Origin of the sequence: Mycobacterium sp. ITM-2016-00316 (assembly GCF_002968335.2) — a bacterium.
In the GTDB taxonomy this organism is placed as follows: domain Bacteria; phylum Actinomycetota; class Actinomycetes; order Mycobacteriales; family Mycobacteriaceae; genus Mycobacterium.
Genome location: NZ_CP134398.1, coordinates 288,358 through 515,573, shown reverse-complemented (window position 1 = coordinate 515,573; position 227,216 = coordinate 288,358). Strand labels below are relative to the sequence as shown.

The following is a 227,216-nucleotide window of genomic DNA, read 5'->3' as shown; positions in this document are numbered from 1 at the left end:
GCGGCTGCAGGGGGTGCAGCACATCGGGTTTGGTGCGGTCGATGACCCACTGCAGCGGTTTGGGCAGGTTCGATCCGAGTTCCAGGACGCGGAAGTCCTCGGAGCGCAGCACGTCACTGCAGATCTTGTGGTCGACGCTCATGTAGACGACGCGGGCCTTGACGAGGGGGCCTTGGGCGCGCAGTTCTTCGGTGAACGGGACCGGGTCCTCCCGCACCGAGAGATCGGCGATCAGCCGGCCCTGGGGATCGCCGCGGCGGGCGAACCGCTTGGAGACGCCACGGATGACGCCGTGCATGGCCAGCCAGTGGAGGCGTTGTTTGATCGGGCCCTGCGTCATGACACTCCCCTGTGTCGATTCCCCGGGTCGATACGTCCCACCCGCCGGAACCGAATCGTGGTTCGGTACTGTGATGGCAGCCTACCGAATTACAATTCGGTATGGCAAGGATCCGGATCCCGGCGGCACAGCGGCGTGCCCGCATCCTCGATGCGGCCGTCGAAGCCTTCGCCGAACACGGGTTCGCCGAGGCAAAGATGCAGGACATCGCCAAGCTCGCCGGGGTGGTGCCCTCGGTGCTCTACGACCATTTCGGTTCCAAACGCGAGCTGCACATCGCCGTCCTGGAGCTGCACGCCGAGCAGCTGCGGGAACGTTCGCTGCGCCGGGTCGAGGGCGCCACCGCCGAGGAACTGGTGCGTGCGAGCATCTCCAACTACTTCGAGTTCGTCGAGGCCGATCCGTTCATGTGGAGGTTCCTGCACCGCGATCCGCCGGCCGACCCGCAGACCGCGGCGGTGGTTCAGGAGATCGCCGACCGCGGCACCGCGGCGATCGCCGATCTGATCCGCTTCGGCGCCGGTGACACCACCTCGGTGCGGGGTATCAGCCTCGACGATTCGGCGTGGATCCTGGCGCGCGCCACCCAGTCGGCCTGCCACGGGGTGGCCACCTGGTGGTACGAGAACCGTGAGGCGCCCCGGGAACGGGTCGTGGAACTGGTGACGATGCTGCTGTGGCAGGGCTTCGACGGGCTGCTCAAACAGGCATCGCGTTAGGTGTTGCGGCCGCCGTTGACGCCGAGCAGCTGGCCGGTGATGTAACCGGCCTCCTCGGAGATCAGGAACGAGCACGCCGCGGCGATGTCCTCGGGTTTTCCCATCCGCCGCACCGGTGTCGCGGCGATGGTGTCGTTGATATCGCCCAGCAGTCCACGAGTTTCGGCGCCGCGCAGCATCGGGGTGTCGATGAAGCCCGGCGGCACCGCGTTGACGGTGATGCCGAACTGGCCGTACTCCAGCGCCAACGATTTCGTCAGGCCGTTCACCGCGGACTTGGCCGAGACGTAGTGGCTCATGAACGGCACACCCGAATGCGTGCTGGAGGAGGAGATGTTCACGATCCGGCCCCAGCCCGCCTCGATCATGTCGGGCAGCACGGCTTGCACGGTGTGGAAGACACCGTGCAGGTTCACGTTGATCACCCGCTGCCACTCCTCGAAGGTGATGTCGGTGAACTGCTTGAAGCCGTCGAGGCCGGCCGAGTTCACCAGAATAGCTATGGGGCCCAGCTGTTCGCGGATCTGATCCAAAGCGGCGTCGACCTGTGCGCGGTCGGTCACGTCGGCGGCGAAAGAGAAGTCGTCGGCGGAGGCAGTCAGATCGAGGGTGGCCACGCGGTAGCCGTCCGCCCCGAGCCGTTGCGCGATGGCCCGCCCGATGCCGGATCCGCCGCCGGTGACCACTGCAGTCCTCATTTGGTTCCCTTCGTGAAATCGGTTGTAGGCGAACGCCGTGGAGCACGCAGCCCCAGCGTCCGTCGCCCGGTCTCGACCAGATGGCCGAGCAGGTCGTCGTCATCGATGGTGATCCAGGCGGGCCCGACGGCGCCGGCGATACCGCCGACCACGACGGCCGCCTTCACCAGCCCGCCGGGTCCGGGTTCGACGTCGGCGAGCAGGGTCATCTGCCGTTCGATGAGCTCGGCCCAGCCGGGTTGGGTGCTGAGCTGGCGGATGACACTGGGGTCGCCGCCGAGGACGGAGACGAGGGCACGGTGACGCACCGCGATCTCGGCGTAGCCGCACAGCATGGCGTCCGCCCGGGCCGACACGCCGCGTAAGGTCTCCGCGGCGTCGACGACGGTCTCCAGCTGCCGGAAGATCGGCTCGACGACGGCGGTGAGCAGCTGTTCGCGTGTCCGGAAGTGGTAGTAGATGGCCGCTTTGGTGAACCCGAGTTCGTCGGCGATCATCTGCAGCGAGGTGCCTGCGAAGCTGTGCCGGCCGAAGAGTTCGATCGCGGCATCGATGAGCCGCGTGCGGGTGCCCGCTGCGTCCATGGCACTCTCCCCACTCCCGGCGTACTTGCCGATCGTAAAGCAGACTACTTGCCGATCGTAAAGCGGGGGATGTCAAAGATCGGGCCGCGCCCGAAAACGCGGCCCGATCGGTGAGGAAAGGTCAGTTGCAGAAGATCAGGAAGCAATTGCCACCCTGGCCACCGCCGCCCTGACCACCCTGGTCGCCGCCGCGGCCACCGGACTCGCCACGGCCGTAGTCGCCACGCGAACCGGAGTCACCCCGGGAACCCTCGGAATTGCCTCCACCCGAACCGTTTCCACCGTTGCCGCCGGTCGGCCAGGGCCACTGCGGCTGCTGCGGTTGTTGCGACGTGGGCTGCTGCGGCTGCGGCTGTTGAGGCTGCGGCTGCTGCGGGTAACTCGGGTAGTCGTCGTCGTCATAGTCCGGATAGTCGGGCTGCTGCGTCTGGCGCGGCTTCTGCTCCCACGGCGGACGCCAGACCGGCCACTGCGGGCGCGGCAGCACGATCACCGGAGGTGGCAGCACCACGGGCGGTGTCCATACCGGCGGCACCACGGGCGGCGCGACCGGAGCGGGAGCCGGCGGCGGGGCCACCGGGGCGGGGGCCGGGGCCGGCGCCTGCGGTACGGGGGCCTGCTCGACGTACACCTGCCGGGGCGCCTGTTGCGGAGCCTGCTGCACAACAGGGATGGGCGCCTTGATGGTCTCGGCGGGCGCCGGGGGCGGAGCCGGGGCCGGTTGCACCGGCAGCGCTTCGGGTACCGGCTTCGGAGCGGGGGCCTGCACGCTCGGCGCGACCGCGGCGCGCGCCGGCGCGGGGCGCTCATCGGCGGTCGGACGGATGCTGACGGCCAGCGAGATCGCGAGCGCGACGACGCCGATCACGAAGATCGACGCCATGCTGCCGACCAGCAGGAAGGGCTTGTGGCCCTCCGGCACGGGTTCGGCGTCCAGGTCGGCGGGATCGTCGGGGACGTCGACGTAGTTCGGGACCGACGAGGGCGCCAGCTGGGTGTCGGCGGCGGCGGCCAGTACGGATCCCGCAGTGGGACCGTCGGGGTCCAGTGAGTAGGCCAGGCCGACGGTGGAGGCCTCGAACATGGGGGCGCTCGCCGAGGCCAGGGCCGCGCCGCGCGCCAGCGCAAGCCCGGATTCCTCCGGAGCGCTGACCGGGATGTCGACGAGATCGCTCAGATGCTCTTTCACCGACGCCACGTCGACACCGGAGCCGACGACGAACATGCCCTCCGGCGCGGTGTCCTGCCCGGCGACCGCGGCGGCCATATCGGCCAGGACGGCCATCGCGTCGGTGCTGTGCAGGCTGCGGCTGAGCACCTTGACCACCGAGCCGTCGTCACCGCGCACCACCGACAGGGTGGCGGTGTCGCGGTTGAGGAACAACAAGGCCGTGGAGCCGTAGCCGACGGCCCTACCGGCCGCCTGGGCCAGCGCGCCGGCGGCGTGCAGTTCGGATACCAACATGACGTCGTTGATGCCGTGAGCATCGAGCGCGTCGCGCAGCGCGGAGGCGTCGGCGTGATCGGTCCAGGTGACCCCGATCGATTTCAGATGGTGCCCGCCGGCCTGCGCACTCTCCTGGGTTCCGAGCACCGCCTGCACGACCTGATCTGCCGCACTGAGCGTTGCTGAGTCACCCGATGCCGAGACCTCGAAGACATCGTGGTCGACGGTTGCGCCGTCGCCCTTCTCGCCCTCCACCAGCACCATGCGCACCGTGGTAGGTGTCATCGATACACCTAATACGATGTCCACTTGCCCCTCCAAAGTGTTTGCTACGTGACTCGTTTCGTCGACGCCGTGCAGGCGACAGAAACCGGCAACTAGATAGTTCATCGCCGTGAGCAGCGCCGTCGTTACAGTCGGCGGCGTTAGCTAGAGCACGAAATAAACCCTACGCGGGTTCAGGGTTTGACGAAGTTCAGATACGACTTCGACGGGGTGGGCCCACGCTGCCCCTGGTACTTGGAACCGGCCGCCGAGGAGCCGTACGGATGCTCGGCCGGGCTGGTCAGCCGCAGCAGACACAGCTGCCCGATCTTCATCCCCGGCCACAGCGTGATCGGCAGGTTGGCGACGTTGGACAGCTCCAGGGTGATGTGCCCGGTGAAGCCCGGATCGATGAATCCGGCCGTCGAGTGCGTCAGCAGCCCGAGCCGTCCCAGCGACGACTTGCCCTCCAGCCGGCCGGCCAGATCGTCGGGCAGCGCACAGCGCTCCAGCGTGGAGCCGAGCACGAACTCGCCGGGGTGCAGCACGAACGGCTCACCCTCCTTGGGCTCGACCAGCGTGGTCAGGTCGTCCTGGCGCAGCGCCGGGTCGATGTGGGTGTAGCGGGTGTTGTTGAAGACCCGGAACAGGCTGTCCAGGCGCACGTCGATGCTCGACGGTTGAACGAGGGAGTCATCGTGCGGGTCCAGCGCCAGCCGGCCCGCGGCGATCTCGGCGCGGATATCGCGATCGGAGAGCAGCACGCGACGAGCGTAACCGGCTCAGGTCATGGACATGCCGGTGGCGCGTCGGCGCGCACCGGTGCATCGGCGGGCAACGTGTAGGTGACCACCGCGTTGGCGTCGTGCGGGCTGTCGTTGCGCACGATGTGCGGCACCCCGGCCGGAATGAAGATGGCCTGCCCGGCCAGATACGGCGTCGACGCGCACTGCTGCGCGGTCTGGATGGACACCGTGCCACCGGTGATGACGGTGTGTTCCGGGCCGGGGTGGGTGTGCCAGCCGCTGCTCGACGGCGGGTGCAGCAGCAGTTCCTGGACGTAGAACGTGGTCGGGCCCGAGGTGTCGATCTGCACGGGCTCGGAGCTGGTGCCTTCGGCGAGGTCGGTGCGTTCGACGTCGCCCTCGGCGGGTGTGGCAGCGGCGGTGGGTGCCGAGATGACGGCCAAGGTCGCCAGGACGGCGGCGAGACGTTTCATCAATCCCCCATCTCATGAACTGGTAAGGCCTGGATGCTAGCCTTCCTGATCGAGCATGCCGATGTAGTTCAATGGCAGAACATCAGCTTCCCAAGCTGAATACGCGGGTTCGATTCCCGTCATCGGCTCCACGTTGACCAGCAGTAATACTGTTGGAATCTGTTCGAATGAACCCCTCAGGGGTCACATCTCCGATGGAGCTTTTGTTCCGACGATCCAGCAAGTCATTCGGCGAGCATCGAGACGTCGTCGTGCGAATGAGCACAGATCCGCAGTGTCAGGGATCCGATCTGAGTGCCGACTTCATGCAGCGAAGACACCACCGGTACCCGTCAAGGTGCAACCGAGTGGCCGCGGACCCCTACCGCCAGTAGCCAGTTTGGAGACTTGATCGAGGTCGCGATCCCGGACCGGAACTCGGTTGGGGGTCGCATATCTCCAGTAGGCCGAGTGGGCCCATGTCGACGGGCGCTCTTGTAGAGTCGGCGAGACGGACGCCGACGATTGGCAGGCGTTGCAGCGGACTGGGGACGTAATTGGCCAACACTGTAGTCGCTCTCGACGGCATCACCGTTGTCGTTCGAGGGCATTTCAATGCCGCGATTTTTTCGCCACTGTGGCTGCTCCAACAAAATCTCATCGGCCCTTCGGACTTCGCAGATGCGAAGATCGAGGTGATTACGAGTGAATTTGCTTCATTCAGTACTGGATGGCTCGATTGCCAAATAGTTCCGGATACACTTCAACTTGCCACCGCAGATCCCGCAGATTTTGAGCGTGTACGAGATGTTGCTATGGGGATACTGAATACATTGCCTCATACGCCCATTGCTGCGGTCGGCATTAACCGTGCATTGCACTTCCAAGCACGGACTCCTGACCAATACCATGCTATCGGCGATCGTTTAGCTCCAAAGGACTTCTGGGAGCCTCTCGTCGAGTTCCCGGGAACACGAGATGTAACTATCTGGGGTTCACGGCCCGATTCCCACGGCGGACGAATTCAAATACAAGTTGAACCGTCATTCCGGTTCGCTGGGCACATCTTCGTATCGCACAACGAGCACTTCAACCTGCGAACTGTCGAACACCGGGCGACCTCGCGGGACGAAGCGTGGTCGATGGAGTCCACGAACGCACCAAGTGAACCGTCCGCGGCCAACATACCGATCGCCAGCGAAATACTCTCGACGGTTTGGGCGTCATGTATAAAGCGGTCAGATGACGTAGTAGAGGCTCTAGTGAGGATTCAGTGACACTTGCCCCGGAAATGGCGAACTCCGCTCGTAGCTATGTATCGTCTGAGACCATCCGCGGCTGGAGCAAATACCGGCGCGAATGGCTCCGCGAACAGTACGGCTCAGCGCCTGCCACGGTGTCAGCTGAAACTAGTATCGGCGCGTTGAAGCAACCCGCTGTGGATGCGGATGTAGTGCGAGAGCAAGCGTTTCGCGAACTGCGCAAAAAGCAGTTGGCAGCGGTAAAGGCGGCATTCGACCGAGTCGACGACCAAGCCAGTGAGCAATGGACTACCCCTTCGGTCAAAGTTACCGGGATGGAAAAGTGGGAGGGCCGAGTCCTCGAGGTCGATGATGATCTGTTCTCGGTGGAATTGACGCACTTCGGTGAGGGGCCTGAGGTGATCGCCGACTTCGCAAGGGACAAACTCGCTGAGGGCGACGAAGTGCAACCCGGCGATGTTGTGTATGTCACGGTGCGAACGGTGCGAGCGCCAGGAGGACCCACGACGACCTCAGCGATTCGCCTTCGTCGACTGGGCAGATGGACCGAAGACGAGGTCGCCGATCAAAAGCGAAGGGCGCGCGACCAACTGGCTGAACTAGTCAATTACATTGACTAGTTTGCACGGTGACCCGCCACGTCATGACGAGATCGAGGTATCCATCTTCGGCCCCGGCAAAGGCGAGTCAATTGCCGTCCACATAGGTGGCGGTGAGTGGATAATAGTGGATTCATGTGTTGATAAAAAATCTGGCGAAATTCCAGTTCTCCAGTATTTACATCGCATCGGCGTGACCGCTTCAAAAGCTGTAAAGCTCGTCGTTGGTACCCACGCACATGACGATCACATCGCAGGACTTTCCCGCGTGTACGATGCTTGCGAATCGGCCTCATTTATTTGCTCGGCGGCACTAACCACCGAGGAGTTCTTGCACGACGTTAACGCAGATGCGGATATCGAGGCGCAACTTCGCAAAACCATTCGCAGCGAGTACCGCCAGATCTTCGAGACGGTAAAAACACGGCCTGTCGGGCGCAGACTAAAGCACGCGCAACAGGAGCTACCCTTGTTCTCCCGCCAAGGCACTCAAGATACTCCTGCTGCGGCTGTGACAGCGATGTCGCCGTCAAGCGAAGCCTTTGAGCGAGCGAGGGCTGAAATCGCCGCTGGCCTGAGTACCGCTGATCAACGAAAACGTCTACGCTCCACTGATCCGAACGACCTCGCGGTAGCACTCCTCATTACGGTAGGAAGCACCAACGTCATACTGGGAGCAGACCTACTTCGGGGTCCGTCTGGGTGTGGATGGAATGGAGTTCTGGCTGCGTTTCGGCCGGAACCCCTTGCCAGTCTGTTCAAAGTTCCTCATCATGGGGCACCCAACGCTCACCATGAAGACGTGTGGACGCAGCTTTTAACCGATGACGTCGTCGCGGTGTTGGCGCCGTTCAGAGCTGGAGTCACGCCGCGCCCTCAGCCCGAAGACGTTCGGCGGCTGAAGGATCGCGCGTCGGCAGTGTATTCCTCGGCAAACCCGAAGCGTCCCGCGCCGGCTAGGGCCGTGCGTCGCACTCAGTCGATGTTAAGCGGTATTGCACAGAACGTCCGGACGGAAGGTCTGAGCGGCCAGATTAGGGCCCGTAGACCGGCGCACGGCGCCTCCAATTGGGACGTGACGCCATTTTCGCCGGGTATGAAGCTATAGCGGTCTCGGACTTGCCGCCTGCTCGAACTGGACAACGAACCATAGTTACCCTGGGACGCTGGCTCAGTACTCGTTTGGGGGATATCGGTGAGTTGGGCGGGCAGCGGTTCTGCGATGCCAAGACCGGCGTACTAGGTGTCGGGCCGCGCGATCCGGCGCGGAGCGTGATACGCGCCCCACCGAAGGTCCTTGATTCCGCTGTGCGCCAGCTGAATTGCAGTGGTGGCGTGCCGGTTTTCGCCACACCCGCCCCGGGATGGGATCGAGGTAGAGGACCCGCACGAGGAGCCGATCATCTGAGCTGGGGAAGCACGTCCTTCTCCCAGGCGGCGAAGAAGCCCTCTTTGTCGGGTCCGATCTGCTGGACGTAGACCTCGTCGATGTCGGCGTCCAGGTACGAACGCGCCTGCGCGACATGTTTGTCCACATCCGGCCCGCAGGTGATGCTCTCGGTCATGGATTCCCGTGGGACCAGCGACATCGCGTCCTCGAAATCCTGTGGTCGCGGCAAGGTCTGCGCGAGTTGGCCGGGCAACATGTCGTTGGCCCACAGGCGGTGCGCGGCGTCGATGCCGGCGTCGGTGTCACGATCCCAACTCACCTTCATGCCGCCCTGCACCGGCTTGTCGCCGCCGCCCGCGGCGCGGAAGGTCTTCACCAGGTCGGCATCGGCCATCGTCAGGCAGTAGCCGTCGCCGATGCGTCCGGCGAGTTCTGCGGACTGGGGGCCGAATCCGGACACGTAGATCGGCACGGGCTGCTCGGGCAGGGTGTAGATCCGGGCCTCCTGGACCTCGTAATGCAGACCATGGTGGCTGATCACCTTCCCGGTATGCAGGAGACGGATGAGCTCCACCGCCTCCTCGAGCATCTCCAGTCGCACGCCCGGAGACGGCCACGGGTCACCGAGAATGTGCTCGTTCAGCGCCTCCCCGCTGCCGACACCGAAGACGAACCGCCCGTCGAGTTGAACCGCCGCGGTGGCGGCCGCCTGCGCGAGGATCGCCGGGTGGATCCGGATGGTCGGGCAGGTCACGGCGGTGGACACCGGCAGCGATGTCACCTCGGACAGCGCACCGATGACACCCCAGACGAACGCGCTCTCGCCCTGCTCGTCGTTCCACGGGTGGAAGTGATCGGATATCCACAGCCGGTCGAAGCCGGCGGCCTCGGCGCGTCGCGCCTGATCGACCAACTCTTTGGGGTTGTACTGCTCGGCCGACAGGAAGTATCCGATGCTCGTCATGGCCCACGGTTACCCGCTGGCGCAGCGATGAACCAGGCGTGGCCCTACTCAGGATCACCCATCAATGTCGCCACGTAATCGTCGACATAGGTCGACAGCTCCCGCGGCGGCCGCTGGTAGCTCTCGCTGGGCGCCGCGCGCTTGGGCAGAGTGACCTTCGGCTTCTTCACGGCGTGGTAGTCGATGGTCGACAGCAGATGGTTCATCATGTTCAGTCGCGCATGCTTCTTGATATCGGACTCCACCACGTACCACGGGCTCAGCGGGGTGTCGGTGTGCACCATCATCTGGTCCTTGGCGCGCGAGTAGTCCTCCCAGCGGTACACCGATTCCATGTCCATCGGCGACAACTTCCATTGCCGCACAGGGTCTTTCAGTCGCGATTTGAACCGGCGGAGCTGCTCGTCATCGGACACCGAGAACCAATACTTGCGCAACAGGATCCCGTCCTCGATCAACATCTGCTCGAAAACCGGTGTATGACGCAGAAACAGCTCGTGCTCGGCGGGAGTGCAGAAACCCATCACGAACTCGACTCCCGCGCGGTTGTACCAGGACCTGTCGAACAGCACGATCTCACCCTTGGCGGGCAACTGCGAGATGTAGCGCTGGTAGTACCACTGGCCGCGCTCACGATCGCTGGGCGCGGGCAGTGCCTCGATCCGGGCGATGCGCGGGCTCAGATATTCGGTGATCCGCTTGATCGTGCCGCCCTTGCCGGCCGCGTCGCGGCCTTCGAAGACCACGACGACGCGCGCGCCGGTGTGCTTCACCCACTCCTGCAGCTTCACGAATTCGGTCTGGAGGCGAAACAACTCGGCCTCATAGACGTCGTTGGCGATCTTGGGCGGGCGGCGCTTCTTCAGCGCCTTCGCCGGTTTACCTTGTGCCGATTCGTTCATCTTCGAAGGGTAGTGCGATCAGGCGATTCCGGCCCCGTGAGTGGCCGCCTCCACGTTGCGCGGGTGATGACAGGCCGCCAGGTGCGCCCGCTCCCGCTCCACCATGTCCGGTTCCTCGTCCGAACAGACGTCGGTGGCCCAGCGGCAACGGGTGTGGAAACGGCACCCCGACGGTGGGTCGATCGGGCTGGGCACGTCACCTTCCAGAATGACCCGCTCGCGGGCGGCGTTGCGCCGCGGATCGGGGATCGGGACCGCCGACAGCAGCGCATTCGAATACGGATGGAACGGCTTGTCGTACAGCTCGTTCGCCGCGGCCGTCTCGACGATCTTGCCCAGGTACATGACCGCCACCCGGTCCGACACATGCCGGACCACACCGAGGTCGTGGGCGACGAACAGGTACGACAGCCCGAACTCCTGCTGCAGATCTTCGAACAGGTTGATGATCTGGGCCTGCACCGAGACGTCCAGCGCCGATACCGGCTCGTCGGCGATGATCAGCTTGGGCCGCAGCGCCAGCGCCCGGGCGATCCCGATCCGTTGCCGCTGTCCGCCGGAGAACTCGTGCGGGAAGCGGTTGTAGTGCTCGGCCTGCAGGCCCACCCGGTCCAGCAGGTCCTGCACCTGGCGCTTCACCTCACCGCCACTGGCCAGCCCGTGCAGCTCGATCGGGTCACCGACGATCTGCCCGATCCGCTTGCGCGGGTTGAGCGACGCGTAGGGATCCTGGAACACCATCTGGATGTCGCGGCGGATCGGGCGCAGGTCCCGGCGGGATCGGCCCACCAACTCCTGGCCCTGAAAGCGCACCGATCCGGACGTGGGCGTCATCAACTGCAGGATCAGCCGGCACAGCGTCGACTTGCCGCAGCCGGACTCACCGACCAGGCCCAGCGTCTCGCCTTCGTGCAGCGTCAGGCTCACCCCGTCCACCGCGCGCACCCGGGCCACCTCGCGCTCGATGACCGCGCCCGCCTTGATCGGGAAATGCTTGACCAGGTCGGTAACCTCCAGCAGCGGCTCGCCGGCGCTCATGAGCTCACCGGCTTACGCAGGCCGATCCGGCCGTCCACGTCACGCAGCGTCGACTTCTGCACCGGGTCCAGCCAACACCGGTCCAGATGACCGACCGCAGCCTTGGTCTCCAAAGGTGGCATCTGCGTGCAGTTCTCGAACGCATGTGGACAACGCGGCGCGAAACGGCACCCCGGTGGCAGGGCCAGCAGTGACGGCGGAGCGCCACCGATCTGCGGCAACCGCGAGTGCTGCGGCGCGTCCAGCGGTGTCAGCGACCCGAAAAGACCCCAGGTGTAGGGGTGTTGTGGATCGTAGAAAATGTCGTCGACGCCGGCGTCTTCGACCACCTGCCCGGCGTACATGACCAGCACCCGGTCGGCGACCTCGGCGACCACGCCGAGGTCGTGGGTGATCAGCACCACCGCGAGACCGCGTTGCTCGTTGAGATCGGCCAACAGTCGCAGGATCTGCGCCTGGATCGTCACGTCGAGAGCGGTGGTGGGCTCGTCGGCGATCAGCACCTCGGGTTCCAGGGACAGTGCAATGGCGATCATCACCCGCTGCCGCATACCGCCGGAGAACTCGTGCGGATAGTCGCGCACCCGGCGTTCGGGATTGGGAATGCCCACGGTGCGCAGCAGTTCGACGGCGCGGTCGCGGGCCTCGGCGCGGGAGACATCCCGATGGGCGCGGATCATCTCGGTGATCTGATCGCCCACCCGGTACACCGGATTCAGCGACGTCATCGGATCCTGGAACACCATGGCGATGTGTTCGCCTCGGATACTTTGTAATTCGCGGTCATTGAGCTGGGTCAGATCCTTGCCGCCGAACCGCACCGCGCCGCCGATGGTCGCATTCGGGGCGCGGGTCAGACCGATCACGGTCTGCGCGGTCACACTCTTGCCGGACCCCGACTCGCCGACGATGGCCAGCACCTCCCCGGCGGCCAGGTCGAACGACACGCCGTCGACGGCGCCCACCACCCCGTCCTGGGTGGTGAAACTGACGCGCAGATTGTCGACTTCGAGAATGGGGCTCATACCGGTGCTGCCTCTCCGAGCCGGATCCGTGGATCCAGGAATGCGTACGCCACGTCGACCAGGGTGTTGAACAGCACGATGAAGAACGCGCCGAACATCGTCACCCCGATCAACGGCGGCAGGTCCAGCGAACCGATCGCCTGTCCCGCATACAGACCCACACCGTTGAGGTTGAACACCGTCTCGGTCAGGATCGCCCCGCCGCCGACGACGGCCCCGAAGTCGAGTCCGAACAGGGTGACGATCGGGATCATCGAGTTGCGCAGCACATGTTTGATGCGCACCTGCCGTTCACTGATGCCCTTGGCCCGTGCGGTCCGCACGTGGTCGTCGTTCATCACGTCGAGCATGTTGGACCGCAGTACCCGACTGTAGAAACCGACGTAGAGCACCGCCAACGTCAGCCACGGCAGGATCAGGTGATACGCCCAGTCCAGCGGATCCTTGGTGAGCGGCACGTAACTACTGGTGGGAAACAGCTCGGCCTTGAAACTCAAGTAGTACAACAGGATTGCGGCCAACCAGAACACCGGCATCGAAATTCCCACCAAGGACAGGATGGTCAGCGCACGGTCGGTGAACTTGCCGGCATGCACGGCGCTGAGATATCCGAACCAGATGGCCAGCGCCATCCACAGCACGGCGGCGCCGATGCAGAGCGACAGGGTGGCGGGCAGGCCCTTCCAGATCTGCTCGACGACGTTCTGTGAGCTGGCATAGGACGTCAGTTGACCGGTGAAGATCTGCTTCATCATCGTCAGGTACTGCACATACAGCGGCTGATCGAGCCCCAGATCGGCACTGACCCTGGCGATCAGCTCCGGGTCGGCATTCTTACCCGCGATGCGCGCCGCCGGGTCGGAGTTGGGAATCACGTTGAAGATCAGGAACACCAGCACCGAAATGGCGAACAGCACACCGACCATTCCGGCGAGGCGTCGGATCACGAAACGCAGCATGTCAGTGCTCCAACCGGATCTTGGCGCGCGGATCCAGCGCATCTCGCAGGCCGTCCCCGAATACGTTGAGCGACAACACCGTCAGCACGATCATCAGTCCGGGCACGATGGTCAGGTGGGGGGCGGTGTAGATGGTCTGGTAGCCGTCGGCGATCATGGTGCCCCACGAGGCGTTCGGGGCCCGTACGCCCGCACCCAGGAACGACAGCGCCGATTCCAGCAGCATGTTGTTGGCGATGTTGAGGGTGAAGAACACGATGATGGTCGACATCACGTTGGGTAGCAGCTCGCTGACCACGATCCGCACCGGGCCCTTGCCCTGCGCCACCGCCGCCTCCACGAATTCCTTCTCCCGCAGCGCCAGGATCTCGCCACGGATGGGACGGGCCATATAGGGCACGTAGACCAGCCCGATGATCATGATCGGAATCCACAGCGAGTCGCCGGCCACCTCCAGCGCGCCGATCTTCAACCCGCCCAGGGCAAGCGCAGTGCCCAGCGCGATGCCGAGCAGCAGTACCGGAAATGCCCACACCACGTCCATCACCCGCGACAGCGTGGCGTCGATCCACCCGCGGTAGAAGCCGCACAGCAGCCCGACCACAACGGCCAGCACCGTGGTGATGGCCGCGGCCGCCACGCCGATGTAGATGGACGTCCGCCCGCCGTACATGAGGCGCACCATCACATCTCGGCCGTTCTGGTCCGCACCCAGCAGATACCGTCCGTGCAGGCCCGGCCCGATCGGGGTGCCGTCGGGTGAGACGATGTCGACCTGCTGTCCGTCGATCATCATCGTGTCGGTGATGTGGTTCTCGTTGGGCCCGGTGTGCGCCACCTGGTCGGCCCACAGCGGGGCCGCCAGGCAGAACAGCACGATCAGGATGAACAGGCCGCCGAAGGCGAGGCTGACTTTGTTGCGCCGCAGCCGAAGCCACGCCAGATACCAGGGGCTTCGGCCCCGGATCTGCGCCGCGGGGGCCCCTGCCGGAAGTACGGGGTCCCCGGGCGCTTCGACGGCGTCGGTAGGGGTGGCCATCCCTACTTCAGGGCCAGCGCCGACCAGTCCTGGTTGAACAGGAGATGGTGGTAGGCCTTGTCGAAGTCGATCCGGTCGGAGACGAACGTGGTGAACTGCTCGTTCCCGTAGGGCGCCCAGGCCGCCTGCTCCATATAGGCCTTGTCCAGCGCCGCGTACTGCGCCTCGGTGTCGCCCTCGGTGAGCTGCCTGGTCAACAGCTCATCCATCTTGACGTCCAGCTCCGGGTAGGACGCCCGGGAGAAGTTGTTGCCGTTGGTGGGCAGGATCGCGTCGCTGTTGAGCAGCGGTCGGAAGAAGTCGTCGGGGTGCGGGAAGTCCTGGAACCAGTTTCCGAAACCGGTGTCCAGATCCGGTGTGGACTGGTTGCCGATCGTGGTGAAGTAGACGTCACCGGCGATCACCTTCAGCGTCGCGTTGAAGCCCAACTGGTTGAGCACATCGTGGTAGTACTCGCCGATACGTTTGCGGTCGGGCTCGTCGTTGGTCCACACCGTGATATCCCGATCGGCCGGATTGGCCTCGGCCAGAAGTGCTTTTGCCTTGTCCATATCGGGTCCCGGATAGAGTTTGTACTCCTCGTAGCCCGGCATGCCCGGCGGCAGGATCTGCTGCGTCGGATGCATGCGCCCGCCGAACACCCGGTTGAGCGCCTCCGGGTCGATGGCGTAGTTGACCGCCTGACGTACCCGCACATCGTTGAACGGTGCGGTCTGGTTGTTCATCCAGAAGTAGTAGGTGTTGATCGACTCCTCCATCCGGAAACGGTCGCCGAAGCGGGTTTTCACCTCCTGCAGGCGGTCCGCATCCGGTGGGTCGACCATGAAGTCGATGGTGTTCTGTTCGACACCGGTGACCTGGGCGGTGTTGCTCTTGTTCTGAGTCACGATGATCTTGTCGACGTTCGCGTCGGCGACCTCGGTGGCGCCGGCATCCAGGACGGTCTGGAAGTTCGGGTTGCGCTCCATCGTCAGGGTCTGCGGCGCTTCGACACTCGTGATCATGAACGGGCCGCTGGATGCGGGCGGATTGTTGGTCGCGTCATCGGACAACGGGGTGCTCGGTGGTACGGGCGCCGCGAACGGCAGTCCCAAGACGTTCTCGAAGGTGCCGTTCGGGCCGTCCAGCGTGATGGTGATGTCACCGGTGGCGTCGTCGGTGACGATGCCGGAGATGCTGTCGGCTGTCCCCTCTGCGTATTCGGGCGCCCCGACGATGCCGCTGTAGAACACCGAGCCACCGGAGTCGGCCTTGAACAGTCGCTGGATGGCGTAGGTGAAGTCCGACGCCTTGATGGGGCTGCCGTCGGAGTACTTCATCCCCTGCCGCAGCTTGAGCTTGTAGGTTTTCCCGTCGGGCGAGATCTCGGGCATCCCCTCGGCCAGCCCCGGCACCACCGCGGTGCCCTCTTCGCCCTTCGCATGCTTGTAGGTCAGCAGCGGCGTGTAGGTGTTGTAGAGCGCCTCCCACCCTTCGAGAGTGTAGGACAGCTGCGGGTCGATGTAGTCGGGGAACGACGTCATCGTGATGTTGATTTCGCCCCCGCCCGATGCGTCGGATGCTTCGTCGCCGCCACATGCGGCGACGCCGAACACGGCGACGGCGCAGATACCGGACATGACAATCGTCTTGCGCAGGGCTGTGCGCAGCTTGCTCATCTGGCTCCCTAGGTTCGCGGCTCGGGCGAGTCCCGTCCGCGTCGACGCTTCAAAAGCGATTCGGGTAGCCATCTTGGACGGAAACTTGGGAGAACGCAGCCCAAACTCCGTAAATTTTCTGGTCTCTCAGACAATTGACAGGAAACATTCCTGTAATTAACGCCCACGTCGCCAAATCGGCGGGTCAGGGGTTGATCAGAATTCCGTCGTCCGATGCGGCTTTCAGCAACTGCTGGATGGTCAACTCGCCGTACCCGATGTGCACCGTGCCCCGCCGCGTCCCCAGCCACGGCACCACGCCCGGGTCGGGATCGACGTCGAGGTGATACGCCTGCACCCCCATCAGGTGGTACTGGAAGAAGTTGCCGAGGAAGTCGACCGCGAAGACCAGGCTGCCGATCAGGCTCTTACCCCACATCGCCGCGGCGTTGACCATCGGATTCATCGCCTCACGGTCGCCGATCAACACGATCGGACCGTAGTGCGGTTTGGCACCGCCGCCGGGCACATACGCGGGGAAGAACGGTTGCAGCCCAGGCAGATCCGTGGCCATGAACGCCGCCGGGCTGCCGTACTGGGCGACGTTGACGAAATTGGAGTCGGCACCGTTGCCCGCGACCTTGGTGTTCAGTCCGGGTGATTCGAAGCCGATCCCGGCCAGGCCGGTTCGCTGCGCGACGAACTGCGCCTCCCAGCCGCCCAGCGAGTGACCGGTGACGAACACATCGTCGGCCGCGTAGCCCTGCAGAGCCGCCTCCTCCTGCACCCGCCGCGCGAAGCGAAGCGCGTCGTAGAAGGCCAAGGGGGTTGTGCCGGTGAGGATGACCTGCATATCGGCGGCCACTTGGGCCAACGTGATCAGCGGGTTGACCAACAGGTTCGTCCCGCCACTGGTGCCCTGGTAGGCGATGATGACCTGCCCCTCCGGGGTCACCCAGGCCTTGCCCGACATGCCGGAGAACATGTTGGTCGACTGCATCTGGAATCCGTTGGCGGTCAACGGCACCAGCCCGCCGGGCGCGGTCCCCCAGCCGTACGCGGCCGTCGATGCGTTGAGGAACTGCGCCACCGTCGGGGTCGGTCGGTCGGTCGGTCCGGTGTAGGTCATGGTGGGCAGCACTGGCTGCACGGCCGGCGTGCGGTGCAACCCGACCAGTCGCTCCACTTCGCGGAACGCAGCGAACAACAGATCGTTGATCGGCGCGATGTTGAACGGGCTACGGGGGCCGCTCGCGCTCGCGGTGAAGTCGAGGAACTGCAGCACGGCGTTGATGACGCGACCGGGCAGCTCAGCGCCCTGGCGATCGGGGACAGCGGCTTCGGCGGCGTGGGTGTGGTCACCTCGACAGCGGAGGCGAGAGCACCGACCACCGTCGGTGCCGCGGTCTGTGCGGTCAGCGCGGGCTGCAGCGCCGGGGCTTCGATGGTCAGCACGGCAGTGGTCGCGCCGCTGCTCACGGCCCGCGGGGTGCGGACCGACCGTTCGACCCGGCGGGTGGTGAGCGGCCGGTCACGGTCCAGCTTGGCCCCGGAGCCCGCGCGCTTGGGCGCTGTCCTCGGTTCGGTGAGCGATATGCCCGGCTTGTCGGCTCCGGTTTCGGGTGTGTCGGTATCCGGCGTGTCCGGCTCGGAGCGATCCTTGGGCTCGTCGGACGGATCCGGTTTCCCGGCAGCATCCGGGCCGGCGGAGGTCGAGGACGTCGACCCGGTGTCATCGGCCCACGCCACCCCATGCACGGGTGCGACGACAAGTCCCGCGCTCATCAGCACCGCCGCCACGACGTACCGCAACGATCTGACGTTCTTGCGCTCTGCAGCCTGCAACGCCGACCCCCTACGCCCTGACAACACGCGATGTCATGTGGAGGCTAAGCGACCGCGCGCCACGGCAGGGCCGTTTTCAGCAACTGACGCTGCGCCGGGGCAGCGCATCGACCGTCCGGCGAGGCACCTAGAGCATCCGGTCCAGCAGCGTGCGTGCGACGGCGGTGACCAGGGAGCGGTTGTAGGTGATGGTGAACTCGAAACGCCGGTCCCGGTCGGGCCCGCCTTGGAGATCCGGCCCCTCGCGGGCAATGAGCGCGACGGCGGTTTGGGCTCCCAGTGCCACCACGGTCCATTCACTGCACAGCGGATCTGACTCGCTGAGGGCAACGCCGCGGATCCCGGAGCCCAGGTCCGTTGGAAGCTCTTGACCGAAAATTGCCACCAGCGGCGATCTTTGCGCCAGCCGCAGGTAGCGTCGCGTGGTCCCCGCGGTCAGGTATCGAGCGTCTTGCAGGGTGCTCAGCACTATCGGCGGGTCCGCAGTGTGGATTGCCTGGTCCTCGATGTGCCGCGACAGGGCCGTCAGAATTTCTTTGCGAGCAGTACGCAGCGGTGCGTCGCTGGCGAGCAGGTCGAAAGGCGACTTCGGCAACAGCTGGGGCGGCGGAGCCTTTTCAGGTGGTGACCATCGGTGAACAACGTCACCGGATCCGGTAGTCCAGTACTTGTATCCCTGGCCCAGGGTGGCGCCCAGGGCCAGGGCCTGCTCCAGGTGATCGTCGTTTTCGATCCCTTCGGCGAGGATGGTTGCGCCTGTTCGTTCGTGATGCGCCAGGACGGCGGCGATTGTTCGTATTTGATCGCGCCGGGGTTGGGACTGCACCAGGCGCAGGTCCAACTTGATCACGTCGGGCATCAAAATATCGAGCATGCTCAACGAATCGGGATGCGCACCAACATCATCGAGCGCAATCATGAATCCGTCTCGGCGCAACGCAGCCACCTTCGCCAGCAGCGCGTGCGGGTGGTGGAGCAGGCTGCGTTCCGTGAGTTCGAACATCAATGTCAGCTCATCGCGTCCGCGGGCCAGCAGATCGTTGCCGGCAGGTCCGCAATAGGGGCTTGCCGGCTCGCAGTTGACCGCCAGCAAGGTGCCGCGTGGCAGCCGCCGAGCCAGTGCCGTATCGATCGCGGCATCCACGCACAGCCGGTCCAAGTCGTCCAACTGTCCAACCTCGGAGGCGAAGGTGAATACATCGGTAGGACACGGGATGTTCAGTGACGGCCAGCGGGCCAGCGCCTCGAACCCGATGACGTCTCCGGTGGGCAGCACAACGATCGGTTGGAGAACCGGTGCCAAGCCAACTCCGCGCACCGCAGCCACAATTTCATCGCTCGCACCGATTCCGATGTCATCCACGCACTGAGCGCTCGAACGCCCGACGAATGTCACGCGGGTCCGGACAGCCTTGCCGGGCCGACGATTCCGGAATGCGCGCTCTCCCCCAGCCGGGCGTCGCGCGGGCCCAGCGCTGCCAGCCGGACATCTCCGCCATAGTGTGCGAGTACCCGGGGATCCATCACGCGACGCCACAACGGCGGAACCAAAGCCAGGACAACCATGGTGCCGTAGCCCGCCGGCAACTGCGGTGCCTCGTCGGACGGGCGCAAGGTTTGATAGCGACGACGAGGGTTGGCGTGGTGGTCGGAATGTCGTTGCAGGTGGAACAGGAACACGTTGGCGACAAGTGTGTCGCTGTTCCAGCTGTGCACCGGACGGACGGGCTCATACCGACCGTCCGCGGTCCGTTGGCGCCGAAGTCCGTAATGCTCAAGGTAGTTCACCGATTCGAGCAGGCAGAAGCCGATGATCGCTTGCCCGGCCAGCCAGGGCAGTACACCGGGCCCGAAGCATACCGCCAAGCCCAGGTACAACCCCGCGCTGATCAGCCATCCGCTGACGACGTCATTGCGCAGGCTCCACGGCGACCGGCCGAGCCTGGCGAGTCGGCGACGCTCCAACCCCCAGGCCGACCGGACCCCTCCGGTGACCGACCGGAACACAAACCGGTAGACGTTTTCACCGAACCGAGAACTCGCCGGGTCCTCCACAGTGGCCACCCGCAGATGATGCCCCCGATTGTGCTCGACGAAGAAGTGGCCGTAACAGGTTTGTGCGAGTGCCAGTTTGGCGAGCCGTCGCTCGGCTTTCGCACGCTGATGCCCGAGCTCATGCGCGGCGTTGATGGCAACTCCGCCGATGATTCCCACCGTGAACATCAGCGCGATCTTGCCGCCGGACGTCATCTGCAGCCAACCACCGCCCGCCCACAACCAACACGCAAAGACCAACGACAGGTACTGCGCCGGCAGGTACAGGTCGGTCGCCCAGCGATAGAAGGGGTCGGTGTTCATGGATTCCAGCTCGTTCTCACTGGATTCGTTCAACGACTTACCCACCAGGTAGTCCATGACCGGGACGAGCACGAAGGTGAGGAACGGACCCAACCACCAGAACAGATGTACTCCCGTGGCCTGCACCGCGAGCCACGACGCGAATGCCGCGCCGGGCACGATGGTTCCGAGCAACCAGAGGTACTTCTTGTAGACGCGCCGCGGCGGCAAACCGCGAGGAGCGCTCACCACGGGACCGGGGCCCAGATGCTGCTCGATGTTCGTTGTCTCATCGTGCTTTTCAGTGAGGTAGTGCGAGGTGGCGCCGACGACGGTAACGCCGCCTGCGATGTCATTCTGGGGCGTCATTCGGCGCTCCTCTCTTTTGCGACATGAAAGGGAAATGGCAATGGGGGCGCCGGGATTGCCGACGCCCCCACTGTCTGTCTGAGCTGTGCCCCGAGGGGCCTAGCCGCTACTTATGACGACGCGCCGTCAGCTCCATCTGCGCCGTCGTTGCCGCCGGCACCGCTGCCGCCTGCAGAGCCGGAGCCACCCGTCGCGCCGGTTCCACCGGTCGCGCCGGTGGCACCGGTCGCGCCGGTGCTGCCGCCGGTCCCGTTCAGTCCGCCGGATCCACTTGATCCGCCGGGGCCGAAGATCCCACCGCTGCCTGCACTACCGGCTGCGCCACCGCTGCCGGCCGCACCACCGGAGCCACCTGCGGCACCCGTTCCACCGGTGCCACCGGCACCACCTGCGCCGCCCGTGCCCGCTGCGCCGCCGGAGCCACCGGTTGCGCCCGATCCACCGATGCCACCCGTGCCGCCGACACCGGTGCCACCGGCTCCTGTGCCCGCGCCACCGGCCCCGCCGGCGCCGCCGTTACCGCCTGCGGCTCCGGTACCACCGTCGCCACCTGCGGCACCGGTTCCACCGGTGCCACCGTCGCCGCCGGCCTGGCCTGCGCCGCCGGTACCGCCACTACCACCGGTTCCACCGTTGCCCGCGGCTCCGCCGCCACCGAATAGTCCTCCGGTGCCGCCGTTTCCGCCGGCTCCGGCGTTGCCACCCGCGGTGCCTGCGGTGCCGGTGGTGACGCCATTGGCGCCTGCTCCACCGGTGCCACCCGCGCTACCGGTGCCGCCGGCCTCGCCCGGGGCGCCGATCCCGCCGTTGCCGCCGTTGGCGCCGTTGCCGCCAGTTCCCACTCCGTTGGTGCTCGTGCCCGCGCCACCCGCACCACCCGCGCCACCGTCGGTGGCTCCGGCTCCGCCGTTACCGCCGGCCGCGCCATTGCCGCCGGTGGCTGTTCCCCCGGCCGCGGTGGTGTCGGCTGCGCCGCCGGCTCCACCGGCACCGCCGTTGGCGCCTTCAGAACCGCTCGCCCCGGCCGCGCCGTTGCCACCCGTCGCGACGGGAGCATCGCCGGCTGCCGCGCCGCCCGCGCCACCGGCTCCACCGGGGTTGCCCGTGGTGCCGGGCAGGCCGTCACCACCGGTGGCGACGCCCGCCGCGCCGGCAGCACCTTCGACACCCGCGGGGCCACCGGGGGTGAGGTTGACCCCGTCGGCACCGTCGCCGCCCGGTGTCGTTCCTGGCGTCCCGGTCCCACCTGCCGCGCCAGTACCCGTGGCGTCGGTCCCGTCAACACCCGAAGTGCCGGCACCGCCGACCCCGCCGCGGCCGCCCTGACCCAAGATCGCCAGCAACCCGGCGTTGCCGCCGTTACCACCGTTGGCTCCGACTCCGCCGGCCCCGCCGGCGCCACCGCTACTGAAGTGCGCCAACAGACCGGAACTGCCGCCGTTACCGCCGACCGCGCCGTCGCCGCCTACACCACCGGCGCCGCCGCTGGCAAAGTGCGCCAGCAGACCCGAATTGCCTCCGTTACCACCGGCGGCAGCGGACCCACCGATCCCGCCTGCGCCACCATTGCCGATGAACAGGCCGGCGTTACCGCCCCGTCCGCCGACGACGCCATCCGCGCCGGAGCCCCCGACGCCACCGAACCCGATCAACAGGCCGGCATTGCCGCCGTTGGCTCCGGAGCCCGCCGCGCCGTCGACACCGTTGGCGATGAAGAAGTTGACAATCGGGATCTGTCCCGCGACCCCGATGAGGTTGTACAGCGGCGAATGGGCGCTGATCGCCGCGAAGGCAGCAAGTGCGTTCGGCGTCGGGGCGATCTGGCTGATCACGAAGTCCGCGCCCGAGAAGTTGTTCGACGGACAACCGTCAGCGACGACCAAGCAGTTGACGCCCCCCGCCGGCTGCACCGACGGGTTCGTCAACGGTGCGGCCTGAGCCGTGCCGGGAGCAAGGGCGAACAACGCCCCGGCGCCGGCGATCGCGATTCCGGTGGCATAGGGATACATGGATTTCTTCATTGAGTAGCTCCTCGTTCGGGCCCGACAGGGGCCGCAAAGCGGATTTGCCTGATGGCAATCCGCCCACACCCATGACTGCCGCTGGCGATAGCGCGAGCATGTCCCATTATGGTCACAGTCCTGCATGTATGCTCGTAACCATACAGTATTGCGCATATGCATGTCACTGTTTAGGGCAAATCTCGGGGCGATCTCGCGGTTTGCTGCAACGGAGGCTTGAATATCGTCGAAACGAGCACGGAAACCGGCGCCGGGAATTCCGGGCGCGCATCGGATGGACCCACACCCGGCGATGTGCCATACCCTGTCCCGGTGGCACAGGCGACGTGGTGGCGATATGTCGTGACGGTGACGGGGAATGCAACCCAGAAAGACATCGCCGCCGCTACCGGCATCGATCAATCCAGCATCTCCAGGTGGCAAAGCGGCACCAACACACCGCGAGCCGAGGCGGTCGTGACCTTCGCGCGGACGTATCGCCGGTCGCCGGTCGAAGCCCTCGTCGCCGCGGACTACCTGTCGAGCGAAGATGCCGGCGTTGTCGAGATGACGACCCTCACCGGCGACCTGACCCGGGTGTCGATCGATTCGCTACTGGGCGAGATCCGACGTCGGGTGTTGGCCGCAGACCCCGAGGCCGGGCCGCATTGGCCGGCCGGCTGGTCCGCCGATAACCCGGCAGTGGGCCGGCGTGAGGATGGCGAGTAGCGCCGCGATTTCGTTGGCCGAAAGATCTTCTGGCCGAACTCGTGACATCACCTGCTGCAACTCCCACCGCAGATGCGGCAGCAACACGGGCCGCCCCACCTTGGCGTAGCCGCGCGCCGCGTTGATGCGGTCACCAACCTCCGACAGTTTCATCCGGTCAACCTGACTGCTGACGAGTGCCGCGCACTGGAGCGAACGGTGACTCTTCGACAAACGCCAGTATTACACTGCGTAGGAGTTGCTCGCAAGCAAACTTGCGTCGCCGAAGATTTAAACCTCTTTAGCCTACAAAAATTTACGACATTGCTGTTCAGCACTATGCGGCCCTCCGCGACGCTCGCCAAGCTTTGATATCCAGCAAACGCCATTTCAGACCAGAAACGAACCGAGACACGCACTCACACTTACGTCGCGCAAACGCAGCACAGCTACTCGGCCGCGTATCACGTCAAGCCAGCTGAGCTCGGACGTCTCGGGCTTGTTCCGTTGTAGCGAATACCAGCCCGTTCCGCGGCAACTGACCCGCAGACCCGTCACCCGTTCAAAGCGCGATCCAGATTGATGGCCGCACTGATGAGAGCAAGGTGGGTGAACGCCTGCGGGAAGTTGCCGACCTGGTCGCCGGTCGCACTGACCTGCTCGGCGTAGAGCCCGACGTGATTGGCGTAGGTGAACATCTTCTCCAGTGCCAGCTGGGCGTCGGCGAGCCGACCCGCCCGGGTGAGCGCTTCGACATACCAGAACGAGCAGATCGAGAAGGTGCCCTCCTTGCCGTCGAGGCCGTCGGTGCCCGGCTCATACCGGAACACCAGACTGTCGGTGACCAGATGCTGTTCGACGGCACGCAACGTCGAGAGGAACCGCGGATCGGCCGGCGACAGGAACTTCATCATGGGCATCAGCAGCAGCCCCGCTTCGAGGTCGGTACCACCCTCGACCCGGGTGAACGCCTCCAGGTCCGAGTTCCACGATTTGGTCATGATCCGGTCATAGATTTCGTCGCGGGCCCTGCCCCAGGCCACCAGGTCCCCGGGCAGCCCGCGCGCCCGGGCGATCCGGATGGCGCGCTCGATGGCCACCCAGCACATCAATCGCGAGGTCGTGTACGGCATCGCCTCGTCGCGGACCTCCCACATGCCCGCGTCGGACCGATCCCAGTTCTCGGCGACCCAGTCGACGATGTCGCAGACATCCATCCACGCGTCGTGGCTGATCCCCGGACCGTACTTGTTGAACAGGTAGACCGAGTCGATGATCTCCCCGTAGATGTCGAGCTGCAGCTGCGTGGCCGCCGCATTGCCCACCCGAACCGGCCGCGAGCCACGGTGTCCCGACAGGTGGTCGAGTTCTTGCTCCTCGGGCAGATTGCCGTCGATGTCGTAGAGCACCCGAAGCGGCCCCAGCCGCTTGTCGTCACCATCGCGCTGCCCCATCCGCTCGGACAGCCATCGCGTGAATTCCCTTGCCTCGTTCAGAAATCCGAGCCGCAGCAGCGCGTACATGCTGAAGCCTGCGTCACGAATCCACACGTAGCGGTAGTCCCAGTTGCGACTGCCGCCGATCGGGGCGGGCAGGCTGGTGGTCGGCGCGGCGATGATCGCGCCGCTGGGCTCATGGGTGAGCAGTTTGAGCGTGATGGCCGAGCGGTGCACCGTCTCACGCCAACGTCCGGTGTAGGTCGAGCTCGCGATCCATTCGCGCCAGAACTTCGTGGTCGCGTCGAGTAACGCATCCGTGCGGCCCATCGAACCGGCAGTGACCTCGTCACCGTCATCGAGCATCTCCAACACGAACAACGCGGTGTCACCGGTGCCGAGCTCGAAATCTGCTGTCACGATGCTGTTCTCGCCGCTGTCATCGATCGTCATTTCCGTGGAGGCAGACAGCCCCAGCCGTACACCGTCACCGGTGACCAGCACGCCGTCCCCGGAACGTTGCGCGGTACAGAATTGACGCGCGTAGTCGGGCCGCGCGTCCAGTCGCATCTGCAGCGTCAGGCACCCGCGCACCCCGCTGATCCGCCGCACCAGCCGCTGCCGGTGTTCAGGTTCGTCGGGCGAGATCACCGGCATGAAGTCATGCACCTCGGCGACGCCGTCATCGGTCAGGAATCGGGTGATCAGCACGGCGGTGTCGGGGTAGTAGAACTGCTGGGTCCGGGTGACAGCAGTGGTGGGCGTCAATTGCCAACTGCCACCACGGTCTTGATCCAGAATCGACCCGAAGACACTGGGCGAGTCGAATCTCGGCGCACAGAACCAATCGATGGTTCCGTCGGTGCCGACCAGCGCGCAGGTGCGCAGATCGCCGATGAGGCCATGCTGGGAGATCGCGAGAGGACGCTCACTCATCGGGCAGCCACCAGTCGGTCAGCGCCAGCGCTTCCTCCGGACCCCACGATCCTTTCCCATAGGTCTGTGCCGCCGGCGGTGCATCGAGCACCGGCTGGCACACCTGCCACAGCCGATCCACCTCGTCGGAACGGGTGAACAGCGTCTGGTCGCCGCGGATGACGTCGAGCAGCAACCGCTCATAGGCCTCCAGCGGAACCTCATCGGACACCGTGTCACCGAGATCGAAGCTCACACCGACCGGCATCAACTCCAGGTCCGGACCGGGGCGTTTGGCAAGCAGCCGCGCACCGATCGCCGGTTCGTCCGTCAATTCCAGGACAAGCCGGTTCGGGCCGTGCCCGTCGCCACGGAACGGACCCGCGCTCGGTGCCCGGAACGTCAGCGTGACGGTGCGTCGGGTGTCACCCAACGTCTTGCCGGTCCGTAGATAGAACGGCACGTCCTGCCAGCGCGGGGTGTCGACGAAGGCCTCCAAGGCCACGAACGTCTCCACCGCCGAATCGTCGGCGACATCGTCCTCGTCGCGGTAGCCGTCGTACTGCCCGAACACCACACGGTCGGGATCGAAGGGGCGCAGCGCCTCGAACACCGCGGCTTTCGCATCGCGCAGCGACACCGCGTCGGCACGTGGCGGCGGCTCCATCGCGACGAAACCGAGCACCTGACACAGGTGGGTGGTGATCATGTCGCGAAAGCAGCCCGTCGATTCATAGAAACTGCCGCGGCCCTCGACGCTGAGTTCCTCGGGGACATCGATCTGCACCGACTCCAGATGTTCACGGTTCCAGGCGGACTCGATCAGACCGTTGGCGAAGCGAAGCGCCAGGATGTTCTGCACCGCTTCCTTTCCCAGGAAGTGGTCGATCCGGTACACCCGGTCCTCGTCGGCAATCTGCTTGAGCGCCGCGTCGAGATCACGCGAGGACGCAAGGTCGGTGCCGAAGGGCTTCTCGACCACGATGCGCGCATCCTCGGCCAACCCCTGATGGCCGAGCATGTCGATCATGGACTGCATGGCCTCAGGCGGAACCGACAGATAGATCACCACCCGCGCATCGTTGCCGAGCTTTTCCCGCGCTTCGCGTACCGCCGCAGCCAGGTCGGCGCCGTCAGCGGCGTCAGATGTCTGAAAACATATACGGGACAACAAATCCGAGAGGACAACTTCGTCCAGGGCGTCGGCCGACCCGCGCAGGGCGGTGCCGATGTCGTCGCGGAACTCGTCATCGCTGCCCGGTGAATGACGGCCCGATCCGATCACGGTGTAGTCGGTGGGCAGCCGCTGCGTCGCCGCAAGCCGGTACAGACCGGGAAACAGCTTTCGCCGGGCCAGATCGCCGGTGGCGCCGAACACCACGAAGACATGTGGGCTCAGTTCGGGGCGGGGCACCGGGGGTTAATGCCCGGTACACGCCCTCGGCTAAACACCTGGGCCAGGATCACCGCATACTCGGCAACAACGATCGATCAGGTCAATGTGGCGCCGGCCGGCTTCCACAACAACGCGCCGATCACCAGGCCCACGAACGGCACCGCAGCCAGGACCGTGCTGAGCGTGGCACTGCCACCGGTGACGAGGGTGAAATTGGACAGCACCAGCCACAGGCTGGCCAGCAGACCCAGCACGGCCAGCACCGGAGCGATCCTGGTGTGCCACACCCCGCCGCCGAGATCGCGGTTCTTGAGGAAGAAGACCAACACCGCCACCGACGTGGTCAGCATCAGCAGCACCATACCGACGGTTGCGACACCCGCCATGGAGCCGAAAACACCGACCAGTGGGTCGATTCCGAGCAGGGCCAGGATGCCGACGATGACGGCCGCCGTCACAGTCTGCACCACCGATGAGAACGCCGGCGACTCATGGCTGTCGTGCACCGCCCCGAGGCGTGCCGGCAGCAAGCCCTTGCGCGACAGCACGAACTGGTAGCGAGCGATCACGTTGTGGAAGGACAGCACACAGGCGAAAAGGCTGGTCAGCAGCAGGATGTTGACGATGTCGCGGCCGACGCGGCCGAGCGCGGCATCGGTGGTGTCGAGCAGCATGTTGCCCTCCCCGTCGAGGGTCTGCTGCGCGGTGGCCGCGACCAGGTCGGGTCCGATCGCCACCACGAAGGCCCACACGGTCAGCGTGTAGAAGGCGCCGATGAGGATGACCGCGGCGTAGGTGGCGCGCGGGATCGTCCGTTCGGGTTCCCGGGCCTCGTCCCGGAAGACCGCGGTCGCCTCGAATCCGATGAACCCGGTGAGCGCGAAAAGGATGGCGATGCCGATGGCGCCCTGGCCGAACACATCCGGGGTGAACGAGACGAAGGTGATGCCGGCCGGGCCGGGGTCGGCGACGATGGCCAGATCCAGGATCACCACGATGCCGATCTCCAGGGCCAGCGCCACGCCGAGCACCTTGGCGCTCAGTCCGATGTGCCGGTAACCCAGCACCGCGACGACCGCAAGAATGGCGAACGAGTAGACCGGCCAGGGGATGACCGGACCGTCGTAGAACGCGACCGTGTCGCTGATGGCCCAGCCGATGTAGCCGTAGATGCCGACCTGGATCGCGGTGTAGGCGATCAGCGCCACCACCGCGATCCCCTTGCCCATCCGCTCACCGAGACCGACCGTGACATAGGAGAAAAAGGCGCCGGCCTCCGGAACGTGCGGCGTCATGGTCACGAACCCGACGCTGAAGACCAGCAGCACCAGCGAGGCGGTCAGAAAGCCGACCGGGGCACCCGCACCGTTGCCCAGGCCCATCGCCAGCGGCATGTTCCCGCCGATGACGGTCAGCGGGGCCGCCGCCGCGACGACCATGAAGACGATTCCGACGGGGCCGAGATGCCCGGACAGGCGCTTACTTTCGGTGGTGGTCATGAGTTCTCCTGAAGAGCCGAGGTGAGCAGGTCGTGGTCGAGGGCGTGCACGGTGTATCCCCGGTAGCCGGTGACCGTTTCGGCGGCCACCATGGCGTTGACGATGGCCTCTTCGGTGGCCTCGATGGTGAGGTCGAACAGCAGGTCCATCAGAAGTGGACCCACCATGCGCAGCGGGATCTCCGCCGGGATCCCGGTGACATCCCCGTTCGCCCCGTAGGACGGGATGCCGCGGTTGCCGGTGGTGAACGCGAGCATCAGGTCACCGCTGTACTGTTCGCCGGTGCCACCGAGTCGGCCGACGCCCAGCGCCGCGCGCTGGGCCAGTCGCCGGCACTGGTGCGGCAGCAGCGGCGCATCGGTGGCGACGATGACGATGATCGACCCCGAGCCCGGCGCATACCCGGGCGGGTAGGCGGGCAGCGGCACGCTCGGCTGTGTGACCGATCTTCCGTTGATCCGAAGCCGTTCGCGGCGGCCGTGATTGGCCTGCACCAGCACACCGACGGTGTAATCGTGCACCCGCGAGGCGGTCCCGATACCGCCCTTGAACTGGTGGCAGATCATCCCGGTGCCGCCACCGACATTGCCCTCGGCGACGGGTCCGTCGGCGGCAGAGGCCAGTGCCGCGCGGACGTGTTCGGGGCGGACGTGAAAACCGTTGATGTCGTTGAGAAATCCGTCGTAGGTCTCCCCCACCACCGGCAGCGACCAGTACACCCCGTCACCGCGCACGCGCACCTGCTCGGCCACTAGGCTGTCGCGTACCACGCCGACACTGTGGGTGTTGGTGAGTCCGATCGCGGTGGTGAGCTCTCCGGATTCGCGGATCCACTCCAGCCCGGTCAGCTCACCACTGCCGTTGAGGACATGCGACCCGGCGAAAAGGGGCTCGGTCCAGATGTCGTCGTGCGGGACGACGACGGTCACGCCGGTGTTGACGCCGTCACCCTGCAGCGTGGTGTGACCGACTCGCACACCTGGCACGTCGGTGATGGCGTTGTGGGGTCCGGTGGGGTGTTCCCCGATGACCACGCCGAGATCTCTGGCACGCATTGGTTTCATTTCGTTCAGGAGTTATTTTCCTATTTGGAAAAGAACTATGCGCCCGCGTACGCCTCCGCGCAACAGAAACGGCAAAATAGGGACGATGGCGCGACCGAACCGGCAAGAAGAGCGACGTGGCGAGATCCTGGATGCCGCCATCGCCGTCATCGAGCGCCACGACCTGGCCTCCCTCAAGCTCGCCGACGTGGCCGCCGAGCTCGGCCTGACCACCAATGCGCTGCGGTACTACTTCAAGGACATGACCGAGCTGCTGTCCGAACTGGCCCTGCGATCCGATGTCCGCTTCTACGACGAACGCCTGCAGATCGGCGCCCGGACCGACGATCCGGCCACCCAGCTGGCATTGACCATCGCGGCCGGCCTCCCGTCCGGTCCCGAGGACGCCGAATGGCGCGCGATCTGGCGCGCGGTGCTTGCGGCCGGATTCGAACTCGATCAGCGCCGCGACGTGCAGGCCATCTATCACCGCCAGGTCGACCTCTACAGCGACCTGCTCACCACCGGTGCGGAGAGCGGCGCATTCCGGCTGAACTCTCCCGCTCGCGATATCGCCATGACGTTGATGTCGATGGAGGACTATCTCGGCTATCGCATCGTCGCCCGCGACCCGGCATTGGATCGCCGGACGGCGTTGCGCCTGATGCGTGAGTACGCCCGGCTGGCCACCGGGGCCACCCTCCCCGTCACGCCGTGATCACACCCCGATGGTGACGGCGGGGTAGTTCTCCACATAGGTTTCACCGGAGCTGCCGTGGTAGGTGCAGGTTCGGGCATCCAGATCGACCACCCAACGCACCACACCGGCCTCCCACGCCGACGAGATGAACTGCTCGAAGGGCGCCCGCCCCTCCTGGTCGGCCCGCAACGCGCGAATCAGCGCGCCGGAGTCGAACGACGGGATCTCGGCGAGTCCGTGCAGCAGCGGGGTGCCCTGCTCGACCACCGCTCCCGCATCGGTGTGATAGATCCGCTGCAATGACGGCAGCAGCCATTCGTTGCGGCGAACCCCTGCGCGACGCAAAGTCTCGGCCAGGTAAGGGAATCCCCCGATCTCCGGGCGCACGTCCGTCGCCGCCTGGAACGCGCGCCGCAGGTTCTCGAGTGCCATCGTCATGGCGCCCATCCTAGGCTACTATGACAACATGTTGTCAAGTGGCGACGAGTTCGCGCTCCTGGTGGCCGATGTCTACGAACTGGCCGGCGCGTTGCGGCAGTCCGGAGAGTCCTTGGCCGCCAAGGAAGGGCAAACACAGGCGCGGTGGCAACTGCTGAACGCGGTGTCCGGGGACGGTCTCCCCGTGCCTGCCGCCGCACGCCGACTGGGCGTCACCCGCCAGGCGGTGCAACGGGTGGCCAACGATCTGGTCTCCGAAGGGCTGGCCGATTTCACCGCCAACCCCGGGCACCGGACGTCACCGGTCCTCGGTCTGACCAGCAAGGGGCGCGTGGCCTTGGCGGCGATGAACCGGCGCGCCGGCGCCGCCAACCAGCGCGCCGCCGATCGGGTGGGTGCCGACACCGTCACCGCCATGCGGGCCGGAATCCAGGAAATCCTCGCCGCTTTGGGCTGAAAGGTCACGACGCATCCACCCGGCGGTCGACGCTCAGTCGAACCGGCTTCCCCGTCGGATCTCTGCCGATCAACCCGAGCGACTCAAATGCCTGCAGCCATCCCTCCATCGGCCACCATCCCCATTTCTGTTCGAACACTGCAGCATTGCGCAGAATGTCATCGAGGTGTTCGACCGGGGGATCGGACACCGGGTGGTACTGATGGAAGGCGTCCGCGCCACCGACCCACTTCAGGAAGACGTCCTGAGCTGCCGCGCGTTGGGCGAAATCGGTGTCCTCGCCGCCATAACCGCGGTAATCCTCCGAGAAACCGCCGATCCGGCACCAGGTGGGCGACGTCACGGCGAAGGACAGCGACCAGAACAGCCGATAATCGGCGCCGGCCACGATTCGGTGGCCGGGCGGTGCCGGGCGGGCCGGATGCGGACTGGCCAGTTCATGCAGTCGATCCATCGGATAGCCGTCCGGCCCCGCTGGGGGCAGATAGGTCACCGGACCGCACAACAGCGCCTCCGCATGCTCGGGTTGTTGCGCGGCCTCGTAGTAGCACGACACGAGTTCGCGTCCGGGTATGCAATCGACATCGAGGAAGACGAGCAGGCCCGACCCTTCCTTCAGCGCGGTGGCCGCGCCGAGGTTGCGCGCACGGGACACGGGCAGCGCTGGGTCCCCGGCCGAACAGTCGACCAGAACGGTAGGCACATCGGCCTCGCCGATCACGTTCGAGACGTCCGGGTCATCAATGGCGACAACCACATGCAGGTCGCAGAGTCGCGTGTTGCGGCCAAGTCCGATGCGCAGGTTGCGCAGGTGCGCGGGCCTGCCGTGCACGGTGGTGATGACGGCGGTTTTCATCGGGCGAACCTTCCCCGGCACCGAAGAGCCGTGTCCTCTATTGCCTTCGCCGCTCGACTCGCGGCACCTTCGGTCTCCCACAACTTCCAGCGCTCGCTGTCGATCGATTTCGCCCGATCCAACAGTGCGGGCCAGGCGTGTCGTTGTGGCCAACGGGATGCGACGACCGCGAGCTGGTTGCGGTGCAGCACTTCCGCAGTCGTTCGTTGTTCGTCGAACGGTCGGGGCTGCGGGATCACGATCGTCGGCCGGGACGCAGCAGCGACATCGGCGATGCTGTTCTGCCCTGCGTGCGTCACCACCACATCAGCCGCGCTCAGTTGCGGCCACGGATCCGCGGCCCAGTCACCGGGATTCGCGCCCAGCGACATCCAGGTGACGGAATCACGACCTTCGCTGCGGTTCATGTCGCCTTCCCGAACGCACATTCCTTCGGCGCCGGAAAGCACGACGACCTTCGTGCCGGAATGCTCGTCTTCGCATCGCGGCCGGCCATCGAATCGGCTGATCCCGCCCACGAACGCCGTCTTGTTCTCATACGGCCGCAGCCACGAGGGCACCCGTAGGTCCTTCGGCCAGGCCGCGATGATCTGGTCAGCCATCCTGTGCACCAGTCGATGTGGCGCATCGATGCGGTTTCCGGGCAGAGCGGTCACCACCACCGGCACACCGAGCAGCCGCACGAACACCGCCACCTCGACGGACACGTCGACGACGAACACCTCGGGTTGGGCGTCCTTGACCCACTGCACGATGGCAGCCATCCGGTCGCCGTATCCGGTGTCGGATTGGGGCGCCCAGTGCAGGGCGCCATTCGCGGTCGGGTTCAGCGCACGCCCGGCGGCGTGGTCGTCACGCGGAAGCTCGACAACCGAGGTGAACGGGTGCGGTTCCGGCACCGGCCGACTGGTCAGCACGGTGACCGGACGGCTCAGCCGCGCGCCGATACTCATCGCTCGCGCGAGGTGCCCGAACCCGTGATGGTGCACGTAGTAGCCGATCATCGTCCTCGCCCCCGGATTCTGTGATCATCTGCTGATACAGGGTCAGATACTGGTTCAACATCGCGTCCGCCGAACAGCGGTTTTTGGCGTGCCTGCGGACCGCATACCTGTCCAGCGCAAGGACTTCCGGTACCGCAGCTGCCATGGCATCCACATCCCCGGGGGTCACCAGCCTCCCGGCACACGGGTCGAGCAGTTCGGGTATACCGCCCCGGGCAAAAGCCACCACCGGTGTCCCGCAGGACAATGCCTCGGCCACCACCAATCCATACGGTTCATCCCAGGCCGGGGTGACAAGCGCCGCCGACGATGAACCAACGAGCTGCACCAGTTCGTCGTGGGTGAGGTGCCCGGCATAGCGGATCTGGTCATCGAGCATCGGTTCGACGAACTGGGCGTAGTACGTCGGGTCGGAGACAGGTCCGGCCAATACCAGGGGCATTCGGGCGCGACGCGCAGCCGCGGCGGCCAGGTGAGTCCCTTTCTCCGGCGTGATCCGGCCGAACCACACGAGCCGGTCTCCTCCGGGACCGAAGGCCCATTGCGCAGTGTCTATTCCGTTCGGAACCACCTGGATACCGGGGGTGATGTGTGCCCACGAAGTTGCGGTGTGCCGGCTCACCGCCGCCAGCCGGGTGCCCTCTCCCGACGCCGCCGCCAGCGCAGACTCCAGCCATGGCGTCGGCGGGGTGTGCACCGTGGTCAGCATCGGTACATCCAGCATCGGGGCCATCGCCACCGGCAGGTGGTGCAAGCTGTGGTTGTGCACGACGTCGAAGGAGTCGGTGTTGGCCAATTCGAGCATGACGCTCAGATACGCGTGGTGGTCGGCCATGAACGCCTCGGCGGGCATGGACGTGTCGCGCTTTGCGTTGTCGGACAGTGCAAGGCGGCGAACCGTCAGCGCTTCCCATCCCGGCGCGGCGTCCGATCCGGCACCGGCGAACAGTGAGACGCGGTGCCCGCAAGCGGCCAGTGCCCGCGCCAGGTGCCAGACGTGCGATTCCAGTCCGCCCGCGAAGGGCTGCCGGATCGGGAAGCGGTTGGAGGCGATCAGCGCGATCCGCAACGGGGCGGTCATGACGCCGCTTCCTGATAGAGCCGGGCATGCTCAGCGGACAGCGCGACACGCTCCCGGTAGCGGTCCGGCCAACGTGCGCGCGGCGCGGACACTCCGGCACTCCACCGTCTGTGCGTCGCGCTCACCGCACGGTGTAGCGAGTTCTCGTCGAATGTTCCCTCGGTCAACTCGAATACCTCGCACGGGCGTTGCTCCCCGTAGAAGCCGCAACTGGGAGCGACCACTTCGGTACCGAGGTCGTAGCAGGCCTCCAGCCATCCCGAGTGCGAGCCGAAACGGTAGGGCAACACCGATACGTTGAGCGACGCGAGGTAGTCCCAGAGCTGAGTATCTGTGAAGTACGGATGAACCTTGACCCGCACCCGTTGGTGCCGTGCGTAATTCATCAAAGTGCGACCCACGTCGGGAGCGAACCAATGGTTGTCCGGATCGAAGATCTCGTCGTGGACGTCGATCTGTAGGACGGCACCCGGTAGCGCTGCCACCGATTCGACAAGGGTGTCCAGAATCGCCAGCGGATCCATGTTCGCCCGCAGACTCTTCACGTGGACGCCCACGACGAATTCCGCGCTGCGCGCGCGGGGGCGCTCGATCCAGTGGTTTCCGAGTACATGCGGGTGCGGTAGTACGTGGGGTTTGCGGCCCCACCGTTCATCCACTGCGCGGGCGGCGCCCTCCGTCAGGGTTATCAAGGCGTGCGCAGCGGAGACCAGGACTTCCTGTTGATCTTCGTGCGCCGAGGGATCGGGATGATGGGGATTGCGCAGATCGTGCACCGTGTAAATCAGCGGCTTTTCATACTTCTTGAGCTGCGCTACGGCACCGACGAGATCTTTAGTGGTCACCGCATCGAATCCGAAGTGGATATGGAATGCGTCGAAGTCCTCGTGATGCCGGGCGATCCAGTCCGGCTCCAACATCATCGGCGGCCACCAGCCCCCTGGCACCTTGCGCCCGTCGGCGGGCACGGGATCCTCCAAGCGAACAACCGATTCCAGTTCTCCGGGATGGGACAGATGCTGCACATATACGTGCGACGCAGGGACAGAGGCAATGCGCAAGGCAGACTCCTCACGGAAAGGACCGCGGTCGATAGCACAGTTGACCCGGGTAACCACGGGCCGGCGTACCCACCTGTTCTGGAGGTCGCTGCGAGCACGGAGTACCCGCGCCGAACCGAAAGAAACGCGACGTGCCGGAGGTTTAACGGCAGGTTCCGCCGGTAATGCACTGTGCGAAGGGCGGTGTTCCGCCACGTCTCCAGCGATGGGATTCTCGTATGACGAACGTCGAGACGAAGCCTGCCGACCAGGCTTCGATACCCGAATTGATAGACCGCCTGACCACTCAGACCTCACGTCTGGTGCGCGACGAGATTCAGTTGGCACAGAAGGATTTTCAGCTGGCCACCAAACGCGCGGGGGTGGGTGCCGGCCTGTTCAGCACCGCAGGCCTACTCGCCTTTGTCGGCCTGCTGGCCGCAGTGACCGCTGCGATCGCGGCACTGGCCCTGGTCTTGCCCGTCTGGGCCGCGGCGGTGATCGTCGCAGCGGTGTTGCTGGCCGCCGCCGGTATAGCCGCCGTCGTCGGGAAGAAACAGGTCGAGCAGGCTCCCGCGGCGGCAAAGGAAGTGGTCTCCAGCGTGACCGAGGACATCAACACCGTGAAGGAGGCACGTCATGGCCGGGGCTGATGATCGGCCGGATCCGGCGCACGGCGCGAGTGTCGAAGAGATCGCCGAGGACATCGAACGCACCCGACACGAGGTGGGCGAGACGGTGTCGGCTCTGACCGACAAACTCGATGTGAAGGGGCGAGCGCAGGACAAGGTCGCCGACACCAAAGAGCGCGTCGCCGAAGCCGCCGAGACCGCGCGCCACGACGTCGTCGACGCCGTCACCGACGACGCCGGGGCCATCAAGCCGGGTCTGCCTGCCGCCGCCACCGTGGTGGCGACCGCGGCCGTTCTGCTGGGCGTCATCCTCTGGCGCCGCCGTCGACAGGGAGGCAAGCCATGACCACCTACAAGTCGAGCATGACCGCGAAGTTGATGTATCGCCCCGTCGGGCTTGCCAGTTCGCTGGCCGGCGGACTGGTCGCCGGCGCGATCTTCAAGCAGATCTGGAAGCGTGCCTCCGACGGCGAACATTCCGACCCGCCGTCGCCGCTGGCCCGCGACTATTCCTTCAAGGAAGTAGTGCTTGCCGCCGCGCTTCAGGGACTGATCTTCTCCGTCGTCAAGACCGTGATCGACCGGCAGGGTGCAAAGGCATTCGCTCGTTGGACGGGCGAATGGCCCGGCGAATGAACGTTTCCGCTCGGTTGGTGCGGGTATACGACACCGCGTGACTCTTGCCTCTATCAGCGTCGAACCCAGATTGCCCGACCCACGTGGCCCGCTGTCCCTGGCGGTGACCGAGCTTCTCGCCGAGCGCGCGCCCGTGAACCGGCTCACCCAGGTCGAGGCATCCATCAGCGACGCCGATCCATTCGGGTTGGATCTACAACTGGCGCTGTATATTTGCTACGAGCTGCACTACCGGGGTTTCGAAAAGGTGGACCCGGGCTGGGAGTGGAATGCCGGTCTGCTGCACCTGCGCGGACGACTGGAAACCTCGTTCCTCGACGAAGTCCGCGACCGGGTCGGCGAAATCGGCGCCGACGACACCGCGGCCGCCGAGATGCGGCGGCTTTCGATCGAACCGGCCGACGGTGAGGGGCTGTCGTATCACCTGCGCGACTTCGGCACCTGGTCGCAGATGCGGGAGTACTTCGTGCACCGCTCGCTGTATCACCTCAAGGAGGGTGATCCACACGCGTGGGCGATCCCGCGGCTGATCGGGCAGGCCAAGGCTGCGTTCGTCGCGGTCGAATTCGACGAGTTCGGCGCCGGTCGCGGCGCACGCCTGCACCAGCAACTGTTCGCCGATCTGCTGGACGCCGCCGACCTGGACTCGCGCTACCTCGGCTACATCGATCACGTCACCGCCGAGGCGCTGGCGGCGGTGAACCTGATGTCGCTGTTCGGGCTGCACCGCAGGCTGCGTGGAGCCGCAGTCGGACACTTCGCCTCCACGGAGATCACCTCACCTCCCGGCTCCCAGCGACTGGTGGACGCGCTGCGCCGGATGAACGCCCCGCTGCCCTGCATCGCTTTCTACGCCGAGCACGTCGAGGCCGACGCGGTGCACGAGCAGGTGGTGCGCACCGACGTCGTGGGCGATATGGTCGCCCGCGAACCGCATCTCGATCGAGATGTGGTGTTCGGTATCCGGGCGCACGCGCTCGTCGAGGACCTGCTCGCCGACCACATGATGCGGTGCTGGGCCGAGGGCGCATCCTCGTTGCGCCGCCCAGTTGACTGATCCCGACACTTCGTTGCCTGGATACGCTTGCGTCGTTTGACCTTCCAGTGCCACCGGTAGCGCCGCACGCCCCGACCACCGCTAGTATTCGGTCAATTATCGGGTCGGGCGAGCATGGATATCGGAGGTGACGATGGCGGGCGAACCAGAATCGGTCGTCGGTAACCCCAAGGTGGCTACCGGCTGCACCATCGAGGACCGCACGATCGGCCAAGTCACCGTATTGGCAGTTTCCGGCACACTCGATGTGCTTTCCGCCCCGGACCTCGAAACCCGGATCAAGGCTACGGCCGCAACATCCCCCGCTGCCGTGGTCGTCGACCTCGGCGATGTGGACTTCTTGGGCTCGTCCGGGATGGGGGTGCTGGTCACGGCGCATTCGAATCTGACGCCGGCTGCACGGTTTGTTCTGGTGGCCGACGGGCCCGCCACGAGCCGGCCGCTCAAACTGATCGGGATTGCCGACATCATCGACATCTTCCCCACCCTCGACGAGGCGCTTTCCGCCCTGTCTGGCGACTGACGCTCATCGAGAGCCCCTTGCGCGACAAGGGGCGCACAATACCGGCGCTAGGGACGGTCGGGGCCGGCCGAGACGATCCTTTCGGCCACCTCGATCAGTTTGACGTTCATGTCCTGAGACAGATGCCGCAGCGCGTCGAACGCTGCGACGCCGTCGATATTGAACCGTTCCATCAGCATCCCTTTGGCCTGCCCGATCAGGTCACGGCTGCCCAGGGCTGTCTGGAACTGCCTTTCCCGATGCAACGAGTTCCACGCCAGGGTCGTATGAGCCGCAAAAACCCGGGCCAGCTCGGCTGCGTCCTCGTCGAACGATCCGGCGGCCTCTGCTTGGAAGTTCAGCGCGGCGATCCCAGAAGAAGGCGTGTCGAGCTGCACCGACAACACCGACCGAACCGGGGTTCGTTTGGTGACCTCCCTGCAGTACGACGGCCAGCGCTGCTCGGCTTCCAGGTCGTTGATCAGCATGGTGTGGTTCTCCCATGCGGCCGACAGGCATGGCCCCTCACGAAGCTCGCCCTGCAGGTCGTCGAGCAACTTTGCGAAGTCGTGCGTCGCGCCCACCGAAGTGACCTGGCCGTGCTCGTCGACGAGCGTGATACCGGCGTATCGGGCACCGGGGATCGAGGCCACTGTCGCTTCGTTCAGCTCGCGTAGGACTTGTTCGACGTCGGTCTCACCCCGCTGCTGGAAAACTACGGCGCGTTGCATGGCATCGTAGAAACGTCGCCGTTCGCCCGTGGGATCACCGTCAACCAGAGTCACAATTCATCATTGTGGGCAGCGCGCACAGCTTCAGCAACTAAGACCACCCTTACGAGGTCACTATCCGGAAACCGAACCGCTCAGCGGGAACACCGGACGGCTCTTCAGTGGATATCGGTCGGCCCGAAACCGAGCCCCTGCACGGCTCTTTGTACGGATGTTCGAGAAAAGAGGAGAATGCCGTCATGACGTTCTTGGAGAAGCGGGATCTGGCCGCGAGGATGGCCGAGCTGGCTCGCACCCTCGCCGGCCCACGCAACCTCGACGAAGTGCTTTCTGGGGTTGCCTCCGCGGCCTTGGAACTCATTCCTGGGGTAGATGCTGCGGGGGTTCTGCTCATCGGCAAGGAAAACACCTTCGAGACGGTGCCGAAAGACGCGAGTTTGACCAATGAACTGCACCGCCTTCAGATGCAGTTCGACGAGGGGCCCTGTGTGCAGGCGGCGCTGGGCGACCTGATCGTGCGCACCGATGATTTCCGCGAAGAGACGCGTTGGCCCCAGTATGCGCCGGCATGCGTGCAGATCGGCGTCCTCAGCGGCTTGTCATTCAAGCTCTATACCTCGGACCGCACCGCGGGCGCGCTGAACCTGTTCGGATTCCAGCCGAACATCTGGCGCGGAGAGGCCGAGACCATCGGTGCCATTCTCGCGGCGCACGCGGCCGCGGCAATCCTTGCCAGCCAGGAAGGTCAGCAACTTGAAGCCGCGCTGTCCACCCGCGACCGCATCGGGCAGGCCAAAGGAATCGTCATGGAGCGCTACAAGGTAGACGATGTGCAGGCCTTCGAGATGCTCCGCCAGATATCGCAGGACAGCAACACCAAGCTGGTCGACGTCGCTCAACGGGTGATCGACACCCGCGACTGAGCCGGCTTTGCTACGCCGATTGCGGCGTGACGCGATCCGCGTTCTTGGCGCGGGACTGGCGTCGATGGCTGGTATCGCACAACGGGAAGTTTTTGCTGCGCCCGCACGCACAGATCGCCACCATGAAGCGATCGGACTCCACGCAGGTGCCGTCAGGCATCTCGATGCTGACCGGCCCCTCCACCATCACCGGGCCTCGACGTACCGCGCGCACCGTCCGGCGGTCCTGGCCGTTCACGGTTTGTCAGCTCGGATGACCAGGAGTTCCTCCTCGCGGCGACCCGCCTGCAGCAGTCCGATGTCCTCCAGCCACTGCGCGCGCGAGCGCAGTACGGGGCCGAACGGGATCCATTCCCAAGCAACGATATCGGCGTCCAGGCCGCCCGCCGACAGCGATTCCAGGGTCTTGCGCGGGTTGGCGAATTCCGATTGCACCAACAGCAAGCTGCCGCCGGCGGCCAACAGGCCGGGCGCTGCTTCGCACAGCGGGTCGAGGATCGATCGTCCGTCGGACCCGGCATCCCAGGCACGCGCGGGGCCCAGGGTCGGCGGCAACGATGCGGCGTCGGGATCGTGTGGAACGTACGGGGGGTTGCACACGACCAGGTCATGCGGTCCGAACTCGGCCGCGCGGGCCCATGAACCGAGGTGAACCTCGACGGGGGCCTCGTGAATCTGGGCGTTGGCCCGAGCGCAGCGAACGGCCTTCGGGCAGATATCGAAGGCCTCGACCCGAGCCGCGCCCTGAGCGGCGGCATTGATGGCGACCACACCACTGCCGGTGCACAGGTCGGCAACCTTGGCGCCGAGCGCTAGCGCAGTTTTGTCCATGACGTCGATGAGCAGCTTCGAATCCTCGCGCGGCGCGTAGACGCCGTCCGCGACGGCGCCGAGCAGAAGGGAATCGGGTTCATATGGGTACGTGGTGGTCACATCTGCCTCTCAAGGAGTTTCACCGGGCCAGCAACTGTTCAACGGGCCACCATTGCCGCGCTTGGATGCCCCGGATCAGCGATGACCAAACAACGGCACCGCGTGGACCTCGCAAGATGGACAGTGTGCGCCGGTCGGCTCGCGGTCGCGTAAATCCCTTGCGGCCCGGTCTTGGCGTGCGGTGCCATAGATCCATGAGCGCGATCTAACCGCTGCCCCGGCTGGCGGATGTTGCCCGCTAAGTGATTGCGATCGAAAGCAGGCTGGAGGTGATCGGCCTTCGGCGAGGAACCTCAGGTGGCCGCAAACCACTCCGGGTGGCCCGGTGCCACGCCATCTACCGGGTGCCAAGTTTTAGCTGTTTGACCACGTCATTGCCTATTTTCCGACAGCCGGGTGGACTAATGTCTGAATTGGCTGAGCTGCCGCCGGCCGATGTCGCGACCGTCGGGAGTCGTCATGGGCAGACCAGCTCTTCGGAGCATCCCGCAGCGGGCGATTGTCACCGTCTCCTCGGCACTCGTGCTTGCCACGGTGTGCGCAACCACCGAACAGCGGCCGCCGATCGACCTGCGTGCGTCGTCCCATGCCATCGATATGGTCGCCGCCATCGAAGAGTCGCCCACCACCATCGGCCTCGCCGATTCGAACCTCGTCCGCCTCGACAACGAGGACCTCATCGACCAGCAGCTCGACATGATGCAAGCCCTGGGAGTACAGAACGTCCGCATCGGCATCTCCTGGATTTCCACCCAGTTCAGCGAAGACGGCAGTTTCTTCTGGGGCGCCACCGATTACGTGATCAACGAAGCCCATCGGCGCGGGATGGGCGTACTGGGCGTCCTCCACGAGACGCCGGCCTGGGCCGGCAGTCCGCCGCTGTCGGGGGTACCGAACCTGGATGCATTCGGCAGGTTCGCCGGCGCGGTCGCCGAACGATATGAGGGCAAGATCTCCGCACTCGAGGTCTGGAACGAACCGAACGGCCGGTTCTTCCTCAACCCGGTCGACCCCGCCGCCTATACGGGCATGGTGAAGGCCGCTTACGCCGCCATCAAAGCCCACGACGATCCACGCGATCCGGACGATGACATCACCGTTGTTGCCGGCGTGCTCGGCTCGGGCCGCACCCTCGGCGACAACTTCACGATGAACCCGATCGATTTCCTGCAGGGCATGTACGACGCCGACGCACACGGCTATTTCGACGCGTTCTCCTTCCATCCGTACCACTACGACATCCCGTTCTCCGAGGGTGCGACGCAGTCGGACTCCCCGATTCTGCAGCTCCGCGCGATCAGGGAGTTGATGGAGCAGTACGGCGACGGAGACCTGAAGGTGTGGGCCAGCGAATATGGTCTTCCCACAACACCATTCGATCCGTTGCACCCGTTGCTGTACAACTCCCCGGAGAAGCAGGCCGAGTTCCTCGCGGACTTCCTGGCGAGCTGGCAGCGCGAGAACGGCACGGGCCCGATCTTCATCTATTCGACCAGAGACATAAACTCCGGCAGCGCGAGCGATCAGGACAACTTCGGCATCTGGTACACCGACTGGACCGAAAAGCCGGCGGTCCAGGTGATCCGGGACTTCCTCGAAGATCTTCGAGCCCGACAACCCGATCCTCGATGCGATCAGGAACGTCATCAACAGAGTCGTCGAGATCACCGGCGAGGTCATCAACGATGTGGTCGATTTCGTCGTCTGGGGCGTGGAGGCGTTCATCGACGTGACGGTGTGGGCGGTCAAGACCATCGCCGAAGTGACGGTCAACGTCGTCGAGGGCCTCGTCGATCTGACGTCCCGGGTCGTGCACGGTATCGCCGACGCCATCGTCAACTCGGTGAACTGGGTGGTCGAGAAGGTCAGGAGTTGCCTGGGTGTCGAGCCCACCGCGCCGGAGTTGAACCGGATGATGTCCACTGCAACGGTATTGGCGGTCGATGACGACGCCGCGGAGGTAGACGGGCCGTCGGCGTCGAGCGATCCGGTAGCACCGGAGGTCGTCGAACTCACCGCCGGTGGGCCCGAAGTGGTTGAGCCCGACATCGTTCAGGCTGACGTCGTCGAAGTCGGGGACGTCGAAACCGCGGTCACCGAGACCGTCGAACTTGACGTCGTCGCACCCGAAGTGACCGACGCCGTGGTCACCGAGCCAGAGGTCACCGTGCCGGAGGTCGCTGAGACCGAGGCCCTTGACTCAGAAGAAGCCGAGCAGGCACCCGCCGAGGAGGCCGAGCAGGCACCCGTCACCCCGCGTGTGAGTCGAACCACCACCACGCGGACCGTCAAGACGACAAAGGGCCCGAGGACCGCAGCGTCCAGCGGGGCGAGGTGACGCCGGTCAGAACACCCGGATCCAGTCGACCAGCATCTCGGCCGGGTAGTTGCCGCCGGCGGGCTCGCGCCCGCCGGATCCACCGATGGCGATATTGAACACCGGGGCCATGGTGAAGCCGGGATCGTTGAACGGCCAGTCCGGCAGTGAGTTCGACGCCACCGTGTAGAACGGTTCCATCCCCGGCTGGTAGTCCTGCCAGAAGTACATGCCTTCGGGCTTCCACGTCATCCGCCAGGTGTGCCATGCACCGTCCACCGGATGCTTGAAAGTCTGGAACTGGCTGCCGTCCAACTTTGCGTGCACGGTCGTGCCAGAGGGCCAATCCCGGTTGCCGTACCACTCGAAGAGGTCGACCTCACCGCCGCGCACGGGGTTGTCGTTGATCAACCAGAAGGCAGGCCAGGCACCATCGGTCAGGCAGTTGAGTTTGACGCGGGCCTCCCAGGTCGTCCCGACCCCGCCGCGCCAGTTACCGATGATCTTCGCGCTGGCGTACTTCTCCTGGATGTTCGCGCCCTCGCCGCGGGTGGCGCGGATGACGAGGTTGCCGTTGCCGTCCTGGAAGACATGCTCCTGGTCGGTGACGTAACGACCCATGTTGAACGGCTTGTCCCATTCGACCGGGTTCCGGATGGTCTCCCGCTGCGGAACGATGAACCACGCCCCGGGGTTCGGTGGCGAACCGGCCGGGCCGTTGAACTCGTCCTGGAAAAGGAACACCGGGGCCGCCGCTTCGGGGACCGGAGCCCCGGCCCCGGGAACCGGTCCTGGCGGGAAGTCACCGGGAACGGGCTCGGCATGGGCTGCCGGAGAGGGCAGCGCGGCAGCAGCCGCACCCAGTCCCAACATGAACAAGGCGCTGCGTCGATCAAAATCAGGCACAGCCGAACCATAAACGAGGTCGCACAGGTTTCGCTCGCAACCACGCGAACAGCGACCGCACAGGGGGCCAAAAGGGAGCCCACATTTTCGCCGCGGGCTCGGCTAGCGTTTGCGACGGCAAACTATCGCATTCGACGCAGGAGTCACTAAAGGTATGGCCAACAAGGTGTTTCGACAGACCCTCACCACGGGCGTTGTTCTTGCCAGCGCCGGCGCCATCGCGCTGACCCCCGTGACCGTGACACCGGAGATTCGTGCCATCGCCGACACGCCGCGCGTCGTCAGCACCGATGTGATGCCGGCCGGGCTGTTCCAGGACCTGCAGCTCATCGGCAACGGCGCCCGCGCCGCGGTCGAACAGAGCATCGACGGCCTGGTGCGAAAGGTTCCCGACATCTGGTGGACCGTCGAGGAGCAGTGGCCCGACGCCGACCTGACCCACTGGAACTACGCCATGGTCGCCAACATGGTCTTTGCGCCGATCACGCCGCTGCTCATCGGGCCGCTCAATGATGCGGTCGCCGAGGCTGTGGCCCGCAACTTCCCGGTGCTCGGCGACCAGATTCGCCAGATCCCCGACCTCGTCGAATACGCCTTCATCCGCCTCGTCGGGCCGCTGCTGAGCGCCATCGGGGGCGCCGGCCAGGCCCACTCCGAGATCTTCTACTCGATGACCACCTGGCGTATCGAGCCGTTCATCGAGGCGATCGTGAAGGCGCCATTCCACGTGATCGACGGCCTGCTCTTCGGTGGCTACGGGGACCTCGGCCCGATCCTGCCCGGCAGGGAAGGGCAGTACATCCCGGCGCCGGGCCTGCTCACCCCGTGGGGCCAGCCGCCGCGGGTCCGCGACATCAAGACGCCGAACGATATCGTCACCACCACGGTCCCCGACACCAACGCGAGCTTGATCAGCCTGTCCACCGGCCGCGACGAGAGTGCCATCGGAACCGATACCGCGGTCACCGAAACCACCACCGACACCGCAGACGAAGACCCCCTGGACACCGCCGTCGAGCCGGTCGTCGAGACCGTCACGCCCGACACCGAGACGGTCGTCGAGACGCCGGAGCCGACCGAGGCCGTCACCCCTGCCGCCGACGCCGAAGTCACTGACACCGAGGCTGATGCCATCAGCGACCAGACAGAGACCACCAAGCCGGCCAAGCCCGCGAAGAAGGACCCGGCCGCCGGAATCCGGCAGGGCATTAAGGACTTCCGCGACAACGTCGGCCGTACTGTCAAGAAACTCACCGGTGGCGGGACGTCGTCGCGCTCTGACTCACAGTCGGGTGGCGACAAGAGCGGATCCACCACGTCGGAGTCCAGCGCCGCCAAGGACTCGGAGTAGCTCGGCACTCACTGTCTGCTGGACCTGGATCGCTACCTCGGCCTCCAGGCCGATGAGCGGTGAGTGCGGTCGCGGTCCACGCTCCTCGGCGGTGAGCAGTGTTTCGGAGTTTCGCGCCCGTGGCGCCGCCCAAGATTCAGGTCCGGCGAGGCGTTTCAGCCATGGGACATCCGGCGCAGCGACAGCGCGGATGGTTCTGCGGGACATTGCGCTTGACCATGATCAGCGTCACCACCAAGCCCCTTCAATCTGTCACCGATGTCCTCAAAATGTCCCTTGCGCGGGGCCTTGATTCGGCGTAGCATCGAACACAAGTTCGAATGCGACGTTGCTCCCATCACCATCCGGTGAGCACAGACCGCGACTCCGGTCGCCGCGAGGTTCGATGGCCCCTTTCGGGCTGTGCGGACCGTTGTGACTGATCGTGCCCCGTTGGGCACCTTCTGTGAAAGTCGGTATCCCTATGGACGCCACTGATCTCGACACCTTTGTTGATGCGTTGATTGATGACCTCACTCCGGTGCCTGCACCCGAGGACGACGCTGATCGCCGGTTGTGTCATCTGCTCGACAGTCCGCGCCGGATCGTTGATGAACAGCCCTTGCTCGCGGTGCTGGCGGCCGCGGTCACCTTGCGCAATCTGGTCGATCATGTGATCGCCCAAGCGGTTGCGGCCGCGGAGCGGGCCGGGATCCCGCCACGCACGCACCTGCGCACGGGCGCTGATCTGCTCACCAGTCTGGGTGTGGCGCCGGGCGCGGCGCACCGGGCCGCGCGGGTCGGGCGGGCGGCACACACGCTGCCGGCGTTGACGCAGTTGCAGCGCCTCGGTGGGATCGGTATCGAGTTCGCCGACGCCATCGGTAAAGGAGTCGCTCACGTCAGCAGCCGGGTCGCCCTGTCCGAGCAGGACCGGGCGGGCGTGGTGACGACGCTGATGATCCAGACCACCCCCTCGGGTGTCGATAAGAAGGCCCGCGAGATCGCCATCGACAGAACCGCCGCCGCTCCGCTCGACGACGGGGCGGTGCCGGTCGCCGAAAACACCGACCTCAACGACATGACCGTGGTGCAGACCGAGGACGGGCGGGTCGCGGCCAGCTTGGATCTCGACGCGCTCACGGCAGAGGAACTGTTGGCCGCGCTGGATCCGCTGTGCCGGCCCATCCCGCTGCCCGACGGATCACCGGACCCACGCCCGACCGGGCGCCGCCGCGCCGACGCGTTCGGGCAGATCATACGAACCTACCTGTCGGGCGCGCAGCGCCCGATGAGCGGTGGTGTGCTGCCGCATGTCACCGTGATCCGCCCCGCCGCAACACCAGGCGTGGACTTTCTCGGCTTCGGTGGTCCCGTCAGCACCCGCACCGCGGACCTCATCACCTGTGACAGCACCCTGACCTCGGTGATCGTCGACGCCGCCGGCGCCCCGCTGGACGTCGGGCGCGCCGAGCGGCTGTTCACACCCGCCATCCGGAAAGGATTGGCCGTCCGCGACCGTGGATGCGCGCACCCCGGCTGCGGAAGACCGGTGTCGTGGTGCGACGCCCACCACATCACACCCTGGAGCAGCGGAGGCTACACCAGCATCGACAACGGCGTCCTGCTGTGCCGACTGCACCACACCGCGATCCACCACGGCGGCTGGCAGGTCTACCTCGGCGCCGACCGCCACCCCTGGTTCATCCCGCCGCACCGCCCGGATGAACCCGAACCGGCGCACCTGCGATCCCATGCCCGACGCACCATGACCGATCTACCCACCGCCGCATAACCAAACTCGCACGGCACCTTGACAACTACACAGTGAACACCGCCCACGCAGGCGGGTCCGGCGGGGAGCAACACGCCGCCAGACCCGCCACCACGAACCGCACTTGTGGTCGCGGAGTTCGAGCGAATCACGAAAGTCACTGACGACAAACGTGATTCGTGAGAACACCAGGCCATGATCGATTCGAACGGGTAACTTCGAACCGTGACCACATCGCTGCGGGCCGTCGTGGTCGGCTCCGGGATCAGCGGGCTGACCACGGCCATCTCGCTGCTGGAGGCCGGCCACGAGGTACGGATGGTGACCGCCGAAGGCGCCATGTCCACGACCTCGGCAGTGGCGGCGGCGGTGTGGTTCCCGACCCATGTCGCACCGTGGGAGCGCGTATCGAGTTGGGGCGCGCATACTTTCGATGTGCTGGCCGAGCAGGCCGCGGCGCTCGTCCCGGGGGTGGTCATGCGCGAGTCGCTCAGCCTCTATCGGGAGCCGCCGGGCGAGCCCGCGTGGACGGCCGCCGTCGGCAAGGTCCGGCCCGCCGATACACACGAGCTCCCGCCGGGTTACCCGTACGGGTTGCGCTACACGGTGCCGTTGGCGGAGATGCCCCGTTACCTGCCATGGCTGGGCGCCCGGTTCCGCGACCTCGGTGGGCAGGTGGCCCAGCGGCTGCTGCGGTCACTGGACGAGGTGGGCGACGACGCCGATGTCGTGATCAATTGTGCCGGCCTCGGCGCGGGCGAACTGGTCGACGATCCCTCGGTGTACCCGGTGCGGGGTCAGATCCTGCGGGTCAGCAATCCCGGCCTGACGATGTCGGTCCGCGACGAGGGGCATCCGGGCGGCCGCGCCTACGTGCATCCACGGAGCGAGGACTGCATTGTGGGCGGCACCCTGGACGAGGGGCAATGGGACACCACGGTCGACCCGGCCGTCGGCGCGGCGATCCTGGCGCGGTGTGCCGACCTGGTGCCCGCGTTACGCGACGCTCGAGTGCTCGGGCAGGTCGTCGGACTGCGACCCGGGCGTCCGACCGTCCGGCTCGAGGAGAGTGGGAGGTTGAGATCCGGCGCACGAGTGGTGCACAACTACGGACACGGCGGTTCGGGGATCACATTGTGCTGGGGCTGCGCCCGCGAGGTCACCGCGCTCATCGGCTGACCCGGCCGGACCTGATCAGCGGAAGTACTGCTCGCCACCGGACGGGTAGCCGCCACCGGTGGTGGTGACGTGCACGTGGTCGTAATGGCCGTAACCGCCGGAACCCGCCGCGCCGCTCGGGGTGTAGTACGTGCCGCGCCAGATGGCGTCCTGCATGCCGAATCGGGCAGCGTTCTTCATGACGTACGCGACGATCTGATTACCCAGCGCGACACCTTGTGCGGTACCGGGGTTCGGGATCATCACGTCGAGCGCCAGGCCGTTGGGATGCCAGCGCAGCGCGTCCGGGCGCACGCCGCCGATGCTGCGGATCTCCGGGAACACCGCGCTGATGGCGCGGGCGGCCAAAATGGTCTTGACCTGCAGACCGTGTTCGGGGGCCACGCCCTTGGGCAGCAGCAGCGATCGGGTGTCCGCGCGCCACCTCGACGCCGAGACGAGCTGCGCGGAGGCGACCTCGGGGGCGGCGGCCACCACGGCCGTCGGGTTCCAGCCGAAGGATGCCGGGGCGGCAATGACCTCGACGCCCAGCGGGGTGGCCTCGGCGGCGGCCACCACGGCGGGAGCAGCGACCCTGACCCCCTGCTCAGGGGCAGTACCTGACTGGATATCGCCACCGATAGAGAAGAGCACGGCGGCCGGCGCCACGATCGCGGCGAGCGCGGCAGCCGACCGCAGTCGGCCGTGAGCCATTCCTTGACGCCGCATTCACCACACCTTCGAGCTCGCCGAGCTGACGTTCAGCAACCGCCGAGACCCGGCCGTTTGCTGGTCGTTACCTATCCGTGACTTAACCCGGGTGACTATAACCCGGCGTGTCGCAGCAGCTCAACTCTTTGTGAGATTGGTATGTGCAGGCCGAACGACGGCTGTCCGGCTATGGAGCGGCCGGCGCCGCCGGGTTGGGCACCTGGACGGGGATCGGGGGCAGCAAAGGAATGTTGATGTACGTCGTCGTCATCGCCGGTGCCTGAGAGACCGTGGTGACCTCCGCGGTGCTGGTCGGCAACGTGCTCGGCGGCGTCGTCGTGGTGGTCGTCCGCGGCGTCGTTGTGGTCGTGGTCGTCGTGGTGGACGGCGTCGTTGTCGTCGTCGTTGTGGTCGTGGTGGTCGTCGTTGTTGTCGTCGTGGTCGTGGTGGTGGACGGCGTCGTGGTTGTTGTGGTCGTCGGCGCCACCGGCTGCGGAGCAACGGGCTCGGGCGCCGGAGGCGGTGCCGGCGGCGCCTCGGTGACGGTGACGATGCCCGGCGGCGGTTCGGCCGGCGGCGCCTCCGCAGGCGGCGGGGTGTACACCCCGGAGACCGGGGCCGTCGACGGCGTGGGGGTGTCGGTCTCGGAGACGCCGGTCAGCGCGATGGCCACCCCACCGAGCGCGACAACGGCCAGAATGCCCGCGGCCGCGAACACCGCCATCGGCAACCGGGGCATGCCGCGGGGCTCGTCATCGTATTGGGCCGGGACATGTTGGGAGACAATGCGGGTGGATTCATCACCGAGGTACGGGTTCGCCGCACTGACCTCGGGGTAGTCGTCAGGGCCGGTGTAGCGCACCGGTTCGCCACCGCCGTCGTCATCCTGCGACCACGCCAGCGCCCGGAACGTCGAGGAACCGGACTGGTCCGGAATGACGATCGGCGGTGCCAGGCTGGTCGGGGCGTCCGCGCCCAGCGCCGGCGCCATCCCGGTCTGCGCCCCGGCCTCGGCCGCATTGGCCGCGAACAGTGCCGCTCCGACGGCCGCGTCCAGTGCGGGCTGCGGGGTGCTCACCACCGGTCTCTGGGTGTGCGCGGACAACTGCCGGGTGACCAGCGGAATGCTGGCGCCGCCGCCTGCGGTGGCGATCACCGATACGTCGTCCCAGCTGATCCTGTTGCGCTGCAACAGATTATCCAGCTCGCCGAGAACCTGCTGCAGCGGCTCGGCCAGCAGCGACTCCAACTCGGCGCGGGTCACCCGCACCACCGACCGGTACCCGGGCAGTGCCACCGGGATCTCGGTGGCCGTGACCGCCGACAACCGCTCCTTGGCCTGCCGGCACTCTTCACGCAGCGCTCCGAGCAGACCGACCGCGGCGGTGGCTCCCGGGTCGGCGTCCTCGATACCGGACAACACGTGGGTCAGTAACGCCTGGTCAATCAGGTCGCCGGAGAACTCGGCCACCCTGGTCGTCTCGTCGAGCGGTTCGAAGGCCGCGCCGGAATCCGCGAGCGTGACGCTGGTCCCGCCGCCGCCCAGGTCCACCAGCACCACCGGACCACCGATGCTCAACCCCGGGTTGGTGTGCAGCGAGGTGAGCGCCGCGACGGCATCGGACACCAGCCTCGGCGGTGTCCCGTTCGGGGAGAGCACCGGGTTCGATCGCAGCGTCGCGCGCAATGCCCGCAGCGTCGCAGCGTTCCAGTGCGCGGGAACCGCCACCGCGGCCTGCCCCGGTACGGCGCCGCCCACGACACCGACCATCGCCTCCAGCGCCTCGACCAACAGGTCATCAGCGGGATAGGACGATCCGTCCGAGGCCACCAATGGCACCGGATCCCCCACCCGGTCGACGAATCCGGTCAGCACCTGCCCCGGCAGACCGGACGGCACGCCGACTTCCGGCGCGCCCTGCACCGGAAGTGTCAGCACGGCGCGCCGCACCACGGGAAGGTCGCCGACACGTGCCGCGACCAGATTGGTCGTCCCAATGGACAACCCCAACGGGCCGGTCATTGGGCCCACCATAACGGTCGGCGAACCGTTCCGGCGAACGGACACTCCGCGAACGCGTCGTCGGCTCGAATCATGTTCGGCCAACGTCTTTTTGGATCAACTGTCGGCTCCGCTCAACCTTCGCATGACCGCGGAGCCCACCCCGCCCATGACGATCAGGACGATCCCCACCACCGTGGACAGCGATTCCGATACCAAGCCCGAAATGCCGGTCACCAGTACGAACACCGGCAACCAGTCCACAACGCCGAGCGCCGACGGCGGCGTCTCGCCCGCCTCGGGGGCGAACTTCGCGGTCGCGTAATCGGGATAGAACTCGGTGAACGACACCGCGAAGATGATCGCCCCGATCGGCACGATCCAGGCCGTCCAGAAGTTGTCGGCGTCGTGCAGCACCGCTCCACCGATCGCACCCGAGATCGCCGACACCGTGAACGCCAGCGCCCACACCGCGGAGATCACGTAGTTGATCCGGGTGAACAGTGGTGAATCCCAATGTTCGGCCGGTGTGCTGTCCTTGGCGTAGGCCAGCGTGAACGGCCGCCTGATCAGCAATGTGCCCACCGCGAAGACGGCCAGGGCGACATTGCTCAGCTCCCCGGCCCACCGCTGGAGCCAATCGAGAGTGCTGTCCGGAGCAAACAGACCGATGGCCGCGAGGATTCCGAAGAACACCGCGGCGAAGGCTTCCAGCAGATGCACCTTCACCCCTCGGCGCCAGCCCACCCACATCGTCAGCAACGTCAGCCCGAGCGCAGCGGACGCGGCCTCCTCGAATCTGCCGGGACCGGCGACCAACGCAAACAGAATCCACGGCGCGATCCCGGCGAACGGAGATTTGACGAAGCCATCCAGAAAGCGCATGGCTGGACCCTAAGACACCGGCGGCGACCCTGTGTTCTGATGTCGGGCATGGTTGACAACCTCGCTGATATCGAAGCAATCAAACAGGTCAAGTACCGCTACATGCGCGCGCTGGACACCAAGCACTGGGACGATTTCGCCGACACCCTCACCGAGGACGTCATCGGCGACTACGGCGAGTCCCTCGGCGAGGAGCATCACTTCACCGATCGCGCGACCCTCGTCGAGTTCATGCGCACCTCGATGCCGGCCGGCATCATCACCGAGCACAAGGTGACACATCCGGAGATCACGATCGACGGTGACGAGGCCACCGGGATCTGGTACCTGCAGGACAAGGTGATCGCCCCCGAGTTCCACTTCATGCTCCTCGGTGCCGGCTTCTATCACGACACCTACCGGCGCACCCCCAATGGCTGGAAGATCAGCAAGACCGGCTACGACCGGACCTACGATGCCTCGCTGTCCACCGAAACCCTCGGCTTCAAGGTGAAAGCCGGTCGCGCCGTCAATATCTGACTACTTGGACACGGCGATCAGGGCACCGGGGCGCAGCCACCGGATGATCTTCACCAGCGCGGCGTCATCGATGGCGACGCATCCCGCGGTCGCGCCGCCGTCGGTGCTGTGCAGGAAGAACGCACTGCCGGCACCGGGTACCCGGGCCTTGTTCACCCCCATCACCACCGCGTGCGCGTACTGCGGGATCTGCAGATTCTCGGTGCCGCTGCCCTCCGTGGAGAACGGACACTGCGCCTTCTCACACACCTGCATGGTGTTGTAGGTCGGGCTGTTCACATCGCCGTCCCACCAGTGGTCGGGCCCGACCTGCACGTAGGGCAGACCACCACCGGGGTTGGTCTCGGTGCCGAACGCGAAGTCCAGGGTGAACACCCCCATCGGCGTCTTCATCGAACCCTCGCGGATCTCCTGGGCCATACCGCTGGAACCAATGTGCGCGGGTATGCCCACCCCGATCGGGTTCCAGCCCGCGGCGGTGCGCTCCCACACATCGATCTTCGCTGTCGTGGGACCCACGCCCACAACGGAAATGACCTGAGTGGCGTTGCCGACGGAGTTGACGAACCAGGGTGTCTCGGCGGCATCGGCGACCGGTGCCGACGCGAACGTCAGCCAGAGCGCGCTCAACACCGCGAGTAGTCGGCGCATCCGCCCATCGTCGGCACCACAGGTGGCCCAGGTCAAGTCAAGGTTTGGACACGGTGCTTTGTGCGTACTTTGTAGCCATGGGACTTGGAACGGTCGACCGGCGGGTTTTCCTGGCCGTTGCAGAATCCGACAGCAAGGTGCTCGACACCGTGATGCCGCGCCTCACCGCGGCCGCCGACCACTCCAAGCTGTGGTTCGCGATCGGTGCCGGGCTGCTCGCGGCGGGCAGCCCGTCGATGCGGCGCGGCGCGGCGCGCGGGCTGCTCACGCTGTCGGTGACCAGCCTGGTGACCAACCAGGGCGCCAAGCGCATCTGGAAGAGGGACCGGCCGGACTTCGCGACGGTGCCCTTCGTGCGGCGGTCGCGGCGGATGCCGACGTCCAATTCGCTGCCGTCGGGGCATTCGGCCAGCGCGGCCGCCTTCGCCGTCGGCGTCGGCCTGGAGAACCGCACCCTGGGTGTCGGCCTCGGTGCGCTGGCCGGACTGGTCGGCCTGTCCCGGGTCGCCACCGGCGCGCACTATCCCGGCGATGTGCTGGCCGGATTCGGAATCGGCGCGGCCATCGCGCTGGCCGGGGCCGGCGTCGTACCCACCATCGTCGATCCCCCGATCACCTCCGGCGAACCGCACCGCCACGACACCAAGCCCCGACCCGAGGGCGAGGGCGTGATCCTCGTGGTCAATCCGAACTCCGGCAGCGGCACCGGCGGCCGCATCATCGACGAGGTCCGCGAGGCACTGCCCCGGGTCGAGATCATCGAGGTCGGCGATGACGAGGACATCGAAGAGAAACTGCGGGAGGCCGCCGATCGGGCCGAGGTGCTGGCCGTCGGCGGCGGTGACGGCACCGTGTCCTGCGCGGCCGGTATCGCGCTGGAGGCCGGGGTTCCGCTGGCGGTGTTCCCCGGCGGCACGTTCAACCACTTCGCCAAGGACATCGGCTGCGACACCGTGGCCGCCACCGTGGAGGCGCTGCGCAGCGGATCTGCCGCCTACGCCGACACCATCCAGTTCAACGACACCGACACCGTGGTCAACACCGCGAGCATCGGCGCCTACCCGAAGTTCGTCCGCATCCGGGAAAAGCTCGAACACAAGATGGGCAAACCCCTGGCCGGCGCTTACGCGCTGTACCGCACCCTGAGCAGCGATGCCACGGTACGCATCCGGTACGACAACAAGACCGTGCAGACATCGCTGTTCTTCCTGGGTAATTCGCTGTACTCGCCATCGGGTTTCGCCCCGTCGCGCCGGGTCCGGATGGATGACGGCCTGATCGACGTCCGGATCCTGGAGACGGGCCGCAAATTCGCCACGGTGCGTATCCTCACCGCGCTGGCGACGGGCAGACTCGTGCACAGTCCGCTCTACCACGAACTGCGGGTACCCGAGTTCAGCTTCACCGCGGTGGACGGGCCCACCCCGATCGCCCACGACGGCGAGGTGGAAATCGTCTGCCAGGAAGCGACTTTCAAGAACCGGTATCGGTCGCTGCCGGTGTTTCGTCCGCTGCCCTGAGCCGCCGGTTGGTGAGTACCGGCAGGCACACCAGCGCCCACAGGTAGCCCAGCGCCCAGCCGGCCAGGACATCGGAGGGGTGATGCACATTGAGCACCACCCGTCCGGCGCCGACCGCGAGGACGATCGCCACACCGATCACGATGGATACGGTGCGCCATCGGCCGCGCAGCCACGGTGACGCGGCGAACAGCATCGCCGTCACCGCCACCGCAGTGCCGAGGGCGTGGCCTGACGGAAAGGCCAAGGAATGCTCGGCCACCAGCGCGGTGGCCGGGCGTTCCCGTGACACAACGGCTTTCGTGAACATCACGACCAGCGCAGAGAACTCGACCGTCGACGCCAGGTACAGCACCACCTGGTATCTGTCCGGGCGACGTCCCATCAGCAGGTACACGATCCAGATCAGGGCGACGAGCCGGAAGACCGTCGGGTGGAACACCGTGCACAGCACGTCCCACGCGGTCACCCACCCCGGATGCGCGACACCGAAGCGGTACAGCGGATCCAGCACCGCCCAGTCGGCGTTCTCCATCCACTGCCACCGCGCGAGCACCCCGACCAGGGCGAACAGGAATACCGCGGCGGCCGTTATGGCACTGGCCAGCAGGGCCGGGTGACGCAGCGAAATTCTGGATGGCAACGGTGCTCCCTACGACGGTGAACGGCCTGCGGCCGAGCATAGGTGTCCCACCGGCCCGCACGGTTGCCGGTATCGTGCGGAACATGGCGGTGTTCCTGCGCAAACTGCTGCGCATCGGCAAACTACCCAGCGAGCTGCGCGCGGCCGTCGAGGCCGAGGGTGTCATCCACTTCGCCGAGTACGTGCCGGTCACCAGGCGCTTCACCGGCAAGGTGCCCGGAAAGCGCTCCGTCGGCAGCGTCACCAGCTTCTCCGGATCGCTGGTGTTCACCTCCCAGCGTGTTCTCGGCACGCTGTCCACCGTGCCCAAGCTCGCCGGACGCGCCATCGACCTGCGATGGGACGCACCGCAATCGGGTCCGGTGATCGCCGACATCTCCTCGGCCGGCCTGGTCATCAACCTCGATGTCGCCCAGGTCGACCCGCGGTGCTCGGGCCAGCTTTCCCTGCACTACAAAGACCCGTTGAGCGACGATGTGCTGGCCCGCCTGCCGCGCCGGTCGCTGGCCTACGACGTGCCGCCGGAGTTCATCTTCCGCGCCGTCGGGGTGCCGTACCACCCGTGACCATCAGCTACGACGAACGCCTGCGGGAAAGGATCCGGGCCAACCTCACCGGACATGACCGCCGCACGTTCACCGACACCACCAAGCGGCGCGCCGCCGTCGCGGTGACACTGGTGGACTCCCACCTCGGCGAGGACCGGGTGGATCCGGCGCCGGTCGAGGACTGGATCGCCGGGCGGCCCATGCCCGACGCCCTGGACGGCCGGATGGTCGACGTCTCCGGTGGCGCAGCTTTCCTGTTGTGCCGCAGGGCATCCCGGCTGAACTCGCACGCCGCACAGTGGGCGCTGCCGGGCGGGCGTCTCGATCCCGGCGAGTCCTCCGTCGATGCCGCGCTGCGCGAACTGCACGAAGAGGTCGGCATCGATCTGCCGGGCAGCTCGGTGCTGGGCCTGCTCGACGACTACCCCACCCGCTCCGGCTACGTCATCACACCGGTGGTGCTGTGGGGCGGCGGCCGCCTGGACCTGCAGCCATCCCCCGATGAGGTGGTCGCCGTCTATCGGGTCGGGCTGCACCAGTTGCAGCGCGAGGATTCCCCGCGCTTCATCACCATCCCGGAGAGCCCGCGGCCGGTGGTGCAGATCCCGTTGGGAAATGACCTCATCCACGCGCCGACGGGCGCGGTGTTGCTGCAGTTGCGCTGGCTCGGGCTGGAGGGCAACGGCGAGCCCGTCGACGAACTCGAGCAGCCGGTGTTCGCCTGGAAGTGACGTGTCACCGAACCCGGGCGACCACGAAGATGCGCCGAAACGGGAAGAAGGTGCGCCCGTCGGCACGCACCGGGTAGGCCTGCGCAAGTTCCGGGATGATCGCCTGCCGGTACTGCTGCCAGGCCTGCTCGGTCAGCCGTTCCTTCACCTGGGTCAGTGCGGTGCCGGTGATCCAGTCCAGAACCGGCGTCTCGCCCTGCAACTCGTGCACATAGGTGGTTTCCCAGGCATCCACGGCGCAGCCGGCATCGGTCAACAATCCGGCGTACTCCGAAGGAGTGCCGACCACATCGGCGTCCCGCCACGGCATCTCGCGCAGCGCTTGAGCGAACGGTTCACGGCGGGCCACCGCGCGCACCGCGACGTGCGAGGGCGCGTCGAAGTTTCCCGGCACCTGGAACGCGATCCATGAGCCGGGCGCCAATTGCCCGGCCCAGCGCACCACCAGCTCACGGTGTTCGGGCACCCACTGCAGCGCCGCGTTGGAGATGACGACGTCGGTATCGGGCTCCGGTGACCACTCGGCGATCCCACCGAGGCGCACATCCAGACCGCGCCCGGTGGCCGCGGCGACCATCTCCGGAGAGGAATCCCAGCCCTGCACCACGGCGCCGGGCCAACGCCCGCTCAGCGTCTCGGTCAGGTTGCCGGGTCCGCAGCCCAGATCGGCCACCCGGCGGGGCTGCCTGGCCGCCACCCGGTTCACCAGATCGAAGAACGGGCGGCCCCGGTGGTCGGCGAAGGCCAGGTAGGTGTCGGGATTCCACATACTGTCATCATCGACGGTGATGGATGAGGCAACAACGGTTCGGCGCATCTGGGAGTCCCTGGGGTTATCCGGGATCATCGACGTACACACCCACTTCATGCCGAAGAACGTGATGGACAAGGTCTGGCTGTATTTCGACAGCGCCGGGCCACTGGTGGGTCGGGAATGGCCGATCACCTATCGCGCCGACGAAAACGATCGGCTGCGCACCCTGCGGGCGTTCGGTGTGCAGGCGTTCACGTCGCTGGTGTATCCACACAAACCGCAGATGGCGGTCTGGCTCAACCAGTGGGCGGCGCAGTTCGCCGCTGCGACCCCGGATTGTCTGTCGACGGCGACCTTCTATCCCGAACCCGGCGCCGCCCGCTATGTCGCCGAGGCCGTCGAGTCAGGTGCACGGGTCTTCAAGGCCCATATCCAGGTCGGCGCCTATGACCCGACCGACCCCCTGCTCGACGACGTGTGGGGCCTGCTCGCCGACACCGGCACACCGGTCGTCATCCACTGCGGCTCGGGCCCCGCACCCGGCACGTTCACCGGTCCCGGCCCGATCGAGGCCGTGCTGGCCCGCCATCCGCGGCTCCGGCTGATCGTCGCGCACATGGGCATGCCGGAGTACGAACCTTTCCTGGACATCTGCGAGCGCCACGCCGGCGTCCATCTGGACACCACGATGGCCTTCACCGACTTCGCCGAGGAGACCATGCCGTTCCCGGCCGGCGCCTACCCGAGGCTGCGTGGGCTGGGCGACCGCATCCTGTTCGGCAGCGATTTCCCGAACATCCCGTACCGCTACACCCACGCGATGACGGTGCTCACCGAGCTGCCGGGAGTCGACGACGACTGGCTGCGCGGGGTGTTCCACCGTAATGCGGCCACACTGTTCGGTTTACAGATAGCTGACTGACTGACACGTGTCGATCAGCCGGGCTACCATCGGCGGGCCGTAGTGAGAAGGGTTACCGCGTGACCGAAACCGATTCTGCACCCGTCGATCCCCCGATCCCGGTTCCCGACGTTCCCGGCGCCGACGCCACCGCGCGGGGCCTGCCGCGACGCCGCGATCTCACGGTGGCACAGCGGATGGTGGTGGACGCCTCGGCCGTCGCCGATCTGGGCCTGCGCACCGCCGTCGCCAGTATCGTCGGCGCGGCGATGCTGCCGCGGCTCGCCGGTGCCGCACTGCGCCCGAACCGGGTGCACGATGCGGACGCCGCACTCGATTTCTACATCGACGTTGCCGCTCAGCATGATCCGTTGCTGTCGTTCCCCGCACCGACCGCCCCGCCACGGGTCTCGACACGGCCCGCCAACGCGGTGGCGTCCTGGATCGCGCACGGATCGGTGTACAACATCGAGTTCGCCAGCAGCTTCCAGGCCGTCAATCCCGCGCTGCGCGCACAACGCGGCGCCTACGCCCGCAACAACGTCGTGCACGCCCAGCACTGGGTGCACGGGGACGGTCCGCGTCCGACGCTGTGCCTGATCCACGGTTTCATGGGGTCGGCGTACCTATTCAACGGGTTGTTCTTCTCGCTGCCGTGGTTCTTCAAGTCCGGCTACGACGTGCTGCTCTACACCCTGCCGTTCCACGGCAGGCGTGCCGAGGCGAACTCGCCGTACAGCGGGTACGGCTACTTCGCCGATGGGATGACCGGGTTCGCCGAGGCGATGGCCCAGGCGGTGCACGACTTCCGTTCGGTGGTCGACTATCTTGAGTCCACCGGGGTGGATCGCATCGCGCTGACCGGGATGTCGCTGGGCGGCTACACCGCCGCGCTGATCGCCGGGGTCGACGACCGGATCCAGGCCGTCATCCCGAACGTGCCGGTGGTGACGCCGGAAGCGGCGTTCGACGACTGGTTCCCGGCCAATATGCTGGTGCGGCTGGGGAATCGGCTGACCGGCGTCGACAAGGCCAAGTCCGACGCGGCGACACTGTTCCACTCACCGCTGAACTACCCGGCGCTGGTGCCCAAGGACCGTCGGCTGATCATCGCCGGGCTCGGTGACAAGCTGGCGCCGCCGCAGCAGGCCGAGATCCTGTGGCGGCATTGGGATCGGTGCGCGTTCCACTGGTTCCCGGGCAACCATGTGCTGCACGTCAGCCAGCCGGACTATCTGCGGCGGATGACGCGCTTCCTGCGGCCGTTCATGTTCTGACGCCCGCGCCCATCGGCCAGCGGAGTTCCTCGGCCAGCGCGGGGCCGGCGGGCTGATGGTCGCCGATGCGCCGTGCCGACAGCGGGTTCAGCGCGTCGAGCACCGCGCGCTGGCGGCCGCCGAGGGTGCCCAGCCCGGGAATCGGCGCGCCAGATCCCGGTCGCTCGGCGGTGCGCACCGCGCAGACCGCGGCCACCGTGCCGGGACCGAATTCCACTGCGGTCCAGATCTCCTCAGAAGGATGCGCCCAGACCGCGGCCAGCGCCTCCGGCAACGAGGCCGTCGGCATCCGGTAGGCGGTCAGGAATCCGGTGCCGTCGGTGATGGTACGCCAGGTCTCCTTGGCCTCGCCGGAGACCGGACGCGGGGCGACCTCCAGGACCGAAACCGTCCAGCCGTTCTCACGGAGGTGGTCGGCCAGTCGCCGGCCGACCACGTCGGCGGTGTCCTGCAGCGGGATCCGCGCCGAACGGGCCTGCAGCGCGGACAGATTCTGCGCGGCATCGAGGGTGAGGGTGATCCAGGTCCGACGCTCCCCGGCCCGGTCGCGGCTGGTGATCCGCACCTTGTCACAGCGCAACCCGTACCGATCGGTGTAGCCGGCGATCAGCGCCACCGGAAGCTCGTCGGATGCCGGTTCGTCGAGACGTAGCAGCACCGTGGCGGTGCCTGCATCGTCGCCGCTACCACCCTCGGAATGGTTACCACGCCAGATGGACCACCGCCGCGCCAGCTTGGTGGTCGCGAAATCTCCACGCCACCAAGCGAACAGCAGGATCACCACGGTGACCGCGACACCGAGAATCCAGCGCTGGGTCAGCGTCTCGTACGGGTATGCCAGCGCGGCGGGCACGATGAACAGCAGCGCCAGGGCGAGTCGGGCCGTCATGCGGCTTTGTCCTTCCGTCGGTGTACGGCGATCGCGGCGGTCACGATGGCGGCCAATGCAAGCACCCCGGTGCCGATGTACGCGACGGTCCGTGGTGTGGAGTCCTCTTGTGCCGGTTCCGGCGGCGCCGCAACGGGTCTGGTGGGCTCGGCCGGGCTGCCCGGCCCGGGCACATCCCAGGTCAGCGCGGCGACCGGGTCGATGGTGCCCGCGCCCACCAGCGAGGACGGTGAGCGGTCCGCGCCGCGCGCGGTGCTGGTGAGCCTGCGTACCACCTGTTCGGCGCTCAGTTCGGGAAAACGACTGCGCACCAGGGCCGCAACGCCGGACACATAGGCCGCCGCATAGCTGGTGCCGCTGACCGGCGCCAGCTCACCCTTCTCGTTGGGCTGTCCGTTGGCCGGTCCGCCGTCGGGGTTGTTGCTCACCGAGGTGATGTTCTCCCCGGGCGCTGCCAGGCCGAGCCACGGCCCGGACATGCTGAACGGCGCGGGCTGGCCGCCCGGGTTCAGTGCCCCGACCGACAGCACGTAGGGCTGCCACCACGACGGCGTCGACACCGAGGTGACCCCGGCCCAGTTGCGCGGATCATCGGGCCGGGCCGGATCGGTCAACGGGTTGGCCGCACAAGCAGTTCCGCCGGCGATACCGCCACCGGTGTTGCCGGCCGCGGCAATGATCACCACGTCCTTCTCGACGGCGGCATAGCGCAGTGCGGCACCGAGCGCGCTCTGATCGATCGAGGTATTCGCCGGGACGCACGCCACCGACGAGATGTTGATGATGCGGGCCCCGAGATCGGCGGCGCGTACCACGGCCCGCGCCAGCGTGGCGATATCGTTGCTGGCCTCCACGATCACCGGGTCCTGGCCCGGCTGATTCGGCGAGAACTTCTCCGAGGTCTGCCGGATGGCCAGCAGCTGCGCTCCCGGCGCGACACCGGAGAAGCCGTCCGCACCAGGCTGACCGGCGATGAGTCCGGCGACCATGGTCCCATGTCCGTCGCAGTCGGTCAGTCCGTCGGTGCCGGCAACGAAATCGCCGCCGGGCTCGACGTTGGGCAGCCGCGGCCCCGGTTGCACACCCGTGTCGATCACGGCGACGGTCTGGCCGTCACCGCGACTGTGCCGCCAGGCCTCCGTGAGGTCCAGCGTCAGCTGGTTCGGGCTGACGGCACCGGGATCGGTGCCCGGGATGACCCCGGTGACCGTGCAGGCCCCGCGCTGCGTCATGGTCTGCACAGGTCCGGCGGCACCGGACGGGGGCGCGGTGTCGGCGTCCACCTCGGGCGGGGTGATCGCGCCCGCGGCCGGGCAGCCCACGGCTGCGACCGCCAGAACCGCTGCCAGCGTGGCGGTTCCCCGGCGCAGCAGCTGTGCTGTCACCTGTTCAGCACCCACTCGAAGAGGCCGACCAGATAGGCGGCCACCGGGATCACCGAGGCGTCGACCGCGGAACTGGCGAAGCCGAACAGCCGGCGCGCGGGCAGCGAGTAGGTGTCCGGGGAGGCGATCCGCGGGTTCAGCGCGGCCACGATCCAGACGACGGTCACAGCCACCAGGGCCGCCAGCGCCCACCAGGCCGCCGCGTAACGCTCGGTGAGGGCGAACGTCACCAGCAGCGCGGCGGGCAGCAGGAAGGACTGGCTCAACAGCCACGCCTTGCACGCGGTCGAATCCCACACCCGGGCGCGCAGAGTGGTGCCCAGCGCAGCGGCGATCACCAGCACCCAGGCCCACGGGGAGGCACCCGCGGAGCCGACGAGGATCAGCGAGCCGGCCACCGACAGCAGGACACCGGCGGCGAGGAATCCGGTCTGGTGCGCGTCAGTGACGCGGATGCGGCGCGGCAGATCTTCGAGGACCCGCAGCGGCTGCGCCGACGGGGTCGGATCGCCCGGGGCCGGAATGGTCGGGACGGGCAACCGCGCCCACAGCGCCGACAGCCGTGCGGCCTGCACGGTCACCAGCAGGGCGAAGACGATGAGACCGGATCCGGTGCGGATATCGGTCATGTCCCAGATGGTGGCCAGTGCGGCGAACAGCAGCACGCCGAGTCCGAGCACCGTCGACGCGGTGAAGGTGGCGATGGCGCGTTCGAAGACGACGATGCTGATCACCGACCACGCGGCCACACCGGCGGCGGCCAAGAGCACCTGCGCGGCACCGAAATCGCCGGGGACGGCGAGTGCGAAGGCCGCGGCGACCGGGGCCAGGGCGGTGACCGCCAGCGCAGTGCCCAGGCCCGGGAACCGGGCTCGGGTGGCGAACGAGGCGATCACGGTCACCGCGGCGATACCGGCCACGGCGAACAGTCCGGCCGAGTGCCCGGTGACGACCCGGGCGGCCGTCGCGAGCGCGGTGCCCAGCAGGATCATGGCCAGCACGGCGACGGCGGCGGCGCGCTGGATCTGCGCCGGGCCCCAAGGCCGTTCGCGTGCGGCGGAGAAGATGACGGCGGCATCGGCGATGTCCTCGATGATGCGCGGGGCGGCCGGGCCGTTCGGGATGGCCTGCAGCGCAAGCAGATCACCGTCGACGACGCCGACGGTATCCAATGTCGCGTCCAGGCTGAACGGTGCGCCGCCGATCGGGGCGAGGCTCAGCCGCGCCGGTGCGCCCTCGGGAGCGTCTGCGGTCGGCAGCACGGTGCGCTGCACAGCCGGGATGATCTCGCGCAGCGGCAGTTCGGCGGGCAGCGCCATCTCGGTGAGCCGCCCGGCGCCGTCGGCGCCGTCCCCGGCGGCCAGCACGGCCACCCGCACGATCGGCATCACAGTGTTGTCGGGCATCGGTCTTCCGTTCTCTGGTCGAAATCTCGGTTCTGAAGCGCGCCGGGAAACCACGATCCGTGCGGCAGTGTTGCGATAAGTCTGTCGACCGCGGCGGCGATGGCCGCCGCGGTTCCGGGTGCGAACGTGGACACCCATTCGCCGTCGAAGGCTTTCGAGGGGCTCACCAGGATGCGGCCGGCCTCGGAGTCGACGACGCTGACGCCGACCTCGGTGCTCACCCGGTGACCGTCGCGGTGTTCGCCCGCGACGATCTCCACGTAGCTCCGTCTGCCGGTGAACACCGCCTCCACCACCGGCCGCGCCGAGGCCGGAATGGCCAGATATTCAAGCACTTCGGTCAGATCTGCCCCGTCGCGCAGCTTCTCGTCGGCACGGGCCCCGGCGCGGACGGGTACGGTGAAATCGTCGAAGGACGCCGCGCGCCGCCCGGCCAGGCCGGCCACGAGCACCGGCACCAGGTCGTTCGGGTGTAGCAGTTCCATCGCGGTGAAGGTCACCAGCCCGCCGCTGCGCAGCACGACCACCGAGGTCTCGTCGTGTCGCGCGACCAGACCACGCAGCATATCGCCGCGGGTCCCCACGATTCTCAACTCGAGCCACTGCCGCGCCCGGCAGGTCCGCTGAATCCACTGGGCGACAGCCGGGTTGATGACGCCGCTGCCGGACATCACTCCCAACCCGGTCAGCTCGGCGGCACGGTCGGCCGCGAACTGCCCGGCGGCCGCCGGCTCGCTGTAGGGCGGCGTGATCGCCAGCACCCACGGGAACGAGCCGCAGCCCAACTCTTCTGCAATGAACCACGCCTGCTCGACGGTCAGCTCGACCGCATTAGCAGCCATCTATCCCCATTTGGCGCCCTCTGCCCGGTCCCGGGCGTTCATCGACATGGTGTTGGTCTCATGGGTGCTCGCCATCGCCTGGTACGCACGCACCAGCTCGGTCATGCTGGCGTTCCACTGGGCCTGCCAGGCCTGGTAGGTCATACCGGTGTCGCCCTGCCAGGCGCCCGACAGCGCGGCCTGCTCGGCGGCGATATCCGCACCGACGGCGTTCAGCGCGCCTGCGAAACCGTTCATCTCGGCCGACAGCGCGAGCATGGCCGGGTAGTTGTACATGATCTGCGACATGTGGATTCTCCTGGTCGGCTTGCGTTATCAGATGGAGGTGTAGGTGCTGGCGGCCGCCGCGTCCTGCGCGACGTAGGTGCCCGCGGCATCGGCCAGGTTGGCCTGGGCGATATCGAGCAGGGCGTTCACCCGGGCCGAGACCTCGATGAAGCGGGCGTGCGCGGCCTGGAACGCGGCCGAGGACTCGCCCATGTGGAAGGCCTGTGAGGCCTGGGCGGCCTGCTCGGCCTGGGCGATGGTGCTGCGCATCAGCGCGGCCTTGGCGCCGAACGCCGACTCGGAGGCGACCAGCTGGGGGATGTGCGCGTCGAGCATGCTCATGGCATTTCCTTTCGGGTGAATCTGCGGGTAATCGTTGGAATCTGGGGTGTCCGGGGTGTGCTCAGTTGTGCTGTCCCCCTCCCGGCGCCGAAGGATCATCGGGACTCCAGGAGCCGGGCAACATGGGGTTGGTCGGCCCGTTGCCGAACGAATCCCCGGTCAGCTCCGTCATTCCGGCGGCGCCGTCGGTGCCGTCCCTGGTGAGGGTCCCGGTGAAGCCGATCGGTCCGGCACTCTTCTCGGAGGCCGTCACCCGAGGCTCCGGGCGTGGTTCGCGCGGTGCCGGATCCTGGTCGTAGTCCATGTATTCGTCGGCATAGGCGCGGTCCTTGATCTCGCCGCCCTTCTTGCGACGGCGTTTCCGGCGCTCGGCCGCCGACAGTGCCGCAGCCGAGGCGACGGCCGCCGACGATCCCGACGCGGGTGCCTTGGCGGACGTGCTGTCACGCACGGTCGGGCTGAAACCGCCGCCCGGGTGCCCGCCGTAGACGGCGTAGGCCATCGCCGGCGCGGCGGCCGCAGGTGCGGCGGCCGGTGCGGTCGCGGGTGCCGATGCGGGGGTGCCTGCCGCGGGCGCCGCCGCGGTCGGGGTACCCGCCGGGGCAACACTGGCCAGCGGCAGCGTGGCGTCGGGGCGTTGGGCGGCCGGAGCCTCACCGAGATCCAAAGGCGGCAGGTCGTCGAACTTCGGCAACAGTGTCAGCAGGCCGAGCATCGCCAACGCGATACCGCCGAGGATCGGGATCAGCAACGGCGAGAGGAACACACCGATCCAGGTGCCCCAACCGACCGGCTGCAGGATGGCCTGATAGGCGAGCGCGAACAGCATCGGACCCCAGGTGACCAGTGCCGCCGAGGGATTCGTCGCGAAGTCGATCAGCATCTGGCGCAGGATGCCGAGTGGGTTCTGGAAGAACTCCAGGATGAGGTCACCACCGGGCAGCGACTTGATGTACTGCTCCAGAAACTGCACGATGAAGTTCGAATCATTGAGCGCAGCAGCGGAGTTGACGGCCTGCGCCTGCGCAAGCAGCTGTGTGGACGCCGCACCGGCGCTGCCCGCCTCACCGACGCCCGGGGTCAGCAGCATGGGCGCGGGCTCCAGCACCGGCGTCGCGGCGACGGTGGCCGCGGACACCGCCTGATACGTGCTCATCGTGGTGGCGGCCTGGATCCACATCCGGATGTAGTCGGCTTCGGTGACCGCAATCGGGATTGTGTTGATACCGAAGAAGTTCGTCGCCAGCAGCGCACCGTGCAGGGCATGGTTGGCGGCGAGCTCGGCGAGTGTCGGCATGGTGACCAGGGCGGTGGTGTACGCGGCTGCCGCCGTCTCGTGCTGGGCCGCGGCGACCGCGCTCTTGGCGCTGGCCTGCGCCAGCCAGAGCAGGTAGGGCTGATGGGCGGCGACGTACTGCTCGGAGCTCGGGCCCTCCCAGGCGCCGGCGGCCACACCTCCCAGGGTGGCGACCAGTTCGGCTGCCGCGGAGGCATACTCGGTGCTCAGCGACTGCCAGGCTCCCGCGGCGGCCAGCAGCGACCCGGGTCCCGGACCGCTGCTGAGCAGCGCCGAATGAACCTCGGGTGGCAGTGCCATCCAGACAGGAGCGGTCATCTCAGCCGCCGCGCGCGATCAGGTACGTCGAAGCGGCCTGCGCGTCACCGGTGGCGTAGCTGGTGCCGGACTGCGCGACACCCATCCCGGCGCGGCCCAGCTCCTCCACGGCCAGCGCGGCGACCGCGCTGTGCTCGTTACCGGCGGCACTGAACCCGGCGGCCGTCTGCAAGGACACCGGATCGGCGGCCGGCGGCACCACGACGTTCACCAGCGGCGCCGCGGCGGCGTGCGCGGCGGCCAGCCGCGCGGTCAGCGCTTCCACCGCCGAACCGGCGGCGGCCAATCCCTCGGGGACCACACGCAGAGTCATCAGCTGTATTCCTTTCCGTTCGCGCTGGCAGGTGAAACTCCCTCGGGCACGAGCGGATTCACCAGTTGGACGTAGGTCGCCTCTTCGCTGTCGCCGAGCAGCATCGCCCGGCCCGCCGGCAGCCTGCTGAAACGCATGCCGCGGAGTTTGCCTCCGTCGGCCGGACTGCCCGACAACATCACGGTAGTCGCCTGCAGGTCGTTGAGGCGGCGCAACAACGGCGCGGTCATCACCGCGTGCGCCGATCCACTGGCCCTGGCGGTGACGATGACGCGCAGACCGAGGTCCCCGGCCTCGGCCAGCAGCCCCAGCAACGGGCTCCACGGCCGCTGTCCGGCATACGGTCCGCTGACCGCGGGACCATCCGGGATCTGGTCGACGTCGTCGATGATCAGATAGTGGGTCTGACCCTCGAAGCTCCAGTGACGCAGGTCTTCCGAGGACAGTCCGGCCGGCGGGCGGCGCTTCTCGATGAGCCCGGACAAGCCCAGCATCGCCGGGGTGATCCGGTCGATGTTCGGCGTGTATTCGTTGTCGGGGAACAGCGGCTCCTCCACCAGGTGCAGCCGCCGGTCGATGACCGTGAACGCGACCTGATCCGCGGTCGAGTTGTCCCGGATGCTGCGGATCAGATGCCGCAGCAGGGTGGTCTTGCCCGACCTGCTGTCGCCGAACACCATCATCAGCGGGTTGCGCGCGAAATCGATCGCGACCGGACGCAGGTCTTCCTCACGCTGACCGATGACCACCTGCTCGGGCCCCACGTAGACCCTGCCGACGGCGACCGGGCTGAGCTGGGTGGGCAGCAACCGGATCGCCGGGGCGCGCTCGCCGGGATGTCGGGCGTTGATGACCGCGATATCGCGCAGGTCCGGCGCGGCGAACAGGAAGTGTTCGGCGGCCATCGTCAGGCCGCGTCCCGGTTGATCGGCGGGCACACTGTCGGCCGGCCGGGTCAGCGCGCCGACCACCCGGACATTGCTGTCATGGGAGTCGTTGAGCTTGAGCTCAAGTCGCAGCCCGAGGCCGTCACGCATGGCCAGCGGCACCTCGAGCCAGTTCGGGGTGGTGATCACGACGTGGATGCCATAGGACAGCCCGGCGTTGACCAGCTCGGTGACCCGGGCCAGCAGCGGGTTGCGGGTGTTGAAGGTGTCGATGTTGTCGCGGCTGAACGCATACAGGTTGTCGATCAGCAGGAAGACTTCGCCGTAGCCGTCCTGGTAGCCGCCCGAGCCCGATCGTGCACCGGTCTCCTGACGGGTGCGCAGCAGCTGCTCCAGTTCGGCGAAGGTACGCCGAATCAGTTCGGGTTCCAGCGGTGTCGCGACGGCGCCCACATGGGCCAGGTCGGCGACCGCGCGCAGCTGGCCGCCGCCGTAGTCCAGGCAGTAGAAGCTGACCTCTCCGGGTGCGTGCAGCGCCGCGGCCGACAGCATGAACGTCTGCAGAGCAGTCGACTTGCCCGATTTCGGCCCGCCGTGGATCAGCAGGTTGCCCGCCGCGGTGCCGGCGTCGAACACCAGCGCATCGCGGCGCATCTCGAAGGGCTTGTCGATCTCGCCGAGCGGCCAGCGCCATTGCCGTTCACCGATCTCGGTGCGCGCCAGCAGGTCGACGAGGGGGATGGCCTCCTCCAGCGGGGGCAGCCACAGCTGTGGGGCGCGCGGACCGTAGTTGGCCAGCTGGTCTCCGATGGTGGCGATCAGCTTGCGCGGCGGCGGGACGTCCTCGACCTCACCGGAGCGGATGACGGTGTCCGGTGCCGGCTCCACCCAGCCCGCGGTGAACAGCTGCGGCTCGGGCACCGAATGCACGACCACGGAGTGTCCGGTGCGCGGCGGGTCGTAGATCCCGTCGACGTAGGTGCTGCGGAACTTGATCGGGTTCGCGCCGGGCGCCGGCACCAGGAATCCCTCACCCTTGTGCTCGCGGCCCGACTCGATCTGGAAGGCATCCTCGGTGCCGATGATCTGACGGCTGATCGACGGACTGGCCACCTTGAGGCCGATCCGGTACGAGGTGTTCTTGTCGATGTCCTTGATACGGCCCACATCCAGCGTCTGTGACGCGAACAAGATGTGGATGCGGAACGAGCGGCCCTTGCGGGCGACGTAGTCGAACAGCTCCGCGTACTCGGGGTGCTCGGCCAGCATCAGCGTGAACTCGTCGGCCACCACGAACAGCGTCGGGATCGGCGCCAGGTCGTGGCCGGCGGCGATCGCGGCTTCGTACTCGGTGACCGAGTTGAAGGCGCTGCCCTGCACGGTGCGGCCCGCCTCCTTGAGCAGCTGCTCACGCCGGGCCACCTCACCGCGCAGGGTGTCCGCGAAACGATCTGCCAACGACCGCTTTTCGGCCATGTTCGAGATGACCGCCACGACCTGCGGGAAGTGCCGGAAGATATCGGCGCCGGCCTCACCCTTGAAGTCGGCGTAGATGACGATGAGCCGCTCCGCGGAGTGCGTGGTGAGCAGCGACAACAGGATCGACATCAGGGTCTGGGACTTGCCGGAGCCGGTCATACCGATCATCAGGCCGTGCGGGCCCATCCCGCCCTCGGCCTCATCCTTGAGATCGAAGATCAGCGGTTCGCCGGTCGCGGTGACCCCGATGGGCACCCGCAGTTCCTCGTCGCGGTGCCGCGGGGCCCACAGTGCGGCCACGTCGAGCGCGGAGGCGTCCGGGATGCCGAACAGCGTGGTGAAGGTCGTGGCGCCGGTGGCTGCCGTACGGGCCTGCTCCGGGTTGGTGTCCCAGCGGGCCAGTCGGCGGGCCAGATGCGCGGCCTGCGCGCCGGAGAACGCGTCCGCGGTGTCGACGTAGGGCTGCCAGCCCCCGGTCTGCCAGCGCTCGATCCTGCCGTCGGCGATCTTCAGGATGGGCCGCTCCGGGTCCGAGTACTGCTCGCGGTGCGGCTCTTTGGCCGACCGGTGGATCAGGGTGACACCCGCTGCGCCGGTGCGTCCGACGACGGCGTCGGGATCGGCGTCGGGATCGTCGAGCAACACCAGCAGGTGCTTGCCCGAGGCCAGTGCGGCGCCGCTGAACGCGTCGCGCTCGTCGAGCACCGGGGCCAGCAGGCCGTGCAGGGCGTCTGCGGTGGTGGCCAGGTAGCGGGCCGGGCCGACTCCGTCGGCCTTGCCGGGGACATCGGTGTGCGGCAGCCACTTCAACCAGGACCAGTCCGGTGCCTCCAGGTCCGGGGTGCCCAGCGCCACGCCGAGCACGGCCGGGTCATGCCAGGTGACGGCCTGGGCGACCCAGGCGCGCAGGGCGTCGCGGACCTCGTCGGGCTCACCGAGCACGGTGATGCGGGAAACCTTGGCCAGATCGATCCCGGTCGGCGCGTTGCGCACCGTGCGGTGCACATCGAGCAGTCCGCGCAGGGTGGTGTGCGCCACCGGTTCCAGGTCGATCTCGTCGGCGGCGTCCTTGACCCGTAGCGCCGTGTTCAACGGCACGTCGGTCAGACCGGTCCGCACCACCAGGAAATCGGCGTCGCGGGGGTCGCGCTCCCACTGCCTGCGGGTGCCGGGCACCGCGGCGAGCAGATCCGGCTCGGGGTGCGACCACTCCAGCGCGGCCCGCTGATCGGCGGCCTGCGCGCGGACGTTGTCGCGGACCACCGACAGGTAGCGCAGGTAGTCGGCGCGTTCGGCGTCGACCTCCTCGGTGCGTAGCTTGTTGTCGGATCCGCGGTAGAGCGCGGTCGCGGCGAGCAGCAGCACGAACGGGAAGAACAGCATCGTCGGTGAGATCATCCGCATGCCGGTCGCGAACAGCGCCACGATCATGCCCACGATCAGGATGACGATCAGGTAGGGCAGCACCCGGCGCAGCAGCGACGGCGGCACCAGCCGGGGCAGCGACGGCGGCGCCTCGATGGTGATGGTGCCCTTGCGCGCCTCCGGGGCGGGCAGGCGGCGGCGAGCCTCGAAGATCAAGCGACTCATCAGTTTTCTCCCTCGCGGCCGGACGCGACCGCGGACGACACGGCATCGTGCGCGACGAGCGCATCAGCCCTGGAAAGGGTGGGACCGGCCGCGAACTGCGCGAGCACCGACCACGGCACCGCCAAGGGGGGCGGCGTCAGGCCCAGCGCGGCAACCGTTTTGGCGTCACCGGAGGTGTCCACGCCGTACCGCACGCCGGTATCGCTGACCCAGAAGGCCGATCCGGCCGATGGTGCGCCGGCGTCGGAGCCGGTCGCCTGCACGAAATAGCCGCTGCCGGGCGTCAGCGCCACCCGGTTGGCGGTCGATCCACCACCGGCACCGACCAGGTCCACGGTCCGCAACCCGTCGGGCAGCGGCAGCGCGGCACCGGAGAGCAGGCTCAGCGAGCTCTCGGTCGCATCGGCGGGCTTGGACCAGTAGGCGCAGGTGACCGGGGCCGGACCGGACTCGACCAGGCTGACCTCGTCTACCGGGTAGGCGTTGGTGTCGATACCCCCGACGACGGGCAGCTTCGCCACGTCGTCGGCACCCAGACGCGGCGGTTGCTGCAGCCCATAGGAATTGGAGTTGCGCAGGATCGCGGCCAGCACCGGTGACACCTGCTGCAGTCCGTCGGCGTGCACCGCGAAGTAGCGGATGGTGTTGTCGGCTTCGTAGGCGGCGACGACCGCGCCGACCGGGGCCGGGACGGGCAGCGCGAAGCGCGGCGGCTCACCGGCGCCCGGCAGCGCCGGGGCGACCAGCGGTGCGGACTCCGGGATGGCGTTGAACAGCCCGGGCGCGATCACCCGCGGCGTGGGGATGTCGGCGCCGAGCCCGAGGGCGTCGGTGACGGCACGGTTGCCGAGGTCGATCGGGCTGCGCTTGCCGTTCCACAGCAGCCAGGTGCCCGCATGCACGCCGCCGACGTTCTGCACGAGGACCGCGCGGTCGCCGGGCAGCGTGGCGGCCCGCTCCCCCTGCTGATCCGGCGTGCCGGCGATCAGGGTGACCCCGGTGGCGCTGCCGGAGACGGCATCGCACACCGTCCAGTTGGCGTCACGGGAGGTGTTCTGCACCATGCGTTCCGGGGCGCCGGGGATACCGATCAGGTTGCCGCGGGAGAATTTGTCGATCTCGCTGCTCTTGACCGTGGTGGGGTTGTCGGCCTGACCGGCGATCAGCCGGGCCGAGGTGAGGTTGAGCGCAGGGTGCACCACGTCACCGATGCGCACATACAGCGCGGAGGTGTCGCGGTCGGCCAGGATGGTCGAGCTTCCCGCGTCACCGCCGGGACGGATCAGGGAGAACACGAAGCAGCCTGCGACGACGGTGACCGAGACCAGGGCGCCGACGAGCACTGCGCGGTTCTGGGTGCGCAGCGGGTCGACGAGCATCCGGGTGTCGTGCAGCGCGACGCCGGACGCGATGCGGCGCATGACGAATCGCCAACCCGACACCTGGTGGCGGGTGACGAAGCCGCGCCGGTGCACGATGCGTTCGGGGTTCTCGTTGACCGGTGTGCGCGAGGTGAATTCGCGGCGGTCCTCTGGGCTATCACTCATTTCTGCGGCACCGACAGTCCGAGACCACGCAGCAACGGGGCCGCCGAGCGGCTCACGTCCTCAGCGGTGATCGCCATCAGTTCTTCGTCGGTGAAGTCGTCGGAATCTGAGTGGTCCAATCGGTATTCGCGTTCCTCTTCGGAACGCTCGACGAGGTTTCGGACGAATCGGCCGTTACCGGCGATGTCGAGGCTGCGCCGCGCGGTGCCGGTGGCATCCGGAGTGGTGCTGGCGGCCAGATGGGCGAACAGCGTCTCCATCTCGTCGTGGGCAACCTGTTCGAAGACGCTGTCCCGCTTCTCGGCCATCCGGGTCGCCATCTCGACGAGTTCCGGTGCGCTGTAGGACGGGAAGTCGATGCTGCGGGTGAAGCGGGACCGCAAGCCTTCGTTGGTGTCCAGGAAGCGATCGAGGTCGGCGCGGTAGCCGGCGACGATGACGACCAACCGATCGCGGTCGTTCTCCATCCTGGCCAGCAAGGTGTCGATGGCGACGAGGCCGAAATCGTTCTTGGCGCCGGTGGACACCAGGGCATACGCCTCATCGAGGAACAGCACCCCGTCCAGTGCGCTGTCGATGATGGCGTTCGTCTTGGCTTCGGTCTCGCCGATGTGCTGGCCGATCAGGTCGGCGCGGTGCACCTCGCGCACCGTCTCCTTCTTCAGCAGGCCGAGCCCGCAGTAGATCTTGGCGACCACCCGGGCAATGGTGGTCTTACCGGTTCCCGGCGGGCCGGCGAAGACCAGATGGTTGGTGCGCTGGGCCACGGCCAGCCCGCGTTCCTGACGCCGGATCGACATCGCCACAGAGCTTTTCAGACGCGCCACCTGATACTTGACCTCTTCGAGACCGATGAACTCGGCCAGTTCGGCCTCGGCTTCGATCAGCAGGTGCGCCTTGCGTTCCTTGGCACCCGGGTCGACGAAATCTGACTCGCCCGGTTCGGTCGCGGGATCCCACGGATTGCTGCGTGCCTCGATCCGCGCGGCGGTGGTGGTGTCCAGCCCGAATGACTTGTCCGACAACGCCTCTTGGACCCCGACGTGTTCCGGGTTGGCGGCGTACAGTTCGGCCAGCACGTCGGCGGCCTCGTCGTCCTCACCTTGCGCCCGCAGGCACAACCCCTTCACCAGACCACCGTCGACGGCGGCGACAGCGACCGGACCTTCCGGATTCTCCAGGTGCGACAGCGCGGGAGCGAACATTGCGAGGTGTGCCAGCGCGATGGCAAGGGTCACCCTGGCCGCGTGGGCGTAGTGCTCGTCGAGTTTGGGATCGTTGACGATCGGAGTGAGGGTGCGCACCACATCCGACCAGCGCCGGCTGCGGTGATAGAGCGCGACCCGGACCCAGCGCGCCTGCAGCCAGGCGGGACGGCGTGAGATCAGTTCCTCGACAAGCTGGTCGGCCTCGGCGAACTCGCCGGCCTCGCCGAGGGTGGCCGCATACGCCAGCGCGATATCGTCGCGGCTGGTCGCCCGGAACTGCAGGTACAGGCCGGTGTCGTAGGTGAACCCGAGATCCTCGGCGCCCAGCTCGATTTCGCGGGTGAGCGCGCCGATGGTGCCCAGGGTGCGCCAGATGGTGGCGATGACACGTGCGGAGTTGTCGCCGGCACCGGCGGCCGCCAGGCCGATCCAGGCATCGCACTGTTCGCGGGCGATTCGGGTCAGCTCGGTGAATCCCGAGCGCGCGGCGGCCAGGTCCGCGGGCCGCTGCCGGTCGTTGACCGACAGGCCCAGCGATCGACAACAGGTCGCAAACCTGTTCACCACGTCGCGATCGACGCGTGTTCCCCCTACGCTCGAGGTGAGCGTGTCACTGACCGTATCCATATGTCATTCGCAAAGAAGCGCACGCCCCCCTGCCGTCTCCTTAAGTATGCCTAGGCTAACTCCGCAGAAGTTAGCATTGCATTAACTAACCTGTCGAGACGTTCGGGCACCACCGGGCGCGTGACGGCCGTCACCGGATGGCACCCATCCATCAGCGACGATGGGTTACCGGTGCCCGGCGGGATTGACCTCGATCAACGAGGTTTTCAGCAAATTCGCCCCGGAAAGGGTCAGACCAGTGGGCGACCGGTTCGGATACGCCAGTTCAGATCCATGAGCAACACGTTGAACGGGAACTGCCGGAGCGCGCCGGGGATCACGTTGTTGACCACCCGCAGCGCGCCCATCAGCCGGTCGAAGCGACGCTGACGCTGCGGATCCCAGGGCAGCCGCATCTCGTCGCGGAACCGTTGGGGCAGGAAGCCGGTGGTGATGAGTCCGGCGGTGTCCTCGTGCAGTCGTTGCAGGGGGCCGGGCAACCGAAGCCCGCGCAGCCGGCCCACCGCGATCGGATACAGAGATTCGCGGATGGTGTCGTCGATGTGCACTTTGTCCAGCTGTTCGGTCCAATACGCGTCGAAGGCGGCGCGGTCGGCCGGCCACATCTCGGCGGGCACCTGCAGCGTGGTGCCCAGCGTCATCCCGTTCACGTAGTGGCGGTCCGCCGTGTCCTGGTCCATTTCCCCGACGAACATCCGCTGGATGTCGACCGAACCCTTGTACAGGCAGGCGGCCACCCACATCTGCAGGTCCTTGTCGAAAGCGTTGTATTGCACCGGGCTCCCCGGCGTGGACCGCACCTGTGCATGGGCCGTGTTCACCGCTCGCCGGAACGCGGCCTTCTGCTGGTCGGTACCCCGGCCCGCGACGGCCAGGTAGGTGAAGGTGGTGCGAGCGCGCTTGACGGGATGCCGGTCGACGCGGCCGCTCTCGACCGTGCTCTCCTGCACGCCGTAGCCGACACCGGGGCGGGCGAGCTGCATGACCACGTTCGCCGGCCCGGCCAGCAGCGCCACACCCATCAGCCCGTCGTCGACGGTGGCGCCCCAGCGTCGCCGGCGGGCCGGCACGCGGACGGTCTGGCTGATGGGACGTTCGGTGATCGTCATTGACACCTCTGCGAATGAAAGTGAGAACGAATGTTTCCTGATATTGCCCAACGCAGTGGACGGGTGTCAAGATGGATCTCGTGACCCAGGTCCGGCCCTACCGCGGCGTTGCAGCGCCGCAGCGATTGGCCGAGCGGCGCCGTCGCTTCCTGGAGGCCGGGCTGGACCTGCTCGGCGAGACATACGACGAGCTCACGGTGCGTGCCATCTGCCGACGGTCAGGTATCGCGACACGGCACTTCTATGAGGCGTTCGCCGACAAGGACGAGTTCGTCGCGGCGGTTTTCGATTCGGTGATCGGCGAGATCGCCGGCACCACTCAGGCGGCGGTCGCGGCCGTCCCGCCACCAGAACAGAACCGGGCGGGCATCACCAATCTGGTGCGGATCATCGGCGATGACGCGCGGATCGGACGGCTGCTGTTCGACCCGCAACTGTCCAACGCCATCCTGGTCCGCAAACGCGCCGAGTTGGGTGGGTTCTTCGCCGTGCTGGCCGGCCAGCATGCACAGACCGTGCTGGGCCGGGAGGACAGCGACGAGATCACGGCGATCGCGCACTTCATCGTCGGCGGTGTCAACCAGACCATCCACGGGTGGCTCACGGGCGCCATCGCGCTGACCCGCGACGAGTTGATCGAGCTGCTGACCGCCTTGCTGAATACCTTTCCCGACCCTCGGCGGGCAGGAGCGTAGCGACCCGGGGAATCGGTCGGCGGGCTGGGGGTACCTCCCGCTAGCGGGGGAGAGCGTAGCGACCCGGGGAATCGGTCGGCGGGCAGGAGCGTAGCGACCCGGGGAATCGGTCGGCGGCGTTAGACGACGGCGCGGGGACGGCGGTCGGCGGCGGTCTTGGGCACGGTGGTGGTATCAGACTCCGTGAATTCCTTGATCCAGCAGGCAAACTCCAGGGTGATGCCATCCGGATCCTGGAAATAGAAGGAACGGACGTACACACCCGGATGCAGGGTCCGCGAGGCCTGCCATTCGCTCTCGTCGTGGTTGAGCACCGGCCCGACGCGCACGCCTTTGGCCTTCAGCTTCTCCCGGTACTCGTCGAACTTCTCGGCGGGCACATGGAAGGCGAGGTGGTTCATGGTGGTCACCGCGCTGGTGATCTCCCCGAGGCCGGGCAGCGCGACCGGCGCGGAGATGCCGGGAACGCCGTCCGGGGCGTCGGTGAACCAGAAGAAGGCCACGCAGTCGCCGTTGCCGGCGTCGAAAAAGAAATGCTGCCCCATCCCACCCGGGAGATCGAGCGATTTGATCAGCGGCATACCGAGCACGCCGGAGTAGAAGTCGACAGTCCGCTGCATGTCCGAGCACACCAGTGCGACGTGGTTGATGCCTCCGAGGGCGAACTCGGAGTTGGGGTTGTCGGGTTTGATCATGATGATTCCCACCTCTGGCGCAGATCCGAATCTGAATCTAACATCAGATTCAGATTCGATCAACGAACTCCGGGGAAAGGGTTCCGTGACCGCACGGGTAGAGCTGCCCACCGCACGCGGGCGACAAACACAGGCCGCCATCGATGCGGCGGCGCGCACTGTGATCGCGCGCAAGGGAATCCTGGCCACCACCATTGCCGATATCGCCGCCGAGGCGGGCCGATCCACCGCGTCGTACTACAACTACTACGACTCCAAGGAGGCGATGGTCCGCGAGTGGGCCGTCCGTTTCCGCGACGAGGCGCGCGAACGCGCCATGGCCGCCGCCGAACCCGGCCTGACCGACGCCGAGCGTGCGCATGCCGCCGCCGCCGCCCATTGGAACACCTACCGGCACCGCCTCGCCGAGATCATCGCGGTCTCGCAACTGGCCACGGTCAGCGACGATTTCGCGCAGTACTGGGCCGATATCTGCGCCCTGCCGATCGCCCTGATCACCAAGATGGTCCAGCAGGCCCAGCGCAACGGCTGCTGCGCCGGCGATGACGCGCACCTGATCGCCGTCGCCCTGGTGTCCATGCTGAACCAGTTCTGCTACACCCAACTCTCGGGCACCGGAGCACAGACCGCCGACGACGACGCCTGCATCGCCACCCTGGCCGCGATCTTTCACCGCACGATCTACCACAAGGAGACAGCGCAGCCATGACGCCGAAGGGCCCGACGCCGGGGGTGACCCGGGAATTCGTCGGAGTGGACTCCCCGACCGCCCGCCGTGCCGGCGCCGGCGGACACCCATGCCAGGGTCTCTACCATCGCGGGGTCGGCCGCAAACCCAAGGTCGCGGTGATCGCGACGCACTATCAGATCGATTTCTCCGAGCACTATCTCGCCGATTACCTGGCGACCCGCGGGATCGGTTTCCTGGGCTGGAATACCCGATTCCGGGGTTTCGAGAGCACCTTCCTGCTGGACCATGCACTCGTCGACATCGGTGTCGGGGTCCGTTGGTTGCGCGAGGTCCAGGGCATCGAAACCGTGGTGCTGCTGGGTAATTCCGGGGGCGGCTCGCTGATGGCGGCGTATCAGGCCCAGGCCGTGCACCACCACGTCACCCCGCTCGACGGGATGCGCCCGGCCACGGGTCTGACCGACCTGCTCCCGGCCGACGGCTACGTCGCCAGCGCCGCTCACCCCGGCAGGCCAGATGTCCTCACCGCGTGGATGGACGCCTCGGTCACCGATGAGAACGACGCGCTGGCCACCGATCCGGACCTCGACCTTTTCAGTGAGCGCAACGGCCCGCCCTACGCTGCCGACTTCATCGCCCGCTACCGCGCCGCGCAGATCGCCCGCAACGAGGCCATCACCGACTGGGCGGAGGCCGAACTCAGACGCGTGAAAGCCGCCGGGTTCTCGGACCGCCCGTTCACCGTGCTGCGCACCTGGGCGGATCCGCGAATGGTCGATCCCACCCTGGAACCGACCAAACGCCAGCCCAACCTGTGTTACGCAGGACCGCCGGTCAAGGCCAACCGGTCGGCCTACGGCATCGCGGCCGCGTGCACGTTGCGCAACTGGATCGGCATGTGGAGCCTGCGCCACGCCCAGACCCGTGCCGAACCGCATCTGGCACTCATCGACTGTCCGGCGCTGGTCATCAACGCCGATCAGGACACCGGCGTCTACCCCTCGGACGCCCGGCGCATCCATGACGCGCTGGGCAGTGCGGACAAGTCGCGGTTGTCGATCGACACCGACCACTACTTCACCACTCCGGGCGCCCGCAGCGAGCAGGCCGATACCATCGCCAAGTGGATCGCGAAACGGTGGCGCTGAGAGTCCTCGCACATTTCACCCCGGGCCGGCGGGTCCTCGATTTCGTTGCCGCAGAATCGGATTGGCTGGACGTGCGGTGGTGCGCAGAGGACGATGACGCCACCCTGCGCCGCGAGTTGCCCGGTGTCGACGTGATCTGGCATGTGCTGCGGCCATTGTCGGCCGCCGATCTGGAACTCGCCGCGAAGTGCCGGCTGGTGCACAAGCTGGGCGCCGGGGTGAACACCATCGATGTCGACGCGGCGACACGCTGCGGCATCGCGGTCGCGAACATGCCCGGCGCGAATGCGCCGTCGGTCACCGAGGGCACCCTGCTGCTGATGCTCGCGGCGCTGCGCCGGTTGCCGGTCCTGGATCGCGCCACCCGCGAGGGCCGGGGCTGGCCGTCGGATCCGGGCCTCGGTGAGACGGTCCGCGATATCGGCGGGTGCACCGTCGGGTTGGTCGGCTACGGCAACATCGCCAAACAGGTCGAGAAGGTGCTGGCGACGCTGGGCGCGCGGGTGCTGCACACCAGCACCCGCGACGACGGCCACCCGGACTGGCGGCCGTTGCCGGCCCTGCTCTCCGAGAGCGACATCGTCTCGCTGCATCTGCCGTTGACAGCCGCGACCCGGCATCTCATCGACGAGGATGCACTGGGCCTGATGAAACCCGATGCTGTGCTGGTCAACACCGCCCGCGGGCCGATCGTGGACGAAGAAGCCCTGGCCGCCGCACTGCGGGAAGGCCGACTGGCCGCCGCCGGGCTGGACGTCTTCGCCGCCGAACCCGTCGAGCCCGGTAATCCGCTGCTCGACCTGGACAACGTGGTGCTGACGCCGCACGTCACCTGGTACACGGTCGACACCATGCGCCGCTATCTGGAGGTCGCGGTGGACAACTGCCGCCGGCTACGGGACGGCCGGGAGTTGGCCAACGTGGTGAACCAAGTCAGCTAGGCCACTGGTGTGGCCCCTGTCACCGCGGGGTACCCTCGATACCCAACCGACCGGTTAATAGGGAAGTTGCCCCATGGAGGTTAAGCGTGCCCATCGCGATCAACTCTGAACACAATGACCTGGCCGATTCGGTCCGGTCGCTGGTAGCCAAAGTCGCCCCGTCAGATGTCCTGCACGAGGCACTGGAGACGCCGATCTCCAATCCCCCGCCGTACTGGAAGGCCGCCGCCGAGCAGGGCCTGCAGGGCGTGCACCTGTCCGAGACCGTCGGCGGGCAGGGTTTCGGCATTCTGGAACTGGCCATCACGCTGGCCGAGTTCGGCTACGGCGCGGTGCCGGGACCCTTCGTCCCGTCGGCGATCGCCAGTGCGCTGATCGCCGCGCACGACGCCGAATCGCCGCTGCTGGGCGGCCTCGCGTCCGGTGACACCATCGCCGCGTACGCGATCGATTCCGGCCTGACCGCGACCCGCCAGGGCGACAAACTGGTCATCCGCGGCGAGGTGCGGGCCGTACCGTCCGCGGCGCAGGCGTCGCTACTGGTCCTGCCGGTGTCGATCGAGAGCAGCGAGGAGTGGGTGGCGCTGGACGCCGACACGCTCGAGATCGAAGACGTCAAGAGTCTCGACCCGCTGCGCCCGCTCGCGCATGTGCGGGCCAACGCGATCGAGGTCGCCGCCGACCGGGTGCTGTCCAACCTGAGCCGCGACCACGCCAAGGCGCTCATCAGCACGCTGCTGTCGGCCGAATGCGTCGGCGTCGCCCGCTGGGCCACCGACACCGCGACCGAGTACGCCAAGATCCGCGAGCAGTTCGGCCGACCCATCGGGCAGTTCCAGGCCATCAAGCACAAGTGCGCCGGCATGATCGCCGAGACCGAGCGGGCCACCGCCGCGGTCTGGGATGCCAGCCGCGCGATCGACGAATTCCACTCTGGTTCGGCTGGCGGCAATCAGGATTCCAAGTACGCATTCGCCGCCGCGGTGGCCGGCACGCTGGCCCCGGTTGCCGCTCAGCACACCGCCCAGGAATGCATCCAGGTACACGGCGGTATCGGCTTCACCTGGGAGCACGACACGAACGTCTACTACCGGCGGGCCCTGGTGCTGGCCGCCTCGTTCGGGCGGGCCGCCGATTACCCGCAGCGAGTCGTCGACACCTCGACCGCCAACGGTCTGCGCAAGCTGGACATCGACCTGGACCCCGACACCGAGAAGGTCCGCGAAGAGATCCGCGCCGAGGTGGCCGGTCTGAAAGCGATTGCGCGCGAAGAGCGCAACGCGGCCATCGCCGAGGGCGGCTGGGTGCAGCCGCACCTGCCCAAGCCGTGGGGCCGCAATGCCGCACCGATCGAGCAGATCATCATCTCGCAGGAGTTCTCCAGCGGGCGGGTGGCCCGGCCACAGATGGGTATCGCGGCCTGGATCATCCCGTCCATCGTCGCCTACGGCACCGAAGAGCAGCAGCAGCAGTTCCTGCCGCCGACCTTCCGCGGTGAGATGATCTGGTGCCAGCTGTTTTCCGAGCCCGGCGCCGGCTCCGACCTGGCCAGCCTGACCACCAAGGCCACCAAGGTCGACGGCGGATGGCGCATCACCGGCCAGAAGATCTGGACCACCGGCGCGCAGTTCTCCCAGTGGGGTGCGCTGCTGGCCCGCACCGACCCGTCCGCACCGAAACACAATGGCATCACCTATTTTCTGATCGACATGAAATCGCCCGGAGTCGAGGTGAAGCCGCTGCGTGAGCTCACCGGTGACGCCATGTTCAACACGGTGTTCATCGACGATGTCTTCGTGCCGGACTCGATGGTGCTCGGCGAGGTGGACCGTGGCTGGGAGGTCAGCCGCAACACCCTGACCAACGAGCGGGTGTCGATCGGCAGCGCCGAGCCGCCGTTCCTGGCCAGCCTGGAGCAGTTCGTGGAGTTCGTGCGCGACGGTCAGTTCGATCAGATCGAGCAGAACCATGCGGGCAAGCTGATCGCCGAGGGGTACGCGGCCAAGGTGCTCAACCTGCGCTCGACGCTGCTCACGCTGGCCGGCGGCGATCCGATGCCTGCCGCGGCGATCTCCAAGCTGCTGTCCATGAAGACCGGCCAGGGCTACGCCGAGTTCGGGGTGTCCTCGTTCGGCACCGACGGCGCGATCGGCGACAAGGAGCAGGATCCGGGCAAGTGGGCGGAGCGGCTGCTGTTCAGCCGGGCCACCACGATCTACGGCGGCACCACCGAGGTGCAGCTCAACATCATCGCCGAGCGTCTGTTGGGCCTGCCCCGCGACCCGTAAGCCGTGTACCGCACATGGCCGCCACATCGCATGATGTGGCGGCCATCTGCGTATCGGAGCGGTCAGGGCAGGATTGCGTCCACGTACCCGCCGTCGACGCGCAGCGCCCCGCCGGTGGTCGCCGAGGCCAGCGGCGACGCCAGATAGGTGACCATGTTGGCGATCTCCTCCGGTTCGATCAGCCGCTGGATCAGCGACTGGGGCCGGTGCTTGATCATGAACTCGCGCTGGGCCTGCTCCCACGGCAGATCCTTGTCCACCAACTGATAGACGAAGTCCTCCACACCAGCGGTGTGGGTGGGCCCGGCGATCACCGAGTTGACCGTCACGCCGGTACCGGCGGCATCCTTGGCGAACCCGCGCGTCACCGCGAGCAGTGCGGTCTTGGACACGCCGTAGTGGATCATCTCGGCCGGGGTGACAATCGCCGAATCGCTGGCGATCTGAATGGCTCTGCCCCAACCTTTTTCGGTCATCGAAGGCAGGTAGGCGCGAATCAACCGGACCGCCGAGAGCACGTTGACGTCGAAGTAGCGCCGCCACTGCTCGTCGCTGACCTCGCGGGCCGGGACCGCCTCGAAGATGCCGAGATTGTTCACCAGCACATCGACGTCCGGGAACTCCTCGACGACGGCGTCCGCGCCGGCGGCGTCGGCCACGTCAGCGGCAATCCCGACGGCACCGCCACCGATGGTGGCCACCGCCTCATCGACCCGCGCCTGGGTGCGGCCGTTGACGATGACCCGCGCGCCGGCCGACGCCAGCCCGTGTGCGATGGCCAGGCCGATGCCCTGGGTGGAGCCGGTGACGAGTGCGGTCTTGCCAGAGAGATCGATGTTCACGCCGAAGTACTACCCCCGTGACGGGCGCAGTATTCCGGAAGCCGGGCTAATCGACGTCGATCTCGCGCAACTCGCGCTTGAGGATCTTGCCGGTCGGGTTGCGCGGCAGCTCATCGAGGAAGATCACTTCCCGCGGCACCTTGTAACGGGCCAGGTTGTCCTTCACGTAGGCCTTGATGACGTCCTCGTCGACACTGGCGCCCTCCACCTTGACGACGAAGGCACGCAGCCGGTGACCCCACTCCTTGTCCTCGACCCCCAGGGCGGTGGCCTCGATGACCTCCGGATGGCCGCTGATGAGATCCTCGACCTCGGCGGGGAAGACGTTCTCGCCACCGCACACGATCATCTCGTCATCGCGGCCGGAGACGTAGAGCAACCCGTGCTCGTCGAAGTAGCCCACGTCGCCGGAGGACAGCATCCCGTCGATGATCTGCTTACCGCCGCCGCCGGTGTAGCCCTGGAAGGGGAACGTGTTGCGCACGAAGATGCGCCCGACGTCACCTTGGGCGACTTCGCCGCCGTTGTCGTCGAGGATTTTCACCGTGATGCCCTTGACCGGCGGGCCGACGGTCGCCGGGTTGATGGAAAGATCCTTGGGCCGGGCAATGGTCGCGAACGCGATCTCGGTGGAGCCGTACAGGTTGTAGATGATCGGCCCCAGCTCGCGCAGGGCCCGGCCGGCGAGTTCGGCGCCGAGCTGCGACCCGGAGACGAAGACGATCCGCAGGCTCGACAGGTTCGGCTTGGGCGCCATCTTGTCGAGCTCGTCGAGCATGCGCGACAGCATCACCGGGACAACCACGATGGCGGTCACCTTGTGCTTCTCGATATCGGCGAACACGGTGGCCGGTTTGAAACGTCGGCGCAGGACCAGAGTGGTCCCCAGCATCATCGCGATGGTGGCGTGCAGAAACCCCAGTGCATGGAACATCGGTGCGGGCAGGGAGGTGACCTCACCGCCCTTGAACGGGACGTGGGACAGTACGCCGCCGATGGGCGCGAGCGACGGTGGCGTGCTGCGGTTGGCGCCCTTGGGTGTGCCGGTGGTGCCGCTGGTCAGGATGATGACCGACGAATGCTTGGTCACCTTCGGGGCGGGCTGCTTGCTGCTGCGCGCGATCAGGTCGGCCAGCGTGTCGTCGGTGGAACCCGAGGGCTCTTCGGAGTCCGGGTTGGTCGCCAGGGCCCGGAATTTGCCCAGCGCCGGCTCGGCCTGCGACACCGCGGCGGTGTATTCGTCGTCGTAGATGATGACCTGCGCGCCCTCGCGCTCGGAGACCTCTTTGATCTGCGGTCCGGAGAACTCGCTGTTGAGCAGGATGATGCGGGCGCCCACCCGGGCGGCGCCGTACACGCCGACCAGGAACCAGCGGTGGTTGCGGATCAGCAGAGCGACACCGTCGCCACCCTTGACGCCCTTGGCGCGCAGCCCATTGGCCACCGCGTGCGCCGCGCGGTCCAGTTCCCCGAATGTCATCTCGCCGTCGTCGTCGATGATGGCGACGCGGTCGGGATGGCGGCGGGCGTTGAGCGCCGGGATCATCCCGAACTCGCCCCAGCGGCGGATATCGGCGAGCATGGCGGCCATCGCCTGCGGCGACTCGAGCCGCAGGGCTCCCGCCTCGAACATCTTGCGCGCGTAATGCAACTCTGCGGCGCCGCGGCTGAAGTATTGCTGGGCCTTGGCCGCCGCCTGAGCGGGCAGGTCTGTGAGACTGGGCATGAACGCCACAATATGTGACGCGTGTCGAGTCGCGGCAGATAACTACCATGGCCGTATGGGCGCTTCGGCCGGCAGTCGCAGGACGCTGGAGGTCGGTGGGCGCGAGGTCTCCGTCAGCAATCCCGGCAAGGTGATCTTTCCCGGCGCCGGCGGGCGGGCCGCCATCACCAAGAGCGACCTCGTCGACTACTACCTGGCCGTTGCCGACGGCGCGCTGCGCGGGGTGCACAACCGGCCGATGATCCTGAAACGTTTCGTCAAGGGCATCGACGAAGAGGCGATCTTCCAGAAGCGGGCGCCCGAGAAGCGCCCGGACTACATCGACGTGGCCGAGTTGAGGTACGCGTCCGGGACATCGGCCAAGGAAGCGGTGATCACCGAGGCCGCCGGCCTGGTCTGGGCGGTCGGTCTCGGCTGCATCGACTTCAACCCGCACCCGGTGCAGGCAGAGGATTTGGAACATCCGGACGAGTTGAGGGTCGACCTGGACCCGATGCCCGGGGTCGAGTGGGCGCAGATCCTGGCGGTCGCCGCCGTGGCACGCGATGTGCTGCAGGAGCACGGCCTGACCCCGTGGCCCAAGACCTCCGGCTCCCGCGGGTTCCACATCTATGCGCGCATCCATCCGAACTGGCCGTTCAAGCAGGTCCGCCTGGCCGCCGAGACGGTGGCCCGCGAGGTCGAACGGCGGGCCCCCGAGCTGGCCACGGCCAGGTGGTGGAAGGAAGAACGCGGCGCGCGGGTGTTCGTCGACTTCAACCAGAACGCCAAGGACCGCACCGTGGCCTCGGCCTATTCGGTCCGCGCCAAGGCCGACGCCCGGGTGTCCACGCCGCTGTATTGGGACGAGGTCGCCGATTGCCGGCCCGAGGTGTTCACCGTGGCCACCGTGCCGGCCCGCTTCGCCGAGATCGGCGATCCCTGGGCGGAGATGGATGCTCACCCGGGGGATCTGTCCGAACTGCTGGAACTCGCCGATCGGCTGGGGCCCGCGGAGAAACCGCCGGGCAAGAAGGGTGCGGACGGGCGCCGGGTCTCGCAGATGCCCCTGATCGAGGTCGCCCGGACCAAGACCCACGATGAGGCGATGGCGGCACTGGAGGTGTGGCGGGGCCGCCACACCGAGGCGGCCGCGCGGCTGGAGCCGGTCGACGTTCTCGTCGACGGGATGCGGGGTCCGAGTTCGATCTGGTACCGCGTGCGGATCAATTTGCAGCACGTGCCGGAGGGGATCCGGCCACCCCAGGAGCCGTTGATCGCGGACTATTCACCATGGGACGGATATTCGGGGAAACAGTCCACACGCTGACCCCGAAATTTAGGCTACCCGGCAGTAAGGACTACCCAACATTTTGGGTAATCAAAATCGCCAGCGAAACATGTTGCAGCACAACAGCTTACATTTCGCTCAGCGAACCCTTACCCGGCTCTCAGACTATCTTCTTAGCAAAGTCTCAATCACTACTCCCCGGTACCTTAAATTCCGCCGATAACTTCGGAGATATCGAGAACGACAGGTCAGAACCAGAAGGGAGGCAGAACATGACGATCGCATTCCGTTACGGGAACCCGGCAGTCAAGTGTGACGGCGCCGAAATGCGAGCGCAGTGCCGCCACCTCGCGATGGTGGTGACCGTCTCAGGTGTCATCGATGACGACAACGTCGATCGACTCACCCACAAGGTCCGCCGACTGGTCCTCGCAGAAAAGCCGTTCGCACTCGACCTGAGTGACGTGACGTTCCTTTCCGCGCGCGGTGTGTCTCTCCTCTACGCCCTCGATGATGAGTGCGACCTCGCCGGAGTCGAGTGGGCGCTCATCGCGAGCCCCGCCGTTCTGGACGTCCTGCGGATGCTCGACGACGCATTCCCCATCACGGTCTCCGTCCCGGAGGCGCTGCACCACTTCGCCGAGGGCACGCTCGCTCGGCGCCGGTTGCTCCCACTCCTGCACAAGACCGCATAACCAGAAAGGCGGAACACACGTGTTGATCGATGTTCGCTGGCTGACCGCTCTGATGGGCCGTCACCGCAAGCCTGCCCGCTAGGTCCCTACTTCTCCAGATGTGCCCTCCCACCGCCAGGTGGGAGGGCACATCTCGTTCAGGACTGCGCCGGGTTTTCTAGGCTGCGGCCGAACTGCAGGACGACACCCTGGTTCCCGGTGCCGGCGCAACCCTGTTCGGAATCCGGTTCGAGGACTGGCTACTGCAGTCCAGCGCTCATCCCTTGAAGTAGACGATCTGGTGGCTGGTGGCCAGCAGCCTGCCACCGGTCCCCCAGATCTGGGCGGCCTGGTCGAAATGACCGGACGAATACTGTTGTGCACGTGCGGTTGCCAGCACATGGTCATCGCCCTGGGCGGCCAAGGTGTCGTTGTCGGCGTGGAAGTACACCGTGATCGACACGGTGCCCGCGGGCAGCAGACGTCCGAGCCGCAGGTAGATACGTGGGTAGAAGATGTCGCAGACGGCGGTCAGTGCGGCGAAATCCCATGGCCGGGGCGGGTTGTCGCGAACCCACAGGGTGGTCTCCGAGGAGCCGGATTCACCATCGGCGGCGTCCGGGATGGCGCCGGTGACGTACCGCATGTCGTAGTTGCGCATCCAGGTCGGCCCCTTGTCCGGCCCGACGGGTACCTCTTCGGGTGCCGGCACGGCCGGCCTGGCCGGTTCGGTGTCACTCCAGGTGTCCCGCCGGATTCCGAAAACCGCGGTGGCGGTGGTCTTCACCTCACCGCCCTGGCTGAGCTCGACGAGCCAGTGCTGATTGGACCGGTTGGTGCGCACCGCACGGGCACTGATCTCGAAGTCGCCGTCGACGATCGGGGCCAGGTAATTCACCGTCAGGGCCACCGGATGGCCATGCACATCGGGTTGAAGTTCGATGGCCCGCAGCAGCGCCGCAGCGGTGACGCCACCGAACGGGCCGACCATGTTCGCCCATTCCGGCACGGTGCGACCGCGCAGTAGCCCGTCACCGGCGGGGCGCAGGGCGATGCCATTGTCGAACGCCGTCATCGGGTTTCCTTCACTGTCGTTCGGCTCTGCTGGTCGATGGCGCCGTCGACGAGCGTGCGGAGCACGTCGTCGGGACTGACGTCGCTGAGCCACATGGCTGGGACGCCGGTGCGGTTGAGCATCGCCACACCGTGCAAGGCGGTGGACAACGCCGCGGCAATGCGGATCGCCTCCGGGTGCGGTCCCGGCCGCTGCTGGCACGAAGCGAGGGCGTGGGTGAGAACTCCCAGCGCCTCCTTGGCCGCCGGAGACGGACCCGCAGTTCGGGTCATCAGCTCATAGCGCATCGGGTACCGCTGCGCGTACGCCACATAGACCTGGCACCCCAGAAAGAGGCGGTCGCGTGGCTCTGTCAGCGAGTCGGCCGCAGCACGGATGTCGGCGACCACCTGTTGCCAACTCTGTTCCACGATGGCAGCCAGAATGGCGTCCCGATGGCGGAAGTGCGAATAGATCGCGGGTGCGGAAATACCTGCGGCAGCAGCGATCTTGCGCAGGGTGAGGTCAGCTTCATGTTCGGCGTCGTCCAGTAGTCGGCGAGCCGCAGCCAGGATCTCGTCGCGCAACAACGCGCCGGAACCCCGGGCGTTGCGTTTGCGGACCTGCGTCGACACCCGTCGCACTTTACGCACGTAAATAAACGAATGTAAAGTTACACGACGGGCTCACCCGTCGATGGTGGTTCGAATCCGCGCTACGTGAACCGTCCGGCGAAACCGCGCAAGGGCAGATCCGCGCTGGTGAGCAGGCCGGGGGCCGCCGCGACCACCGACCCGATGGCATTGAGCGCGGGCAGTCCGGTCACGGTCATCCCGATCGACGCGAAGCTGGTCGGGTCGGAGAGGTCGACGCCCGGCTTGGGGAAGATCATGTGCTTGTTGTAGACACAGGGATCGCCCATGATCTGAGTGATGTAGCAGCCCTTGATATCCCAGCTCGGATCGGTGTGCGGGGTCATCTGCCATTCCAGATGGGTCTCGATCTTCGGCACGCCGCCGACCAGGCCCTGATACTTGATGTAGTTGCCACCCAGCGATCCCTTCGGCAACTGGTACCAGCCCAGATCGACATCCTTGGTACAGGCTCCGAGCTCGTAGCTGAACTTCACCTCGTCGAGTTGCACGTCGAAGCAGTCGGCCATCAGCAGCACGCTGTCGGCGAAGACACGGGTGTACTTCTCCAGCATGCCGGGCAGTCGCGGATCGTCGACCGGAAGTCCGTAGCCGACCTCTTTCCAGGTATCGGCCGAATGGTGGCACGAGACATCCACGGATTCGATGGTGGTCACGTTCTCGATCTCGGCGACATCGGCCGAACACACCACACCCAGAATCTGATTGAGACCGGGATTCATCCCGGTGCCGTAGAACGTCGCGCCGCCCTTGGCGGCGGCCGCGGCCAGCATCTCACTGACCGGGCGCCCGGACGGATGCGGATGGTTGGTGTCCCGGTGCCATCCGGTGATCCAGTCGGCGGTGGTCACGATGTTGATCCCGGCTTCGAGCACCTGCACATACAGGTCTTCGTCGGGAAACACCCCGTGGAAGGTCACCACATCGGGTTTGGCGGCGATGATCTCCTCGACCGAGCCGGTGGCAATCACGCCGTTGGGCGCCAGGCCGGCGATCTCACCGGCGTCGCGACCGACCTTCTCCGGTGTGTAGCAGTGCAGACCGATGAGCAACAGATCGGGATGCGCGGCAATCCGTTTGATCATCTCGGTACCCACATTGCCGGTGGCGACCTGGAAGACGCGGATCTGCTCGGTCATAGTGTGTCTACTTTCCGTACGCGAGCGAGGTCTGCGGCAGATCCGCCGAGACCGTCTGGATAGAACTGCATGGCCCACTTGCGAATTGCGGTGAAACCCTCGTACTCGGCGGTGGCCAGCGCGGGCGGATCCGAATAGCGCTGGTGCGACCAGATGTGGATGTCCTGGGTGAACTGGCGGATGACTTCCTCGCCGAAGGCTCGGGCCTTGTCCTCGGCGCGTTGGTCGTCGCGCCCCGGCGTGCGCCCGATGTAGACCATGAAACGGACATCGGAGGTGCGCTCATCGACCGGGGTGACCGCCGAGATGGTCCGGTTGTCGACCATCCCCCAGCTCTTGGTGACGGCGATACCGAGCCCACCGTTGATGGCCTCGACTCCGCTGTTGACGTCCTCGATCTGCTGTCCGTCGTCACCTTCGAAAGTGATGGTGAAATCGACGTAGGACACCGGCTCGGCGAAGTCGTGGCGGGTGAACACCGGCACGATGGGCGTCTGGTGCACGTACTTGAAGTGGGCGAAGTCCACCCCGTTCTCCAGGACGTACTGCGGGTGCAGTTCCAGGCCCTGCCGGAACAGCCGCTGCTGCGGGTAGTAGTCAGCCTCGGTGCGATCGCCGAAGTCGGCAAAGATGTCCGGCGCATCGAAGAACGGTTCCCGGCCCTCGACGTCATGCCAGATGTAGACCGACGCATTGCGCTCGACCACCGGATAGGTCCGTATCCGTCTGCCCCGGTTGGGCCGCTCCTGGTAGGGGATGCAGACGTTACGGCCCTCGTCGTTCCACTGCCAGCCATGGAAAGGGCATTGCAGCACTTTGCCTTTCACCTGCCCGCCGTAGCCGAGGTGGGCGCCGAGGTGTTCGCAGTAGGCGTGCATCACCGTCAGCCGGCCGGACTCCGCGCGCCAGGCGATCATCTCCTGGTCGAAGTAGGTCATCCGGTGTACGTCACCGATGCCGATCTCGTCCGACCAAGCCACCTGGAACCAACCCGTCGGCTTCATCGACAGTGGTGGTTTTGCCATGCGGCCAAGAATCACAGAGGGTTCTATTAAAGTCAAGAGTCGCGTAGCATCCATCCGGTGACCGAAGCCGCCGAGCGCCGCACCAACCGGCGGGGGCAGGCCAGTCGCGAGAGCATGCTCGATGCCGCGCTGGAGGCGCTGGCCTCCGGGGCTCCCGGCTCGGTGTCGGGAAATCGCATCGCCAAGGACGCCGGCGCCACCTGGGGCACGGTCAAGTACCAATTCGGCGATATCGACGGGCTCTGGGCCGCGGTGCTGCGCCACACCGCCGAACGCCGCGGCACCATCCCGGCGCACGCGGCGCCGCACGGTTCGCTGGCCCAGCGCGTCACCGGCATCCTGGACATCCTCTACGACGGGCTCAGCGCCACCGATTCCCGGGCCATCGAGAACCTGCGCGCCGCGCTCCCGCGCGATCGGGCCGAGCTGGAACACCACTATCCGCAGACCGCGGCCGAGCTGGCCTCGTGGCAGAAGACCTGGATCACCGACTGCCAGCACGCTTTCTCCGATCTGGATGTGGATCCGGCACGGGTGCGCGAGGTCGCGCTGTTCATCCCCGGAGCGATGCGTGGCATCACCTCCGAGCGTCAACTCGGTTCCTATATCGATCTCGACGAGGCACGGCGCGGCCTGTCCAAGGCGATCGTCGCCTACCTCAAGGGTTAGGGACTTCCGGCCCTACCCGCGGGCACCGCAGCGCCGCAGACTTGTTCCATGGCAACGACATCGCCGCCGCTCGGCACTGTGAAAATCATCGAGGACGCCGTCCACCTCGCGTGCCGCGCGCCCTCCTATCACAACAGCCAGCCCTGGCAATGGGTCATCTCGGCCGAGGGCGTGCAGCTGTTCGTCGACACCGACCGGTTGGTGGCCACCGATAGCAGCGGCCGGCAGGCCGTGATCAGTTGTGGTGCAGCGCTTGACCACTTCCGGGTCGCGACGGCTGCGGCCGGATTGGACGCCCGGGTGGAGCGCTACCCCAATCCGAACGATCACCATCACCTGGCCACCATCACCTTCGGCAAGCTGCCCACCGTCACCGATGGTCATCGCCGCCGCGCCGATGCCATCCTGCGGCGGCGCACCGACCGCCTGCCCATGGCGGCACCCACCGATTGGGAGTCCTTCGAGCTGCTGTTGCGCGAGTCCGCCGGTCCCGAGGTGGCCTTGGACGTCATTGCACCCGCCGATCGGCCCGCCGTCGCGGACGCCTCGCAACTCACCGACGCACTGCGCCTCTACGATTCGGCATATCACCACGAGATCGACTGGTGGACATCACCCTTCGAGGTGAACGACGGGATCCCGCACAGCTCGCTGGTGTCGGCCGCCGAGGCCGATCGCGTCGATGTCGGGCGATCCTTTCCTGTCACGCACAACAGCGAACGCCGCCAGAACGTCGCCGAGGACACCGCTCAACTGGTGGTGATCTCCGCGCTCGACGACACCCGAGCCGACCTGCTGCGCTGCGGTGAGGCGCTGTCCGCTCTGCTGCTCGACGCCACCATGGCGGGGCTCGCTTCGTGCACCCTGAGTCATCTGACCGAGGTGCCCATCAGCCGCGACATCCTCAGCGCACTGGTCGGTCGGCCATACCCGCAAGTGGTGGTGCGACTCGGACGAATTCCCGAACTCGACGAGGTGCCGCCGCCCACGCCGAGGCGACCGCTTCAGGACGTGCTGCGGGTCAAGATCTGAGCGCGGCCAGCATCGCGTGCAACCGGCGGCCGACCGCGGCCAGCGGGTCGGTGCTGCGTTCGGCGCGGCTCATGGCCACCGCCCCCTCGACGGCGGCCACGATCAGGGTCGCCGTATCGGCGGCCTCCGGGTGGGTCACACCCGTGTTGCGCAGTGACCTGACCAAGATGGTCGTCCAATTGCTGAACGCGAATACCGCCGCATCCCGCGGGGCGGCGTCATCGTCATCAGTCGAGTTCTGCACCGCAACCGCGAGCACGGTGCAACCACGCTGAAAGTCGCTCTCCACCAGAGACTCCCGCCATGATTGCAGCAACGCATCCAGCATCGCGGCCGGACCTGCTGCTGCGGCGCGTTGCAGTTCGGCCATCGTGTGCGCATCGGCCCAGCGGACCGCCTCGGCGGCCAGCTGGGCCTTGCCGCCGGGAAAATAGTGATAGGTCGACCCCAGCGGTGCGCCGGCATGCCTGGCCAGTTCCCGCACGGTCATCGCGCCCAGACCGCGCCGCCCCAGCATGTCGGCGGCACCGGTCACCATCCGGTTGCGCGCATCGTGCTCGGATCCCATCATGACGACCACCCTGTCTATAACAGACGTCATATTACACCTGGAACAGCGATTATTACGCCCGACATAGAAGGAATGGGGACTTTCGCGGGGACGGGAAGGAGACCTGGGCCACATACCCCGGGCTTTCCGTGTCAAGCGCCGAGGGTCCGGGTAGCCCCCATGCACAGGGCGCATCCGCGCCGCACGGCCGACAAGGCCGATGACCACCAACTCTTTTCAGGGGGCCCGTCATGACAGACACCACCACTCTCATCACCAACTTGCGCACCGTGCTGGAACTGACCAGCACCGAGATTCAGATCGCCGAGTTCCGCACCAGCCAGGCGCGCACCGATGCGGTGCACCAGGAACTGACGAAGAACGCCGAGAACGCCCGTACCCGCGCCGCACTGATCGAGGCGACCATCCGCGAACTCGGCGGTTCGCCCACCTTCTTCGGCCCCTTCCTCGGACGCGCCGCCGCTATGGTGAAGGCATTGACCGAGCAGGCCGAACCGTTCGCCGAGGCCCTGCTGGGCGATCTCGCCCTGGAGCACCTCCTCGTGGACCGCGCGCGCTACCTCAAGTCGCTCGCCGTCGCGGCCGGTAACACGCAGGTTCAGGAACTCGCCGATTCGCTCATCGAGGCGCACAGCGCAACCGTCATCTGGCTCAGCACCGTGCTCGCCGAGGACGCCCTCGGCGGCCCTGCGGCGCTGCGTCGCACCCCGATTCAGGCCGCGGCCGGTGCTGCGGTCAAACTGGCCAACCTGCCGGGACAGCTGGCCACCCGCGCCTTCGACCGGGTTCTGACCACGGTCCGTTCCACCCGCCCGGCCGTCGACGAGGTACTGGCCCGCGGCAGCCAGGCCGGCGACATCGCGGCCAAGACGCTGTCCGCATCTCGTGACGCCGCCCTGTCGGCGGCGGAGAAGGTGAGCCGGCGTGAGGGCGCCGACGAGGTCGCCGATGCGCTGCACACCCTGCGCGGCAACACCGGCGTCCTGGAGGCGGCCGAACTTCCCATCGCCGGCTATGACGAGCTCAACGTCAACGATGCCGTCGCAGCGGTCAAGGAACTGGACGAGCCGGCCGACATCCGCGTGGTCATCGCCTACGAGGAGTTCCACAAGAACCGCCAGCGGGTGGTGTCGGCAGCCCAGTCACGACTGAGCGCCATCGCCCAGGAGATTGTCGGCATCAGCTAGCAGAACCGGATCGTGTGATCCATTTCGCTCCGCGATGACCTACGGTACCGTAAGTTACGGTACCGTAGGTTTCGTTGTGTGGAGGGAACGGAGTCGGCCATGACGGATCAGACCAGCGTCTTGCACGAGTTGGAACCGATCGTCGAGCAGAACCTCAGCGCCACCTCAGCACGGTCAAGCCGTGGGACCCGCACGACTACGTCCCGTGGAGTCGGGGACGCGATTTCGCCTTTCTCGGCGGCGAGGACTGGGCTCCCGAGGACTCCCCGCTGGACCCGGTGGCCAAGGCGGCGCTGACGGTCAACCTGCTGACCGAGGACAACCTGCCCTCATATCACCGGGAGATCGCCACCCGGTTCGGGCGCGACGGCGCCTGGGGGACCTGGGTCGGTCAGTGGACCGCCGAGGAGGGACGCCACAGCATCGCGCTGCGCGACTATCTGGTGGTGACCCGCGGCGTGGACCCCGCCAAACTCGAGGCACTCCGCATGGAGCACACCATCGCCGGGTACGACTCGGGCGACAAGACACCGCTGGCGGCGCTGGCCTACGTGTCATTCCAGGAACTCGCCACCCGCGTGTCACACCGCAACACGGGGCGGGCCTCGGGCTGCCCGATCGCCGATCAGCTGCTCGCCCGGATCGCGGCCGACGAGAACCTGCACATGGTCTTTTACCGGAACCTGATGGCGGCCGCCCTCGACATCGCACCGGACGCCGCCATGGCAGCCATCCGCGATGAGGTCGTCGGGTTCACGATGCCCGGTGCCGGCATGACCGACTTCCACGAGAATTCGATCCTCATCGCCAAGGCCGGCATCTACGACCTGCGCATCCACCACGACGAGGTGCTGCAACCAGTGTTGCGCTTCTGGCGAGTCTTCGAGCGCAGCGATTTCGGCCCGGCCGGCGAACAGGCCCGCACCGAACTCGCCCAGTTCCTGGACGCCGTCGATGAACGGGCCCGCTATTACGAGGAGAAGGCCGCCCGCCGCACGGTCGGCGCGCCGGCCTAACCCGCACGCTGCCGCAGCGCAGCGGCGGCGCTCAGCACGGCAGCGCCGACGGTGCCGACCAGCACGCTGTCCATCTTCCAGCTCTGCCAGTACAGCGGCACGTCCAGGTGCACGTCGGCGATCTGGACGAAGTCGGTGTTGACGAGCTGCTCGGGGTACATGCCCCAACCCAGTCCGGCCCGCACCGCCTCCCCGAAACCCTCGGCGGTCGGCACGAGGTGCACCGGGCGGCCGATGGGTTTGTGGAAGACCTTGCGAATCAGATTATCCTGCAGAGCATCATCTCGATTCCACGCGAGTGACGGAGCCGCGGCAGCCGCGGCGGCGGTGAATCCACCGGGCAGGTACTCACGGACATACTCCTCGACAGCCACCGGTACGTAGCGCATCACACCGAGCGACTGCACGCGGCACCCCGGCACCGCAGTGCGTTCGGTGGTCACCGCGCCCATCACCGCGCCCTCCCGCAGCAGCTTCGCCGAATGGTCCTGATCCTCGATCCGGATATCGAACAGCACGCCGGGCAGCCGGGCGAACACCGCGCTGAACCAGGTAGCCATGGAATCGGCGTTGACCGCGAGCGCGATCCGGGTACGTTCGGTCGAGCCACCCGCGGTCTCGGCCAGCGCCTCGGCCTCCAGGATCGCGGTCTGCGCGGCCAGCCGCAGCAGTGGGACCCCGGCTGCGGTTGCCCGACAGGGTTTTTCGCGGACCACCAGAACCTGGCCGACCCGCTGCTCGAGCCCCTTGATCCGCTGACTGACGGCGGACGGGGTGACATGCAGCCGCTTGGCGGCGGCATCGAAGCTGCCGAGCTCGATCACCGCGGCGAACGCGGCCAGCTGCTGACCGTCCAGCTTCATGTAATCAGGCTAATCGAATCGGAAAATCTTCACCGATTTTCAGCACCGAACCCTCAGTTAGATAGCCTCCTAATTATTAGTGTAGTATCTAAATTGCCGCCGGCGCAGCGGCAGCTGCAGGACCTCGGCGATTTCCGCCCGGGTCCTAATTTTGTTTCTGCACAACACTATTCAATGTTTCACGGGCGTTTCCGGTGTGAGCCGCACGCAACGCAGACGTATTCCATCCCTAACCACCCGGCAATGGGCAGCGCCTGTAATGGAACCAGCCGACCTCCCCGGCATCCGGCACCGTCGCCGACCGACAGACACGTGAAACACGGAGACCCCCATGTCTTTTGATTCCTCCATCGCCGAGAACATCGCCACCTCGCTGGCCGAGATCCCGCACCCGTCCCTGCCCAAGGGATCCAACATCTACGGCAGCACCAAGATCTTCCCCGACTACCAGGCCGAGGCGGGGGAGAGCTACTTCACGCTGGTGCACGGCATCGCCCACGAATCCTCCGTCGCCTTCGTCGCGGTGCTGCAGGCCACCAGGGCGCTGCGTAAGGGCTTCGAGTCGGCGCTGTACTTCTACGGACCCGGGGCCATCAACTGCCTGGCCACCCGCGGTTTCCCGAAGACGGGCGACTCCGGTTTCCCCGGCGAACAGAACATCAACGATGCCCTGGGCACCTTCATCAAGGAGGGCGGCACCGTGTTCTGCTGCCGATTCGGTCTGGGACTGCACGGTGGGCGCGAAGAGGACCTCATCGAGGGAGTCATCCCGGCGCACCCCCTCGACGTGCAGGACGCGCTGATCTACTACGCCCGCAAGGGCGCGATCATCAACTCCACCTACATGGTTTAGGCCCGACGGCCATGACCACACTCGCCGCCGTCTCGGCCAACTTCACCCGAGATCTGGAGCAGAACTACGCGCTCATCGCCGCGCTGACCGCGCAGGCCCGCGAACGGGGCGTCGACTTCATGGTGCTGCCGGAGGCGGCGGTGGGCGGCTACCTGTCCTCGCTCGGCAATCACGGTGACACCGTCAAGACAACCAAACGCTCACTGCCCCCGGCCATCCGGCTCGACGGGCCCGAAATCGCGCGGATTCAGCAGATCATCGGGGACCTCGTCATCGCGATCGGGTTCTGCGAACTCGCCGAGGACGGACAGACCCGCTACAACACCGCGGCCGTCCTGGACGGCGATCGGATCTACGGCACCTACCGGAAGGTGCACCAACCCCTCGGGGAGGGCATGTCCTACTCGGCGGGCTCCGGCTACGGCGTATTCGATACACCGATCGGCCGTGTCGGATTGCAGATCTGCTACGACAAAGCCTTTCCGGAGGCGGCCCGCATGATGGCGCTCGACGGCGCACAGATCATCGCCAGCCTGTCGGCATGGCCGGCGGCCCGCACCGCGACCGCGGAGAATCTGCAGGACGACCGCTGGACCTACCGGTTCAACCTGTTCGATATGGCACGCGCCCTGGACAACCAGGTGTTCTGGATCGCGTCGAATCAGAGCGGCACCTTCGGGTCGCTGCGCTACGTGGGCAACGCCAAGGTCGTCGACCCCGGAGGAAACGTCCTCGCCACAACGCTTCTGGACAGCGGTATGGCGGTCGCAGAAGTCGACCTCGACACCACGTTCCGCACGATGCGCGCCGGCATGTTCCACCTGCGCGACCGCAGGCCCGATGTGTACGGCCCGCTGACCGCGACCGACGCCACGCACACCGCGAAGTGGCAGGAACTCGCCCATGCCTGAGATGACCTTCGAGGTCCGCTGGCCGGACGGCAGCACCCAGCGCTGCTACTCCCCCAGCCTCGTCATCCACGACTACCTGAACACCGGCGGGCGCTACACCGTGGGCGAGTTCGTCGACCTGTCCGGACGGGCACTGACCGAGGCCAGTGACCGGGTCCGCGCCAAGTTCGGCTTCGCCTGCACCTCGGCGGCAGAGACCAACCACCGGATCACCAGTGCGGCAGCCGGATTCCCGACCGACGCGCTCATCGAGATCACCGCGATGCACCCTCCACTGGAGCAATCATGACCACCATGCACGTCCCCGTCGTCGTCATCGGCGCCGGACAGGCCGGACTGTCGGTCAGCTGGTATCTGGGCCGGGCCGGGATCGAGCACGTCGTGCTGGAGGCCTCCACCCCGGTACATGCCTGGGCCGATACCCGCTGGGACAACTTCACTCTGGTCACCCCCAACTGGCACTGCCGACTGCCCGGATACCACTACGACGGGCCCGACCCGGACGGCTTCATGACCCGCGACCAGGTCGTCACCTGGCTCTCTGGGTGGCTGGACACATTCGACCCGCCGGTGCGCACGCACACCCGGGTGACCAGACTGGCCAACGCTGCCGCCGGTGGATTCGAACTGACGATCCGTTCCGGGAGTGGTGAGGAGACCATCACCTGCGACCACGCCGTCATCGCGACGGGTGGATACCCACTGCCGGTCATCCCGTCGTACGCGGACTCGCTGAAAGACTCGGTGATGCAGCTACATTCGGAGCAGTACCGCAATGCCGGGCAGCTGCCCGAGGGCGCGGTGCTGGTGGTCGGCACCGGACAATCCGGTGCCCAGATCGCCGAGGACCTGCACCTGGCCGGGCGGCAGGTACACCTCGCGGTGGGCAGCGCACCGCGGGTGGCCCGGACCTACCGCGGACGCGACTGCATGACGTGGCTGTCGGATATGGGACTCTATGACAGGCCCGCCGCCCAGTATCCCGGCGGGAAGGCTGCCATCGAGAAGACCAACCATTACGTCACCGGCCGCGATGGCGGCCGCGATGTGGACCTGCGACAGTTCGCCACCGAGGGCATGAAGCTCTACGGCGCGCTGGCCGACGGCGCCGGCGCCATCCTGCGCTTCGACCCGACGCTGTCTGCAGCCCTCGACCATGCCGATGCGGTCTACAACTCGATCTGCGCCGATATCGACCGCCACATCGACACTCACGGCATCGACGCACCCCCGGCCACCCGGTATGAGCCGGTCTGGGTCCCCGAAACCGAAACCACCACCTTGGATCTCGGCACCGAGAACGTGGCGGCCATCATCTGGGCCATCGGCTACCGGCCCGACTACCGGTGGATCGAGGCCAGCGCGTTCGACGGTGGTGGCCGCCCCATGCAGACCCGCGGCGTCACCGGCGTACCCGGGTTGAGCTTCGTGGGCCTGCCGTGGATGCACACCTGGGGATCGGGCCGCTTTCTCGGCATCGACCGCGACGCCCAGCACATCGCCGCCACCATCATCAGCACCTACCACGAGTCGGTGCTGCGGCTCGCGGTCGGGCACTGAGGCCGGCCACCGATGCAGGGACGACAGTCGTTCGGCCGGGTCATCGCGGCACGCGCGGCCTCCGACCCCGATCAGGTCGTGGTGATCAGTGACCATGAGGGGCGCAGCGTCACCGCGGCCGAGCTCGATGCGGCGAGCAACCGGTTGGCCCGAGAGTATCTGGCCCACGGCGTGGCCCGCGACGACCTGGTCACCGTGGCCATGCCGAACAGCATCGAGTTCATCGTGGTGTGTGTCGCGATCTGGAAGGCCGGCGCCACCCCGAGCCCATGGGCGCCGGCAGTGGAGGCAGACGAACGCCGTCACCTGGAGGGGCTGGCCCGACCGGCACTCGCAGTGGGTTCGCCGCCGGAAGATCCCTCCATCCCCTGGCTGCCGGGCGATCATCGCAGCGCTCACGCAGCCGGGCCGCTACCGGACACCTGGGCCTCCAGCTGGAAGGCGCCCGCGTCCTCCGGAAGCACCGGTCGGCCGAAGCTCGTCCTGGCGGCCGCGCCGGCGCTGATCGATCCGGATCGCGAGGTGGCGCCGTTCCTGCCGCGCGCGTCCACTCAGCTGGTGAGCGCTCCGCTGTGGCACTCCGCCCAGTTCACCTACGCGTTCCGCGGCCTGTTGACCGGGCATCGGCTGGTCCTCACCGACACGTTCGACGAGCACCGGTTCTGCACGCTGATCGACCGGCACGACATCAGCTGGACACTGCTCTCCCCCCACGATATCCACCAGCTGGTGCGCCTGCGTCCCTCGGCGGATCTGCCGTCATTGGCATCGGTGCTGCACCTCGGCGCACCGTGCGCACCCGCGGACAAGCACGCCCTCATCGACTGGCTCGGCGCAGACCGCGTCATCGAGGTCTACGCGGGCAGCGAATCCAACGGGCTCACCATGATCTCCGGCACCGAATGGCTGCAGCGGCCGGGGAGCGTCGGAAAACCCATCGGCGGCACCGAAGTTCGTATCTCGACCGCCGACGGTAGGCCCGTCCCCACCGGTGGGGTCGGCCATATCTGGATGCGCCGGGGAGCCGAACCCACCTACCGGTACCTGGGCGGGCAGTCCCGACGCACCCCCGACGGCTGGGACAGCCTCGGTGATCTGGGCTGCCTGGACGCCGACGGCTACCTGACCGTCGCCGAACGCGCTTCCGACGTCATCGACGCCGGTGGCACCCCGGTGTACCCGACCCGTGTCGAACACGCGCTCACCCAGCATCCTGCGGTCCGGGAGGCGGTGGTGACCGGGGATGCCGCGACCGGGCTCACCGCGACCGTCGACATCGGCGCCGCAGAGGTCGAGTCCTCGGCACTCATCGAGTTCAGCCGGAGCCGGCTCTCCGCGCCCGAGATTCCCGCCGTCGTCCACATCAGGCGCAGTCGACTGCGCAATCAGGCAGGCAAGGTGTGCCGGAGCGCCTTCCAATCCACCGCAGCACCCGTCACCCAGGAGTCACCTATGTCGGTTTCCACCAGAGTCGACCTGGCCCTGCTCGGCTTCCGTGGCCGACCACCCGTCAGCCGCTCCGCCGGTGCCGGCCCGAGCGCCGACGGACACCTCGTCATCGACGGTCTCAATGCCGCGATCCCCCGCAATGCGGACAGCCCGTTCGTGTTCGACGGCACCCGGGTGCTGCTGGACGGTCAGGACACCGGACTCGACGTCGAGGTCATCGAACGACCCAGGTTCTATGACCTACGCACCGCCGACGGTGTGCCGTACGAGAAGCTGGCCCGCCTGCACGGTCGAAACGTGCTCGCCACCACGGTGGTTCAGACCTGCATCCGGTACACCGAGGATCAGCGCTGCCGGTTCTGCACCATCGAGGAGTCGTTGCGCGCGGGCGCCACCACAGCGGTCAAGCGGCCGGCCGAACTCGCCGAGGTCGCCGAGGCCGCGGTGCGTCTGGACGGCATCACACAGATGGTGATGACCACCGGGACCTCGGCCGGCACCGACCGCGGCGCCCGTCATCTGGCCCGGTGTGTGCGGGCGGTGAAGGCTGCGGTGCCTGCGCTGCCAATCCAGGTGCAGTGCGAGCCTCCCGCCGACCTCGCCGTCCTCACCGAACTGCGGGACGCGGGCGCCGACGCCATCGGCATCCACATCGAATCCCTCGACGAGGAGGTCCGCAGGCGCTGGATGCCGGGCAAGGCGACGGTGCCGGTCCAGCAGTATCACCTGGCCTGGCGCGAGGCGGTGCGGGTGTTCGGACGCAATCAGGTCTCGACCTATCTGCTGGTCGGTCTCGGCGAGGATCCCGACGAACTCATCGACGGTGCAGCCGAACTCATCGAGATGGGCGTGTACCCGTTCGTGGTGCCGTTCCGTCCCCAGCCGGGTTCGCTGGCCGTCGATATCGACCGGGCCGGCGCACCCGACGCCGCCGTCGTCGAAAAGGTGTCCCGCGAGGTCGCCGCGCTGCTCACCCTTGCCGGGATGGCGGGCGCCGACCAGCGCGCCGGGTGTGCGTCCTGCGGGGCCTGCTCGGTGCTGCAGGGGCTGGGGGCCTGATGATCAAGTTCGACAGCAGTGCCCATGGATTCCCGGCAGACCTGTCCATCCTGGCCGGATCACGGCGGCCCGCAGCGTTTCTCATCCGGCGCGCCGAGAGCGTGACCGACCTGGACGGCTACCGAAGGCTGCGCAAGGAGGAGTTCGTCGACGAACAGGGGTTGTTCACCGGCAGCGACCGCGATGACACCGACGACGATCCCCGCACCGTGGTGCTGGTGGCCACCGACACCGAGGGCACGGTGGTGGGCGGGGTGCGGCTGGCACCGGTCGGTTCGGTCGATCTGGGCTGGTGGACCGGCAGCCGGTTGGTCACCGCCGCCGAGATCCGTTCGGCCGGGGTGGGACCCGCACTGATCAGGGCCGCGTGCGCCTACGTCGAGTCGGCCGGAGTGTTGCGGTTCGAGGCCACCGTGCAACGCCGGTACCGGTCCCGATTCACCGCCCTGGGCTGGGCGAGTCTGGGCCAGACCGTGGTCGCCGGGCAGCCCCATGAGCGGATGCGTTGGCCGCTCAATCCCTTTCACGGCCTGGCCCAGGCCACGAAATCGTTTCTCGGTGCCACGCTGGCCCCGCTGCGGGCCGTGCGCGGCGGACTCGGCCCGGCCGGGTTCGTCGGCGACGACGGTGCGCCGGTTCCCGGGACCGACCTCGTCGCCGCCTGCGATGCCATCATTCCGTCGATGGTGGAACGCGACCCGGAGTGGGCCGGCTGGTGCGCGGTCCTGGTGAACATCAACGACCTGTCGGCGATGGGTGCCCGCCCGACCGGTCTGCTCGACGCCGTCGGTGCGCCGACCCGTTCGGTACTGGACCGGGTGATTCGCGGTATCACCGCGGCGTCGGTGGCCTGGCAGGTTCCGGTGCTCGGCGGGCACACCCAACTCGGGGTACCCGCGGCGCTGGCGGTGACGGCGCTGGGACGCACGACCGATCCGGTCCCGGCCGGCGGTGCGACCGCCGGTGACCGGATCCGACTCACCGCCGACCTGAACGGCGGATGGCGGCCGGGTTACACCGGCAAACAATGGGATTCGACCAGCGCGCGCAGCTCCGCCGACCTGGCCGCAATGGCCGGTCTGGTGGCGGCGACGCGGCCCCGCGCCGCCAAGGACGTGAGCATGGCCGGCGTCGTCGGCACGCTGGGCATGCTGGCCGAGGCCGGGGGCACCGGCGCCGAGCTCGACATGTCCGCGGTGCCGCGTCCGCCCGCCGCGAACATGGGCCCCTGGCTGACCTGCTTTCCGGGTTTCGCCATGCTGACCGCGGGTGAGCACCGCAGCCCGGCCGAACTGCCCGACGGTGTGGTGGCCGCGGACTGCGGGTCGCTGACTGCAGCGCCAGGTGTACGCCTACGCTGGCCGGACGGGGTGACGACGACCGCTTTGGCGTCGCCGGTCACCGGCATCGGCCCGGCCTGAGGGGAGCGCATGGCACCGGTGACCCTGGGCGCGGTGGCGGCGCATTTCGGCCGCGACGTGGACCGTGGCGTGTCCAAGGTGGTCGGCATCGTGGAATCCGCGGCCCGTGAGGGCGTCGACTTCCTGGTGCTGCCCGACGCCAGCCTGGGCGGGTACATCGGGGACTTCCGGGCCCCCGACCCCAACGATCCGCCGCCCGCGCTCGACCCGGACGGCCCCGAGATCAGCGCGGTCATCGCCGCGGCGGGGTCGATGACGGTATGTGTCGGGTACGCGGAGGCCGCCGCCGGTGGCAGCCGGTACAACGCCGCGATCTGTGTGTCCGGCGACGGTGTTCTCGGTAGTTACCGCAAGGTGCATCAGCCGGCCGGCGAGGCGTTGACGTATCTGGCCGGTGACCGGTTCAGCACGTTCGACACCCCGGTCGGGCCGGTCGGCATGCTGATCGATTACGACAAGACCTTCCCCGAGTCCGCCCGTGCGCTGGCCCTGGACGGTGCGCACATCATCGCGGCGTTGTCCGCCTGGCCCGCGAGCATCACCGACCGCGCATCCCGGCTGCCCGCGGACCGCCAGTCGCGGCTGTTCGATCTGTACGACTGTGCGCGCGCCGCCGAGAACCAGGTGGTGCTGGTGTCGTCGAACCAGACCGGCGTGATGGGGAACCTGCGGTTCCTCGGCCAGGCGAAGATCGTCGGGCCCGGTGGGGACGTCCTGGCCAACACCCGCTCCAAGGGTGGGCTGGCCAAGGCCGAGATCGACGTGGAGGCCGAAATCAGCCGGGCCCGAAGGGTGTTGAATCACCTTTCCGAGCTGCGCCCGGACATCTATCACGCCGGATCGCAGGGCTGAGATGCGGATCGCGCTGCTGACCTATTCGACCAAGCCCCGCGGCGGTGTGGTGCACACCGTGAACCTGGCCGAGGCGCTGGCCCGCCGGGGTGCCGATGTCACCGTGTGGTCGCTGGCCAGGGCCGGCGATCGGGGCTTCTTCCGGGCCGTGGACCCCGCGGTCGGCATCCGGCTGGTCGAGTTCGCCGACCTGCCCGGGGACACCGTAACCGACCGGATCGTGCGCTCGATCGAGGTGCTGGCCAGGGCCTTCACCCCGGACGACTATGACATCGTGCACGCGCAGGACTGCATCAGCGCCAACGCCGTCGGCGACTGCATCCGCACCATCCACCATCTCGACGAGTTCACCACCCCGATTCTGGCCGAGTGCCACGAAAAGGCGATCGTGCAACCATATGCCCGCATCTGCGTGTCGGCCGCGGTGGCGGCCGAGGTGCGGTCCGGGTGGGGCCTCGATCCCACGGTGATTCCCAATGGTGTTGATGCACAACGATTCATCGATGCCGCCTCGGATACGCAGGGCCTTCGGCGCTGGCGCCACGAGCTGGGACGCTATGTGCTGACCGTCGGCGGTATCGAGCCCCGCAAGGGCACCGTGCATCTCGTCGAGGCCTTTCACCTGCTCCGCCGGGATCACCCGGATCTGCAGCTGGTCATCGCCGGCGGCGAGACGCTCTTCGACTACCGCGACTACCGCGCCGAATTCGATTCTCGCTGTGCGGCCCTGGACATCACTCCGGTGATCCTCGGTGCCATCGCCGACGATGCGCTGCCCAGCCTGGTCGCGGCCTGCGAGGTGTTCGCGTTCCCGTCGACGAAGGAGGGCTTCGGCCTGGCCGCGCTGGAGGCACTGGCGGCGGGCCGCCCGGTGGTCGCCCGGAATCTTCCGGTGCTACGTGAGGTGTTCGGCGACACCGTGCGGTACGCGGATGACCCCGCGGGGTTCGCCGCCGCGATGGGGCAACTGCTCACCTATCCAGGCGATACCGACCCGGGGCGCACCCTCGCCAGCGCTCTGACCTGGGACGACGCCGCCAGTGCACACCTCGACTTCTACCGCGAACAGTTATCGTTGTTACAACGGTAACTGTGTTTGTAATATCGCCGGTATGACCAGCACCACGGCGACGCCGTTTCTCACCCCGCGTGGCGACGAGTTGGTGCCCAACCCGATCGCCCACGGCGGCTGGGGACCCACCCTGGGCGGCCAGGTCGTCGGCGGGTTGCTCGCCCGCGCCATCGAGGCCCAGGTCGATGACCCCGACCTGCACCCCGCCCGGTTGACGGTCGAGATCCTGCGCCGGGTAGCCACCGAACCGGTCCGGGTCAGTGCCACCGTCGTGCGTGCCGGCGGCCGGATGCGTGCCGTGGACGCCGCGATGATCCAGGACGGCCACCTCGTCGCCCGCGCCTCGGCGCTCTACCTGCGTCGTGGCACCCAGCCCGCCGGCGAGTTCTGGAGCACGGCGCTCACCCTGCCGCCGATACCGGCCGAACCCACCGATATCGGGGACAACGTACCGATGTTCATCAGGGCCTACGGGCCGACAGCAGACTCCAACAGCCTGGAATTCCCTTGGCAGCAGGCGGGACCGCGTTATGCCTGGGTCCGCGAGTTCCGCGATCTGGTGGCCGGCGAAGCACCGACACCGTTCATCCGGGCGGCGATGGCGGTCGATGTCACCAGTTCGATGACCAACTTCAGCACCGCGGGCCTGGCCTTCATCAACGCCGACTACACCCTGGCGCTCAGCCGTCTACCCGATGGCCCGTACATCGGCCTGGCCGCACTGAGCCACACCAGCGCCGACGGGATCGCCACCGGATCGACCGGACTGTTCGACCACCTCGGACCGATCGGTACCGGGTTATCCACCGCGATAAGCAATTCCGGTTTCGACCCGAAGGGCAAGTACCGCCGGCCGGACTAGCGTGGCGGCGGGAAGCCCCCGGTGGCCACCGGGCCCCAGCGCCGAGGTGTGATGCGCAGCAGGCACTTTCCCTGATCGACCATGGCCTGGCGATACTCGTCCCAGTCCGAGTGCTCCCCGGCGACCGCACGGAAGTAGTCCACCAGCGGCTCCACCGCCTCCGGCAGGTCCACTCGTTCGGCGTCACCGTCGATCTGGACGTAGGGGCCGTGGAACTCCTCGGACAGCACGGTCACGCTGGCCCGCGGGGTGCGCCCGATGTTCACCGATTTGGCGCGCTGCGGATAGCTGGCGACGACGATGCGTCCCTGCTCATCCAGCCCGCCGGTGACCGGGGAACTCTGCAGCGAGCCGTCGGCGCGGAACGTGGTCAGCACCATCGCGTGACGGGGACGGACGAACGCCAGCAGTTCCTCGAGTGAGACCTGGTCAGCGGTTGCGTAGTTGCGGGCCATAACCGGCAGTCTAGGCCGCGGCTCGTCGGTGATACCGCCGCCGCGCGAACAGCTCCCGGTACGGTATCTGCCATGTCGACCCCCCGGATCGCGCCGCTGGAGTACGCGCTGGCGTACCTGGCTCAGCAGGCCGCTCCGCTGGTGTTCCGGCCACCCAACATCCCCCGGCCGGCGCACCGTCTCGACCCGCCCGCCGTGGTGCGGGTGCCCACCCGGCACGGGCCGGTCCGCTGCTTCGTCTACCGGCCGCATCCGGCGTCGCCGCTGAGCGGCACCGCCACCCGCCGTCCGCCACTGCACATCGACATCCACGGTGGCGGCTTCGTGCTGCGCAACACCCATGAGGACGCCCATATCTGCCGCTTCCTGGCCTCCGATATCGGCTGTGTGGTGCTGGCGATCGACTACCACGCCGCACCGCAGGTGACTTTCCCTGTGGCAGAGGAGGAATGCATCGATGTACTGCAATGGGCACTCGACCATGCCGACCAGCAGGGCTGGGACGCCGAACGGGTCAGCGTCGGCGGGGCCAGCGCCGGCGCCAAGCTCAGCATGAACCTCGCACAGTACGCACACGACACCGCGATCGCGCTGCGGGCGGCGGTGCTGTCTTATGCCGTCGCCGACTGCACGCGCACCGACCGCACCTCACCCAAGGCCAACGCGGCGATTTCGCCGACGCTGCAGAAGCTTTCGGCCCGACTCTATTTCGTGGATCCGGCCAGTCACGACAGCCCGGTCGCATCGCCGTATCACGACACCGAGCTGCCGAAGAAGATGCCGCCCACCCTCATCCAGACGGGTGATCTCGACACGCTGGGGCCCGAGATGGTGGAGATCGCCGACCGCCTGCGAGAGGGCGGCGTCGATGTCACCCACACCGCGTATCCGGTCGATCACGCCTTCAACACCCAGGGAAATCGCGAGATCATGGACACCTCGATCCGGGAGATCGGTACCTTCCTGCTGGAGCGGCTGACATGAAACCAGCCGAGGTGCAGGACGGCCCGGCCGTCGAACATGTGGTCGCCGCTTTGCGGGAGCGGATGTACGGCGCCATCTCGTGTCTGGCCACCCTCGCGGCGCTGGCCCGCTATACGAGCGTGGACACGAACGCGTGGTTCCGGGTGGTCGACGTGGCGGTCGCCGCGGGCGGCCTCTGGGCGGCGGCGCTGCTGGCCGAGTTCATCGCCCGGCTCAGTGTGGAAGGAAAGGCCCCACGCGGCCGTGCGGCCTGGGCGATGCTCGCATCCTCCGGCCAGATTCTGCAGGCCGCGGCGGCGCCCGCGTTGATCTTGGCGCTGGCCGGTTTTGGCGTGCTGGACACTCCCACCGCGGTGTGGATCGCCATGTGGTTCCTGGTCGCGGAGATGGGCCTGATCGCGTTCGCCGCGGTGCACCGGGCCGGGCTGGTGTGGTGGCAGCAGGTATTGGCGGTGCTACTACTGGCCGGCGCCGGCGCCGGCGTCGTGGCGGTCAAGATGATTGCCCATCACTGATCACCGGTCTGAACCGGCCGCTCCTGCGCACTCCACTGCGACCACGACCCGGGGAACAGCGCCGCGTCCACGCCGACGGCCGACAACGCGGCCACCAGCACCGCGGCGGTGACACCCGACCCGCAGTACACGCCGACCTGCTCGGAACCGCCGAACGACCAGGCCAACGCCGACAGCTCGTCCTCGGACAGCAGGGTCCCGTCGGCGGTCAGCACCGAGGTGCTGGGCAGGTTCTTGGCGCCGGGGATGTGGCCGGCCACCGGATCGACGGGCTCGAGCTCGCCGCGGAACCGTTCGGGGGCACGGGCATCGAGCAGGTTCGGGTGTTCGGCGGCTTCCTCAGCGGTCAGTGTCGGCAGCGCGCCGGCATAGAGATCGTGCTGTTGGACGACGATGTCGCCGGGAGGTGGTGTCACCGCTCCGGTCTGTATCGCGCCTCCGGCGGCCCGCCACGCGGCCAGCCCGCCGTCGAGGATGCGCACATCGGTGATGCCCGCGGCGCGCAGCACCCACCAGGCGCGGGCGGACCCGGCTCGGTTCCAGTCGTCGTAGACCACCACCGGAACGCCGCGGCGCACACCCCAGCCCCGGGCGGCCTCCTGCAGATGCGTGCCGGATGGCAGCGGATGCCTGCCACGATCGGGCACACCGTGGTCGCTGAGCTCATCCTCCAGCGCGACGTACACCGCCCCGGGCAGGTGCCCGACTTCGTGCGCGTCACGCCCGTCGGGCGCACCCAGCTGCCACCGGACATCGAGGATGGTCGTCGGGTCGCCGGCATCGAGGCGCTGGGCGAGCTCGGTCACCGATATGAAGACATCACCGCGTGCAGTCACCCGGCGAGGGTCTCAGATCCGGTCAAGATGCGGAATAGCCGGCGCCGACCGTGCTGTTATTGGCCCTATGACTGACAACCCCGAGCTGAGCCCCACCGACTGGGTACGCGAGCAGACCAAACGCATCATCGAGAACGGCACCACCGACGGGGTCGAGGTCCTGGACCGCCCGATCGTGCTGTTCACCACCACCGGCGCCAAGTCCGGGAAGAAGCGTTATGTGCCGCTGATGCGCGTCGAGGAAAACGGCAAGTACGCCATGGTCGCCTCCAAGGGTGGCGATCCGCAGCACCCGTCCTGGTACCACAACGTCAAGGCCCATCCGCAGGTCACCGCGCAGGACGGCGACAAGGTCGTCGAGTTGACCGCCCGCGAGATCGAGGGCGCCGAGCGCGAACACTGGTGGAAGCTCGCTGTTGAGGCCTACCCGCCGTACGCGGAGTACCAGACCAAGACCGACCGGCTGATCCCGGTTTTCGTGCTGGAGTAGCCGGCGTCTAGTTCGTCGTGGTCGGTGGTGGTGTGTAGGGGGTGTACCACCACCATTGGGCGCGTTCGCCTTGTGGCCCGGGACAGGCCGGCACGTCCGGCGGGGGTGTCGTCGGCGGGCGGGCCAGCGACGCGTCGGTGAGGGTGTCACCGTCTTCGTCGGTGACTTTCAGTTGTTCGGCGGGCCCGGTCAGGGTGATGACACCCTTGTGGTGCAGGCGGTGGTGGAACGGGCAGACGAGCACCAGGTTTGACAGTTCGGTGGGGCCGCCGTTCTCCCAGTGCACCAGATGATGGGCATGCAAGCCGCGGGTGGCGCCGCAGCCCGGCACCACACACGTCTGGTCGCGGTGCTCCAGGGCGCGGCGGAGCCGGCGGCCGATGGTGCGGGTGGCCCGGCCCACTCCGATGGGGCGGCCGTGGCGTTCGAACCACACCTCACACGTCGCATCGCAGAGTAGGTAGCGGCGGTCGTCGTCGGACAGGGCGGTGCCCAGATGCAGGGCGGCGACTCGTTTCTCGATATCGAGGTGCATGACGACGGTGGTGTGCTGGCCGTGCGGGCGCCGCGCCACGTCGGCGTCCCAGCCGGCCTCGATCAAACTCATGAACGCATCCACGCCGTCCGGGAACGGCGGTGCCTGCTCAGAAATCGTGGATTCCTGGTCCCAGACGCGGGCGCTGCCGTCCTCGGGATCGATGCTGTCCTGGGCATCGTGGTCGCGTTTCCAGTCCGCGACCAGCTTGTCGCGGTGGGATTGCAGGCCGGCTTCGAATTTCGCGGCCTCCACCTTGGGCAGGGTGATCCGCCACGTGGTGGAATCGTCGTTCTCGATCTTGGTGATCCTGCGCTTGGGTTCGGGCTTGGACTCGGGCTCAGGGCGGGGTTCCTGCTTGACCGCGGTGCGCAACTGGCTCACGGTGGCGACCGCCACCAACTCCGCGTAGTGCTCATCGCAGCCCTGGCCACCCTGTTCGGCGATCACCCCGATCTGATCGAGTGACACCCGGCCCTCCCGCAAGCCTTGGGTGCAGCGGGGAAGTTCGTCGATGCGATGGGCGACGGCGACCATAGTTTCGGCGTTGCGAGGAGAGATACCGGCCTTCCAGGCCACCAACGCCTCGATCGATCGGCATCCGGTCGCACCCCACAACGAGTTCCCGTCATCAGTGCCTCTGCCGTCGATCTCGGCGACGATCTCCACCAACCGGCCATCGATCGCATTACGCTGCCCGGTCAACTCCGCCATCTCCTCGAACAACACCTCCAACCGCGACACCCGAGGTGCGTGTGCGGCGAAAGGTGTTGTCGGCGGCGGCATACCACGATTATCGCAGAGGGGTACGACAACAAAATCCGCTCAGATCCGGGCGCCGTCGACGTCCGCCGCGGCTACCCCAGTGCGACGCCGAGCTCCTCGGCGAAGACCTTGATCATGTGCTGCACCGCAATCTCGTTGCGGCCGATGATCATGTGATCGTGCTGGCCGTGCCGGACGCCCTGTCCGCACTGCGGCAGCATCGCGAAATCCTCATCACGGACCGCGGCGTGCACCCCTTCGTAGACGGTGTCGTAGAGCGCGCGCATATCGTCATCGGTCGCCGGGATGCGTCCCATCCAGCTGTGCCGGACGGTGCAGCGGGTGGGGTCCCCATCGGGCAGCATGTCGATGATCTCCACGCCGACCGGGCTGTTCGCAAGGATGAGGTTGGGATACACCCAATAGATGACGCCCATGTTGGCCGACGGATCGAGCGATGCGGCCGGGTCAGGCACTGTATTCCCCGTCGCTCCGCTTGCCCCGGTGGCGAGGTTCTTGATCCAGCTGAACGGAAATCCGATGCGGTGGTGCTTGCCGAACTCGTCGTAGACACCCGTATTGGGCAGGGTGTTCTGCCCGATGAGACTCTCGCCGTGCACGAACGGGAAGTGGTAACCCTCGGCGAACGCCTCAAGCGCCCCCTTCCAGGACACCTCCGAGGAGAATTCCCGCTCGGTGTGATAGCCATAGGAGCGGTAGTCCCACAGTGCGAGTTCATCTTTCAGTGGTCCCAGGTGCGCGTCCAGATCGATGGCGGCGTCCGCGGTGAGCACCGCCCAGATGAATCCGTAGCGTTCCTCAGACGGCAGTTCGACCAGGCCGTAGTCCTTGACATCCATCGAGTCGAAGCCGGACTTGCCCGGCACCATGAACAGCTCGCCGGTGTTCTTGTACGTCCACGCGTGGTACGGACAGACGAATCTGGCGGCATTGCCGGCGCCACAGGCCGGCATGGCACCCCGGTGGCGGCAGTAGTTCAGCAGGACGTGACTCTTGCCGGTCCGGTCCCGGGTGACCAGGAGTGAATCGCCGAGGACCGTGCGGACCACGTAATCGTTGCGCTCCGGGATCTGCGCGGACGGCACGATGGCCAGCGGCACCCTGCGCAGGATCTGGGATTCCTCGATCTCGGTGATCTTCGGATCACGGTAGTAGTGCAGCGGCACCTTGAGTTCGCGGTCGGCCATATCCGTGGTGCCGTCCAGGGCGTGGCGCAGCGCGCGGCGGGTCAACTCTTCGTCGGTGCTCTTCACTGGGCTGGTGATCACAGTCAGACCATACATTCACTATCAATTGTATTGTCAAGACTTCGACGGAGATCGTGCGACGATCGACCCATGCGCAGGCACGGCTGGTCGGGCGATATCCCGATCGACGACGACGAAGCGGTGAACCGCATCATCGCCACGAGCCGCGGCGCCATCGACGCCCGCGGAACGGTGAGCGTGTCCGAGGTGGCCCAGACTCTCGGTGTCACCCGGCAGACCGTCTACCGCTACTTCCCCACCCAGGAGACCCTGCTCGCCGCCACGGCGGTCTCCTCGGTGGCGACCTTCCTCGACCGGCTGGCCGATCGGCTGGGCTCGATCGCCGACCCGACCGAGGCCGTTGTCGAAGGACTGGCCTACACGTTCGAACAGCTTCCGCACGACAAGTACCTGAGCCTGGTGCTGCAACCCGGGAAGGCGAGCGCGTTCACCGCGGGGGTCACCTCGGATCTGGCGATCGGCTTCGGCCGGTCGATCCTGGAGCGCTTCGACGTCGATTGGGCCGCAGCGGGTTTCATCGATGACACACTCGACGAACTGGTCGAGTTCATGCTGCGGACCCTGCAGTCCTTCATCCTCGATCCGGGCCGCCCGGCGCGCACCGGCCGCGATCTACGGGCCTTCCTGAACTCCTGGATCGCCCCCGCGGTCCGTGCCCACGCGAGCGAGCGCACATGGTGAGCATCCGAGAGGTCGCCGCGGCGGCGGCGGTGTCGGTCGGCACGGTCTCCAACGTGCTCAATTCACCGGACAAGGTGTCCCCGGCCACCGTCGCGCGGGTGCAGGCCGCCATCGACGAACTCGGGTTCGTCCGCAACGACGCCGCCCGCCAGCTCAAGGCCGGCCGGTCCCGCTGCGTCGGTCTGGTCGTCCTGGACGTCGGCAACCCGTTCTTCACCGATATCGCCCGCGGCGCCGGGGCCCGGGCCACCGAACACAATCTGACCCTGCTGTTGGGCACCTCCGATGACGACCCGCAGCGGGAGCGCTCCTACATCGACGCATTCGACGAGCAGCGGGTGTTCGGGTTGCTGGTGTCCCCCGTCGGTGACGACTTCGATCGCCTCGACGCGCTGCGCCGGCGCGGCACTCCCGTCGTCCTCGTCGACCGTGACGGGTCGGGCACCGATTTCGACTCGGTCGCGGTCGACGATATTGCCGGAGGCACGCTGGCCGCGGAGCATCTGGCCGGGATAGGGCGGCGGCGGATCGCCTTCGTCGGCGGGCCACCCGAGCTGCGCCAGGTCCGCGACCGCCTGCAGGGCGCCCGAAACGCCTTACAGCAGGTGCCGGATGCCGAACTGGAGGTCATCTCGACACCGGCGCTGACGGTGCTGGCCGGCCGCGCGGTGGGTGAGCAGATCCGCGACAGACCGGCATCGAGCCGGCCCGACGGCATCTTCTGCGCCAACGACCTGGTGGCCATCGGCGTGCTCCAGGCACTCGCCCTGATGGGCGATGTCACGGTGCCCGGACACATCGCGCTGGTGGGTTACGACGATATCGAGTTCGCCCGCTCCGCCGTGGTGCCGTTGACCTCGGTGCGCCAGCCGAGTATCGAAATCGGCAGCACTGCAATCGATCTGCTGATCAAGGCGACCGACAACGCCGGACGTCATCCTCGTCATGTCCTGTTCCAGCCCGAGCTGGTGACCCGGCTCTCGACACGGGCGTGAACCAGGCACAACGGGGCGCTTGACGCTTCGGCGGTGACGTCCTATTGTTGCCCCCATCACAAATTGAAACGTTTCAATCAGGGAGTGGCGAATGGACGACATCCAACGCGTGTGCTTTGTGATGCACCTGAAGTCCGACCGCGTCGACGACTACCTCGAGGCGCACACCGAGGTCTGGCCCGAAATGCTCGACGCACTGCGTACCGCCGGTTGGCGCAACTACTCGTTGTTCCTGCGCCCGGACGAGGGCATGGTGGTGGGCTATCTGGAGACCGACGATTTCGCCCAGGCCACCGCCGAGATGAGCAGGACCGCAGTCAACGGCAAGTGGCAGGAGCAGATGGCTCAGTACTTCCGCGCCGAGACCCACCCCGACAGCAGCCTCGAGCTGCTCACCGAGTACTTCCATCTGGCTTGATCACCCCACCTCTGCACACGACTAGGACACCCATGAAAATCGGAGCGCGCTCCACCACCGGCTGGCGTGCGACCATCTCGGTCGCCATGTCGAACTACATCGAGGCCGGATCGATCATCGCGATCGCCACCAGCCTCGGGTTCTGGCAGGCCGAGTTCGGCATCAGCAACTTCGCCGTCGGACTGCTGGCGGCCCTGAGCGCCAACGCTTTCGGCGCCGCCATCGGTGCCGCGATCGGCGGGCCGCTCTGCGATCGCTTCGGCCGAAAGGCCATCTACACCTACGACCTGCTGGTGTACATGGCGGGCGTGCTGCTGGCCGCGTTCGCGATGAACTTCACCATGCTGCTGGCGGCGTTCATCATCACCGGTATCGCCGTCGGCGCCGGAGTGCCCGCCTCCTGGACCTATATCGCCGAGCAGGCGCCGTCGGGCGAGCGGGCCAAACACGTGGGCACCGCCCAGCTGGCCTGGTCGGTCGGGCCGTTCATCGGCTTCGCGCTCGCCGCCGCGTTGGCCCCGCTGGAGCTGCTCGGGTCACGCATCATCTTCGTGCACCTGTTCGTGGTCGCCGCGATCGTCTGGTGGATCCGGCAGGGCCTGGCCGAATCACAGATCTGGAAAGAGGAAGCCGTCGACGAGAGCCGCGAGCTGCAGTCCTCGGTGGGCGCACGCGGTGTGCGCGGCCTGTTCTCCCGGAAGGTCAACATCACCGCTCTGTTGTTCCTCGGCGGCATCTACCTGTTCTGGAACACCGTGGCGGGCCAGGCCGGCATCTTCATGCCGCGCGTCTATGACACCGCCGGTCTGCACAGCCCCGTGCAGCAGAACCTGCTGCAGGTGCTGGTGTGGGGCTGCACCGTGGCCGCCACCTACTTCGGCTTCATGCGCTACGCCGACCGGGTCTCCCAGCGCGCCCTCTACATCTTCGGTGCCGCACTCGGGATCGTCGGCTGGATCGTGCTGGTCGCCTTCACCGACAGCGGCATCTCCACCATGCTGATCTTCGCTGTGCTGTGGGGCGTCTCGGCAGGCATCGGCTGCCAGGCCTTCTACAGCCTGTGGGCCAGCGAGCTGTTCGCCACCCCGTACCGGGCCAGCGCCCAGGGCATCATGTTCTTCGTGGTGCGCACCGCCACCGGCCTGCTCAGCTACTTCTTCCCGACCATGCTCGCCGCGACCGGCCTGACCACCGTCGGCATCCTGTTGGTCGGACTGCTCACCGTCGCCCTGATCATCGGTGCCGTCTGGGCGCCCAAGACCCAGGGGAAGTCGTTGCAGCAGATCGAGTCCGAGCGCTACGGGGCACCGGTCAGCGCGCCGGCACAAGCTCCCTACACCGCAGTCTGAGGAACCCGCAGATGACCACCGCACTGGACAATCTCGCCATCGAACTGCCCTCCTGGGCATTCGGGAACTCCGGCACCCGCTTCAAGGTGTTCGGCACCCCCGGCACCCCGCGCACCATCGAGGAGAAGCTCGCCGACGCGGCCACCGTGCACCGGCTGACCGGGTTGGCACCGGCTGTGGCCCTGCACATTCCGTGGGACGCCGTCGATGACTACGCCGCACTCGGCCGCTACGCGGGCGACCTCGGGGTCCGGCTGGGCACCATCAACTCCAACACCTTCCAGGACGACGACTACAAGTTCGGCAGCCTCACCCACACCGACAAGGCGGTGCGGCAGAAAGCCATCGACCATCACCTGGCCTGCATCGAGGTGATGAACGAAACCGGGTCCCGCGATCTGAAGATCTGGCTGGCCGATGGCACCAACTACCCCGGCCAGGGCGACATTCGCGGCCGCCAGGACCGGCTGGCCGAATCGCTGGCCGCCATCTACCAGCACATCGGCGAGAACCAGCGCCTCGTACTGGAGTACAAGTTCTTCGAACCCGCCATGTACTCCACCGATATCCCGGACTGGGGCACCTCCTACGCGCATGTCACGGCGCTCGGCGAACGGGCCAAGGTCTGCCTGGACACCGGACACCACGCGCCAGGCACCAATATCGAGTTCATCGTCGCCCAGCTGCTGCGATTGGGACGGCTCGGCTCCTTCGACTTCAACTCGCGGTTCTACGCCGACGATGACCTGATCGTCGGGGCGGCCGATCCGTTCCAGCTGTTCCGGATCATGTTCGAGGTGATCCGCGGTGGTGGGCTCGATGACGACTCGACGGTGGCGCTGATGCTCGATCAGTGCCACAACGTCGAAGAGAAGATCCCCGGCCAGATCCGCTCGGTGCTCAACGTCCAGGAGATGACGGCGCGCGCCGGGCTGGTGGACACCGAGGCACTGACCGCCGCCCAGGAAAACGGAGATGTACTGGGCGCCAACGAGATCTTCATGAACGCGTTCTACACCGACGTCCGTCCCATGCTCGCCGAACGCCGCGCCGCCCAAGGCCTCCCAGCGGACCCGATGGCCGCCTTCCGCGACAGCGGATACCAGGACACCATCAACGCCGAGCGGGTCGGCGGAACTCAATCCTCATGGGGAGCATAGGTATGGCCAACAACACCACCGTCGCCGAACTGATCGCACGCTCCAATGCGCTCGGTTCGGACCCGAAGAACACCAACTACGCGGGCGGCAACACCTCGGCCAAGGGCACCGATACCGACCCGGTGACCGGTGAGAGCGTCGACCTGTTGTGGGTCAAGGGGTCCGGTGGCGACCTGGGCACCCTCACCGAGAACGGACTGGCCGTGCTGCGGCTGGACCGCATGCGCGCCCTCGTCGACGTCTACCCCGGCGTGGACCGTGAGGACGAGATGGTCGCGGCGTTCGACTACTGCCTGCACGGTAAGGGCGGCGCCGCACCGTCGATCGACACCGCCATGCACGGGCTGGTCGATGCCGCACACGTCGACCACCTGCACCCCGACTCCGGTATCGCCATCGCCACCGCAGCCGACGGAGAAGCGCTGACGAGCAAGATCTTCGGTGATCGGGTGGCGTGGGTGCCGTGGCGGCGTCCCGGTTTCCAGCTGGGCCTGGACATCTCCGAGATCAAGAAGGCCAACCCGCAGGCAATAGGCTGCATCCTCGGCGGGCACGGCATCACCGCGTGGGGCGAGACCTCGGACGAGGCCAAGGCCAACTCGCTGGAGATCATCCGCGCCGCCGAGGAGTACATCCGCGCCAACGGTGCGGAGCAGCCCTTCGGCGCGCCGCTGGACGGGTACGCCGCACTGCCGGAGCCGCAGCGTCGCGCGAAGGCCGCCGCACTGGCCCCGTTCATCCGTGGTCTGGCCTCCGCGGACCGCCCCCAGGTCGGGCATTTCACCGATGTCGGTCCGGTACTCGAATTCCTCGGCGCCACCGAGCATCCCCGACTGGCCGGGCTCGGCACCAGCTGCCCCGACCACTTCCTGCGCACCAAGGTCAAGCCGCTGGTGCTCGACCTGCCCGCCGACGCCGGCATCGAGGAAAGCAAAGCACGGCTGACCGAACTGCACGAGCAGTACCGCGCCGACTACCAGGCCTACTATGAGCGCTACGCCACCGCCGACAGTCCCGCGATGCGCGGCGCCGATCCGGCGATCGTGCTGATCCCCGGCGTCGGAATGTTCAGCTACGGCAAGGACAAGCAGACCGCGCGGGTCGCCGGCGAGTTCTACCTCAACGCCATCAATGTGATGCGCGGCGCCGAGGCGATCTCCAGCTACGCCCCCATCGACGAGTCGGAGAAATTCCGCATCGAGTACTGGGCACTCGAAGAGGCAAAGCTGGCCCGCATGCCCAAGCCGAAGCCCCTGGCCACCCGCATCGCACTGGTGACCGGTGCCGCGTCGGGGATCGGCAAGGCCATCGCCACCCGACTCGCGGCCGAGGGCGCCTGCGTGGTGATCGCAGACCTCGACGCCGAGAAAGCTGCCGAGGCCGCGGCCGAGATCGGCAACGCCGATATCGCCATCGGCATCGCCGCGGACGTCACCGACGAGGACGCGGTGCAGGCCGCCATCGACGTCAGTGCACTGGCCTTCGGCGGGATCGACATCGTGGTCAACAACGCCGGGCTGTCGCTGTCGAAGTCGTTGCTGGACACCACCGCAGCGGACTGGGATCTACAGCACAACGTGATGGCCCGCGGCTCGTTCCTGGTCTCCAAGGCCGCCGCCCGCGCCCTGATCGACCAGAAGCTGGGCGGTGACATCATCTACATCTCCTCGAAGAACTCGGTGTTCGCCGGACCGAACAACATCGCCTACTCGGCCACCAAGGCCGACCAGGCCCATCAGGTCCGGCTGCTCGCCGCCGAACTCGGCGAGCACGGGGTGAAGGTCAACGGCATCAACCCCGACGGCGTGGTGCGCGGCTCGGGGATCTTCGCCGGCGGCTGGGGCGCCAAACGCGCCGCGGTGTACGGGGTGCCCGAGGAAGAACTCGGTGCCTACTACGCCCAGCGCACGCTGCTCAAACGGGAAGTGCTGCCGGAGAACATCGCCAACGCCGCATTCGCGTTGTGCACCAGCGACTTCTCGCACACCACAGGGCTGCACGTACCGGTCGACGCCGGCGTCGCCGCAGCGTTCCTCAGGTGATGAAGTCCGGTCAGGTCGCCGCCATCGACCTGGGCGCGACCAGCGGCCGGGTGATGGTCGCCGACATCGGACCGGGCCGGCTGGAGCTGGAACAGGTCGCCCGCTTCGCGAATGATCCGGTGCAGCTGTGGAACGGCCATCGCGCCGCGCTGCACTGGGATGTCCCCGGGCTGTTCCGGGAAGCCTGCGCAGGACTGGCCGAGGCGGGTAGACGGTCGGACAACCTGGTCACCGTCGGCATCGACTCGTGGGCCGTCGACTACGGCCTGCTGCGGGGCGGGGCGCTGGCCTCGTTGCCCTACCACTACCGCGATGCCCGCTCCGACGGCGGCGTACGTGCAGTGCACCGCACGATCGACCCCGCGGAGCTCTACGCCCGCAACGGCCTGCAGTTCCTCCCGTTCACCACCATCTATCAGCTGGCGGCCGAAAAGGCCGGCGGTCAGCTCGATCTCGCGGATCGGGCACTGCTGATACCCGATCTGATCGGATACTGGCTCACCGGCCGCCAGGTCACCGAACGCACGAACGCCTCGACGACCGGTCTGCTACGCACCACCGGTGAATGGGACGACGACCTCGCCGCCCGGCTAGGGCTGCGTCCGGATCTGTTCCCCGCTCTCGTCGAACCCGGGCACGAACTGGGCTCGCTGCTCGGCGAGGTGGCCGAGCCCCTCGGCCTGACACCGACCACCACGGTCACCACCGTCGCCTCGCACGACACCGCCTCGGCTGTCGTCGCCGTCCCGATGGATTCCGGCGGTGCTGCCTATATCTCTTGCGGCACATGGGGATTGGTCGGGGTAGAAGTCGTCTCTCCGGTGGTCACCGAGGCCGGCCGGGAAGCGAACTTCACCAACGAGGTCGGCGCCGACGGCCGGATCCGCTACCTGCACAACGTGATGGGACTCTGGCTGCTCAGCGAGACCATCCGGCAGTACCAGCGCGAGGGCTACCGCGCCGACCTGTCCGAGCTGCTGACTCGGGCCGGTGAGGTACGCGCCACCTTCGACGACTTCGATACCGCAGACCCGCGGTTCCTCGCCCCCGGCGATATGCCCGGCCGGATCCGCGACTGGTACGACGAGCGGGGTCTGCAGGTCCCGATGACCCGACCCGAAGTGGTCCGGGCGATCGTGGAAAGTCTGGCCGCGGCGTTCGCCGACGGGGTCCACCGTGCCGCCGAGCTGTCCGGTACACCGGTGCGCACGGTGCACATCGTGGGCGGCGGATCCCAGAACAGGCTGTTGTGCCAGCTGACCGCCGATCGGGCCGGACTGCCCGTGCTGGCCGGCCCGGTAGAGGCCACCGCGCTGGGCAATGTGCTGATCAGCGCGCGCGCCCACCACCTGGTCGATGGCGATCTCGAGGCGCTGCGCCATATCGTTGCCAGCAGGTTCCCACCCCAGCAGTACACACCGCGCACCCGGCGCACCCGCATCGCGCGTACGGTCGGGCCAGGAAAGCGCATCGGCGTGAAAGAGGTCCTGTCATGAAACGTCGCATCCCCAAGGTCGCCGATCTGGCTCCACTGATGCAGTTCAAGAAGCCCGAGCTCAATGCCCGCACCCGCCGGCTTGCCGCGGCGCTGACCGTGGAGGATCTGCGCGCGATCGCCAAGCGCCGCACCCCCAGGGCCGCGTTCGACTACACCGACGGCTCCGCGGAGGCCGAGCTGTCGCTGGCGCGGGCCCGGCAGGCGTTCCAGGACATCGAGTTCCATCCGGCGATCCTGCGGGACGTGTCCAAGGTCGACACCAGTTGCACCATTCTGGGCGGCCGTTCGGAGTTGCCGTTCGGGATCGCGCCCACCGGGTTCACTCGGATGATGCAGACGGAGGGCGAATACGCGGGCGCGCACGCCGCTGCCCGCGCCGGTATCCCGTTCTCGCTGTCCACCATGGGCACGGCATCCATCGAAGATGTGAAGGCCGCCAACCCGCACGGGCGCAACTGGTTCCAGCTCTACATGTGGAAGGACCGGGACCGGTCGATGGCCCTGGTCGAGCGCGCGGCCGCGGCCGGGTACGACACCCTGCTGGTCACCGTCGATGTCCCGGTGGCCGGGGCGCGGCTGCGCGACAAACGCAATGGTATGTCGATCCCGCCCGCCCTCACCGCGAAGACGGTGCTCAACGCGATCCCCCGTCCGCAGTGGTGGATCGACTTCCTGACCACCGAGCCGCTGGCGTTCGCCTCGCTGGACCGCTGGTCGGGCACCGTCGCCGAACTACTCGACACCATGTTCGATCCGACCGTGACCTTCGAGGATCTGGCCTGGATCAAATCACAATGGCCGGGCAAGCTGGTCGTCAAGGGCATCCAGACCGTGGCCGATGCACGGGCCGTCGCTGATCTCGGCGTGGACGGTATCGTGCTGTCCAATCATGGTGGACGCCAGCTTGATCGGGCCCCGATCCCGTTCCACCTGCTTCCCCAGGTCGCACCGGCGGTGGGTGATCGCACCGAGGTCATCCTCGACACCGGCATCATGTCCGGCGCCGACATCGTCGCCTCCATCGCCCTGGGCGCGCGCTTCACCCTCGTCGGACGCGCCTATCTGTACGGCCTGATGGCCGGCGGTGAAGCCGGTGTAGACCGGATGATCGAGATACTGTCCGACCAGATCTCACGCACCATGCGACTGCTCGGCGTCACGTCACTCGATGAGCTGGTGCCCGAGCACGTGACGCAGTTGCAGCGCCTGGTGCCGCGGCAGACCTGATTCACGCTGGCGGGTTGAGGTGGCGACGCCGGCGCGTTGAGACGAGGATGACGTGATGGACCACGTCACCTTCGTCCCGTCACCCGAGCAGTTCGCGTTCACCTTCGGGGGCGCCGATCCGGTCATGCGGATCACGGCGCCGACGGTGCTCACACTGTGGACCGAGGACGCCTACGGTGGCCGGATCACCAGTGCGGACGATGTGGCCAGCAGCGCGCTGGACACCGAGGACCTCAATCCGCAGACCGGACCGTTCTGGATCGAAGGCGCCGAACCCGGGGACACACTGGCCGTGCATCTGGTGGATCTAACGCCGGCGCGCAGCTGGGGTGCCTCGACACTGATCCCGTTCTTCGGCGGGCTCACCAGCGTGCCGGTGAGCCCGACACTGCAGGAACCACTGCCCGAGCGCACCTGGATCTACGAATACGACTCGGCGACAAAGACTGTCGGCTTTTCGGCGAAGGGTAGCAATTTCGAGGTGGCGCTGCCCGCCAACCCGATGCTCGGCACCGTCGGGGTTGCCCCGGCTCGCCGCGAGGTGCGCACCTCGCTGGTGCCCGATGTATTCGGCGGCAACATGGACACCCCCGAGATGACGGTGGGCGCCACCTGCTATCTGCGGGTGAATGTGCCCGGCGCGCTGTTCTCCCTCGGCGACGGGCACTACCGCCAGGGCGAGGGCGAGTCGTGCGGCACCGCCGTGGAGGGCGCGATGAACGTGACCGCGATCGTCGAACTCATCAAGGGCGGCGGGCCCGCCTGGCCACGGCTGGAGACCGACACCCACCTGATGTGCATCGGGTCCGGCCGCCCGCTGGAGGAGGCCTGGCGGGCCGGACAGGTCGAGATGATCACGTGGCTGGGCGAGTTGTACGGGCTGGACCGACTCGACGCCTACCAGTTGCTCACCCAGATCTCGTTGGCGCCGATCGCCAACGTGGTGGACACCAATTACAGCGCGGTGACCAAGATCGACAAGCGGCTACTGCCCAGCGCTGCCGCCTACGGCGGCGTGCATAGCGAACTGCGCGCCGCGGCACGGTCATTCGGAACCATCACGTACTAGGGAAGGCTCATCATGGATCTCCGACTCACCGGCAAACGCTTCGCGGTCACCGGCGGTACCCGCGGCATCGGACGGGCGGTGGTAGAAGGGTTGATCGCCGAGGGCGCCAAGGTCGCCTTCTGCGCGCGAACCTCCGAGGATGTGGCGCAGGCACAGCAGGAACTCGGCGGCGACGCCCTCGGCTCGGCGGTTGACGTCGGCGCCACCGCGACGCTGGCGGCGTGGGTGAATGCCACCGCCGACGCGTTCGGCGGTCTGGACGGCGTGGTGGCCAACGTCAGCGCGCTCGCCATCCCGGAGTCGGCGGAGAACTGGCGCACCACCTTCGAAGTCGACCTGATGGGCACCGTCGGCCTCGTGGACGCCGCACTGCCGTATCTGGAGGCCTCCGGCGCCGGGTCGATCGTGACCATCTCCAGTGTCTCCGGCCGGGAGGTGGACTTCGCGGCGGGCCCGTACGGGACGATGAAGGCCGCCATCATCCACTACACGCAGGGGCTGGCCTATCAACTCGCCGGAAAGGGTGTGCGCGCCAACAGCGTCAGCCCGGGGAACACCTACTTTCCCGGTGGGGTGTGGCCGTCCATCGAACAGAACAACCCGGAACTGTTCGCCGCCGCCCTGGCGCTCAACCCGACCGGCCGGATGGCCACCCCACAGGAGGTCGCCAACGCGGTGGTGTTCCTGTCCAGTGGAGCGGCGAGCTTCATCACCGGGACGAACCTGCTCGTCGACGGAGCCCTGACCCGCGGCGTTCAGTTCTGAGCAGGCCCCAGCAACAACGGCAGCCGCGGCAGGCTGCAGGTCGGGGACGGCCAGGTGATTTCCGGGATGTAGCCGGGCGGCAGACGGAAGTCCGGAATGCGGGCCAGCCACTCGGTGACGACCAGCTTGAGTTCCATCCGAGCCAGGTGCGACCCGAGGCAACGGTGCGGTCCGCCGCCGAAACCCCAGTGCTTGTGCAGCTTTCCGTCCAGCACGAAGTCGTCGACCGAACAGCCGTCGCTGCCATCGCGGTTGATCGCCGCGATACACAACCGGACGTCGGCGCCAGCCGGAATGGTCACACCCGCGACGGTCACCGGCCGGGTCGTCACCCGCCCCAGCACGGGTGCCGCCGGTTCCAGCCGGACCATCTCCTCCACGAACACCGCCACCTCGTCGGGGTTTTCCCGGAGCGAGCGTCGAAGCGCAGGCCGACGCGCCAGTTCGACCATGGTGGCGCCGATGGTGGCGGTGACCGTGTCCAACCCGGCGAGCACAAACACCATGGACAGCCCGACCGCCTCGTTGTCGGTGAGCGGCTCGTCCGCATGTAGCAGGTCCGACAGAATCCCCGCGCATGGTTGATCCCGTTGCTGGGCCACGGATTCGGCCAGGTACGTGTACAGCTCGACCGCCGGGGTGAGATCGACGCTGGACGGGTCGGTGGTGAGGCTGAGCGCGATGATCGCGTCCTTCCACCCGACCAGCCTCGCCCGGTCCTGTAGCGGGAGTCCGAACAGCGTAAGGAATACCTGTGACGGGTATGGGGTCGCCAGATCGGCCATCACCTCGCATTCATCCCGCTCGGCGATCTGCTCGATGATCTCGATGGCCTGGGCCTGCAGGGACGGCAGGAGTGGGCCGAGGGTCTGTGGACTGAAGTACTCGTGCAGGATGCGCCGGTATCGGGTGTGCTCCGGGGGATCGAAACCGAGCGGCACCAAAGGGACCGGGCTGATCATGTCGTCATAGGCGATGCCGGACGAGAAGACCTCCGGACTGCGCAAGGCGCCGAGCACATCCTCGCGCCGGGTCAGGTAATACCAACCATCACCGCGCACGACGGGGCCGAGGCCGCGCAGCGCCGACCACCCCACCCCGCGATCGCGCGTCATCGGGAGATCTTCATACCGGATGTGTGGAAGCTCCAGGTACTCCTGCGTATCGGTCACGGCCGGACCAGTCCACGCGGCCGCACCAGTCCCAGATCCAGATGGGTGACCCAGCCGGGTGCGGCATCGCACACCGCGGGGATGGTGTTGATGGCACCCATCGCGGTCCAGTCATAGCCGGGATGGCTCATCGTCCCGTCCGGCCTGCTGACGCCCTTGAGGGTCAGTTCGGTCGGCGGATCCCCGTCGATGACGATCTCGTAGCGGGTCTCGCCCCAGTCCCACGGCGGATCCAGTTTGTCCGGCCCCGCGGTGACATAGATGGCGTGGAAGACGATGAGTGGCCGGCCGTTCACCCACGCCGTCCATTCGTGTCGCTGCGCGGCCACCGTGCCGACCGCGATCGCGCCCTCGTCGTGCGCAATGGGTTCCCGTGCCGTCGCCACGTCGATCTCGGCGGCGGTCACCTCGTCGATGGTGACACCGAGACCGTCGGCGATCATGTACATCGATTGCGCGAAGAACGGCAGTCCGAGCCCGAGAATCGTCGGCTCGGTGAGGAACGTGTCCTTGTCCTTGCCGAACCCCATCCAGTCGATATGGTCCAGCGGCGCATCCTTGAGGACGTCGACGACCTCGTAGACCTGGATGCTGTCGATCCGGCTCATCACCCGGGCCAGGGTGAGCGGAAGGACATCTCCGGCATACCCGGGGTGGATGCCGCCGCCGTGAAACGAAGTGCCGCCATCGGTGCACGCGGCGCGAATCTGTTCGCCGGGATCCGCGAAATCCGGTGACGGATAGAAGAACCCGCTGGTGGTGACCAGGTTCTTACCGGAGCGCAGAATTCGGCAGACGGTGGCGACGTCCATGATGATCGGGGTGTAGAACACGCAGTCGGCGTCGAGGGCCAGGACGGCGTCGACATCATCGGTGGCGATCACTCCGGTGGGCTCGATGCCGACGATCTCGCCGGCGTCCATACCCACCTTCTCCGGGGAATGCACCAGCACCCCAACGAGATCGAACACCGGATTGTCGGCGAGATGCCGCACACCGACCTGTCCGACATCGCCGGTCATCCACTGGATCACCCGATAGCTCATCGCCTCAAGCCTTTCGACAGCACACCGCGGCCCACGATGGTGGGCAGGTCCAGGAAGGTGCGGATCCCCGGCGCGGCGGCGCAGACCGGAGCGATCGCGTGGACGGCATGCATCGCGGTGCCCAGGCACCCCTGATCGGTGTCATCCTCGTCGTGGATGGCGATCCGGGATTCCAGCACCATCGACGGCGCCCCCTCGACGGTCACCTTCCAGCCTCGCCCGTTCGGCCAGTCCGGCGCCTGCTCGGCGCCGAGTCGGGTGATGTGTTCGACGGTCAGTGCCCGCCTGCCCTCGATCACCGCGGTATAGGAAAAGCGCTGCGCAGAAACGGTTCCCGCCTCGATGCGGCCGGCCTTGACATCGATCGGTGTGTCGGTGACCGCCACCTCGCGCTCCCAGATGTAGTCGTCGATGGTGGCGCCCAGGCCCTCCGCCAGCAGCATGAGCGGCGCTTTGAAGGACAGTCCGCCGATCGCAGCCTCGTCCATCGGCACCCGCTCATCGGGTGGTTTGCCGAAGCCCATCACCTCGAACAATACGAACGGCACGTTGTAGGTGGAGTAGTCCATCAGCTCCTGCACCAGCAGCGAGTCGATGTGCCGGAACAGTCCGGACATCGTCAGCGGGAGCACCTCCGCAGCCCAGCCCGGTTGAATTCCGGTGGCGTGGAAAGAACTCCGGCCCTCCTGGCAGGCTGTCTCCAGGCGCTGCGCCACGTCGTCGCCGGCGCTCTGCGGGTAGATCCACGCGGTGACGGCGGTGGACACCACGTTCTTCCCCGAGGCCAGCAGCCGGCAGATATCGTCCAGCGCGACGGGTGGATTCCACTCGCCCTCGGCCATGTACAGCACGCAGTCGGCGTCGAGCGCGAGGATCTCGTCGACATCGGTGGTGGCCAGGACGCCGGTCTCGCCGATTCCGGCGACATCGCCGATATCGCGGCCTGCCTTCGCCTCGTTGTACACCCGGGCGCCGACGAGTTCGAGGTCGGGATGGTCGTGCACGGCGGCCAACGCGTGGGTGCCGACGTTGCCGGTGGCCCACTGGATCACCCGCAGCTTTGAACCCATCTCAGCCGCCTTGTTCGGCGAGCCGGGCCTGGCGTGCCTCATAGCGGTCGACCAATTCCCGGAATCCGAGCCGGTCGTACTGCGGGATGGGCTGTATTCCCCAGACATCCCGGGCGGTGTCCTTGCCCTCGGCGCCTTCCGGCGGTCCCAGCGGCGGGTAGGGGAACTTGCACTCCAGGGCGTCATCGGAGTAGCGCACCTTGAGAAGTTCACTGCAGATCTGGGTGAGGCTCAGCGTCGGGTAGCCGTAGTAGACCGCCATGAACGGCAGCGTGAAGGCCCCCTCGATGACCAGCGCGATCAGACAGACCAGCACGGCACGCTTGATGTACCTGTGCATCCGCGCGTAATAGGGCGTGGTGCCCGGCGGCAAATCCTCGGCGGTTGTTTCGGGTTGCGGTGTTGTCACGGTGTCACTCCTTCAGTCCGTGAAGATCTCGCGATTCACCGTGTGCAGGTACGGGATCGCGAGGAACGGGGTGATGTAGAAGATGTCGTAGAGCCACCAACCGATGACCGGGAAGATGACGCCCGCGAACCGGACGTCGGCGAACATCGTCATGTTGAAGACGTAGACGGTCCAGATCACCACGCCCATCCAGCAGGTGACGATCATCCACTGGTGGCCCCAGCGCTTCATCTGCAGGAATCCGATGGCCGCGGCGCACCGCATGGCGAAGACCGTGATGATCATGCCGGCCACCATGGCCTTCTCGCCGGGTCCCGCGGCGCCGCCGATCCAGAGTTCGTTGTAGTGCCAGAAGTATCCGGCGTCGAACATGTGGCCCCAGCCGACCATCAGAACCCGGTTGATCAGGGTGTGATTGGCGACCAGGTCCAGCGCCCAGCCCAGGCTGTTGAGCATTCCGTCGATCAGCACCAGGTAGCCGATCAGGGTGACGATCATCGGGCGCACCGACAGTCCGGCGCGCGCCGCCTGCCGTTGCAGCCACACGCCACGCATGAAGATCGGGAAGCCGATCAACCCCGGTACCCACATGCCCATGAGCGCGGCACCGACGATCATCCATTTGTCGGCTCGTCGCTGGGCGAGCCGGGACTCCTCGCCGTGGTCCTCCAGGCTGACGGAACCGCCGACAGCCAGGCTCACAGATACCACCAGCCGCGTTCGAAGGACATGTAGAGCTGGATGAGGAACATCGTGAGCAGGTAGCCGTAGATGGCGATCTGGAACACGATGAGCGCCCGCTTACGCTTCTTCTCTTTCTGATCGACCATGGTGAAATCCCCTCTCAGAGTGTGTCGGTGGCCAGTAGCCCGGCCGCCGCGATCTCCCGGAGCCCCTCATTGATGGCTCCGTCGCTGCTCAGTGGTGCGAGGATGCACGCTTCGGCGGCTTCCAATTCGCCGGCACCGGCGGCGATCAGTTGGGCTGCGGTGACGAGCACCCGCGTCGACGGCGGCTCGAAGTGGAAGGCCTCATCGGCGGTGCGGATGGCGTTGGCGCAGTTGACGAGCCGCCGGGCTGCCGCCACGTCGATACCGGCCTCGGACACGACGGCTTCGGCCTCCCGTTCCGGCGGTAGATAGTTCATCGGCAGGGTGGCGAAACGCTGCCGGAAGGACGGCTTGAGCTGCTTCAGTGAGCTGCGGTAGGCGGGGTTGTAGGAGCACACCAGCATGAATTCCTCCGGCGCCGTGACGACTTCATCCGCGCGATCCAGATACAGGGTGCGGCGGTGGTCGGTCAATGAGTGCAGGATGGCCAGCGAGTCGTGGCGTGCCTCGACGACCTCGTCGAGGTAGCAGATGGCCCCGGTCTTGACGGCTCTGGTGAGTGGCCCGTCGGTCCAGATCACGTCGCCGCCGGTGACCATGAAGCGGCCAACGAGATCGGAGCTGGTCAGGTCATCGTGGCAGCTGATGGTGACGACGGGTCGGCCGAGCAGGGATCCCATGTGTTCGACGAATCGGGTCTTGCCGCACCCGGTCGGCCCGGTGAGCATGACCGGGATCTTGCGGGTGAATGCCTGCTCGAAGAGCTGCACCACGTTGCCGCTGGAATAGTATGTCTCGCTGCTCATCTGACTCCTGATGTCATGCGCTGACGAGCTCCCGGTGTACGTGTGCGAGCACGCGGGGCAGCTCTTCGATTCGCCGGATGCGTTGTGAACGTTTGGGTCCGAACACCTCGGGCAGCGGGTCGACCCGGGCCGGCCCCACACCGACGTAGTAGACGCTCACGCCCGCCTCGTTGGCCTCCTCGACCGCATGCGCGGCGTCCGACCATGCGTAGCGGCCCTCGTAGCCCTCATCGGAGATCATCCCGTCCCCGACGATGATGAGCAGCCGCCGTTCCGAGGGTTGCGCGAGCAGCCGGGCGGTCAGGTGACGGATGGGTGCACCGAGGCGGGTGTAGCCGCCGGTGGACAGTCCCAGTCCGCTGGGCGGGACGAACCGCGCCTCCGGGAAGTCCTTGAGGCAGCGCACTTCCACGCGATGGCGGGTGTTGCCGGTGAACACGAAGATGCCGTGACGTTCCCGGGCCTGGGTCATCGCCCGCGACAACGCATCCGCGCAGGCCAGCTCCAGCCGGAACACCCTGCCACCGTGCACCCCCAGCGACGAGCTGCCGTCCAGCAGCAGCGCGGTGCTGACATCGCGGTTGCTGGGCAGCAGTTCCCGGAACAGGCGCGGCTCGGCCGCTTCACCGGTGCGCAGATCGATGAAATGGCGCACGTATTGGTCGATATCGAGGTCCGAGCCGTCCTCCAGGCGAGCGGTCATGGCGCGGTGGGTGTTCTTCTGGAACCATGCGCGTAGATCGACCGAGTCCGTTTTCGCGGGGTCGACACGGCGGTCGCGGGCCAGTTCCAGAACCGCTACATGATCGGGCAGGAAGCGTTTCGTCCAGGCGTTCCACTCCGGGTACGGGATCCCGGGCCGGTGCTCGGGGGTGACATCCATGTCGTTGTCCTGTGGCCGGCTCGGTGGCGGCAGGTTGGGATTGCGTACACCGCCGTCACCGCCCACCGGCACCGAGTAGGGCCGCGGCATCCGTTGCTGCGTGGTGGTCCACGGCATCCTGCCGAACTGCCGCCGTAGCTTGTCGACCAGGCCTGTCGGTGTCGTGTAGATCGCGGGCAGCCGCCCCAGCAGCGGGTGGACGGTGAGCCCGTCGGCGCTGCGGGCGAGTTCGATCGCGCGGCTGATCATCGTGTGGGCATCCAATTGGAGGTCGGCCGGCTCCAGTTCGGGCAGCAGCCGGCGGCATTCAGGCATCAGCCCGGGCCAGCGCGAAGCGATCCAGCCCAGCGCGACAGCCGCCTCGACGAGGGCCAGCGCGCGTAGCTCGCGGGCAGACAATTCGTCGATCCGGTATTCGCCGACCCGGTCCTTCGATGACGAACATTGCAGGGCGATACCGCATGTCAGGGAGCGCCGGGTCCAGTCGGCTCCGAGCTGCGGGTAGGGGACGTGGATGAAGGTGCGCGACGAGTTCAGGCCGAAACCGCGGTGCGCTCCGGTGACCAGGCGGACACCCGCGCGCTGCTCGCCGCTCAGTGCGACCGCGGTGAGCGAGCAGCTGCGTTCCAGCGCCATCGCCGAGGTGTCGTCGAGGTCAGCCATGGACGGTTCCCGGAGGACCCACGTGCGCTCGGTTCAGAAGGTGCCGATGTTGGAGAACATCCAGTACCAGAACCAGATGACCAGGCCGGTGCCGCCCCAGGCTGCGACGTAGCGCAAGACCTCCCACAGATAGTCCACGGTCGAACCTCCTCGTTGGCGGTTTCATCGGATCTGCACACCGCGTGCCGCGGAGGAAACCCGCCTGTCGAGCACGGCGTTTCGGGGATCCGCCGGCGTCGGTGGCGGTGCGCCCCGGCGCCGGAAACCTGTGCACGTGACGCAGCGGCGGCTGCACCTTTGGCGACATGATGTTCCTTTTCTACTTCACTGACTGACTTAGGTCAATAGAGATCCATGACCGCCGCTGAATGAACTGCTCGAAGCCGATCTTGCGGACGGCCTGGTGACATCAGTCAGTGAATATTTCGCGGTTCACGGTATGCAGATACGGGATCGCGAGAAACGGGGTGATGTAGAAGATGTCGTAGAGCCACCAGCCCACGACGGGGAAGATGGTTCCCGCGAACCGCACGTCGGCGAACATCGTCATGTTGAACACGTAGAGCACCCAGATGACCACGCCCATCCAGCACGTGACGATCATCCACTGCTGACCCCAACGCTTCATCTGCAGGAACCCGATCGCGGCCGCGATCCGCATGGTGAACACCGTGAGGATCATCCCGACTTCCATCGCCTTCTCGCCCGGCCCGGACGCCCCACCGACCCAGAGTTCGTTGAAATGCCAGAAGTATCCGGCGTCGAACATGTGGCCCCAACCGTTCAACAACACCCTCGCCAGCAGCGTGTGGCTACCGATCAGGTCGAGCGCCCATCCGACGGTGTTGATCGCCGCGTCGATGATGACCAGGTACCCGAGCAGGGTGACCATCATCGGCCGCACCGACAATCCGTTGTGCTGCGCCCGGCGCAGCAGCCACACACCCCGGAGAAACAACGGCAGACCGAAGATGCCCAACGCGGCAGTGCCGATCAGGATGCTGCCGCTGATCAACCACCGGTCCGCCTGGCGCTGAGCCAGTCGCGACTCCTCCATCTGCTCGTCCAGAGACAGGGTCGCCGAAGCGGCTGACGATCGCATGTTGACTGACTCTAGTCATGCAAATGCTCGCCGGACAAGCATCAGCCCCCGGGGATGGCGCCGGCTCATCCCGCGGCGGCGACGCTCCGCATGGTGCGTTTGACCAGATCGTCGAGCAGGTCCTGGCGCATCGGGTCATTGGTGGTGATCGCCAGCGCGTAGAGGCACAGCAGGAAGAACACCGCACTGTTGATCGACTGGACCTCGGGATCCACCTGCCCCTCGGACCGGGCCCGCTCGATGCGCTGGGCCAGCAGCAGAACCAGCGAGTGGTCACCGCCGTCCTCGGAATCCGGGCGCGTCTGCGAGAAGTGCAACGCCAGGAAATCCTTGAACAGGACGTCGCCGAGGCGGCGCTCCAGCCCCAGCACCAACCGCACCGCTTCGGACAGCGCCGATTCCAGGTCGTGGCCCTTTTCGAGGTATCGGCCGAACTGCTTGGCCATCCGGTCTTCTTCGCGCTTCTCCAGTTCCAGGAGAACGTGCTCCTTGGTGGGGAAATGGAAGAAGAAGGTGCCATGGGCCACCCCGGCAGCCGCCACGATGGCGGCGACATCGGCCTCGGCCATCCCGGACCGCTTGAACTCGGCGACTGCGGCGCCCATCAGGCGCTCGCGGGTCTGCAGACGCTTCGCCTCGCGCGCCGAAGGGCCGTTCACCACAGCCATGTTCGCTCCGTCCCTGTCCGCGGTCTGGGGCGCCGAGTGGTCCGGAGCCGCCGACACCGACAATATCGCCTGGCCCGCCCGCCGCGGCCGACTCGACGATGCCGGTGTGTGAAATGACTTGAGTCAGCTGCAACCACGTGGTGCAGGTGGGCCATGTTTGGCTGCGCACATCGCCGGGCAGCCCTTTTCCATGACTGATACGTCCACAGCCCTGCAGGGCATGAAATTCGCCATTTTGGCCACCGACGGTGTTGAGCGCCGTGAGCTCGCCGAACCGCGCGATGCCATCGTCAACGCCGGTGGCGCGATCGAGTTGCTGTCCCTACAGGACGGCGAAATCGAGGCACGTGACCACGATCTGGAGCCCGCCGGCACGTTCCGGGTGGATCGCCAGGTCGAAGGTGCCTCCGCCGACGAATTCGACGCGCTGGTGATTCCGGGCGGCACCGTCAACGCCGACAAGTTACGGTCCGACGAATCCGCGGTGGCGTTCGTGCGCCGTTTCGTCGAGTCCGGTCGGCCGGTGGCGGTCATCTGCCACGGCCCGTGGGTGCTGATCGACGCCGGCGTGGTCGAGGGCCGCACCGTCACCTCATATCCCAGCCTTCGTATCGACCTGCGCAATGCCGGAGCGAAGACCGTCGACGAGGAAGTCGTGGTCGACGGGAATCTGATCACCAGTCGGACCCCCCACGATCTACCGGCGTTCTGCGACGCGCTGTTGAACGCGGTCACGAAAGCCGCTGCCCCGCAACGCTAAAGCGAGAAGGTATATCCGGCACTAATCGCCACGCCGGTTTCTACAGGATTTCAGTCTCGTGCGTGCGGGTCTCGCGAGACTGCAACCCACGTAGCTGAAAACACGCCGATCTGTACCCGGCTTCAGTCTCGCGAGCGCGGCCGCCACCCGGCTGAACTGGCGTAGGTGTTTCGGCGAGTCCACCCGCACTCACGGTCAGGCCCCGTACGCGGCGGCGAAAAACTCCAGTTCCAGCCGCATCGCGCGCCGGTACGCCCGCCGAATGGTCGTGCTGTCGTCGCCGAGCCGATCGAGGAGCCGTTCCAACAGCGCGGCGATCTCCTCGAAACCGGGGTCGGCATAGGTCTGCACCCACTGCGCGTACGGCCCCGCGGTACCCGCGTCCAGCTGGGACCCGATGTGGGCGTACAGCCGCATGCACGGCGTCATCGCCGCACACATCTCCCCCAGACCTCCGGTCGCCGCGGTCGCCAGCAGGAACTCGGTGTAGGCCAGCGTTGCGGCGGCCGGCGTGACCCCGGCCATGTCGATGCCCCAGGACGCCGCGTAACTGGCATGCAGGCCCAGTTCCTCCCGAACGCCGGCCAGTAGATCGGCGAACGTGAGCAGCGTCTCGGTGTCGGTGCTACGAGCCAGCGCCAAAGCGTATGCACGGGCGAAGGATTCGAGAAAGAACGCATCCTGGGCGATGTAGCCGGCGAACAGCTCCCGCGTAAGGGTTCCGTCCCCGATCCCGCGGACGAACGGGTTGGCCAACACCTCGGCGGTGATATCGGCGTTCTCCGACCACAACTGAGCAGACAGCGTCATGCCAGCGCCATATCCCAGAAGGCCACCTCGAAGCTTGAGCACCGCATCGACCTGTTCCGCATGCTCACCCGGCGACGCGAGGGCGCCCAGCTCCTCGACATACCCGGCGAAATCGGGCGTCGTCCAGTGTTCGACGAACTCATCGAGTGGCGCCGCGGCGGGCGCGGCGGAGGTCCAACCGAGCAGATAGACCCGCTCGATGACCCACAGGGCGGTGATTGCGGCGGCATAGGGCTCGTCATCGAGACGCTGCAGCAGCTCCCGGTAGGCCAGCGTGGCGGGCAGCGGCTCGGCGTTCAGATCGATGCCGCGTCGCACCGCCTGCTCCTCGAACCAGTCCAGCTCGGCCACCAGCGCGGCACATCCACCGACCAGCACCTGCTGGGCGGCACGGGGCGCCCGGGCAAGAAGCCGGGCTTGGAAGATCAGCAGGTCGGCCACGAACAGCGCATCCTGGCGTAGCCACTTGTCGAAGGCCGCATCGGTGATGGTGCCGTCACGCACCGCGTCGAGGAACGGGTGCCGGGTGGCAGCCGTCCAGAGGTCATCGGACACGGCACAACCCTAGCCGTGCCGTGGGGGCCGGATGCCCGCTACCCCGTCACACGTTCTGCGGTTCGTACCCACAGATGGCGGCGACCTTCTCCGCCGAGGCGGAGGCCGGATCGAACTGGTAGCCCAGCCATTCGGCCGCCAGCCGGCGGGCCAACTCGACACCCACGACCCGCTGACCGAAGCACAGCACCTGGGCGTTGTTGCTGAGGACCGCGCGTTCCACCGAGAAGCTGTCGTGGGCGGTGACCGCCCGCACGCCGGGCACCTTGTTGGCGGCGATGGCCACCCCGAGGCCGGTCCCGCAGATCAGCAGCGCCCGGTCGGCCCGCCCCTCGGCCACCATGCGGGCCGCGGTGACCGCCACGTGCGGGTAGGCGGTGTGTTCATCGGGGCCGACGCCCACATCGACCACGGAGTCCACCCGCGGGTCCGACTCCAGGTCGCCACGCAGAACATCCTTGTACTGCAGTCCGGCGTCATCGCAGCCGATCACCACGCGCAGGGTCATGCATTCTCCTCGATCAGTTCGGCCACGGTGTGGACACACATGGCCAGTGAGATGGCGCCCGCGTCGGGGGTGCCGACGCTGCGTTCTGCCAGTGGTCGGGCCCGGCCGACCTTGGGCCGAAGGTCGGCCGTCTCGACGGCCGCCTTCTGGGCAGTTTCCACGGATTCGAGCCACGCTGTGCGCCAGCCGGTTCCGGCGTCGATGGCAGCTTCGAACGAATCGAGAAAGGGGCCCAGCGCATCGAGCATGGTCTTGTCACCGCGCTCGGCGTGGCCCAGCGCCACCAGCGCGTCATGCCCGGCCCGCAGCGCCGAGGCAATCTCCCGTCCACCGGGTACACCGCGGTTGCCCAGCGCCGCGCCGGCCGCACAGAGCGCCGCGCCCCACAGCACGCCGGACGTACCGCCGGCCTTGGCCGCCCACGCCTCGCCGGCCGCGGTCAGCACCGAGGCGGTTCCGCCGCCCGAGTTCACGGCGTCGGCGGCGGCGTCGGCAGCCGCCGTGGTGCCCTTGACCATGCCGCGCCCGTGGTCACCGTCCCCGGCGACCGCGTCGATGCGCCCGAGTTCGTGCTCCGCCGTCACCATCTGCGCGGCGACACACGAAAGCCCCTGGGCCACAAGTGCGGCCACCTTCTGCGACTCCGCGTCCCCCGCGATGGTCTGTCGCGCAACAGCATCGGCGACGTCATCGGCACGCCGGGTCCCGGCGCCGGCCGTCACCGCGCCCTTGCGATAGGCGGGCGTATCCGCCGGTGCGGTCCACAACCGCTCCAGTTCGTCATCGAGCCACATCACGGTCAGTGAGCAGCCCGCCATGTCGAGGCTGGTGACCAGTTCGCCCACCTCGGGTGACACCACGGCATGGCCCGATTCGGCAAGCCTGGCCGCCACCGTGTTCCACACCACGAACAACTCTTCGTACTTGGTGCGGCCCAAACCGTTGAGGATCACCGCGATTCGCTCGGATGACCCCGCCGGCTTCTCGGCCAGCACTCCGGTGACCAGCAGGTCGGCGAGTTCGGCGGCCGTCGGCATCGCGTGGCTGGCCACTCCGGGTTCACCGTGGATACCCAGGCCCAGATCCATCTGGCCCTCGGCGACGACGAACAGCGGCCGGTCCGCACCGGGCAGGGTGCACCCCTCGAACGCCACGCCCAGGGTGCGAGTAGCCGCATTGGCCTTGACGGCCACCCGTTCGACGCCGTCGAGATCGGTGCCCTCTTGCGCCGCCGCGCCGGCACAACGGAACACGGTGAAATCTCCGGCGATCCCGCGTCGCTTCCCGATGTCTTCTGCTGTGGCGCTGGCAATATCGTCGGTGACGCCCAGATAGCGGGCGTCGATGCCCTCGGCCCGCAGCGCGGTGACCGCGAGGCCGAAGTTCATCACATCGCCGGCGTAGTTGCCGGTGAGCAGCAGCACGCCCGCGTCGCCGTGCGCGGCGCGGGCCACCGAGGCGGCCTCCTGCGCCGACGGGGAGGTGAAGATGTTGCCCACCACCGCGCCGTCGGCGAAGCCGTGCCCGACCACCCCGCAGAACGCGGGGTAGTGGCCCGAGCCGCCGCCGACGACGACCGCCACCTTGCCCGCCGGCGTCTCGGTGGCGCGCACCACGCCGCCCGGCACACCCACCACATAGTGCGAGTTGGCGTCCAGGAAGCCGGCGAGCATGTCCTCGGCGAAGGTGGCCGGGTCGTTGAACAGACGTGTCATGGCACGGACCTCATCTACGTGAAAGTCGGTTAGTGAATGTGGCTGCCACCGTTGATGTCAACGGTGGTTCCGGTCAGGTAGCTGGCGTCCTCGCTGGACAGGAAGGTGATCACCGCGGCGATCTCCTCGGTGGTGGCGGTGCGGCCGACCGGGATGGCGGCGGCCAGTGCGGCCTCCTGCTCGTCGGTGGATCCGACGCGGATGTTGGTGTCCACCGCGCCCGGGGTGACGGCATTGACGGTGACGCCCTTGTCGGCGACCTCGCGGGCCAGCGCCTTGGTGAAACCGAGGATGGCGGCCTTGGCCGAGGAGTAGGGCACCTTGCCGAACACGCCTCCACCGCGCTGCGCGGACACCGACGACATGTTGACGATGCGGCCCCAGCCCTGCTCGATCATCGCCGGCAGGAACGCGCGGGTGACAAGGTAGGTACCGGTGGAGTTGACGGCGAAGACCTTGTTCCACAGCTCCAGGGTGGTCTCCAGGAACGGCACCGGGGACGTGATGCCCGCGATGTTGGCCAGCGCGCCGATCGGGGGCAGGTTGCCCGCGGTGACCTCGGCGGCGACCGCGTCATACGCGGCGGTGACCGATTCCTCGGAGGTGACGTCGATGCCGTGACCGAAGGCCGGGACCGCGTACTGGTTGCCGATCTCGGCGGCCACCTTGGCGCTCAACTCGGCATCGAGGTCGAGGATGACGATGGCCCAGCCCTCCCGCGCGTAGCGGGCGGCGACGGTCACGCCGATGCCCTTGTCGGAGGTGGCGCCGGTGATGACGGCGGTCTTCTCGATGCTCATGGGTGCTCCTTCTAGATCAGTTCGGAAATCAGTTGGCCGGCAGCGACAGTCACCGCGGGCCGTTCGTCATGGGTGACATCTCGGGTTTCCAGCTCCAGCGAGAAGTGGCCGGTGTAGCCGGCGTCGGCCAGTGCCTTGAGTCCGCGGCCGAAGTCGACGGCCCCGTTGCCCACCGAGAGGTTGATGTTCCCGGGCACGGCATCGCGGATGTGGACGTGCGCGATGCGCGCGCCGATCCGGCCGATGTAGTCCACCGGGTCGCCGCCGGAGGCCACGATGTGGCTGAAATCCATCACGATGCCCACCCGGGCGTCGAGTCGTTCATGCAAGGCCTGAGCCCGGTCGATGTCGCAGCACAGCCGGTAAAAATGCAGTGATTCGGTCCAGAGCTCGACCCGTGCACCGGCGGCGATATGCGCGGCGGCGGTGAGTTCGTCGGCGACCAGGTCCAGGTCTTCGTCCAACGTGGACACCGGCGCATGGGCCAGCGCCCCGCAGGGCAGCACCAGCGCACGGGCACCGGTGGCCGATGCGAGGGCGACCAGCATGGTCAGGTGGCGCAGGCGGGCGCGCTGCTGCTCGGTGTCCAACATCGCGTTCAGGTCGCCGATATCGCCGTTGATGGATCGCACCGCCAGGCCGGACGCGGTGACCGTCTCGGACACCGCCTCGAGGGCGGCCTCATCGAGCACGTACGGGACGTGGTCGCAGACGCCGGGCAGCGCGCCCAGGTCGATCTCGGTGAAGCCGAGGCCGGCAATCGTCGCCAGCGCCCGAGCCAGATCCTGGTGCCGAAAACTGATGGTCGAGCAGCCGAGCCTGGTGCTGAAGCGGCCTGTCGATGTCACTTACCCCGTCACCTCCTGCGTTGTGATGACTGACACAGTAACCCAGTCAACTGTTAACAGTCAACGGGCGACACTTCATTTATGTTGACTGTTGACATTCACTGTGGGCGTGCTCACACTGGGTGACGCACCGCACTGTTGACCGTCAACAGTGACCGGAATGGCCAGTAGGAACACCAGGTAGAACTGGATTTGAAAGGATGTCCACCATGAGCGACGACGCTCTGAAGATGCGGGGTCCGGTGCATGGCACCAAGGACGCCAAGCGGGTAGCGATCGGCTCCGGTGTCGGAGCTGTCATCGAAACCTACGACTTCATCGGGTTCGGCACGGCAGCCGCGCTGTACTTCGGTACCGCCTTCTTCCCGAACTCCAGCCCGGTGACAGGCACTCTGCTGGCGTTCGCGACGCTCGGCGTCGGGTTCGTCGCCCGGCCCCTCGGTGGCATCATCGGCGGCCACCTCGGTGACAAGATAGGGCGCAAGCCGGTTCTGGTCGCCTCGCTGATCCTCATGGGTCTGGCCACGTTCGCCATCGGATTGCTGCCGACCTACGAGACCGTCGGCGTGCTTGCCCCGATCCTGCTGGTGACCGTGCGCATCATCCAAGGTCTCGCGTTCGGTGCCGAGTGGGGTGGCGCCATCCTGATGAGCTACGAGCACGCTCCGTGGAAGAAGAAGGGCCGCTATACCGGCATCGTGCAGGCCGGATTCCCCGTCGGACTGCTCATCGCCAACCTCGTGTTCTTCTTCAGCATCCACCTCGGTGGCGATTGGGCGTGGCGGGTGCCGTTCCTCGCAAGCGCCGTCCTGGTCATCGTCGGCCTGATCATCCGGGCCAAGGTGCCCGAATCCCCGGTGTTCGAGGACGTCAAGAACGAAGGCAACATCATCAAGTCGCCGATCGTCGAGGTCGTCAAGACCGACTGGCGAAACATTCTGCGCGGCATCGGCCTTCGCATCGCCGAAACGGCCGGCTACGCGGTGTCCATCACCTACATGCTGTCCTACCTGAAGAACGCCGAACTCGCGACCAGGTCCCAGACCATCGGCGCCCTGTGCATCGCATCGGCGGTCGGCATCTTCGCCACCTTCGCCTGGGCAAAACTCACCGACAAGATCGGTCGCCGTCCGCTCTACCTCTGGGTGTGCGCGTTGGGCATACCGTTCGGCGTGCTGATGTTCATGCTGGTCAACACCGGTGTGTTCATTCTCATCGTCGCGACGTTCGTCATCGCCTACGGCGTGTTCCAGAACGCGCTCGCCGGTTCGCAGGGCGGATGGTTCCCCGAACTGTTCAACGCGAACACCCGCTCCTCGGGTGCCTCTCTGGCCTACCAGATCTCGGCGATCGCCTCGGGCTTCACTCCCTTCGTCACCACCCTGCTGTACGAGGCCTACGGCTGGACCGGCCCGGCCCTGCTCTTCAGCGCCTACATGGCCATCGGCCTGATCGCGGCGATTCTCACCCGCGAAACCTGGGGACCTCGGGAGCGCATGCTGGCCGACAAGGCCGCGATGGACACTCCCGTGCCGCACGGGGCGAGCGTCTGATGGGCGGGGTGAGCGCGGCAACGACCGATGTGCGCAGTGAGAAGGTGGCACAGGCCGCCTTCCGGATCCGACACCATGCCCTGAACATGGGCGAGGCCCAGGGGCAGGGTTATGTGGGCCAGGCGTTGGGGGCCGCCGACATGCTTGCCGCCGTGTACGTCGACCAGTTGCGTTACCGCGCCGATGATCCGCACTGGGCGGGCCGGGACCGGTTCCTGCTCTCGACGGGCCACTACGCCATCGGGCTGTACGCCGCGCTGGCCGAGGCCGGCATCATCGACGTCGACGAACTCGACACCTACGGATCGGATGACTCCCGGCTGCCGATGTCCGGGATGGCCAGCTACACACCGGGTATGGAGATCTCCGGCGGTTCACTGGGGCATGGCCTGACGGTGGCGGTCGGGATGGCGCTGGGATTGCGGCACCAGGGCTCGGATGCCCGCGTCATCAACTTCCTGTCCGACGGTGAGCTCGATGAGGGCTCGACCTGGGAGGCCGCGATGGGCGCCGCGCACCACGGACTGGGCAACCTCATCGCCATGGTGGACATCAATGCGCTGCAAGCCGACGGACCGACGGCCGGTGTGCTGCGCACCGAGCCGATCGCCGACAAGTGGGCCGCGTGCGGCTGGCAGGTGGCGCGGGTGGACGGCAACGATGTCGGCGCGCTGCTCGGCGCCTTCGACGCCGTAAGCACCGGTGTGCCGTCGGTCATCCTGTGCGACACCAAGATCGGTAGCGGTGTGCCGCTGCTGGAGAACCGGGAGAAGGCGCACTTCATGCGCATCGACTCCGACGAGTGGCAGATCTGCCGCGACCAATTGACCCAGGGATACCAGGGAGTACCGGCATGAGCGCGCCCGCGAAGCTCAAGACCTCGGCGATGATCGCCTCGTTCGCCGATCCGGGCCAGAAGACCACCCCGGCCCCGTTCGGGCACGCACTGGTCAAGGCCGCCCAGGCCGATGACCGGATCGTGGGCCTGACCGCCGATCTGGGCAAGTACACCGATATGCACATCTTCGCCAACCAGTTCCCGGACCGGTTCTTCCAGATGGGCATGGCCGAGCAGTTGCTCTTCGGCGCCGCCGCGGGGATGGCCGAAACCGGCCTCATCCCGTTCGCGTCCACCTATTCGGTGTTCGCGGCGCGGCGCGCGTATGACTTCATCTGCCTGGACATCGCCGAGCCGAACCTGAACGTGAACATCATCGGTGGCCTGCCCGGGCTGACCACCGGCTATGGCCCGTCGCACCAGGCGACCGAGGACATCGCCATCTTTCGGGGTGTGCCGAACCTGACCATCGTCGATCCGTGCGATTCGGTGGATATCGAGCAGGCCGTCCCGCAGTTGGCCGAGCATGCCGGGCCGACCTACCTGCGGTTGCTCCGCGGAAACGTGCCCACCGTGCTGGACGAGTACGACTACCGATTCGAACTCGGCAAGGCCAAGGTGTTGCGCGACGGATCCGACGTCGTGTTGATCTCGTCGGGCCTGATGACGATGCGCGCCCTGCAGGCCGCCGAGCAGCTGGCCGCCCACCATGTCGACGTGGCCGTGGTGCACACCCCGACCATCAAGCCGTTCGACGCCGAAACCGTGCTGGCACAGGTGGATACGGATCGCCTGGTGGTGACCTGTGAGAATCACACGGTGATCGGCGGTCTGTTCGAGACGGTCGCCTCGGCGGTCGTGCAGCGTGGGCTGGGCAAGCAGATCACCCCCGTCGCATTACCGGACGAGTTCCTGGCCGCCGGCGCGCTGCCGACCCTGCACGACCGTTACGGGCTCGCGACCGCGCGTCTCGTCGCCACGGTGCTCGAACGGCTGTAAAGTGTTGACATCTGAATGTTGACAGTCAAGGAGCGCAGGATGACCGTGGATTCCACATCTCTGCTGCGCCTGGAGAAAACCAGCCTGCGCCAACAGGCGTTGACCGCACTGCGCCGCGCCATCACCACCGGCCAGCTCACGCCGGGCACCCACCTGGTGGAAACGGATCTGTCCGACGCGCTGCAGATCAGCCGGGGCACCCTGCGCGAGGCGATGCGCCAACTCCAGCAGGAGGGCCTCATCTCGGCGGGGGCCCGCGGGCGGCTCGCGGTACGGCACCTGGACGCCAAGGAGATTCGCGATATCTTCAACGTCCGCGCCGCGCTGGAGTCGATGGCCGCCCACGAACTCGCCGCACGGCCCGACCGCACCGAAACCGTCGCGACCCTGCGTGGCGCCGTCGACGACATGGACCGCTGGGCCGAGGCGAACCTGGAGGACCGGATCGAGGCCGACCTGCGCTTCCACCGCACCATGTGCCAACTCACCGGCAACGAGACGCTGCTGCACCAGTGGACATCGCTGGAGGGCAGCATCCGGATGTCGATCATGTTCGCCGGCGTCGACCGCGCCATCAAGAACATGAACGCCAAGCGGCATTACGACATCGTCGACGCCATCGAATCCGGAGACGCCACCCTGGCAGCGGCCACCGTCGCCGAACACATGGCGGGCGCGGCGAACACGCTGGTCGGCTGAACACGTCCGCCGTAGGTGGACAATGGGGTCGTGGCGACACCTGAAGTCGAGAAGAGTCTGCGGGAGCGCAAGAAGATCAGCACGCGCATCGCCATCCGCCGGGCAGCCTTCGAACTGTTCGCCGCGCGGGGCTACGCCGACACGACCGTCGAGCAGATCGCCGAGAGCGCCGACATCTCACCGCGCACGTTCTATCGCTATTTCGGGGTCAAGGAAGCAGTGCTGCTGTCCGACGATCAGACCGCGCCGATCGTGGCGGCCTTCGCCACGGCTCCCCCGGAACTGTCCATCATCGCCGCCTACCGGCACGCGGTCGCCCAGGTGTTCGGCGCGATGACACCCGAGGAGCGTGAAGATGCCGCGACCGGGCAGCGGTTGATGTACCAAGTGCCCGAAGCGCGCGGCCTGCTCTACACCGAGTACATCCGGGTGATCGACCTGATCACCGACGCGCTCTCCGAACGCCCCGACGCGCCCGCGGACGTACTCGCGCGCCGGGTGATCGCCGGGGCGATCGTCGGGGTGCTGATGGCGGCATCAGACAACACCCCGATGCCCGAGGGTTCTCTGCTGGCGGCGCTCGCGCTGCTCGACGATAGACTTTCCGGCGGCTGAACTATTCTGCTGCACCACTTTTCGACAATTCGTAACCCGTGGTGAGCCAGTAGACCGTGCGGTCCAGAGCGGGCAGAATATCGGTGGTCTCGATTTCACCGGCCACGAACCGGCCCAGCAATCCGTAGACCACGCTGGAGAGGACCGTGTTCAGGTCGGCGACGAAGTCGTCGTCGACATCGGCCATCAGCTCAAGACCTGCCGGCCCGACGATATCGAAACCCCTCCGAAAGAGGCGTTGCCCACCGGCTGATGACCGCGCCCGGAAGTAGGCCGTCAGCATTCCCGGATTGCGCTCCCACGGTTCGAAGATGGTGCGAAACAGCGACATCATCGCCTCGTGCAGAGTCTCCCCCTCAGCCCGCCGATGCGGCGTGACCTCGGAATATCGGTTCTCGTCCAGCCATACCTCGAGCGCCGCGAGGATCAGGTCCTCACGGGTGGTGTACCGCTTGTAGATGGTGGCCAACGACGAGCGCGCGCGGCGGGCCACCTCGCGTAACTGCACCGCGTCATAGCCCTCGGTCTCGAGAATCTCGACGACGACGGCGAGGAGCCGGTCATCGATCTCCGCCATCGCGCACCCCCTTGCCCATCGTCAGTAACTTGGTTACCGTACCCGCAGTAACCCGGTTACTCCGGAGCGCCGCACGCAGAGGCGGCACCCGCAACGAAGCGAGGATTCATGGGCTCATTGGACGGCAGGGTCGCCTTCATCACCGGCGTGGCACGCGGGCAGGGCCGCAGCCACGCGATCAGGCTCGCAAGCGAGGGCGCCGACATCATCGGGATCGATATCTGCGCCGACATCCCGGCCAACGGCTATCCGATGGCCAGCCGTGCCGAACTGGACGAGACGATCGCACTGGTGGAGAACGCCGGGGCGAAGATGTTGGGTACGGTAGCCGATGTCCGCGACTTCTATGCCGTCCAGGCAGCGGTCGACGCCGGGGTAGCGCACTTCGGCCGACTCGACATCGTCTGCGCCAATGCAGGAATCGCGCCGACGGCTTTCCGCGAGGTCAGTATCGAAGAGGACCTCGACATGTGGTCCGCAGCCATCGACGTGAATCTCATCGGCTCCTTCCACACCGCGAAAGCCACCATTCCGCACCTGATCGCCGGTGAGCGCGGCGGCGCCATCGTGTTCACCAGTTCGACGGCCGGGCTCAAGGGTTTCGGCGGCTCGCAGGGCGGTGGCCTCGGTTACGCGGCATCCAAACACGGTGTCGTCGGCCTGATGCGGACACTGGCCAACGCCCTTGCCCCCCACAGCATCCGGGTCAACACCGTGCACCCGACCGGTGTCAACACCATGATGGCGAACAATCCGGCGATGACCGCCTTCCTGGAGCAGTATCCCGGCGCGGGGCCGCATCTGCAGAACCCGATGCCGGTGTCCATGCTCGAACCCGAAGACATCAGCGCGGCGATCGGCTATCTGGTCTCCGACGCCGCCAAATACGTCACCGGGGTCACGTTCCCGGTCGACGCCGGCTTCTGCAACAAGCTATGAACGGCCGGGTCGAGGGCAAGCGCGTCCTGATCACCGGTGCGGCCCGCGGGATGGGTCGCAGCCACGCGGTGCGGCTGGCGCAGGAGGGCGCCGACCTGATCCTGATCGACATCTGCACCTCGCTTCCCGAAGTGGAGTACCCGCTGTCCACCCAGGACGATCTGGCCGAAACGGCCCGACTGGTAGGAGAACTGGGCCGGCGGGCCGTCACCCACGTCGTCGATGTACGGGATGCGGAGGCCCTCGCGGCCGCGGTCGATGCCGGGGTCACCGAACTCGGCGGCCTGGACGCATCGGTGGCCAACGCCGGAGTCCTGACCGCCGGGACCTGGGACACCACCACATCGGCACAGTGGCGCACCGTCGTGGACGTCAATCTGATCGGCACCTGGAACACCTGCGCCGCGGCCCTGCCGCACCTGGTCGAGCGCGGCGGCAGCCTGATCAACATCAGCTCGGCGGCAGGCGTCAAGGGCAGCCCGCTGCACACGCCCTACACGGCGTCCAAGCACGGCGTCGTCGGGATGAGCAAGGCGCTGGCCAATGAGCTTGCGGCGGTGAATGTCCGGGTCAACACCGTGCATCCCACCGGGGTCGAGACCGGCATGCAGCCCGCATCGCTGCACTCGCTGTTGCGGGAGAAGCGGCCCGACCTGGGGCCGATCTTCCAGAATGCCCTGCCCATCGTGATGGCCGAGGCCATCGACATCAGCAATGCGGTGCTGTTCCTGGTCTCCGACGAAGCGCGGTACGTGACCGGGCTGGAGTTCAAGGTCGACGCCGGAGTCACCATCAGATGACCGGCCGCTGAGAAGGAAATGATTGTGACGCTGACCGATACAGACCGTCTGGAACGCGGCCGGCAGGCCTTCGCCGAGGTGATGACCGTCCCGGCTCCCGAGGACACCGCACCCGCCACCACGAGCATGCTCGACTTCGTGTTCGCCGAGGTGTGGCAACGGCCTGGCCTGAGCCGCCGCGACCGCCGGTTCGTCACGCTGGCCTGCGTGGCGGATGCCGATGCCGAGACTCCGCTGCGCGATCACGTGTATGCCGCGCTGAACAGTGGTGACGTGAGCATCGTCGAAATGCAGGAGACCGTACTGCATTTCGCGGTGTACGCCGGATGGCCCAAAGCATCGCGCTTCAACATGATCGTCGACGAACAGTGGGCCCGGATCCACCGGGAACGCGGAGAGCAGGTCCCACCGCCAGAGCCGCTGCTGCCCTTGCCCACGCCCAGTGATCCCGAAGCCCGTCTGGCCGTCGGCGCGCAATCCTTCAAGGACATCAACTGCCTGGAGTTCGCGCCGAATCAGGACAATCCGTTCCAGGGCGCCGGAATTCTGAACTTCGTGTTCGGCGAGATGTGGTTGCGGCCGGGGCTCGGCATGAAGGAACGCCGCCTGATCACGGTCGCGTGTGTGGCTTTTCAGGATGCGCCCTACCCCATCCTCAGCCACGTCTACGCAGCGCTGAAGAGCCGTGAGGTGTCCTTTGACGAGATGGATGAGCTTGCTTTGCAGTTCGCGGCCTACTACGGCTGGCCGAAGGGCTCCCACCTGAATCAGGTGATCGGTGAACAGAAGCAACGGGTGACCCAAGAATGGGCCGCACAGTGACCGGCGGACCGGTAGGACTGTTGATCGGCGGTGACCGGATCACCTCGACGGCGGACACGCACGAACACATCTTTCCCGCGACCGGACTGCCGAATGCGACGGTCGCGTTGGCCGGCGCGGCCGACGTCGACCGCGCCGTCGGTGCCGCACGCGAGGCCCAGCGGGAGTGGGCGGCGCAAACCGTCGATGTCCGTCGCGACCGGCTGATCGGCCTCGCCGATGTCGTTCACGACCATCTCGACGAGTTGGCCGTACTGAATGTGCACGATTACGCGGTACCGGTGGCGTACGCCGGCACGGCGCACATGCTGGAGGCCTTTCTGCGCCACTTCGCCGGATACGCCGACAAGATCATCGGGTCGAGCACGCCGGTGAGTGGGTCCTTCGACGTCAACCTCGTCGAGCGGGAACCGTACGGCGTGGTCGGGGTGATCGCGCCGTGGAACGGATCACTGGCGGTGGCGGGTTCCTGTGTCGCGCCGGCCCTGGCCGCCGGGAACGCGGTCATCTTCAAACCCTCCGAACTGGCACCCCTGGCCGCATTGCGATTCGGCGAGTTGTGTCTGGATGCCGGCCTTCCCCCCGGTCTGGTGAACATCCTGCCCGCCGGCGCTGAAGGCGGCGACGCCCTCGTGCGGCATCCGGGTATTCGCAAGGTCCACTTCACCGGTGGCGGAACCACCGCGCGCGCGGTGATCCGCGCGGCGGCCGACAACCTGACACCCGTGGTCGCCGAGCTCGGCGGGAAGTCGGCCAACATCATCTTCGGCGATGCCGATCTGGATCAGGCGGCGATGCTGTCCGCACATCAGGGACCGCTGATGCAATCCGGGCAGAGCTGCGCATGCGCGAGCCGGCTGCTGGTGCACGCATCGGTGTATGACACCTTTGTGGAGAAGTTCCTCGCGGTGGTCAGCTCCGCCACCATCGGCGACCCGTTTGACCCGACGGTCAGGTTCGGTCCGGTGATCTCCGAGGGCTCCCTCACCCGCATCCTCGACACCGTCGATAACGCAGTGCGCACCGGCGCCGGCGAACTCCTCACCGGCGGCAAGCGGGTGGGCGGTGAACTGGCGCAGGGCTTTTACGTCGAGCCCACCGTATTCGCCGACGTCGACAACTCGTCACCGCTGGCGCAGACCGAGACCTTCGGCCCGGTCGTGTCGATCATCAGGTTCACCGATGACGACGAGGCCGTGCGAACCGCCAACGACACCGCCTACGGACTGAACGCATTCATCCACACCCGCAACCTGCAGCGCGCGCACCGGGTGGCGCGGGCGCTGGAATCCGGCTCGGTGTGGATCAATTCGACGAGCAGGATCTCGCCGCAAGGCCCCTACGGCGGGTACAAGCAGAGCGGCTTCGGGCGTACCGGCGGGCTGGAAGGCCTGCAGGAGTTCCTGCAAATCAAGAACGTCCGTATCGGCCTGGGCTGAACGCTCAATCGTTCCGCTGGTCGAGCGACGAGCTTTCATGGTTGGCCTGGCGCTCAGTCAAGAAGGGTGTCGGCAAGCTCTTCCAGCGCAACGAGGACCCGCCGCGCCTCTGCTTCGGTGCCCAGTTCCTCTTTGAGGACGGTCGCGAGGGGTGGCGTGCGACGTCGACTGGCGCCCTGCAGCATCGGACTTGGACCGATGATCGTGCGTCTCCGGTCGGACTCGTCGACAGCTGTGACAAGAAGACCCCGCCCCTCCAGTCGCGCGACACATTTGGACACGTAACTCTGGGCGAATCCGGTCCGGGCGACGACGTCGCCGACGGTGCTTTCCGGATGGAACATCACGTCACCGATGATCAATTCCTCTGCAGGATCCGGACGCACATCCCCCGGTGCCAGCTCCACCTGTCGGGACAGTTCGACCAGACGCCGCCCGAGGCGGTGCAGTAGCTGGCGTTCCATAGCTGCTAATCTAGCACTAGAGATGCATCTCTAGAGATGCATCTGCGCATTTCGAAGGAGCCCGGCATGCACTCGGCACGTACCGTCAGCGCCCGCATAGGCGCAGCCATCCTGGTCGTTGCCATGCTGGCCGGCTGCACCACGGGAACTGACGAAAGTCCGCCTTCAACAGTTTCTTCGGATGTAGAGCCGGTAGCTGTACGCGAGTTGCCCCTTCCCCCCACCGCCCCATCGGCCGTGGCCGGGTCGTGTACCCATCCGGCAGGCTGTATCGATGGCGGGGACGGCGGTATCGCGGAAGGGCCGAGCTACACCCTGGATGGCAAGCACATCCTGCTGCCGATCCGTTACGCAGGCGCTCCGGTCGCGCCCGATCCTCGCCACATCTTCACCGGGGACCAGGTCATCGCCATCAAGACCGATGGAACCACATTCACCGACGGGGAGGCGTGGCGATGCCTGACATGCGGTGTGTCCGATTCTGCCGGTGCAAACCGTCAACCCTCCGGCACCGGTGACATCCTGGTCGACCATCCCCAGACATTTCGCGACGGTACGCGAATGCTGCTCGGCACCAATGTGTTCGACTGCGGTCCGAATCTCATTCTGGACGACGCTTGCACACCGGCTGAGGCCACGATCTACCCGATCTCGCCCCACCGACCGGGCATGATCATGCGCGAGCTCCGGCTGCACCCCGACAACGAGCATCTCGGGTTCAGCGAGCCGAGTCTCGTGAATGGTGTCTTTGTCGATCAGTTCGCGGTGGTGAGTGGACTGAACTTCAACCGTCCGAAAGCCCGATACGAGCTGAGTGATGTCACCTACCTGGTCCCGCGCGAGTCGAACTTTCGCGGGATGGTCGATACCACTCCCGGTGACCCGACTCGTCTGCAGCTGAACGAACCCACCGCGATGATCGGCGAATTTCGCGGCTTCACCCGTGACGGCAAGTCAGCGCTGGGAATAGGGACCTACGACTCGTGGAACTTCGATCTGTTTGTCACAGATCTCAAGAGTGCTGATTCGCAACGCATTTCATATGACGCGGCGTACACCGACCCATCGATAACCTCACCTGACGACGAGTGGGTCGTCTACATGGATGGTCGCGTGAATGATCGCATGCGCTTCGTCGGCGCACTGCCGGGTGTGCCCCCGATCGTTGATCTGGTGAACACCGGGGCGGTGCAATTCTTCTACAACAACGGACACCGTCGATTCTTCCAGCCATTCATAGCAAAAATTGATGACCCCGGTGCCACCCAGCAGCTGAACGCCTGCGATGACGCCACCCCGGGCAGTGGAAGCGTCTGCGACCCGCTGTGGAACGGCCGCGCTGATCCGGCATGGTCTCCAGATGGAACAGCGATCGTCTACTGGCAGGCCATGGTGGTGGCGCCGGCATGTGGTCCGGATCAACCCACCGCGGCGGCGTGCCCGACATCGAAGGAACCTGGCGGGCGGGCCACCAGACTCATGATCGCCGAACTGACCGACCGGAAGCCGCGTGAGGCCCCCGAGCCGCAACCGTTCGACATGGATATTCCCTGGGCCACCCGGGTGCAGCCAGGTCAGCCCCTGCCCGTGCGTCGGCACCTGCCTGCGGGGACCTACACGCTCGACGGGAGCGCGTCAGGCAAGGCGACCGTCACCATCACCGAAAACGCCGACCGGACCGCGATCTCGCGCATCGATGTCGACTATGAGAACTTCAGTCGCGATGGCGCGAACATCGTCAACGGCACTGAATCGGCCACCTCCGCGCCGTATACCTGGCACTCAAACGTGACGCTCAGCGGAGAGCACAACGGGTCGAGGTCGACCACCGGCCCGACCGGTTTCGTGGTGACGCCACCCACGAAACCCGGCGAACGCGCAACGATCACCGGCGAGTTGATCACGGTCCTCGATGGCGAGACGTTCGTATCCCCACGCACCGGACAATGAACGGAACCAATAGATTCAGGTATCGAGACCGCCTTCGGGGGTCATCGATGTCCTCCGACCGTCACGCCGGCAGCTTCTTCGATCGGCTTGATCACCGAGGTGAAATCGGAGTCGGCACCGGTCTCGCGGAGCACCACCTCCCAGAGTCGCTCGACGGCCTCGGCGATCTCAAGTGACAGCCCTGCGGCCTTGGCCTCCTCCACACACAGGCGAACGTCTTTGACCATCAGTCCGGTGGCGAAGCCGTAGTCAAAACTTCGCGGCAGGATGGCCTGCGGGAATTTGTCGCGACTGGCGTGGGTCGCGCCCGAACCGGCGTTGAACACCTCGATCATCACGGCAGGATCCAGACCCGCTTTGACCCCCATCACCACCGCCTCAGAGGTCGCCGCCAACGTGGTTGCTGCCAGTAAGTTGTTGGCCAGCTTCATTGTTTGTGCCGATCCGGACTGTTCGCCGACGACGAATATCCGGCCCAGAGTCTCCAGCGCGAAACGCACGGACTCCACCTCGGCAATGGGGCCCGAGACCATCATGGCCAGCGTGCCGTTGCGGGCGCCGATGACTCCGCCGCTGACCGGACTATCGATCTGAGCGATTCCCCGCTGCGCCAGCGCGCCGGCGATGCGCGCCGCCATTCGTGCTCCCACAGTCGACAGGTCGACGAATCTCTTCACCCGTGAACCGTGGATGAGCCCATCCACGCCAGTGGCCACATCCAGAGATGCCTGTGGCGAAGGCAGGCTGGCCAGGACTGTGTCAGCCCGGTCGGCAACATCGTGCGGTGAGGACGCGGCTTGCGCGCCGAGCGACACCAGCTGACCGGTCACCTCCGAGCGGGCATCGAAGGCCACAACGGTGTGGCCGGCTTGCACGAGGCGCAACGCCATCGGAAAGCCCATGTGGCCCAGCCCGATGAATCCAATGGCCACATTGATCTCCTATTTCTCGGTACTCGGGTCGAGGTCGGCGAAAACCTCACCGGCAATACGGAAGCTGTCGACGGCGGCGGGCACGCCCGCGTAGATCGCCACTTGCAAGAAGACCTCCCGGATTTCAGCACGGGTGACGCCGTTCGTGAGCGCACCCTTGATGTGGGTACGTAACTCGTTGGGCCGGTTGAGGATGGGAAGCATGGCCAGATTGAGCATGCTGCGCGTCTTCAGGGACAGTTCCTCACGACCCATACCGCACCCCAGCAGAACTCGGTTACCAGGTCCTGCAGAGGGCCGCTGAAGTCGTCGGCCGCGGCCAGCGCCTTGTCGACATAGTCCTCACCGACGACGGCTCTGCGGATCTGCAAGCCCTTGTCGTAGGTGTCGCGGTCGGTCATGCCCGGGGCTCGTCACCGGCGGTGGTGGTTCTCTGCGTGGTCTGCTCCGAGGACGCTTCGTGGGGGACCGCCCGATGAGGCATGCCGGTGTTGTCCCGGCGCGACGCTCGCGACTCTTTATCCATCGGATCAGGGTTCACCAGCCGCTGGGCGGCCTCGAAGTTGTGCACCACCCGCGGAGGCTATCGCGTTACACCGAATATGTATACGGCGACGTTTACCAATTGCGGACTGCAACGTGCCCTCGGAACGCGAACACGCCGACGCTGGTTCTCACCCGTGGCGGCATCCAAGCCGCCAGCAGCGGGGTCCTTCCCGTTGCCGAAGTTGATTGCCCTGCAACCAATCTCCGCAAATTCGGCGTTGACCTTCCGGGGCGCCCACGCAATCCCGCTCCGGGGCGCTCAGTAACCAAAGGGGGCTGGGTGGTATCGGTGGTCGCCGATGTGAAGCAGGCTGGCGCGCCTCGACGAAATCGTCGTCGTCGGACACCCTGCGGCCGGGGTCACCGTACCGCGGTGGTCGCCGCATCGGGTTGGGCGCGAGCACGCGAAATGATCCTGGCAGCCGCCTTCGGATCGGTTGATCGGCGAGACCGTCGACCCCGTGGTACTACCCCTGAACTCGTGCGGTCAAGGGTACTGGCACCCAGAGATCGGAGACCAAGAACATCCGTATCGGCCTGGGCTGAGCCCGCCGAGCAGGACTGATCGATCGATCGATCGATCGATCACACTGCTACAATTCGCCATGCCCTACACGCGTCGCAGCGGGTGCCGGCGCGGCCTTTTGTCGCGGGGCGGCTGAGTGGCAAGCGCTCGCACACCCAAATCACCCGATACGGGAGCCCGTTTCAGGCTCATCGAGGCCACCGCGAAACTCATGCGGGACGAGGGATACGCGGCCGCCACGTCTCGTCGGGTCGCTGCGGAAGCCGGCGTCAAGCAGGCGCTGGTCTACTACTACTTCCCCACCATGGACGACCTGTTCGTCGAGGTCCTGCGCGCCGGCGCCGACGCCTCGCTCGAACGAATGCGTGCCGCTCTGATGGACGCGGATCCGTTGCGGATGTTGTGGGAGATGAACAGCGACTCCCGGCTGACCGGCCTCAACACCGAGTTCATGGCACTTGCCAACCATCGCAAGACAATCCGTGCCGAGCTGCGCTCCTATGCCGAACGCGTCCGCGATATCGAGACCGCCGCCGTCACCGTCGCGTTGCGCGCCAGGGGCGTTGATCTCGACAGATTTCCCCCGGTCGCCGTGTCGATGCTCATCGCCCAGACCGCGCGTAGCCTGTGCAACGAGGAAGCGGTCGGCGTGACACTGGGGCATGACGAGATGCGTGCCTTCGTCGACGCCCAACTCGCCGTGTTCGCCGCTGCATCGAGGACACCGCCGGCCGAGGACGCGCAACACCCCGGCGCCGACGGATAGCTACTGTGTGGTGGTTGTCGCCCTGAGCAAGCGTGCCGCGACCACGGGAATGTCGGCGTAGGTGGCGATTCCCGGTGCGGCCGCGCACACCGCGGGGATCGCGTTGATCAGCGGGGCGGCGGTGATCCGCAGGCCGATGCCTCGCATCCGGGAGGGCGTCAGCTCAGCGAGATCTTCGGCTGTCGGCATCAGGTCGACCTTGACGTGCACGCTGGGGTCGCCGACGATGTCGATGCGGTATCCGTGTTCGACGGTCCACGCCGGTTCCAGCAACGGGGTGGCTATCCAGCGTTGGTTCACCGCCAAAACCTCACGGCCACCCGAGGTTCCGTACCACTTGACGTCCATTCCGCCCACGTGGCCGGCCGGTATCGACACCCCGTCGGCGACGACGTCTCTGGTGGCGTGGGCAAAGACGACATCGCAGCAGATCTCGTCGAGATCGATACGCATCAGCTTGGCGAACATGTCGACGGCTTCGGCGAAGACCGCGGTGCCCCGGCGCACGTCATCGGTGTGGGACGGATCATCTTTGGGCCGACCCCAGCCGACGGACTGAAAGTTCGCGTCGCCGATGAATTGTGAGACATCGACGGATTCGGTCATCGAGGCGTGCCGCACATTGGTGGAGATGCCGCTCGATACCGCGGCAATCATCTGGGCATAGCCGGGGTTCATCCCGCTGCCGAAGACGGTCGCCCCACCCTCGCGGGCCGAGGTCTCGATCAGCCTTCGGTCCTCGGGGGCGAGATTGATACCCGTCAGGAACTCGGCACTGGTGACGATGTTGACTCCGGCGCGCAGGATCTGCGCCACCTCTGCGACCTCGAAGTGCAGCGGCGTGTAGACGATGCAATCGGGCGCCAGCGCCAGTAGCGCGCTCACCTCACCGGTTGCGTACACCCCGAGTTCACGGCCGATCCCGCACAAGGTTCCGACATCCATGCCTGCCTTCTCCGGTGAGTACGCGTACGCGCCGACCAAGGTGAGGTCGGGGCGCGCCAACGTGGCCTTCACCGCTTCGCCGGCGACGTTACCGGTGGTCCACTGAGCCACCCGCAGCGTGTTGCTCATCGTTGCCCTTTCGACGTACGCCGCGGTGACCGATTCCGCACGTAGATAAAAATAACAGATGTAATGTTTTGAGATATCGGATCCGGCCGCTTCGGTGTCGGTGCATCACGTGCTGCCGCCCGATCTTCGGTACACACAGAGACGAGTGCGCACATGGCTGAACTGGACGGAAAAGTCGCGATTGTCACCGGCACGAGCCGTGGCGTCGGGGTGGGCATCGCCCACGAACTCCTGCGGGCCGGGGCGACGGTGATCGGCTGCTCGCGGGCACCGATGGACGCATTACCCGGCACCGAGAACGATTCGGCCTGGGCCGGACGATCCGCACAGATGGTCTGCGACCAAGCCGATTACCGGGCCATCGACGCCTTCGTCACGCAGGTCGTCGACACCCACGGCCGCATCGACATCTTGGTCAACAATGCCGGAGGCACCGTCCCGTCACCCTCGGTGGATGCCGTGCCCAGCCTGGTGTCGCGCATCCAAGGCGCTCCCGCCAGCGATGACGACTTTGAGCGCAGCGTGCTGTTCCACGCGTTCGCCGTGCAGATGAACCTGATCAGCCCGCTCTGGTTCGCCATCCGCGCCTATCGGCAGATGAAGACGCAGGAGGGGACCGGTTGCATCATCAACATCTCCAGCGGGGCCGGTCACGCCGCAGGCTCGCCCACCCTGGTGTCCTATGGCGCAGCCAAGGCAGGCCTCAACCAGATGACACGGTCGCTGGCCCAGGAGTGGGGCCCGGCGACGCGGGTGAACTGTGTCGCGCTCGGGCCCACCGTCACCGAGAACTTCCAGTCCTTCGTACTGCCCAAGGATGATCCGGACGGCGAGCAGTACTTCGACCCCATTCCGCTCAAGCGCGGCGGTCAACCCGCCGAAGTGGGCCGTACCTGCGTGTTCCTCGCCTCCGGGGCAGCGGACTACATCAACGGCACCACCATCGAGATGGACGGCGGCATGCTCCCCGGCGTTCTCTACGATGCCGGCCTCAAGACCATCACCGACCTACTCTGAAGGAAAGACATTGACCCGCCGCGTCATTCAATTCTCCACCGGTAACGTCGGAATCCACGCGCTCCGGACGATCATCGGGCGCCCGGATCTCGAACTCGTCGGGGTGCACGCCGCATCGCCGGACAAAGTCGGGCTCGATGCCGCAGATCTCTGCGGCATCACCACGCCCACCGGAGTGATCGCGACATCCGACATCGACGAACTCGTTGCGCTGCAGGCCGACTGCGTCGTCTACACCTCTCAAGCGGAGACACGCCCACACGAGGCCATGGCCGATCTGATCCGCTTCCTGAGTGCCGGGACGAACGTCGTCGGCACCTCCTTCGTCTGGCTGGTCGCACCAGAGTTCACCGACGAATGGCTGCGTGCACCACTGCAGCAGGCGTGCCGGGAGGGCAACTCGACACTCTACGTCAACGGTATCGATCCGGGCTTCTCCGGGGACACCCTGGTGTATGCGGCATTGAGCCTTGCCGGGCGGGCCACCGCAATCACCGTGCAGGAAATCTGCGAGTACGGCAGCTACGATGACGCCGAATTCACCGGTGTGAGCTTCGGTTTCGGCACCGAGCCCGAACACGAACCGATCCTTTTCGCGCCCGGCGTACTGGCGTCGATGTGGGGGATCCAGGTGCGCAGCCTGGCCCGCGACCTCGGCGTGACACTCGACGAAGTACGCGAACGGCACGAAAAATGGGTCACTGCGGTACCGATCTCCACCACGATGATGGACGTCGCGCCCGGCCGGGTGGCCGCGGTCCGGTTCGGTGTCGAAGGCCTGCGCGACGGCGAGGTCATCATCACCATGGAGCATGTCAACCGACTGACAGCGGCCGATGCACCGGAATGGGCCTATCCCCCGGACGGTAGACCGGGCGTACACCGCGTCACCGTCGAGGGTGATCCCGGCATCCGGATCGACACCCATGTCGGCGGGTCCGGAGTCGACCACAACATCGGCGGTGTCGTCGCCACCGCTGCCCGCGCGGTCAACGTCATCGATGCGGTGTGCCGCGCCCCCGCCGGTATCCTCGCCGCCCACGAGCTGCGCCCCCTCGACCATCTACCGGGCACGATGTGGTGACATAGGGCCCATGGCAGGCTCTCCAGCGCCCCGGCGACCGCCCGGTGGCAACCAGGAACGCGCCGAGCGCACCCGCCGAGCCGTCATCGACGAAACGGTGCGCTACATCCTCGACGAAGGCTTCGCCGCACCGAGCGTGCGGCGCATCACCGAGCGCGCGGGCCTCACCTGGGGGGTGGTGCAGTACCACTTCGGCGACCTCGGTGGACTACTCATGGCGGTGGTCGACCAGGGCATCACCGAACTCACCGAGGCACTCGAAAGGTTGCGCCACGAAACCGCAAACCTGCCCACCGAGCACCGCACCGAGGTCGTCGTCGACGCGCTGTGGCGGGCCTTCTCCAGCCCCACCTCCATGGCCGCGCTCGAAATCCTCATCTCCACCCGCGCGGCGCGCGACAGTGCGGTCAACGCTCAACTGTCCGACACCATGCGCCAATTCACCGAACTCGGCCGGCATCTCGGCGAAGACCTCGACGCGCCGCAGGCCACCGAGATCGGAAACCTCATCTGGGCGACACTACGGGGAATAGTGCTCGCCCAGATGGTTTCCCCGCAGCCACTCGACACCAGCAGGGATCGAAGAACACTGGTCGACGTGCTCAACACCTACATCCGCGCGCAGCGCACATGATCCGGCGCGACGCATGCGCAGCGCTTCGGCGCGACTACACCGCCAACCGCTCGCGCAACCAGATGCGCTGAGCGTGAACGAACTTGCGGGCGACACGGGCCTTCGGTGCGACAGCGTCGAACCCGTGGAAGGCCCCCGGCACGGTGCACACCTGGGCGCATACACCCGAGGCCCTCAGCCGCTCGCCGTAGCGCACCGCCTCGTCGTGGAGCACATCGAGGGTGCCCACGCCGATCCAGGCCGGCGCCAGCCCGCTCAGATCACCGCGCCGCGCCGGCGCCACCGTGTCTGCGGCGACGCCGCCGAGGTAGGCAGACCATGCCAGCCGGTTACTCGTCGCGTTCCAGAGCCGGCGCGCCGCGCGATGCGGATCTGCGTGCAGGCCGGTCCGGTCATCCAGCATCGGGTACACGAGAAGTTGTGCGGCCAAGCTGATCTCGCCACGATCCCGGGCCAGTAGCGCCAGTGCAGCGGCAAGCCCTCCGCCCGCGCTGGCACCGCCCACCGCCAGTCTCACCGGGTCCACATCGGGGTGATCCGACAGCCAGACCAACGCCTCGTAGCAGTCGTCGAGAGCGGCCGGATAGGGGTGGGCCGGAGCCAACCGATAATCGACCGCCGCCACCGTCGCCTCGGTCTCGGCGGCCAGGCGGGCGCACAAGGCGTCGTCCATCCGCGCGTCACCGAGCATGAAACCGCCACCGTGAATCCACAGCAGCGCGCTGCCGTTGTCGCCGTATGGCGGCCGGAACACCCGCACTGTCACACCGGAGCCCATCACCGCGGTGCTCACGCCGGGCGGAGGTCGGTGCACCCGGATGGGGGGAAGCCGCTGGAACACCGGCAACGTCAACGGCGTCACCAGTGTCCGGGGCAGCATCCTGGCGTACCGCCTGAGTTCGGGGTGAAATTCCTCCTCGGCGCCGCGCAGCATCAACACAGCGCACTACAACTGGGTGTAGACGGCTTTGGTGTGCAGATAGCTCTCGATCCCTTCCCGGCCCCATTCATAACCCCACCCGGACTGCTTGTACCCGCCGAAGGGCATGGCGGGATCGAAGACCATCTGGCAATTGAGTGACACCGTTCCGGACTGCAACCTCTTTGCCAGCCGATGGGCACGGCCGATCTCCCGTGTCCACACGGTCGCGGCCAGCCCGTAGTCGGAGTTGTTGGCCAGCGCCACTGCCTCGTCGTCATCGTCGAACGGCAGGACGGTGACGACGGGCCCGAAGATCTCTTCCTGATAGAGCCGCATCTGCGGATCAACGCCGGCCAGGACGGTGGGGTGCACGAAGTATCCCCGTCGGTCCAACCGGTGACCGCCCGTGACGATCTCGACACCGTCCCGCTTACCCTCGTCGATGAATCCCATGACCCGATTGAGCTGCTTGCCACTGATCAGGGGGCCGATGAGCGCATTCTCGTCCTTGGGTCCGCCGAGCTGCAGCGAATTCGCTATGCCCGCAATCCCTTCCACCACCTGTTCGTACACACCCCGTTGCACGAAAACGCGGGAGCCCGAGATACACCCCTGCCCGGAGTGGATGAAAATTCCCATCGCCGCCATGGTGATCGCCATGTTCAAATCGGCGTCGTCATAGATGAGTACCGGCGATTTGCCGCCCAGTTCCAAGGTGACGCGCTTGAGGTTGCCCGTCGACGCGGCGACGATGCGCTTGCCGATCTCGGTCGATCCGGTGAAGGCGATCTTCTCGACGTCGGGGTGCTCGGTCAGTGCCGCACCGGCGGTGTGCCCGTAACCCGTCACCAGGTTCACCACACCGTCGGGCACTCCCGCCGCACCGAGGATCCGCATCAGCAGCAGTGCCGACAGCGGCGTCTCCTCGGCCGGTTTGACCACGCTGCTGCACCCGGCCGCCAGGGCGGGAGCCAGTTTGGTGCATGCGTTGAAAACCGGTCCGTTCCAGGGAAATATGAGCCCGACGACGCCGTAGGGTTCCTTGAGGGTGTAGCCGTGCATCGTCGAGTGGGCGCCGGTGATACCACCGGTCATCTGGATATCGTGCGCTATCCCGTTGACCTTGGTGCACCATCCGGCGTAGTACCGGAAGATGTCGGCACCCGTGGCCATGATCATGTGCGCCTGGTTGTAGGGCATGCCGGTGTTCAGCGAGTCGATCTGCGCGAGGTCCTCGGCATGCTCGTCGATCAGGTCCGCGATCCGCCACATCACCTTGGCACGCTCGTTACCCGGCTTGCCCCGCCACACTTCCGCTTCGAATGACGCCCGGGCCCGTGCGACGGCGTCGTCCACGGCCGCGGCGCCTCCGTCGGTGAACTCGGCGATCTGCTCCTCGGTGGCCGGGTCGATCACAGGGATCAGATCCCCCGCGCCCGGTCGCTCGCGTAGCTCGTCGAGCACTGCCTGCAACGTCATTCGTGGCCCTCTCCTCGTGTGCGGCGTGCTCGTCAGGCCGACGGTGTGTACTCGATGCGCAACTGCGTCAGGCCCCGCAGCAAAAAGGTGGGTTCGTAGGTGTAGTCGCGCCGGTCCGCCGGGCCGTGCACCGATTCGTCGATGCGGATGTCGCTCATGCGGTCCAACATTCGGCGCACGGTGATCTGGCCCTCCACCCGAGCCAGCGGGGCGCCGGCGCAGGTGTGGATTCCCCGGCCGAACGCGATGTGCTCACGCACGTTCTTGCGGTCGGGCCGGAACTCGTGCGGGTCCTCGAACTTCCGGGGGTCCCGGTTGGCCGCACCCAGGCAGAGCATGACGATGGTGCCGGCCGGCAGGTGCACACCACCGAGCGTGGTGGTCTTGCGGACCAGCCGGAAGTCGATCTTGGTCGGGGAATGCATCCGCAGCGCTTCCTCGATGAATGTCGGGATTCCCCCCGGGTTCTCACGAAGCATCTTCTGGTACTCCGGCCGGTCGCCGAGGGTCTGCACCGCGGCGCTGAGCAGCTTGGTCACGGTCTCCTGGCCGGCGGCGAACAGGAACGTCGCCGGTTTGGCCACCTCGATCAGTTCCGGCGTCGACCCGTCCGGGTAGACCGCGGTGGCCATTCCCGACAGCACGTCATCCTGCGGCGCCCGGCGGCGTTCGGCGAGGTACCCGACGAACTTGTCGTCGAGGTATTGCAGCGGGTCCAGACCCACCGGCTCGCCGTCGAGCGCGCCCACCCGATTACCTTCGGGGCGTTCGGCGCCGAGTGCGGCGAGGAACTCGGGACGGTCCTCGGCGGGCACCCCGAGCAGGTCGATGATCGCCGACGTGGCGAACGGCTTGGCGTACTCGGTGAGGAACTCGCACCGACCCTTGTCGATGATGGCGTCGATGGAGCTGTCCACCAACTTCCACATGTACTCTTCGTTCTCTTTGAGCCGCCGGGGCGTGAGCAGCTTGCTCAGCAGTGAGCGCGCCTTCTCGTGAGCCGGCGGGTCCATGACCACCATGTGCTCATAGATCGGAAACAGGTGCCGGTGCGCCTCGATCTGTTCACTGATGTCGTCACCCTCGGGTGTGAACGGTAGCGGCGGGAACGGGCCGCCGATGGCATTGACCGCCGAGAACGATTCGTGGTCCTTGAACGCCGCCATCACTTCCTGATAGCCCGTCACTGCGTAGACACCGAAGTGCGGCTCGCGGGTCACCGGGCCTTGCTCACGCAGATAATCCCAATATTCGTAGGGGTTCTGGCTGACGTCCGGGTCGGCGAAGAAGTTGACGGTTGCGAGATCGGTCATGGGACGGGTTGTCCTTTCGGGTCGTCGATGAGGCTGATCGCCCCGCGTGGGCAGGCGTCGATGGCTGCGGTGACCTGCTCCCACAGTTCGTCGGCGGGCTGTCGGACGCATTCGGCGACATCATCATCGGAGAGATCGAAGACCTCGGGAGCCGATTCGAGGCAGAGCGCATGCCCCTCGCACAGCCGCGGGTCGACCCATAGTTGTTTCCGCCCCGTCACGTCCTGCCACCTGCCTGCACCGGGATCCACCATCCTTGATCGATCGATCAGTCAACTAGTGCGCCATGCTTATCACGGAGCACAACGGTCGGTCAACGCCTGAATCGACTCTCATCGTGCGCCGGTTGACACTCTTCCAGATCGATGCCAGTGTTCCTGATCGATCGATAAAACTGATCGATCGGCCGAACAGAATCGAGGTGGCCACATGGGTACAGGTCGAGTCGAGGGCAAAGTCGCCTTCATCACCGGCGCCGCACGCGGGCAGGGACGCAGTCACGCGGTGCGACTGGCCGAGGAAGGCGCCGACATCATCGCGGTGGATGTCTGCGGCCCGATCAGCGCCGACAGCCAGATCGCACCATCGACCCCCGACGATCTGGCGCAGACCGCCGACCTGGTGAAGGGCCTGAATCGCCGGATCGTCACCGCCCAGGTCGACGTCCGCGACTTCGATGCCCTGCAGGCGGCGGTGGACAGCGGAGTGGAACAGTTGGGCCGCCTCGACATCATCGTCGCCAACGCCGGCATCGGCAACGGCGGGCAGACGCTGGACAAGACCAGCGAAGCCGACTGGGACGATATGATCGGCGTCAACCTCTCCGGGGTGTGGAAGTCGGTCAAAGCCGCCGTCCCGCATCTGATCTCCGGCGGCCACGGTGGCTCGATCGTGCTGACCAGCTCGGTCGGTGGTCTCAAGGCCTACCCCCACACCGGGCACTACATCGCCGCCAAGCACGGTGTCATCGGCCTCATGCGTACCTTCGCCGTGGAACTCGGCCAGCATTCCATCCGCGTCAACGCCGTCTGTCCCACCAACGTGAATACGCCCATGTTCATGAACGAAGGAACGATGAAGCTGTTCCGCCCCGATCTGGAGAACCCGGGCCCCGACGATCTCGCCGTCGCAGCGCAGTTCATGCACGTCCTGCCGGTCGGCTGGGTCGAGCCCGTCGATATCAGCAATGCCGTGTTGTTCCTGGCATCCGATGAATCTCGCTACGTGACAGGCCTTCCCGTGACCGTGGACGCCGGGAGCATGCTCAAGTAGGGCAACGTCACGGCAGCGCGGCGATGAGCGCCGCGGTCACCTCGGCGGTCGACGCCGTCCCCCCGAGATCGCCGGTGCGGGTGGTCGGGTCGGCGAGGGTGGTGGTCACGGCGGTCATCACATCCTCGGCCGCGCCGGGGTGACCGAGATGGTCGAGCATCAGCGCGGCCGACCAGACCGCGCCGACCGGGTTGGCGATACCCCGTCCGGCGATATCAGGCGCGGATCCGTGTACGGGCTCGAACATCGACGGGTTCTCCTTCGTCGGATCCAGGTTGGCCGAGGGTGCTATGCCGATCGAGCCCGCCACAGCGGCGGCCAGGTCGGAGAGGATGTCGCCGAACAGGTTCGACGCCACCACCACATCGAAACGCTGCGGCTGCAACACGAACTTCGCCGCCAACGCGTCAATGTGCTCGCTGTCCAGGCGCACCTCGGGGTAGTGCGCCGCACGTTCGGCGACGACCTCGTCCCAGAACGGCAGGGTGTGCACGATGCCGTTCGACTTCGTCGCCGACGTGACGTACTTGCCACGCGACATGGCGAGCTCGAACGCGAAGTCCGCGATCCGGCTGACCCCGACCCGGGTGAACACCGATTCCTGGACGGCCATTTCGTCGGGGAATCCGCGGTTCAGCCGGCCACCGACCTCGCTGTACTCCCCCTCGACGTTTTCCCGGACGACGACGAAGTCGACGTCGTCGGCGTCGCGCAATGGGCTCCGCACCCCGGCGAAGACCTTGATCGGCCGCAGGTTGACGTACTGCCGAAAGGCCCGGCGGATCGGGATCAGCAAGCCCCACAGCGAGACATGGTCGGGCACCCCGGCCCAGCCGACCGCGCCCAGGAAGATCGCGTCGAACTCGCGCAGTGTCTCGATACCGTCGTCGGGCATCATCGTGCCCTCGCGCTCGAAGCGTTGACAGGACCAGTCGAACCCCTGATAGCTCAACGTGATCCCGTGCCGCGCGCAGACCGCGTCCAGCACGGCGCGGGCAGCATCGACCACCTCGACACCGATGCCGTCACCCGGGATGACCGCGATGCGCTGCGCGCTCATGCGCCGAGTCCCAGCACCGCGACCATCGCCGGCAGGAGCAGCACGATGAGGATCGCTCCGGCGATGTCGAAGGTCACCCCGGACCGGATCATCGTCGTGATGGGCACCGCTCCGGACCCGTAGACGATCGCGTTCTGCGGGGTGGAGACCGGCAGCATGAACCCGAAGGACGCCGCGAAGGTGGCGGCCAGCGCGGGCACGAAGGGGTTGACGCCGGCGGCGACCGCGATCGGGATGATGATCGGCACCACGACCGCGGCGGAGGCGGTGTTGCTGGTCGTCTCGGAGACCACGATGGCCAGCAGCACCGCGAAGATCGTGATGGCCACGACGCTGGTGAGCCCCAGCGAATCGGCCACCGAATTACCGATGGTCTCGGCGAGCCCGGTGTCGGCCAGCAGCGACCCGAAGATGATGCCGGTGCCGAACAATACGATCGTGCCCCAGTCGATGGCCGCGGCATCCTTCCACCGCAGCGTGAACTCGCGCTGCTGCCAGTCGGTGGGGAGCAGGAAAAGCAGCGCCGCACCGAACACCGCGACCGTTCCCTCGTCCAGGCGGTCGCTGACGGCGGTGTACACGTCGGAATCGTTGCCGAAGACCAGCGCGAAGACACCGGGCAGGATCCACAGCGACACCGTCACACCGAACGCGACCAACGTGTTCTTCTCGGCCCGGGTCAGATTCCCCATCTCGGCGCGTTGTTCGGCGATGTACTCCGACACCCCCTCGATCCGTTTGAGCTCGGGCTTGTTCAGCGAGATCAACACGATCGCCAGCACCAGGAACATCGCCAGGCAGATGGGTGCGGCCATGACCATCCACTGCCCGAAACTGATCTTCTCGCCGGTGGCCTCTTCGATGAGTCCGCGACCGATCAGGTTGGGCGGACTTCCGACGGGGGTCAGGAGCCCACCGACACTGGCCGAGTAGGCGAGCATGAGCATCAGCGCGGCGCCGACCTTCAGCCGCAGCGGGTCGAAGTCGTCCGCGACTTTCCCCTGCACCTGCAGGATTTTCGCGATGACGCCGAGGATCCCGATCGCGGTGGGCAGCAGCATCGCGACCGTCGCGGTGTTGGACACGAACGCCGACAGCAGACAGGTGATGGCGCCGAACGCGATGATCACACCGGTGGTCGACTGCCCCACCCGGGGAAGCGCGAGGATCCGGAAGGCAAACCGACGAGCCAGTCCGTGCTTGAGCATCGCCTGGGCGAGGATGAACGCACCGATGAAGGTGAAGACCGTCGATGAACCGAACGGCCCGAGCACGTCGTCGGCCGGCGCGACGCCCAGGAAGACGATGACGGCGACGCCCAGCAGTCCGCCGATCGGGATGGGGACGGCCTCGGTCACCCAGAGCACGATGACGCCCAGCAGTACCCCCGCCAGTGTCTGCTGCTGGGGCGGGATGCCCATGGGCAGCACGAGGAAGACGATGGCCACCACCGGCGCGAGGAACAGGCCGACCGTGCGCCGCCCCTTCTCGAAGCGCTCCTCGCCCGGGCTGAGCCGCTGTTCTCCGAGACTGCGGTAGGTCGATCCCCCCATCAGGGCATCGTCGACGTCGGTCTTCTTTGCCGTGTGTTCTGTGGTCATGGCCGCTCCCCCGCACCGAGCCCACGCCGTGTGACGCAGGTCACCGAACCTGATTCCTCAGTGGTGCCCGTTCTGGGCGCGCGGTAACCGTGATTGCGTCAATCAGCGGCCAGAATCCGATCGGCCAACTGAACGTTCTCTCCAGGCATGGCCGATATCACGAGGTCAGCCTGATCTCATGATCAGCACAGCCGGTTGTACGGTCGACCTCTGGATTCCGACCAACAAGATCCCGGCCGACTACGACATGGTGCACACCGAGCCCCGGCGAGATTGCCTCGAGCGATTGTGCCTTGCGTTCCACATAGGCGGTCGGTTCCGACACGGCGGTCACCCCTGCGGGTTCAAACTGTTCTGGAAGAAGGTGGCCAACGTGTCGAACGGGATGAGGTCGACGCGGTCGTAGAGGTCGACGTGGCCCGCGCCCGGGATCGTCACCAGTTGCTTGGGTTCGACGGCGAGTTGGTATGCCTGGTCGCTGAACTCGCGGGAGTGGGCCTGATCGCCGGTGATGAACAGCATCGGCCGCGGGGAGATCGTCTCGATGTCCTCGAACGGGTAGAAGTTCATGAATCGGACGTTGCTGCTCAGCGTCGGCTGAGTGCTGGTGGCAGGGCTGTTGCCCCGGGCGGTGCGGTAGAAGTCGTAGAACTCCCGATCGATCGGCGTCGACTGGTCGGTCAGCTCGAACGGCGTACCGCCGATGTATTCGGTTTTCCCACCGGCGAATTCAACGTCCCGTTGTTGCGCGGCCAGGGCAAGCGCCTGCTGCCGCATCTCGGGAGTCATCGCACCGCGCAGTCCATTGCGGTTCACGCCACCCATGTCATACATGCTGACCGTGGCCACGGCCTTGATCCGAGGGTCGATCTTGGCGGCACTGATGACAAAACTCCCGCTGCCGCACACTCCGAGCGCGCCGATACGTTCGGAGTCGACGAAGGATTGAGTGCGTAGGTAATCGACCGCGGCGCTGAAGTCCTCGGTGTAAACATCGGGGGCAACCAGGTTGCGTGGTTGCCCCTCGCTCTCACCCCAGTAAGACAGATCTAGAGACAGGGTGACGAAGCCCCGCTCGGCGAGCTTGGTGGCGTAGAGGTTGGCACTCTGCTCCTTGACCGCCCCCATGGGATGCCCGACGACCATCGCCGGATTCTTCGCGTTGCGATCCATGTCGTTGGGCACGAACAGGTTCCCGGTGACGCCCATCTGGTACTGGTTCTTGAATGTCACTTTCTGCACGGTGACCTGATCGCTGGTGTAGAAGTTGTCCGCACCGTTGGATGTGTCCCCGGTGGCAAGGCTGGTCGCTGGCTGAGTCGGCGACGGCGACGAGGTTGCGGTGCCGCGTTCCGCAGGTGCACATGCCGTGGTGGCCAGTACGCCCAGCGCGACCGCGCTGCCGGCCATCTGCATGAGCGCGCGACGGCGACTGCTTGCCGGTCGGTTTGATTTCTCCAGTGCCGTGTTCATTCAAGTTCTCCTGAGTGGTTTCGTACGGAAGGACCGGCTGCCATAGCCGTCGCCATGAAGTTCAGAGAACACGGCCGCTGGATGGCCTGGGAGTCTCTGAGGAAGGGTGTACCGACAGTGCATCCCATGTCGGCAAACTCCCTCGTACCGTGGTCGATATGAACAACCGAGCCGAGGTCCGCGAGTTGCTGATGTCGCGCCGGGCGAAGATCACGCCGCAGCAGGCGGGTTTACCCGAGTTCGGCAACCGCAGGGTGCCGGGATTGCGCCGTGGGGAGGTGGCCTCACTTGCCGGCGTCAGCATCGAGTACTACAGCAAGCTCGAACGCGGCAGCCTCGCCGGTGTTTCGGCGTCCATCCTCGATGCCATCGCGCGGGCGCTACAACTCGACGATGCCGAACGGGCCCATCTGTTTCACCTGGCGCACGCCGCCGATGGGACCAGCGCGGGCATGCGCCCACGACGGCGACCGGCCAAGCGATGGGCCCCGAGGCCCAGTTTGCAATGGGCGCTCGACAAGTTCACAGCCCCAGCCATTGTCCGCAATGGCCGGATGGACCTGCTGGCCGTCAATCATCTCGGCCGCGGTATGCATTCGTCCTTGTACGACAGCGACCCCACCAGCCCTCCGAACTTCGCGCGTTTCACCTTCCTGCATGAGGATTCGCGCCGTTTCTACCCGCACTGGGACGAGGCCGCCGACATCTGCGTGGCCATCCTGCGCACCGAGGCCGGCCGTGACCCGCACGACGGCCAGCTTCAGGACCTGGTCGGCGAATTATCCACCCGCAGCGAGGATTTCCGGCGCCGTTGGGGTGCACACGACGTCCGCACTCACGGAGCAGGAGCCAAGTCGTTTCACCACGACGTAGTCGGCGACCTGGAACTGTTCTACGAGAGCGTCGACATGATCTCCGATCCTGGGTTGACGCTGACACTTTACGTCGCCGAACCTGCCTCGCCGACCGAGCACGCACTGGACCTACTTGCGTCATGGACCGCGGAGCAGGTGCCCGGCGCGGCCGTCGCAGAAGATACCAGGAGGTTGACATGAGATTCCCGGCTTGGAGCCAAGGCCGTTGGCCGACCGTCCTGCGCACCGCCGGGATCGTTCACGTCGCATGTAGCGCAATGCTGTTGGCATCGTGCGGTGGGCAAACGGAACGCGGCGAGACCCCCTCCGCCACAGCCACTGATACCGGCCCGGCAGAAAGATCGGCTGCGCCGATAAGTACCCCAACCGACACTGCTCCGCAGTTTCGCGTCCTGATCGGTGACACCACGCTTACCGGACGCCTCTTCGACAACGCGACCGCTGAGACTTCGCGTCGCAGCTGCCGATGACTCTGACCTTCGCCGACCTGCACGGTGTGGAGAAGGGCGCACCGCTCCCCCGAAAACTGTCGGTGGACGGAATGCCGGAAGGCGACGACCCGCAGGTCGGCGATCTGGGCTATTGGGCGCCTGACGGCAACCTGGTGCTGTATTACGGCAAGGTCGGCTACTGGACCGGCATCATGCGCGTCGGCCGCATCGACGGGGACATGCAGGCCGTCGCCGCCCTGTCCGGCGACTTCGACGCGACCGTCGACCTCGTCCAGTAGAGCCGCAGCAAGGGAAGAGCGACGACAACCCGTCCTGCGGTGACTGTGCCACCGACGAAGGTTCGGCGGTTGATTCGCGTTCGCGGTTCGGTCCGCGGACCGTTGGATTCGCCCTCAGCCATGAGAATTCCTGTCGTCTCGCTTGCACACCGGTCGTAGCACCACGTAGCCACATCCCGTTGCGTAGGAATGTTGCACAGCTATTTCATACCCGCCGGGATCCGGCTTTGGGATGCACTGTCAGTACACCCCTCAGGCGGGTGCCGGTCGACCCCGCAACCCGAACACCAAGGACCTATGGTTGCGAAAGATACTTCCTAACAACGTCATCGGCGTCACCGTTCTGGTGATTGCCAATCGACGGCGATGGACCGGCGGGATGCACCCGCATGATTGATCCGTCGCGTCACCCGGTGGGCGCTCGTCTCGTCCCCTTCGTCAAAGGGGCTCCCTATCAGTACATGTACAACCGAGCACTCCCATCCGACATCGGCCACGGTTTGAATAGGACCGACAGCCATCGCCGCGCGCCGAACAACCGAGACGGTACAGCGCGGCCCGACCCCGGAGTCTGATGAACAACTCAACTGCCACAGATGCGATTGCGCCCGAACAGGACAACGGCCGCTTGCCCTCGACTGCTCTGCTGATCATGGCGCTGATGGGGTTCGTTCTCATCGCGTCGGAAACCATGCCGGCCGGCCTTCTTCCGCAGATCGCTGCGGGGATGAACATCGCTGAAGCCACCGCGGGGCAGCTGGTCAGCGCGTACGCATTGGGCACCGTGATAGCAGCGATTCCGGCCACCGCCGCGACTCGCGGACTGGGGCGCAAACCCCTTGCTGTCTTTGGCATGCTCGGCATCTTGGCCGCCAATGTGGTGACCGCGATATCTCCGGACATCATGCTGTCGCTCGGTGTGAGATTGTTCGCCGGCGCATGCTCGGGCCTGCTGTGGGGAATCCTTGCGGGTTACGCGCGGCGAATCAGCCCGCCCGAGCACGCCGGACGCGCTTTGGCCATCGCGTCGATCGGCGTCCCGGCAGGCCTGGCCTTCGGCACGCCGCTGGGGTCGTGGATCGGTTCGACTCTCGGATGGCGATACTCGTTCGTGGTGCTCGCGGCCATCGCGCTCGCCGCGGTCATCCTCACGGTGGTGTGCGTACCAGACGCTGCTGGTCAGCGCGCCACATCGCAGGTGCCCGTGATGAAGGTGTTCACCCTGCCTGGCGTGGCGCTGATCCTGGTGGTGATCTTCGCGTGGATGCTGGCGCACAACACCTTCTACACCTACATCGCCTCCTACCTGAGGTTTGCCGATGTCGGTCTCTCGACTCAGGTAGCCCTGGTCACTTTTGGTCTTGCCGCCATCGTCGGCGTGTGGACAACTGGCCTGTTGATCGACCGCGCACTCCGGATGCTGGTTCTGACGAGCATCGTGTCGTTCATCGTCGCCGGTGTCATCTTCGCCGTGGCGCACCATTCGTTGGTCGCCGTACTGACCGCCATAGTGCTCTGGGGCGTGGCGTTCGGAGGTGCGGCCACGCAGCTTCAGACAGCGATGGCCGAGTCGAGCGGCGAGAACGCCGACGTCGCCAATTCGCTTGTCGGAGTGGCATTCAACACCGCCATCTTCGGCGGTGGCGTGGCCGGAGCAGTGTTGATCACCCGCAACGATGGTCTCGGATTGCCCACCATCATGATCGCTCTTGCCCTCGTCGCCTTCTGTGTCGCTTTCGCTGCTCGCAGTTCGGCCTTCCCGGCCCGGCGCAGTACAGGCAAATTCCCCGCCACAAGCGACCAAGCTACCTGCTCACGCGCGTAATACGTTGTGCGCGTGGCTACGCAGACGACGCAGGCGGAGATGGCGCCGAACCGCCCTGGCGGGGTGTAGACCAGGCTGCATTGAGAACCTCCACCAACTGCCAGAGCTACCGGAGACCGACCCCTCCGCACATTAGAGTTACTAATTTAGTATAAGAATCATTAGCTGTACTTGGCCCTAGTCGCGACCTACCGTCATCGCATGGCTTCACCTGTCTTCATCGGATTCCTGACCACCATGGCGTTGATCGCTGCGATCGGCGCACAAAATGCCTTCGTGCTGCGCCAGGGCATCCGCGGCGAGCATGTGGTGCCGGTGATCGCGCTGTGCACGGTGTCGGACCTGATCCTGATCGCCGCCGGGATCGCCGGCGTGGGCGCTTTGATCACCGCGCACCCGACCGCGGTGACGATCGCCAAGATCGGCGGCGCCGCCTTCCTGATCGGCTACGGACTGCTGGCCGCTCGCCGTGCACTTCGCCCGAGCGCGCTGACCCCCTCCGAAGCGACCCCGGCGCGCTTGGCCGAGGTACTGCTCACCGCTGCCGCGCTCACCTGGCTGAACCCGCATGTCTACCTCGACACCGTCATCCTGCTCGGGTCCCTGGCCAACGAACATCAGGAGCAGCGTTGGCTGTTCGGCGCCGGTGCGGTCGCGGCGAGCGCCCTGTGGTTCACCGGACTGGGCCTCGGCGCGCGCAAGCTCGCCGGGCTGTTCGCGAATCCGTCCACGTGGCGCGTCCTGGACGGGATCATTGCGGTGGTGATGGTGGCGCTCGGGGTGTGGATGGCGGCCTCCTGACCGGGGCAGATAGTTGCTTAGCAGAGCGAACTTTTCGCGTCGTTAAAGTTGGGCGCAGGGCAGCGAGCAGCGCGCTTCCCGCCGTGATCCTCTGACCCGAAAGGTGATGTTGCATGCTCGAGATCAGCGGCGTGACGTGGGGTGTGACGATCGGCGTGATCATCGCACTGCTGGCCGTCGACCTCATCCTGGCGGCAGTCCGGCCGCACCGTGTCGGCTTCCGCGAGGCCACCGCCTGGTCGGTGTTCTACATCCTGGTGGCGGTCGGCTTCGGGGTGTGGTTCACGATGGCCCACGGCGGGGACTTCGGCACGCAGTACTTCGCGGGGTACATCGTCGAGAAGAGTCTGTCGGTCGATAACCTTTTCGTGTTCGTCATCATCATGACGACCTTCGCGGTGCCCGAGGAACACCAGCACAAGGTGCTGACCTTCGGCATCATCCTCGCGCTCATCATGCGGGCGATCTTCATCGCACTCGGCGCGACGCTGCTGTCGCTGTTCTCCTTCATGTTCCTGATCTTCGGTCTGCTGCTGATCTACACCGCGGTCCAGCTCTTCCGGCATCGCAACGAGGATCCCGACGTCGAGAACAACATCATGATCCGGGCGACCCGCAAGATCCTGCCCATCAGTGACGACTACGACGGCGGCAAGCTGCTCACCCGTCGGGAGGGCCGGCGGATGGCGACCCCGCTGCTGGCGGTCCTCATCGCGATCGGCAGTGTGGATCTGCTGTTCGCGCTCGATTCGATTCCCGCGGTCTTCGGTGTCACCAGCGAGCCCTACATCGTCTTCACCGCAAACGCTTTCGCGCTCCTCGGGTTGCGGGCGCTGTTCTTCCTCGTGAAGGGTCTGCTGGACCGGCTGGTGTACCTGTCGACCGGGCTGTCGATCATCCTTGCCTTCATCGGTGCGAAACTCATCCTGCACTGGGGGCATGTCGACATCGACGCGCGCATCCCCGAGATCAACACCTATCTGAGCCTCGTCGTGATCATCGGCATCCTGGTGATCGTGACCGTCGCCAGCCTGGCCAAGACCCGCAAGGATCCGTCTGCCAAGGCGCATGCCGGTTCACTCCGCGCGTCGCGGAAGGAACCGAGGGAAGAGTGATTCCGCTTCGCCCGCTGGATATTTCGGTCCGCGGCAGTGCGTACCGAAATATCCAGCGGCTTCCCGCGGCGGCGATTTCTCTGTGTAGTTTTCAAGGTGCCCAGAGTTGGGGTTATGCGGCTGCCGAGAGGTCGGTCATGGTGCGTCGGGCGTGTGAGCGCAGGTGCGCCGGTTCGGGGACGGCCGGGTCATACGGTGGGATGAACCAGGGGTGGCGGTCAGCTCCGAGGTAGACCTGCCAGCCGCCGTGGTGGATCGCGGTGTGGTGCAGTCGACACAGCAGCACCCCGTTGTCGATGCTGGTGTGCCCGCCGCTGTTCCAGGGAGTGATGTGGTGGGCGTCGCACCACGACACCGGCCGCCCGCAGCCGGGGAATGCGCAGCCCCGGTCGCGGATGCCCAGGGCTTTGCGCAGCGCCGGGGTGAACAGTCGCTCGGCGCGCCCGAGGTCCAGGGGTATGCCCGAGTGGTCGACGAGCACCGTGGTCAGGGTGCTGTCGCAGGCAATCAGGTCCGCGGTGCTGGCGCTGACCGGGCCGGTGAACCCCAGTGAATCCACAGACCCCTCGGCCCCCGCTGCGGACCCCACTGATGCGGCGGAGCGGATGAGGGTGACATGCGGAAGGACACCCCCTGATGTGGGTCGCCGTTGGCCCGAAAGGTAGTCCCGGACGATCTGTCCGAACGCGTCCGCGCGGCGCCGCCCGATCGGGCGGGGATCCGGTGATCCATCCGGCAGCGGTACCGGCCGGCACAACGGGTCCAAGGCGGCGAGCAGTTCTTCCCCGGTGAGTATGTCGAGGTCCAGGCCGGCACTGACCCGCCCGTCCTCGGTCTGCACCAGGGTCATGTCGTTGAGGTCGGTGTTCTCCGCGATCGGCACCGCCCCGTCGTCGACCGGCCGGGACTTGGCTGTGGCGATGGCGATTCCGCGGGCCCTCTTCTCCACTGCTGCCGGGGTGGTCTCGATCATCAGCTTCGTCACGACCCCGGCCCGGTCCTCATCAGACAAGGCGACTCGCGCATTGATGTGGGCGACGCCCTTGCCGACCGCGTCGGCGAACTCGATACCCACCCCGCCCAGGCGCTGCTGGTGGGTCAACGCCGGCATCGTGTGCGCCGCCCGCCCCACCCGCGCCGCCCGGTACGCCACGCCGGGCGCCACACCCAGACTGGTGAGCAGATCGGCGCCCGAGCTCAGGTGTTTACGTGCGGGGATCCCGGCACGCTCCGCAGCCGCGGCTGCCTGGGCGATCACATGATCGAACAGATTGCGCAAGGTCACTGCGGCCACCAGCACCGCGAGTAGGGGTTGTTCATCGATCACCCGGCGGGGACTGTCGAGCAGATGAAACAGAATGCGATCTTCCTCCCGCGCGGGCGCCGGGGTGAGGTCATCGATCAGCGCATCAATGATGGAATCGAGATGGGTGGCGTCCATAGGGATACCGACTTTCACAGAAGGTGCCCAACGGGACACGATCAGTCACAACGGTTCGCACAGCTCCACGGGAGCCATCGAACCTCGCGGCGACCGAAGTCGCGGTCTGTGCTCACCGAGTGGAGATGGGAGCAACGTCGCATTCGAACTTATGTTCGATCCCACGCCGCACAATTGCATGGTGCAAGTGTCATGTCTCAAGACATCGGTGACAGTTCTGCATCAGGACATCGGTGACACTTTGAGGGCTCGGTGGTGACACTTCTGCACCTACGGTGCGCGTGCTCAGCGACGGTGACAGCCTGCAGAACCGCGCGGCCTCGGCAACCGCGCCCCGCCCCCGATCACGCCGTTGGTGAGCGTGGCTGGACCGGATCAGAACATCGCGCGTGAATAGGATCGGGCCAAATGGCCCGCAGATCTCCGCAAACCGAACGCCTCGTCGAGATCGTCGAGTACCTGGCGGCCGACCCGCACCGCGAGTACCAGCTCACCGAGTTGGCCCGGCTGGTCAACCTCGATGCCGCCACCTGCCATCCGATGCTCACCGAGCTCACCCGGGTGGGCTGGCTGGTCAAGGACCGCGTGCGTAAGACCTACCGGCTCGGGCCGCGTCTCATCGCCGTCGGCGCCTCGGCGCAGTCGTCCCTGCAGATCGCCACCTACGCCCGCCCCGAGATGCAACGCGTGAGTACGGAAACCGGCGTGCCCGCCTGCCTGTTCATCCCGTCGTCGGACGACCTGGTGATCGCCGACCTGACCTATCCGGACGGCAACGACACCGAGCATCTCCCGCTGCAGGCCGGCGATCACATCGAGTTCGGCCCGCCGCTCGGCGCGGTACTGGCGGCGTGGGCCGGCCAATACACCGTCGACACCTGGCTGCGCCGCGTCGAGCCAGGACCCGACGACCCGGGGCGCACCTGGCAGATCCTGCGGATGATCCGGGAACGCCGATTCTCGGTCGAGTTGTCACCGGCGTCGCAGGCCGAGATGCGGGAGCTGACGGATTTCGCGATCGGTGAGGTGCACGGCTCCCGCCGGGCCGAACGCATGATCGGTGGGCAGCGGCCGGTCATGACGCCGGAGCTGATGCTCGGGGACATCGACGACGCCGCGGTCTACGTGCCGCTGTCGGTCAGCGCTGCCTGTTTCGACCCCGGGGGCAATCCGGTCGCCGCGCTGTCGGTGCTGACCATGGCAGAGCCCAGAACCGGCCGAGAGCTGCGGGGGCTCGGGGCGCGCGTCAGCGCCGCGGCGGACGCCATCACCGCACGCCTCAACGCCCGCTGACACCTGCGCGTTTTGCATTATGCAAATCCTTGCCCACGGGCTGTCATCCGACTTACGGTGACCGGCACCACAGTGATCGAGGAGGCCCCGTGAGTGTCGAGCAGAAGGTGACCTACTGCCGGATCTGTGAGCCGCTGTGCGGGCTGATCGCCACCGTCGAGGACGGCCGCCTCCAGTCGCTGCGCCCCGACAAGGACCATCCGCTGTCCCAGGGCCGGGCGTGCCCGAAGGGTATCGCGTTCACCGATGTGCAGAACGACCCCGACCGGGTGCTCAACCCGTTGCGCCGGGAAGCCGATGGCAGCTTCACCGAGGTCGGCTGGGATGACGCGCTCGGCGACATCGCGCGCAGGCTGCAGGCGGTGCTCGACACCCACGGCGGCGACTCGGTCGGCGAGTACCTGGGCAACCCGTCGGCGTTCGGGTACGCCGCGAGCCTGTGGTCGGGCCTGTTCATGAAACGGATCGGCGCCGGGCATCTGTACTCGGCCGGATCCCAGGACATCAACAGCCGCTACGTGGCGAGCAAGCTGCTCTACGGGGCCGCCACCCAGATCCCGTTCCCCGATCTGCCGCGCACTGATTTCCTGTTCATGCTCGGCGCCAATCCACTGGTGTCGCATGGCAGCGCGCTGCGGGTGCCCCGGGTCAAGGACGACCTGTCGGCGATCGTCAAACGCGGCGGCCGCATCATCGTGGTCGATCCGCGGCGCACCGAAACCGCGGCCGCCTACGAACATGTGGCGGTGCGCCCGGATTCGGATTCCTGGCTGATGCTCTCGCTGCTGCACGTCGTGTTCGCCGATGAGCTGGAGGACTGGGCCGCCATCGCCGCGCACTCCACCGGAATCGACACGCTGCGCGCGCTGTGTGCCGATTTCGCGCCGGAGGACACCGCCATCCGCACCGGGGTCCCCGCAGCGACCGTACGCGCGCTGGCCCACGACTTCGCTACCGCCCGAACGGCCGTCGCCTATGGACGCACCGGCGCCTGCCTTGGCCATCACGGGACCCTGGTCAGCTTCCTGATCGACGCGCTCAACCTGGTGACCGGGAACATGGACCGGCCCGGCGGGGCGCTGATGTCACACCAGGTGATTCCGATCGAGGACATGGGCGAACGATCGGGCGCGTTCGGCTACAACAGCAAGCGGTCCCGGATCGGTGACTTCCCCGATGTGTTCGGTTCCTTCCCGGCCGCGCTGATCGCCGACGAGATCACCACGCCCGGCGCGGGCCAGCTGCGTGCACTGTTCGTCTTCGCCGGCAATCCGGTGCTGTCGGTCCCCAACAGCGCCGCACTGGACGCGGCGCTGCAGCAGCTGGACCTGCTGGTGTCGCTGGACCTCTACGTCAACGAGACCAATCGGCACGCCGACTACATTCTGCCGGCCACCACCTTCCTGGAACGCGACGATATGCCGATGGCGTTCGCCGGCTGCTGCCCGACGGTGTTCCTGCAGGCCGCCGAACCGGTGCTGGAACCCTATGGTCAGGCCCGGCCCGAATGGGAAGTGTTCGAGGAGTTGGCCGCCCGGATGGACGTGTCGCTACTGGCCACCGGTCCGATCGCCCGGCTCAACCCGGTGCTGCGCTGGCTGGAACGCCGGGGCCTGCGCCTCACACCGCAGAAGATGATGAACGCGCTGCTGCGCATCGGGCCGTACGGGGACCGGTTCGGGCTGCGCCGGGGCGGGCTGAATCCGCAGAAACTCAGGGACAATCCGCACGGCATCGTGCTGGCCGAACATGCGCCGCACGGGGTGCTGCGCGATGTGGTTGTCCACCGGGACGGCAAGGTGTGCCTGGACCCGGCCGAGATCGTCGCCGAGGTCGCCCGGCTCGGCACCGCACCCAGCACAAGTACGGCTTTCCCGTTGTCCGCCATCGGCATTCGTGAGTTGAGGTCACAGAACAGCTGGATGCACAACAGCCCCACGCTGATGAAGGGCAACCGCCGGCAGCGCGCCCGGATCAACGCCGCCGACGCCGAGGCGGCCGGTATCGCCGACGGTGACATCGCGCGGGTGGTCTCCGCGACCGGCGCGATCGAACTGGAGATGACGATCACCGACGAGGTCGGCCCCGGCACCATCGCGATCCCACAGGGTTGGGGTCACCGCGGCGGCGGCTGGCGGCTGGCCAACGCCAATCCCGGCGTCAATGTGAACGAGCTGACCTCAAGCCGCGCCGAGGACCTCGAGGCACTTGCGGGCATGTCGGTGCTCAACGGGGTGGCGGTGCGACTGGAGGCCGTGGCTCCAGGCGCCGAGACCCGTGCGACCCTCGGTGCTCGCGCGGCGTTCTCACACCCCTAGCGCCGGTCAGGGCGAGTTCGCGTCACGATGAACGCCCAGTAGGTGCTCGTAGGCCGCGGCATTCACCACGTTGGCCTCGATCTCCTCCGCGGTCAGTTCGCGGCGCACCTTGGCCGGCACACCGGCCACCATCGATCGCGGCGGGATGACCATCCGCTGCGGCACCACCGCGCCCGGGGCGATGAGCGACTCGGCGCCGATCACGGCGCCGTTGCCGACGACGGCCGCGATGCCGATCAGGCAGTCGTCCTCGACCGTGCACCCGTGCAGCACCGCGTTGTGACCAATCGTGACCCGCGCCCCGATCTTGACGGGGAAGCCCGGATCCGTGTGGATGGTGACACTGTCCTGAACGTTGGAGCCCGAACCCACCTCGATCGGCTCGAACTCCGCCCGCAACGTCGCCGAGTACCAGACGCTGACGTTCGCACCGAGCAGCACGTTGCCGATCACGGCCGCGTTCGGCGCCACCCATGAGGTGACGGCCAACCGCGGCGTTCGGTCCGGAAGGGCGATGATCAGCGGTTCTGCCATGCACCGATTGTGCCCAACGACCGCCGTGAACCCCCATCGGGGCCATCCAGGGACCGCGGAACGAGCAGCCCGCACGGACGTGACCGGCCTCGCAGAATACGATCGGGACAAGTGGGGTACCCCGTATTTTCGCCGCTCAGCGCTGAGCCGCGCAGTCTGAAGTACGCCGTTGAGCAGTGAGGACGTCCATGCCGGTATCTCCCAAACCGTCGACCAGCCAGGTGGCCGAGCAGGAAGTGTGGCCGGGTAAGGCCTACCCTCTCGGCGCGGTCTATGACGGTTCCGGTACCAACTTCGCCCTCTTCAGTGAGGTCGCCGAACGGGTGGAACTCTGCCTGTTCGACGAGGACGGTACCGAGACCAGATATTCGTTGCCCGAGGTGGACGGATTCGTCTGGCACGGCTTCCTGCCGTCGGTGGAACCGGGCCAGCGGTACGGCTACCGGGTGCACGGACCGCACGACCCTGCGGCCGGTCATCGGTGCAATCCGCACAAACTGCTGCTCGACCCCTACGCCAAGGCCATCGACGGGATCTTCCAGTGGGACCAGTCGCTGTTCGGCTACAACTTCGGGGACCCCGACAGCCGCAACGATGACGATTCCGCGCCCAGCATGCCGAAGTCGGTGGTGATCAGCCCGTTCTTCGACTGGGGTATCGACCGCCCACCGCAGCGCGAATACGCCGACAGCTTCATCTACGAGGCACATGTCAAGGGCCTCACCGAGACGCACCCGGACATCCCCGACGCGATGCGCGGCACCTACGCCGCGATCGGTCATCCGGCGATCATCGATCACCTCAAGGCGCTCGGAGTCACCGCCATCGAACTGATGCCGGTACACCACTTCGCCAATGACTCGACCCTGATCGACAAGGGCCTGTCCAATTACTGGGGTTACAACACCATCGGGTTCTTCGCCCCCGATGCGAAGTACTCCAGCAGCGGCACCCCCGGCGGCCAGGTGCAGGAGTTCAAGGCGATGGTGCGCACCCTGCACGAGGCCGGTATCGAGGTGATCCTGGATGTGGTCTACAACCACACCGCCGAGGGCAACCATCTCGGCCCCACGGTGTCGATGCGCGGGATCGACAACGCCGCCTACTACCGCCTCGTCGACGACGACAATCGCTACTACATGGACTACACGGGCACCGGTAACAGCCTCAACGTCGGACACCCGCATTCGCTGCAACTCATCATGGATTCGTTGCGGTACTGGGTGACCGACATGCACGTCGACGGTTTCCGTTTCGACCTGGCATCGACGCTGGCCCGCGAGTTCTACGATGTCGACAAGCTGTCGACGTTCTTCGAACTGGTGCAACAGGATCCGACTGTCAGTCAGGTGAAGCTCATCGCCGAGCCGTGGGACGTCGGCCCCGGCGGTTATCAGGTGGGCAACTTCCCGCCACAGTGGACCGAGTGGAACGGCAAATACCGAGACACGGTGCGCGATTTCTGGCGCGGTGAGGCAGGGAGCCTCGGCGAGTTCGCATCCCGACTCACCGGTTCGGCGGACCTCTACGAACAGAGCGCACGCCGGCCCGTCGCCTCGATCAACTTCGTCATCGCCCACGATGGCTTCACGTTGCGAGATCTGGTGTCCTACAACGAGAAGCACAATGACGCCAACGGTGAGGGCAACAACGACGGCGAGAGCCACAACAGGTCGTGGAACTGCGGGGTCGAAGGGCCCACCGACGATCCGGAGATCACCGCGCTGCGCGCCCAGCAGGAGCGCAATTTCCTGACCACGCTGCTGCTGTCCCAGGGCGTGCCGATGATCTGCCACGGTGACGAACTCGGCCGCACTCAGGGCGGCAACAACAACGGATACTGCCAGGACAACGAAATCACCTGGGTCGACTGGGAGAACGCCGACCAGGAGCTGATGGACTTCGCCGCCCGGGTCTCGGCGCTGCGCGCCGAACATCCGGTCTTCCGCAGGCGCCGGTTCTTCAACGGCAGGCCGGTACGCCAGCGCGGATCCGCCGGCGTGCCCGACATCTCCTGGTTCCGGCCCGACGGCTCGGAAATGAGCGACGAGGATTGGGACACCGGGTTCGGCAAGTCGATCGCGGTCTACCTCAACGGCAACGGCATCCCCGATCTGGATCCGCGCGGGCAGCGGGTGACCGACGACTCATTCCTGGTGTGCTTCAACGGCCATCACGAGGCCCTCGAATTCACCCTGCCCCCCGAGGAGTTCGGGTCGGCCTGGCACACCGTCATCGACACCGCGGCGCCGGCCGGCACCGGTGACGCGGCCACCCCCGCGGGTGCCTCACGCAAGGTCGCCGCGCGCTCGGTCACGGTGTTCCAACAGGCGGAGTAACCGGCTGGTCCTATGCTGCTCACCATGGGTGTGGTGGCCAGGAACAACATCAAGACAGTGGGCGTCGAGGGCGCACCCCTGCTGCTGCTGGCCCACGGGTTCGGCTGCGACCAGAACCTGTGGCGGCCCATCGTCGAACGCCTCCGGTCCGATTTCCGGATCGTGCTGATGGACCACGTGGGAGCAGGCGGCGCCGACCCCGCGGCGTGGGACGCGGACAAATACTCCACGCTGCACGGGTACGCCGCCGATGTGCTGGACATCGTGCGCGAGCTCGACCTGCACGACGTGGTGTACGTCGGCCATTCGGTGGCGGCGATGATCGGCGCCCTGGCGGTCATCGCCGACCCGAGCCGATTCGCCAAAATCGTCATGGTGACGCCGTCACCGCGCTATATCGACGACGGCGACTATCACGGCGGCTTCTCCGAGAGCGATATCGACGAACTCCTGGAATCCATCGACGCGAACTACCTCGGCTGGTCGCGGGCGATGGCGCCGGTGATCATGGGCAATCCCGACCGCCCCGACCTGCACGCCGAACTGGAGGCGACGTTCTGCCGGACCGACCCGGCGTGTGCGCGGGTGTTCGCCCGCGCGACGTTCTTGTCGGACAATCGATCTGATCTTCCGCGCGTTCCGGTGCCCACGCTTGTCCTGGAGTGCACACAGGATGCCATCGCCCCACGCACCGTCGGCACCTTCGTCCAGCAGCAGATACCCGGCAGCACCTTGGTCACCCTCGACGCGATGGGCCACTGCCCGCACGTGAGTGACCCGGACGCCACCGCGGTCGCCATCGCCGCGTTCGCGGGCACCGCGTGACCAGCCTCGATTTCGAGGACTTCTGGAACAACTCGCCGTCCGGGCATCTGATCCTGACCGCCGACGGTCGCATCGTCAGCGCCAACTCCACCATCATCGACTGGCTGCGTTACCCGGACCGCGCGCTGCACGAGAAGTCCTTTTCAGATCTGCTGACCACCGGCGGAAAAATCCACTACGAGACCCACTTCGTTCCGCTGCTTCGGATGACGGGCACGCTCGAAGGTGTCACCGTGGACATGCTGACCGCCGACGGCGCGCGGCTCCCGATGTTCCTGACCGCCAACGTCAAAGCGGCGACCCCAGGATCTCCCGAATTGTGGCGCGTCACCGCGGTGGATGCCGGGGATCGGCGGGCCTACGAACGCGAACTCCTGGAGCAGCGCCGTCGTGCCGAGTCCGAGCAGGAGCGGGCGCGCGCGTTCGCCGCCACGTTGCGCCGCTCACTGCACCCGCCGTTGTTGTCGCCGCCACCGGGACTGGATGCCGCCGACCACTACCACACCGCCTCACCCGACGATGTGGGCGGTGATTTCTACGATCTGTTCCCGCTGGCCGCGAACACGTGGGGCTTCTTCCTCGGCGATGTCGCGGGCAAGGGCGTCGACGCCGCCGTCGTCACCACGCTGACCCGCCATGTCCTGCGCTCGGCCGCGGTGTTCGACGACGCTCCCGTACAGGTGCTATGCAACCTCAACGCGGTGCTGCACCAGCAGTTGGGCATCGAACGCCACCGGCTGTGCACCGTGGTCTACGGAAACCTCACGGCGCGGGGTGACGGTTTCGACGTCGATCTCGCCAGCGCGGGTCACCCGCCCCCGCTGCTGCTCGGCGGGGACGGTAGCGCCTACTTCGCCGACACCATCGGCGGCCAGGCCGTCGGCATGATCGAAGATCCGCACTTCTTCAGCAGCCGAATGCATCTCGGGCCGGGTGACACCCTGGTGCTCTACACCGACGGATTGACCGAGGCGCGGGTCGGCCCGGGCACCGCACGCTACGACGACGATGGCGCGCTGCTGCGATTCGCCCGCGAGCAGGCACCGGCCGGCGCCTCCGAGTTCGTCGACACTATTCGGCATCTGCTCGATGCGCTGGGCGACGGCGTCGAGGATGACGCCGCGGTGCTCGCATTCGGGGTGCCGCGGGGCGGCGACGCATAGGCCGAGGCTGGTTTTTGAACCTCACGGTTGCATCCGACACGTCACCTGAACTCCGGGTACTGAAGCAACCATTCCACCCTCGGCACCTATGACCGTACGCCTGAAACCTCAAGATTGGGACCCGCTCTTCATCAGGGACGTGTTTGCAGCGGCGCCGATGTGGCTACCGACCCAGGCATGTCTGAATCTTCTGTTGACGGTCGCATCGACGCCGTGGCCCCCGGCGACATCGTCGCCCTCGATCGTGGCACCGGCGAGCTGGCCTACAAAGTGGTCCACAAGGAAGAGACCGAATCCGGTTACCTGGTCACCTTCGAAGGCGACGACGGCGAGACGTTCCAGCTCACCATCGCCGCCGGTGAGCCGGTGAAGCGTTCTCTGGAGTCGAAGTGGGAGTCGGCGCAGAGTCCCACGCCGCACTCATCGTGATGCCGGTCGAGTACGCCCCCGGCCGGTGGGCCGACCTCTACGGTGAGCCGTCGCGGCCCACCGTCCTGCTGTGGCACGGTACGCAGACCGACTCCCGGGCCGCGGTCCGCGTGCTCGCCGAAGCCGTCGCCGAGCACGGAGTCGGGGTGATCGCCCCGGACTGGGATTCGCACGCCACCGACGGTGGGCGTGCGGACCTGCTGGACTCGGCGCGATTCGCGCACACACACAGCGCCGGCGCCGATCTCGTGCTCGTCGGCTGGTCGCTGGGCGGTGTCGCCGCGGCCGGGTTGACGCTGCGTGCGCAAGAGTTCGATGTCGCTGTCGCGCATACGGTTTGCCTGGGCGGGGCGTTCATGGTGGACGATCCGATCTCTGGCGGTCCGGTCCTGCGCGCCGTCCCTGACGCCGGCGTGCGGACGCCGTTCAGCCTGCTGGTCGGCGAGCGCGATGATGTGGTGCCCGCATCAGCCGCCGTCGAGTTCGCCGCCGGCCTGCGCGCGCTGGAGTGGCCGGCCGACATCGTCGAGGTCGCGGCCGACCACGGATCGATCGCCGGGGCTCGCTATGACGCCGCCGCCGACCGGTACGAAGCGGACGACGACCCCGCCACCGCGGTCGTCGCCCGTGCGGTCGCCACGCATATCGCCGCGGTGGCGTACAACGCCTAGCTCCGCGCGCGTGCTCGGCCGAAGGGCGACCTCGTCGTCTGCGGTGCGTTTACTCCGCCCGAGTCGCCGGGTAACCGCACGGCAACGGACGAGAGGGCAGGACATGGGCACTGGACCCGGAAGGCACGCACGCAGCACACCGCACACCACCGTGCTCAGCCTGTCGATTTCCTTCGCAGTCGCATTCGCCGCCGTCATCACCGCGCTCCTCATGCACCTGATGGACTCCGGTGTCGCGGCGTCACGGCCCGCTCCCGCCCCCGTGGCCGCCACGACACCCGTCACCCAAGAAGGCCGGGTGGTCGCCATCTCACCCGATTCGTTGACCGCACAGGGGCCCGACGGGGTGGCGCGAACGTATCGCATCGACGATCAGACGCACGGCATCACCGCAGCCGGTAGCCAACTGGGCGGCACTGCCGAACGTTTCACACTCCATGACGAGGTGTCCATCATCGGGGTGATCCGCGGCGGGGACAACCTCGCCACCACCGTCGTGCACCGCGATGCCGCCGACCTCAACGGCCCCCCGATGGACTACGCCCTGCCCTGATCGTCCGGTCGGTCGGCGGGATCTTCGGCGACCGGCCGCTCCACCAACAGCGACATCCCGTGGTGCGCCGGCATCTCCACGGTGAAGCTGTGCAGGTCATCGACGTGGGCGATCTCTTTACCGCTGAACATGTCCGAGACGACGGCATCCGGTGGCAGGAACTCCGAACGCACCGTCCCGGCGATATCGGCGTTGGCGAAATTGAGCACCGTCAGTTGCAGCTGGTGCGGATCTGCCAGCTGATGGACCATGACCAGCATGCCGCGGTGCGACACCTCCGGGATGTCCACCTGGGTGCTGGTGGCGATACCGAAATGCGTCCGCACGGCGAGAATCGCCTGCAGCTGCCGCAGGAAGCTGGCCTCGTTGACCAGCTGGTCCGGGATGGATCCGTAAAGACTTGTGCCGCGCGGCATCCCGGCACTGGAGTGTCGGGCATCGGGGTTCACACCCATCAGGTCATGCGCGGCGCGATGGATCCACCGGGTGTCCCCGCCACGGAGCAGTTCGCTCACATCACCGGGCGGGAGCGTCAGCATGCCGCACAGGTCCCATCCCGAGAGAGCGAACACGCCCGGTTGCAGGGCGTTGAACATCGCGAGCAGCAGATGCGCACGCCGGATGGGATCGATATCGGTGATCTGGTCGAGGTCGGATATCCCCAGTGTCGCCGCGATCACGGTCGCCGTCGTGCAGGCGATGCCGTTGGTGGTGAACACCAGGTTGTACGGGGCGTCGGGACCGGTGAGCGCCTCGATCAGGTCGGTGCGCACGCTGTGTCCGAGTTCCTCGCCGGTGACTTCGTGGCCCTTGTAGGTGTAGATGTCGTCGCGATGCCCGGCCGACCAGTGCACGAGTTCGTAGGTCAGTTCGTCATGGTTCTGCATGGCGTGCACCAGCGAGGCCGGATCGATCTCCGTCTCCAGCGTGGTGCGCAGGGTCAGCCGGAGGAACTCGGTGTCGGCGGTGGCCAGCGCGTGGTGGTAGGCGGGCCTGTTGATGAAGTCATAGGACAGGTCGGGGCCGGCGATGCTGTTCTCACGGATGTCGTCGATGGTGAGATTGAGCTCCTGGAAGGTGAACCCACCGAGCTTGCGCACCATGCTGCCGATGAACTGGTTCGCGGCCTGCGACAGCGGGTGACCCTCTGACCAGCCGACGTCGTCCTCCGAGGACTTCTCGGCGCCGAGGAATCCATTGGCGTCCAGGCGCAGACCACCGGTACCCAGGTCGGATAGCGAATGCAGCGCGTCACCGATCACCAGCCGCATCCCCGCGAAGCTGGGATCAAGCCAGTTGATGGACGGCTGGCCATCCTTGAAGTAGTGCAGGTACACCCAGCGCCGCTCGACACCGTCCACGCCGACGATCGGGCGGGTCACGCTCCAGTTGGTCTCCTTGATGCCCTCGGCGTAGAAGATGACGCGCTGCAGGCGGCCGATGATGTAGCCGGCCTTGTCGAGCCAATCCTCGGTCGCGGCATCGCAATTCACCGAATCCGCGCCCTCGGGAACATTCGGCAGATGCTCCCAGTCGCGCGGATCGATATCCACCATGTGGTAGATGCCCGGGTAGTCGGCGTACTTCATCTCGGCGAGCCGGAAGTCCGCCCCTTTGCCGGTGTGGCCCGGCACGATGTCATCGATGATCGTGCCGCCGTACCAGTTGGCGGTTCCGCACATCTGCCGGAATTCGTCCTCGGATCCGAAGGCCGGGTCGATCTGTGTGCTGATGCGGTCGAAGTGGCCGTCCACACTCGGGGTGAGCTGCCAGCCCGAGATACCGCCGGCCCGTTTCACCGGACCGGTGTGCACCGCCTGGATACCGATCTCCGCGAAGGCCTTCCACAATGATTCATCGGACATCGCCTTGAGGAACGACTCGTCGGAGCGGGTGATCAGCGACAGCGGGTAGGCGGTGAACCACACCGACGCGGTCTCCACCGCGGTCCGCGGGTTGGGCCGGGCGAAGGGGTTCTGCCACATCGAACCCTGTCCGGAGAACTGCTGGCTGATCTCGTTGGCGTCGGCAAGCATCGACTGTGACAGCAACCACGAGACATAGGCGTGGTTTTCACCGGTCGGGGGACCGTCCTGGGCCAGCGAGCGCCGCACGAACGGGGTGCGCACCCTGGGGCGGAATCGCAGTACTTTCGGGCGTGCCGGATGCAGGTGCTCGTCGAAGGTGATCTCCGCGGGCTCGTTGGCCTGCTCTTCGGGTTTGGGATCTGATGACGTGGCGGCAGGTTGCGACGGCTCGGCCGCGTGTGTCGACATCTGACTCCTCCCAGGTCTCGCGTAGCCGCAGCCCGCCGTCGGTGTATTGCCGTTATGCCCTGCACGGAAACTTCCGCACGACCAACGCTACAGAGAGTTGCCGATCGCCGGTCAGTCGGCGACGTCGAAGGCGGAGATGACCTTACGTGGCGTGATGCGCACGACCAGTTCCCCGGGGACGCCATTGCGTGCGCCGTACTCGTCGGCGCGCTCCGCTCCCATGTAGCGCGCCGCGATCCGGGTGGCGGTGCCGCGCAGATCCGGGTCGTTCTCGCTGAGCTCGGCCGTGCCCTGCACCTGGACGAAGGAGAACGGCGGGTGCTCATCGTCGACGACGAGCACCACCCGAGGATCACGTTGCAGAGCCCGGCCTTTGGCGGTGTTCGCGCCCGTGTTGAAGACCAGCCGGCCGTCCTCCACCAGGAACCAGACGGGAGCGATCAGGGGGCGGCCGTCGGCCGCGACGTACCCGAGCTTGCCGGTCCGGGTGCCCGTCGACAGAAATCTGATGACGTCCTCGCTCAGCGAATCAGTTGCCATGTGTCCATCATGCGTCAGCGCGACCGGTGATACCGCTGGTACCCAATATGTTTGCCATGCTGTGCAGAGTTGTTATCCGCGTCACGAATGAACGTCGCCCAAACTGGGTAAAGTCCGGGTGTCATGGGTGATCGAGCACAGCAGCGCGCGGGATTCTCCCGCCCCGGAGTCGTTGCCACGATGGTGCATGCCGTGCAGATCCGCGAGGACTTCGCCGCCTGGCTGGCCCAGTCCCTGAGCGTGGACGCGGAGAAGACCAGCGACATCGTTCTCGCCGTCAACGAGGCGCTGGCGAACGCGGCCGAACACGCCTACCTCGACGCCCCGGAGCCGGGACTGATGCATGCCCGCGCCGAATACGATCCGCAGCTGGCCACGCTGACGGTGTGGATCACCGACGAGGGCCGCTGGCGCGCGAAGGAGCCCTCGACGGCGCCGAACCCCGCGCGGGGCCGCGGGCTGATACTGATGCGAGCGCTCACCGACAGCGCCGCGGTCGACGCAACGGCCACCGGCACCGAGGTGCGGCTGCACTGGGACCACATCGCGGCACGTCCCGCCGATGCCGCCGAGCCCGAACAGGACGACGACCGCCGGCTCGCGTGACGGACGCTAGCGGGTCGGCGTGCCGCCGGCCGGAAGCGGGCGCGTCGCGGTGAAGAACGCCAGGACCACGGCGACTGCGCCGATCATCGCAGCGGCCACGAAGGCCGCATGCACGCCGGGCATATCCGGTGCGCCACCCGAGGCGGACGCCTTGGCCATGACCGTGACGAACAGTGCGGTGCCGGCTGCGCCCGCGACCTGTTGCAGGGTCGTCATGATGGCGCTGCCGTGGGAGTACAGCCGGTCGGGCAGGGCGCTGAGCGCATCGGTCATCAGCGGGGTGAACATCATCGACAGTCCCACCATCATGATCGTCTGCAGGACAACGAGTTCCCAGACCGGCGTGGCCGTCGACAGCAGCGCGAAGCCACACAGCGACAGGAACAGCAGGACCGAACCGGGAACGACCAGCCGTCGCGCCCCGTGCCGGTCGTACACTCGCCCGACCAGCGGACCCGCCATGCCCATCAGCAGTCCGCCCGGCAGGCTCGTCAGCCCGGCCACCAAGGCGCTCTTCCCGAGTACGTCCTGTACGTAGAGCGGCACCATGATGATCGCGCCGAACAGCCCGGTGAATCCGATGACCACCAGTCCCACCGAGACCGAGAACCGCCGGTAGGTGAACGGCCGCAGATCCAGGAACGCGCGATCATCGCGTTGCAACCGCAGCTGCCGTGCGCCGAACAGCACCATCGCGACCGCACCGGCGCCCAGCGGCACCCACGCCGGTACGGCCTGTCCGCCGTGCCCGGGCGCGCCCAGTTCCGAGAGTCCGAACACCAAGCCCGCGAATGCGATCGCCGAAAGCGGCACCGAGACAGGATCGATGCGGGTGGGTTGTTCCCGCTCATCGGCGACGCGCAGCCACATCCACCCGGCGGCGAGTCCGAGCAGGGCGATGGGCAGCACGATCCAGAACATCCAGCGCCAGTTCAGTGAGCCGAGGATGAAACCGGACAGGGTGGGCCCCACCGCGGGTGCGACGGCGATGACGATCGAGATGGTGCCCATGGTCTGCCCGCGACGTTCGGCGGGGATCAACTTCATGACCGTCGTCATCAGCAGCGGCACCATCACCGCGGTGCCGCACGCCTGCACGATGCGTCCGGCCAGCAGGACGGCGAAGCCGGGCGCCAGTGCGCAGACCAGGGTGCCCGCACAGAACAGCGACATCGACGCCACGAAGATGACCCGAACCGGGAAGCGCTGCAACAGTGATCCCGACATCGGGATCACCACGGCCATGGTGAGCAGGAAGCCACTGGTCAGCCATTGCGCGGTGCGGGCGGCGATCTCCAGATCGACGATCAGCACGGGCAGCGCAACGCTCATGATCGTCTCGTTGAGGATCATGACGAACGCCGAGAACACCAGCAGCGCGATGATGACGCTCGCGCTGGGCGGTGCTTTCGGCTGCGTTGCTGTTCGGGTACTCATGCACACTCCCTGGATGGCCGCACATAGTTAGCGCGGCTACCCAGGGTAGGCGCGACTCCGTGGGTCGCGAAATTGAATATTTTCCCACCCCGCGGTCTGCGTGCGATCGGTCTCCGCGGGGTACACCGCATCATCACAACATCGGTTCGCACGGAGGCAGGGATGACATCGGAGGCCATGGCGCATGCGCCGCAAGGCGCACCGGCCGAGGGCAAGCTCGCCCGCAAGATCACCGGTCCGCTGTTGTTCCTGTTCATCCTCGGCGACGTCCTCGGGGCGGGGATCTATGCCTTGATGGGGGTACTGGCCGGCGAGGTCGGCGGCGCATTGTGGGTGCCGCTGCTGGCAGCGCTCCTGTTGGCGCTGCTGACCGCGGGTTCGTATGCCGAGCTGGTCACCAAGTACCCGAAAGCCGGTGGTGCAGCGGTCTTCGCGGAGCGTGCCTTCCGTCGTCCACTGGTATCGTTCCTGGTCGGCTTCTGCATGCTCGCCGCGGGCGTGACCAGCGCGGCGGGACTGTCACTCGCCTTCGCCGGGGACTACCTCGCCACGTTCATCGATGTGCCGGCGATACCGGCGGCCGTAGTGTTTCTCGGGCTGGTCGCGGCGCTCAACGCCCGCGGGATCAGCGAATCGCTGAAAAGCAACGTGGTCCTGACCGTCATCGAATTGACCGGCCTGCTGATCGTGATCGTCGCGGGTGCGGTGATGGTCGGCCGGGGCCGCGGTGACCTCGGGCGAGTCGTGGAGTTCCCGGCGGACACGACGCCGGCCCTGGCGATCCTGGGCGGCGCGATCATCGCCTACTACTCGTTTGTCGGATTCGAAACCTCGGCCAATGTCGTTGAGGAGATCCGTGATCCGAGCAAGGTCTACCCGAGGGCGCTGTTCGCCTCGCTGATCACCGCGGGAGTCATCTACGTCCTGGTGGGCCTCGCGAGCGCCGCAGTGTTGTCACCTGAAGAATTGTCCCGGTCCAGCGGTCCCCTGCTCGACGTCGTCTCGGCGTCCGGCCTCGGGGTTCCCGCATGGGCGTTCAGCGCCATCGCATTGGTGGCGGTGGCCAACGGCGCCCTGCTCACCATGATCATGTCGAGTCGGTTGGCATTCGGCATGGCAGAGCACGGTCTACTGCCCCCACAATTGGGTTACGTTCTGCCGCAACGCCGCACGCCGTGGGTCGCGATCGTGGGAACGACCGTCGTGGCGATGCTGCTCACGTTGGTCGGCGATCTGTCGACCTTGGCGGAGACGGTGGTGCTGCTGCTGTTGTTCGTGTTCATCTCGACCAACGTCGCGGTCCTGGTGCTGCGGCGGGACACCGTGGATCATCCGCATTTCCGGGTGTGGACGGCGGTGCCGGTGCTGGGTGTGGCATCGTGCCTGCTGCTGTTGACCCAGCAGTCCGCGAAGGTCTGGCTGTTCGCTGCCGTCCTGCTCGCCGTGGGCGCCGTCCTGTTCCTGGCGACCCGGCGCCTCGGCGCGTCTCAGGTGTTCAGCGACCACACCGCGTAGTTCAGTGCCGTCGCGAAGAGCACCCACCCGAGGTAGGGAATCAGCATCGCGGCCGCGAGGCGGTTGACCTTCCAGAACAGTGCGATCGTGGCGGCGACCGCGACGTCGAGTGCCACGATGTCGACCAGTGCGAGGCCGCGCCAGCCGAGCCCGAAGAACAACGGTGACCAGGCCACGTTGAGGGCGAGTTGCACGCCGTAGACGATGATCGCGGGATTGCTCCACCGCGGGTACGCCCGCCAGATCAACCAGGCCGCCACCGCCATCAGCACATACAGGACCGTCCACACCGGGCCGAACAGGAAGGACGGTGGGGCCCAACTGGGTTGTGCCAGCTGTCCGTACTCGGATGCGGCATCGGCCGACGCGAACCCGCCCAGCGCCGCGACCACGGCGACGACGACTAGCGAAACGACAAGTGCGGGAATGTGTTGGGAGCGGCCTGTGGTCGATGTCTCGGTGGTCATCTGCATCCATCCTTGGAGTCGGGGCTCTCCTATATTGTTCAGCCTGCTGAGTAAAATGCAAATGGCTCGACCGACGAGAGGCATACATCGCTGATGGACGGCATCGATGGATGGCCGACGGGGCGGCTGCTCTCGATGGCGGCCCGGCTCGTCGAGCAGTCCTGGGAACACGTGCTGCGCGAGTACGACCTGTCCAGCGCGGGCCTGGTCGTCCTGCACGTGGTGGCGTCCGGGCCGGCGACCCAACGCGAGATCGCCAGGGCCTGCCGGGTGACCGATCAGACCGCCAGCCGCACCATCGAACGACTCGAACGCCTGGGCTATGTCCGCCGCCAGACCGACCCCCGCGATGAGCGACGCAAATCGGTGACGAGTACACCGGCCGGTCGTCGAGTGTATGAGGCGCTGCTCGAACGCGAGCGAAACGACCCTGCCCTGATCGCCGCGATCGGGGACCACGAACCGGCACTGCGCCGCCTGCTCATCGAACTCATCCGCACCCAGCAGGCGCCCGGGCGGTCGATCACCTGACCGCAGCGTGGTACCGAAGCCGGGGTGCATCCACGCCGAATCCGACATGCGTACAAAACTATCGGGCCACGCCGCCGCTAGTGTTGAGGTGGCAGGTCAGCACCGCGTTGCCATACCAATGACACAGCAGCAGAGCAACTTCCACGTCGAGCACGTCATCGGCGATGGGTCGGCCCCGGCGCTCGATCGCCCGCGCCACCCGATACTTCACCGAATTGAAGTGCAGGTGTAGTTCCCCGGCGGCGGCCGTGAAACTCGATCCTGCCCGTAAGAACACCCGCAGGGTGTCACGGAGCCGCTCATCCCTGTCGTCGACTGTGGCCAGCGGTCCCAGGACCTCGCGTACCCAGACCCGCGCCTCGTCCAGATTCCCCCCGGCCAGACCGGCCAGCAGGAGTCCCGGCTCGCCGGCACCGACCACCCGGCCGGGGGCAACATCCGCCGCGGTCATCACCGCGCGCACCAGCTGCGCCTGACGGTGGGAGCGGCGAAACCCGTCCACGCCCGGAAGGAGTTGGCCCGCAGCGATATTGACCAACGTGCCCGCCGTGTCCGGTGGTGGCACGAAATGGTCGTTCTCCAGCGGTATCCAGGCCCACCCGGTCAGCCGGTCCGCCGAGACGAACAGCGCGCGGTCGCGGGCGCCCACTGCCGTGGCGTAATCATGCGCATAGCGTTCCAGGGTGGTCAGTTCGTCTTGGTCAACGGATTCCTCACACCACAGCACCAGCGCCAGGTGGTTCCACCGCAGCGGGTAGCGCAGAGCCGTGGAGACCGCGTCGATGTCGATATCGTCATCGCCGGCCAAGACGGCACGAATCTCTGCTACCCGCAGATGGTTTCGGCTCTGCTGCCACCGGCCGTGTTCGTCCTGATGGACGGTGAGGACCTGCTGACTGATCCAATCGATATAGCGGAATGTCACCGTGAGGATCTCATCGAAGACGTCCAGCCGGTGCTGCGCATCGAGCTCGGAGGTCCGGATCTCCTCGAGCAGGATCTTGAGCACCTCCTGGTGGCCGATCCGGTAAGCGCGCACCAAGGTGTTGGCCGCTATGTCCCGCTGCGCCAGCCGCCTCGCATACTCCAGAGCGGCCGTCGGCGCCTCGACATGCTCGACCGGAATGCCGTGGCGGATCGCCGAGAACACCGTGTCGATGTTCGCGGCGACGTTGTCCCGCATCAACTGCACCAACTGCGCGTCACCACGTAGGTCGGAGACCTCATCCATCAGGACGGCCTGCGTCCGGGCGGTGACCTCATCGAGCTTGTCGGCAAGTCGACCGACCACCGCCGCTGCGGATTGCGCGACCGGGCCGCCGGCAGTGTGTTGGTCCACATTCGGAACCCTACTTGTCCGCACAGAACAAAGATGGACGTCCGGTTGATGTCGCGAGGACGTCGTTTTCGACTCGTACGGCTCATAGCGTTGTACTGAGCGGTTCTCCCTGCCGCAGCCGACACCGAGAGTCCCGGAGAAACCCATGTCCCTCACCGCAGCAGTTGACGACACCGCCACAGCGTCGCCGGACCGCCACGCGCTGCCGGATCCGGGCGCACCGGTGCCCAGGCTGGCGCTGCCGACGGTGGCGATCCTGGTGGTCGGGTGGACGGCGTTCGTGGCGTCGACGGTCGGATACATCCAGGGTGCGGTGCCCGCCGCGGTGACGATCGCGGTCAACGCGGTGGTGACGTTCGTGATGTTCACCGTGAGCCACGACGCGATCCACTACGCGATCAGCAGCACCCGTTGGGTCAACGGACTCGTCGGGCGCCTGGCCTTTGCGCTGGTGGTCCCGATGATCTCGTTCCCGACCTATGCGTTCATCCATATCGAGCACCACCGGCACGCCAACGACGACGAGAACGATCCCGATGCCTGGGCCTCGCATTCGCGGTGGTGGCAGATGCCGCTACGGTGGCCCTTCCCTGAGCTGATGTACTCCGGCTTCATTCTGCGCACGTTGCGCAGCCGGCCGAAGCCCGAGGTCGCCGAGACCTTGGGCATGCTCACCCTCTGCATATCCGGGTTGAGTGTCGCGATCGCCACCGGCCACTTCTGGACGCTGGCCGTGGTGTTCCTGATTCCCCAGCGCATCGGGCTCATCGTGCTGTTGTGGTGGTTCGACTGGCTGCCGCATCACGGGCTGGCCGACACCCAGCGCAGCAATCGCTACGGCGCGACCCGGGCCCGGGTGGGGATGGAATGGCTGTACACCCCGCTGATGCTGTCGCAGAACTACCACCTGGTGCATCATCTGCACCCGTCGGTGCCGTTCTACCGATACCGAAAGACGTGGCACCGCAACGAGGAGGCCTATCTGGAGCGGGACGCGGCCATCACCACGGTGTTCGGTCAGCAGCTCAATGCAGGCGAGTACCGCGCCTGGAAACAGTTGAACAGCAAGCTCGGCCGGGTGGTGCCGGTGTACATGCCGCCGCGGTCCAGTGCGCCGCACGCGGTGTTGCACAGCATTCCGGTGGCCTCGGTGGACCCGATCACCGCCGACAGCACACTGGTGACCTTCGCGGTGCCCGAGACGCTTCGTGACGAGTTCCGCTTCGAGCCCGGTCAGCACATCACCGTGCGCACCGATCTCGGCGGCGAGGGTGTGCGGCGCACCTATTCGATCTGTGCGCCCGCGACCCGCGCCCAACTGCGGATCGCGGTCAAACACATTCCCGGGGGCGCCTTCTCGACCTTTGTTGCCGACCACCTCCAGGCCGGCGACGTGCTGGAGCTGATGACGCCCACCGGCCGTTTCGGCACGCGCCCGGACCCGCTGGCACAGCGGCACTATGTGGGCCTGGTGGCCGGTAGCGGTATCACCCCGGTGCTGTCGATCCTGGAAACCGTGATGCAGATCGAAACCGAGAGCCGGTTCACTCTGGTCTACGGCAACCGCACCAGGGAGTCCACCATGTTCCGGCACGATCTGGCCCGGCTGGAGTCCCGCTACGCCGACCGGCTCGAAATCATCCACGTGCTCTCCGAGGAGCCGCGGCACACCCCGGCGCTGCGCGGCCGGATCGACCGGGAGCGGCTGCAGCGGCTACTGACAACCAGCCTGTCGCCCGACACCGTCGACGAGTGGTTCGTATGTGGCCCGATCGGTATGAGCAGTGTCGCCCGCGATGTGCTGATCGGCAACGGTGTCACCGAGGCGCGCATCCACCTGGAACTGTTCACGGGCTACCCGCAGAACCGCGCGGCGAATCGCGACTATGACTCGGCCACAGTGACGTTCACGCTCTCCGGGCAACAGCAGACGGTCACGCTGGAGCCGGGCGACTCGATCCTGGAAGGCGCCTTGCGAAGCCGCAGCGACACCCCCTATTCGTGCATGGGTGGCGCCTGCGGGACCTGCCGCGCCAAGCTGGTGCGCGGCACGGTGGTGATGGACCAGAACTTCGCGCTCGGACCCGCCGAACTGGCGGCCGGGTATGTGCTGACGTGTCAGGCCCATCCGACGAGCGCGACGGTAGCGGTCGACTACGACGCGCCGTGACGCGGTCATCGGAGGTCACCGTTGTTGCGGACGAGCAGCAACCGGTCCCCGGCATGCAGGGCACCGACCTCGGGCGCGTCCACCCGGATCAACTGGCCCGCGCGCACCACGCCCAGCACGATGTCTTCGATATCCCTTGGCGAGCAACCCACCTCGCTCTCGGCCGCGTCGCGTTCCGAGATGGCGAATCCCCTATCGGGTGTCAACAGGTCCTCGATCATCTCGACGACACTGGGGGTGCGGATCGCCACGCCCAGTAGCCGGCCCGCCGTCACCGCAGAGACCACGGTCGAATCCGCACCCGACTGCCGCAGCAGATGCTGATTCTCGGTTTCCCTTGCAGCCGCGATGATTTTTGCTTTCGGGGCTATTTGACGCGCGGTGAGGGTGACCAGCACGGCCGTGGCATCGTCGTCGGTGGCGACGATGATCGCCTTCGCATGCTGGGCGCCGGCGATTCGCAGGAGATCGGCGTTGGTGGCGTCCCCGTGCACGGTGACCAGCCCGGCGCCCCTGGCGCGCTCGAGTGCGGCGCTGTTCTCGTCGATGACGACGATGTCCGCGGGGACGACCTCGTCACCGACCATCGCCGCAACCGCAGCTCGCCCCTTTGTGCCGTATCCGACGACGACGGTGTGGTCACGCACTCGGTGTCGCCACCGCTGAATCTTGAGCACCCGACGCGACTGGGTGGTCAGCGTTTCGACCGTCGTTCCGATCAGGATGATCAGGAACACCACCCGTAGGGGTGTCACCGCGACGACATTGATGAAACGCGCCGTGGGAGTGGCGGGGGCGATATCGCCATAGCCTGTCGTCGACAACGAAACCGTCGCGTAGTACACGCAATCCAGGAACGACACCTCGCCGTCAGCGGAATCGGTGTAGCCCCCGCGGTCGAGGTAGACGATGCCGGTTACCGCGGCCAGTGCGCCCAGCGCGTAAACCAGCCTTCGTAGGATGCGACGGCCCGGACTGACGAAGGTCTCCGGAATGGACAGGATGTCGACCAGCGCGGCGCGCGGCCGGCGGGTCAACGCCTCATCACCAGCTACCACCGCGTGCACACCTTGCCGTCGCAGGACAAATACCCTGCCGACCAGACTTCCCGGCGCACCGACTTTGACGTTAGCAGCACCGCCCGCCGTGAACGACTCCAGCGTTGTCGAATCTCAATCTCTTTGGCCTCGACTTCGGCAAGCAGTTGCTTCAGATCGCCGATCCCTCGATGCGCTCAAGCGCATTGCCAGATTGGCAATCTGTGTTGCCGCGAGCCGTCTTGCCTGACGATGCTCGTTGACATGACCGAATCCTTCTTTGAACCGGTTCGCAAGATGGCGCAGCTGACACGGGCCGGCCGTTTGCTCCGCCAGAGCGAGCGTGGGCCGAAGCCAGTGCAGCCTTTCTCGGCTGAATCCGAGCGACAGGTATCGCGAATCGTGTTGGGAGACCGTGTTCATGGATTGTGACCGCAGCTACCGACCCTTGCTGCTGCGGCACGGGTTCTAGGCGCGTGGTCATGACACGCGTCTCCGCTGGTTCGGCGGGGATGTCCGCACGTCGCCTGAGCGCGTTGGACGATGAGATCGCGGCAGTTGTCGCGCGAGGTGATCTTCCCGGAGCTGTCGGTCTCATCTATCGCAGAGGCGAGATTGCGTATCTGAGGGCGCACGGCTGGCAGGACGTCGCCGGGGGTACGCCGATGCGGCCAGACACGCTTTTCCAGATCATGTCGATGACCAAACCGGTCACGGCGGTATGCGCATTGACCCTCGTTGATCAGGGCTTGATCGGACTGCATGAGCCCATCGAGAAGGTCCTTCCGGAGTTCCGCGGACAGCGCGTACTTCGGCATCCCCACGGGGATCTTGACGACACCATCGAGCGCACGCGGTCGATCACACTGTCAGACCTGCTGACCTTTCGCGCAGGCATCGCCACCCTGGTGAGCCCCCATCCATGGAAGCCGCCCACACCTGTCACGTCTGCCATCACAGCCGCGTACGACGAGCATGGCGATAACTCCGAGGCATGGCTGAGGGCGGTCGCTTCGATTCCGCTGGAGACCCAACCCGGCTCGGCGTGGTCCTACGGCACAGGTTCGGAGGTGGTCACCATCCTCGCCGAGCGAATCTCCGGTGTGCCGTACCCAGAGTTGCTGTCCCAGAGAATCTTCGAACCCTTGGGCATGGTGGATACCTGTTACGTGGTCCCCGCAGGCAAGCAGCACCGCTTGGCTACCGCGTATGAGCGCCAACCCGATACGCCGACCATCGAGGTTCTGACTTCAGAGTTCTTCACCGAGCACCGACCAACTGCCGTCACGCCACCCTTTCCGCGCGGCGGATACGGGCTCGTGTCCACTGTCGATGACTATCTACAGTTCTCGCGCATGCTCTTGGCGGGTGGAACACTCAATGGCGAAAGGGTGCTGTCTCGTCGGCTCGCGTCCCTGATGACCACCAATCATCTGTCCGACCAGCAGCGTGCAGCGCTTCCAGCGCCGGTAGTCGACAGCTACCGTGGCCAAGGCTGGGGACTAGGGCTGCAGGTCGTCATCGACCCCGCCCTCCACGAACAGTATGTAGGTTACGCGTCGAGAGGGTCGTTCGGATTCTCCGGGGCCCTGGGAACATGGTGGCAGGCCGATCCCGTCGAGCAGATGATCCAGATCTTCATGTACCAGCTGCTCTCGCCCGATGATGCAGTACGCCAACTATTTCAGAACCGCGGCTATGAGGCCATCGACGAATGATTCTGATGCTCAACGATTTATGACCAACGACCCGAAAGCGACAAGCAGACCGGGCGAGCCCCGGCACGACGATCAGTGCGACAACGCAATCAAGGAGCAAACCTCAATGACCGAAACACCGGCTCTGCCTGACGACAGTGACGTCGCTGCGCGCAAGCCCCCGACCTCAGCCCGGAGTGGGATGAACTCTACGCCAGCAAGACTGAATTCTTCAGCGGCGAACCCAACTCATCATTGATCGAGGAGGTGCAGGGCCTTCCGGCGGGCCGGGCACTCGATGTCGGTTGCGGTGAGGGCGCCGACGCGGTGTGGCTCGCGCAGCAAGGGTGGGAGGTCACCGGTCTGGAAGTGTCGCAGGTGGCGCTGAAACGGGCCACGGCGCGCGCCGAACAGGCTGGCGCCGCGGTGCAATGGGTGCACTCGGGACTCGTTCACGCAGGGCTTCCTCCAGCATTTTTCGATCTGGTTGTCGCGCACTACCCTGCGCTGCCCAGCTCGGACCGACACGACACTGAATGCACACTGCTGGAGTCTGTCGCGCCGGGCGGTCGACTACTTATGGTTTACCACGCTGGATTCGACAGCGACGAAGCCAAAGCCCGTGGCATAGATCCGGCTGACTATGTGCTGCCCATCGACGTTATTTCTGCACTGCTACAGGGAAACTGGACCATCTCCATTGACACCCGCAGCCCCCGAATGTCACCCCCCGGCGGTGCAGGACATGAAATCAGCCACAACGTGATCATTCGGGCCCGACGCAACATGTGACGAGTTGTCGTCCGAGCAATCCAGGCGATATCGCAATTAGTCGAGGATGGCGGTTGCTTCGACTTCGACCAGCACGTCCGGTTCGAACAGGCGGTCGACACCGATCAGTGATGCCGGCGGCCAAGGCGACGGAAGACCGACCTCGTCGGCTACCTGCTGTACTCCGGTCATGAACGCGCTCATCTTCTCCGGTTCCCAGTCGGTGACGTAAAAGGTCAGGCGTACGACATCATCGAAGGTTGCTCCAGCTCCGGAAAGCGCAATGGCTGTGTTGCGCAGAGCTTGCGCGATCTGTCCGGCGAGGTCGCCGGTTGCTACCGGTGCGGCGTCGCGCAGGCGCGAGACCTGGCCGCTGATGTGGACATGGCGCGTACCTGTGCCCAAGGCGACGTGGTGGTACGGCACCGGTTGCAACAATCCGTCCGGGGTGAAGCGGTGGACCGACATGGGTCTCCTCTGTAGCGACTCGCGGGTGGTAGTTCATGAGTACCTCGTGTGTTGAGGAAACTTCAACGAGACTAGGTTTCATGACAGATACCTCCGGCGTGCACAGTGAGGACCTCGTTATCGCCGCGCCTCATCGTGAACTACTGGATCAGGTGTTGGACAAATGGTCGCTGAGCGTGCTCAATACGCTCTGCGAACGCGCGTGCCGGTTCAATGAGCTTCGGCGTGTCATTCCGTCAGTCACCCAGAAGTCCCTGACCGCCACCCTGCGGCGGCTTGAGCGAAATGGCATCATCGAACGCGTCGTGTTGAGTACGCGTCCAGTGCGCATTGAGTACCGGATCACCTCGTTGGGCAAGACCCTTCGTCAACCGGTGGAAGTGCTTCTGAATTGGGCAGACGCCCATATGCCGGAGATCTGAACTGGCCCGTGAAACCTTCGATAGTCAGAATTGAGGAATCTCAACCTCGCGACAGACCCGGGCTACTGGCCCCGCCCCGGTGGTTTTAGTCATCTGTAGTGGCAAAAGTAGGAACGGTACGGTGGTGCAGGTTCGTGTGTAGCGGCAGGGCCGCCGGTCGGCTGTGCTTCGCTTAGCCGGCTCGCGGCCAGGGTGCCGTCCGGCCTTTGCGGGGTGCGTATCAGCGCTAATTTTGAGTGCCTCGGTACCTCTCTGCGGCGGAAAGCGACAACGCCCCTGGTCACTTCGCGGGGCTTCACTTAGGGCTATTGCCACCGGCTGGGGTATGCCCGACAAGGCGATCCGGTGCCGCGGATGCAGATTGACGAGAGATGAATGTTCTCTGCTCTTCAGCGATCCAGTAGTCACTATGCGCAAACACCTTCGTCTCCTTGCCTGGGGGATCCGGTATCGGCGTGCTGTCGATGGATTCATATGGCAGGGCGCTGGCGATCGGGTCGGTGTCGCGCCAAAAATTTTGCCACGCTTTGACTTTCGCGTTGACATCGGCGAACCAGGTTCGATTGAAACTATGGGGGAAGAACGTGGCGTATAGAGACTCTAGGGGTGATCCGCACGTCACGAGCACTAGGTCATCAGGATCGGGCCACTGCGCTTTCACTACTGCTGTCGTCTGATCAGACGTCAACGTCCAGGGCGCCAGGACAGATCCCTGACTATGACCGACGAGGACGGTCGGTGCCTTGCCGGCCTGTTTCAGCGCGTCGGCTATCCCGTCGATGGCATGGGTTCGGTAGGTCCTCGCACCGAGCGGTTGCAGGGTGATCGGCCAAAAGCAGGCGATATCAGCGATGCCCTCGACTGTTTTACGAAGCACTGGGGTCGTGTTCACTTTTCGGATCAGAAAGAAGACGCCCAAAGCGATCGCGAACGAGTAAGTCACGGGGGCATACGAGTACTTCTCTCCTTCGCAATCACCCGGCACAGTGTCGTCACACCACTGGGTGATATGGACATACACCAAGAACGCCGCTGTCGCGCTGCCACAAAGCGTCAGCGCGATCGCGGCCGTTGACCAAGACAGCCGCCCTGCCTGTCCAATAGTCGTGTGAATCCACCGCCAGCGTGATAAGTCTTTCGCCGCAGAGGTGTCGGTCGCGCTATCGCCTGTCAGCTGCCGGCGCCGCCACCTTCGGAAGCCGCTCAGCGCTCCTACTGAAACCGCGAGGGCAAGAACGTTTGCGATCACGAGTCCCAATGCGAGCAGCGGAAGCATGGCAGACGACTCGCTCATATTGCCTAGTCTCATCAGCCACACTGAATCGGGATGCGGATTCTCTTCCAAACCAATAACCCCCCACCGCGGCGTCATCAGCAACTGAGTCAGGCCGGCATGGACGCAACTCAGCGTCAATATCAGCAGCGAGATCCCGAGGATGATGGCAAAGGCTGCCCCGCCAGACGGTCCTGGCTGACTTGGGCGCCAAGTCAGCACGACAGCAGCAGCCAAAGTCAGCATGACGACGAGCGACGCGCCTGCCACAGATCCTGCCGGGTCGACATAGATCAGCCACGACTTGGATAGCACTGCCAGTCGCTCGTGGATCACTGAAACTGCGGCATCGGAATAGTCACCTCGCTGGCCGAATTCAAACCATAGAGCGTCTTGTTGCTTGAGTTGTAAGTTTGTAGGTAGGTCCTGGGTGAAGAAGTGAAGAACCGACGTATCATCAACGACCTGCCACTCTGACGGCCGAGCGAAGTACCCAAAACCACTCACCCCCAATACAACTGACGAGTGCACTATTGCACTCACGACGTGCAGCCGCGACTCCCGCTCTTGCCACACGCGGATCAACAGGATCACAACCAGTACTGACGCCGTGATACCTACCGCCGTCTCTCGACGCCAAACTTCAACGGATTCGGGCAGGGTGATGAATCGGAGCACCGTCTCGACGATCGCCGTTCCCCAGCAAGTCGTCAGAACGGTCATGACCAGTGCAGCACTCCACACCGCCGTCACGTGGACTGCGCGTCGCACATTCCCTTCTGGTCGCATCTCGTAAGCGACGTTAAGCAGCGTCAACGGGAAAACGAGCAGCCACAGTAATGCCGAACCTTTTCGCGACATGCGTGACCAATTCACCAGGACCAACTCGTGAGAAACCGGTTCGGGCGGTCCTGCGAGTGACACCCACCGACGCCGCTTCAACCTGGCCTTCGGATTAATTCGACTCCAAAGCCCCTGTGTTTCGTTCGGGTCTTCAGTGCGGGCGACGATCGGAGGGGTGCCGAGCGCTGACCAAGCGTTGTGGTCGCCGACCCCGTGCACACGGATTTCAGTTAACTCAGGCGTAGCAGCAGTGACCGTGCTGTCCATAGACACATCCCCCGGGCGTACGGAACATCGCGCCGAACACTACCCCCGGCCGAAGGAGACAAGATGTGAACTGGAAAAGTGACGCCTCTACAGCAGCCCCTGGGGGCGATACGGAGGGCAGCTACGGGTTTCGTCATATAAGTGTCGTTTGCGACATTTGGCGACAGCCCAAATGACTAAATGACACCAGCGCGTTTGGATTCAACGTCCGACGGAGCCGAATGATGGCTACACCAGCTGCCAATGTCGCGCTGGCAAAAATATGCGGTGGAACGGGTGTAACATCGTACGCTTTTGGCCGACCGCCGATATTCCGGCCCTCTAGCGGACGGCCTGATTGTCGGATCGGCCGGGCACAATCATCTCCATGGCTGCCACCGACCTTGCTGATATCCACCTGCCTGCCGACGCTGTCGTCCAACTCCGGGCGACAGATACGATCCGCTGGATCCACAGCCACGGATCTCCGGTTAACAGCGATTGGTGGACAGTCGAACTCACCAAGCACGGCCTCGATGACACGATCCTGGGCGACAGCATCACCCGCGGCGACATTTTCAACATTGCACAGCCAGCCCTCGATGATCCAGCCGCAGCGCTGACACTCCTGTGGAACTCGCTCGCATGGGGAAGCGGAGATAGACAACGCAACAAACAAGGCGCGGATCGCCTCGATCGCGGCCGATCCCTACTCCGCCGCAGCACTTCTCCAAGAGGGCGCCCGGCTCAGCCGTACTGACCCACGCGCCGCGTACAATCTGCTCCGCCCGAACAACAAGACCGCGATCGGCGACCTCGGTCCAGCATTCTTCACTAAGTACCTGTACTTCGCTGGTGGCGGACGCGCTGACCACCGGAGCTACATCCTCGACCGCAACGTCGCAGCGTCGCTTAACCGCACCTGCGGATGGGAGACGCTGCCGATCGACAAGGCTTGGCTGGCAAGCGCATACGAGCGCTACGCGCTCCTGATGGACCGCTGGGTCAACGAGCACCGCCTGTCGCGGCATGACGTTGTCGAACGGTGGCTGTTCGAAGACGGCAAAGCCATCAAGCGATAGTTCGCTACGCGCCACGCGCACGACGTCTCCAAGTCGCGCGGACCAGCTAGCTTCCGGGTCCGACCCGTTAACTCCAGACTCTGGGCGCCGTGGGCGACGAGGCGAAATGCAGGTAAGCATTTTGAACGTCCTGGTGCCCGACTATCCTCGATCGACAGGATTCCGCTCTTGCGAGTTCGATCGGTAGGAGGAATGGGCCGAGATGGATATAGCGGAGGTCCCCCCGTCATTGACTGGCACGTTCTGGCAAGTTGAGACGCCCGAGAACATCGTTCAAGGGGAACTGACGCTCGCCGACGGAAGCCCGACATTGGAGGTGGTCGGACAGCTTTTCGTTGAGCGCGCCAACAAGGTCGAGTTCGGCGCCAACGGCCTGATGAGAGGTTTCGCAAGAGGCGGTCGCCCGCATGATCGGGTGCTTGACTGGCTGCCGCGAAATATCCAGGGCCGCCTCGACGACGGCACACTCGTCTCGATGGTGGGCGCGCAGGGAAAAATGAAGCCACCGCACGATTTTCGAGATTTCCGCTATCGGCAGGAGTTCCGAACTCTGCGACACGCAATTCTGAACGAGCATGTCGATGATCGAACAACATATAGCGCCTGCAGATTCCGTGTGACCGGACCGATCTGGTACACGCAATCACAGGATGCAGCCAGCACGGCTGACGGTGGCGTTGTGACCGTCACGCATGAGGGAGATTCTTGCCTTATCGAGTTCGTCCCCGCCGATCCGATGACCATGAAAGAGCTCGGTGAGAGAGTCCTGAGCCCGGCGCGGACCCTTGCATCGATCGTGTCGGCAAATCCGACAGGTACGACCGACCTACACGTGCGATTGGTTGCAGAATCCCCGTGGCGGAAAGTGTTCGAGGATGACGAGTCGACGTCCAGAGGGAGGCACGAGCTTCTCGACAGCACTCATCTGACTGCGGAACGGTTTGCGCGGTGGATCGATTTTCGGGCCGTGAGCGGTGCGTTGGATGCTGCAGCGATCGACAGCGGTCATACGACGATCCAGACGGAAGTTCTGACGCTTGCCGCTGTCGCTGAGGGATTGCATCGTCGCCTGTTCGACAAGAAGAAGCGTGTTCCTGCGTTGTCCAGGGGCGATCTTAAACACGCTCGCGAATCCGCGCGCACGGCGGCGATCGCTTCCTTGCAAGGGCTGGATAGGAGCGACCGCGACGCCCTGACGGACACCGACCTAACTGCTATCAGCGATGCGATCGGCCAAGCTATGGCGTCAGTAAACGAGGTCACATTCAAGACGAGAATGAGTGATCTCGTCGGGATGGCTCAAGCAGCCATCCCAGACATCGTCAACGAGTTCGCTGACTGGCCGGACGCAGTCAAGTTTGCGCGAAACATGCTAGTCCATCAAGGAACTCAGCCACCCGGCGAGCCGCTTGACCAGTTCCACGATCTACTGATTGCCCTCGGCTACTCAATCGCCTGGGTACTCCGAACCGTTCTGCTTGTGCACGCCGGTCTCGACGGCAACACGTTGCGCAATGCCTATGGAAACTTCTCGCGCTATACGCACCACATCGCCAACGTAAAAGACGTCCTGTCGGGTAGTCAGTACGCCGCGTACGGAGATACAGGGTGAACTAGAGACGCAGCACAGGACAACGCCCGCAGCCGAAACAACAGAGAGCAGCGGCGACTGCCGATTCTCATCTGGATGTCGGACCGCCGAGGCTGCTAGCTGTGATTTTGTGTGGCTCTCACGCAGATGTCGTATCCCATATTCCTCATCCAGGTGTCGAAGTTGGAACAGTACGGTGGAGCCAGTCAAGATGCGCATGTCCGTCCCGTTGCGACGGCGCGTACTTGACAGGCAGTGACGTGAGCGCGCCTATCGATTTGATTTGCACCCCGCCATCTGCTGCCAGGCAATCAGCTTGAGGATCTGTTCGCGCGCGATTGTCGACACAGGCAGTCTGCGATGCACCGCAATCGTCATGAGCGCGTCGAACTCGTCTGGGTGCAACCGTACCTGTAGTACCTTCGCGCGAATCCGCTATACCGATCCGACCGCACCGGTGTGTTCGGGGCACAGGTGTTGGACGGCATACCCCGCGAAGATGTTTCCGTAATAGCGGGAATACTGTGAGTCCCCCGCAGCCTGAAGGATCGGTGCAAAGGGGTCCCCGCCACGGTCCAATGCGGAGCAGACTTGATGGCCTACCAGCACCGGCTCCATTCCGCTCAGGAACTGCGGCCAATCTGTGTAGCTGCTCCCTAGGGAGCCGATGGCCTGCAGGAAACGGTAATCCCGCTCAGGTGTCGCTGATACCCCGGATCCTTCGTAGGGTTGCTGTGTTGGCGGCGGTGAGTACTGGTCGCATGCCTCCGGATACTCAGAACACGCCCGGATTGCATCGCGCACGTCGCAGAGCCCGGCCACGTCGAAGAAGTCGCAGTATGGCCCGGCCGATGCAATTGGCGCCGAACTCAATCCAGCGCCCATTAGCAGCGTAATCAGGCCACCCATCAGATACTTCATCCTGATCCCCCTATGCACATCTACGACGCGGGCCAGCTTAACCGCGGCCATTAGCAAAGCGTAAAGGTTTAGCGACTTCTGCAGCTGGGTCGGCGGCCGCCGCACGGATCTGGCCGGGTGAGGCCGCTGACGGTGGTGCAGTACGGATCGCCTGCGCAGCACCGGCAGCGCACGCTCAGTTCGACACTCGCAAGCCGCGGGGCATCGATGATCACCGGCGAGCGCCTGCGTAAAGGGTCGCGGCAGCGATGGCGTTCAACCTCACCCGCGCCACAGCCACCCTCACCGGGCCGGACCTGGCCAAGTCCCACACCGCGACCATCCGCCGCACCCTGATCATCGTGCCAGCACGCATTGCGTCCTCAGCGCGACGCCTGACCCTGCACCTCCCACGGGACTGGCCCTGGGAACAAGCATGGAACACCCTGTTCGACGACCTGATTGGCCGAAATCACCCGATCATCGCCTAACACTGCGTCCAAAGGGGCCGCTCAACACGAAAACCCCACAGGAATAACCCGACACCGAGGTCGGGCCGTCGACCCGCACGACATCGTCGCGGAACTCACGAGGGTAAGGCCTGGGCACAGAGACATCCTTCCAGCTCACCCACTGTGGGCAAGCCAACTCAGATGTCACCTATTCGTGCAGCAGACCCGTTGTTGGCAATCGGAAGCCATTTCCCGAGTTGGTCATTGAAGTCGTGCGGTGAGGTGAAGCTCCGCCCGGGCAGAAACGACGTCTCCAGATACCGACATTGGCTAGCTAAGCGTGGCGCGGGTCGATATCCCATCGGCCGGCCTGCCAATGCGCACGCGTTTCATACGGGGATGCTGACACTGTCGGTTCTCGTTGCCGCATGGCCCACCATTTACAGCCCAGCGCGAAGATGAACGCCAAGTGGACCGCCGCGAGGGCAACCAGCGGAACCACGACGAGTGACGTTAGGGCCAGCCACATAGGGCGACATCATGGTCGGCGGTCACTGCGACCGCAGTTGTGGATGCTAACCATCAGGCGGATCAGCACTACAGATTGCATGGCACCCATTCCCGGGATGTGGCTATCGCCTCCCACCCACGGTTCCGTAGCCGTGTTAATGGCCTTGCCGCCGTTGGTCACTAGATGGTGAAGCCCAATCGTGTTGCCTCTTCTTCAATCTGGTGCAGCAAATCCGCGGTCACGCCCGCTTCCCTAAAGAGGGCGTGCAACTCTATGACAGAGTGGGCGTAGTGGATCTGGCCTTCAGATCTTTTCAGCAGATGGTGCAACAGTCTCGCGGAGCTTTCCGGCGCTTGGCTTACTTGCCTCTGGCCTAGGTCGTGAAGAAACAGATTGTGAAGTTCAAGTCCGGCGTTCTCGGCGCTTAGCATTAGGTCAATTGCGGTCGTCATCGACTCGCAAAGGAATAGCGGCCAGCTAGCCATCGCAGAGGCTTCCTCCGGGTCAAGCCGGCGCGGGATGCTGCCGACGCGCTCAAGGAGGTACGTGCGGATCCAACGTTCCCATTGAAGTTCGGCCTCGACAGGGTCAAGGGAGCTGAGTTGATGCCTAATCCCTTGGGCCCAGGCCACTCGGTCGGCAACCGTGCTGCAAGTAACAAAATCTCGAAGCCAAGTCAGAGGGTTGATGTCTGCTGCCACAGCCAACCTTGCGAGAAAGGCTGGCAAGGCTCGTTGACCAGGCTTGTCGAGCTGGTCCCGATGGCCGACGGTAGAAATGGCCATCTCCAAAATCCTTTCGGCCAAGAGTCGATTCGTCCATTGGCCCTGCGACAGATAGCCGCTCCAAGCTATCGCACTACGCGAACTATTATCCCAGTCAAAAAGTGGAACAAGGTTCTGCTTGCTCCAAGTCGGGTCGGCTTGATGAAAGAATGCCAGGTATCGGCAAAACCTGATCGCGACAGCGTCGCTTCGTGGGCCTTCTGAAGAGATCAGATCGGCAAGGTAGTTTGCAATCTCCGGGGGCAAACCTCTCCAGCTATCTCCTGACGCGCGCCATAGATGCCCTACACGGTCCACCCAGTACTCGGCGAGCTGCCCCGCTGGGTGGTTGAGCGCCGTCATAGTCAGGTCGTCGGAACCCTGAAGTGAGCTCGGCCTCGTCGGTTCTATTGAAGTCCAACATCTTTGCGCGAGGGTCTCGCTCTCCGAGTGAGTAAACCACTCAACGGGAACCGTCCCTGTGACTGCGAATCCACCGATCATGGCGGTGACCCAGCCTACGATCGGTTCGAGGTGTAAACCCGCGGTCCGCTCGACAATGCGGACCGCCAGCTCGGGGCTAGGGCTAGACACCGTCCAACCACGAATCACTGCTTGAGCGGACAGTTCATGGTCCACGCCTATGGCGTCGAGAAGTTCGAGGCCGCGTTCTGGCCATTCCTGCACTACAGCGCTTACCGCTCCAGCTAGGGCGTCCCATCGCCGCTCGTCGTCCCAGGTTGACGTTGCTATCGCTTCGCATGCCACCAGTGCCGCCGCTGTCGATTCCAGATCTTCAATCAGTCGCTGATTCAACTCGACTTTGCCTGTGGGTGGAGCGTCTGACCAGACAGTCGACTCTTGCTGCTGGGCGGGGCCGGGGTCGATCAACTCTGGGTGAGCCGCGCAAAGTTCGGCGAGAGCCGCTGAGACGACGTCGTAGGTCATGGACCGGTAACCTCCTCGATCGCCTGCAGCAAGTTGTATGCCCGGCGGGGTGAGTACTGATCGTCCTCCCAGTGCTGACGGACATCTTCGACAATTGCAGCGACTGCTTCCTCGCCTGCCGAGGCGCACGTCGCGAGGACGAGAGCGTTGGCCTCTGTTCTCAATCGACGGTCATTAAGCCACCCTGCGGTCAGTAGCCACTCGATCTTTCGATCAGCGGCCTTGTCGGAGCGTATTGTCCAGCCATGCAACGCTAATCGCTGGAGCAGGACAACACCGCTTGTCTGCCATGCCTGCAGCCGGGCATCGACGTCAGAACTTCCTGATGCCAGCATATTTTCTAAGCACTCTCGTGCGACATCCACCAGGAACCCGAGAGGCTAGTGAGATCACGCTCTTCGGCAACGATGCGGGAACGCCAGGTCGATGGTCTATCGCGGTCGGACTCGCCCGCGACAATGAGCTGTAGATCGGCACGACGGATGTGCCGCTCCGCGATCTCTATGAACTGGGCGGAGAAACGATCAATGTAGGGTCGAAAGGCCAATCCCCACAGATCACGGAGCGACGCTTCGCCGTCACGCATTACTGGCTCGAACCAGGGCCCAAACAGCTGCGAGTATGTGCCGGAGGGCAGAATCCGCGGCTCTGATAAATAATCCAGCAAGAACAGTGCAGTGCCGGGGTCCACTTCTACTATGTTGGCGTTCACCAATGAACTCAAAAGTGATGCTTTAAACCGATTCTCACGACCGTTGGTGACGATGAGGAGCCATCGTCGCATGCGGTCCGAAAGAGGCAGTTGCTGGTGAGTAAGCTGCCGAGAGACAGCAAACAGCAGGTCATCACCAAGGTATCCGCCCGCGGATACGACGATCCGATACGCCGTGTCCGCGGCATCTTCTTCCGTAACGAAGTTCTCGGCAAACCAGAAGGACAGTGCTCGCGTGATCTCCCCATCGACGGCCGTTGACGAATGGAATAGCGTGGCGAATTCCGGCCGGTTGTCGGCCCATAGCAACCACGCGTCGCCGCGGGCGTACTCGGTGAAAAACCTGACGGTCTCTTTGCTAGCAAGTATCTCTTCGAGAAATGACGCCGACTCTGGAATCAGCGGCGGCTCCTGTTCTGTCACAATAATTTTGACTCGCTCACGCGCACCCAGCAACCCCTCCACGCTGCGCGCCGCCCAATCGTTCAAGAGCACGGGTTGCTGGGCGCGGAGACACTGAATTGGGGTAATGCCGAGCCTTCGCCAGAACGTGTCGTCCGGATCAGATGTGAGGACGTACCTCTTCTCTGAGCGGCCCCCCAGTCCTCGCGCTAAGTACTTCATGATCGTGTCGTTGTGGCTGTACCCGACGAATAGCACCGGGTACTCGCCGAACATTCGATCAAGGAATCGTGCCGCCCAGGCGTCGTTGAGATACGCCTTGCCGAAATCTTCATCGGTCGCGACCAGATAGCGGTGTTGTTGATCTAGCCGACCGTGGATGTAGACGATTCCGGTGAAATCATCTCCCAAGGGCAGAGCGGGACCAAGATACTCAGGAACATCTACGTCTTGGAAAGCGGCGGATAAGTGGGTGTCGTAGTTGGTGGTGATCAAACGAACCGTTGAGGCAGACATGAGGCGGGCGATGGCTTCGTGAAGCGCAGATGGCTGCGAACCCTCTCTGGATATCACCTCGAATACGCGTCGATGAACGTCGACGCCATAGTCGTCCTGAATTCTCCCTAGAATCTCGTCGAGTGGAGCTTCGTCAAGTTCCTCGTCCGTGATGACAGCCGAGAGATTGCTCCCGTCGCGAATTTCTCGGACGAGTTCCTTGAAACTTGGGAGCGATGATGGCGCACTCATGGACGCGCCCGCCCCCACGAAAATGACGAGGCGCCCGGCGGCGTGGGCATTGACGAGCGCCGCGGGCAAATCGACGCCGCAGATGTACATGGCCGCAGCTTACAAATTTGTTCGACGAGAACCACCCGCACCCCGGTGATCCGGTAGTCGACCGTTAGCAGCTTATTGAGCAGCCGTAGATCGCACTCATCGCCATTCGAGTAAATCCGCGCGGTGGCGTCTGTCCTTCGCGAACCGACGCCGACGTCCCAAGACCGACAACCGTGCGACGAGGACGACAGACGGCGCGTTCGAAAACGGCGCGCCTTCTTGGCCCCGATCGTGGACTCGTTGAAATCTGTCGTGAGACTTGCGGTAGTGGTCGCTTCACGTATCGACCGCGTCAGAACTCACTCAGGCACGCCTTCTGGGTCTGCCGGCGGGGAGTGGGGACTGCCCCGAGTTCAGTTGACTTGCAGGGTGTGAATTCAGGCCGCGGTTGCGACCGGCGTGTGGAGCAGTTCGAACTCTATCGGGGTGAGCCTGCCGAGCGCGCGTTGGCAACGTCGTCGGTGGTAGGTCCGCTCAACCCGGGGCACGATCGCCAGCCGAAGAAAGTTCGGCTCGGGTTGTCCAGCGTCGTCGGTCCACGACGTCGTCGGTCCACGACGTTGCGTTGCAGCAGTGCAAAAACGACTTCGTGGCGGCGCCGTCTCCGCAGGCACCGATGTTTGTCATCCACGTGGCGGCTCCGCCATCTTCCGCCATTTCAAATGGCTATCCACCACGCAGAACGGCAATCGACAGCAGCGGCGGCAACAGCCGCCACCACCCTTGCCCTATAACGCAACGCGCCGTAGCGTAACTATCCGTGACCCGCAGCTTCCACGCCGGACAGCCGTTTGACACCTCCGACGCCGACATTGCCGCGGCGCTCGAAGGGGTCAGCATCCCGACGCTGCTGCTGTCGCTGGTGCACATCACCGGTGACCCGCGCTTCATCCGCGAGTACAAGCAGGCCGGACTGTTCCTCAACGAGGTACAGGGCTTCATGTCCGAGGAGGACAAGGCCCGCGCCCGCGCCGAGGCGCTGCCGATCATCACCGCATACCGTGACCGGGGCTGCCCGGTTCCCGACCCACTGTCCCGGGAACTGGTCCGGGAGATGCTCGACTGGGCGGCCTGCGAACACGTCGGCGAGGACAACCTGCCACTGGTGCTCGAAGAACTCGACCTCGACGGCGTCGACCCGCGCCGGCCCGCCGCACTCGCCGACACCGGGGACTTCCACGTCATCGTGATCGGCGCCGGGGAATCCGGAGTCCTGGCCGGCGTGCGCCTCAAGCAGGCCGGTATCGGCTTCACCATCCTGGAGAAGAACTCCGGCCCCGGCGGAACCTGGTGGGAGAACAGCTATCCCGGCGCCCGCGTCGACGTCGCGAACCACTTCTACTGTTACAGCTTCGAACCCAGCAACCACTGGGACCACTTCTTCGCCGAGCAGCCCGAGTTGCGCCAGTACTTCGCCGACGTGGTCGCCCGCCATGACCTCGGCCCGCACATCCGGTTCAACACCGAGGTGCGTTCCGCCAGGTGGGACGGCGACCTCTGGACGATCGACACCGGGAACGAAACCTTCACCGCCAACGCCGTCATCACCGCCGTCGGCCAGCTCAACCGGCCCAATGTCCCGGACTTCCCGGGCGCGGAAACCTTTGCCGGCCCGGCATTTCACTCCGCGGCCTGGGACCACAGCGTCGATGTCTCCGGCAAACGCGTCGCGCTGATCGGGGCGGGCGCCAGCGGCTTCCAGATCGCCCCCGCCATCGCCGACAAGGTGGAGCACCTCACGGTGTTCCAGCGCACCGCGCAATGGATGTTCCCCAACCCGATGTATCACGAGCCGGTCGCCGACGGCGTGCGCTGGGCCATGGAACACCTGCCCTACTACGGCCGCTGGTACCGCTTCCTGCTGCTGTGGCCCGGCGCCGACAAGGGCCTGGACGCCGCGATCGTCGACCCGGACTACAACGATCAAGCGAACGCCGTCAGCGAGATCAACGCGATCGCCCGGATCATGTTCACCGACTGGATCACCACCCAGGTCGGCGACGACCCCGACCTGCTGGCCAAGGTGCTACCCGACTACCCGGCCACCGGCAAACGCACCCTGCAGGACAATGGCAGCTGGCTGAGCACCCTCAAGCGCGACAATGTCGACCTGATCCGCACTCCGGTCGAACGCATCACCCCGACCGGCGTCGTCGCAAGCGACGGCACCGAGTACGTGGCCGATATCATCGTGTATGCCACCGGTTTTCGTGCCACCGAAGTGCTGTTCCCGATCACCGTCACCGGCCGCGACGGCGCCGATCTGCACGAGGTGTGGGGCAGCCGGCCCTACGCCTACCGCAGCATCGCGGTGCCCGGTTTCCCGAACTTCTTCATGACCTACGGCCCGGGTGCGCACCTCGCCCACGGCGGCAGCCTGATCCTGAACTCCGAGCTGCAGATGCGCTATATCAACTCCTGCTTGCAGCACCTCATCACCGAAAAGCTACGGACGCTGGAGCCGCTCCCGGAGCCGACCGCCGAATGGCACCGGCGTTCGCAGGAGGAGATCCGCAAGACGGTATGGGCGCATCCCTCGATCACGCACTCCTACTTCAAGAACGCCGACGGTGAGATCCACACCGTCAGTCCGTGGCGGCTGAGCACCTATCACGCTGCCGTGTATGAACCCGTCTGGTCGGATTTCCGGGAGGAATGACATGCGTTCAGTGATGGTCGATTCCAGTGGAGCGGTCAGTGTGGAAACCCGGCCCGACCCGGAACTACCCGGGGCGGACGGCGCCATCATCGAGGTGGAATCCGCCGCCATCTGCGGGTCCGACCTGCACTTCCTGGAGGGGCACTACCCCATCTTCGAGCCGGTCGCGCTCGGACATGAGGCCATCGGCACAGTGGTCGAAACCGGCTCGGAGGTCGCCGGTTTCAGGGTCGGCGACCGGGTGCTGGTCTCCTCGGTGGCCGGCTGTGGGCGCTGCGCAGGATGCGCCACCCATGATCCGATCCGTTGTGTACACGGCCCACAGATCTTCGGGTCCGGTGCGCTGGGCGGCGCGCAGTCCGAACTGCTCGCGGTGCCGGCTGCGGACTTCCAGCTGCTCGCGATGCCGGCCGGGATCAGCACCGAACAGGGGTTGCTGCTCACCGACAATCTGGCGACCGGGTGGGCGGCGGCCAAACGCGCCGACATCCCGCTGGGCGGATCGGTCGCGGTGATCGGCCTGGGCGCGGTCGGCATGTGCGCGCTGCGTAGCGCGCTGACTCTCGGCGCGGCAACGGTATACGCCGTCGACCCGGTGCAGACGCGGCGTGACCGTGCGCAGGCTGCGGGCGCTGTGCCGGTGTCACCACCGGCGGTGAACACCATCCGGGAAGCCACCGGCGGGCTCGGCGTGGACGCGGTCATCGACGCGGTCGGCACCGATGCCTCGATCAACGACGCCCTGGACGCCGTGCGCACCGGCGGCACGGTGTCCATTGTCGGGGTGCACGATCTGCAGCCCTACCCGCTGCCGGCGCTGGCCTGCCTGATCCGCAGTCTGACCATCCGGCTGACCACCGCCCCGGTGCAGCAGACCTGGCCCGAACTGGTGCCGCTGCTGCAATCCGGTCGATTGAATGTCGATGGGATATTCACCACCACCATGCCGTTGGACGACGCCCCGGCGGGTTACGACGCGGCGACGTCGCGAGCTGGGGATCACCTGAAGGTGCAGCTGAGGCCCTAGGGTCGAGATCGACTCCAGGGTCGTAAAAATCGGATCAACAGCGATAGCGACAACCCTCAGTTCGATTTCGGGCCCGGCATCGCGCCCGTAGTGTCCTAACGGAACGTCCGCTTCAGGTATCCGGTCAGCGAATCGGCCGCCGCCGGACCCACATAGCCGAGCTGCCCGTCTGGGCGGACCACGACCGCCGTCGTCGCGTCGACTCCGTAGGCCTTGGCGAACGAGCCCTCGGAGTCCCGCAGTAGCGGCAGCACCGTGGCTTCCACGTCGGCATCGGGATGGGCGACGACGTAGACGTCGATCAGTCTGCGGGCCGCGTGCTGCGCGGCGGCGCCGGCTGTCTCCAAACCATCGAAAGTCGCTGCGGCGTCGGCGTACAACACCAGGGTGTGCCGGGTGCCGGCCAGCAAGGTGTACAGCCGCACCGGGTCGGTTTCGGCCGCGCGGGTCAGTCCGCGGGCATCGGGGGCCCGGCCGCCGGCACCGTCTGCCACGATCGGACTGTCGGCATAGCTGATCAGCAACTGCGCCTCGCGACGGATCACGAAGGACGGATCGTCGGAATCGGCGCCGATACCCTCGCGGGCGCTACGCACGGTGCGCCCGACCACCTCTTCCCCGACGGGCCGGCGTTCGGCGTCATAGCTGTCCAGCAACCCGTCGGCGGCGTCACCGCTGACCGCGAGGGCCAGCTTCCAGGCCAGGTTGTAGGCGTCCTGGATGCCGGTGTTCATGCCCTGGGCCCCGGTGGGCGGATGGATGTGCGCGGCATCGCCCGCGACGAACACCCGGGCCTTGCCGTAGGCGTTGACGATGCGGTGGCTGATCCGGAAGACCGAGGACCAGCGCAGGTTGCGGGCCGTCGTCGGCTCCGGGGACAGCCGGTCGAGCACCGCCTGAATATGGTGCAGCTCCGGTGGATTGCCGACCTCGAAGCCGTGCTGCACACCACCGGTCGCCTCGGTGGACAGGTCCGGGGGCACCAGCATGGACATCCGGTAGCGGCCCCGGCCGGGCAGCGGGATGCACACCAACAGGTCGTCGATCGTGCCGTCGGTCTGGTGCAGCGCGCGGATGGCGTAGCCCGGTGGCTGCGACCAGTCGACCTCGACATCGCCGAGCATGTACTGCTCGTCGAATGCCGCGCCCTCGAAGGCCAGGCCGAGAGTCTTGCGGACGACGGAATGGGCGCCGTCGGCGCCGAGCAGATACCGGGCGCGCACCGTCTGCTGTCCGCCCTCTCCTTCGAGGAAGGCGGTCACACCGTCGGCGTCCTGCTCGAATCCCGCGAGCCGGACCCCGCGTTCGATGGGGACGCCGCGGGTGGCCAACTCCTCGCGCAGCACCCGCTCGGTGCTGTACTGCGGCAGGCCGATGAATCCGAACGGCACATCCGCGGGCAGGGCGAAATCGACCTGCCCGGCGGGTTCACCGTTGACGTAGACGATCTGGCCACGGAAGGGCACGGCCGCATCGAGGATCTGCCGCAGGATGCCCATCCGCTCGAACACTTCTAGCGTGCGAGGTTGCACACCAACGGCTTTGGCATACTGCGGCGGGTCGAGCAGCGGATCGACGATCCGGACCGCCACCCCGCGGCGAGCGAGTTCGATGGCGGCGGTCACACCGATCGGGCCGGCGCCAGCAATCAGCACCTCGGTGTCGGACACCCGCAAAGTATGACCCGAGCGTCAGGTGCCCCGAGCGCTTTCCTGGACATGGGCACGCAGGTTGTCACGCAGGTTCGCGATCCCCTTCTGCAGGACGCGGAATTCCTCCGGCGACAGCCCGGTCGCGGCGACCAGATCCATCTCCAGCCCCTGTTCGCGCAGCGCCCGGCCGGCCTCGGTCAGGCTGACCACCACCTGGCGCTCATCGTCGGCGGAGCGCTGCCTGGTCAGATAGCCCATCGCTTCGAGCCGCTTGAGGATCGGCGTGAGGGTGTTCGACTCCAGGAACAACTTCTCCCCGAGTCCGCTGACGGTCTGGTGGTCCTGCTCCCACAGCGCGACGATCGCCAGGTACTGGGTGTAGGTGACGCCCAGCCTGTCCAGGATCGGCTTGTAGGCCTTGCCATAGGCGAGGTTGGCCGAATACACGGCGAAGCACAGGAAATCGGACAGTTGGGGCGAGCCTGGCTTCCTGGCACTGGACTTCATGAGAAAAGTATAGCGCGTCCGATTAAATCGGGAATGAACCAAAAAATGCCGGAGTTCTACTCAGCAGTCGACCCGGATCGACCGGACCGACCCGAACCTGAGGAGCCAGCCATGACCGTTCTGTACACCGCCGAGACCCACACCACCGGTGGTCGCCAAGGTGAGTCCTACAGCTCGGACGGCAACCTGGACATCCAGCTGACACCGCCGGGAGCCACCGGCAGCGGTACCAACCCCGAGCAACTCTTCGCCGCGGGCTGGTCCGCCTGCTTCATCGGCGCCATGGGCGTCGCCGCCGCCTCACACAAGGTCAAGCTGCCGGCCGACACCGCCGTGGACGCCCAGGTCGATCTGCGCGACGACGATGGCGCGTTCGGGCTGGCGGCCCGGCTGAACGTGAGCGTGCCCGGCGTGGAGCGTGACGTCGCGCAGGCGATCGTCGACGCCGCCCATCAGACCTGCCCCTACTCGAAGGCGACCCGCGGCAACATCGACGTCACCGTCACACTGGTCTGAGCATAGGCCGCCGGCCTACTCCTTGAGATCCAATGTGGGAGTGGGCCGGCGGAACAACCGTGTCACACCCAGCAGCCAGGCGAAACCGACTGCCAGCCAGATCAATCCGGTCACCAGGGTCATCACCGACAGACTGGTCCACAGCCACACCGTGAGCGCGAAGCCGATCAACGGCAGGATCAGGCTGCCGATGACCTGGCCACCGGACCGCTCACGCAGATCCACGAAGTAGTGCTTGATCACCGACAGGTTCACCACCGAGAACGCCACCAGCGCTCCGAAACTGATCAGGGATGCCAGCGTCGCGAGGTCGATCACGATGGCGAGCAACGACACCGCCGACACCACCAGGATCGCGTACACGGGCGTGGCGAACCGGCGCGACACGTGCCCGAACACCGCGCGGGGCAGGATCCCGTCGCGACCCATGGCGAACAGAATCCGGGCCACCGAGGCCTGCGAGGTGATCGCCGAACCCAGCGCGCCGGCCACATAGGCCGCGGTGAAGAACGTCACGAGGAAGTCGCCACCGGCAGCGGCCATGACATCCAGCGATCCGGAGTCGACATCGGCGAACTCGTGGGACGGGAACACCAGGTGCCCCAGGTAGGACAGCAGGATGAAGATCAGTCCGGCCGACACGGTGGCGATCATGATGGCCCGCGGGACAGTGCGTTTGGCGTCCCTGGCCTCCTCGGACAAGGTGGACACCGCATCGAAGCCGAGGAACGACAGGCACAGGATGGCCGCGCCCGCGAAGACCGGTCCCAGTCCGTCGGCGGTGCCGTCACCGGTGAACGGAGCCGCGAGATCCACGGTCCCGCTGCCGGAAAGGGATGCGATCACCAGCACCGCGAACACCACGATGAACACGGCCTGGATCGCGATGATCAGGAAATTCGCGCGCGCCACCGAGACGATGCCGACGATGTTGAGCACCGTGACGATCGCGATCGTGACCAGAATGATCACCCAGGCGGGCAGCGCCGGAACAGCCGCCTCCAGGTAGATCCCGATGACCAGATAGTTGATCATCGGCAGGAACAGGTAATCCAGCAGCAGCGCCCACCCGGCCAGGAAACCGGCCGGCGCGCCGAACGTCTTCTGCGCATACGTATAGGCCGATCCCGCCACCGGGTATGCGGTGGCCATCCTGGCGTAGGACCGCGCGGTGAACACCATCGCGACCAAGGTCACCACATACGCCAACGGCAGCCGGCCGCCGCTGGTCTCGGTGACGATGCCGTAGGTGGTGAACACGGTGAGCGGCACCATGTAGACCAGGCCGAACAGCACCAGCGAAGGCAGGCCGAGCACCCGTTTCAGGGAGCCCTCGGTGTCGGTGTCGGTAACGGACATGGGGTTCAGCCTTCCCTCGTGTAGACCGGTTGCCCGTGCAGGTAGGTGGCCCGGACGGTGACGGCCGGCAGCTCATGCGCCGCGGTCGTGGTGGGGTCGGAGTCCAGCCAGACCAGATCGGCACTGGCCCCGGGAATCAGCTGCCCCCAATCCGATTCGGCGAACGCCTGATGCGCGACGCCGGCCGTGTAGGCGGACAGCGCGGCCTCGATCGGGAGAATCTCGTGCGGGGTCCAGCCACCGGCGGGCGTGCCGTCCTCGGTCTGGCGCGACACCGCGACCGCGATGCCATCCAGCGGCGCTCCCGAGGACACCGGCCAGTCGGATCCGAAAGCGAGTGCGGCCCCGGACTTTTCCAGGGACCGGATGCGGTACTGCTTGTCGGAGCGCGCGGCGCCCAGCCGCGGCACGGTCAGCACCGTCATCAACGCATCCAGCTGCGCCCACAGCGGCTGCATGTTCGGGATGACACCCAGCTCGGCGAACCGGCCCAGATCGGCGTCGTCGACCAACTGTGCGTGCGCGATGACGGGGCGACGGTCGCGGGGCCCGTTGGTGCGGACCACGTGTTCGATGGCGTCGAGGGCTTGGCGCACCGCGGCATCCCCGATGGCATGGATGTGGATCTGCAGTCCGAGATCGTCGACCCGTTGCGCGGCGCGGGCCAACGCATCGCCCTCCCAGAGCTGCATGCCATGGCTGTGCAGCCCGGAGCAGTACGGTGCCAGCAGCGCTCCGGTCTCGTTCTCGACGACGCCGTCGGCGAAGAACTTCACCGTCTCGGCCGACAGCAACGCTGAACCGGCGGCCCGGACCCGGTCGCGCGCGTCCGCGAAATGCGTGACCTGCGTGTCGAAATGCCGCGGGTCGGCATAGAGCGCCAGATTGAAGCGCATCCGCAGCGCACCGGCGGCGGCCGCCGCGATGTAGGTGTTCACATCGTCGGGCTCGACCCACGCGTCCTGCACCCAGGTCACGCCACGCGCCAGGTAGTAGTCCGCCGCGGTACCGAGGGCGGCGATCCGCACGGTCTCGTCGCGGGCGGGCATCACCGCGGCGACCAGATCGGTGGCACCCCATTCGCGCAGCGTGCCGAGCACCGATCCGTCGGCGCGGCGCGGGATCTCACCGAGCACCGGATCCGGGGTGTCGGCGGTGATGCCGGCCCGCTGCAGGGCCACGGAATTCACCCAGAACGTGTGGTAGTCCCAGGCCCGCAGCACCACCGGCCGGTCGGGGACTGCCGCGTCGAGCCAGCGCGCGTCGAAGAGCCCGCCCTCGACCAGGCTGCCGTCGTAGGAGGCGCCGACGATCCACTCCTGGTCGGGGTGGGCATCGGCGTAGGTCTTGACCGCGGCGACGATCTCGTCGACCGAGCCGCAGGGCCGCACCCGCGGCCCCACCGACTCCAGGCCACCGTAGAGCGGATGGGCGTGTCCGTCCCCGAAGGACGGCATGAGGAATCCGCCCGAAAGATCCACCCGCTCATCGGCATTCGATGCCCGCGCCTGCGCACCGACCGCCACCACGATGCCGTCGCTGACGAGCAGTGCGTCGGTGGTGTCGGTGCCGGTCCAGATGGTGCCGCCGGTGAACAGCGTGCTCACTGCGCCGCCCGCATCGGGGACGGCTGGTGCTGGGTGATGCAGTGGACACCGCCGCCGCGCGCGAACAGTGGGCGGGCATCGACCGAGACCACCGTGCGGCCCGGATACTGCTCGGCGAGAATGGCTGCGGCGTCCGCATCGCGCGGATCACCGAAACTGCAGGCGATCACGCCACCGTTGACCACGAGGTGGTTGATATAGCTGTAGTCGACATACCCCTCATCGTCGGTGAGGGTATCCGGTGCCGGCATCTCGATGACCTCGAATCGGTCGGCGAGTTGTTCCCGGAGTTCGCGGCACACCGCGGTGTCGGGGTGGGCGCCGGCGGTCTGGGTATGTAGCAGCAGGCGGCCCGGCGCGGTGAACGCGGCGACGATGTCGACGTGGCCGCGAGTGCCGAAACGTTGCGAGTCGCGGGTCAGTCCACGCGGCAGCCACACCACCTCGGCGGCGCCGATGGTGCGGGCGAGTTCTGCCTCGACGTCCGATCTGCTCAGCCCCGGGTTGCGTCCCGGATCCAGCTGCACCGTGTCGGTGACCAGCACGGTGCCGCGCCCATCGACCTGAATTCCGCCGCCCTCATTGACAAGTGGGGAAGACACCAGCGGCACCCCGGCGATCTCGGCGATCAGTGCGCCGACCTTCGCGTCACGATCCCAGCGCGCCCAGTCCTGGCCGCCCCACCCGTTGAACACCCAGTCCACGGCGGCCACCGACCCGTCCTCGGCATGCACGAACGTCGGACCGATGTCCCGCATCCAGGCGTCGTTGAGCGGCGCTTCCACGATGTCGATGTCCTGGGACACATAACCTTTCGCGGCATCGATCTCACCGGGATCCACCAGCAGCGAGACCGGTTCGAACTCCGCGATCGCGTGCGCCACCGCAGCCCAGGTGGAGCGGGCCTCATGGTGTTCGGCCTCGGTGTCGCCGAGTGAGTACCCCGCGGACGGGTAGGCCATCCACACCCGGTCCTGCGGTGCGGCCTCGGCGGGCATCAAGTAGGTCGTCATTTCACGACCGCCGTGGCGTCGTGCCCGGTGCCGTATGGCTGGGACGGATTCACCGGCGCGGTCAGCCCGCCATAGCTGTCCGGGCGCCGGGTCAGCAGGAACGGGAAGAGCTCCAGCCAGTCCCGGCGCTGATCCAGATCCAGATCGGCGACCAGCACCGCCTCCTCGTCACGCGGCGCCTGCACCAGCACCCGCCCGTACGGATCGGAGATGAACGACGAACCGTAGAACGACAGCGCACCCTCATCGCCGGTGCGGTTGGGCACCACCATGAACAGGCCGCTGTTGATGCCGTTGGCGACGATGACCTGCTGCCACAGTGGCTGGGTGTCGAAGTCCGGGAACACCGGCTCGGATCCGATCGCGGTCGGGTAGACCACGATCTCGGCGCCGCCGAGCGAGTAGTTGCGGGCCACCTCCGGGAACCATTCGTCCCAGCAGGTCGGCAGGCCGATGCGGGCGCCCAGGCCCTCGGGGGCATAGACCGGGTACGCGTCCTCGGGCGGACCCGGACGAAAATAGGTGTCCTCGTAATAACCGGCCGAGATGGGGATGTGCATCTTGCGGGTGCGGCCCACCAGATCGCCCGCCGGGGAGACCAGGATGGCGGTGTTGAAGCCCAAACCGTCTGCCGCAGGCGCCTTCTCGTACAGCGAGGCGTGCACGAAGACCTTGTTGGCGCGGGCGGCCTCGGCGGCCAGCGCGAAGGTGGGTCCACCGGTGAGATCCTCGGCGCCATCGCCCGGGTTCGGCCCGGCGGGCGTATCGGCGGGGTAGCGCAGCAGGGTGATCTCGGGCAGGAATACCGCGGTGGCGCCCTCGCCGGCGGCCCGATCGATCCCGTCGCGCAGGACCCGGGCCAGTTCGGCGGCGTCCGCGCGCCAGCGGTGCTGGACCAGCCCCACCCGCAGCGGCGGACGCTGCGAGGCGTTCGAACGTGACAGCGGTGCGGCGGCTCCGGCGATCAGGGTGCGCATGTCCATACTCCTAAAACGAATCGAATTCGTTTATTGTGTGACCCAACCCACGTTTCCGCAAGTGCTGGAGGAGAAAGTCATATGGGACGACCGAAGGTGGCGATCCTGTCCAGTGACCTGATCGCCACGGCCGCAATGGATCTGGTGAATCGGACCGGCGGATTCACCATCCCCGAACTGGCCCGCACCCTGAAGGTCAGCCCGTCCTCGCTGTACAACCACGTCTCCGGGCGCGAGCAGATCATCGAACTGCTCCGCGAGAAAGCCATGAGCGAGGTCCGCCTGCCCGATCTCGCCGGACCGTGGATCGACGTCGTCGGCGACATCGTGCGGTCCTACTACCGCAGCTACGCCCGCTACCCCCGGCTGATACCGCTGATGACCGCCTATCCGGTCGGCAGCCACCAGGCCGTCGCGATGTACAACGCGCTGGCCGTCACCCTCACCGGCGCCGGTTTCACCGCCGCAGACACCCTGCGCATCATCACGCTCATCGACAGCTTCGTGCTCGGCTCGGCCCTGGATGCGGCCGCACCCGCCGCGCCCTGGGGCGACGGTGGCGGCGCCGGACCGGAACTGGCCGCGGCCCTGGCCACCGGCGCCGCGGCGGCCGATCGGCCCGGTGACGCCTTCGAGTTCGGCCTGCAGGTGCTGCTGCGCGGCGTGAGCCGGCCGTAGCACCGCCGCCCCGGCGCGATCAGCGGTTACGCTCACGGCGTGCCGACAACCTGGTCCCGGCGAGGTTTCCTGATGGCGCTTGCCGCCGGTTCCGCCGCGGCGGTGACCGCGTGCAGATCGGACCCGCCCGGCGCCATCGCCGATGACGGCTCCGTCACCGTCGACCACGCGTTCGGCGAGACCAAGGTACCCGCGCCGCCCACCCGGGTGATCAGCGCCGGACTGACCGGGCAGGACTGTCTACTCGCCGTGGGCGTGGTGCCGATCGCCATCACCGAATGGTTCGGCGGGCAACCGTTCGCGGTGTGGCCGTGGGCGGTCCCCGCTCTCGGTACCGCGCAGCCGGCCGTGCTGAACCTCGACGGCGGCATCAACTTCGAGGCCATCACCGCACTCAACCCGGATCTGATCATCGCCACCAACGCCGGGCTCGATCGGGACACCTACACCCGGCTGTCCAACGTCGCACCGACCATCGCCCAAGCCGGCCAGGACGCGTTCTTCGAACCGTGGAAGGACCAGGCCACCGCGATCGGTGCGGCGGTGTTCAAGCACGACCAGATGCAACAGCTCATCGCCGATGTCGACACCCGGTTCACCACGCTGGGCAGCGAGACTCCCGCGTTCACGGGCAAACGGGCGCTGCTGCTGCAGGGCAGCCTGGACGACGGCGGGCTGGTGACGACCCCGGCCGGCTGGCGCACCGAGTTCCTCACCCAGCTGGGTTTCGAGATACCCGAGGTCGACGCGACGGTGCCGCGCGACCGGATGGCCGAGGTCCTGAGCGGCGCGGATGTACTGATCTGGGCCGCCGACGACGCGGAGACCGCGATACTGACCGGCGACCCGATCATCGCCGAGCAGGGCGGGCGCAATGTCTTCACCGGCCGCGACCTGGCCGCGGCGATCGCCTTCTGCTCTCCGCTGTCGCTGCCGCTGGTGGCCGATCAGCTGCCGCCGATGCTGAGCGCCGCCCTGGCCTGAGAAGATATCCGGGTGAGCAGCCTGACCGACTCCCCCGAACAGCGACCATCGTTTGCCCAAGTCGGTTCGGCCTACTATCCGGTGCTCGTCGCCGTCTTCACCGCCCTGGTGATCATCTCCAACGTCACCGCCACCAAGGGGGTGGCGTTCGGCCCGATCATCACCGACGGCGGTTTCATCGTCTTCCCGCTCACCTACGTGATCGGCGACGTGCTCTCCGAGGTGTACGGGTTCAAGGCCGCCCGCAAGGCGATCCTGCTCGGATTCGGGATGAACGCGCTGGCCGCGGCGGCGTTCTGGGTGACCATCTATCTGCCGGCCGCCGACTTCTACGTCAACCAGCCGCACTTCGAGATCGTCGTGCACGCCTACACCCAACTGATCGTGGCCGGGCTGGCCGGCTTCCTCGTCGGCCAGACCATCAATGCCTGGCTGGTGGTGAAGATCAAGGAGCGCACCAAGGAGAAGCACCTGTGGGCCCGGTTGATCGGCTCCACGTTCGGCGGCCAGCTCGGTGACACCCTGGTGTTCTGCGCCATCGCCGCCAACGCCATCGGGATCACCAGCTTCCACGACTTCGTCGTCTACACCGCGCTGGGCTGGCTGTACAAGACTGTCATCGAGATCGTCATGTTGCCGGTGACCTACCGGGTGATCGCGGTGATCAAGCGTCGCGAGCCGACGTACCAGCCCGTTCTGTAAAAAGCCCTTAAGGCTCCTCTGGCAAAGCTCGCAGACCCCTCGAGAAATAACTTACTCGGCGGTAGCTTCGGTAGATGAGCCTGACAACGGAAATCAAGGCGCCCGGCGCACTGGGCACCGTTCACGACTATGGCGACCAGGCGCTGCTACTCGAGTTCGACAGCACCGCGGATGTATTGGCCTGGACCGACACCCTGACACGGGCCGGTCTGCCGGGCGTTGTCGACGTCGTGCCCGCCTCCCGCACCGTACTGATGAAGCTCGACGGGCCGCGCTACCTCGCGCCCACCCGGCAACGGCTCGGAAAGCTGCACCCCGAACAGTCCGTCACCGAAGGCCGCACGGCCGATGAACCCGACGCGGTCATCGAGGTGACCTATGACGGCGCCGACCTGGACGCGGTCGCGGAGCTCACCGGGCTGAGCACCGCCGAGGTGATCGCCGTCCACACCGGAACCCTGTGGCGGGTCGGATTCGGCGGCTTCGCACCGGGTTTCGCGTATCTGGTCGGCGGCGATCCCCGCCTACAGGTACCTCGCCGCGACGAACCGCGCACCCGGGTACCGGCCGGATCGGTCGGGCTGGCCGGTGAGTTCAGCGGCGTCTACCCCCGCGAATCCCCCGGCGGCTGGCAACTGATCGGCCGCACCGACGCCGTGCTGTTCGACGTCACCCGGGAGAAGCCCGCACTGCTGACACCGGGCATGACCGTCGCATTCCGGGAGGTCTGATGAGCATCACGCTGGAAATTCTGCGCACCGGGCCGCTGGCCCTCGTCGAGGATCTTGGCCGTCCCGGCCTGGCCCACATGGGGGTGACCCGCTCTGGAGCGGCCGACCGCCGCGCCCACACGCTGGCCAACCGATTGGTGGCCAACCCCGGTGAACGGGCCACCGTCGAGGTCACCTTCGGCGGATTCTCGGTGCGGGTGCACGGCGGCGGTAAAGAGGGGGTCGCCATTGCCGTGACCGGCGCCGACACCGACCCAGCTGTCAACGGAGTTCCGTTCGGCACCAACAGCATTCACTACGCCCATGACGGTGAGGTGATATCGCTGGGCTCCCCGCACTCCGGGCTGCGCAGCTACCTGGCGGTGCGCGGCGGGATCGATGTGGAGCCCGTGCTCGGGTCGCGCAGCTATGACGTGATGTCCAGCATCGGGCCCGCTCCGCTACGGGTGGGCGATGTGCTGCCCGTCGGTGAGCACACCGCCGAGTTCCCCGAACTCGACCAGGCGCCGGTCGGCACCATCGAACCCGACATCCTCGAGCTCCAGGTGGTGCCCGGCCCCCGCGACGACTGGTTCGTCGATCCGGACATCCTGATCCGCACCAACTGGCAGGTCACCAACCGTAGCGACCGGGTCGGGATGCGGCTGGTCGGGATGCCGCTGGAGTACCGCTGGCCCGACCGGCAGCTGCCCAGCGAGGGTGCCACCCGTGGCGCTATCCAGGTCCCGCCCAACGGATTTCCGGTGATTCTGGGGCCGGATCACCCGGTGACCGGCGGCTACCCGGTGATCGGGGTGGTGACCGAAGAGGACATCGACAAGCTGGGGCAGACCCGGCCCGGCCAGACGGTGCGGCTGCACTGGTCACGGCCCCGCCGGCCGTTCTGATCACTGCCCCCGGATTGGTGGTAGAAACGCATTTGTGCGCAGTCACAGCCACGGCCAGGGTGCGGTGCGGGAAGTCCACACCGCCCGCCTGATCCATACCGCCGACCTGGATGCCGAGACGCGCGATGACGCCCACCGGATGGTCGTCGACGCCTTCAACGCAGACGGGGACGGCGATCCCGACGACGCCTTCGACGATTCCGACTGGGAACACGCGCTGGGCGGCATGCATGCGCTCATCGGCCACCGCGGCGCCATCATCGCGCACGGAGCGGTCGTGCAGCGCAGGCTGCTCTACCGGGGCACGGCACTGCGCTGCGGATACATCGAAGCCGTCGCGGTGCGCGAGGACTGGCGCGGTCAGGGGCTGGCCACCGCCGTCATGGATGCCCTCGAGCAGGTGCTGCGTGGCGCCTACCAACTGGGCGCTCTGGGATCCTCGGAGGCCGGGCTGGCGCTGTACCTGCCGCGCGGCTGGCAGCAGTGGACCGGCCCGACCTCGGTACTGGCGCCGACCGGCGTCACCCGCACCCCCGACGATGACGGCGGCGTCTACGTGCTGCCGGTCAACGTCGAGCTGGACACCGCCGCGGACCTCGCCTGCGACTGGCGCGACGGTGACGTCTGGTAGGCCAGCACCTCACAGGCCGGCGCCGTCGGCGGTGAGCGGAAGTTCACTGCCGGGTGATCGCGAGCAGCGATTGTGCAACATTGCCCTTCTAGCCTCTGACCTCATGCTCACTGCACTGCAGCCCGGTGCGACACCGCCACGAAATCGCCAGGTAACACCCGAGAAACATGCACTGAATACACAGGGGACATGACCGAACCTGACTGGGCTCCGCTCACCGGGTTCCGGGTCGCCGTGACCTCCGCCCGGCGAGCCGAAGAGCTGAGCGCACTACTGACCCGCCGCGGCGCCGCGGTGACCAGCGCGGCCGCCATCACCATGGTGCCGCTGCCGGACGACGACGAACTGCGGATCAACACCGAGGCCCTGATCGCCGCTCCCCCGGACATCGTCATCGCCACCACCGGCATCGGGCTGCGCGGCTGGATCGCGGCGGCCGACGGCTGGGGGCTGGCCCACGAACTGACTGCGGCGCTGGGCAACGCCCGCATCGTCTCCCGCGGACCCAAGGCGACCGGCGCACTGCGCGCCGCAGGCCTGCCCGAGGAATGGTCCCCGGAATCGGAGTCCTCCCGCGAGCTGCTGCACTACCTGCTGGAGGGCGGCATCGTCGGGATGCGCGTCGCCGTCCAGCTGCACGGCACCAACGACGACTGGGACCCGTTCCCGGAGTTCCTGGACGAGCTGCGGGCCGCCGGCGCCGATGTGGTGCCGATCCGGGTGTACCGATGGAATCCGGCACCGCGCAACGGACCGTTCGACCAACTGGTCCTCGGTATCGCCGAACAACGCTTCGACGCGGTCAGCTTCACCTCCGCGCCGGCGGTCGCGGCCCTGTTGCTGCGCGCCCGCGACCTCGAGGTGGAACCCGCCGTCCTGACCGCACTGCGCACCAATGTGCACGCCATGTGCGTCGGACCGATCACTGCCCGACCGCTGGTGCGGCTGGGTGTGCCGACCTCGGCGCCGGAACGCATGCGCCTCGGCGCGCTGGCCCGCCACATCACCGATGAGCTGCCGCTGCTGCAGTCCCGCCGGATCCGGGTCGCCGGGCACCTGCTGGAGATCCGCGGCACCTGTGTGATGGTCGACGAGGTGGTCAAGGAGCTGCCGCCGGCCGGGATGGCGACCATCCGGGCACTGGCCCACCGCCCGGGCGCGGTGGTGTCGCGCTCCGATCTGCTGAGCGCGCTGCCGGGCAGCGGAACCGACACCCATGCCGTCGAGACCGCCGTACTGCGTCTACGAACAGCCTTGGGCGACAAGAACATCGTCTCGACGGTCGTCAAACGCGGGTATCGGCTGGCCGTCGACGAGTTCCCGGCAGGTGCGGCATGAACCGGGGCGCCGCCGCCGTGCTGGTGGCCCACGGCACCCGCAAACCGGGCGGCGTCGCCATGGTGGAGGACCTCGCGCGCCGCGTCGGCGACGTGCTCGATCGCGAGGTGCACGTCGCGTTCGTCGACGTGCTCGGACCGACCCCCACCGAGGTACTCGACCGTCTGCCCGCGCACCGGCCCGCGGTCCTGGTGCCCGCCTTCCTGGCCGGGGGATACCACGTCCGCGTCGACGTGCCCGCTCATGTGCAGGCCTGCGCCCACCCCGATGTCACGGTGACCAGGCCGCTGGGCCCGTGCCCGGGCACCGTCCGGGTGATCGCCGACCGGCTCTTCGAATCGGGCTGGCGCCCGGGCGATTCCGTCATCCTGGCGGCGGCCGGAACCTCGGATCGCAGCGCGCAGTCCGATCTGCGGCAGACCGCGGCGATGCTGTCCGCACTGATCGGCGACCGGGTCGAACTCGGCTATGCCGCCACCGGAGCCCCGACGGTCGCCGAAGCGGTCGAGGCTGCGCGGGCCCGCTCCGGCGGGGCACGGGTGGCCGTCGCGTCCTACCTGCTGGCCGACGGCCTGTTCCAGGACCGGTTGCGGGCATCGGGCGCCGATATCGTCAGCGAGCCGCTGGGCATCCATTCGGGCATGATCCGGCTGATCGCGAGCCGGTTCCGGCGCGCGCAGGCCGCGCACCTGCCCCGCGCCGCCTGAGTTGAGCTGGCGATTCGGGGACACCGGCGTTCCTCGGCTAATATCGCACAAATGGTTTCGCAGGGGGGAGGTGAGCAGCTGCGTGCGCAGCTGCTCACGATATTGCAGGACGCCGACCGCCCGATGACCACCTCGGAACTACGCGACCACCTGCACGCGCACTGCGCGTCACGGGTCGTGATCGAGACCGTCTACCGCAACCTCACCGTGCTCCAGCGTCGCGATGAGGTGGAGCGCCGATCGGGCCCCGGCCGGGATGCCTTCTGGGGTCCGACGGAAACTACCCAGCGATCTCTACGAAACCGTCCGGCGTGACCCGGGTCCGGTAAACCGGCACCGAGGTCTCCGGATCATCCAGGCAGACACCGTCTTCCAGTGAAAACGCCTGCTTCTTGATCGGCGACTGCACGCAGGCGCGGCCGCCGCGGTCCCCGACGATGCCCCGTGACAGCACGGCGGCGCCGGAAAACGGATCGATATTGCTCAGCGCATGCAGCGCACCGTCATCGAGCCGGAACAGCGCGACCTGCACACCGCCGGGCAACAGCACCGCGACACCGCGACACGGCAGCAGCCGGTCATAGGCGCACGCCGAGGTCCATTCCGAATTACCCTGGGCGTCACTTTCTTTGCGATCATCGAGCAAGGTCATGAGGCCTCCTGTGCCGGCATCTTGGGCATCCCGATCGGCACCTTGCGGCCGAACGACTCGGTGAACTCGATGGTCGGGTCCGCGATCTCGGGGGCGTTGACGAACGAGACGAAGCGCGAGAGCTTCTCCGGGTCATCCAACACGCCCTTCCATTCGCAAGCGTAACCGTCGACGTGTCGGGCCACCGCGGCTTCGAATTCGGCTGCCAGACCGAGTGAGTCGTTGCAGACCACATCGCGCAGATGGTCCAGGCCGCCCTCGAGGGCGTCCAGCCACGGCGCGGTGCGCTGCAAGCGGTCCGCGGTGCGGATGTAGAACATCAGGTAGCGGTCGATATAGCGGATCAGCGTCTCGTCATCGAGATCACCGGCGAGCAGTTGGGCGTGCTTGGGGGTCATCCCACCGTTGCCGGATACGTAGAGATTCCAGCCGGTTTCGGTGGCGATGACACCGACGTCCTTGCCGCGAGCCTCCGCGCATTCGCGGGCGCAACCCGACACACCCATCTTGATCTTGTGGGGTGCACGCAGTCCGCGGTAGCGCAGTTCCAGGTTGATGGCCATCTGCACCGAATCCTGCTGGCCGTAGCGGCACCAGTCGCTGCCCACACAGCTCTTCACGGTGCGCAGTGATTTGCCGTAGGCCTGACCGGATTCCATGCCGCCCTCGACCAGCCGACGCCAGATCTCCGGCAACTGATCGACCCGGGCACCGAACATGTCGATGCGCTGGCCGCCGGTGATCTTGGTGTAGAGATCGAAATCCCGTGCGATCTCACCGATCAGGATCAACTGCTCGGGGGTGATGTCGCCGCCGGGCACCCGCGGCACCACCGAGTAGCTGCCGTTCTTCTGGATGTTGGCCAGGAAATGGTCGTTGGAGTCCTGCAGCGAGGCCTGCTCGCCGCCCAGGACGTGGTCCGAGCTGGTCGAGGCCAGGATCGAGGCGACGGTGGGTTTGCAGATATCGCAACCCTTTCCGGTGCCGAACTTCTCGATCAGACCGGAGAAGGTGCGGATCTCGGTGGCGCTGATGATCTCGAACAGCTCGGCGCGCGATTGGCTGAAATGCTCGCACAGCGACGTGGACTGCTCGACGCCCTCGGCCTCCAGTAGCTGTTTGAGCAGCGGGACGCACGATCCGCAGGAGGTGCCGGCCAGCGTGCACTTCTTCAGGCCCGGCACATCGGTGCACCCACCGCAGATGGCGTCCTTCAGATCGCCTTTGGTGACGTTGTTGCATGAGCAGATCTGCGCGATATCGGGTAGCGCGCCGACACCCAGCGCGCTGGCACCGTCACCGGTGCCGGCCGGCGCGATGAGTGAGAGCGGATCACCGGGCAGTTCGCTGGCCACCATCGGGCGCAGCACCCCGTAGGCCGATGCGTCACCGACCAGGATGCCGCCGAGCAGTGTCTTGGCGTCATCGGAGAGCACCAGTTTGGCGTAGGTCTGCTTGACCGGGTCGTTGACCACGACGTCCAGGCTGTTGGGTGTATGTCCCTTGGCGTCACCGAAACTGGCCACGTCCACACCCAGCAGTTTGAGCTTGGTGGACATATCGGCCTCACCGAACTCGGCCGCACCGCCGAGCAGCCGGTCGGCGACCACCTCGGCGCTGGTGTAGCCAGGGCCGACCAGCCCGTAGCAGCGGCCCTCAATGGCCGCCACCTCGCCGACCGCGTAGATGTTGGGATCGCTGGTGAGGCAGGACAGATCGGTCATCACACCGCCGCGCTGGGCGAGCTCGAGCCCGACGTCGCGGGCCAGTTCGT

At 66.4% G+C, this 227,216-nt stretch carries 215 protein-coding genes, 1 tRNA gene and 7 pseudogenes (2 of these 223 only partly in view); 111 read left to right on the top strand and 112 right to left on the bottom strand.

Annotation, left to right across the window (positions count from 1 at the left end; translation table 11 throughout):
- Positions 1-340 carry the 5' portion of a cytochrome P450 gene (locus tag C6A86_RS02375; protein ID WP_105361770.1) on the bottom strand. Its footprint begins 989 nt before the window's first position, so 340 of the gene's 1,329 nt are visible here — the first part of the coding sequence; the start codon lies at positions 338-340; its stop codon lies beyond the left edge, outside the window.
- Positions 341-441: 101 nt separating this feature from the next.
- Between C6A86_RS02375 and C6A86_RS02370 the strand changes: the two genes are divergently transcribed.
- On the top strand, positions 442-1,059 hold the full coding sequence (locus C6A86_RS02370; protein ID WP_105361769.1) for a TetR/AcrR family transcriptional regulator: 618 nt from the start codon (positions 442-444) through the stop codon (positions 1,057-1,059).
- Here the strand turns inward: C6A86_RS02370 and C6A86_RS02365 are convergent.
- From C6A86_RS02365 to C6A86_RS02345, 5 genes are all read right to left on the bottom strand, one after another.
- A complete protein-coding gene (locus C6A86_RS02365; RefSeq protein ID WP_105361768.1) occupies positions 1,056-1,757 on the bottom strand; it encodes an SDR family NAD(P)-dependent oxidoreductase in 702 nt (233 codons plus the stop codon). The genes C6A86_RS02370 and C6A86_RS02365 overlap by 4 nt on opposite strands.
- Entirely contained in the window at positions 1,754-2,341 is a 588-nt protein-coding gene (locus C6A86_RS02360; protein WP_105361767.1) for a TetR/AcrR family transcriptional regulator, read from the bottom strand. Before C6A86_RS02360 ends, C6A86_RS02365 begins: the two co-directional genes overlap by 4 nt.
- Positions 2,342-2,462: 121 nt before the next feature.
- Positions 2,463-4,097: a hypothetical protein gene (locus C6A86_RS02355; protein WP_311101013.1), complete on the bottom strand. Its 1,635-nt coding sequence runs from the start codon at positions 4,095-4,097 to the stop codon at positions 2,463-2,465.
- A gap of 149 nt (positions 4,098-4,246) precedes the next feature.
- Positions 4,247-4,816, bottom strand: coding sequence for a dCTP deaminase (dcd, locus tag C6A86_RS02350; RefSeq protein ID WP_105361689.1), 570 nt, complete (start codon positions 4,814-4,816; stop codon positions 4,247-4,249).
- Positions 4,817-4,839: 23 nt separating this feature from the next.
- Entirely contained in the window at positions 4,840-5,271 is a 432-nt protein-coding gene (locus tag C6A86_RS02345; RefSeq protein WP_105361690.1) for a cupin domain-containing protein, read from the bottom strand.
- A gap of 57 nt (positions 5,272-5,328) precedes the next feature.
- On the opposite strand from C6A86_RS02345, the gene C6A86_RS02340 reads away from it, so the two are divergent.
- The 4 genes from C6A86_RS02340 (at position 5,329) to C6A86_RS02325 (ending at position 8,219) form a co-directional block, all read left to right on the top strand.
- Positions 5,329-5,402, top strand: a tRNA-Gly gene (locus C6A86_RS02340).
- A gap of 405 nt (positions 5,403-5,807) precedes the next feature.
- Positions 5,808-6,527 (top strand): hypothetical protein, encoded by a 720-nt coding sequence (locus tag C6A86_RS02335; RefSeq protein ID WP_142406874.1) that lies wholly within the window; start codon positions 5,808-5,810, stop codon positions 6,525-6,527.
- Positions 6,524-7,132 (top strand): hypothetical protein, encoded by a 609-nt coding sequence (locus C6A86_RS02330; protein ID WP_142406875.1) that lies wholly within the window; start codon positions 6,524-6,526, stop codon positions 7,130-7,132. The genes C6A86_RS02335 and C6A86_RS02330 overlap by 4 nt, the downstream gene beginning before the upstream one ends.
- 1 nt (position 7,133) lies before the next feature.
- Positions 7,134-8,219, top strand: a complete 1,086-nt coding sequence (locus C6A86_RS02325) for a hypothetical protein (protein ID WP_311101012.1) — start codon at positions 7,134-7,136, stop codon at positions 8,217-8,219.
- Positions 8,220-8,511: 292 nt separating this feature from the next.
- Here C6A86_RS02325 and C6A86_RS02320 read toward each other — a convergent pair whose 3' ends face one another.
- The 12 genes from C6A86_RS02320 to C6A86_RS02270 all read right to left on the bottom strand — a co-directional run bounded on the left by C6A86_RS02320 (position 8,512) and on the right by C6A86_RS02270 (position 22,637).
- Complete coding sequence (locus tag C6A86_RS02320) at positions 8,512-9,465, bottom strand: TIGR03557 family F420-dependent LLM class oxidoreductase (RefSeq protein WP_105361692.1); 954 nt, start codon at positions 9,463-9,465, stop codon at positions 8,512-8,514.
- Positions 9,466-9,509: 44 nt separating this feature from the next.
- Positions 9,510-10,367, bottom strand: a complete 858-nt coding sequence (gene ppk2, locus C6A86_RS02315) for a polyphosphate kinase 2 (RefSeq protein WP_311101011.1) — start codon at positions 10,365-10,367, stop codon at positions 9,510-9,512.
- Positions 10,368-10,385: 18 nt separating this feature from the next.
- Positions 10,386-11,405, bottom strand: coding sequence for an ABC transporter ATP-binding protein (locus C6A86_RS02310; protein WP_105364868.1), 1,020 nt, complete (start codon positions 11,403-11,405; stop codon positions 10,386-10,388).
- On the bottom strand, positions 11,402-12,430 hold the full coding sequence (locus tag C6A86_RS02305) for an ABC transporter ATP-binding protein (RefSeq protein ID WP_105364869.1): 1,029 nt from the start codon (positions 12,428-12,430) through the stop codon (positions 11,402-11,404). Before C6A86_RS02305 ends, C6A86_RS02310 begins: the two co-directional genes overlap by 4 nt.
- Positions 12,427-13,389, bottom strand: a complete 963-nt coding sequence (locus tag C6A86_RS02300) for an ABC transporter permease (RefSeq protein ID WP_105364870.1) — start codon at positions 13,387-13,389, stop codon at positions 12,427-12,429. Before C6A86_RS02300 ends, C6A86_RS02305 begins: the two co-directional genes overlap by 4 nt.
- Position 13,390: 1 nt before the next feature.
- A complete protein-coding gene (locus tag C6A86_RS02295; protein ID WP_199196313.1) occupies positions 13,391-14,428 on the bottom strand; it encodes an ABC transporter permease in 1,038 nt (345 codons plus the stop codon).
- A 2-nt stretch (positions 14,429-14,430) separates the two neighbouring features.
- Positions 14,431-16,086 (bottom strand): ABC transporter substrate-binding protein, encoded by a 1,656-nt coding sequence (locus C6A86_RS02290; RefSeq protein ID WP_105364871.1) that lies wholly within the window; start codon positions 16,084-16,086, stop codon positions 14,431-14,433.
- A gap of 184 nt (positions 16,087-16,270) precedes the next feature.
- Complete coding sequence (locus tag C6A86_RS29150; RefSeq protein WP_396834601.1) at positions 16,271-17,194, bottom strand: hypothetical protein; 924 nt, start codon at positions 17,192-17,194, stop codon at positions 16,271-16,273.
- Positions 17,191-17,910 (bottom strand): hypothetical protein, encoded by a 720-nt coding sequence (locus C6A86_RS29145; RefSeq protein WP_396834599.1) that lies wholly within the window; start codon positions 17,908-17,910, stop codon positions 17,191-17,193. The genes C6A86_RS29150 and C6A86_RS29145 overlap by 4 nt, the downstream gene beginning before the upstream one ends.
- Positions 17,911-18,037: 127 nt before the next feature.
- Complete coding sequence (locus C6A86_RS02280) at positions 18,038-19,273, bottom strand: EAL domain-containing protein (RefSeq protein ID WP_311101010.1); 1,236 nt, start codon at positions 19,271-19,273, stop codon at positions 18,038-18,040.
- A 29-nt stretch (positions 19,274-19,302) separates the two neighbouring features.
- Positions 19,303-20,616, bottom strand: coding sequence for an alkane 1-monooxygenase (locus C6A86_RS02275; protein ID WP_105364873.1), 1,314 nt, complete (start codon positions 20,614-20,616; stop codon positions 19,303-19,305).
- Between the two features lie 110 nt (positions 20,617-20,726).
- Complete coding sequence (locus C6A86_RS02270) at positions 20,727-22,637, bottom strand: PGRS repeat-containing protein (protein WP_158263301.1); 1,911 nt, start codon at positions 22,635-22,637, stop codon at positions 20,727-20,729.
- Positions 22,638-22,949: 312 nt separating this feature from the next.
- On the opposite strand from C6A86_RS02270, the gene C6A86_RS02265 reads away from it, so the two are divergent.
- A complete protein-coding gene (locus C6A86_RS02265) occupies positions 22,950-23,345 on the top strand; it encodes a helix-turn-helix transcriptional regulator (protein WP_158263302.1) in 396 nt (131 codons plus the stop codon).
- A 533-nt stretch (positions 23,346-23,878) separates the two neighbouring features.
- Here C6A86_RS02265 and C6A86_RS02260 read toward each other — a convergent pair.
- The 4 genes from C6A86_RS02260 to C6A86_RS02245 form a co-directional block, all read right to left on the bottom strand.
- Positions 23,879-25,696, bottom strand: coding sequence for a glycoside hydrolase family 15 protein (locus tag C6A86_RS02260; protein ID WP_105364876.1), 1,818 nt, complete (start codon positions 25,694-25,696; stop codon positions 23,879-23,881).
- Positions 25,689-27,089, bottom strand: a complete 1,401-nt coding sequence (zwf, locus tag C6A86_RS02255; protein ID WP_233213136.1) for a glucose-6-phosphate dehydrogenase — start codon at positions 27,087-27,089, stop codon at positions 25,689-25,691. The genes C6A86_RS02260 and zwf overlap by 8 nt, the downstream gene beginning before the upstream one ends.
- 77 nt (positions 27,090-27,166) lie before the next feature.
- Positions 27,167-28,570 carry an APC family permease gene (locus C6A86_RS02250; RefSeq protein WP_105364878.1) on the bottom strand — a complete coding sequence of 468 codons (1,404 nt, stop codon included), beginning with the start codon at positions 28,568-28,570 and terminating at the stop codon, positions 27,167-27,169.
- Positions 28,567-29,625, bottom strand: a complete 1,059-nt coding sequence (locus C6A86_RS02245) for a P1 family peptidase (protein WP_105364879.1) — start codon at positions 29,623-29,625, stop codon at positions 28,567-28,569. The genes C6A86_RS02250 and C6A86_RS02245 overlap by 4 nt, the downstream gene beginning before the upstream one ends.
- Positions 29,626-29,719: 94 nt before the next feature.
- Here C6A86_RS02245 and C6A86_RS02240 point away from each other — a divergent pair, with 94 nt between their 5' ends.
- A complete protein-coding gene (locus tag C6A86_RS02240) occupies positions 29,720-30,331 on the top strand; it encodes a TetR/AcrR family transcriptional regulator (RefSeq protein WP_199196314.1) in 612 nt (203 codons plus the stop codon).
- On the opposite strand, the gene C6A86_RS02235 is transcribed toward C6A86_RS02240, so the two are convergent.
- Positions 30,332-30,751: a DUF1398 domain-containing protein gene (locus tag C6A86_RS02235; RefSeq protein ID WP_105364881.1), complete on the bottom strand. Its 420-nt coding sequence runs from the start codon at positions 30,749-30,751 to the stop codon at positions 30,332-30,334. It abuts the gene before it with no gap.
- Between the two features lie 28 nt (positions 30,752-30,779).
- On the opposite strand from C6A86_RS02235, the gene C6A86_RS02230 reads away from it, so the two are divergent.
- Positions 30,780-31,208 carry a MarR family winged helix-turn-helix transcriptional regulator gene (locus C6A86_RS02230; protein ID WP_105364896.1) on the top strand — a complete coding sequence of 143 codons (429 nt, stop codon included), beginning with the start codon at positions 30,780-30,782 and terminating at the stop codon, positions 31,206-31,208.
- A gap of 4 nt (positions 31,209-31,212) precedes the next feature.
- Here the strand turns inward: C6A86_RS02230 and C6A86_RS02225 are convergent, their stop codons facing one another.
- Genes C6A86_RS02225 through C6A86_RS02210 form a run of 4 tightly spaced genes read right to left on the bottom strand, consistent with a single transcriptional unit; the run spans position 31,213 to position 35,210 of the window.
- Entirely contained in the window at positions 31,213-32,064 is an 852-nt protein-coding gene (locus C6A86_RS02225; protein WP_105364882.1) for a glycosyltransferase family 2 protein, read from the bottom strand.
- A complete protein-coding gene (locus C6A86_RS02220) occupies positions 32,061-32,963 on the bottom strand; it encodes a glycosyltransferase (protein ID WP_105364897.1) in 903 nt (300 codons plus the stop codon). The genes C6A86_RS02225 and C6A86_RS02220 overlap by 4 nt, the downstream gene beginning before the upstream one ends.
- The gene (locus C6A86_RS02215) at positions 32,917-34,149 is read right to left on the bottom strand and encodes a glycosyltransferase (RefSeq protein WP_105364883.1); all 1,233 of its coding nucleotides are present in this window, start codon (positions 34,147-34,149) and stop codon (positions 32,917-32,919) included. The genes C6A86_RS02220 and C6A86_RS02215 overlap by 47 nt, the downstream gene beginning before the upstream one ends.
- Positions 34,146-35,210 (bottom strand): hypothetical protein, encoded by a 1,065-nt coding sequence (locus C6A86_RS02210; RefSeq protein WP_105364884.1) that lies wholly within the window; start codon positions 35,208-35,210, stop codon positions 34,146-34,148. Before C6A86_RS02210 ends, C6A86_RS02215 begins: the two co-directional genes overlap by 4 nt.
- 218 nt (positions 35,211-35,428) lie before the next feature.
- Between C6A86_RS02210 and C6A86_RS02205 the strand changes: the two genes are divergently transcribed.
- The 5 genes from C6A86_RS02205 to C6A86_RS02185 all read left to right on the top strand — a co-directional run bounded on the left by C6A86_RS02205 (position 35,429) and on the right by C6A86_RS02185 (position 38,037).
- Positions 35,429-35,842 (top strand): phage holin family protein, encoded by a 414-nt coding sequence (locus C6A86_RS02205; RefSeq protein WP_105364885.1) that lies wholly within the window; start codon positions 35,429-35,431, stop codon positions 35,840-35,842.
- Complete coding sequence (locus tag C6A86_RS02200) at positions 35,829-36,167, top strand: DUF3618 domain-containing protein (protein ID WP_105364886.1); 339 nt, start codon at positions 35,829-35,831, stop codon at positions 36,165-36,167. The genes C6A86_RS02205 and C6A86_RS02200 overlap by 14 nt, the downstream gene beginning before the upstream one ends.
- The gene (locus C6A86_RS02195; protein WP_105364887.1) at positions 36,164-36,457 is read left to right on the top strand and encodes a DUF4235 domain-containing protein; all 294 of its coding nucleotides are present in this window, start codon (positions 36,164-36,166) and stop codon (positions 36,455-36,457) included. The genes C6A86_RS02200 and C6A86_RS02195 overlap by 4 nt, the downstream gene beginning before the upstream one ends.
- A 37-nt stretch (positions 36,458-36,494) precedes the next feature.
- A complete protein-coding gene (locus C6A86_RS02190; protein ID WP_105364888.1) occupies positions 36,495-37,514 on the top strand; it encodes an iron-containing redox enzyme family protein in 1,020 nt (339 codons plus the stop codon).
- 133 nt (positions 37,515-37,647) lie between these two features.
- Positions 37,648-38,037 (top strand): STAS domain-containing protein, encoded by a 390-nt coding sequence (locus C6A86_RS02185; RefSeq protein ID WP_105364898.1) that lies wholly within the window; start codon positions 37,648-37,650, stop codon positions 38,035-38,037.
- 47 nt (positions 38,038-38,084) lie between these two features.
- On the opposite strand, the gene C6A86_RS02180 is transcribed toward C6A86_RS02185, so the two are convergent.
- Positions 38,085-38,801, bottom strand: coding sequence for a GAF and ANTAR domain-containing protein (locus C6A86_RS02180; RefSeq protein WP_233213138.1), 717 nt, complete (start codon positions 38,799-38,801; stop codon positions 38,085-38,087).
- A gap of 185 nt (positions 38,802-38,986) precedes the next feature.
- Between C6A86_RS02180 and C6A86_RS02175 the strand changes: the two genes are divergently transcribed.
- A complete protein-coding gene (locus tag C6A86_RS02175; RefSeq protein ID WP_105364889.1) occupies positions 38,987-39,670 on the top strand; it encodes a GAF and ANTAR domain-containing protein in 684 nt (227 codons plus the stop codon).
- Positions 39,671-39,680: 10 nt separating this feature from the next.
- Here C6A86_RS02175 and C6A86_RS02170 read toward each other — a convergent pair whose 3' ends face one another.
- Together C6A86_RS02170 and C6A86_RS02165 are read right to left on the bottom strand one after the other, a co-directional pair.
- A complete protein-coding gene (locus C6A86_RS02170) occupies positions 39,681-39,857 on the bottom strand; it encodes a CDGSH iron-sulfur domain-containing protein (RefSeq protein ID WP_105364900.1) in 177 nt (58 codons plus the stop codon).
- A 47-nt stretch (positions 39,858-39,904) separates the two neighbouring features.
- Positions 39,905-40,603: a HemK2/MTQ2 family protein methyltransferase gene (locus C6A86_RS02165; RefSeq protein ID WP_105364890.1), complete on the bottom strand. Its 699-nt coding sequence runs from the start codon at positions 40,601-40,603 to the stop codon at positions 39,905-39,907.
- A 522-nt stretch (positions 40,604-41,125) separates the two neighbouring features.
- Here C6A86_RS02165 and C6A86_RS02160 point away from each other — a divergent pair.
- Entirely contained in the window at positions 41,126-42,550 is a 1,425-nt protein-coding gene (locus tag C6A86_RS02160; protein ID WP_311101009.1) for a cellulase family glycosylhydrolase, read from the top strand.
- Complete coding sequence (locus C6A86_RS02155) at positions 42,537-42,941, top strand: hypothetical protein (RefSeq protein WP_311101008.1); 405 nt, start codon at positions 42,537-42,539, stop codon at positions 42,939-42,941. Before C6A86_RS02160 ends, C6A86_RS02155 begins: the two co-directional genes overlap by 14 nt.
- 6 nt (positions 42,942-42,947) lie before the next feature.
- Here C6A86_RS02155 and C6A86_RS02150 read toward each other — a convergent pair whose 3' ends face one another.
- The gene (locus C6A86_RS02150; RefSeq protein WP_105364892.1) at positions 42,948-43,793 is read right to left on the bottom strand and encodes a family 16 glycosylhydrolase; all 846 of its coding nucleotides are present in this window, start codon (positions 43,791-43,793) and stop codon (positions 42,948-42,950) included.
- 187 nt (positions 43,794-43,980) lie between these two features.
- Between C6A86_RS02150 and C6A86_RS02145 the strand changes: the two genes are divergently transcribed.
- The 3 genes from C6A86_RS02145 (at position 43,981) to C6A86_RS02135 (ending at position 48,109) form a co-directional block, all read left to right on the top strand.
- On the top strand, positions 43,981-45,177 hold the full coding sequence (locus tag C6A86_RS02145) for a hypothetical protein (RefSeq protein WP_105364893.1): 1,197 nt from the start codon (positions 43,981-43,983) through the stop codon (positions 45,175-45,177).
- A 463-nt stretch (positions 45,178-45,640) separates the two neighbouring features.
- Positions 45,641-46,951: an HNH endonuclease signature motif containing protein gene (locus C6A86_RS02140; RefSeq protein WP_105362022.1), complete on the top strand. Its 1,311-nt coding sequence runs from the start codon at positions 45,641-45,643 to the stop codon at positions 46,949-46,951.
- Between the two features lie 204 nt (positions 46,952-47,155).
- The gene (locus C6A86_RS02135; RefSeq protein WP_233212888.1) at positions 47,156-48,109 is read left to right on the top strand and encodes an FAD-dependent oxidoreductase; all 954 of its coding nucleotides are present in this window, start codon (positions 47,156-47,158) and stop codon (positions 48,107-48,109) included.
- Positions 48,110-48,124: 15 nt separating this feature from the next.
- On the opposite strand, the gene C6A86_RS02130 is transcribed toward C6A86_RS02135, so the two are convergent.
- From C6A86_RS02130 to C6A86_RS02120, 3 genes are all read right to left on the bottom strand, one after another.
- Positions 48,125-48,817: a hypothetical protein gene (locus tag C6A86_RS02130; RefSeq protein WP_105362023.1), complete on the bottom strand. Its 693-nt coding sequence runs from the start codon at positions 48,815-48,817 to the stop codon at positions 48,125-48,127.
- 169 nt (positions 48,818-48,986) lie between these two features.
- Positions 48,987-50,822 (bottom strand): Hsp70 family protein, encoded by a 1,836-nt coding sequence (locus tag C6A86_RS02125; RefSeq protein ID WP_105362024.1) that lies wholly within the window; start codon positions 50,820-50,822, stop codon positions 48,987-48,989.
- Between the two features lie 96 nt (positions 50,823-50,918).
- Entirely contained in the window at positions 50,919-51,686 is a 768-nt protein-coding gene (locus C6A86_RS02120) for a hypothetical protein (RefSeq protein WP_105362025.1), read from the bottom strand.
- A 39-nt stretch (positions 51,687-51,725) separates the two neighbouring features.
- Between C6A86_RS02120 and C6A86_RS02115 the strand changes: the two genes are divergently transcribed.
- Complete coding sequence (locus C6A86_RS02115) at positions 51,726-52,205, top strand: nuclear transport factor 2 family protein (RefSeq protein WP_105362026.1); 480 nt, start codon at positions 51,726-51,728, stop codon at positions 52,203-52,205.
- Here the strand turns inward: C6A86_RS02115 and C6A86_RS02110 are convergent, their stop codons facing one another.
- The gene (locus C6A86_RS02110; RefSeq protein ID WP_199196073.1) at positions 52,206-52,856 is read right to left on the bottom strand and encodes a L,D-transpeptidase; all 651 of its coding nucleotides are present in this window, start codon (positions 52,854-52,856) and stop codon (positions 52,206-52,208) included.
- Between the two features lie 77 nt (positions 52,857-52,933).
- On the opposite strand from C6A86_RS02110, the gene C6A86_RS02105 reads away from it, so the two are divergent.
- Entirely contained in the window at positions 52,934-54,376 is a 1,443-nt protein-coding gene (locus C6A86_RS02105) for a bifunctional phosphatase PAP2/diacylglycerol kinase family protein (protein WP_105362027.1), read from the top strand.
- On the opposite strand, the gene C6A86_RS02100 is transcribed toward C6A86_RS02105, so the two are convergent.
- Positions 54,330-55,019, bottom strand: a complete 690-nt coding sequence (locus tag C6A86_RS02100) for a phosphatase PAP2 family protein (protein ID WP_233212889.1) — start codon at positions 55,017-55,019, stop codon at positions 54,330-54,332. The genes C6A86_RS02105 and C6A86_RS02100 overlap by 47 nt on opposite strands.
- An 83-nt stretch (positions 55,020-55,102) precedes the next feature.
- Here C6A86_RS02100 and C6A86_RS02095 point away from each other — a divergent pair, with 83 nt between their 5' ends.
- Positions 55,103-55,585 (top strand): hypothetical protein, encoded by a 483-nt coding sequence (locus C6A86_RS02095; protein WP_105362028.1) that lies wholly within the window; start codon positions 55,103-55,105, stop codon positions 55,583-55,585.
- Complete coding sequence (locus C6A86_RS02090) at positions 55,582-56,298, top strand: CoA pyrophosphatase (RefSeq protein ID WP_105362029.1); 717 nt, start codon at positions 55,582-55,584, stop codon at positions 56,296-56,298. The genes C6A86_RS02095 and C6A86_RS02090 overlap by 4 nt, the downstream gene beginning before the upstream one ends.
- A 4-nt stretch (positions 56,299-56,302) precedes the next feature.
- Here the strand turns inward: C6A86_RS02090 and C6A86_RS02085 are convergent, their stop codons facing one another.
- Positions 56,303-57,067, bottom strand: coding sequence for a trans-aconitate 2-methyltransferase (locus tag C6A86_RS02085; protein ID WP_311101007.1), 765 nt, complete (start codon positions 57,065-57,067; stop codon positions 56,303-56,305).
- Between the two features lie 19 nt (positions 57,068-57,086).
- Between C6A86_RS02085 and C6A86_RS02080 the strand changes: the two genes are divergently transcribed.
- Together C6A86_RS02080 and C6A86_RS02075 are read left to right on the top strand one after the other, a co-directional pair.
- Positions 57,087-57,974 carry an amidohydrolase family protein gene (locus C6A86_RS02080; RefSeq protein WP_105361519.1) on the top strand — a complete coding sequence of 296 codons (888 nt, stop codon included), beginning with the start codon at positions 57,087-57,089 and terminating at the stop codon, positions 57,972-57,974.
- A 59-nt stretch (positions 57,975-58,033) separates the two neighbouring features.
- Positions 58,034-59,230: a S9 family peptidase gene (locus C6A86_RS02075; protein ID WP_105361518.1), complete on the top strand. Its 1,197-nt coding sequence runs from the start codon at positions 58,034-58,036 to the stop codon at positions 59,228-59,230.
- Here the strand turns inward: C6A86_RS02075 and eccE are convergent.
- The 12 genes from eccE to C6A86_RS02015 all read right to left on the bottom strand — a co-directional run bounded on the left by eccE (position 59,220) and on the right by C6A86_RS02015 (position 74,736).
- A complete protein-coding gene (gene eccE / locus C6A86_RS02070) occupies positions 59,220-60,119 on the bottom strand; it encodes a type VII secretion protein EccE (RefSeq protein WP_105361517.1) in 900 nt (299 codons plus the stop codon). The two genes, C6A86_RS02075 and eccE, sit on opposite strands and share 11 nt — an antisense overlap.
- A complete protein-coding gene (gene mycP, locus C6A86_RS02065) occupies positions 60,116-61,492 on the bottom strand; it encodes a type VII secretion-associated serine protease mycosin (RefSeq protein ID WP_105361520.1) in 1,377 nt (458 codons plus the stop codon). The genes eccE and mycP overlap by 4 nt, the downstream gene beginning before the upstream one ends.
- 8 nt (positions 61,493-61,500) lie before the next feature.
- Positions 61,501-62,910 (bottom strand): type VII secretion integral membrane protein EccD, encoded by a 1,410-nt coding sequence (gene eccD / locus C6A86_RS02060; RefSeq protein WP_311101006.1) that lies wholly within the window; start codon positions 62,908-62,910, stop codon positions 61,501-61,503.
- Positions 62,892-63,752 carry an ESX secretion-associated protein EspG gene (locus C6A86_RS02055; protein WP_105362392.1) on the bottom strand — a complete coding sequence of 287 codons (861 nt, stop codon included), beginning with the start codon at positions 63,750-63,752 and terminating at the stop codon, positions 62,892-62,894. Before C6A86_RS02055 ends, eccD begins: the two co-directional genes overlap by 19 nt.
- A complete protein-coding gene (locus C6A86_RS02050) occupies positions 63,753-64,040 on the bottom strand; it encodes a WXG100 family type VII secretion target (RefSeq protein WP_057170423.1) in 288 nt (95 codons plus the stop codon). It abuts the gene before it with no gap.
- Positions 64,041-64,067: 27 nt separating this feature from the next.
- Positions 64,068-64,361, bottom strand: coding sequence for a type VII secretion protein EsxS (locus C6A86_RS02045; RefSeq protein ID WP_105362393.1), 294 nt, complete (start codon positions 64,359-64,361; stop codon positions 64,068-64,070).
- A 61-nt stretch (positions 64,362-64,422) separates the two neighbouring features.
- The gene (locus C6A86_RS02040; RefSeq protein ID WP_105362394.1) at positions 64,423-65,976 is read right to left on the bottom strand and encodes a PPE family protein; all 1,554 of its coding nucleotides are present in this window, start codon (positions 65,974-65,976) and stop codon (positions 64,423-64,425) included.
- Between the two features lies 1 nt (position 65,977).
- On the bottom strand, positions 65,978-66,289 hold the full coding sequence (locus tag C6A86_RS02035) for a PE family protein (protein ID WP_105362395.1): 312 nt from the start codon (positions 66,287-66,289) through the stop codon (positions 65,978-65,980).
- Positions 66,289-70,245, bottom strand: coding sequence for a type VII secretion protein EccCa (gene eccCa, locus C6A86_RS02030; RefSeq protein ID WP_105362396.1), 3,957 nt, complete (start codon positions 70,243-70,245; stop codon positions 66,289-66,291). Before eccCa ends, C6A86_RS02035 begins: the two co-directional genes overlap by 1 nt.
- The gene (eccB, locus tag C6A86_RS02025; RefSeq protein ID WP_105362397.1) at positions 70,245-71,792 is read right to left on the bottom strand and encodes a type VII secretion protein EccB; all 1,548 of its coding nucleotides are present in this window, start codon (positions 71,790-71,792) and stop codon (positions 70,245-70,247) included. The genes eccCa and eccB overlap by 1 nt, the downstream gene beginning before the upstream one ends.
- On the bottom strand, positions 71,789-73,627 hold the full coding sequence (eccA, locus tag C6A86_RS02020) for a type VII secretion AAA-ATPase EccA (RefSeq protein WP_199196111.1): 1,839 nt from the start codon (positions 73,625-73,627) through the stop codon (positions 71,789-71,791). Before eccA ends, eccB begins: the two co-directional genes overlap by 4 nt.
- 230 nt (positions 73,628-73,857) lie before the next feature.
- Positions 73,858-74,736 carry an oxygenase MpaB family protein gene (locus C6A86_RS02015; protein ID WP_105362399.1) on the bottom strand — a complete coding sequence of 293 codons (879 nt, stop codon included), beginning with the start codon at positions 74,734-74,736 and terminating at the stop codon, positions 73,858-73,860.
- Positions 74,737-74,807: 71 nt separating this feature from the next.
- On the opposite strand from C6A86_RS02015, the gene C6A86_RS02010 reads away from it, so the two are divergent.
- The gene (locus C6A86_RS02010; RefSeq protein ID WP_105362400.1) at positions 74,808-75,431 is read left to right on the top strand and encodes a TetR/AcrR family transcriptional regulator; all 624 of its coding nucleotides are present in this window, start codon (positions 74,808-74,810) and stop codon (positions 75,429-75,431) included.
- Between the two features lie 119 nt (positions 75,432-75,550).
- On the opposite strand, the gene C6A86_RS02005 is transcribed toward C6A86_RS02010, so the two are convergent.
- Complete coding sequence (locus tag C6A86_RS02005) at positions 75,551-76,126, bottom strand: VOC family protein (RefSeq protein ID WP_105361509.1); 576 nt, start codon at positions 76,124-76,126, stop codon at positions 75,551-75,553.
- A gap of 85 nt (positions 76,127-76,211) precedes the next feature.
- On the opposite strand from C6A86_RS02005, the gene C6A86_RS02000 reads away from it, so the two are divergent.
- The 4 genes from C6A86_RS02000 (at position 76,212) to C6A86_RS01985 (ending at position 81,194) form a co-directional block, all read left to right on the top strand.
- Positions 76,212-76,835: a TetR/AcrR family transcriptional regulator gene (locus C6A86_RS02000; protein WP_233212830.1), complete on the top strand. Its 624-nt coding sequence runs from the start codon at positions 76,212-76,214 to the stop codon at positions 76,833-76,835.
- Entirely contained in the window at positions 76,832-77,965 is a 1,134-nt protein-coding gene (locus C6A86_RS01995; protein ID WP_105361508.1) for an alpha/beta hydrolase, read from the top strand. Before C6A86_RS02000 ends, C6A86_RS01995 begins: the two co-directional genes overlap by 4 nt.
- Positions 77,941-78,906 carry a 2-hydroxyacid dehydrogenase gene (locus C6A86_RS01990; RefSeq protein ID WP_233212831.1) on the top strand — a complete coding sequence of 322 codons (966 nt, stop codon included), beginning with the start codon at positions 77,941-77,943 and terminating at the stop codon, positions 78,904-78,906. Before C6A86_RS01995 ends, C6A86_RS01990 begins: the two co-directional genes overlap by 25 nt.
- Before the next feature lie 86 nt (positions 78,907-78,992).
- Positions 78,993-81,194 (top strand): acyl-CoA dehydrogenase, encoded by a 2,202-nt coding sequence (locus C6A86_RS01985; RefSeq protein WP_311101005.1) that lies wholly within the window; start codon positions 78,993-78,995, stop codon positions 81,192-81,194.
- Positions 81,195-81,256: 62 nt separating this feature from the next.
- On the opposite strand, the gene C6A86_RS01980 is transcribed toward C6A86_RS01985, so the two are convergent.
- Complete coding sequence (locus tag C6A86_RS01980; protein ID WP_105362439.1) at positions 81,257-82,036, bottom strand: SDR family NAD(P)-dependent oxidoreductase; 780 nt, start codon at positions 82,034-82,036, stop codon at positions 81,257-81,259.
- A 46-nt stretch (positions 82,037-82,082) separates the two neighbouring features.
- Positions 82,083-83,762, bottom strand: a complete 1,680-nt coding sequence (gene fadD2 / locus C6A86_RS01975; protein WP_105362449.1) for a long-chain-fatty-acid--CoA ligase FadD2 — start codon at positions 83,760-83,762, stop codon at positions 82,083-82,085.
- 55 nt (positions 83,763-83,817) lie between these two features.
- On the opposite strand from fadD2, the gene C6A86_RS01970 reads away from it, so the two are divergent.
- Together C6A86_RS01970 and C6A86_RS01965 are read left to right on the top strand one after the other, a co-directional pair.
- Entirely contained in the window at positions 83,818-85,071 is a 1,254-nt protein-coding gene (locus C6A86_RS01970) for a DNA polymerase domain-containing protein (protein WP_105362440.1), read from the top strand.
- Positions 85,072-85,304: 233 nt separating this feature from the next.
- Entirely contained in the window at positions 85,305-85,727 is a 423-nt protein-coding gene (locus tag C6A86_RS01965) for an STAS domain-containing protein (protein ID WP_105362441.1), read from the top strand.
- Between the two features lie 256 nt (positions 85,728-85,983).
- On the opposite strand, the gene C6A86_RS01960 is transcribed toward C6A86_RS01965, so the two are convergent.
- The 4 genes from C6A86_RS01960 to C6A86_RS01945 all read right to left on the bottom strand — a co-directional run bounded on the left by C6A86_RS01960 (position 85,984) and on the right by C6A86_RS01945 (position 89,577).
- Positions 85,984-86,781 (bottom strand): acyl-CoA thioesterase II, encoded by a 798-nt coding sequence (locus tag C6A86_RS01960; protein WP_105362442.1) that lies wholly within the window; start codon positions 86,779-86,781, stop codon positions 85,984-85,986.
- Positions 86,778-87,395 (bottom strand): TetR/AcrR family transcriptional regulator, encoded by a 618-nt coding sequence (locus C6A86_RS01955; protein ID WP_233212928.1) that lies wholly within the window; start codon positions 87,393-87,395, stop codon positions 86,778-86,780. Before C6A86_RS01955 ends, C6A86_RS01960 begins: the two co-directional genes overlap by 4 nt.
- An 80-nt stretch (positions 87,396-87,475) precedes the next feature.
- Positions 87,476-88,552: a dihydrodipicolinate reductase gene (locus C6A86_RS01950; RefSeq protein WP_105362443.1), complete on the bottom strand. Its 1,077-nt coding sequence runs from the start codon at positions 88,550-88,552 to the stop codon at positions 87,476-87,478.
- Positions 88,549-89,577 (bottom strand): Rieske 2Fe-2S domain-containing protein, encoded by a 1,029-nt coding sequence (locus tag C6A86_RS01945; protein ID WP_105362444.1) that lies wholly within the window; start codon positions 89,575-89,577, stop codon positions 88,549-88,551. Before C6A86_RS01945 ends, C6A86_RS01950 begins: the two co-directional genes overlap by 4 nt.
- 57 nt (positions 89,578-89,634) lie before the next feature.
- On the opposite strand from C6A86_RS01945, the gene C6A86_RS01940 reads away from it, so the two are divergent.
- Complete coding sequence (locus C6A86_RS01940) at positions 89,635-90,246, top strand: TetR/AcrR family transcriptional regulator (protein ID WP_105362445.1); 612 nt, start codon at positions 89,635-89,637, stop codon at positions 90,244-90,246.
- Positions 90,247-90,294: 48 nt separating this feature from the next.
- Positions 90,295-91,278, top strand: coding sequence for an Acg family FMN-binding oxidoreductase (locus C6A86_RS01935; RefSeq protein WP_105362446.1), 984 nt, complete (start codon positions 90,295-90,297; stop codon positions 91,276-91,278).
- Here C6A86_RS01935 and C6A86_RS01930 read toward each other — a convergent pair.
- The gene (locus tag C6A86_RS01930) at positions 91,268-91,849 is read right to left on the bottom strand and encodes a TetR/AcrR family transcriptional regulator (RefSeq protein ID WP_105362451.1); all 582 of its coding nucleotides are present in this window, start codon (positions 91,847-91,849) and stop codon (positions 91,268-91,270) included. The two genes, C6A86_RS01935 and C6A86_RS01930, sit on opposite strands and share 11 nt — an antisense overlap.
- Before the next feature lie 230 nt (positions 91,850-92,079).
- Between C6A86_RS01930 and C6A86_RS01925 the strand changes: the two genes are divergently transcribed.
- Together C6A86_RS01925 and C6A86_RS01920 are read left to right on the top strand one after the other, a co-directional pair.
- Complete coding sequence (locus C6A86_RS01925; protein ID WP_105362447.1) at positions 92,080-93,036, top strand: hypothetical protein; 957 nt, start codon at positions 92,080-92,082, stop codon at positions 93,034-93,036.
- Positions 93,037-93,135: 99 nt separating this feature from the next.
- Positions 93,136-94,052: pseudogene (locus C6A86_RS01920) on the top strand (acyl-ACP desaturase).
- On the opposite strand, the gene C6A86_RS01915 reads toward C6A86_RS01920, so the two are convergent.
- Positions 94,049-94,915 (bottom strand): LysR family transcriptional regulator ArgP, encoded by an 867-nt coding sequence (locus tag C6A86_RS01915; RefSeq protein ID WP_311101004.1) that lies wholly within the window; start codon positions 94,913-94,915, stop codon positions 94,049-94,051. The pseudogene C6A86_RS01920 and the gene C6A86_RS01915 overlap by 4 nt on opposite strands.
- 331 nt (positions 94,916-95,246) lie before the next feature.
- Here C6A86_RS01915 and C6A86_RS01910 point away from each other — a divergent pair, with 331 nt between their 5' ends.
- From C6A86_RS01910 to C6A86_RS01865, 10 genes and pseudogenes are all read left to right on the top strand, one after another.
- Positions 95,247-95,768: an MSMEG_0572/Sll0783 family nitrogen starvation response protein gene (locus C6A86_RS01910; RefSeq protein ID WP_105361459.1), complete on the top strand. Its 522-nt coding sequence runs from the start codon at positions 95,247-95,249 to the stop codon at positions 95,766-95,768.
- An 11-nt stretch (positions 95,769-95,779) separates the two neighbouring features.
- Complete coding sequence (locus C6A86_RS01905; protein ID WP_105361460.1) at positions 95,780-96,679, top strand: carbon-nitrogen hydrolase family protein; 900 nt, start codon at positions 95,780-95,782, stop codon at positions 96,677-96,679.
- On the top strand, positions 96,672-96,968 hold the full coding sequence (locus C6A86_RS01900) for an MSMEG_0570 family nitrogen starvation response protein (protein ID WP_105361461.1): 297 nt from the start codon (positions 96,672-96,674) through the stop codon (positions 96,966-96,968). The genes C6A86_RS01905 and C6A86_RS01900 overlap by 8 nt, the downstream gene beginning before the upstream one ends.
- Positions 96,965-98,239: an MSMEG_0569 family flavin-dependent oxidoreductase gene (locus tag C6A86_RS01895; RefSeq protein WP_311101003.1), complete on the top strand. Its 1,275-nt coding sequence runs from the start codon at positions 96,965-96,967 to the stop codon at positions 98,237-98,239. Before C6A86_RS01900 ends, C6A86_RS01895 begins: the two co-directional genes overlap by 4 nt.
- A gap of 12 nt (positions 98,240-98,251) precedes the next feature.
- A pseudogene (locus C6A86_RS01890) lies at positions 98,252-99,199 on the top strand (AMP-binding protein); the annotation flags it as partial.
- A 492-nt stretch (positions 99,200-99,691) separates the two neighbouring features.
- The gene (locus C6A86_RS01885; protein ID WP_233212874.1) at positions 99,692-100,747 is read left to right on the top strand and encodes an MSMEG_0568 family radical SAM protein; all 1,056 of its coding nucleotides are present in this window, start codon (positions 99,692-99,694) and stop codon (positions 100,745-100,747) included.
- Positions 100,747-102,168, top strand: coding sequence for an MSMEG_0567/sll0787 family protein (locus C6A86_RS01880; RefSeq protein ID WP_105361904.1), 1,422 nt, complete (start codon positions 100,747-100,749; stop codon positions 102,166-102,168). Before C6A86_RS01885 ends, C6A86_RS01880 begins: the two co-directional genes overlap by 1 nt.
- A gap of 9 nt (positions 102,169-102,177) precedes the next feature.
- Positions 102,178-103,020, top strand: a complete 843-nt coding sequence (locus tag C6A86_RS01875) for a carbon-nitrogen hydrolase family protein (protein ID WP_105361905.1) — start codon at positions 102,178-102,180, stop codon at positions 103,018-103,020.
- Between the two features lies 1 nt (position 103,021).
- The gene (locus tag C6A86_RS01870) at positions 103,022-104,110 is read left to right on the top strand and encodes an MSMEG_0565 family glycosyltransferase (RefSeq protein WP_105361906.1); all 1,089 of its coding nucleotides are present in this window, start codon (positions 103,022-103,024) and stop codon (positions 104,108-104,110) included.
- A 22-nt stretch (positions 104,111-104,132) separates the two neighbouring features.
- Complete coding sequence (locus tag C6A86_RS01865) at positions 104,133-104,954, top strand: thioesterase family protein (protein ID WP_105361907.1); 822 nt, start codon at positions 104,133-104,135, stop codon at positions 104,952-104,954.
- Here the strand turns inward: C6A86_RS01865 and C6A86_RS01860 are convergent.
- A complete protein-coding gene (locus C6A86_RS01860) occupies positions 104,951-105,409 on the bottom strand; it encodes a PPOX class F420-dependent oxidoreductase (RefSeq protein WP_105361908.1) in 459 nt (152 codons plus the stop codon). The two genes, C6A86_RS01865 and C6A86_RS01860, sit on opposite strands and share 4 nt — an antisense overlap.
- A gap of 72 nt (positions 105,410-105,481) precedes the next feature.
- Between C6A86_RS01860 and C6A86_RS01855 the strand changes: the two genes are divergently transcribed.
- Together C6A86_RS01855 and C6A86_RS01850 are read left to right on the top strand one after the other, a co-directional pair.
- Positions 105,482-106,393, top strand: a complete 912-nt coding sequence (locus C6A86_RS01855; RefSeq protein WP_105361909.1) for an alpha/beta hydrolase fold domain-containing protein — start codon at positions 105,482-105,484, stop codon at positions 106,391-106,393.
- Positions 106,390-106,908, top strand: a complete 519-nt coding sequence (locus C6A86_RS01850) for a hypothetical protein (RefSeq protein ID WP_311101002.1) — start codon at positions 106,390-106,392, stop codon at positions 106,906-106,908. Before C6A86_RS01855 ends, C6A86_RS01850 begins: the two co-directional genes overlap by 4 nt.
- Here C6A86_RS01850 and C6A86_RS01845 read toward each other — a convergent pair.
- Positions 106,902-107,744 carry a sulfurtransferase gene (locus C6A86_RS01845; protein WP_199196164.1) on the bottom strand — a complete coding sequence of 281 codons (843 nt, stop codon included), beginning with the start codon at positions 107,742-107,744 and terminating at the stop codon, positions 106,902-106,904. The two genes, C6A86_RS01850 and C6A86_RS01845, sit on opposite strands and share 7 nt — an antisense overlap.
- A gap of 67 nt (positions 107,745-107,811) precedes the next feature.
- Between C6A86_RS01845 and C6A86_RS01840 the strand changes: the two genes are divergently transcribed.
- Positions 107,812-108,234 (top strand): nitroreductase family deazaflavin-dependent oxidoreductase, encoded by a 423-nt coding sequence (locus C6A86_RS01840; RefSeq protein WP_105363042.1) that lies wholly within the window; start codon positions 107,812-107,814, stop codon positions 108,232-108,234.
- Positions 108,235-108,241: 7 nt separating this feature from the next.
- On the opposite strand, the gene C6A86_RS01835 is transcribed toward C6A86_RS01840, so the two are convergent.
- The gene (locus C6A86_RS01835) at positions 108,242-109,555 is read right to left on the bottom strand and encodes an HNH endonuclease signature motif containing protein (RefSeq protein ID WP_105363041.1); all 1,314 of its coding nucleotides are present in this window, start codon (positions 109,553-109,555) and stop codon (positions 108,242-108,244) included.
- Between the two features lie 71 nt (positions 109,556-109,626).
- Positions 109,627-110,829 carry an aromatic ring-hydroxylating dioxygenase subunit alpha gene (locus C6A86_RS01830; RefSeq protein WP_105363044.1) on the bottom strand — a complete coding sequence of 401 codons (1,203 nt, stop codon included), beginning with the start codon at positions 110,827-110,829 and terminating at the stop codon, positions 109,627-109,629.
- Between the two features lie 63 nt (positions 110,830-110,892).
- Here C6A86_RS01830 and C6A86_RS01825 point away from each other — a divergent pair, with 63 nt between their 5' ends.
- The 10 genes from C6A86_RS01825 (at position 110,893) to C6A86_RS01780 (ending at position 122,027) form a co-directional block, all read left to right on the top strand.
- A complete protein-coding gene (locus C6A86_RS01825) occupies positions 110,893-111,504 on the top strand; it encodes a TetR/AcrR family transcriptional regulator (protein ID WP_105363040.1) in 612 nt (203 codons plus the stop codon).
- Positions 111,498-112,499 (top strand): LacI family DNA-binding transcriptional regulator, encoded by a 1,002-nt coding sequence (locus C6A86_RS01820; protein WP_105363039.1) that lies wholly within the window; start codon positions 111,498-111,500, stop codon positions 112,497-112,499. Before C6A86_RS01825 ends, C6A86_RS01820 begins: the two co-directional genes overlap by 7 nt.
- 91 nt (positions 112,500-112,590) lie before the next feature.
- The gene (locus tag C6A86_RS01815; protein ID WP_105363038.1) at positions 112,591-112,917 is read left to right on the top strand and encodes an L-rhamnose mutarotase; all 327 of its coding nucleotides are present in this window, start codon (positions 112,591-112,593) and stop codon (positions 112,915-112,917) included.
- A gap of 32 nt (positions 112,918-112,949) precedes the next feature.
- Entirely contained in the window at positions 112,950-114,266 is a 1,317-nt protein-coding gene (locus tag C6A86_RS01810; protein WP_105363037.1) for an MFS transporter, read from the top strand.
- A gap of 11 nt (positions 114,267-114,277) precedes the next feature.
- Entirely contained in the window at positions 114,278-115,426 is a 1,149-nt protein-coding gene (gene rhaI / locus C6A86_RS01805; RefSeq protein WP_105363036.1) for an L-rhamnose isomerase, read from the top strand.
- 2 nt (positions 115,427-115,428) lie between these two features.
- On the top strand, positions 115,429-117,468 hold the full coding sequence (locus C6A86_RS01800; protein WP_199196163.1) for a bifunctional aldolase/short-chain dehydrogenase: 2,040 nt from the start codon (positions 115,429-115,431) through the stop codon (positions 117,466-117,468).
- Positions 117,468-118,964, top strand: coding sequence for a rhamnulokinase family protein (locus tag C6A86_RS01795; RefSeq protein WP_105363034.1), 1,497 nt, complete (start codon positions 117,468-117,470; stop codon positions 118,962-118,964). Before C6A86_RS01800 ends, C6A86_RS01795 begins: the two co-directional genes overlap by 1 nt.
- A complete protein-coding gene (locus C6A86_RS01790; RefSeq protein ID WP_105363033.1) occupies positions 118,961-120,193 on the top strand; it encodes an alpha-hydroxy acid oxidase in 1,233 nt (410 codons plus the stop codon). The genes C6A86_RS01795 and C6A86_RS01790 overlap by 4 nt, the downstream gene beginning before the upstream one ends.
- A 55-nt stretch (positions 120,194-120,248) precedes the next feature.
- Entirely contained in the window at positions 120,249-121,262 is a 1,014-nt protein-coding gene (locus tag C6A86_RS01785; protein WP_105363032.1) for an acetamidase/formamidase family protein, read from the top strand.
- Between the two features lie 12 nt (positions 121,263-121,274).
- A complete protein-coding gene (locus tag C6A86_RS01780; protein WP_105363031.1) occupies positions 121,275-122,027 on the top strand; it encodes an SDR family NAD(P)-dependent oxidoreductase in 753 nt (250 codons plus the stop codon).
- Here the strand turns inward: C6A86_RS01780 and C6A86_RS01775 are convergent.
- From C6A86_RS01775 to C6A86_RS01730, 10 genes are all read right to left on the bottom strand, one after another.
- Positions 122,018-123,142, bottom strand: a complete 1,125-nt coding sequence (locus C6A86_RS01775; RefSeq protein WP_105363043.1) for a cytochrome P450 — start codon at positions 123,140-123,142, stop codon at positions 122,018-122,020. The two genes, C6A86_RS01780 and C6A86_RS01775, sit on opposite strands and share 10 nt — an antisense overlap.
- Before the next feature lie 53 nt (positions 123,143-123,195).
- Positions 123,196-124,245, bottom strand: coding sequence for a dihydrodipicolinate reductase (locus C6A86_RS01770; protein WP_105363030.1), 1,050 nt, complete (start codon positions 124,243-124,245; stop codon positions 123,196-123,198).
- A complete protein-coding gene (locus C6A86_RS01765) occupies positions 124,242-125,315 on the bottom strand; it encodes a dihydrodipicolinate reductase (protein ID WP_105363029.1) in 1,074 nt (357 codons plus the stop codon). The genes C6A86_RS01770 and C6A86_RS01765 overlap by 4 nt, the downstream gene beginning before the upstream one ends.
- Before the next feature lies 1 nt (position 125,316).
- Positions 125,317-125,655 carry a hypothetical protein gene (locus C6A86_RS01760; RefSeq protein ID WP_396835446.1) on the bottom strand — a complete coding sequence of 113 codons (339 nt, stop codon included), beginning with the start codon at positions 125,653-125,655 and terminating at the stop codon, positions 125,317-125,319.
- An 81-nt stretch (positions 125,656-125,736) separates the two neighbouring features.
- On the bottom strand, positions 125,737-126,426 hold the full coding sequence (locus C6A86_RS01755) for a hypothetical protein (protein ID WP_372513111.1): 690 nt from the start codon (positions 126,424-126,426) through the stop codon (positions 125,737-125,739).
- Positions 126,423-126,554, bottom strand: a complete 132-nt coding sequence (locus C6A86_RS01750) for a hypothetical protein (RefSeq protein WP_255419436.1) — start codon at positions 126,552-126,554, stop codon at positions 126,423-126,425. The genes C6A86_RS01755 and C6A86_RS01750 overlap by 4 nt, the downstream gene beginning before the upstream one ends.
- Before the next feature lie 14 nt (positions 126,555-126,568).
- A complete protein-coding gene (locus tag C6A86_RS01745) occupies positions 126,569-127,360 on the bottom strand; it encodes a CbbQ/NirQ/NorQ/GpvN family protein (protein ID WP_105362563.1) in 792 nt (263 codons plus the stop codon).
- A 13-nt stretch (positions 127,361-127,373) separates the two neighbouring features.
- Positions 127,374-128,906, bottom strand: coding sequence for a nitric oxide reductase activation protein NorD (locus C6A86_RS01740; RefSeq protein WP_105362562.1), 1,533 nt, complete (start codon positions 128,904-128,906; stop codon positions 127,374-127,376).
- 409 nt (positions 128,907-129,315) lie between these two features.
- Positions 129,316-130,008: a hypothetical protein gene (locus C6A86_RS01735; RefSeq protein WP_105362561.1), complete on the bottom strand. Its 693-nt coding sequence runs from the start codon at positions 130,006-130,008 to the stop codon at positions 129,316-129,318.
- 65 nt (positions 130,009-130,073) lie between these two features.
- Entirely contained in the window at positions 130,074-130,676 is a 603-nt protein-coding gene (locus C6A86_RS01730; RefSeq protein ID WP_105362560.1) for a TetR/AcrR family transcriptional regulator, read from the bottom strand.
- A gap of 190 nt (positions 130,677-130,866) precedes the next feature.
- Here C6A86_RS01730 and C6A86_RS01725 point away from each other — a divergent pair, with 190 nt between their 5' ends.
- Entirely contained in the window at positions 130,867-131,436 is a 570-nt protein-coding gene (locus tag C6A86_RS01725; protein ID WP_105362559.1) for a type 1 glutamine amidotransferase domain-containing protein, read from the top strand.
- A 195-nt stretch (positions 131,437-131,631) separates the two neighbouring features.
- Here the strand turns inward: C6A86_RS01725 and C6A86_RS01720 are convergent, their stop codons facing one another.
- From C6A86_RS01720 to C6A86_RS01695, 6 genes and pseudogenes are all read right to left on the bottom strand, one after another.
- Entirely contained in the window at positions 131,632-132,246 is a 615-nt protein-coding gene (locus tag C6A86_RS01720) for a TenA family protein (protein WP_105362558.1), read from the bottom strand.
- Between the two features lie 138 nt (positions 132,247-132,384).
- Positions 132,385-132,750: pseudogene (locus C6A86_RS01715) on the bottom strand (TenA family transcriptional regulator); the annotation flags it as partial.
- Positions 132,751-132,847: 97 nt separating this feature from the next.
- Positions 132,848-133,309, bottom strand: coding sequence for a ribose-5-phosphate isomerase (locus C6A86_RS01710; protein ID WP_105362556.1), 462 nt, complete (start codon positions 133,307-133,309; stop codon positions 132,848-132,850).
- Positions 133,306-135,024, bottom strand: coding sequence for a dihydroxyacetone kinase family protein (locus C6A86_RS01705; protein WP_105362555.1), 1,719 nt, complete (start codon positions 135,022-135,024; stop codon positions 133,306-133,308). Before C6A86_RS01705 ends, C6A86_RS01710 begins: the two co-directional genes overlap by 4 nt.
- A gap of 29 nt (positions 135,025-135,053) precedes the next feature.
- Positions 135,054-135,824: an SDR family NAD(P)-dependent oxidoreductase gene (locus tag C6A86_RS01700; protein WP_105362554.1), complete on the bottom strand. Its 771-nt coding sequence runs from the start codon at positions 135,822-135,824 to the stop codon at positions 135,054-135,056.
- An 11-nt stretch (positions 135,825-135,835) separates the two neighbouring features.
- Positions 135,836-136,672, bottom strand: coding sequence for a sugar phosphate isomerase/epimerase (locus tag C6A86_RS01695; protein ID WP_105362553.1), 837 nt, complete (start codon positions 136,670-136,672; stop codon positions 135,836-135,838).
- 209 nt (positions 136,673-136,881) lie between these two features.
- Here C6A86_RS01695 and C6A86_RS01690 point away from each other — a divergent pair, with 209 nt between their 5' ends.
- The 5 genes from C6A86_RS01690 to C6A86_RS01670 all read left to right on the top strand — a co-directional run bounded on the left by C6A86_RS01690 (position 136,882) and on the right by C6A86_RS01670 (position 141,376).
- A complete protein-coding gene (locus C6A86_RS01690) occupies positions 136,882-138,225 on the top strand; it encodes an MFS transporter (protein WP_105362565.1) in 1,344 nt (447 codons plus the stop codon).
- Positions 138,226-138,311: 86 nt separating this feature from the next.
- Positions 138,312-139,082, top strand: a complete 771-nt coding sequence (locus C6A86_RS01685) for a transketolase (protein ID WP_233212940.1) — start codon at positions 138,312-138,314, stop codon at positions 139,080-139,082.
- Complete coding sequence (locus tag C6A86_RS01680; RefSeq protein WP_105362551.1) at positions 139,079-140,062, top strand: transketolase family protein; 984 nt, start codon at positions 139,079-139,081, stop codon at positions 140,060-140,062. Before C6A86_RS01685 ends, C6A86_RS01680 begins: the two co-directional genes overlap by 4 nt.
- Positions 140,063-140,101: 39 nt before the next feature.
- Positions 140,102-140,761 carry a GntR family transcriptional regulator gene (locus C6A86_RS01675; RefSeq protein WP_105362550.1) on the top strand — a complete coding sequence of 220 codons (660 nt, stop codon included), beginning with the start codon at positions 140,102-140,104 and terminating at the stop codon, positions 140,759-140,761.
- Positions 140,762-140,791: 30 nt separating this feature from the next.
- Positions 140,792-141,376 carry a TetR family transcriptional regulator gene (locus C6A86_RS01670; RefSeq protein ID WP_311101000.1) on the top strand — a complete coding sequence of 195 codons (585 nt, stop codon included), beginning with the start codon at positions 140,792-140,794 and terminating at the stop codon, positions 141,374-141,376.
- A 1-nt stretch (position 141,377) separates the two neighbouring features.
- Here the strand turns inward: C6A86_RS01670 and C6A86_RS01665 are convergent, their stop codons facing one another.
- The gene (locus tag C6A86_RS01665) at positions 141,378-141,953 is read right to left on the bottom strand and encodes a TetR/AcrR family transcriptional regulator (protein ID WP_105361433.1); all 576 of its coding nucleotides are present in this window, start codon (positions 141,951-141,953) and stop codon (positions 141,378-141,380) included.
- Positions 141,954-142,061: 108 nt separating this feature from the next.
- Between C6A86_RS01665 and C6A86_RS01660 the strand changes: the two genes are divergently transcribed.
- Genes C6A86_RS01660 through C6A86_RS01645 form a run of 4 tightly spaced genes read left to right on the top strand, consistent with a single transcriptional unit; the run spans position 142,062 to position 145,953 of the window.
- A complete protein-coding gene (locus C6A86_RS01660) occupies positions 142,062-142,892 on the top strand; it encodes a mycofactocin-coupled SDR family oxidoreductase (protein ID WP_105361434.1) in 831 nt (276 codons plus the stop codon).
- Positions 142,889-143,692 carry a mycofactocin-coupled SDR family oxidoreductase gene (locus C6A86_RS01655; RefSeq protein ID WP_311100999.1) on the top strand — a complete coding sequence of 268 codons (804 nt, stop codon included), beginning with the start codon at positions 142,889-142,891 and terminating at the stop codon, positions 143,690-143,692. The genes C6A86_RS01660 and C6A86_RS01655 overlap by 4 nt, the downstream gene beginning before the upstream one ends.
- A gap of 18 nt (positions 143,693-143,710) precedes the next feature.
- Positions 143,711-144,514, top strand: a complete 804-nt coding sequence (locus tag C6A86_RS01650) for a carboxymuconolactone decarboxylase family protein (protein ID WP_199196178.1) — start codon at positions 143,711-143,713, stop codon at positions 144,512-144,514.
- The gene (locus C6A86_RS01645; protein ID WP_105363247.1) at positions 144,499-145,953 is read left to right on the top strand and encodes an aldehyde dehydrogenase; all 1,455 of its coding nucleotides are present in this window, start codon (positions 144,499-144,501) and stop codon (positions 145,951-145,953) included. Before C6A86_RS01650 ends, C6A86_RS01645 begins: the two co-directional genes overlap by 16 nt.
- 53 nt (positions 145,954-146,006) lie before the next feature.
- Here the strand turns inward: C6A86_RS01645 and C6A86_RS01640 are convergent, their stop codons facing one another.
- On the bottom strand, positions 146,007-146,417 hold the full coding sequence (locus C6A86_RS01640) for a MarR family transcriptional regulator (protein WP_105363248.1): 411 nt from the start codon (positions 146,415-146,417) through the stop codon (positions 146,007-146,009).
- Positions 146,418-146,540: 123 nt separating this feature from the next.
- Here C6A86_RS01640 and C6A86_RS01635 point away from each other — a divergent pair, with 123 nt between their 5' ends.
- A complete protein-coding gene (locus tag C6A86_RS01635) occupies positions 146,541-148,367 on the top strand; it encodes a hypothetical protein (RefSeq protein ID WP_233212999.1) in 1,827 nt (608 codons plus the stop codon).
- Between the two features lie 41 nt (positions 148,368-148,408).
- Here C6A86_RS01635 and C6A86_RS01630 read toward each other — a convergent pair whose 3' ends face one another.
- On the bottom strand, positions 148,409-149,299 hold the full coding sequence (locus C6A86_RS01630; RefSeq protein ID WP_105363250.1) for an NAD(P)-dependent oxidoreductase: 891 nt from the start codon (positions 149,297-149,299) through the stop codon (positions 148,409-148,411).
- Between the two features lie 9 nt (positions 149,300-149,308).
- Positions 149,309-149,700 (bottom strand): annotated as a pseudogene (locus C6A86_RS01625) (carboxymuconolactone decarboxylase family protein).
- Between the two features lie 882 nt (positions 149,701-150,582).
- On the opposite strand from C6A86_RS01625, the gene C6A86_RS01620 reads away from it, so the two are divergent.
- Positions 150,583-151,137, top strand: a complete 555-nt coding sequence (locus tag C6A86_RS01620) for a TetR/AcrR family transcriptional regulator (RefSeq protein ID WP_105363252.1) — start codon at positions 150,583-150,585, stop codon at positions 151,135-151,137.
- Here the strand turns inward: C6A86_RS01620 and C6A86_RS01615 are convergent, their stop codons facing one another.
- Entirely contained in the window at positions 151,138-152,211 is a 1,074-nt protein-coding gene (locus C6A86_RS01615) for a dihydrodipicolinate reductase (protein ID WP_105363253.1), read from the bottom strand.
- A 153-nt stretch (positions 152,212-152,364) separates the two neighbouring features.
- On the opposite strand from C6A86_RS01615, the gene C6A86_RS01610 reads away from it, so the two are divergent.
- The 3 genes from C6A86_RS01610 to C6A86_RS01600 are packed head-to-tail and all read left to right on the top strand — an operon-like array spanning position 152,365 to position 154,946.
- On the top strand, positions 152,365-153,228 hold the full coding sequence (locus tag C6A86_RS01610) for an SDR family NAD(P)-dependent oxidoreductase (RefSeq protein ID WP_105363254.1): 864 nt from the start codon (positions 152,365-152,367) through the stop codon (positions 153,226-153,228).
- Positions 153,194-154,312 carry a dihydrodipicolinate reductase gene (locus C6A86_RS01605; RefSeq protein ID WP_105363255.1) on the top strand — a complete coding sequence of 373 codons (1,119 nt, stop codon included), beginning with the start codon at positions 153,194-153,196 and terminating at the stop codon, positions 154,310-154,312. The genes C6A86_RS01610 and C6A86_RS01605 overlap by 35 nt, the downstream gene beginning before the upstream one ends.
- 10 nt (positions 154,313-154,322) lie before the next feature.
- Positions 154,323-154,946 (top strand): TetR/AcrR family transcriptional regulator, encoded by a 624-nt coding sequence (locus C6A86_RS01600; protein WP_105363256.1) that lies wholly within the window; start codon positions 154,323-154,325, stop codon positions 154,944-154,946.
- A gap of 34 nt (positions 154,947-154,980) precedes the next feature.
- Here the strand turns inward: C6A86_RS01600 and C6A86_RS01595 are convergent, their stop codons facing one another.
- Genes C6A86_RS01595 through C6A86_RS01580 form a run of 4 tightly spaced genes read right to left on the bottom strand, consistent with a single transcriptional unit; the run spans position 154,981 to position 158,881 of the window.
- A complete protein-coding gene (locus C6A86_RS01595) occupies positions 154,981-155,880 on the bottom strand; it encodes an alpha/beta hydrolase fold domain-containing protein (protein ID WP_105363257.1) in 900 nt (299 codons plus the stop codon).
- A 12-nt stretch (positions 155,881-155,892) separates the two neighbouring features.
- On the bottom strand, positions 155,893-157,347 hold the full coding sequence (locus C6A86_RS01590; RefSeq protein WP_105363258.1) for an aldehyde dehydrogenase: 1,455 nt from the start codon (positions 157,345-157,347) through the stop codon (positions 155,893-155,895).
- 32 nt (positions 157,348-157,379) lie between these two features.
- Positions 157,380-158,660 (bottom strand): cytochrome P450, encoded by a 1,281-nt coding sequence (locus C6A86_RS01585; RefSeq protein WP_105363259.1) that lies wholly within the window; start codon positions 158,658-158,660, stop codon positions 157,380-157,382.
- Positions 158,657-158,881: a ferredoxin gene (locus C6A86_RS01580; RefSeq protein WP_233213000.1), complete on the bottom strand. Its 225-nt coding sequence runs from the start codon at positions 158,879-158,881 to the stop codon at positions 158,657-158,659. Before C6A86_RS01580 ends, C6A86_RS01585 begins: the two co-directional genes overlap by 4 nt.
- A 208-nt stretch (positions 158,882-159,089) precedes the next feature.
- On the opposite strand from C6A86_RS01580, the gene C6A86_RS01575 reads away from it, so the two are divergent.
- Positions 159,090-159,932 carry a mycofactocin-coupled SDR family oxidoreductase gene (locus C6A86_RS01575; RefSeq protein WP_105363261.1) on the top strand — a complete coding sequence of 281 codons (843 nt, stop codon included), beginning with the start codon at positions 159,090-159,092 and terminating at the stop codon, positions 159,930-159,932.
- Between the two features lie 7 nt (positions 159,933-159,939).
- Here C6A86_RS01575 and C6A86_RS01570 read toward each other — a convergent pair whose 3' ends face one another.
- The 3 genes from C6A86_RS01570 to C6A86_RS01560 all read right to left on the bottom strand — a co-directional run bounded on the left by C6A86_RS01570 (position 159,940) and on the right by C6A86_RS01560 (position 164,066).
- Positions 159,940-160,992, bottom strand: a complete 1,053-nt coding sequence (locus C6A86_RS01570; RefSeq protein WP_105363262.1) for a tartrate dehydrogenase — start codon at positions 160,990-160,992, stop codon at positions 159,940-159,942.
- Entirely contained in the window at positions 160,989-162,593 is a 1,605-nt protein-coding gene (locus tag C6A86_RS01565; protein WP_105363263.1) for a DASS family sodium-coupled anion symporter, read from the bottom strand. Before C6A86_RS01565 ends, C6A86_RS01570 begins: the two co-directional genes overlap by 4 nt.
- Positions 162,594-162,923: 330 nt before the next feature.
- Positions 162,924-164,066, bottom strand: coding sequence for an alpha/beta hydrolase (locus C6A86_RS01560; protein WP_233213001.1), 1,143 nt, complete (start codon positions 164,064-164,066; stop codon positions 162,924-162,926).
- A gap of 158 nt (positions 164,067-164,224) precedes the next feature.
- On the opposite strand from C6A86_RS01560, the gene C6A86_RS01555 reads away from it, so the two are divergent.
- From C6A86_RS01555 to C6A86_RS01535, 5 genes are all read left to right on the top strand, one after another.
- Entirely contained in the window at positions 164,225-165,121 is an 897-nt protein-coding gene (locus tag C6A86_RS01555) for a helix-turn-helix transcriptional regulator (RefSeq protein WP_311100997.1), read from the top strand.
- A 286-nt stretch (positions 165,122-165,407) separates the two neighbouring features.
- Positions 165,408-165,671, top strand: a complete 264-nt coding sequence (locus C6A86_RS01550; protein WP_396834562.1) for a cyclophilin-like fold protein — start codon at positions 165,408-165,410, stop codon at positions 165,669-165,671.
- A gap of 574 nt (positions 165,672-166,245) precedes the next feature.
- Positions 166,246-167,496: an MFS transporter gene (locus tag C6A86_RS01545; RefSeq protein ID WP_199196385.1), complete on the top strand. Its 1,251-nt coding sequence runs from the start codon at positions 166,246-166,248 to the stop codon at positions 167,494-167,496.
- A gap of 201 nt (positions 167,497-167,697) precedes the next feature.
- Entirely contained in the window at positions 167,698-168,297 is a 600-nt protein-coding gene (gene lysE / locus C6A86_RS01540) for an L-lysine exporter (RefSeq protein WP_105365691.1), read from the top strand.
- Positions 168,298-168,410: 113 nt separating this feature from the next.
- The gene (locus C6A86_RS01535) at positions 168,411-169,412 is read left to right on the top strand and encodes a TerC family protein (RefSeq protein WP_105365690.1); all 1,002 of its coding nucleotides are present in this window, start codon (positions 168,411-168,413) and stop codon (positions 169,410-169,412) included.
- Positions 169,413-169,524: 112 nt separating this feature from the next.
- Here the strand turns inward: C6A86_RS01535 and C6A86_RS01530 are convergent, their stop codons facing one another.
- Entirely contained in the window at positions 169,525-170,853 is a 1,329-nt protein-coding gene (locus tag C6A86_RS01530) for an HNH endonuclease signature motif containing protein (protein WP_105365689.1), read from the bottom strand.
- 408 nt (positions 170,854-171,261) lie between these two features.
- Here C6A86_RS01530 and C6A86_RS01525 point away from each other — a divergent pair, with 408 nt between their 5' ends.
- Both C6A86_RS01525 and C6A86_RS01520 read left to right on the top strand, forming a co-directional pair.
- Complete coding sequence (locus tag C6A86_RS01525; RefSeq protein ID WP_105365688.1) at positions 171,262-172,146, top strand: IclR family transcriptional regulator; 885 nt, start codon at positions 171,262-171,264, stop codon at positions 172,144-172,146.
- Positions 172,147-172,235: 89 nt separating this feature from the next.
- Positions 172,236-174,464, top strand: a complete 2,229-nt coding sequence (locus C6A86_RS01520; protein WP_105365687.1) for a molybdopterin-dependent oxidoreductase — start codon at positions 172,236-172,238, stop codon at positions 174,462-174,464.
- A gap of 6 nt (positions 174,465-174,470) precedes the next feature.
- Here C6A86_RS01520 and C6A86_RS01515 read toward each other — a convergent pair whose 3' ends face one another.
- Positions 174,471-174,998 (bottom strand): gamma carbonic anhydrase family protein, encoded by a 528-nt coding sequence (locus C6A86_RS01515; RefSeq protein WP_105365686.1) that lies wholly within the window; start codon positions 174,996-174,998, stop codon positions 174,471-174,473.
- Positions 174,999-175,186: 188 nt separating this feature from the next.
- On the opposite strand from C6A86_RS01515, the gene glgX reads away from it, so the two are divergent.
- The 6 genes from glgX (at position 175,187) to C6A86_RS01485 (ending at position 180,978) form a co-directional block, all read left to right on the top strand.
- Positions 175,187-177,337 carry a glycogen debranching protein GlgX gene (gene glgX / locus C6A86_RS01510; RefSeq protein WP_105365685.1) on the top strand — a complete coding sequence of 717 codons (2,151 nt, stop codon included), beginning with the start codon at positions 175,187-175,189 and terminating at the stop codon, positions 177,335-177,337.
- A gap of 24 nt (positions 177,338-177,361) precedes the next feature.
- On the top strand, positions 177,362-178,162 hold the full coding sequence (locus C6A86_RS01505; protein WP_105365693.1) for an alpha/beta fold hydrolase: 801 nt from the start codon (positions 177,362-177,364) through the stop codon (positions 178,160-178,162).
- Entirely contained in the window at positions 178,159-179,325 is a 1,167-nt protein-coding gene (locus C6A86_RS01500) for a PP2C family protein-serine/threonine phosphatase (protein WP_105365684.1), read from the top strand. Before C6A86_RS01505 ends, C6A86_RS01500 begins: the two co-directional genes overlap by 4 nt.
- A gap of 177 nt (positions 179,326-179,502) precedes the next feature.
- Positions 179,503-179,754, top strand: coding sequence for a hypothetical protein (locus tag C6A86_RS01495; RefSeq protein ID WP_105365683.1), 252 nt, complete (start codon positions 179,503-179,505; stop codon positions 179,752-179,754).
- Entirely contained in the window at positions 179,751-180,425 is a 675-nt protein-coding gene (locus tag C6A86_RS01490; protein WP_105365682.1) for an alpha/beta hydrolase, read from the top strand. The genes C6A86_RS01495 and C6A86_RS01490 overlap by 4 nt, the downstream gene beginning before the upstream one ends.
- A 103-nt stretch (positions 180,426-180,528) precedes the next feature.
- On the top strand, positions 180,529-180,978 hold the full coding sequence (locus C6A86_RS01485; protein WP_105365681.1) for a hypothetical protein: 450 nt from the start codon (positions 180,529-180,531) through the stop codon (positions 180,976-180,978).
- On the opposite strand, the gene treS is transcribed toward C6A86_RS01485, so the two are convergent.
- On the bottom strand, positions 180,963-183,254 hold the full coding sequence (gene treS, locus C6A86_RS01480; protein ID WP_105365680.1) for a maltose alpha-D-glucosyltransferase: 2,292 nt from the start codon (positions 183,252-183,254) through the stop codon (positions 180,963-180,965). The two genes, C6A86_RS01485 and treS, sit on opposite strands and share 16 nt — an antisense overlap.
- Before the next feature lie 111 nt (positions 183,255-183,365).
- On the bottom strand, positions 183,366-183,794 hold the full coding sequence (locus C6A86_RS01475; protein WP_105365679.1) for a PPOX class F420-dependent oxidoreductase: 429 nt from the start codon (positions 183,792-183,794) through the stop codon (positions 183,366-183,368).
- A 123-nt stretch (positions 183,795-183,917) separates the two neighbouring features.
- Here C6A86_RS01475 and C6A86_RS01470 point away from each other — a divergent pair, with 123 nt between their 5' ends.
- Positions 183,918-184,400: an ATP-binding protein gene (locus C6A86_RS01470; protein ID WP_105365678.1), complete on the top strand. Its 483-nt coding sequence runs from the start codon at positions 183,918-183,920 to the stop codon at positions 184,398-184,400.
- 6 nt (positions 184,401-184,406) lie between these two features.
- Here the strand turns inward: C6A86_RS01470 and C6A86_RS01465 are convergent, their stop codons facing one another.
- Positions 184,407-185,837 (bottom strand): DHA2 family efflux MFS transporter permease subunit, encoded by a 1,431-nt coding sequence (locus tag C6A86_RS01465; protein ID WP_105365677.1) that lies wholly within the window; start codon positions 185,835-185,837, stop codon positions 184,407-184,409.
- A 162-nt stretch (positions 185,838-185,999) separates the two neighbouring features.
- Between C6A86_RS01465 and C6A86_RS01460 the strand changes: the two genes are divergently transcribed.
- The gene (locus C6A86_RS01460) at positions 186,000-187,352 is read left to right on the top strand and encodes an APC family permease (protein WP_105365676.1); all 1,353 of its coding nucleotides are present in this window, start codon (positions 186,000-186,002) and stop codon (positions 187,350-187,352) included.
- Here C6A86_RS01460 and C6A86_RS01455 read toward each other — a convergent pair.
- Entirely contained in the window at positions 187,325-187,819 is a 495-nt protein-coding gene (locus tag C6A86_RS01455) for a TspO/MBR family protein (RefSeq protein ID WP_233213208.1), read from the bottom strand. The two genes, C6A86_RS01460 and C6A86_RS01455, sit on opposite strands and share 28 nt — an antisense overlap.
- A gap of 93 nt (positions 187,820-187,912) precedes the next feature.
- On the opposite strand from C6A86_RS01455, the gene C6A86_RS01450 reads away from it, so the two are divergent.
- Positions 187,913-188,350, top strand: a complete 438-nt coding sequence (locus tag C6A86_RS01450; protein ID WP_105365674.1) for a MarR family winged helix-turn-helix transcriptional regulator — start codon at positions 187,913-187,915, stop codon at positions 188,348-188,350.
- A 58-nt stretch (positions 188,351-188,408) separates the two neighbouring features.
- On the opposite strand, the gene C6A86_RS01445 is transcribed toward C6A86_RS01450, so the two are convergent.
- A complete protein-coding gene (locus tag C6A86_RS01445) occupies positions 188,409-189,689 on the bottom strand; it encodes a CdaR family transcriptional regulator (protein WP_233213207.1) in 1,281 nt (426 codons plus the stop codon).
- A gap of 145 nt (positions 189,690-189,834) precedes the next feature.
- Here C6A86_RS01445 and C6A86_RS01440 point away from each other — a divergent pair, with 145 nt between their 5' ends.
- Positions 189,835-191,859, top strand: coding sequence for a fatty acid desaturase (locus tag C6A86_RS01440; RefSeq protein WP_105365672.1), 2,025 nt, complete (start codon positions 189,835-189,837; stop codon positions 191,857-191,859).
- A 5-nt stretch (positions 191,860-191,864) separates the two neighbouring features.
- Here C6A86_RS01440 and C6A86_RS01435 read toward each other — a convergent pair whose 3' ends face one another.
- The gene (locus C6A86_RS01435) at positions 191,865-192,917 is read right to left on the bottom strand and encodes a TrkA family potassium uptake protein (RefSeq protein ID WP_105365692.1); all 1,053 of its coding nucleotides are present in this window, start codon (positions 192,915-192,917) and stop codon (positions 191,865-191,867) included.
- Positions 192,918-193,378: 461 nt separating this feature from the next.
- Here C6A86_RS01435 and C6A86_RS01430 point away from each other — a divergent pair, with 461 nt between their 5' ends.
- Entirely contained in the window at positions 193,379-194,614 is a 1,236-nt protein-coding gene (locus C6A86_RS01430; protein ID WP_142407075.1) for a serine hydrolase, read from the top strand.
- A 234-nt stretch (positions 194,615-194,848) separates the two neighbouring features.
- A complete protein-coding gene (locus C6A86_RS01425) occupies positions 194,849-195,385 on the top strand; it encodes a class I SAM-dependent methyltransferase (RefSeq protein ID WP_105365670.1) in 537 nt (178 codons plus the stop codon).
- A gap of 36 nt (positions 195,386-195,421) precedes the next feature.
- On the opposite strand, the gene C6A86_RS01420 is transcribed toward C6A86_RS01425, so the two are convergent.
- Positions 195,422-195,832, bottom strand: coding sequence for a RidA family protein (locus C6A86_RS01420; RefSeq protein WP_105365669.1), 411 nt, complete (start codon positions 195,830-195,832; stop codon positions 195,422-195,424).
- Positions 195,833-195,912: 80 nt separating this feature from the next.
- On the opposite strand from C6A86_RS01420, the pseudogene C6A86_RS01415 reads away from it, so the two are divergent.
- Positions 195,913-196,288: pseudogene (locus tag C6A86_RS01415) on the top strand (winged helix-turn-helix transcriptional regulator).
- 261 nt (positions 196,289-196,549) lie between these two features.
- Here C6A86_RS01415 and C6A86_RS01410 read toward each other — a convergent pair.
- The gene (locus tag C6A86_RS01410; RefSeq protein WP_142407074.1) at positions 196,550-198,637 is read right to left on the bottom strand and encodes a hypothetical protein; all 2,088 of its coding nucleotides are present in this window, start codon (positions 198,635-198,637) and stop codon (positions 196,550-196,552) included.
- 367 nt (positions 198,638-199,004) lie between these two features.
- On the opposite strand from C6A86_RS01410, the gene C6A86_RS01405 reads away from it, so the two are divergent.
- From C6A86_RS01405 to C6A86_RS01400, 3 genes are all read left to right on the top strand, one after another.
- Positions 199,005-199,376 (top strand): hypothetical protein, encoded by a 372-nt coding sequence (locus C6A86_RS01405; RefSeq protein ID WP_233213206.1) that lies wholly within the window; start codon positions 199,005-199,007, stop codon positions 199,374-199,376.
- A complete protein-coding gene (locus tag C6A86_RS29140; RefSeq protein ID WP_396835443.1) occupies positions 199,276-199,698 on the top strand; it encodes a hypothetical protein in 423 nt (140 codons plus the stop codon). The genes C6A86_RS01405 and C6A86_RS29140 overlap by 101 nt, the downstream gene beginning before the upstream one ends.
- 229 nt (positions 199,699-199,927) lie before the next feature.
- A complete protein-coding gene (locus tag C6A86_RS01400) occupies positions 199,928-201,310 on the top strand; it encodes a HEPN domain-containing protein (protein WP_233213205.1) in 1,383 nt (460 codons plus the stop codon).
- A gap of 414 nt (positions 201,311-201,724) precedes the next feature.
- Here C6A86_RS01400 and C6A86_RS29135 read toward each other — a convergent pair whose 3' ends face one another.
- Positions 201,725-202,174 carry a DUF732 domain-containing protein gene (locus C6A86_RS29135; RefSeq protein ID WP_396835441.1) on the bottom strand — a complete coding sequence of 150 codons (450 nt, stop codon included), beginning with the start codon at positions 202,172-202,174 and terminating at the stop codon, positions 201,725-201,727.
- Positions 202,175-202,446: 272 nt separating this feature from the next.
- Here C6A86_RS29135 and C6A86_RS01395 point away from each other — a divergent pair.
- Positions 202,447-202,680, top strand: a pseudogene (locus C6A86_RS01395) (IS1380 family transposase); the annotation flags it as partial.
- A gap of 651 nt (positions 202,681-203,331) precedes the next feature.
- On the opposite strand, the gene C6A86_RS01385 reads toward C6A86_RS01395, so the two are convergent.
- The 3 genes and pseudogenes from C6A86_RS01385 to C6A86_RS01375 all read right to left on the bottom strand — a co-directional run.
- Positions 203,332-204,864: a DUF4020 domain-containing protein gene (locus tag C6A86_RS01385; RefSeq protein ID WP_105365665.1), complete on the bottom strand. Its 1,533-nt coding sequence runs from the start codon at positions 204,862-204,864 to the stop codon at positions 203,332-203,334.
- 340 nt (positions 204,865-205,204) lie between these two features.
- Positions 205,205-206,815 (bottom strand): SIR2 family protein, encoded by a 1,611-nt coding sequence (locus tag C6A86_RS01380; protein ID WP_311100996.1) that lies wholly within the window; start codon positions 206,813-206,815, stop codon positions 205,205-205,207.
- Positions 206,816-207,192: 377 nt separating this feature from the next.
- Positions 207,193-207,442 (bottom strand): annotated as a pseudogene (locus C6A86_RS01375) (IS3 family transposase); the annotation flags it as partial.
- A gap of 133 nt (positions 207,443-207,575) precedes the next feature.
- Between C6A86_RS01375 and C6A86_RS01370 the strand changes: the two are divergent.
- Positions 207,576-209,474 (top strand): NAD(P)/FAD-dependent oxidoreductase, encoded by a 1,899-nt coding sequence (locus C6A86_RS01370; RefSeq protein WP_311100995.1) that lies wholly within the window; start codon positions 207,576-207,578, stop codon positions 209,472-209,474.
- A 1-nt stretch (position 209,475) separates the two neighbouring features.
- Positions 209,476-210,501 (top strand): alcohol dehydrogenase catalytic domain-containing protein, encoded by a 1,026-nt coding sequence (locus tag C6A86_RS01365; RefSeq protein ID WP_311100994.1) that lies wholly within the window; start codon positions 209,476-209,478, stop codon positions 210,499-210,501.
- 95 nt (positions 210,502-210,596) lie between these two features.
- Here the strand turns inward: C6A86_RS01365 and C6A86_RS01360 are convergent, their stop codons facing one another.
- Both C6A86_RS01360 and C6A86_RS01355 read right to left on the bottom strand, forming a co-directional pair.
- The gene (locus C6A86_RS01360; RefSeq protein WP_105361664.1) at positions 210,597-212,171 is read right to left on the bottom strand and encodes an FAD-dependent monooxygenase; all 1,575 of its coding nucleotides are present in this window, start codon (positions 212,169-212,171) and stop codon (positions 210,597-210,599) included.
- A 21-nt stretch (positions 212,172-212,192) separates the two neighbouring features.
- Positions 212,193-212,660: a MarR family winged helix-turn-helix transcriptional regulator gene (locus tag C6A86_RS01355; RefSeq protein WP_105361665.1), complete on the bottom strand. Its 468-nt coding sequence runs from the start codon at positions 212,658-212,660 to the stop codon at positions 212,193-212,195.
- A gap of 111 nt (positions 212,661-212,771) precedes the next feature.
- Here C6A86_RS01355 and C6A86_RS01350 point away from each other — a divergent pair, with 111 nt between their 5' ends.
- The gene (locus tag C6A86_RS01350; RefSeq protein ID WP_105361666.1) at positions 212,772-213,176 is read left to right on the top strand and encodes an organic hydroperoxide resistance protein; all 405 of its coding nucleotides are present in this window, start codon (positions 212,772-212,774) and stop codon (positions 213,174-213,176) included.
- Positions 213,177-213,191: 15 nt separating this feature from the next.
- Here C6A86_RS01350 and C6A86_RS01345 read toward each other — a convergent pair whose 3' ends face one another.
- From C6A86_RS01345 to C6A86_RS01330, 4 genes are read right to left on the bottom strand one after another with little or no spacing between them, the layout of a single operon-like run.
- Positions 213,192-214,535 carry an APC family permease gene (locus C6A86_RS01345; RefSeq protein WP_105361667.1) on the bottom strand — a complete coding sequence of 448 codons (1,344 nt, stop codon included), beginning with the start codon at positions 214,533-214,535 and terminating at the stop codon, positions 213,192-213,194.
- Positions 214,536-214,540: 5 nt separating this feature from the next.
- Positions 214,541-216,142: an amidohydrolase gene (locus C6A86_RS01340; protein WP_105361668.1), complete on the bottom strand. Its 1,602-nt coding sequence runs from the start codon at positions 216,140-216,142 to the stop codon at positions 214,541-214,543.
- Positions 216,139-217,155 carry an agmatine deiminase family protein gene (locus tag C6A86_RS01335; protein WP_311100993.1) on the bottom strand — a complete coding sequence of 339 codons (1,017 nt, stop codon included), beginning with the start codon at positions 217,153-217,155 and terminating at the stop codon, positions 216,139-216,141. Before C6A86_RS01335 ends, C6A86_RS01340 begins: the two co-directional genes overlap by 4 nt.
- Positions 217,152-218,132, bottom strand: a complete 981-nt coding sequence (locus tag C6A86_RS01330; RefSeq protein ID WP_105365995.1) for a nitrilase-related carbon-nitrogen hydrolase — start codon at positions 218,130-218,132, stop codon at positions 217,152-217,154. Before C6A86_RS01330 ends, C6A86_RS01335 begins: the two co-directional genes overlap by 4 nt.
- An 81-nt stretch (positions 218,133-218,213) precedes the next feature.
- Between C6A86_RS01330 and C6A86_RS01325 the strand changes: the two genes are divergently transcribed.
- From C6A86_RS01325 to C6A86_RS01285, 9 genes are all read left to right on the top strand, one after another.
- Entirely contained in the window at positions 218,214-218,810 is a 597-nt protein-coding gene (locus C6A86_RS01325; RefSeq protein ID WP_105365961.1) for a TetR/AcrR family transcriptional regulator C-terminal domain-containing protein, read from the top strand.
- Between the two features lie 39 nt (positions 218,811-218,849).
- The gene (locus C6A86_RS01320) at positions 218,850-219,794 is read left to right on the top strand and encodes an ABC transporter substrate-binding protein (RefSeq protein WP_142407089.1); all 945 of its coding nucleotides are present in this window, start codon (positions 218,850-218,852) and stop codon (positions 219,792-219,794) included.
- A gap of 21 nt (positions 219,795-219,815) precedes the next feature.
- Positions 219,816-220,496 (top strand): queuosine precursor transporter, encoded by a 681-nt coding sequence (locus C6A86_RS01315; RefSeq protein ID WP_105365996.1) that lies wholly within the window; start codon positions 219,816-219,818, stop codon positions 220,494-220,496.
- 74 nt (positions 220,497-220,570) lie between these two features.
- Positions 220,571-221,227, top strand: coding sequence for an allophanate hydrolase subunit 1 (locus C6A86_RS01310; RefSeq protein ID WP_105365963.1), 657 nt, complete (start codon positions 220,571-220,573; stop codon positions 221,225-221,227).
- A complete protein-coding gene (locus C6A86_RS01305) occupies positions 221,227-222,114 on the top strand; it encodes a 5-oxoprolinase/urea amidolyase family protein (protein ID WP_105365964.1) in 888 nt (295 codons plus the stop codon). The genes C6A86_RS01310 and C6A86_RS01305 overlap by 1 nt, the downstream gene beginning before the upstream one ends.
- Before the next feature lie 34 nt (positions 222,115-222,148).
- Positions 222,149-222,745 (top strand): GNAT family N-acetyltransferase, encoded by a 597-nt coding sequence (locus tag C6A86_RS01300; RefSeq protein ID WP_233213237.1) that lies wholly within the window; start codon positions 222,149-222,151, stop codon positions 222,743-222,745.
- Between the two features lie 189 nt (positions 222,746-222,934).
- On the top strand, positions 222,935-224,083 hold the full coding sequence (locus C6A86_RS01295; protein WP_105365965.1) for a uroporphyrinogen-III synthase: 1,149 nt from the start codon (positions 222,935-222,937) through the stop codon (positions 224,081-224,083).
- Positions 224,080-224,790 carry a sirohydrochlorin chelatase gene (locus C6A86_RS01290; RefSeq protein WP_105365966.1) on the top strand — a complete coding sequence of 237 codons (711 nt, stop codon included), beginning with the start codon at positions 224,080-224,082 and terminating at the stop codon, positions 224,788-224,790. The genes C6A86_RS01295 and C6A86_RS01290 overlap by 4 nt, the downstream gene beginning before the upstream one ends.
- A gap of 51 nt (positions 224,791-224,841) precedes the next feature.
- Positions 224,842-225,105, top strand: a complete 264-nt coding sequence (locus C6A86_RS01285; RefSeq protein WP_105365967.1) for a transcriptional repressor — start codon at positions 224,842-224,844, stop codon at positions 225,103-225,105.
- On the opposite strand, the gene nirD is transcribed toward C6A86_RS01285, so the two are convergent.
- Complete coding sequence (gene nirD / locus C6A86_RS01280; RefSeq protein ID WP_105365968.1) at positions 225,071-225,442, bottom strand: nitrite reductase small subunit NirD; 372 nt, start codon at positions 225,440-225,442, stop codon at positions 225,071-225,073. The two genes, C6A86_RS01285 and nirD, sit on opposite strands and share 35 nt — an antisense overlap.
- On the bottom strand, positions 225,439-227,216 hold the 3' portion of the coding sequence (gene nirB / locus C6A86_RS01275) for a nitrite reductase large subunit NirB (protein WP_105365969.1). 784 nt of this gene lie beyond the right edge of the window; the window shows 1,778 of its 2,562 coding nt (coding positions 785-2,562); its start codon lies off the right edge, out of view; its stop codon occupies positions 225,439-225,441. The genes nirD and nirB overlap by 4 nt, the downstream gene beginning before the upstream one ends.

What these genes read in the sequence shown, in the direction of transcription:
- C6A86_RS02095 (WP_105362028.1), top strand. Translation starts at nt 55,103, where the DNA reads ATGGCGGTGTTCCTGCGCAAACTGCTGCGCATCGGCAAACTACCCAGC.
- C6A86_RS01635 (WP_233212999.1), top strand. Translation starts at nt 146,541, where the DNA reads ATGCTGGCCGGCTGCACCACGGGAACTGACGAAAGTCCGCCTTCAACA.
- ppk2 (WP_311101011.1), bottom strand. Translation starts at nt 10,367, where the DNA reads ATGAACGAATCGGCACAAGGTAAACCGGCGAAGGCGCTGAAGAAGCGC.
- C6A86_RS02275 (WP_105364873.1), bottom strand. Translation starts at nt 20,616, where the DNA reads ATGACGCCCCAGAATGACATCGCAGGCGGCGTTACCGTCGTCGGCGCC.
- C6A86_RS02015 (WP_105362399.1), bottom strand. Translation starts at nt 74,736, where the DNA reads ATGACGATCACCGAACGTCCCATCAGCCAGACCGTCCGCGTGCCGGCC.
- C6A86_RS01450 (WP_105365674.1), top strand. Translation starts at nt 187,913, where the DNA reads ATGGACGGCATCGATGGATGGCCGACGGGGCGGCTGCTCTCGATGGCG.
- eccE (WP_105361517.1), bottom strand. Translation starts at nt 60,119, where the DNA reads ATGACGGCCCGACTCGCCCTGGCGCTGCTGTTCATCGTGCCCGCCGCG.
- C6A86_RS01575 (WP_105363261.1), top strand. Translation starts at nt 159,090, where the DNA reads ATGGGTACAGGTCGAGTCGAGGGCAAAGTCGCCTTCATCACCGGCGCC.
- C6A86_RS02205 (WP_105364885.1), top strand. Translation starts at nt 35,429, where the DNA reads ATGACGAACGTCGAGACGAAGCCTGCCGACCAGGCTTCGATACCCGAA.
- C6A86_RS01355 (WP_105361665.1), bottom strand. Translation starts at nt 212,660, where the DNA reads ATGAAGTCCAGTGCCAGGAAGCCAGGCTCGCCCCAACTGTCCGATTTC.
- C6A86_RS01605 (WP_105363255.1), top strand. Translation starts at nt 153,194, where the DNA reads ATGCCGGCCTCAAGACCATCACCGACCTACTCTGAAGGAAAGACATTG.
- C6A86_RS02125 (WP_105362024.1), bottom strand. Translation starts at nt 50,822, where the DNA reads ATGACCGGCCCGTTGGGGTTGTCCATTGGGACGACCAATCTGGTCGCG.
- C6A86_RS01430 (WP_142407075.1), top strand. Translation starts at nt 193,379, where the DNA reads ATGACACGCGTCTCCGCTGGTTCGGCGGGGATGTCCGCACGTCGCCTG.
- C6A86_RS02170 (WP_105364900.1), bottom strand. Translation starts at nt 39,857, where the DNA reads ATGGTGGAGGGGCCGGTCAGCATCGAGATGCCTGACGGCACCTGCGTG.
- C6A86_RS02145 (WP_105364893.1), top strand. Translation starts at nt 43,981, where the DNA reads ATGGCCAACAAGGTGTTTCGACAGACCCTCACCACGGGCGTTGTTCTT.
- C6A86_RS02185 (WP_105364898.1), top strand. Translation starts at nt 37,648, where the DNA reads ATGGCGGGCGAACCAGAATCGGTCGTCGGTAACCCCAAGGTGGCTACC.
- C6A86_RS01465 (WP_105365677.1), bottom strand. Translation starts at nt 185,837, where the DNA reads ATGAGTACCCGAACAGCAACGCAGCCGAAAGCACCGCCCAGCGCGAGC.
- C6A86_RS01760 (WP_396835446.1), bottom strand. Translation starts at nt 125,655, where the DNA reads ATGCACAGGTACATCAAGCGTGCCGTGCTGGTCTGTCTGATCGCGCTG.
- C6A86_RS01900 (WP_105361461.1), top strand. Translation starts at nt 96,672, where the DNA reads ATGCCTGAGATGACCTTCGAGGTCCGCTGGCCGGACGGCAGCACCCAG.
- C6A86_RS01550 (WP_396834562.1), top strand. Translation starts at nt 165,408, where the DNA reads ATGACTCTGACCTTCGCCGACCTGCACGGTGTGGAGAAGGGCGCACCG.
- C6A86_RS02055 (WP_105362392.1), bottom strand. Translation starts at nt 63,752, where the DNA reads ATGGCTGCTAATGCGGTCGAGCTGACCGTCGAGCAGGCGTGGTTCATT.
- C6A86_RS02130 (WP_105362023.1), bottom strand. Translation starts at nt 48,817, where the DNA reads ATGCGGCGTCAAGGAATGGCTCACGGCCGACTGCGGTCGGCTGCCGCG.
- C6A86_RS01570 (WP_105363262.1), bottom strand. Translation starts at nt 160,992, where the DNA reads ATGAGCGCGCAGCGCATCGCGGTCATCCCGGGTGACGGCATCGGTGTC.
- C6A86_RS01330 (WP_105365995.1), bottom strand. Translation starts at nt 218,132, where the DNA reads ATGCGCACCCTGATCGCCGGAGCCGCCGCACCGCTGTCACGTTCGAAC.
- nirD (WP_105365968.1), bottom strand. Translation starts at nt 225,442, where the DNA reads ATGACCTTGCTCGATGATCGCAAAGAAAGTGACGCCCAGGGTAATTCG.
- C6A86_RS01970 (WP_105362440.1), top strand. Translation starts at nt 83,818, where the DNA reads ATGGGCGCTTCGGCCGGCAGTCGCAGGACGCTGGAGGTCGGTGGGCGC.
- C6A86_RS01965 (WP_105362441.1), top strand. Translation starts at nt 85,305, where the DNA reads ATGACGATCGCATTCCGTTACGGGAACCCGGCAGTCAAGTGTGACGGC.
- C6A86_RS01780 (WP_105363031.1), top strand. Translation starts at nt 121,275, where the DNA reads ATGGATCTCCGACTCACCGGCAAACGCTTCGCGGTCACCGGCGGTACC.
- C6A86_RS01505 (WP_105365693.1), top strand. Translation starts at nt 177,362, where the DNA reads ATGGGTGTGGTGGCCAGGAACAACATCAAGACAGTGGGCGTCGAGGGC.
- C6A86_RS01850 (WP_311101002.1), top strand. Translation starts at nt 106,390, where the DNA reads ATGAAACCAGCCGAGGTGCAGGACGGCCCGGCCGTCGAACATGTGGTC.
- C6A86_RS02305 (WP_105364869.1), bottom strand. Translation starts at nt 12,430, where the DNA reads ATGAGCCCCATTCTCGAAGTCGACAATCTGCGCGTCAGTTTCACCACC.
- C6A86_RS01455 (WP_233213208.1), bottom strand. Translation starts at nt 187,819, where the DNA reads ATGACCACCGAGACATCGACCACAGGCCGCTCCCAACACATTCCCGCA.
- fadD2 (WP_105362449.1), bottom strand. Translation starts at nt 83,762, where the DNA reads ATGCCCAGTCTCACAGACCTGCCCGCTCAGGCGGCGGCCAAGGCCCAG.
- C6A86_RS02115 (WP_105362026.1), top strand. Translation starts at nt 51,726, where the DNA reads ATGTCGGGCATGGTTGACAACCTCGCTGATATCGAAGCAATCAAACAG.
- C6A86_RS01870 (WP_105361906.1), top strand. Translation starts at nt 103,022, where the DNA reads ATGCGGATCGCGCTGCTGACCTATTCGACCAAGCCCCGCGGCGGTGTG.
- C6A86_RS02195 (WP_105364887.1), top strand. Translation starts at nt 36,164, where the DNA reads ATGACCACCTACAAGTCGAGCATGACCGCGAAGTTGATGTATCGCCCC.
- C6A86_RS01930 (WP_105362451.1), bottom strand. Translation starts at nt 91,849, where the DNA reads ATGATGGGATCCGAGCACGATGCGCGCAACCGGATGGTGACCGGTGCC.
- C6A86_RS01495 (WP_105365683.1), top strand. Translation starts at nt 179,503, where the DNA reads ATGTCTGAATCTTCTGTTGACGGTCGCATCGACGCCGTGGCCCCCGGC.
- C6A86_RS01725 (WP_105362559.1), top strand. Translation starts at nt 130,867, where the DNA reads ATGACTGATACGTCCACAGCCCTGCAGGGCATGAAATTCGCCATTTTG.
- C6A86_RS01875 (WP_105361905.1), top strand. Translation starts at nt 102,178, where the DNA reads ATGGCACCGGTGACCCTGGGCGCGGTGGCGGCGCATTTCGGCCGCGAC.
- C6A86_RS01530 (WP_105365689.1), bottom strand. Translation starts at nt 170,853, where the DNA reads ATGGACGCCACCCATCTCGATTCCATCATTGATGCGCTGATCGATGAC.
- C6A86_RS01825 (WP_105363040.1), top strand. Translation starts at nt 110,893, where the DNA reads ATGCGCAGGCACGGCTGGTCGGGCGATATCCCGATCGACGACGACGAA.
- C6A86_RS02120 (WP_105362025.1), bottom strand. Translation starts at nt 51,686, where the DNA reads ATGCGCTTTCTGGATGGCTTCGTCAAATCTCCGTTCGCCGGGATCGCG.
- C6A86_RS01335 (WP_311100993.1), bottom strand. Translation starts at nt 217,155, where the DNA reads ATGACGACCTACTTGATGCCCGCCGAGGCCGCACCGCAGGACCGGGTG.
- C6A86_RS02235 (WP_105364881.1), bottom strand. Translation starts at nt 30,751, where the DNA reads ATGACGATGGCACTCGAGAACCTGCGGCGCGCGTTCCAGGCGGCGACG.
- C6A86_RS01620 (WP_105363252.1), top strand. Translation starts at nt 150,583, where the DNA reads ATGCGGGACGAGGGATACGCGGCCGCCACGTCTCGTCGGGTCGCTGCG.
- C6A86_RS01860 (WP_105361908.1), bottom strand. Translation starts at nt 105,409, where the DNA reads ATGGCCCGCAACTACGCAACCGCTGACCAGGTCTCACTCGAGGAACTG.
- lysE (WP_105365691.1), top strand. Translation starts at nt 167,698, where the DNA reads ATGGCTTCACCTGTCTTCATCGGATTCCTGACCACCATGGCGTTGATC.
- C6A86_RS02245 (WP_105364879.1), bottom strand. Translation starts at nt 29,625, where the DNA reads ATGCGTGCCAGAGATCTCGGCGTGGTCATCGGGGAACACCCCACCGGA.
- C6A86_RS29150 (WP_396834601.1), bottom strand. Translation starts at nt 17,194, where the DNA reads ATGACCTACACCGGACCGACCGACCGACCGACCCCGACGGTGGCGCAG.
- C6A86_RS02250 (WP_105364878.1), bottom strand. Translation starts at nt 28,570, where the DNA reads ATGACCACCACCGAAAGTAAGCGCCTGTCCGGGCATCTCGGCCCCGTC.
- C6A86_RS01555 (WP_311100997.1), top strand. Translation starts at nt 164,225, where the DNA reads ATGAACAACCGAGCCGAGGTCCGCGAGTTGCTGATGTCGCGCCGGGCG.
- C6A86_RS01865 (WP_105361907.1), top strand. Translation starts at nt 104,133, where the DNA reads ATGACCAGCACCACGGCGACGCCGTTTCTCACCCCGCGTGGCGACGAG.
- rhaI (WP_105363036.1), top strand. Translation starts at nt 114,278, where the DNA reads ATGACCACCGCACTGGACAATCTCGCCATCGAACTGCCCTCCTGGGCA.
- C6A86_RS01820 (WP_105363039.1), top strand. Translation starts at nt 111,498, where the DNA reads ATGGTGAGCATCCGAGAGGTCGCCGCGGCGGCGGCGGTGTCGGTCGGC.
- C6A86_RS01925 (WP_105362447.1), top strand. Translation starts at nt 92,080, where the DNA reads ATGACAGACACCACCACTCTCATCACCAACTTGCGCACCGTGCTGGAA.
- C6A86_RS02300 (WP_105364870.1), bottom strand. Translation starts at nt 13,389, where the DNA reads ATGCTGCGTTTCGTGATCCGACGCCTCGCCGGAATGGTCGGTGTGCTG.
- C6A86_RS01750 (WP_255419436.1), bottom strand. Translation starts at nt 126,554, where the DNA reads ATGGTCGATCAGAAAGAGAAGAAGCGTAAGCGGGCGCTCATCGTGTTC.
- C6A86_RS01880 (WP_105361904.1), top strand. Translation starts at nt 100,747, where the DNA reads ATGATCAAGTTCGACAGCAGTGCCCATGGATTCCCGGCAGACCTGTCC.
- C6A86_RS02085 (WP_311101007.1), bottom strand. Translation starts at nt 57,067, where the DNA reads ATGTGGAATCCCGACACCTACCTGGCCTTCGCCGACCACCGGGGCCGC.
- eccB (WP_105362397.1), bottom strand. Translation starts at nt 71,792, where the DNA reads ATGAGTGATAGCCCAGAGGACCGCCGCGAATTCACCTCGCGCACACCG.
- C6A86_RS01770 (WP_105363030.1), bottom strand. Translation starts at nt 124,245, where the DNA reads ATGAGCTATCGGGTGATCCAGTGGATGACCGGCGATGTCGGACAGGTC.
- C6A86_RS02310 (WP_105364868.1), bottom strand. Translation starts at nt 11,405, where the DNA reads ATGAGCGCCGGCGAGCCGCTGCTGGAGGTTACCGACCTGGTCAAGCAT.
- C6A86_RS01935 (WP_105362446.1), top strand. Translation starts at nt 90,295, where the DNA reads ATGGCAACGACATCGCCGCCGCTCGGCACTGTGAAAATCATCGAGGAC.
- C6A86_RS01720 (WP_105362558.1), bottom strand. Translation starts at nt 132,246, where the DNA reads ATGACGCTGTCTGCTCAGTTGTGGTCGGAGAACGCCGATATCACCGCC.
- C6A86_RS01310 (WP_105365963.1), top strand. Translation starts at nt 220,571, where the DNA reads ATGAGCCTGACAACGGAAATCAAGGCGCCCGGCGCACTGGGCACCGTT.
- C6A86_RS02365 (WP_105361768.1), bottom strand. Translation starts at nt 1,757, where the DNA reads ATGAGGACTGCAGTGGTCACCGGCGGCGGATCCGGCATCGGGCGGGCC.
- C6A86_RS01855 (WP_105361909.1), top strand. Translation starts at nt 105,482, where the DNA reads ATGTCGACCCCCCGGATCGCGCCGCTGGAGTACGCGCTGGCGTACCTG.
- C6A86_RS01960 (WP_105362442.1), bottom strand. Translation starts at nt 86,781, where the DNA reads ATGACGGCGTTCGACAATGGCATCGCCCTGCGCCCCGCCGGTGACGGG.
- C6A86_RS01535 (WP_105365690.1), top strand. Translation starts at nt 168,411, where the DNA reads ATGCTCGAGATCAGCGGCGTGACGTGGGGTGTGACGATCGGCGTGATC.
- C6A86_RS01785 (WP_105363032.1), top strand. Translation starts at nt 120,249, where the DNA reads ATGGACCACGTCACCTTCGTCCCGTCACCCGAGCAGTTCGCGTTCACC.
- C6A86_RS01585 (WP_105363259.1), bottom strand. Translation starts at nt 158,660, where the DNA reads ATGACCGATCTCGCAACCGTCAACTTCTTCGCCGACCCGGACGTCAGC.
- C6A86_RS01295 (WP_105365965.1), top strand. Translation starts at nt 222,935, where the DNA reads ATGACCGAACCTGACTGGGCTCCGCTCACCGGGTTCCGGGTCGCCGTG.
- C6A86_RS01420 (WP_105365669.1), bottom strand. Translation starts at nt 195,832, where the DNA reads ATGTCGGTCCACCGCTTCACCCCGGACGGATTGTTGCAACCGGTGCCG.
- C6A86_RS01665 (WP_105361433.1), bottom strand. Translation starts at nt 141,953, where the DNA reads ATGGCGGAGATCGATGACCGGCTCCTCGCCGTCGTCGTCGAGATTCTC.
- C6A86_RS01405 (WP_233213206.1), top strand. Translation starts at nt 199,005, where the DNA reads ATGGCTGCCACCGACCTTGCTGATATCCACCTGCCTGCCGACGCTGTC.
- C6A86_RS01600 (WP_105363256.1), top strand. Translation starts at nt 154,323, where the DNA reads ATGGCAGGCTCTCCAGCGCCCCGGCGACCGCCCGGTGGCAACCAGGAA.
- C6A86_RS02230 (WP_105364896.1), top strand. Translation starts at nt 30,780, where the DNA reads ATGTTGTCAAGTGGCGACGAGTTCGCGCTCCTGGTGGCCGATGTCTAC.
- C6A86_RS01765 (WP_105363029.1), bottom strand. Translation starts at nt 125,315, where the DNA reads ATGGGTTCAAAGCTGCGGGTGATCCAGTGGGCCACCGGCAACGTCGGC.
- C6A86_RS01640 (WP_105363248.1), bottom strand. Translation starts at nt 146,417, where the DNA reads ATGGAACGCCAGCTACTGCACCGCCTCGGGCGGCGTCTGGTCGAACTG.
- C6A86_RS02360 (WP_105361767.1), bottom strand. Translation starts at nt 2,341, where the DNA reads ATGGACGCAGCGGGCACCCGCACGCGGCTCATCGATGCCGCGATCGAA.
- C6A86_RS02260 (WP_105364876.1), bottom strand. Translation starts at nt 25,696, where the DNA reads ATGAGTGAGCGTCCTCTCGCGATCTCCCAGCATGGCCTCATCGGCGAT.
- C6A86_RS01905 (WP_105361460.1), top strand. Translation starts at nt 95,780, where the DNA reads ATGACCACACTCGCCGCCGTCTCGGCCAACTTCACCCGAGATCTGGAG.
- C6A86_RS01680 (WP_105362551.1), top strand. Translation starts at nt 139,079, where the DNA reads ATGAGCGCGCCCGCGAAGCTCAAGACCTCGGCGATGATCGCCTCGTTC.
- C6A86_RS01700 (WP_105362554.1), bottom strand. Translation starts at nt 135,824, where the DNA reads ATGAGCATCGAGAAGACCGCCGTCATCACCGGCGCCACCTCCGACAAG.
- C6A86_RS02035 (WP_105362395.1), bottom strand. Translation starts at nt 66,289, where the DNA reads ATGACTCTGCGTGTGGTCCCCGAGGGATTGGCCGCCGCCGGTTCGGCG.
- C6A86_RS02320 (WP_105361692.1), bottom strand. Translation starts at nt 9,465, where the DNA reads ATGACGAGCATCGGATACTTCCTGTCGGCCGAGCAGTACAACCCCAAA.
- C6A86_RS02080 (WP_105361519.1), top strand. Translation starts at nt 57,087, where the DNA reads ATGGATGAGGCAACAACGGTTCGGCGCATCTGGGAGTCCCTGGGGTTA.
- C6A86_RS01385 (WP_105365665.1), bottom strand. Translation starts at nt 204,864, where the DNA reads ATGACCTACGACGTCGTCTCAGCGGCTCTCGCCGAACTTTGCGCGGCT.
- C6A86_RS01485 (WP_105365681.1), top strand. Translation starts at nt 180,529, where the DNA reads ATGGGCACTGGACCCGGAAGGCACGCACGCAGCACACCGCACACCACC.
- C6A86_RS01350 (WP_105361666.1), top strand. Translation starts at nt 212,772, where the DNA reads ATGACCGTTCTGTACACCGCCGAGACCCACACCACCGGTGGTCGCCAA.
- eccCa (WP_105362396.1), bottom strand. Translation starts at nt 70,245, where the DNA reads ATGAGTCGCTTGATCTTCGAGGCTCGCCGCCGCCTGCCCGCCCCGGAG.
- C6A86_RS02225 (WP_105364882.1), bottom strand. Translation starts at nt 32,064, where the DNA reads ATGAAAACCGCCGTCATCACCACCGTGCACGGCAGGCCCGCGCACCTG.
- C6A86_RS01730 (WP_105362560.1), bottom strand. Translation starts at nt 130,676, where the DNA reads ATGGCTGTGGTGAACGGCCCTTCGGCGCGCGAGGCGAAGCGTCTGCAG.
- C6A86_RS01560 (WP_233213001.1), bottom strand. Translation starts at nt 164,066, where the DNA reads ATGAACACGGCACTGGAGAAATCAAACCGACCGGCAAGCAGTCGCCGT.
- C6A86_RS01895 (WP_311101003.1), top strand. Translation starts at nt 96,965, where the DNA reads ATGACCACCATGCACGTCCCCGTCGTCGTCATCGGCGCCGGACAGGCC.
- C6A86_RS01740 (WP_105362562.1), bottom strand. Translation starts at nt 128,906, where the DNA reads ATGGCTGACCTCGACGACACCTCGGCGATGGCGCTGGAACGCAGCTGC.
- C6A86_RS02010 (WP_105362400.1), top strand. Translation starts at nt 74,808, where the DNA reads ATGGATCTCGTGACCCAGGTCCGGCCCTACCGCGGCGTTGCAGCGCCG.
- C6A86_RS01305 (WP_105365964.1), top strand. Translation starts at nt 221,227, where the DNA reads ATGAGCATCACGCTGGAAATTCTGCGCACCGGGCCGCTGGCCCTCGTC.
- C6A86_RS02175 (WP_105364889.1), top strand. Translation starts at nt 38,987, where the DNA reads ATGACGTTCTTGGAGAAGCGGGATCTGGCCGCGAGGATGGCCGAGCTG.
- C6A86_RS01735 (WP_105362561.1), bottom strand. Translation starts at nt 130,008, where the DNA reads ATGCGATCGTCAGCCGCTTCGGCGACCCTGTCTCTGGACGAGCAGATG.
- C6A86_RS02290 (WP_105364871.1), bottom strand. Translation starts at nt 16,086, where the DNA reads ATGAGCAAGCTGCGCACAGCCCTGCGCAAGACGATTGTCATGTCCGGT.
- glgX (WP_105365685.1), top strand. Translation starts at nt 175,187, where the DNA reads ATGCCGGTATCTCCCAAACCGTCGACCAGCCAGGTGGCCGAGCAGGAA.
- C6A86_RS02150 (WP_105364892.1), bottom strand. Translation starts at nt 43,793, where the DNA reads ATGTTGGGACTGGGTGCGGCTGCTGCCGCGCTGCCCTCTCCGGCAGCC.
- C6A86_RS01800 (WP_199196163.1), top strand. Translation starts at nt 115,429, where the DNA reads ATGGCCAACAACACCACCGTCGCCGAACTGATCGCACGCTCCAATGCG.
- C6A86_RS02045 (WP_105362393.1), bottom strand. Translation starts at nt 64,361, where the DNA reads ATGAGCATGCTCGACGCGCACATCCCCCAGCTGGTCGCCTCCGAGTCG.
- C6A86_RS01950 (WP_105362443.1), bottom strand. Translation starts at nt 88,552, where the DNA reads ATGACCGAGCAGATCCGCGTCTTCCAGGTCGCCACCGGCAATGTGGGT.
- C6A86_RS01565 (WP_105363263.1), bottom strand. Translation starts at nt 162,593, where the DNA reads ATGACCACAGAACACACGGCAAAGAAGACCGACGTCGACGATGCCCTG.
- C6A86_RS01705 (WP_105362555.1), bottom strand. Translation starts at nt 135,024, where the DNA reads ATGACACGTCTGTTCAACGACCCGGCCACCTTCGCCGAGGACATGCTC.
- C6A86_RS02370 (WP_105361769.1), top strand. Translation starts at nt 442, where the DNA reads ATGGCAAGGATCCGGATCCCGGCGGCACAGCGGCGTGCCCGCATCCTC.
- C6A86_RS01790 (WP_105363033.1), top strand. Translation starts at nt 118,961, where the DNA reads ATGAAACGTCGCATCCCCAAGGTCGCCGATCTGGCTCCACTGATGCAG.
- C6A86_RS01685 (WP_233212940.1), top strand. Translation starts at nt 138,312, where the DNA reads ATGGGCGAGGCCCAGGGGCAGGGTTATGTGGGCCAGGCGTTGGGGGCC.
- C6A86_RS01995 (WP_105361508.1), top strand. Translation starts at nt 76,832, where the DNA reads ATGACGCCGAAGGGCCCGACGCCGGGGGTGACCCGGGAATTCGTCGGA.
- eccD (WP_311101006.1), bottom strand. Translation starts at nt 62,910, where the DNA reads ATGCCCGACAACACTGTGATGCCGATCGTGCGGGTGGCCGTGCTGGCC.
- C6A86_RS01325 (WP_105365961.1), top strand. Translation starts at nt 218,214, where the DNA reads ATGGGACGACCGAAGGTGGCGATCCTGTCCAGTGACCTGATCGCCACG.
- C6A86_RS01675 (WP_105362550.1), top strand. Translation starts at nt 140,102, where the DNA reads ATGACCGTGGATTCCACATCTCTGCTGCGCCTGGAGAAAACCAGCCTG.
- C6A86_RS02005 (WP_105361509.1), bottom strand. Translation starts at nt 76,126, where the DNA reads ATGATCAAACCCGACAACCCCAACTCCGAGTTCGCCCTCGGAGGCATC.
- C6A86_RS01380 (WP_311100996.1), bottom strand. Translation starts at nt 206,815, where the DNA reads ATGTACATCTGCGGCGTCGATTTGCCCGCGGCGCTCGTCAATGCCCAC.
- C6A86_RS01660 (WP_105361434.1), top strand. Translation starts at nt 142,062, where the DNA reads ATGGGCTCATTGGACGGCAGGGTCGCCTTCATCACCGGCGTGGCACGC.
- C6A86_RS01285 (WP_105365967.1), top strand. Translation starts at nt 224,842, where the DNA reads ATGGTTTCGCAGGGGGGAGGTGAGCAGCTGCGTGCGCAGCTGCTCACG.
- C6A86_RS02040 (WP_105362394.1), bottom strand. Translation starts at nt 65,976, where the DNA reads ATGACCGCTCCTGTCTGGATGGCACTGCCACCCGAGGTTCATTCGGCG.
- C6A86_RS01775 (WP_105363043.1), bottom strand. Translation starts at nt 123,142, where the DNA reads ATGACGCGCGATCGCGGGGTGGGGTGGTCGGCGCTGCGCGGCCTCGGC.
- C6A86_RS02270 (WP_158263301.1), bottom strand. Translation starts at nt 22,637, where the DNA reads ATGAAGAAATCCATGTATCCCTATGCCACCGGAATCGCGATCGCCGGC.
- C6A86_RS01475 (WP_105365679.1), bottom strand. Translation starts at nt 183,794, where the DNA reads ATGGCAACTGATTCGCTGAGCGAGGACGTCATCAGATTTCTGTCGACG.
- C6A86_RS01515 (WP_105365686.1), bottom strand. Translation starts at nt 174,998, where the DNA reads ATGGCAGAACCGCTGATCATCGCCCTTCCGGACCGAACGCCGCGGTTG.
- C6A86_RS02295 (WP_199196313.1), bottom strand. Translation starts at nt 14,428, where the DNA reads ATGGCCACCCCTACCGACGCCGTCGAAGCGCCCGGGGACCCCGTACTT.
- C6A86_RS02345 (WP_105361690.1), bottom strand. Translation starts at nt 5,271, where the DNA reads ATGAAACGTCTCGCCGCCGTCCTGGCGACCTTGGCCGTCATCTCGGCA.
- C6A86_RS01745 (WP_105362563.1), bottom strand. Translation starts at nt 127,360, where the DNA reads ATGAGCAGCGAGACATACTATTCCAGCGGCAACGTGGTGCAGCTCTTC.
- C6A86_RS01595 (WP_105363257.1), bottom strand. Translation starts at nt 155,880, where the DNA reads ATGCTGCGCGGCGCCGAGGAGGAATTTCACCCCGAACTCAGGCGGTAC.
- C6A86_RS01810 (WP_105363037.1), top strand. Translation starts at nt 112,950, where the DNA reads ATGAAAATCGGAGCGCGCTCCACCACCGGCTGGCGTGCGACCATCTCG.
- C6A86_RS01470 (WP_105365678.1), top strand. Translation starts at nt 183,918, where the DNA reads ATGGGTGATCGAGCACAGCAGCGCGCGGGATTCTCCCGCCCCGGAGTC.
- C6A86_RS01840 (WP_105363042.1), top strand. Translation starts at nt 107,812, where the DNA reads ATGACTGACAACCCCGAGCTGAGCCCCACCGACTGGGTACGCGAGCAG.
- C6A86_RS01885 (WP_233212874.1), top strand. Translation starts at nt 99,692, where the DNA reads ATGTCGGTTTCCACCAGAGTCGACCTGGCCCTGCTCGGCTTCCGTGGC.
- eccA (WP_199196111.1), bottom strand. Translation starts at nt 73,627, where the DNA reads ATGGATACGGTCAGTGACACGCTCACCTCGAGCGTAGGGGGAACACGC.
- C6A86_RS02240 (WP_199196314.1), top strand. Translation starts at nt 29,720, where the DNA reads ATGGCGCGACCGAACCGGCAAGAAGAGCGACGTGGCGAGATCCTGGAT.
- C6A86_RS02140 (WP_105362022.1), top strand. Translation starts at nt 45,641, where the DNA reads ATGGACGCCACTGATCTCGACACCTTTGTTGATGCGTTGATTGATGAC.
- C6A86_RS01710 (WP_105362556.1), bottom strand. Translation starts at nt 133,309, where the DNA reads ATGACCCTGCGCGTGGTGATCGGCTGCGATGACGCCGGACTGCAGTAC.
- C6A86_RS01590 (WP_105363258.1), bottom strand. Translation starts at nt 157,347, where the DNA reads ATGACGTTGCAGGCAGTGCTCGACGAGCTACGCGAGCGACCGGGCGCG.
- C6A86_RS01610 (WP_105363254.1), top strand. Translation starts at nt 152,365, where the DNA reads ATGGCTGAACTGGACGGAAAAGTCGCGATTGTCACCGGCACGAGCCGT.
- C6A86_RS01440 (WP_105365672.1), top strand. Translation starts at nt 189,835, where the DNA reads ATGTCCCTCACCGCAGCAGTTGACGACACCGCCACAGCGTCGCCGGAC.
- C6A86_RS01795 (WP_105363034.1), top strand. Translation starts at nt 117,468, where the DNA reads ATGAAGTCCGGTCAGGTCGCCGCCATCGACCTGGGCGCGACCAGCGGC.
- C6A86_RS01815 (WP_105363038.1), top strand. Translation starts at nt 112,591, where the DNA reads ATGGACGACATCCAACGCGTGTGCTTTGTGATGCACCTGAAGTCCGAC.
- C6A86_RS02105 (WP_105362027.1), top strand. Translation starts at nt 52,934, where the DNA reads ATGGGACTTGGAACGGTCGACCGGCGGGTTTTCCTGGCCGTTGCAGAA.
- C6A86_RS01460 (WP_105365676.1), top strand. Translation starts at nt 186,000, where the DNA reads ATGACATCGGAGGCCATGGCGCATGCGCCGCAAGGCGCACCGGCCGAG.
- C6A86_RS01525 (WP_105365688.1), top strand. Translation starts at nt 171,262, where the DNA reads ATGGCCCGCAGATCTCCGCAAACCGAACGCCTCGTCGAGATCGTCGAG.
- C6A86_RS01655 (WP_311100999.1), top strand. Translation starts at nt 142,889, where the DNA reads ATGAACGGCCGGGTCGAGGGCAAGCGCGTCCTGATCACCGGTGCGGCC.
- C6A86_RS02215 (WP_105364883.1), bottom strand. Translation starts at nt 34,149, where the DNA reads ATGACCGCCCCGTTGCGGATCGCGCTGATCGCCTCCAACCGCTTCCCG.
- C6A86_RS01545 (WP_199196385.1), top strand. Translation starts at nt 166,246, where the DNA reads ATGAACAACTCAACTGCCACAGATGCGATTGCGCCCGAACAGGACAAC.
- C6A86_RS01915 (WP_311101004.1), bottom strand. Translation starts at nt 94,915, where the DNA reads ATGAAGCTGGACGGTCAGCAGCTGGCCGCGTTCGCCGCGGTGATCGAG.
- C6A86_RS29135 (WP_396835441.1), bottom strand. Translation starts at nt 202,174, where the DNA reads ATGGGCGCTGGATTGAGTTCGGCGCCAATTGCATCGGCCGGGCCATAC.
- C6A86_RS01690 (WP_105362565.1), top strand. Translation starts at nt 136,882, where the DNA reads ATGAGCGACGACGCTCTGAAGATGCGGGGTCCGGTGCATGGCACCAAG.
- C6A86_RS01945 (WP_105362444.1), bottom strand. Translation starts at nt 89,577, where the DNA reads ATGGCAAAACCACCACTGTCGATGAAGCCGACGGGTTGGTTCCAGGTG.
- C6A86_RS01410 (WP_142407074.1), bottom strand. Translation starts at nt 198,637, where the DNA reads ATGGACAGCACGGTCACTGCTGCTACGCCTGAGTTAACTGAAATCCGT.
- C6A86_RS01650 (WP_199196178.1), top strand. Translation starts at nt 143,711, where the DNA reads ATGATTGTGACGCTGACCGATACAGACCGTCTGGAACGCGGCCGGCAG.
- C6A86_RS01835 (WP_105363041.1), bottom strand. Translation starts at nt 109,555, where the DNA reads ATGCCGCCGCCGACAACACCTTTCGCCGCACACGCACCTCGGGTGTCG.
- C6A86_RS01290 (WP_105365966.1), top strand. Translation starts at nt 224,080, where the DNA reads ATGAACCGGGGCGCCGCCGCCGTGCTGGTGGCCCACGGCACCCGCAAA.
- C6A86_RS02050 (WP_057170423.1), bottom strand. Translation starts at nt 64,040, where the DNA reads ATGTCGCAGATCATGTACAACTACCCGGCCATGCTCGCGCTGTCGGCC.
- C6A86_RS01615 (WP_105363253.1), bottom strand. Translation starts at nt 152,211, where the DNA reads ATGAGCAACACGCTGCGGGTGGCTCAGTGGACCACCGGTAACGTCGCC.
- C6A86_RS02110 (WP_199196073.1), bottom strand. Translation starts at nt 52,856, where the DNA reads ATGCGCCGACTACTCGCGGTGTTGAGCGCGCTCTGGCTGACGTTCGCG.
- C6A86_RS01645 (WP_105363247.1), top strand. Translation starts at nt 144,499, where the DNA reads ATGGGCCGCACAGTGACCGGCGGACCGGTAGGACTGTTGATCGGCGGT.
- treS (WP_105365680.1), bottom strand. Translation starts at nt 183,254, where the DNA reads ATGTCGACACACGCGGCCGAGCCGTCGCAACCTGCCGCCACGTCATCA.
- C6A86_RS02200 (WP_105364886.1), top strand. Translation starts at nt 35,829, where the DNA reads ATGGCCGGGGCTGATGATCGGCCGGATCCGGCGCACGGCGCGAGTGTC.
- C6A86_RS01365 (WP_311100994.1), top strand. Translation starts at nt 209,476, where the DNA reads ATGCGTTCAGTGATGGTCGATTCCAGTGGAGCGGTCAGTGTGGAAACC.
- C6A86_RS01345 (WP_105361667.1), bottom strand. Translation starts at nt 214,535, where the DNA reads ATGTCCGTTACCGACACCGACACCGAGGGCTCCCTGAAACGGGTGCTC.
- C6A86_RS01910 (WP_105361459.1), top strand. Translation starts at nt 95,247, where the DNA reads ATGTCTTTTGATTCCTCCATCGCCGAGAACATCGCCACCTCGCTGGCC.